Origin of the sequence: Labilibacter marinus, from assembly GCF_001659685.2 — a bacterium.
GTDB classification, from domain to species: domain Bacteria; phylum Bacteroidota; class Bacteroidia; order Bacteroidales; family Marinilabiliaceae; genus Saccharicrinis; species Saccharicrinis marinus.
Genome location: NZ_LXYE02000002.1, coordinates 1 through 194,485 on the forward strand (window position 1 = coordinate 1; position 194,485 = coordinate 194,485).

The window sequence follows — 194,485 nt, forward strand, 5'->3', positions numbered from 1 at the left end:
AGATGTCAGGAACAATTGATGCTGTTGGTGAAGGTGTAAGTGATTTTAAAATTGGTGATAAAATTACGGTTCGTCCTTTGGATAATCGTGAAGAAGCACCTTCTGATAAAGGGTTCGGACATATCGCTAAAAAATTAAAGTTTATCGGTATCGATAGTCCTGGAGCAATGCAAAATTACTGGAATGTTCCTGCTTTTACACTACATAAATTAAAAGAAGAAACAGATTTAAAATTGGCCGCTTTAATTGAGCCACTTTCTGTTGCTTGTCATGATGTTCGTATGGGTGGATTAGTAGCTGGAGAAACTGCTGTAGTTTCAGGTGGAGGTCCTATCGGATTATTGGTTGCTATGGTTGCTAAAAGCAAAGGTGCCAATGTAATCATCTCTGAGGTAAATGAGATTCGTATTAAAATGGCTCAGGATATGGGATTTGATGTTGTCAATCCTATTAAAACTGATTTAGTGGAGTACGTTGACAAGAAAACCGACGGAGCTTTAGCTGATGTTGTTTTTGAGGTAGCTGGTGTTCAAGCTTCTTTAGATATTACAACAGAAGTAGCTGGTATTCGTGGTCGTATTGTAATGGTTGCTATCTACGGCGAGCCAAAACCAGTGAATTTATTCAAATTCTTCTGGAAAGAGTTGAAACTAATTGGAGCTCGTGTATACGAAAAAGAGGATTACGAAGAGTCTATCCAGTTAATTACGGATAACAAATATCCATTCGAAACAATCATCACGGATACAAAACCTTTAGAGGAAATTCAGCAGCTTTTCGAAAGTATTGATGCCAATCCTGAAGGAATGAAGTATTTAGTAGACTGTCAATAGTAAGCCATAGGCTTTTTATTTGGAGCAGAGGTGTGCCGAAAGTATGCTTGTTGCTCCAAGTATAAATAATATAAGAACTCAATAAATTAACAATTAATAAAATGATAAACGTAAACGAATTATTTGACCTATCTGGAAAGGTTGCTTTAGTAACTGGTGGAACTCATGGTATTGGTATGGCTTGTGGTAAAGCCTTAGCTGCTGCAGGAGCAAAACTATGTGTAAATGATATTGACGATGCAAAATTAGAGGAGTGTAAAGCTGAATATGCTAAAGATGGTATTGATGTTTATACGATTAACTTTAACGTTTGTAGCGAAGAAGGTGTTGATAAAGGAATTAGCCAAATCGAAAAAGAAGTTGGTCCTATCGATGTTCTTGTAAACAATGCAGGTATCATTAAGCGTATTCCTATCTTAGATATGAAAATAGCTGAGTTTGAGCAAGTGATTGATGTAGATTTAGTTGCTCCATTAATTGTTGCTAAGCGTATTGCTCCTGGAATGATCGAGCGTCGTCAAGGAAAAATCATTAACATGTGTTCTATGATGAGCGTTTACGGTCGTCAAAATGTATCTGCTTATGCTGCTGCAAAAGGTGGTTTAAAGTTATTAACTGAGAACATGACTTGTGAGTGGGCTAAATATGGTTTACAAATCAACGGAATCGGACCTGGTTATATCGCTACTGCGCAAACTGCTCCTATCCGTGTTGGTGGTCACCCATTTAACGACCTAGTAATGACTCGTACTCCTGCTAACCGTTGGGGAGAGCCAGAAGATGTAGGTAATGCTGCCTTATTTTTAGCTTCAAAAGCAGCTGAATTCGTAAACGGTCACATTTTATATGTAGACGGTGGAATCTTAGCTAACTTTGGTTACGTTAAAGGTGAAAACGAAATTTAAGATACCCTTAAGACAAACAAACTAGCCAAATCAATAACCTAAATATTAGTAAGGATGAAAACAGATATCCTAGAATTTGATCAGTATATAAACGGACAATGGATGAAGCCTGATAGTGGTGAAACCGTTGAGGTATTAAACCCTTCAAATGATGAAGTTGTCGGTTTGGTTGCAAAAGGAAACGAAAAAGATGCAGTGGTAGCCCTTGAGGCTGCCGATGCTGCACAAAAGAGTTGGGCAAAAGTTCCAGCGCGTAAAAGAGCTGAGTTACTTTATGCTTTATGCGATGAGATTAAAGCAAATCGTGAAGAACTTGCAACCGTTTTAACCAAGGAACAAGGAAAGTTATTTAAGGTAGCTTTATTCGAGGTAGATGTATGTTGTTCTTTTATTCAATATGCCTGTGAGTGGGCACGAAGAATTGAAGGTGATATTCTACCGTCAGACAACGAAAATGAGCAAATTTTAATACAGAAAGTTCCTAGGGGAGTGATTGTTGCTATTACAGCATGGAATTTTCCATTTGCTTTAGCAGGCCGTAAACTTGGGCCAGCTTTAGTAGCTGGAAATGCTATTGTAATAAAAGCTACGGATGAAACTCCAATGTCAACATTGATGTTAGGTGAATTAGCTAAAAAAGCAGGGATTCCTGATGGTCTTTTAAATATTGTTACTGGGCCAGGACGTGAAATCGGTAATGCTTTAGTGAAGCACCCTATTACTAAAATGGTGACAATGACAGGTAGTACACCTACAGGTCAGTCTATTATCAGAAGTGCAGCAGAAAATATGGCACATGTTCAATTAGAATTAGGAGGTAAAGCACCTTTTATAGCTTTTGAAGATTGTGATATTGATGATGCAGTTGAAGGAGCATTACATTCACGTTTCGATAACTGTGGACAGGTATGTACATGTAACGAACGTATGTATATTCATGAAGATATCTATGATGAATTCATGAAAAAATTCATGGCTAAGGTAAAAGCTATTAAAGTAGGAGATCCATTTGATGAGACTTCGGACATGGGAGCTAAGGTAAACAAGTCGGAGTTAAAACACATGGAAGAACTAGTTGCCGTAAGTGTTAAAGAAGGGGCAACATTAGCATATGGAGGTAAAACTCCGGAAGGTCCTGAATTTGAAAAAGGAAACTGGTTTATGCCTACGGTTTTAACCGATGTAACACAAGATATGACTATTGTTCATGAAGAAGCATTTGGGCCAATTTTACCTGTGCTTAAATTCAAGGACTTTGATGAAGTAGTTGGATATGCCAATGATTGCGAATTTGGTTTAGCAGCCATGGTATATACAAACAATATGAGTCGTATTATGAAACTAAATCAAGAATTAGAGTTTGGTGAAATATACGTAAATCGTGGTCATGGAGAATTGCATCAAGGATTCCATAACGGATATAAAATGTCCGGTACAGGAGGAGAAGATGGAAAATATGGTTTTGAGCAATATCTAGAAAAGAAAACTTTCTACGTAAGGTTTAAAGCTTAAGAAATAGATAAAAGTATTAAGTATAAAGACAAAAGACTTAGGTCGAAGTCTTTATACTTATGTCTTTATACTTTATACTAAGCAGAAATGACAAAAATAAAAAACGTAAATACCCGCATATTTAAAGTGCCTTTAGCAGAGGTTCTGTCGGATGCTAAACACGGAGATCATTACCATTTTGAATTAATTACATCAACTGTAACGCTTGAAGATGGAAGTGAAGGAACGGGTTATACCTATACTGGAGGAAAAGGTGGACACGCTATTAAAGCGATGATTGATCATGATTTTGCGCCAGTTTTAGTGGGTAAGGATGCAGAAAACATTGAAGAACTTCATGATTTTATGTGGTGGCATATTCACTATGTAGGTCGAGGAGGTATTGATGCTTTTGCTATGGCTGCTGTAGATATCGCTTTATGGGATATCAAATGTAAAAAAGCAGGTGAGCCATTATGGAAAGTTGCTGGAGGTACTGATAATACTTGTAAAGCTTATTGTGGTGGTATCGATTTACTATTTCCATTACCTAAATTGTTGGATAGCATTCAAGGTTATTTAGATAGAGGTTATAACGCGGTAAAAATTAAAATTGGCCGTGAAAACATGGACGAAGATATTGAGCGTATCAAAGCTGTACGTGAATATATTGGACCAGATGTTACCTTTATGGTTGATGCCAATTATTCAATGACGGTAGAGCAAGCTATAGAATGTGCCGAACGTTTTAAAGAATATAATATTTACTGGTTCGAAGAGCCTACTATTCCAGATGATCATAAAGGGTTTGGAAAAATTGCAGATGCAACCGGTGTAGCATTAGCCATGGGAGAAAATCTACACACTATTCATGAATTTGAATATGCCATGGAAGATGCTAAATTATCATTTGTACAGCCAGATGCATCCAATTGTGCAGGAATAACAGGATGGTTGAAAGCAGCTAAACTAGCAGCAGAACACAATATTCCTGTTTGTTCTCATGGAATGCAAGAACTTCACGTCAGCTTGGTTTCTTCTCAACCTAATGCAGGTTGGATTGAAGTACACAGCTTTCCAATTGACGAATACACTAAACGACCGTTGGTAGTTGAAAATCACAGAGCAATAGCTCCTGATACTCCAGGCGTAGGTGTTGAGTTTGATTGGAACAAATTGGCAGAGTACGAAGAGAAATAAGAAATAGTATCAAGTATCAAGACACAAGTATCAAGATTCAATCTTATCTTGATGCTTGATATTACTTAAAATCAGAAAAAAAACCCAAGTATTAAGAGATTGAAGCTGTAAATAGTCTTTTATCTTGATACTTACTACTTGATACTAAAAAATGAAATCTACACAAATCAGTTTTGGAAAACACAACAACCAAGAAGTAACACAATTCGTTTTAGAAAACGATAACGGAATGGTTGTAAAGATATTAGATTTAGGGGCTACCATCAGCTCTATAACAATTCCAGGGAAGGGCAACAAACCCACATCTATAGCCTGTGGGTTTGATACCCTGGATGGGTATTTTTCAGAGGAATATAAGGCCAACTCACCCTATTTTGGATGTACTGTTGGCCGTTATTGCTCTCAGATTAAAGATGCCAAGTTTAATTTAGATGGAACTACTTACCAATTAGCGACCAATTGCGGCGATAATAATTTACACGGCGGAACAGTAGGCTTTGACAAAAGAATGTGGGAAGCTACTCCAATAGAGTCTGACGGAAAAATCGGCGTTCAGTTTCAGCTTAAAAGTGCCGATATGGAAGAAGGCTTTCCTGGAAACGTGGAAGCCGCTGTAGTGATGCTATTAAGTAACGATAATGAGATTATTCTAAATTATTCTGCTACTACCGATAAAACTACTCCGCTATCGATGACTAACCATTCATATTGGAATCTATCTGGTTTCAAAACTAAAGTGGAAGGGTTTAAAGTACAGGTAAATACCAATCAGCTTCAAGAAATGGATGATACTGGTGCAGGTACAGGAAAAGTACTTGATGTTACAGGAACAGCCAATGATTTACGAGAAGGTAAAATAATTAAAGATGTTCATGATGCTGTTGGCGGATTTGAGCATTTTTATGTTTTCGACAATAAGAATGAAGATCTTATTCAAACTGCTAAAGTCGAAGATCCTGAGTCTGGAAGAAGTTTAGAGGTTTATTCAACAGAGCCATGCATGTTATTTTATACGGCAAAGTATATGTCTGATGAGTTGAAAAGAAATGAAAGTGAGCTATACGGACAATATCGTGCTTTCGCATGTGAAACGCACCGTTGGCAAAATGGTCCAAATATCGATGGATCGCCAAAAACGTTTACAAAACCAGATGAAGTATTTAAAAGTACAACTATATTTAAGTTGTCGTTTTAAAGTTTCAGTATACAAGAATTTGCTATTAAAGCCAGTTTAAATTTAAGCTGGTCAGTATAAAATAATTTCAAACTAATTAAATAATAGATGTTATGGGAATATTATTAGCGATTACAGCTGGTATTATGCTTGGTTTTTGGGCCATGCCTGAAAAATATATTAAAAACTATTCTTTTGAGAATGCATGGGGACTTTGTTATGTTTTTATGTTATGGTTGATTCCTGGTATTGTAGCCTTTTCTATGATCAACGATTTTGGACAAGTACTGTCAGACGTAGGAACACCTGTTTTATTAAAAATGTTGATACCTGGTTTCTTATGGGGAGTAGGTATGATGTTATGGGGTAAAGCCATCAATTACATTGGTATGTCTCTAGGTTTCTCCATTTTTATCGGAACTATTATTTGTATTGGTTCATTATTATCATGGGTATTTAGTGGTGTGCCAGAAGCGACTAAAATGACTACTATCTTAGTTGGTATCGCAGTAATTTTAGCGGGTATCATCTTTAATGGACGTGCAGGTATGCTGCGTTCTGCGGCTGAATCAAGTGATGGTAATAAAGGAGCTTCTATGGTGACAGGAATTGTAATTGCTGTTGTAGGAGGTATTTTATGTACAGGTTTTAATGTGGCTTTAGAAATTACTGCTGATGGAGTAGCGGCTAAAAACATCATTGGAGAAATGGTGGTTAAAAACGGAAACGAATCTTGGTTGGCATCGGTAGCATCTATGTTTATCGTGTATGTATCAGGTGGCGTTTTTGTAGTGCCTTACTTTGTGGTAATGCTTACTAAAAAAAGACTTTGGGGTGGTTTTAAAGTGCCAGAAGCTGGTAAAAACATTTCAATGACAGGTTTAATGGCTGCATTAAACTTTACGGCTTCAATCATATTTGCTTATTCATCATTCGTTTTAGGTAAAGATGGAGGCTCTATTGGATATGCCATATTTAATACGCTTTCTGTTGTAACGGCTGTTAGTGCAGGTGTATTTGCTGGAGAGTGGGGAGGAGCTCCTAAAGCTTCTAAAGTGTCTCTTTATGTGGGTATAGCCGCTATGGTTGGTGGAGTAATGATTATTGCTTTTGGCTAATAGTTCGTCTTAATAAAATATAAATTCGAAAAGGGTTTTTGCGCAATTGTGCAAAAACCCTTTTTTTATAGGTAATTTAAATGTATAAATTCGACTCGAACGAAATGTTCAAAAGGTTTAATTAGTCATAATTCAGATAACAAAAGTCATAATTTTCCTATTAAGACCATTTGTATAACTAACTTTGCGGCTTTAAAAAATAGGGCCAAAAATGAATAATAAATCACATCATACTTTCCATATTCCTGTCATGGGTACAGGTTATACAATTGAATCTCCATTAAAGGTTGGACAATACGGAATTAACTCTGTAGTTCCATTGACTGATCATTATATTATGGAGCATTTAATTAAAATTCATAGCGAAAAGAATGGTTTTGATTATACTGAAACGGATGCTAAAGATCCTAATAACAGACCAGCAATTGTTAAGAATTATTTGAACTTAAGTCATAAAATTGTTCAAGCTAAATTCGAATCAGTTAAAAGTTCAGAGTTTACTGAAGGTAGTGAAATTACCAAGTATTTTGAGTTGTTACCAGAATCGTCATCTTTAAGACAAGACTATCTTAACATGTTAGCTGCACCTGAAGCGGATAAAGAAGCTTTACAGGCAGAGCTAAGAAAAGGTATGACAGCAGGTGAAATTGATGTTAATATCATGACTAAGTTAGATGGTGTTAATTTCGATAAAGAAGGTAATCCACTTTCATCTGAACTGAATGATGCTCATGCAGCTATCAAAGGTTTTGCTACAAGTGATCTTACTTCTTCGGTAGTATTATCTGCAGGATTAAATCCTAGGTTATATGGTTATATGGCTACCTTCGATGATTTCTTTCCAGATGAAAATGGCATCATCAAAAAACGCATTGTACTTAAAGTGAGCGATTATCGTTCGGCTATGGTTCAAGGTAGGTTTTTAGCTAAAAAGGGACTTTGGGTTTCTGAATTTAGAATTGAATCAGGACTGAATTGTGGAGGTCATGCTTTTGCATCTGACGGTTATCTTTTAGGACCTATCTTAAAAGAATTTAAAGAAAATAAAGAGAAGTTGGTGGAGATGTTATTTGCTGGTTATGCAAGTGCATTAAAATCACAAAAAGATATAGAAGTTGAGAAACCATTCCCGGTAGCTTATACAGTGCAAGGAGGAGTAGGTGACTCGGATGAGCACGATATGTTTATCAAGTATTACGGAATGGAGTCTATTGGTTGGGGATCGCCTTTAATGTTGGTTCCAGAGGCTACTACGGTAGATGATTTTACTTTAGGCGTGCTTAAAAATGGAAAAGAGGAAGATTTCTACCTAAGCGATGTTTCTCCACTTGGAGTGCCTTTTAATTCTGTAAGAGGAAACTGGGCGGATATTGAGAAGCAAAAAAGAATTGATGCGGGTAAACCTGGTGCGGCTTGTTTAAAGAAATTTTTACAATTCAACACGGAGTATACTAAATACCCAGCATGTACTTCTTCTATCCAATATCAAAAAACTAAGATTGCTGAATTAACTGAAACGATCTCTAATAAAATTGAGCTTAAAGCTAAAATAGATAAGGTAGTTGAAAAGGCTTGTTTATGTGTTGGTTTAGGAAACACTATTATGGAGCACTATAAGCTAAAGTTAGCTAAGGGTGATCATGGTGTTGTAGTATGTCCTGGGCCAAACTTAGCCTACTTTGATAAGGTAAGTTCGTTGAAGGAAATGATAGACCATATTTATGGAAAATCAAGTGAATTATTTAACTCGGAAAGACCTAACGTTTTTGTAAAAGAGTTGAAGATTTACATGGATTACCTAAAGGATAAAATTGAAGATTGTAAAGAGGAATTCTCTGCACCTGACATTAAATATTTTAATGCTTTTAAGTCTAACCTACAAGATGGAATTTCTTATTATAAGGATTTGTTTTCGAAAGGAGATGAAATGTTTGAGAATATGAAAGAGAAGGCATTAGAAGATCTTTCTGCATATACGCAAGAGTTATCTGCGATGTTTGTTCCTCAGCCAGCAAAATAAGAATACAGTAGTTTAATAATATACTTAAAAAGGCAACCTTTCGAAAGAGAGGTTGCCTTTTTTGTTAAATATAATTTCGGCTTTTAAAATTTATGCTTAAATTGTTCAATGTATAAAATGCTATTATACATTGTCTTGTCTATCTTATTTTCTAAACAATTTCACCTATGAAGAAATTCGTATTATTTATTACTGTGCTTACGCTCTCGGTAAGTGCATTCGGACAGATTAGTGCCAAATTAATGCGCTACATGGATATATCGGAAACGCAGATTACATTTGTGTATGGAGGAGATATCTGGTTGGCACCTAAAGCTGGTGGCACGGCAATTCAAATTACGCACTCGCCAGGAGAGGAATCTTGGCCTAAGTTTTCACCCGATGGAAAAGAGATAGCCTATACGGCCAGGTATAACGGAAATTCTGATGTATTCGTAGTTCCTGTTACTGGTGGAATTCCAAGACGTATTACATATAATTCCTTCTCCGATAGAATGATTGATTGGCACCCCGATGGTAAACAGCTACTTTTTGCTTCTGGTAGAAATAGTGGAGTAGGGCGATTGAATAAGTTTTATATAGTGAGTAAAACGGGTGGTCTCCCCAAAGAGTTAAATATTCCATACGGTGAGTTAGCTTCTTTTTCCGAGAATGGAAACAAGCTGGCTTATATTACAAAGATTACAGAAAATTATCCTTTTAAAAGATATCGAGGTGGCTTAACTTCTGATATTATAGTTTATGATTTTATATCAAACAAAACTGAAAGAATTACAAGCAACGAAGCCAATGATGGCAAGCCAGCATGGGTAGGTGATAATATTTTCTTTCTATCTGATAGAGGTGAGCATATGCGTTTAAATGTCTGGCAGTACAACCCTAATACAAATGAAAAAACGCAAGTAACCAAGTACAAGGATTTTGATATATCGTTTTTATCTGGAAGTAAAAATGAGTTAGTATATGAAATGGGAGGAGATTTATTTGTGCATAACACAAGCACAAATAAATCGAGTAAGATTGATGTTAATGTTGTGAGTGATTTATCCGTAGAAATACCACGTATTAAAAATGTGGGCGGTAAAATTTCAAATGCTTCAGCTTCTCCAGGTGGCAAGCGTATTGCTTTTGAAGCAAGAGGAGAGATTTTTAACGTTCCTGTAAAAGAAGGTTTTACTTTGAACTTGACCCAATCGAGTGGCGCATTTGATCAAAATCCATCATGGTCGCCTGATGGCAAAACAATTGCTTACTGGAGTGATAAATCAGGAGAATATGAGATTTGGTTGCAGGATAGCGAGTCTAAAACCGAAGCTAAAAAGTTAACGAAGCGAGGCAAAGGTTTTGGTTATGATTTATTTTGGTCTCCTAATAATAAGATGTTGGCTTTTATAGATGAAACCAATACTATCTACGTAATTGATGCTGAAAGTGGACAAACTACTAAAATAGCCCAAAGCGAATGGAATATTGGTCATTGGTCAAGGTTTTATTATCCTATCTCATGGTCGCCAGATTCTGAATGGTTGACTTATACCTTGGATCAGGAGAATGCCAATGGAGCTATCATGGTTTATAATGTAAAAGCTAAAACTCAGCATCAGGTAACCAAAGGTTTTTATAATGATAACTTTCCTGTTTTTAGTCAGGATGGTAAGTACATTTTCTATCAAACTAATAGAAGTATGAATGCTGCTTATTCATCTTTAGGTGATGGAACATGGATTTACCCTAACTCAACACAAATAGCTTCTATCGCCTTAAAAAAGGATATTCCTTTACTGGTTAAAGTAAAAAATGATACTGTTGACATCAAAAAAGAAAAACCAGAAAAGAAGGAAGAGGACAAAAAGGATGATAAGAAAAAGGACGATGATAATAAGAACGGAAAGGATAAAAAAGATAATGGAGTTAAGGTAGAAATTGACTTTGATAATATTGAAGCCAGGGTACAAATATTATCGCCCAAAGCAGGCAATATTGGTGCTTTACTTCCTTTTAAAGATAAGTTGGTTTACGTGAGAAGAGCCAATACAGGATCAGGTGGTAAAAATAGTACTTTATTTGTTTTAGATTTAAAAAAGAACGAAGAAAAGAAAGTAATAGATAATGTTGGCTTTGTTAGTTCTACAGCGGATGGTGAATCGATGTTGGTGAGTGTAAAAGGTAAGTACGGAGTAATAAAACCTGCGGCAGGGCAAAAACTAGATAAGCCCATTCCTACAAAAGATATGACCATGAATTGGGTTCCGAAAGAGGAGTGGAGACAGATTTTTAATGATACATGGAGGCGTCACCGCGATTTCTTTTACGACCCGAATATGCATGGCGTTGATTGGGATGGCTTGCGTAAACAATATGCTAGCTTGGTGGAAGATGCTAGAACGCGTTGGGATATTAATAATATTCAGGCTAGTCTGGTAGCTGAGTTGAGTGCAGGACATACCTATGCCGGTGGTGGAGATATGGAACGTAGTCCATCTACTTCGGGCGGATTTTTAGGAATTGACTGGCAGTTGGATGGAAAGCAATATAAAATTAAACGTATTGTAAAACCAGCCGATTGGGATACTCAAGTGCGTTCGCCATTTGATAAACCAGGTGTTAAGGCGAAAGTAGGAGATTATATTCATTCGGTAAATGGGATTAAACTAAACCCAGAACAGGATCCTTATGCTGCCTTTGAGGGGTTAGGTGGAAAAACGGTGCAGTTAATGATTTCTTCAACAGGAGAATTAAAGGATGCTAAAGAGGTCGTGGTAAAATGTTTAAATGGTGGTCAGGAACGTAATTTACGTTATTTAGAATGGATTGAGAATAACCGTAAAATGGTTGATCAACTTTCTGATGGACAATTAGGTTACGTATATATGTCTAACACATCTAGTCAAGGACAGATGGAATTGGTTCGTATGTTCTATGGTCAGTTAGATAAAAAAGGCTTTATTATTGATGAGCGCTTTAATGGCGGAGGACAATTGGCTGATCGCTTTTTAGAATTGCTTCAACGCCCTGTAAATTGTCACTTGCATTGGCGACACGGGAAAGATCATCGAAGTCCTGTTAAAACCAATACAGGCCCTATGGGAATGTTGATTAACGGCTGGGCTGGTTCTGGTGGCGATGGTCTTCCTTGGGCTTTTCAAGAGTTAAAAGCTGGGCCTATTGTGGGTGAACGTACTTTAGGTATCTTGGTTGGACCAGCCACTGGTCATGGTTTAATTGATGGTGGAGGGATAACTGTTCCTGGAGCCAGATTATATGATAATGACGGGCATTGGTTTTGGGAAGGAGAAGGTGTGAGACCAGACTTTAAAGTTTGGGACGATCCGAATGTGCTAATGCAAGGTCGCGATCCGCAAATAGAAAAAGTAGTGGAAGAGGTACTGAAGAAAGTAAAAGAAAATAAACATTTAATTACACCAGCCCCTCCGTTAGAAGAAAGGACAGCAAAGTCGATGCTTAAATCGAGTTAAGCTGGGTTTGATAAGAAATGAAAAAAGGGAGAAAGCTGATTATATGTTATCAGCTTTCTCCCTTTCTTTTTTATATTAATTAAGGTGTTTATACCTCACAAGAATCACCCATACAATTTGGTTTTTCCTTAGGTTCTTTGATTACTTTAATTTTTATCAAGCCATAATAAATTTTACACCCAATACATATTCCAAAGGCTGTTTCTAAAAATAATAGAAGCAAGCATACCAAACACATCATACAAATAGGGTCGAAATATTTAACATCCTCCAATAAAAAGAATGACAAAATAAAGATGGCTCCTGTTAATAAACTTCCTAAACTCCAGGCAAAACGTTTTTGAATAGCACCTATATGCAAAGGTGTTTGTTTGCGTACTAATAACCAAGAAATAAATACGGTTGGCGCAAACTTAGGGTTAATCAGCACTGCCACTAAGAAATTGAATAACAAAATACCAGATAAGTATGGCAGAACGATATAATTTTCAAGAATAAAAGCATTAATAAAAGCTATCATGCCCAATAAAAACATGATGCCTGAGTTTCCTCGTACAACTCTTTCGTTTAAAACTTTATAGTTTATACCTTCAATGTTTTCTCCAAAACTAAAAAATGACATAGTATTTTTGTTTGAGTGTTATTATTAATAGGTGATTTACTTCACCCGTTCTTCTTGTTGCTTCCTCTTTATCCTACTTCCATTCAGGATTTCGTTTATCCTGTGGAGTGATTTTTCTACAATAGCGTTTCATATCTTCGATACTTACACCTATTTCATCAAAGTTTAATTGAGCTTGTTCTAGCGAAACCAAATTGCAACTAAACTCTAATTTTGGATCTTTATACTGCAGTTCATCATCCTCCCAATAACAGATCTGGCATATTTCCATTTCAAGTCTTTTCTCAGGTATGCAGGTGTTGTATCCGCAGCAAGGACAGTATTCGTTAAGCTCAATTTTCTTCATAAATATAAAAGTATAAAAACGCTGATGGTCAGTATAAAAAGTAATGAAACAAAAGTGTTTTAACCAATTATCTCGACCATACGTGTTTTATCGCAGCAAATATAATAAAAGGGATGGCTAATGCCTTAAATAAAGCATACCAAAGCTAAATATTACGCTCACACACTTTAAATGGATGCTTGAATACATAAAAATATACTTTTTAGTGTATTTTAGCAGGAAGTTAAACAATAGTAATAAAGCTGCTAAAACTTAGTTGGCCAAGCTTTAAAAAAGACAATATGCACAAACTCATTTTTAATCTATTCTATTTATTTGTATTCATTGCTACAATAGGATTAGTATCCTGCCAAAACCAAGCTGCAGACGAAAAACAAACTGTAAAGTCGAATAAACCTAATGTGATATTGGTGGTGTCGGATGACCATGGTAAAGATGCCTTAGGGTGTTATGGAAACCCGATTATTGAAACCCCGAATCTTGATAAATTGGCTTCGGAAGGCGTAAGGTTTAATAACGCATACTGTACTAGCGCTAGTTGTGCGGCCAGTCGTTCGGTTATTTTAACAGGACAATTTGGTCATGCCACGGGGTCTTACGGGCATGTTCATGATTATCATCACTTCAGTACATTCGATGGTATTAAATCTTTACCTGTTCTTTTAGAGGAGGCGGGATATGCTACAGCCAGAATTGGAAAATACCATGTGGCACCAGAATCGGTTTATCATTTTCAAGAGGTACTTGAGGCTGACCCGCGTAATACGGTGGAGATGGCTAATAAGTGTGAAGGTATTTTAAGTTCAGATAAACCATTCTTTCTTTACTTTTGTCCTGATGATCCACATCGTGGTCACCCGTTTAAGCCAGCACGTTGGGATATGCCCAATACCTTTGGTAACAAAAAGGAGGGTTATGAAGGTGTAGAAACCAAAGTTTATGATCCTAAAGATGTAATTGTTCCTGAGTATTTGCCAGATACAAACCAATCGAGAGAAGAGATAGCGGAATACTACCAAAGTATTTCGAGGGTTGATCAAGGATTTGGGCGATTGATGAATATGTTAGAAAAGGCTGGTAAAATGGATAATACTATTATTATTTATATATCAGATAATGGTATGGCCTTTCCAGGAGCAAAAACAACAGTGTACGAACCAGGTATTCAATTGCCATGCATTGTTAAAAGCCCTTCGATAAAAAATAAAGGAACCCAAAATAACGCTATGGTTTCGTGGGTAGATTTAACACCTACCATATTAAATATGGCTGATGTTAGTTATAAGGCAGAAGATTTTCAAGGACGCTCATTTAAAAATATTGTAGAGAATGATAAAGCTGAAGGATGGGATGAGGTATATGCTTCTCATACTTTTCATGAAATAACTATGTACTACCCTATGCGTGCATGTAGGGTTGGTAATTACAAGTTAATATGGAACACTGCGTGGCGTTTAGAATACCCGTTTGCATCCGATCTTTGGGCTTCGTCTACTTGGCAGGGAGTATATAGAAGTGGCCAGGAGTTTTATGGTAACAGAAAAATGGAAGATTATTTATTTCGTCCAGAATTTGAATTATTTGACTTGTCAAATGACCCTTGGGAAGCTAAAAACTTAGCGAAAGATAAAAAGTATGCCGATGTACTTAAAGAGATGAAGGCAAAATTAAAAGCCTACCAATTAGAAACACGCGATCCGTGGATTATCATGTGGGATCATGATAGCTCTATGCAAGGCACTGGTGTAAACCTTTAATTTAAGATAAACATATTAAGATGCTGTTAGAAATTGATTCTGGCAGCTTTTTTTATACCCGTAAAAACATGGTTGGTATTGCGACGAACTTTTGCGAGCGGAAAACTTCACACTTTTGGCATATAATGTCATCCGATAATTTACCGATAGTTTACAGGTTGATATTGATTAATTAAACTGATAAGTTATGAAGAGATATCTGTTAATTACGTTTTTATGCATATTGAGTATTAAAGGTATTAATGCAAGCAACAAGTCTAAACCCAATGTATTACTCATTATGGTGGATGATATGAACGATTGGGTAGGTGCTTTTGGTGGGAACCAACAAGCCATAACACCGCATATGGATAAACTTGCGGCTAAAAGTGTAATATTTAAAAATGCCTATTGCTCGGCCGCTTTATGTAATCCATCACGTACAAGTATGTTGACTGGTTATCAGCCTGCAACAACAGGTGTTTATGGTAATTCAGAACATTTTAGAGAATTACCTGGTTTTGAAAATACAGTAACCTTACCACAGTATTTTGAAAAGAATGGATATAGCACTGCTGCGGGGGGTAAAATATTTCACAGCCCCAGAGGACCTGCAGCTAAACCTAGACCAGGAAGTGATCCTGGGTCGTTTCAAGAAGAATTGCGAGGAGGATTAGGAACCTCTTATCCTGATAAAGAATTGCGCAGTCAGCATGGCCTTAATTTAAACCAGAAGGGCATTAATAAGCATTTTATACATTCGTTTGATTGGTATGGTGTTGATGAGAAATTAGAAGATACACACGATTGGAAATCTTCGGACTATTGTGCTCAATTTTTAGAGAAAGAACACGAAAAGCCGTTCTTTTTAGCATGCGGAATATTCCGCCCCCACTTACCTTGGTATGCCCCTAAGGAGTTTTTCGATTTGTATAATTTAGATGATATAAATCTTCCTGAGGTAAAAGAAGATGATTTGGATGATGTTGGGAAATTAGGAGCCAGATTGCCTCAAAAGGTATTGCACAGTGAGTTGATTAAAAATGATAAATGGAAAGAGGCAGTTAGAGCCTATTTAGCGAATTTATCTTTTGCAGATGCTTGTGTGGGGCATTTAATGGAAGCGCTAAACAGTAGTGCCTATGCCGAGAATACCATTATTGTTTTAATGGGCGATCATGGTTGGCATTTGGGGGAAAAGCAACATTGGTCTAAAAATGTGCTTTGGGAGCGATCGGCAAAAACACCATTATTAATTCTCGATCCAAGAAATAAAAAAAGTGGGATAAGTACCCGTATAGTTTCTTTGTTGGATGTGTATCCAACCTTAGTTGATTTATGCGAGTTACCTGTTAAAGATGATTTAGAAGGGGAGAGTCTAAAAATACTTATCAACAATCCGAAGGCAAAATGGGACAAGTTTGCTCTTACCTCCAAAGCCAAAGGAATGCATACCCTGCGAAATGAGAACTACAGATACATTGTTTATCCAGATGGATTCGAGGAGTTGTACGATCATCGTAACGATCCTAACGAGTGGACGAATATTGCCTCTGAAAAAGAAAATGATACAATTTTAAATATGTTTAGGGTTGAACTAAAAGAGAAGCTGAATAAATAGTTTTTTAGCTTACGAATTAAAAGTAATTGTTCAATTTTAATATAAATAATAGAATTTTTAAAAGTAATTAGCAGGGTAAAGAGTTTTAAGTGGACAAAAATAAATAGCGTAGTTATAAATCGTAAGTGATCTTTAAAACGTTTTAAAATATTCAATACTGAAGAGAGTTTGGTTCTTTGTAATTGTTTGTGATATAGATTGTAAGGGAGTTTGTTTCGTATTTTAGAAAGTGTGAGGAATTAACTAACAGATTCATATTTTGTACTTGCAGGCAATAGTGTGGCAGTTATAAGCAATACTTTAGCGGCTTATTATTTGGAATCTACAGTTATGCACCAGAAGCTTTTTTATATTGATATCAAATCCTTAAAGAGGGGAGATAAAAAGGTATATGAAAGTGTGTATTTTGAGTTTTTTGATGTTTTATATCATTTAGCTCTGCAGTATTTGAGAAGGGAAGATATTGCTAAAGAGGTGGTGCAAGATGCTTTCGTAAAATTGTGGGAAAATAAAGGAGCAATTGAAAACAACTCGAATATAAAAAATCTACTTTATACAATTACCAAGAATAATTGTCTTAATCATTTGCGAAACGAAAAGGTTGTAGCTAAATATCTGGATAATATTAGACATTTGGAACTGCAGTTTCAATATGATGCCTTATCTAAACTAAGTGATGATGCCATCATTTTTGAAGAACTTCAGGAAAAACTGAATGCAGCCATTGAGAAACTACCAGAAAAAATAAAACAGGTTTTTATCATGAGCCGTTTTCAAGAGCTTAAGTATCGCGAGATAGCCGACAAATTATCTATAAGTCAAAAAACAGTTGAGTCCAGAATGAGTAAAGCGCTTGCTTTTTTGCGTAAAGACTTAAAAGAATATCTGCCATTTTACATTCTCCTTTCCGAATTTCTTAATTAAATAGTCTGAATTTTATCAAATCATAATGTTTGTAACTATTAGTATTTTAGGCGTTTGTGTTCGGGTGTTAAAATTGACTTAAAAAAATACCATTTTTTTGATAGGGTATCAAAGTATTGAGGTGTTAAGTGTGAAAATAAGTTAATCCAGAATTGTGTAATAGATTTTCTAAAACTAATAATAGGATAAGCTTAGTTGTTATAACCATAGTTAAGAATAATTCATTGAATATAATCAATAAAATATTGGCCAATCAGGCTGATCAAACAGAAAAGGAAGCTTTTTTTAAGCAACTCGGTGAGGATGCCAAATTTAAAGAGGAATCCATAGGTATTCAGAATCTTTGGCATTTATCTCATATTCAAAATAAACAATCTTCCGATATAGATAAGAAACTATTGTTTAATGAATTTTGGGCTAAAACAGGCGGTAAAAAAGTCAATAATTATTGGATAGGTAATTTTCAGAAATATGCTGCTGTTATTCTGGTAGCTTTATTTTTAGGCATGGCTCTTCAGTATTTTATTCCTCAACTTAGGCAGGGTAAAGTAGAAACCTATGTATATCAATCCGAAAAAGGTAGCGTATCAACAGTTATTCTTCCAGATAGCTCTAAAGTTTGGTTAAATTCAGATTCTAAATTAGAACTCACAAACCGTAAAGGATTAATTACAGCAAAACTTAGTGGAGAGGCTTACTTTGATATTAAACATGACGAAAACCGCGAGTTTGTGGTAGATGTGGGTGAGTTTAAAATTAAAGATTTAGGTACTAAGTTTAATGTTAAGGCGTATGAGTGTGATAACTATTATCGTGCTGCTCTACTCGAAGGTGATATTGATATTTTAAACACTGCCAATACAACATTAGCCAATATCAATCCAGGTCAAGGTGTTATCTACAATAAACATACAGGCAAGCTAAAAGTAAGTAATATCGATACTTCTATTGAATCGGCATGGACCGAGGGTAAGTTTGTTTTTGTAAAGAAAACGCTGGCTCAAATGTGTGAAGATTTAGAGAAGTGGTATAACGTAGATTTCAATATTCAGAATAAAGACTTAGCCAATGAGCAATATACCTGTGTGTTAAAGAAGACTACCACGGTTGAGCAAATGCTAAAAATTTTAAAAGTGACTTCGGAAGTGAATTATCAAATACTATCAAACGAAACAGGAAAGGATATAGTAATTATTAAATAAAAAAGTGCACCTGTGGAGAGGTGCACTTGTAATGTAAATAAAGAATCCGGGTGGAGCCGGACTCAATGTTTAACGAGTACAAAACAAATTTATGAAGAAAAATCGACAGTTCAATCCCCAAAATTGGGACTGGACAAAAAAAACTATCAGGATTATGAAATTGTCCTTAATCATGCTTATTGGCTTTGCCTCAATGGTTACAGCTAGTACTTATAGCCAGAATACACGGCTAAATCTAAATTTAGAAGAAGCTACGATACTCGAAATTTTTCGTGAGATTGAGAATACGAGCGAATTCGGTTTCTTTTTTAAGAGTGACGATTTAAATACAGAAAAAAAGCACTCAGTAAAAATTAAGAATGCTTCAGTAGATGAAGTACTATCTGACGTTTTAAAGGACGAAGAGGTAAGTTATCGTATTGAAGACAAAAATGTAGTCATTTATAAGACTAAACAAACAGAAATAATTGCAGCATCCATTCAACAGGAAGCGGGAGAAGTTAAGGGAGTAATTACTGACGAAATGGGTGCTACAATGCCTGGAGTAGCGGTAATGATAAAAGGAACCATGAATGGTACTATCACGGATATTGATGGTAATTATCTTATTTCAGATTTACCTGCGGATGCAGTACTGGTATTTTCATTTGTAGGAATGGCTAACCAGGAAATTGCTGTTGAAGGTAAAAGTGTAATCGATGTAGTAATGAAAACCGATGCCATTGGTTTAGATGAGGTGGTTGCTATTGGTTATGGTACAACTACTAAGCGTAAGGCAGTTGGTGCAATGTCTACCATGAAGGCTGAAAAACTAGAGCAAACGCCTTTTGCTAATGTGGGTAACGCGCTACAAGGTCAAGTTCCGGGTTTAATTGTAAAAAATAGTGGTGGTGGACCAGGTAGTACGCCTTCTATTTCTATTCGAGGTGGCGGAAAACCTCTATACGTGATTGATGGTGTAATTACTGAGGAACAGGATTTCAATGCCATAAACTCCGAGGATATTGAGACTATCTCATTTTTAAAAGATGCATCGGCAACGGCTGTTTATGGATCGCGTGCGGGTAACGGTATTGTATTGGTTACTACAAAACGAGGCGAAGAAGGAAAGGTGAATATCAACTATTCATTTAACCAACAGTACAGTGAGCCAACTGTTTTACCCGAAATGTTAAACTCGTATGAGTATGCTAAACTTCAAAATCAGGCCAATGTGTACGATGGTACACCTGCTACTTATTCTGATGAGGAGTTAGATATCATTAAAAACCATTCAGATTGGGATAGATTTCCGGATAATAACTGGCCCGAAATGACACTAAAGAATTTTGCGCCGGAACAAAAGCACAACTTATCCTTAACGGGAGGAGATAAGAAAACCAATTATTTTGTGTCTTTAGGTTACATCGATCAAGGTGGTATTCTTAAAGAAGACGTAGTGAATTACGACCGTATGAATATTAGAAGTAATATGAATACAAAATTTGAAAGCATTGGTTTAGATGTGGGTGTTAATGTAAATGCCAGTATTGAAAATTACCAAGAACCATCCACAAGTATGTATAGTATTTGGCGTACTATTAATCAGCAAAATAATCCTATGTTTCGTGCATATAATGAAGATGGAACGCTGGCTGGTGGTGGCGATGGAGATAATCCAATAGCCATAACTAGCAAAGATGCTGGTTATAACAGAACACGTGATAAGTTTATTAATGTGCAGTTAAAAGCGGACTGGGCAGTACCAACGGTTCAAGGTTTAAAGTTTGGTGTTATGGCCAACTACCGTGATGGTGACGGTTTTCAGAAACATTGGCAAAAAGAAGTGCCTTTGTATATGCAAGATGGTTCTTTAGCACCGCAAATAGCACCTGCATTATCGGCTGAGTCGTACTATAGCAAAAGATTGTATTTTGAATCAAGTGCTCATTACGGCAAAACGTTTGGGGTACATGGCGTTGAAGGTACTTTTGTTTATAATCAAACCACTTCTGCTTACGAAGAAATGAGTGCATCTCGTAGAGATTATGAATCGGGGGCTGTAGATCAACTTTTTGCTGGCCCTCCTACAGGCATTGGTAATGATGGAACAGAAAGAGAAGGGGCTAACGCTGGTTATGTGGTGAGATTGAAGTATGACTACGATTATAGATATATTGCTGAGTTTAGTGGTCGATACGATGGAAATGATAATTTCGTGGATGGAAAAAAATGGGGTTTCTTTCCTGCAGTGTCGTTAGCTTGGAATTTAACGGAAGAGAATTTTATGGAATCTATTATGGATAAAAATATCTTTAATAGTTTAAAATTAAGAGCTTCGTATGGAGAGACTGGTGTAACCGAAGGAGTAAATCGTTTTGGATATATTCCTGTTTATAATCTTGAAACCAGTGCTTATGCGATAAATAACAATCTTGTAAACGGATATTCAGAAGGACCTTTAGTTAGCCCTAATGAGCTGACTTGGTATACCCGTAAGTCGTATAATTATGGTCTTGATTTTTCTTCTTTAGGAAATAAATTAAGCGGTACGTTAGAATATTTCTACTATACTACCCAAGGGTATTTAGTTTCGCCAAAAGATACATATTCACAACCTTTAGGTAAAGATTTACCTCAGATAAAATCTAACTCAGAGCATCGTAGAGCAGGTCTTGAATTTTCAGTTCGTTATAAAGGCAATGCCAATAAATTAAAATATGAAGTAGGCTTTAACTATGCTTATTTTAATCAGCTTTGGAAACAAAAAGATGATGAGGATGAAGCAACGTTTAAGAATCCGTACCAACGCGTAACACACCGCACAGATTATTGGAACGGTGGTCAGGTTTACCTGAATGATGGATTATATCAAAATGCAGATGAGTTTTTAAATGCACCGCGTCCATTGGGTTCTACCGAAACACAAGGTGGTGATATCAGATATAAAGATTTGAATGGAGATGGAAAAATTGACGATCAAGATAAGCGTTTAGTTGGTCTGCCATCTTTACCAAGATCTAATTACGGTATCGACTTTAGTTTAAGTTACGAAGGCTGGTCGCTAAATGGATTATTCCAAGGAACGGGTGATAGATATATGGCTTTTGATAATTTTATGGTGGTTGAGGCCAAAAGGCGTACTTATGAGTTTCAGTTAGATTATTGGACTCCAGAAAATCCTAATGCACTTTATCCACGAATTTCTCACCAAGAAGGTGTTAACGGCAGTAACAACAGCAATGCTGATAATAAATCAGATTTTTATCTGAAAAATGCCAAGTATTTCAGATTGAAGAATTTACAATTGTCCTATAACTTAAAGAATAAGCTATTGTCTAATGTACAGTGGTTATCAGCTTGTAAAGTGTATGTAAGCGGTACTAACCTGTTCACAATTTCAGAAGTGATGGACTATTTTGATCCAGAGCAAAATGAAAGTGAAAATAACGGCACGCAGAGTTATGGATACCCAGTACAGCGTACCTATTCTTTTGGTGTAAATGTTGGATTTTAAAGAAAAACGTAGAAAATGAAGAAATTAATATATAGTTTGATTGTAATGGTCGGATTGCTTCACATTTCGTGCAGCGACGATTTATTAAATACAAAACCCTTGGATAAATACACCGAACTAGATGTTTGGAATGATGCTAATTTAGCCCAAGGATTTATTTATAACACGTATACTTCCGTTATTCCTGAATTGTTGGTAAACCCTAACGACCCGGATAGAAAGTTTGGAGGAGTAGGTAGCGATTATTCAACCGATAATATGCTGACTGCGAAATCGGATATTGTATCGCGCGATTTAATGGATAAATATTACGATGCAGGTTGGGCAAAGAATAATTCATATTATTGGTTTGGAGGAGCTCCATTAGGACGTAAAAATCCCATCAAAGAAAAATCTTTTGAAGTAATTAGAGATTGTAATTTAATAATCGAAAAAGTAAGCGCTTCAAATGGTATTGCAGACGTTGATAAGCCAGCTTTAATTGCACAAGGTAAAATGTTACGTGCATTAATCTATTATACAAAAGCGCGTTTATTTGGTAAGTATGTAATTGTTGATAAAGTTTTAACTCCAGAAGATGACCTGAAGTTACCGCGTTCTAGTACAATTAAAGAAACCTACGATTTTATTGTAAAGGATTTACAAGAGGCGGCGGCTGACTTACCCGTAGCAGGCGATAAAAACAAAGGTCAATTAACACAAGGTGCTGCATACGCCATGTTAGCAGAAATTGCTTTACAAGGTGCGGCTTATATAGAGTCGGGTAAAAATGAGTATTATCAAATAGCCAAAAAAGCAAGTGAAGATTTATTTGCATTAGGCTACGGTTTAGATGATAATTACGAGGCTCTTTTTAATAATTATGCCAATGCATTAACCTCCAGTGAAATAATTTTGGCTCAGTATAAACACGTTGATGCTACCATGTTTATTCTTACCCCAATGCAAGGTTTAGTGCCCAATATGGAAGTGGCAAAAACTACAGGTACACCAAAGCTTAATGAATCATTTTTAGGTTGGACTAAGTGCTGGCCTTCATTTGATATGGTGGAGGCATATTTAGCTATTGATACAGATGGAACAGCTAAAAAATGGAATGAGACTACCTATTATCAGGATTTTATGACCAATGGAGGGTATGTTTCTAAAGCCATTCATGGGCATCGAGATGCAAGACTTAAGGCTTCTATTGTATTGGATTCAACAAAATATTTTAGCAATACTATTACTATGCGTTTGGGTGGTAATATGCATTACAAGGAAAGTAATAAAGGTATTAATATGTCTACGCCTTCTGGATTCTTTACCAAAAAAGGAATTTATGATGTAGAAAATTTTAAAGCTAAAGTAAACACCAATTATCACCATTGTATTACTCGTTTGGGTAGAGCGTACCTGAACTATGCCGAGGTAATGTTACGATTAAATGAGCCTGGTGTAGCTACGGAATACTTAAACAAAACCAGAACTACACATGGTCAATTGCCAGCATTAGCGGATGGTTTAGCCATTGATGAAGTATGGAAATGGTATAAAATAGAGCGTAGGGTTGAGTTGTTTATGGAGAATGATAGATACTGGTCTTTATTACGATGGGGTAAAGAAGCTGGTGGCGGAATAATTCCTGAGTTGAATAATGTAAAGCATAAGTTTTTTGAGATTTCAGCCGATGGTAAGAGCTTTGAAATTAAGGATCTTGAAATTCACGCTTCTAACCAGGAAAGTAGATTTACGGAAAAGCGCTATTTATTCCCTGTACCCGAAAAAGAAAGAGAGTTAAATGATTTGTATGACCAAAACCCAGGATGGGAGTAAAAAATAATAGATATGATGAATAAAATATTAAAATTAGTACCCGCATTGTTAAGCATCTTACTTTTTACATCTTGTTTAAAAAGTGGTTTAGATGATCTTCCTGCATTTGAAGATGCTGAAATTACAAGCTTTAAATTTGAATATAGATGGGTAGTTAAAAATGTAGATAACGATCAATTAAGTGTTCAAACATTAGATGTAACTAATACCATTGATACTGAAAATAATGTGGTAGATTGTACAATTACTGTTCCTGCTGCATCAGATGATTTTCCTACAGAGGTAAGAGATTTGGTTACAGAATCAAATATTGTAGGATATTGTAATATTTCTACAGCGGCTTCACTAAAGCCTATTGGTAATGCTCCTAAACTGGGCATTATTCAGGATTTTAGTGGATCTTCATTTCAGTATGAAGTAACAGCAGCTGATGGCAAAACTAAAAAAGTATGGACCATTAATATTGTTGATTTTATCAAGTAATCAGTAATATAAAGGAGTTTTATACTTCTAAAATTAAGGATGCTACACCAATGAATTTTTTCATAGTGTAGCATTTTTTGTAGATACAATATTTAATAGGAATTGTTTTAAGAATAAGGTGATGGTAAAAAGTATCGTTTCACAGAATAATTCTAATATTATACTGGTAAGCACATATTGTGTACTGTTAATGCAGGTTTAGAATGAAATAACTAGCACCTTGAAATCGTTAAACCGAAAGAAAAATTACGCAATGAAAACTCAATACCTATTTGTAATTGTATCTGCTTTAAGCTTAATGTTGATGAACTGCACAGGATCGTCAAAAAGCAAACATAACCAGGGGCTTACTAGTATTGAAACAGGATATACTATAAGTAAGGTGCGCACCGCAAAAGCAAACCAAAACTATATTGCAGCAAGTACTTACGAAGGAACAATTATAGGCGTAAGTGAAGGAGGTCAGGTGCTTTGGGAGAATAAATTATCTGGTTTTATGAATCATGATATGTGGTGTGCTGATATTACAGGAGATGGGGTAGATGAAATATTTGCTGCAAATGCGGATGGTACCTTATACTGTTTAAACCATAAAGGTGACTTGGTTTGGCAATTTAAGGAAAACGATGCACCTATGTATTCAGTTACCGTTATTCATCAGGACAAAACGCCTTACGTGGTTTGTGGAGGATACAATAAAAATATATACTACCTTTCTGATAAAGGGGCGTTGGTAAAAACAATTTCCTCTTATAGTTACTCCAATGAAAATCCCGTTCAACCATATTCAAAGGCCATTCCAGATAGTACTTGCCATTTAGCTAATTACATCAGAACCGTAAAAAAGAAGGATGGAAAAGAAGTGTTGGCGGTCCATGGTGTGATACATTCCATGGCTGTATGGGCGAGAGGTTCGGTGTATTTTTTTAATCCCTTAGATGAAAAACCATTTAAAACCATAAAGCTTAAAGATGGACGACCTATAGGAGAATTAAGAGTTGTTGATACAAATTTGGATGGTAACGACGAATTGTTATTCGGAACGAGTACCATGTTGGATGCATCGCAGTTATTAAAGCTGGAGATGGAAACTGAGCAGCAGTCCATTTTTAATATGAAAGAGCTGAAAGATTCCATCGATAATTTTGGCTATCGTGTGACGCAGCCAGAAGTGATAATGGATAATAATCAGCAAAAATATTTTATTCTTTTAGGAGCTAGAATTCTATTAGTGCCAATGGATTTAAGTACAGATGGTGCCGTAGTGCTGGCTTGTAAGTATTCGTTTAACGATATGTGGAATGACAAAGAATCGAATAAAATTATTTTAGCCAGTGCGCAAAGTGGAGGTAGTTGTATTCATATTATTGATACATCAAATCCAAACTGGAAAAATGAATATGAAAACTTAAACCCGACTGGTAAAATAGAAAGTATTTTAAAGAACACTGCTGAAATAAAAGCAAACTTAAAAGATTATACTGCTCCTGAATGGGAACGAGAACCACTTCCTGTTAATTTACTTTCAGAAAGTACCAGAGGTGTTGGTGATTTGATTGACGAATTAAAGACAAAGTATAGCAGTCCTGTGTTTTTTAATAAAACGCATTTAGGAGTAGCTGAAAATTCAGATAGATCAGATATTAAAGATGAACGTTACTTTGCTAGAAGAGATAAACGCCGAAAATATACTGCAACAAGTCAGGAGATTGTGGATGCTGTGGTGCCGCATTATAAAGGTGGCGAAGGTTTGGCTTTTTGGGGCGGTCATGGTAACGATCCGTATATGCTTCGTTTAAATACGGTTAAAAAAATATTAGATCATGCCGAGGGTAAAAAAACGGTTTTAATATATCCTGAGTTAGAGGATCATTCTGATCATTTTGCCTATGTAATGGACGATTATTTTTATCCATTAGCTAAATATTGTAGAAAGAAGAATGCCAACATATTTGTGCGCACCAAGCATTCGTTTTGGTTTTCAACGGCTCATTTACCAATGTGGAACGGTTTAATGTCGGGTGAATATTCAGATGTGTTTGTACCATCGATGGAGGAAACGTCAGATAAATCAATGGAATTGAGTATTGCAGCACGCATGGGTGTGTGGGCTTGTGGAGCAACAGATAGTTGGGGTTCGAGATGTGCACGCGATAATCCAAGTTTCGATCGTTTACGTCAGCACTCGCACCAAATGTTACCCAACCATTTTTTACGTATGATGGTTTATCATATTTCAAGTGGAGCGCAGTATCTCGATAACTTTCCGGTAGATCAACCATATATGAGTTTACTTTGGGAGTTGATTGCAAAAGGAGCTTTATATGTACCTAAACGTTCCGAAATTGTTAGCTTTTCGCCCGTTCATATAGGTATGGTTAAACCCGATGAGCATTTTATCAACAGAAGCAGCAATATAAAATGGACTACCTTTTATGATGAGGAGTTTGAGAAAAACAACTCCTTTGTTTTTAGTCGTTTGAGTGGATCGTGGCCAGCAGCTCCGGTAACGGATTGGGATTTTTCTAAATATGCAGCAGGCGTTAAGGATCGATATCAGAATTTCCTAGCCAATTATAGCCATGGTATGGTGTTGCTAACGGCTCCACAAAATGGTGTTTTTGCCGATGAAAAAGCTGTGCGAGGCGCACTAGCCGATCATCTACATCCTTTGTATAAAAATATTAGTAAGGAATATTTAACGGATGGAAGGTATTACTATTCGTCGGATGGAAAACAAAAATATGCGGCTGATGAGTATTACAAAACTATTCAGAAGGAGATTGAAAGCAGTGCCAAACAAATTCCAATTACTGTAAAGGGCAATGTAGCATGGGTGGCTGCCGAATCATCCCCAAATCATATTAGACTTACGCTTATCGACGGAGGTTATATTAATCCTGATGATAGAGATGTTTTTGTATCGTTTCATACTATAAAGCCGGTTGTAGTAAAGGATATACTGAGCGGGGAACCTTTTGAAGTGAGTAATGCCAGAGAGCTGAAAATCAGTATTCCTTGTGGATCTTTCCGATTTATTGATGTTGAAATAGCTGAACCTTTGAGATAAAAGTTATTTTTGTTGTTTCAGAATTACAACTCAGGTTAAACAACAATACGAGAACGAATAATATGTTGAGAATATTTTTTTCATCCTTGCTTGTTATTATTAATTATTCAATGATAATGGCAAATCAAGTAAAACTTGATTATTCTCAAAAAATAGCCATTGAAGAAGGTTTATCCCATAACGGTATAACTGCTATACATGAAGATTCACGAGGATATTTATGGTTTGGAACGTACGATGGACTGAATAGATATGATGGTTACGAAATAAAAACCTTTAAAAATGACCTGAAGGAGGATATCTTATTAAGTAGTCGCATCCGTTGTATTAACGAGGATAGTAATGGAAACTTATGGATAGGAACTGAGGAAGGAATTACCTTATTCAATTTTAATCAGCAACAATTCTCCGATTTATATTCCAATATATTAGAGGGCAAAGGTAAAGTTGGACCTATAGTCCGAAAAATTATAATGGATGAAGAGAATAAGGTGGTGATTTGTATCACGGATGAGGAAGGTATTTTACTTTTTAATTTCGATTATGGTTTTATTGGTCAGTATCTTCCATCCAAGTATATATTTCAAGGGAATATTTTAATTCATGATGCCTTAAAAATATATTCATCAGAATATTTATTGGCTACCAATAAAGGGGTGTTGTTATTTGATGTAGATTCAAAGGAATACCGTCATATATTAAAAAAGCCATTTCCTGTATGTCATGCCTTAACTGCGTTGAATGATACTGCTGTGCTGGCTTATGCCAACGTAGGTATGAGTGTTATTCGGTTGGATAGCTTAAAGCAAAAGCCTAGAGTAGGACAACGGTATTTTGAAAAGGAGCGTATAAGAGCAGCATCAATAGATTCTATTGGTAATATCTGGTTAGGAACCATAAATAACGGTGTAGTTCGCGTTAAAAATATTGAAGGCGTACTGCAAGGTAAAGAAATACAGAGTTCGGTTTTTCAAATTAAAAATGCAAAAGTAAGAGCCAATACTATTATTCAAACCAAGCAAAAAGGCTGTTGGATAGGAACGCAAAATGAGGGTGTTTTTCGCTTCGATGTGAATGACAATCCCTTTAAATCCTTTGATATTGGCATGAAGCAGGAGAACAGTATTCGTTCTAATATGATTGCCCATATTGCGCCTTTGGATAGTGCTCGATCATATATTGTTGGTTCCATAGGAGGGGTTGGTTTATTTAATACCGAAAGCCAAATGTTTGAACCCTTGCCATTTGAATTATCACCTCAGGAAAAGGCGCGCGTGCAAGTGATTTTATTAGATTCAAGAGGGAATACTTGGTTATATATTTATCGTTTGGGTTTGTGTATTGTTAAAAAAGATGAACAGACTATTGAGGTTTTAAATCAGGACGATTATCCTTTATTGAAGAACGTTTATCCGCGCGATTTATTGGAAGATAAATACGGGAACATATGGCTAAGAAACAACAATAACGTACTTAAACTAGCCGTTAATGACAGTTCCAGAGTAACGAATGTTAGTTCGTTAGCAGATAACTTATTCTTTAAAAACAAAAGTTTAGAGAATACGAAAAGCATGTATCTGGATCCGACCTATGATTTTTTATGGTTAGGTACAAAAACGGATGGTTTATATCGCATTAACTGTGCCAATGATGAGTTGCTCAATAAGGCTGATGTAGACAATTATCAACGGGATAAAACAAACCATAGGTCAATCACCAGTAATTTTATCACCAGTATTATTCGCTTAAAAAATAACGAATTATGGGTGGCCACGGAGCGTGGTGGAATTTGTCAGGTAAAAGATAGTAATTGGGAGCCTACTTTTTATTCCATTTCTGAGGAGGATGGTTTATCCAATAATGTGGTGCGTGATTTAGTGGCTGATAAAAATGATAATTTATGGATAACGACCAATGCAGGACTAAATGTTTATGAATCAAAATCGAAGATATTAAGAAAATTTGGTATTAGAGACGGACTACCTTTTCACGATTTTTGGTTTTCATCTACAAGTTTAAATAATGGACAGGTGTTACTAGGTGGTGTAAATGGTTTATGTTATTTCAATCCTGAGGATATTAAGTATCATGATTATTTTCCCACATTTGCCTTCGACGATTTTAAAGTTTTGAATAAAAGCATTGCGCCTGGAGATTCTTTAAATGATAGAGTTTTATTGAAACAGCACATTAACAAAACACAACATATTAGTCTGGAGCATGACGAAAATGTATTTTCATTTGAGTTAAAATCCTTGCATTTCGGAAGTCCTAAAAACTACTATTACAGGTATAAGTTAGTTCCTTTTAATAAAGATTGGATTATCAATACAACTGAGCATAGGCACATCAGTTATAGTGGTTTGCCACATGGCGAATATACTTTGTTGGTGAGTGTATCCAACTCTATTAAAAACTGGACCGAGGCAAAGGCCTTAAAAATAACCATTGAAACACCGTTTTGGAAAACTGGGTGGGCGTATGTAATTTATGTGCTAACTGTTATTTTGGTGAGCTTTGTGGTGGTTTACTTTATCGTTCGACTACAAAGGTTAAAGTATAATTTGCAGATTGAGAAGGTGGAGAAGGACCAAGCTAAAAATATAAATGCAGCAAAACTTCGCTTTTTTTCTGATATCTCACACGAAATTCGAACGCCTATTACGCTGATATCTGGACCTATATCGCAATTACTAAACAGGTATAAAGGTAACGAAGAATTAAATGAAAAATTGATGTTGGTAAAACGTCAATCGCAAAAAATATCCCAGCTAGTCGACCAGGTTCACGATTTCCAGAAGGCAGATGAAAACTTACTTAAAATGGAATATTCCAATTTCTGTTTTAATGATTTTGTAGATCATTTATTATCCGATTTTAGATTCTTATCTAAACACGAGAATAAATTACTTGAAGTGCATGATAGTCATGAGAAGATTTACGTTTCGGCAGATAAAGATAAGTTGGAGAAGGTGCTGAATAACCTGTTAAATAATGCCTTTAAGTACAGCAAACCCAATGATAAAATAAGTCTTGCATACGAGCGAAAGCAAGGAGAGTTAATCGTTAAAATAAGCGATACAGGAAAAGGTATCAGTGCAGAAGATTTACCGAATATTTTTAATCGTTTTTATCAATCAAAAAATAGAGAACAAGTTCATGTAGGTGGTTCTGGTATAGGATTGGCATTTTCGAAAAGGTTGGTGGATATGCACTATGGGTTTATAAATGCTGAGAGTACCGTTAATATTGGCTCCACCTTTACTTTACGTTTACCCATAGTTGTAGATGATGTAGTAACTACGCAGCAAACAGCTGAAATTCTTTCTTTGGAAGAGCAAGGTGTCAGTGCTGATTTAAACGAAGACATTCATCAAAACAGTGATATTGTTTTGGATAGTAGTTTTTCTAATATAAAAGTTTTTTTGGCGGAGGATAACCAAGATATGCGTGAGTATATTACGGAGTCTCTTTCTGAATACTTTAAGGTGAAAGCTTTTTCTAATGGTAAGGAGTGTATGAATGCCTTGGAGAGCGAATGGCCCGATATATTAATCAGTGATGTTTTAATGCCTGAAATGAATGGTCTGGATCTTTGTAAGCAGGTTAAAACTGATATTAAAACAAGTCATATACCTATTATATTGCTGACCGCATGTATTGCGGATAATGATAGGATTAAGGGCTTAAAAGTGGGGGCTGATGCCTATATCAAAAAACCGTTTGACTTGCAGCATTTGGTAACGAATATGGAAACATTGCTTAAGAATAGGAAGCAGTTGCGAGAGCGTTTTCTATCGAATTTACCATTGACCTTAGATAGTAGCCAAGAGAGCAGCAAAGACCATGCTTTTATCGAAAAACTATATAGTCTTATATCGGAGAATATGGATAATCAGGATTTAGATATTGATTCCTTTGCTAAGGAATTGTTTTTAAGTCGTTCTTTATTCTTTAAAAAAGTAAAAGCGGTAACTAACTCAACACCATATGAACTTTTAAAAGACTACAGAATTAAAAAAGCAGCCGAATTTTTAGTGCAAAAGAAGATAAGCGTCAACGAAGTTTTTGCCATGACTGGATTTAAAAGCAGAACGCACTTTACCAAGCTGTTTAAAGAAAAATTTGGTGTTACACCGGGCAAGTATGCCAGCGAAACCAGAAGAAAATTGGAGTAGGTTTTATTCTATCAACACAGGATAATAACTATAGTGAACTCTCACTCTTTAAATGGTTAGTGTTTCAACTGCAACTCCTTTATCATATTCTCAAAAGTTGAAAATAGGGGAGCTCTAAGAATTATTGGTTCCTCTGTTATGGGATGAGTAAAATGCATTTCTTTGGCATGAAGAAGCATGGTCATCATATTCCACTTTTCTTTGAACATGCGGTTTTGCTTATTGCAACCATGCGGGCGATCTCCTATGATAGGATGGTGTAGGTGGCTCAGGTGTTTTCTTATTTGGTGCATTCTCCCTGTTTTTGGAGAAGCTTGAATAAAAGAATAACGCGAAGTTTCAAATTTACCCAATGGGATATTTAGCTCTGATCGGGTAAATGTTTTAAAGGAAGTCACGGCTTCTTGAACTTTGCCTTTGTCGTTAGTGAGGGCATAATCTACTTCAATCTCATCAGGAAAATAACCTCTTACAATGGCCCAATATATTTTTTTAGTATTATCATTTACAAAAATAGTTTGCATGGCTTTGGCATACTCGCTACTTAATGCAAATATTAAAATACCCGATGTTTTTCTATCTAAGCGATGTATAGGAAATACCTTTCGCTCCAATTGTTCTTGAAGTAATTGTACGGCAAATTCTTGCACATCGGTGGCAATGGGGCTTTTATGAACCAATAAACCGTGTGGTTTATTAATGGCCACAAAATACTCATCCTGATAAACTATCTGTAACATATGCTTTTTCTGTCTTTTAAAAAGGAAGTCCGCAAAGATAGTAAAGCTTATTAGTAGCGAAAGCTACCTTTCGATTAAAGTTAAAATTTCTAATTCTAATAAAAGACTTGAGTTGTATTTTCTACATTATCAATTATATATATAGATAGTTTTAGATACGCTACCAAAGTTTGTTTCAATTAGCAAATAGTTAACAGCATATACCTAGTTATATTCTTAATCTGTTCTTTTGTGAAAAAACAATAAATGGATAAGATGAATAATGATGGTACTTATTTGAGTAGTCGTATTTATAGTTATTTTACTATCATAAAAGAAATGGAGTGCTTTTGTAATGATGAGGAAAAAAAGTGTTCAAACGGTAAGGAAAACGCTGCAGTATTAAATCGGATTAGATATTATAGTCGTAAATCAAAGCGTGTTGGGCTAGATTTCTTTTCAGAAATATGTTCATTGAAAGCGATGGATATAGATATGCGATTAAAAATTCTAGAACAAATTCAAATACACTTACTAAGAGCGCGAAAAATGTATGATAAATTCAATGAAGATGAAACATCTAAATCATATAAAGAAGCGATAACAAGTTTATTCCTACTTAGAAAACAAATTATTGTTTTTAGTAAGGGGTGTAATGGTAGAAATATAAATACAGTTACGGATAACCATCATCAGAAGTGTATAAAACAATCCTTAGAGTTTTTAGAATCACTCAAAAGCTATATTCATATACAAGATATCGATATCTGCCAAAATTAGTTTTCATGATTATTCAGTAGAAACGCATTTAAAGTATCTTCTAATATCACCTTAACCTCTTGGTCATAATTATCATTTTAAGGTTTCAAATGGTTAACAAGTTCTATTTTATTAATACTAGTACTGGTACATTTGATGGTTGATTTTAATATCTGATAATGAAGAGAAAGAAAAGGTATTTTAGGCCGGTTGTTGAGGAGATTGATATAGATAATGAAATTTCGCTAATGATGACCAGTTTACCTCCAGGAGATCCAGGGGATGATAATCCATTTGGAATGAGCCAAGCAAAACAACGGGAGGAGTTAATATTTAAAAATCAGAATAGTCCATTTGGAGGAGATAGTCCAGACTATAATTAGTTGTTTAATAGTGGTGATGATTGGCAGTGAGGTTGGCTGCCGATGGAGTGAGGAGTTTTAATAACTTCTCACTCTATTTATGAATAAGCCATTTACTTGCAGCTTCGTGAGTACAGAAAATATTTAGTTGATAATTCGGATCATCTACTAAGCTTTTGTAAATACAAGCAAATGCAGTTAGAATAGGTTCTTTTACTACAATACCAACACGAACAGATCCAAATGCAATAGCTACGGATTTGCTTAAACTCCAAACTGTATTTAATTCATCTACACTTATTCCTAATGCATCTTTCTCTATTTCAACGATCATGCGAATGGGGCGAATGCTAGGAGGGTAATGAAGTAGTGAATTAATAAATACCTTTATTCTATCTATATTATTTTCATGCAGTAATAAAACATCAAAATAGTTATCTTCTGGATGGTAAATTTGATATATCATAAGCATAATATTTGTTTTCGTCCTATTAAGATAAATACAAATACATAGTTATGAGAATTATAGAGTTAGCAAAAGGTATACTAGCACTGAAGCTAACTGGTTAATCTTTTTTTATACTGATTTATTCATCTTTCTGCCATTTAATTTCTACAATTGTTTTATTAGTATCCTCATGACCAAACTCTTTTAAAAGAGTTTTATAAATTTTGCTTAATAGGGAAATATTAGATGATGCCTTAATCACACCAATAGGATAATCATTACTTTTTGCTAGAAAAACATCCCCAACTTTAATGCAATATATTTTACATTTATGCTTCATTAATAACTCCCTGATTTAAAATGCTTTTTTAAATGCCAAAACACTTTAGTAAGAATAGGTTTTACCCAAAGAGTAAGCTTCATTACAAATACTATTATACGTTTATTAAACAGTGCTATTAAGTGAAGTACTATTATTACAGCACACCCTATTATAAATTGATTTAAATACATTGTTTATAAAACCACTTTTTTAGTTATCTCCATACCATCGCTTTGTACTTTTACAATAGCAACTCTATTTCCTTTTAAAGGTATTTGGTAATAGGATGTATTAAAGATTCCTTGATGAATACTTTGCCCGCTTAAGTCATAAATAGATACTTTATATTCCGAGGATTTTAATGATGAATTTTCGTTAATATTTATTTTCACCATCTCGTCTTTAGCGTAAATATTAACCTCCGATTGATTTAACTTTTCAGATGGCAATGTAGTGGAAAGTTGATTTTTGCACACCAATAATTCAAATCTATCATTCGTATTATCCATATGTTCAAAATGGTATGCCGATTGGTTTCTAAGGTTAATTAAATGATTCTTAGCATTATCTTTTAATAAAATATCCCAAGAGGTATTAACACTATTAATATCCGAAATATTCAACTGCAAGGTGCTATTTGGCTCATTACTTAACTGATACCCCACTGGTATAACAATGGTATCGTTAGGCTGGGGCAATACATTTATAGAAAGAAGTTTACTTGCTTTTTGTGCAAAAATATTTGCTGATGCATCATCACCCATTCGTTTCTCCGAATCGTACTTCGTCACATCAAAACTACCTTCTTCCCTAAATGCCAACACTAACTCATCCGAAATATCACCTTGCTCCAATAGTAGTCTGATTACATCATTGGCCTCAGCTGATGCACTTTTTAACTGTGATGCGACAGATGAATGTAGCTGTGCTCGCGAATTGATGACAATGTCATCATTACCAGTATAGGTTCTTACCCAAAAACTTTGGCCAGGTACAATATATTTAGTCCCTCCGTTTTGTCCTAAACCAGATGCTATATTATAGGTGGCAAAACCACGAGAATTGTTACCTAGGTTAGTTCTTACCCAAGTACTTTCTTTAAAACTACCCAAATCAATACCGTTGGTAATATCTAAATAGCTAGGGTACGGATTACCTACCAAGTACCATCCTGCTTTTACAAAGCTCCTACTGTAACTATCTGAGGCGTTCAGTTTTCCGTCATACTCCAAAGTAGACGATGCATCTTTAATGTTTAAAGAGTAACCTTCTAGCGCTGTTGTATTGATATCAGACGATTCATAAAAGTCGTAATTCATGTTACCCTGTATAGAATTCCAGGCATCCTTGTAATTATACAATACATAGGCGTTTCCATTTTGTGTTAAAGATTGCTCAAAATCTTCCATAGTAACACCTGATAATGGCAAACCAATATACCAATACCTTAATTGTGGTAATTGCCAGCGATAAGTAACCAATGGCTCAACCGAGCCTTTGCTTATTAATGAACTCAGGCCTGTATTAGAATTCTCTACGATTAAGCCATGATCAATACCCTTTAAATCGCCATTGATGGTAACCTGACTTCCTGCTTTTATGGTTAAATTCCCACTGACAATATTTAGATGGCGGATTTGTGCATTTCCATTTAATGAAGGATTATAAACAATACCTGTATTGATGGTCACATCTGAGTTAGCACTTGGTACTTCATTTGAGCTCCAGTTGTCCGCTGTAAACCAGTTGTTGCTAGTTCCACCTAACCATGAGTAAGCCAACAATACATCGCTAGCAAAGGTGTAATAACTACCTTCATTACTCCAATCAAAGGATGGTCTGGCAGTGCTTGTGGTGATGGTTCCTGTCTGATTACTACCTGTAGGTGTGTTACATGTAAGCGCCTGCCACTGGTCGCCAGAAGGACTAGACTTCCAAACACCCATGGTCACAATAGACATATCTACACCACTATGAGCTCCCCAATTAAAGGTCATGTGAGCTTTAGCCTGTGCATTAGGGCCTAAAACTCGCCAAAATTCCTGATGACTAATATATTTCAATGGATCCTCTAAGGCCTCCACATCCATGTTGCGACTGTGGTCTGATGGCGAATATTTATAATACTCAGCCACCCAAAGACCACTTGAATTTTGACTAGTATTGATATGGATGGGTGCAAACTTACCTGATTGCCCTAGCGGAAATCTAAAGTTTTGACTCGACTGCATAACTTTATATAAAGGTCCGTTTATATAACTTTGTACATCGCCTCCAACAATGGCATTTACCGAATTATTCAATACCGTTAATTTTGCTGTAGAACTTGTGCTTACAATACCACTTTGTAAATCCAATATATTATTGATAGAACACGATGTTTCTAAATCTACACCGTAGCTATTATCAATACGTAAACAATTAAAAGAATTTGCATCTGTAAATGATGACGCACCATTTATATATTGCTTCACACCTCCCGAAAATTCAACCATTGGATTACTATTACCTACAGCACTTCCCCAATTAACAGATCCACTAACAAAGCTTAGGTTACCTTTAATAATCATATCTTGATTATGCTCATTAATGCAATTTAACAAGGTATTATCTCCTTGAATTGTAAAGTTTCCTTTTAGTTTAAGACTTACATTGGGAAAACGACGTTCACCTGTTCCGCTTAATTTTAGATTATTAATATCCGATAGGTTATTTAAGATGTCATAATCATTTGTTCCAGAATACTCTAAAGTACCTCCCTCTTCAGATAAAAAAGTATCGTAAAAACCTGCAGGTATTATTTCCGATTCACTGATTAAGGTTCCAGTACCTTCAACAATACCCAGGCGATTCCCAAAAGTTGTTCCCGTACTTATCGTTCCGTTAATGGTAGTACGATAGGAGGATCGATACTTTTGAGCTATAGTAACCGTATGTTCTGGATTAATGATCACTTGAGCTCCAATTGGGCCGCCTACAGGCACCGCACCTCCAGCGGGCACTGTTTGCCAAGTGGATGCCGATGACCAGTCTCCCGACACAACAGACTCATAGGTAGGAACGCTATTAGGAATGGCTCCAAGACGCGTTTGTGAGTTGGGCTGAACTCCTGCAGTATAATCTCCAGAAATCTCACTGTCTGAAACACCATTATAGCTAAATCGCATTAAATCATTTGACTCTTCAAAATCAGCCCAATCAAACTTATTCCAATCCGACTCATTAAAAATCAAACGCGCAGGAATGTAATCCGCAGCGCTATACGTTGAACCATTTTGATTACTGATAAGAATATCATTAGATGTAAAATGCATTTCAACATGGCCTGTAAAGGAAGTTACTCCGGTACTGCGTAAGCTCCAATAGTAGTTCAGTGCATTTTCACGATCGACAATTTCAGTATCAGGGTTCTCAATATCTTCTTGAATGGATGGATGCATTTCATTAGCTGCTTTTACAATAAGCGCTGATTCCCCTCCCGAAATAGATGAAATATTTGCCACAACTGGAGTGTATTTACCTCCAGATCCTATAGGGTAAGTTGTACTACCTACATATCCATTATTAAAATACTTTTTAATACCACTATCTGTAAAAGAAGCATTGGTTTGAATCATATTATTTGTCCCATAAGATTCAATGGGAGTAAAAATGGCGTCTTCAGACATTACAAGAAGATTTTCGCCTATATCCAGGACTCCAGCTTTTAAGCACAGTTCATTCTTAATCGTAATGGAATCTGTAGCTGTTGTTAGTTTAACTCCGAATGCCCCATTATCAATGTACATTTTACCCAAAGTACCACCATTGCCATCAATCAGTTGTTGTTCGTTGCCTTTAAATAAGATTCCATCGCCACCAGACAAATGAATAATTTCTGAAGTATTTTGAAGGTTTCCTTGTAGTGTGACTGTATGACCACCGTCGGAAAGAGTACCGGATGTAACGTTTAATTGATTTTCTACAGTACAATTTTGTTCCAGCACTAAACTGTTGGCACCTTGTTTGCTTAAGGTTGAAAAAGTTGTTTCAGCTGTTCCTCCTATTATTTGTTGCGATTCACTTGTGAATATGGTTTCATTGCCATTGGATTCATACACTCCATAATTAGTAAAATCCTTTTTTATGGTAACAGTTTGCCCGTTGGCATTAAATGTTGAAGCAATAGGAACAGTATTTTGTAAATCACCTACATCAAGATTTCCAACAGTTAAAGGTACAGTTACCAATCTAGCTTCATTATTTGCTCCTAATATGCTTAGATTCTCTATTTCCTTGTTTATATATAGGTCAAAGAACCGAGAATTAAGGTCTGATGATTGACCAATTTGAATACTCGTGCCACTTTCAATACTGACCGTTTCAGGATCAAAATAGAAAGCTGGGAAAGTAGCATTTTCCTGTGGCCTGACAATATGAAGGTCGCCGGCATTTTGAGTAAAACTACTTCCGTCATTTAAAATTTCGAAAACACCTCGATTATTAACTGGCGCGGCAAATTCTCCAACCACCAATCCGCTCTCGTTATTTTGTGTGTATTTTAATATACCTTCTTCCGTATTCTCTGGTCGACGAATTTGCGAACCAACGCACAACATACCTCCATCCAGTATCAATTCGGCATTACCCGAAGCAGAATATTCGATATAATTATTGCCATTACCTGGCGCATCTCCAAAGAACGACGCCATCATACCATTAATGAGGACTGTGCCGGCTGGAATAACTCCAGGAATAGATCCCGTTTGAAGGCGACCATCTAAATAGATTCCACTATCATCACCATAAAAGTGAAGCATCCCAGCATTCACTACTAAGGCCGCATCCGCAGGTATTCTAAAATCAGCTCCTCCAGTATTTAATGGTAAATTGATTTCTGCAGAATTAAAAATAGCTGAACCACTTTTTAGGATAAACGCTTTTTCTTCGGCTAACCCATTGGTTGGTCCTGTTAAGTTAAATGCATTTTCAAACGTAAATGAATGATTTTGTGAACCTCCTTTATCCACAATTATGCGCGAGAATACAACATTCGATGATTGAGATGAATATTTGTGATCACCTTCTCCCAGCAAATTAAGTACAGCATGGGCATGGTTAGTATCATTTCCTAGTTGAACACTTGCATTAGCTGATTCAAGCTGGAAATCTCCGTATACATTCAGATTATGCTGCAGCAGCTGATTACCCGCATTATCTATGGCAATTTGAGAAGCCATGTTATTATTTGAAGTATTGCGTAGTATTATATCCTGAAGAACATTAATTTCAGAAACATTAGCGTTGGAAGAAGAAAGCAAAAACTGCCCGTTATTATAACTTGAATGACCTATTTTTAAATCCTTACCAATGGTTAATTTCCCTTCTCCTGCGCGGACTATAGAGTGATGCACAATGTTCATATTTCTGTTAATGGTTACATCCTCATTTGGCATGTTAATTAGGCGACTATTGTTTCCACCGCTAAACCATAAAGAGGGATATTCGGTAAATGAATCTGATAGGGTTATTTCAGCATTTGAAGAAGCTCCACTCCAATCATAAATGATAAGCGCATCATCATATTGATGAAAATTGGAAAAATCACCATTAGGCAAATCACCATTATAATGCTCATCTATCTCAAATGCAATAACAGCGGCATAATTATCTAATTCGGTTCCTGTATGTGTATCGGCTACCTCAACATAGTTAAGTGTAGATGAGTAAGCATGGTAGTTATTATTATTGGAAAAAATAATGCGCGGACATCCACCTGAATAACCATGCTGATCATCAAACACAACTCGTCCCACATTTAAAGCCTGATTAACCGTTACCAAACCACTATAAAAAGCACCTTGACGTTGAAGAATAGCCACATCACCTTCCTTGGGGTAATCAGAGGCAGCTATGCTAGCGTCTCGATCCATTACCCATGATGTTGGATTTGTCCAAAGATTAGTTCCTGAACCTGTATTTAGATAGTATACCTCAGGGCTGCCTTCAAAGCGAGCTTCTCTACCAGCTGTATAGGAGGCATTTTTTATCTCAAACCCGTTATCACTAGAACCGTTTAAAACAATGCTTTTAGAATTCTCAGCAACACTGCTATAATCAGGGCTAGGAGAATCCTCATACCATCTGGTAAACGCACCAGTATTAAGTACTTCACCAGCTACATAGTCATAGGCATTATAGATACTACCTGGAATATCGTTGTTGTTATACCTAAAGGTTAATTGAACAATAGGTTTAGTAGCTTCAAAACCTTGCGGTTGTACGTCCCAATAATAACTTAAACAGCTACCGCCATTTAAGTTAGTTGTTTGTAACTCCTGATCAACAGGAACAATGGTAATGTAACCATCGGAAATATTAGAATTTTTTACCTCAACCATGGCCGGGGTATATTTTCCATTGCATCCTATCGGAAAAATGTAATTACTCTGGTTAGCATCTACTTTTAATTGTAAACCGCCATCCGAAGCATTACCAGCAGTATAAATCATCTTAGTAGAACTGGCATCTCCAATATTATTAAAAGGTACATAAGGATTCCTGGTATTATATTTCACAAGGTAATCAAGCTTTAGCTTATGAGTTCCCAGGTTAATATTACCCCTTTTGTAGTCTAATCGTTTAATGTATATATCAGAGGTAAATGTCATTGCTGTAGAAGTACTTCCTTCAAGTTTTACATACCCAAATATGGCATCATCTGAAGATTGAATATCCTGGTTGCTGATATTGGTTGCCAAGTAAGCGCCATGCCTTGTTACCCCATGCTCATAAGTACAAAGTGTACCCTTGTTAACAATGGGTCCGAAAGCTCTGATTCCCCAGTTTCCTTGATCTAGGGTACCATTTTCGACACGTAATTCCCCCATTGATCTCACCAATCGGGCATACGTATTATCTGTGACAACACGGTTATTATCATCACATTCAACTTTTATGGAAGCGCCATTTTGTTTATCAACCGTTAGGTTCCAAAGAACTTGCTCCTGTGCGTGAGATGGATTATCATACCAGGTATAATAAAGAACCCCATCTTCTGTACCATTGAATGTTGTTGTATTCTTGCTCCAGCTCGTCAGCCATTGGGTATTGTTTCTATTGTTATAACCACTCATAGCATGATGCTCATAGGTTGCTGCGCGCTCAATGGTGAAATTTCTTCCGATAGTTACATCATTACCATTGTGCAAAAACCGAACAACATCTTTTGAGAAGTTAGTTACCTGATCTGGTGTTTCCAAGACTAAATCATGCAGTACCACAAGATTGCTTTCTAACTTAAAAGCATGACTCATACTTGTAATAACTTCCCCCTGTCTTTTTACGGTTAGATTATAAACGGGTACCGTTGAATGATAGTCAAAATCATCCGTATCATCCATTTCAACAACAACATTACCTCCTGTAACTTGGTAATTACTTTCTGCTGATAATACTTTGAATTCAGGAACAGAACTGTTGTTAGCATCCTTAAAATTGATGCTTCCACCACTCATTTGAAAAACAGAACTTTCACTATCGAGTCCAAACAAAGGGAAATTAGTACCAATGGCAGCTCCATTTTTATTTCCCCAAATAATTATCTCACCACCCGATTGATTGTAAGAAACAACTCCAGACGCACCTGACTGACTTCGAATCTGCCCAGCTTCAATAGTTCCTCCACTAATTTTCATCTGACCATTAGCATCACCCCAAAAAATTAGTCCTGCACTGTTTCGAGTACTCAAAAATCCATCGGAAACCATTAATTCACCATATATAGACAACGCTTGATGGCCGCCTCCACCATTAACTCCAAGAGCTGTTTGTCCGGGCACATCATTAACACTTTGAGCAGTTGTATATACTCGGGTATCTGCCGACGCTATCCACAATCGTCCATTTTGACCAATCTGAAAATCACCGTTACCACCATTTGAATTACCTTCACTTAAGGATGGGATATGAATTTTTCCATTCAACTTTAGGGTGCCGTTCTGAATCCATAAGGCTTTTCTAACTTCTGGATTTGATTCGCTATAGGGAGCACTTGTGACTCTTCCTAAACTGTTGGGGCCCAATAGAGCAAAATACGATTCATCGGTTGCATCAATCTCTAATTGATAGGTTTTATCCACACCTTTATTAACAATTAAAGTATATAAGTTGCTTGTTCCTTCTAATAGCGCTTTACTATCCCTTAAGGTGTTAAATTCTAAAACAGCCGCTCCGTCTGTAGCTAATTCATCATAAACAGGAAAGGTTCTGTTGGTTAACAAAAGCTCTCCCTCATTATGTAGATTACCACCTATCGTTAAACGGTGATGCATGTTATGGTAATTTCCTACACTTGGTAATTGATTAGAACCAATGCTGTTGCTGCCAATTGTATTTCCTTGACCAACGGTTATTTTAGCACCTGAGGATATCTGTAAATCATTCTCAATAGTAATATTTAAAGTACTTGTTGATACATCATCATTAATTTGAAAAATACCTTTGGATATGACCAAGGAGTTAGATAAACTGCAGTTTCCGAGTAAAGTTAATACTTGGTTGGCATCGTTTAAGTTTACCTCCATATTGTAATACGTAAAGCTCTGAGAAGATACAGTATTTAACGCATAAGATTCCCCTGTATAAACAACCGTTCCTTGTCCGCTGGATGAATTAAAGTGTGTAGCATCTCCATCTGGAAAATTGTTATTCGCCAAAATAATTCGTCCACCTCCACGTATTTGTCCAAAAGAATGTGTGATATCCGAAGCCGAAATATCTAAACGTCCATCAATGGTTATTCTGCTACATTGTAGTACTCCATTTGCTTGGTGAATAGATATGGTTTTACCTGTATGAATAACAATAATATCCTCTACAGAAGGAACTTCATTAATTGGGTTATTGGGTAGGTTTCCGGAAGGGTCAAGTGTCCAGGTTTCCCAATCGTTCCAATCACCCGAACGCAGTGCGTACCAAGTTTGAGTTTCTGATAACACGCTAATTTTATTATTCTCAAAGGATTCTCTTTTTGAGGGATTCACATCGTTTGCCACTACACTTACAAAACACATTAGCATTAATGCAAGTAGTTTAACACTTTTAAATACCGTACAACACATAACAACAAGATCTATATTAATTACTCCTATAAGAATTGGAGTAAGTGATTATGCAAAAGTACGTATGAGGGAAAATAAATGGTACGTTTATTGGTATAGCAAAAGGTTAACAAACTACTGTAGTATTTTATATTTAGTATATGTCTAATTGGTATGTTAACCTTTTGCTAATCCATTTTATGCATTGAAAACAATGGATTGTATGTGTTTTCTGTTTGTTTTGTATGAGTGGATTTTAGTTAAAATATTATTGTTTTTAATATAAAAGTGCATCTTATTTTGAGAGGAAATAATAAAAAATATATTCTGGTGTACTTGTTTCTTATACCTTTTGCTTTACAAGTAAATGCCAGCCAGCATTATAAACTATTAGTACTACATAGTGATCCACAAAATTATCCAGCTGTTAGTTATTTTAACGAAGGGATGCAACACTATTTTGAACATTCGGATTTTGACGTAACTATTCATTATGAGAATTTTGATTCTTCAAATTTAGGAACTAGTGTAGCCTACAGAAACAAGTTTTCGCAATTATTAGAGTTAAAATACAAAGATCATTTACCCGATGCGATTATTTGTACCGAAAGAGATGTTGCTATTTGGTATTCTAATTATTTGCCTTCAATATTTAAAGGTATTCCTTCTTTTTACTTAGGAGGCATTTATGATTTAGAAAAATTACCAAGCCTGAATACGATTGAAGTAATGAATGATATTAAGGATTGTTTCAGAAATATAATGGATGTTCTACCAGGTACTAAACATATCTATTACTTTACGGATAAATTTACGCATCAGCGCTTGGTTGATGAGTTTGGGCAGGTTGATTTCAATGTAGATATTCATATTATACAAGACAAAACTCCCAAAGAAATTGTAAAAATACTTCAAGAATTACCTAAACAATCGGTTGCATTCTATCAATACATTCATAAAAATCGTAATGAAAACGTTATACCCTTTGATGCCTTAAAAGAAATTAGTAAAGACCTGCAAGTTCCATTATTTGTAAATGTATCTCATTATATAATCGATAATGTTTTAGGAGGAAAGTGCATAGATTTTAATAAATTAGGGTACAAAACAGCTGCCTGTATTGATAGTACTTTAATGAGCAAAAATACGCATTCTAATTACTATCGCATCAATAGTTCACGCTTTATTTATAATCAAAGAGCATTAGATAAATTTAATATATCCACATCTCATCTTCCTGACAATACTACTATTATAAATAGTCATAAAACGATTTGGGATTACTGGATTCCTATATCCTTGTTTTTGGTGTTAGCTATTATTGAAGCTATTTCAATAGTGATACTATTATGGCAAAGAAAAAAAACGAAGGCAGCAGAATTACTGGTTCAACAAATTAATAATGAACTGGAAAATACTATTGATGAGCAAGTATCAGAAATAAAAAAGCAGAATATATTATTAAAGCAGAAGCACGAGAAAATACTTATTCTACAAAAACACAAGGAGCTCATTTCAAATATGATTGTACATGATTTAAAAAATCCACTTTCTGTAATTTTAAATTACAATCGTATAAGCAATTATAAATTAAGAGAAGAGTTGGTTCAGGGAGCTGGTAAAAGTATGCTCAGCCTAATATCCAATATTATGGATATGTACAAATTAGAGAATCGACAAGATCAGTTAAAATTCAATACATTTTCGGTTTCTAAGCTAATAAAACAAGCCTTAAACGAAATGATCATTCCGGCTCAAGGGAATTGTATCATCATCAATACCCAGAATAATTATGACGGTTTAATCAATGCAGATATCGAAATTCTTACACGTGTACTGATTAACCTGTTATCTAATGCCATTAAAAACTCACCCAGTAGGAGCACTATTCAAATTGGTACAGAATATCTTGAAAAAGAAAAAATGCTCAAAATAATTGTAAGCGATAGTGGAACGGGTATTGATGAAGCTTTAATGGATACTATTTTTAATGATTCCCAGAAAAGCTTTAAAAAAGACCGTCTATCATCGGGTTTGGGTCTTACATTTTGTTCAGTGGCAGTGTCAACATTCAAAGGTAGTATTGGTGTAAAAAACAATACAGATATAGGTGCTTCTTTTTGGTTTACTATCCCTTATAAAGAAAAGTTTGATAAGCCTTTTAATTACGTAATCAATGATGATAAACGAATAGATGATACTAATGCATGTGCATGTGTTGAAATTAAATTCATTGAAAAACTGAAAAGATTAAAAGTTTTTCAGTTTTCTGAGATACAAGATATTTTAAATAAAATAGATGTAGAGACTAATAAAAATACTTTAGTTTTTATTGCAAAGATTAGAACAGCCATTAGACTTTGCGATGAGGAACTTTATTTAGACACTTTAAATGAATTGGAAAAACGAACTAAACAGTAGGATTCTAATTGTTGATGATATTATCGAGAATCTGGAATTGATTTCTCAATCATTACAAGAAGCCATGCCTAATTGTATTATATATCAAACCAATAGTGTTAATAATGCTATTAAAATTGCTCAGGAAATGCATCCCGATATTGTGCTTAGCGATTGGGATATGCCTTTAAAAGATGGGATTGATTTAATAAATGAGCTTAAGAAAGATGATAAAACAAAGGATATACCTGTTATTATATTAACTGGTATAAATTGCGATTCTAACAGTTTAAAAGTGGCATTAGAAGCTGGAGCTGTTGACTTTTTAAAGAAACCCTTTGATATAATAGAATTACAAGCCAGGATACATGCCACCTTATCCATAAATAATGAGCACCAAGAGTATATCAGCTCTAAAGAAAGAGAGCTTATTCAAAATGCGCTTAACTTAGAAAAGTCTATTGAGTTTTTGGTAAAGCTTAAAAGTAAATTAAGTCAGTTTAAACAGAATGCAAATCTTCGAAAAAAGGATCAAGCTGATATTGATGAAATGCTTGAGCTAATAGAGGATAGAACTTCATATGATAATTGGAACCAATTTGAACTGGTGTTTCAATCGGTGCATCCCGACTTTATAAAGAAACTTTTAAAAGTCTACCCCGAATTAAGTATGGCCGACCTTAAGTTATGTGTGTTAATCAGGCTTAATATTAGCATTAAAAACATAGCTTACATACTTCATATTAAACCAGAAAGTATAAAGGTTTCACGTTCAAGGCTCAGAAAAAAAATGAGATTAGAACAATCCCAGAATTTAGTTTCATTTTTATCTCAGTTTTAAATGATTGTGACAAATGGATTATTAAAGTTTATAAAAGTCGACCATTTCTGTAAGATGAAGGAGACATTCCAAACTTATTTCTGAAACTGCGAGAAAAATGAGCGGAATCATTATAGCCTAAGTCTAGAGCAATGTTTGTAATGGGAGTACTAGTGTCTATTAATAAATTACGGGCATTTTCAAGTCGAGAATTTTGTAAAAATTTGATAGGAGGAACGCCAAAAATTGTTTTAAAGTTATGATGAATTCCAGATTCACTAATTCCAAACTCAAGAGCTAAGGATTTAATATCAGGTGGATTATTGATTCGCTCGAGTAGTGCATCTTTAATTTTGTGCATAACTTTTAGGTTCTCTTCAATAACATCAAACATTTTACTCTTTTCTTCCTGTAAAGAAAGCTGAATAAAAAAATGGGTTAGTAGAGCCAATGCCTTCGATAACATCAATCCATTTTTTCCAATGCGCGTTTCTTGCAATCTAAATATATCATTAAAATACTCCTCAATACTTAAGTCGCCATATAGCTGATGTTTCCAAGCCAAATTAAAATTTATTAGTTCAGGTAACTCGGGCCATGTATCTTCACTAAACTGCGTTAAAACATTAGTGTTGACCTGAAAGCCTATCAAGTATATTTCTTCACCCTTAGGAATCAATAAATTTAAAGGTGTATGCCGATTAAACAAGCTAATATTACTTACTTTTTCATCGGTAAACTTGTAGTATTTATTAAATGTATCCTCAACCAGTTCTTTGTTACAGAAACGAACTATAGTAAGTGGTTTTTCCTTAATATCATCATCTTCTAATAATACATCTACATTAAACTTAGCGCGAATAATATTCATCTGTAATCCTTCAATTTGATTGAAAAAATTAACCTTTACAAAAGAATTACCATAACTCCCACTTAGCTCATGTTTCTTAACCGTTAGGTTTGAAAAAATACTTGTTAAAGAATTTATCGATTTATTAATGGAGGTGTATTTTATTTTTATCGTTTTAGCCTCATTCATTTATATAGCATTTAAAGCATAAATATAAACTATTTATAATTTGTGCAGATATCGACAAGTCATTTGCAGGTATATACAATTTTCACACTGGAATAATTTCAAATTTTGTCATGTAAAAATAAGTATCCTTAAAAATACAAGACATGGAAAATTTAATTAAAAGATTAATCTTAGCATCATTTGTTATACTCCTTGGAGCAGTTGCAACTATAGCTCAAAAGCAACCAAATATTTTAGTCATCATGGGCGATGATATCGGAGCGCCAAACCTAAGTATTTACGGTCATGGCATCATGGGCTATCAAACTCCAAATATTGATAGAATCGGAAAAGATGGTTTAATGTTTACGGATTATTATGCTGAGCAAAGCTGTACAGCTGGCCGTTCTGCATTTATAACAGGACAACATGTTATTAGAACAGGCCTGTCCAAAGTTGGCCTTCCTGGATCTAATATTGGCATTCAGGATGAAACGGCCACATTGGCTGAAATGCTGAAACCTTTGGGTTATGCGACAGGTCAGTTTGGGAAGAATCATTTTGGAGACCTAGATAAACATTTGCCTACTAATCACGGATTTGATGAATTCTTTGGTAATTTATATCATTTGAATGCAGAGGAAGAGCCTGAACATCAAGATTGGCCAACTGGAGAAGAGGCTAAAAGAGTAGCAGTACCAAGGGGTGTTTTGCAAGCATCTGCCGATGGCCCGATTAAAGATACTGGACCTTTAACCAGCAAAAGAATGGAAACAGTTGATGAGGAATTTATGGCGGCTGCTTTTCAATTTATGGAAGAAAAAACAGCAGAGAATAAGCCGTGGTTTACATGGATGAATACAACTGGTATGCACTTCTGGACGCATATAAATGACGAATGGAAAGGAAAGTCAGGCTTGGGTGATTATGCTGATGGTATGTTACGCTTAGACTGGATTGTGGGTGAATTTGAAAAAAAGCTAAAGGAATTGGGAGTAGATGACAACACCATAGTAATTTTTACCACAGATAATGGTGTACATCAGGCTACCTGGCCCGATGCTGGTGTAACTTGGTTTCACGGTGAAAAAACAACGAATTGGGAAGGTGGTTTCCGAGTGCCTTGTTTAGCAAAATTCCCTGAAAGATATGATATTGAACCTGGAACTATTGTAAATGACGTTACATCACACCTAGATTGGGTACCCACACTACTAGCCGCAGCAGGAGACAAAGATACGCCAGAAAAGCTTTTAGCAGGTACTTTCGAATCTAATAATAAAGTATTTAAAAATCATTTAGATGGGTTTGATATGCTACCATTATGGAGCGGTAAAACGGATGAAAATCCTCGTAAGTATTTCATTTATGCTACCGATGCAGGCGAAATTTCTGCCATTAGATTTGCCGATAGATGGAAGGCTATGTATATGGAACAAAAGGCAATTGGTCAGGATGTTTGGGTATATAAATTAGAATCTCTAAAAGCACCTCTGTTATTTGACCTCAGAAACGATCCTTTTGAGAAAGCCAGAGAAACAAACAGCTATCATGATTGGTATGCTAGGCACCCATTCGTATTTGGCTGGGCTGCAAGTTATGTGATAGAGTTTAAATCAACCTTTGAAGAATATCCTGCTGTTCAAAAGCCAGCAACATGGAATATAACAGAGTTATAGCTTATATAAAGCAGCAAAACAATTTACAGAAGATGATTTCTATATTTTAAGTAATAAGAAATCATCTTCTAAAATAAGTTTCTTTGCAAAACAAAATATTTGGTGTAATACCTAAGCAATAGAATCCTCTTTAAATAAGTGAGTGTCAAAATATCTATTTCACTTCCAGTTTTAACTTACCCAGTTTTCCGTAGTCTGCAGTATAAGTTCCTTTTTCAATAGCATGTATTTGTCCTAGAGCTCCAGTAATTACAATGTCACCTTTTTTAGGCGAATAACCATGCTCAATGGCAAAGTTAATAGCCACGGATAGAGCTTCCCATTGGTTATCCATTGCATCCGTTCCCTTACCTGTATTAATAGCTGTGTTGTTATGGAAAAGTTCAGCGACTATGCTGTTTGGATCAACGCTTCCTACGGGAACAGCATCACCAAGTACTTGATGCGAACTAAAAGTGTTGCTTCCAATTAATTCAGGAACGGTAATGTTTGCAGGATCTTCTGAAGTTACATCAGGTACTTCAAATACAGGAAGCAATTCAGCAATAAAAGATTGTACATTTTCTACAGAGGTAAGTTCACTAACGTCCTGCGCTAATCGGTAGCCTATTTCAGTTTCAATCTTAGCTAATTTAAAGTCGCTAAGCTCAATGGTACTGTTGTTTTCAAGGTTGCCATCTTGATAAAGTACACCAGCAAGCAATGTGCTTAAGCCCATGTTTTTCTGTCCACCTCTTCCTGAAACTGCCGCTTTGTATCCAGCAATTCCCTTTGTTTTAATTACTTCGGTAACCAATTTTTTCTGATTTGCATAAGCTTGTTCTAGAACGTCGCTTGGAATTAGTTCAGCCATAATATGTTATTAATTAATGTTTGTGTGGTATATTCGAAATCATCCGCTTCTATTTTTGGATGAAAATATTCTTCATTTAAAATTTCACGCTAAAATATAATTTATTTTGGAATAATTAGGAAGTGCATAAATGTTCCGAATTCCTTGATTTACCTATGTTTTAAATGTAAGTGATAGAATATTAGCAAAGTATGAGGTTGAAATAAAAGAAATGATTTACTTTGGAATTAAGAAATAAGTGTTAAATTTGAATTTTGTATACAAAAAACAAACAAGTGAGTAGAGTACAGATTGAACAGCCAGATTTGAGTAAGCCCATTTACGATAAAGTAAAGGCCATGATATTAAGTCAGGAGTTAAAACCTGGGCAAAAAATCATTCAAGAAAAACTGTCGGCACAATTAGGTGTAAGTCGCACGCCATTAGCAAAAGCACTTCAAATGTTAGAGTTTGAATTGTTGGTAGAAAGCAAGCCCAGAAGGGGAATGTATGTAAAGGATATTGACTTACAGGAAATGTTGGAGGTTTTTGAATGTAGAGAGGCGCTAGAAGGAATGGCTGCTCGAAAATTAGCCGAGCTAACAAATAAGGATACGATTAAAAGGATGGAGGCTTTAATCACTCCATTTATGAATAAGGATAAAAAAATAGTGACAACGAAATATGCTAGAGCCGATGAGAAATTTCATCAAATATTAATTGATGATACAGGCAATAAGGTATTACGTCGCCTATTTGTTTTTGGAAGTATCCATGATAAGATTGCCCAAATGGGATTGGTTCGACCACCAGAGGAGACCTTAGAAGAGCATATTAAAATTGTAGAAGCCATTAAAGAAGGGGACGGAGATAAGGCGGCAGAAGCAGCTTCAATGCACGTTCGTAGGTCAAGAGAACTGATTGAAAAAGAAATTCAGAAGATAGATAACTAATAATTAATTAAGAAATGAAGAACTACAAAATTGCTGTTATTCCTGGAGATGGTATTGGTCATGAAATTGTGCCTGCAGCGGTTAAAATTTTAGATGCAGTAGCTTCTAAAAATGATTTTGAGTTAACGAAAGAAGACTTCACCTTTGGCGCTGGTCATTATTTAAAAAATGGTGAGTTTATGCCAGAGAATGGACTGGAAATCTTAAAAGGATTTGATGCCATATTTTTTGGCGCAGTAGGGCTACCTGCTGTGGATGATTCTTTACCAGCCAAGGATTATACGTTTAAAGTAAGATCTGCTTTCAGACAATATGCCAACTATCGACCAGTAAGAACTTATGCAGGTATCGATGGACCACTTAAATCTGATAAAGAAATTGATATGGTGGTGGTGCGTGAGAATACAGAGGGTGAGTTTGTTCAAATAGGAGGTCAGTTCTTCCCCGATTTTGAAAATGGTTTTGGTGTAGATACTTCTGTGTTTACACGTAAAGGAACCGAGCGTATAGCACACTATGCATTTAAATTAGCTCGTACCCGAAGAAATAAAGTAACCTTTATTACTAAATCAAATACTTTAATTAATAGTTTAACCTATTGGGATAGAGTGATCAATGAAGTAGCTGTAAATTACCCTGATGTAAAGTGTGAGAGAATGTACATTGATGCAGCAGCGGCTAACTTTGTGCTTAAGCCAGAAACATTTGATGTGGTATTAACCACGAATTCGTATGGTGATATCTTAAGTGATTTAGGTGGTGCTATTATGGGAAGTTTAGGTTTAGGCGGCTCAGGAAATGTTAACCCTGAAAAAGATTATCCATCTATGTTTGAGCCTATTCATGGTTCTGCTCCAGATATTGCAGGTGAGAACAAAGCCAATCCTTATGGTCAAATTTGGTCGGCAGCTATCATGTTAGAGCATTTAGGCGAAAGCGAAGCAGCGCAACAAATTATGGTGGCCATGGATAAAGCTACGGCTGATGGTATTTTGTCTGTTGATTTAGGTGGTAAGTATGCTACCGATAAAATTGCAGATGAGGTAATTAAAAGATTATAAAAGGAATTACTGAAAATACGTGTATTTAAATTGTTATGCCTAAATATATTGATCTTACATTAAATCTTGAATCTGGTATGCGCGGTGTATCAGTGGATGTGGCCCGTCGTATCGAAAAGGATGGCTGGAACGCAACCACCTTTCATCTATATTCTCATGCAGGAACCCATATGGATGCTCCCTTGCATTTTGATAGGGATAATGGAATAAATACCATTGATGTCATTCCTGTGGAGCGCTTTTTTGTGGATAGTTACTTGATTGATGTAAGTACGATAGGAGATAAAGGTTTGATATTGCCATCGCATCTAGGGGATGTTATTGATAAGATAAAAGCTGGAGAAGGTCTTATTTTTAAAACAGGCTGGAGCCAATATGTTGGTGAGGACAAATTTAGAGATGACTTGCCTCGCATTAGCAAAGAGTTGGTGAAGTGGTGCATCGATAAAAAGGTTGGCTTGATTGGTGTTGAACCACCATCCATAGCCGATGTAAATAACCCACAGGAGCTGACCGAAATTCATGCCTTGGTGCTTGATGCAGGAATAATGATTGTGGAAGGCTTATGTAATTTAGAAGCCATCACCCAAGAAAAAGTACACTTAGTTTCATTGCCTCTGCGCGTTAAAGGTGCCGATGGTGCGCCTGCCAGAGTTGTTGCTATTGAAGAATAATGAAAAAAAATACTACTATGATTAGCGATTATTTTTACAGAGTTGGAGCCTTAACGCCAACAAAATTTTGGATTAATAATGTCACCAAAGAAGAAGCTAAAATGGCCATTGAAGCAGGCGCTTTAGGTTGTACGCAAAACCCTTCATATACCTGGAAAATGTTAACGCATCCAGAGTATGGAGATTACGCCAAAAAGGTATTAGCTGAAACGCTAAAGGAGTCTGATGATGATAATGAGGTAGCTTGTATTTTTCAGCGTAAGCTAATTGCTGAGATTGCTGAAATATTTATGCCTGTTTATGAAAAAACAAACGGAAAGCATGGGTATGTGAGTATTCAAGGTGACCCGATTCATGAACATGATGCACAGGTTATTATTGATGAGGCGCGCAGAAATAGAGAGATAAGCCCCAATATGATGATAAAAATTCCTGCTACTAAAGCGGGAATTGAAGCCATGGATGTATTGATTGCCGAAAATACGCCTTTAAATGCAACAGAGGTAATGGGTATGAGTCAGGCTCTTCAGTTGTGTGATATGTATAAAAGTATCACAGAAAGAACTAAAACAAGGCCTGTGATGCTATTGTCTTTGATAACAGGAATTTATGACGAATGGTTGCAAAAAGATGTACAAGAAAAAGGAATTGAGGTTAACCCTGATGCACTTTATCAGGCAGGTATGGTTATTGCCAAAAAAGTATATAAAACCATGCACGACCGCGGAACTGAACTTGGTTTTATTGGCGGTGGCATGCGTGGTTTACATCATTTTACAGAGATGGTTGGCGGTGATGTGAATATTACCATGAACTGGAAAGGTCATGCTGAAGAATTACTAAAATTAAATAAACCAGTAGTTTCAAGATTATTCAACCCAACGCAAGATGTTGTGCTTGAAGAGCTGTTAGCTAAACTACCAGAATTTAATAAAGCATACTTCGAAAATGGTTTAACAGTGGATGAATACGAAGAGTATGGTCCTGTTAAATATTTTTGGGAATCTTTTGTTAGCGCATGGAAAAACGTAGTAAAAACTATCGGAGAAATGCGATAGTACCAAAATATAGATAACCATTTCTTGCTGGTATTTTAAGGTAGGAATAGTTATCCGTTGTTTTCCAAAACACAATTTACCGAAGCGATAGTTTATATGATGGTTATTCATTGTATATTCTATCGTTTTAAAAATCTACATTTTAATCTACACTTAAACCAACGGTATGGTATTAATGATGCTGTTGGTTTTAATCCCTTAAAATAAATCTATGTTTCCCAGACGAATAATTCTGGTTATTGGAACCTTTCTGATAACCGTTCTCCTTTATGTGGATAGAGCCTGTATTGGAGCAGCAAAAGAAAATATAAGTAGCGACTTTAACTTAACCAATCTACAATGGACGTGGGTATTGGCTATTTTCACCTTAGGTTATGCGCTTTTTCAACGTCCAGCAGGACAATTATCAGATAAAAAAGGTCCTCGCTTTGTGATGGCATGCATCATTGGGGTTTGGTCGTTTTTAACCGCTTTAACTGGGGCAGCCTGGAATGCCATGTCTTTATTGGTGATTCGTTTCTTATTTGGAGCAGGTGAAGCAGGAGCATTTCCTACCTTATCAAAGGTGGTGTTTAAATGGTTTCCAATTAAAGAACGTGGTATTGTACAAGGTATTAATTTCTCTGGTTCGCGACTTGGAGCTGCATTTGCTTACCCTATCGTATTTATATTAATTAGTGCCGTGGGCTGGAAATGGAGCTTTGGTGTATTTGGTATTGTTGGCGTATTGTTCGCTGTAGTATGGTGGATATTTTTTAGAGACACACCCGAAGAGATTGAAGATATTAGTGCAGAAGAAAAAAAGTATATTATTGATAATCGTCAAGAACAATCATCGGCTAAACCAAAGCCATTAGATTTTATAAAAACCATGAAATCGTCTAATTTGTGGATGGCGATGATTCAGTATATTGGGAGTAACTTTACTTTCTATTTTACATTAACCTGGATGTTCCCTTATTTGAAGGAAGCTTTAAAAGCATCGGGAACAAACACTAGTTTTTATGCCATGGCACCTTTAATTGCTGGTGCATTAGGTAATTGGGTTTCAGGTTTTATGGTGGATAAAATGTATGCTTCAGGTCGATGGCGATGGTCTCGTAGATTACCAGCAATGATTGGTTTCACTTTGGCTGCAATAGGTATGTTTTTAATGCCTCAGGCAGATTCTACCATGATGAAGTTATTGTTATTAAGTATTGCAATTTTTGGGGCGGATATGACCTTAAGTCCTTCGTGGGCATTTTGTATCGATATTGGTAAAGAGCATGCCGGTTCTGTTTCTGGAACGATGAATATGGCAGGGAACTTAGGCGCTTTTGCATCTATCCTTGTATTTGGTTATTTAGCAGAATCCTTGATTTCGTCAGGATTAAATGCCAAAGAAGCGATGGCAGCTAATGATATGTTTTTCTATATCTGTGCAGGTTTAAGCGTACTGTCCATCATCATGTGGAGTTTTATGCGACCAAGACGAAGTATTGTTGATTAAAAAAGAGTTAGTATGAAGAAATATAAAGGAGTTGCTATAGGAGCAGGTTATTTTAGTGGTTTTCAGTACGAAGCTTGGCAACGGATGCCAGAAGTTGATTTGGTTGCTATGAGCAACAGAAACGAAGATCGTGCGAAGCCAATTATGGAAAAATATGAGGTAGCTCGTCATTATACCGATTGGAAAAAAATGATAGATGAGGAGAAGCCTGATTTTGTAGACATCATTACGCCTCCAGAAACACACTTGGAAATGGTGACTTATGCTGCCAATAAAGGGGTGGATATCATTTGTCAGAAACCATTGGCGCCTACTTTTGAAGAAGCCGTTGAGGTTGTTGAAGTAGCTAAGAAGGCAGGTGTTCGTTTTATGGTGCACGAAAATTTTAGGTTTCAGCCTTGGCACCGCGAAATCCGTCAGCTCATCGATCAGGATGAGATAGGTCAAGTGCATAGTCTGTTTTTCCGTTCCAGAATGGGTGATGGATGGGGAGAAGATGCTTATTTAGCGCGTCAGCCTTACTTTAGAGATTATCCAAAGTTGTTGATTTACGAAACAGGTATTCATTTTATAGATACTTTCCGATATCATGCAGGTGAGGTAAAAGAGGTGTTTGCTAAATTGCGACGCTTAAATTCTGTGATTAAAGGTGAGGATAGAGGTATGGTTCAGTTGTTTTTTGAAAAAGGAACCTGGGCCACCTGGGATGCAAACCGTTTTAATGAACCTAATTTTGAGAATTCGAGATATACTTTTGGTCACTATTTAGTAGAGGGAGAGAAGGGAGCTATTCGTCTTTATCCCGATGGTAAAATAACCATTCAAAAGTTGGGTGAAAAGGAAGTGGAGAGAGAATATAAACATGTAAACAATGGTTTTGCAGGTGATTGTTGTTACATCACGCAACGTCATTTTGTAGATTGCTTGATAGATGGTTCCGAATTTGAAACCAATGGCGATGATTATTTAAGAAGCTTAAAAGTTCAAGAGGCCGTATACGAATCGGCGGATACAGGAACCTTAGTTCAGTTATAAAAGATATATAAGGGTGGGTAGCAATATCAACCCTTATTTTTTTTTACTGGCAACTCTATTGTAAATTTAGATCCTTCGTTGGGAGAGGAGCTTAAAGAAATCTTACCGCCCATAATTTGTAATAAACCTTTTGAGATAGATAATCCCAATCCAGTACCTTTTATTTTGTTGACTATCTTGGTATTGCCCTGATTAAAACGATCAAATATAATTTCGTGAAGGTCTTCCGAGATACCAATGCCAGTATCCAGTACACTTATTGACAAATAGTCCTTCTCTAATTGGGCTTTAATGGTAATCACCCCGTGTTCGGTAAATTTAATGGCGTTCGAAATAAGGTTGCTTAATATCTGAAATAACTTGGTTGAATCCTGAAGAATAGTAAAGTCTTCAGATAAAGCAGATTCAATTTCTAATTTTAACGCCTTTTCTTTGGCTTCAGCTTCAAATAACTGTTTGGCACTATTCAGTAACTCGTGCACATTAACTTGCGTTTGATGTAGTTCAACTTGCCCAGATTCTATTTTAGAAATATCTATAATATCATTTACAATAGCCAGTAGTTTTTGTCCGCTCACATTAATCACATTCACATAGTGGTTTCGGTCTTCATCGCTCAGTAATGGCTCTTTTAATAACTGACCAAAACCTAGAATTCCATTCATAGGAGTGCGTATTTCGTGGCTCATATTGGCTAAAAAGGCACTCTTTAAACGATCGGATTGTTCTGCTCTTTCCTTGGCAGTAACAAGTTCTTTTTCTATGCTTTTAAAATCGCTTATATCTTCGTAGGTACCCAATACTCCAAATACTTGATTGTTATCATCTACCAAAGGAACCTTATTGGTTCTAAGCCATCTTAATGCATCACTTTTGCTATCGTTTTGTGGTTCCTCATAACTTAATTTAGAAATGCCACTCTGCATTACTTGGTTGTCGTCATTTTGGTATATTTTAGCAATACTATCGCTAAAAAGGTCAGTATCAAATTTGCCCACCACTTCATTCGAATGACTTCTGCCAGCATCTTGTGCAAAATTTTTATTGCAGCCCAAATATTGCGATTGGGTATCTTTCCAAAAAACACGAACGGGAATATGGTCAAGAACTAACTGTAACATGTTATTAGCAGCTTTTAGCTCTTTCTCTTTTTGCATCAACTTTACGTTGGATTGATATACATGATCAAAGCTTTCGGAAAGCTGCTCGTTAGTTACCGTCAGTTCTTCGTTTTGGGCTTGAATCTCTTCTGTTTGTTCTTGCAGTCTTATCTCGTAATCGGCTACCTCGGTATGTTCTCTTACAATAATAGTGATAAGATTTTCCTCCGAGGAAAAAGCTTTAAGGTAGACGGATTGTTTAATTGCTTCGTAATTCACCAGCTTTTCTATGCTGTATTCCGACCTTAAAACCAATGCGATATCGATGGAATCGAATAAACCTTTCAGTTCCGGTTGTAAACCTGATAATAAACCATTTTTTAACTGGCCTGATGTCCTTAGTATTGTTTCCAAGTGATTATTGGTTTCTTCTACCCAGTAATCGTTGGGATGCTTGTCTTTATCTACTCGCACAAGTAAATAACCCATTTTTAGTTGGTCGAAGGTTTTTAAATAATGCGTTGCTGCCGTAGCTGTGTTTTGTTGACTAAGGTTTGTAGACATACGATGCATAAATTTTGGCAAGTGGCAAAAGTAACTTCTTTAAAGAGAAGCCAAGTAAAAAAAAAGTCGCCAAACAGGCGACTATCATTAATTCATCTAAGGTTAAAGTCTTTCTCTTTTACTAAAGAAAAAATCGCATTCTCTATCTGCACTTTCATCACTATCCGATCCGTGAATGGCGTTGTGTGATTTATCTGTGGCAAACATTTTTCTAATGGTGCCTTCCTTGGCATCATTGGGGTCGGTAGCTCCAATTAAAAAACGAAAGTCTTCCACTGCATTTTCTTTTTCTAATATAGCTGCTGTAACTGGTCCTGAGGACATAAAATCAGTTAAGTCACCGTAAAAAGGCTTGCCTTTGTGTTCTTCGTAAAAAATCTCGGCATCACGCTTATCTAATTTAAGCGTTTTAATGGCCGCAAATCTATATCCCGATTCTTCAATTTTATGAAGTATAGCTCCCAGATTCCCATTTTTTACCGCAAATGGTTTTATAATTGTTAAAGTTTTATTTCCAGCCATATGTATTGTTTTTTGTAGTATTAGTTAAATCAACATCTTAACATGTCAAAAGCTAAGATGTTTAAGAATGATGCTTATTATTTATTCTAATTGTTATGGTTAATATTAATAATAATTTAAAGTAAGTCAAAATGGGTAGATTGAATTTCTTAACTTTGATTTTTCAAAAGTAGAATATGATAGATAGTTTTAAAACGGACGAATTAAAAAAGTTAATCGAGTTATCACAAAATATAGTCATTGTGCCTCACCTAAATCCCGATGGTGATGCCATGGGTTCATCCTTAGGTTTATTGCATGTGCTAGAAGGTTTAAAAAAGCAAGTTCAGGTGGTTAGCCCTTCTGCTTATCCTAAGTTTTTGTCTTGGATGAAAGGTTCTGGAGGAGCTATAAACTATGAGGAGGAAAAATCAAAAGCTGAGGAAACCTTTCGTAAAGCTGACCTTTTAATATTTGTAGATTTTAATAGCCTGAAAAGAGTGGGGGAGATGCAGGAATTAATCGCCTCTTTATCTATTAAAAAGGTAATGATTGATCATCATCCATACCCTGAGAATATTGCAGATATCATGATATCAGTACCTGAATCGTCTTCTACTTGCGAATTGGCCTATCATGTGATTAATCAATTGGGTTGGAACGAATATGTTTCGGCAGATGCTGCAGAGTGTTTTTACACAGGTATTATGACGGACACGGGTTCCTTGAGTTATAATTCATCTAATCCGGAAACCTATCGTATGGTAGCTGGTTTGTTGGAAAAGGATATTGATAAAGATAAGATTCATCAATTGGTGTTTCATAGTAATTCCTTTAGCAGGATGAAATTATTGGGACATGTACTTGGCCAGAAGATGATATTGATGGAGGACCAAGGTGCTGCATATATGTGCCTAAGTGCCGAAGAATTAACAGAATTTGGTTTTCAACCCGGAGATACAGAAGGCTTTGTAAATTACCCATTGGGTATTGAAGGAATTAATATCTCGGCTTTCTTCATGGAAAAGGATGGCATTATTAAATGCTCTTTCCGTTCACGCGGTGATTTTCCTGTGAATAAGTTTTCAGAGATGAACTTTTCCGGAGGAGGTCATAGAAATGCTGCGGGAGGAATGTCAGAATTGCCATTAGTGGAGGCTGTACAAAAGTATAAAAACGAATTACCAAAGTTTTACCAAAAATATTTAAAGGATGCCCTATAAGTTATTAGTACAAGTTTTAGTGCTTGTTTTATTGGTGAGTTGCAAAATACAGAGTAACGAAAAGCCACAAACCAGAAAAGTAACTTCTGAAGAACTGATTTCTGTAAATAGATATATGGTTGGTCAGGATGCATCTGCTATTAAAGATTACGTAGAAAGAAACGATCTTAAGATGATTGAGACGAACACGGGTCTTTGGTATGAAATAAATGAAAATGGAGCGGGTGATTTTGTGCAAAAGAAGGATGTAGTAAAAATAGCCTACGAAGTATCATTATTAGATGGTACAACTTGTTACTCATCCGATTCATTAGGCTTGCAATCGTTTAAAGTAGGACAAGGTGGCGTTGTTTCTGGCTTAGAAGAAGGTATTTTGTTATTGCAAAAAGGAACTAAAGCTACTTTTATTATGCCTCCGCATAGAGCGCATGGATTAGTCGGTGACGATGATAAAGTACCTGGGAGGTCTATTTTAATATATAAAGTAGAGTTGATTGATCTTAAAAAGAATAAATAAGTGCAGAGTATTTTTGATGGATTATAATAAAACATTTACTTTGCGCTATTAATAAAAAAATAGAGATAAACGGATGACCAAAATATTTATACGAGTTTTTGCCTTATTACTTATCATTGTTGCCATCAGCTGCGAAAAAAACAGAATTGATAGTCCTAGACAGCTGCAAGAAAAGGAATTTAAATTGTTAAATGAGTTTTTAGAGGTGGTTCCTCATGATAGTATTAATCCTGAAGGATTAACGGTAAGAGACATGTGGACTAAAAATGCGGTAGATACAATAGATCAGGTTGGTGAAGAAGGTATCCTTTACTTTGAAAATGTAACTGGCTCTGGAAAAGTATTAGAAGTTGGAAAAGAAGTTGGATATAGATATATAAGATCAGTAATTTATACAGATAGTATTGGAGAACCTAATTGGGGTGCTATCTCTTCTAACTATTATGAAGTTAATCCTCAGACTCATGTTATTGGCGATGCTTCGGACAATAGTGTGCCAGCAGGAGTTAGACAAGCTCTTATTTATATGCGTAAATATGGAAAATCAAGAGTTATAGTTCCTTCTACACAGGGTGGAGGTAATTATGAAACATCGATTTATGATCTGGAAGTTACCTATGCTGCCAATTAAGGCGTTTTCATAAAAAATATATAAATCATCAACCTTTTAAAGTTGGTGATTTTTTTTGCGCTTAATTGTAGATGGTATTATACCCTTAGTACACTGCTGGGGTATTAGCCTACATCTTACCACATTCCTATCGCCGCTTATTCGCAATCGTATAGCGAACAGTTTGTGTACATTTTGCGAACAGCTTGCGAAGAAGTGCGAAGCGATACCGAAGCATTTGCGAAGCGGTCTCGAAGAAAAGTACCAAAAAGTGCAGAAACTCTTAAAAACGGAACCAAAAATTGAATAAACGCATCATTTTGGAATGATTTTTTGGATTTACGGCCATATTTGGAATCATGGTGTGTTTTAGCTAGTGATTTATCTTCTTCTATTTAAGTATTTGTTTTATAAGTGTCATGATGTGAGGTTTTTATATCTTTAAAAAGTTACAGTAATTTTCTGGTAATTCTTTTTTGTAATACTTTGTTATTTCATTTGAGGTTAACTTAATAGAAACATTGGTCTGGTTTAAATTTTATGGTTCAACTGGGCTTTAGTTGTATCATATAAATAGCGTTTGTTCTATAAGTTTCTAACATCTATTGGGGTAGATAAGGTGGATTCAGAAAAGTTAAAACTGTTTAGATGATGATACCAAGCCTTTTTTATGCAATATCCGCTACTGTACGAATCTTTTGAACGGTAAAATACTAAAGTTACACGATGTAATTGTGTTGCAATTGAGGATAACTTTTTAAGATTATTACATAGTTATCCTGATATTTATTTTCTTTCTTTTTTAAGCCCTATTATTCAAATTTACTTTACTGTTTGAGATGATATTATCATCGTGCGATCTAGACTTATAAATCTTGGAGTTTTGGTTAAAAATGTTCTAAAATTAAATCAGTACTGATTTGCTTAAAATGCACATGTTAAATTCATAGGGAAATTAGTGTTGAATATCAATATAAATGTGCCGAAGTGCTCATTATTTTGGATAAACATGTTTTTATATGGCGTTAGTGGGTGTTGTGAGGAAAATGCAGTTACCCTTGAGAAAAAGGGTGTTGTTTGCTAAAAACAAATAATATTTAGTAGTGACCTAGTAAAAGAACATGGTTGTCATTAAAAAAAGGTCTTTTGTCAAGCCTAAAAAAGCGTTAACACGAGTTAACAACTTTCTGTTCTATTTTAGCAATGTAAATATAAGGTCATCTCAATTGTCCTAGATTTCGATTGACCATATGAGTGAAAAAACTGAAATGTTCTAAATATTATTTTGGGACTGACAGGGCGAAGCTGTATCCAGCAACAAAAAAGACACCATATAATTACCCTAAAAAAAATATTCAATTACATTTGTACAAAATAGCAAAACATTTCGTTTGTTCGGGGTGTTTGAATTGAGTATTAAAGTTGAATATTATATAATTTTCTAAACCTGGTATGCAAAAAAAAGTAACAAATATCTGCTGTATAGGAGCAGGTTATGTAGGAGGACCTACAATGGCGGTTTTGGCGCAGAAGTGTCCTCATATTAAAGTAACTGTTGTTGATTTAAATAAACAGCGAATTGCTGATTGGAATGATGAGGATTTAAATAAATTGCCGGTATATGAACCAGGCTTAGATGCTGTAGTGGCAGAAGCACGTGGTCGTAATTTGTTTTTTTCAACGGATGTGGATAAAGCCATTGATGAGGCGCAAATGATTTTTATATCGGTAAATACACCTACTAAAACCTATGGCGTAGGTAAGGGTATGGCTGCCGACTTAAAATATATTGAGTTATGTGCGCGTCAGATTGCTTCTATAGCTAAAGATGATAAAATTATTATAGAGAAATCTACTTTACCGGTTCGTACGGCGCAAGCTATTCGTACTATTTTAGATTCAACAGGAAGTGGAGTGAACTTTCAAGTGCTTTCTAGTCCTGAGTTCTTAGCAGAAGGAACAGCTGTAACGGATTTACAAGATCCTGATAGAGTGCTTATCGGTGGAGATACTGATGAGGCAGGTCAAGAGGCTATTCAAGCGCTTGTAGAGGTTTATGAAAACTGGGTAAAGAGAGAGCAAATCATTACCACTAGAGTTTGGTCTTCTGAGTTAAGTAAACTTACCGCGAATGCATTCTTAGCACAACGTGTTTCATCTATCAATGCTATTTCTGCTTTATGCGAAAAAACAGAGGCTGATGTGGATGAGGTAGCAGGGGCTATTGGAATGGATACCCGTATTGGAGCTAAGTTTTTAAAGTCATCTGTTGGTTTCGGAGGCTCATGTTTCCAAAAAGATATTCTAAACCTGGTTTACCTTTGTCATCATTTTGGTTTACCTGAAGTTGCAGATTATTGGGAACAAGTGGTGATCATGAACGATTATCAGAAACATCGTTTTGGTAAGGTGATCATGGATAAGCTTTTTAATACTGTTTCGGGTAAAAAGATTGCTTTCTTAGGTTGGGCCTTTAAAAAGGATACCAATGATACCCGTGAGTCGGCATCTATTTATGTGGCTGATCAGTTATTACAAGATAGAGCAGAAATTCATGTGTATGATCCTAAAGTAACAAAAGAACAAATATTTGCTGATTTAGAATATTTACAAACACACCGTGTGGGTAGATATGTGGAAAAAGGCGAATTAATGGACATGGAAGAAATTAGAAGTCTGGTGACTGTTCATACAGATGCATATAGTGCTATGGAAAGCGCACATGCCGTAGCCGTTATGACGGAGTGGGATGAGTTTAAAAGCTACGACTGGCAAAAAGTATTTGATGCCATGTTAAAGCCTGCTTTTGTTTTTGATGGAAGAAATATCCTGGATAAAGCACAATTAGAAAATATGGGCTTTGACGTGTTTAATATCGGAAAAGGCTAGGCCTTCGCTTAGCTCAGGCTGGAGAAAGGGATTTACAGTAAACAGTATTCAGTAGGCAGTGATTTGCAGGTTTTAGAAAGGAACAAGGAGAAGGGAGAATGTGACTTACAGCTTGCTTATTTGCATCCTGTAAATTGAGCTCTGAAAGAGCTAAAGATAATAGCCCTGGGCAACGCCCAGGGGAAACAAATGATTAAGAACGGCGCAACCACAAAATAGTTAAATATGCCTAATTATTTTGCGCCGAAATTGTGAGCAGGTAAAATTCATTGTGAAGAAAGGAAATCGGAAACGGAAAACCTTAGCAAGAAGAAAAAAACCGAAGAATATAAAGAAATAGATTCCCCCTTGGAGAAGGGGGAGTTAATAAAAGGTGTATCAGATTAAAGTCTCTTTAGGGGGATTAAAAATTATAAGTTAATAGATAAACAAAATAAAAACCAGAACCTAATCTAATAATAACCAAATCCTAATTATTCTGAAATAATCTACAATTCTGTAGGGGGGAAGTTCTCATAATTCTTAGCAATAAAATTTATAGTGATTAAAGTATCTCCATATATTGGACTAACTGTGTTATTGTTTGGCTTAAACTATAAAGCAAAGGGCCAGAATATTAATCTGTTTGGCAAACCCTACTTTTTAAGTAATCCTGCCTATTCAATGGATTCAGGTACCTATGTTAATATATTTGCATTGAATACCTTTGTACAAGGTAATCGTATGTCCTTAGGATATGGAGATTTATTGAAGTTAGACCAACAAATGCTAAGAGAAGGAATCATTGGAGTAAATCAGGGTTCATCGGGTTGGATAAATACAGAAATTATTGGGCCTTCCATATCCTTTCCGTTAGGCGAAAAAAATAGGTTGTCTTTTTTTTCTGCTTTACAAGTATTGGGACACTATGATAATTTAGATGGTAGATTAGTAGCTGAGGTCAATGAATCACATCGTTTTAGTCAGACTTATCCTTATGATGTAGCTACTAAAGAAAAGATGATGACTAATGTAGCCAGTTGGAGTAAGTTTGGTTTGGGATTTTCAAGAAACATCTATAGTAAACAGCAACACAAAATAAATTTGGGACTTAACGTATATTATATCAAGGGCGTAGATCATTCTTCTGTGGATGTTGATTTGCAAGGTGGAGAAGTTGACCTGGCGCCTAGTTATATTACGGGTTCTTCAGGAACGATAAGTACTACAACAGCTGGTGCCTGGTTTAATCAGCCTGGTTTATCGGGTGTTTTAAAAGGCCGTGGAAGTTGGGGGGGAGATATAGGTATTAGCTATCAATATAAAAAGGAATCAGACAAGGATTATACCTTAAAAGCTGGTATTACAGTAAATAATTTTGGGCAAGTAAAGTATACTTCTGACAGTACTTATAGTAAAGACTTTGATATTACATTAGAAAATACCAGGTTATACTTTAACCAACAAAGAGATGACTTTAAATTTAATAGAATAGCCAACTATCTGGAAGAAAATGAAAATGCTTTTAAAAAGACGAATGCCAGAAATGAGCACTATCAAATATCTTTACCAACTTCTCTTAACTTATTTGTGGATTATAGATTTACCAATAAATTAGGTTTGTTGGCCAGGGCAAACACATCATTAACTGAGGATAAGTCTATTGATCAATTATATCATTCAAACGATTACGGTATAACACCATATTATACCGATCAACAATTTGGTGTGGCCTTGCCTGTGAGTTATAGAGAATACTCGAAATACAATGCAGGTATTCATGTTGAGTTAGGAGGTTTTAGTATCGCTTCAGAAAGTGCCATATCTTCCATATTAAAAGGAACAGACCAAATAGATGTACACCTAGGAGCAAGGTTTACCTTAAACAAGAAGAATAAAAGCGTTGAAGGTCGCATCAATACTTCTATATCACGACCTCACGATAACACTATTATCCAAAATCCTAACATCAAAAGTTTTATATCTCTAAGTGCTATTGCTACTTCTAATAATACAGTCCCTTTCTGGATGAGGAGTATGCAGTATGGGAGTATTCCTTTAAGTGGTTTATCCACATCCTTAGAGGCGGGTATGACTAAAAATTATAGCTCCTCAAAAAAAGACCAATTATTTGATTGGGGGGCTGGAGCAGAAGCGCGTTTTAATGTGGGTTATACTACGCAAGCTATATTGGTTGAAGCTTATGCTAAAGCTCGCTTAGGTGTTTTTCAGCTTAAAGCTGGACGCTCCAAAGACATGATGGGCTTGGTTGACTCTACCTTATCTACTGGTGCTTTTGCCATTTCTGGTAATGCATTGGGCATACCAAAGGTAGAGTTAAGTATTCCTGAGTATTGTGATGTACCCTTAAGCAATGGACTTATAGCTGTAAAAGGGAATTTTGCCCATGGGTGGATGGGTGAGCAAAGGATTAATACAGATATGGATGGTTTTCCGGTAAAAAATGAATTTGTTAATTCTTATTTACATCAAAAGAGTCTTTATGCCCGACTAGGAAAAACAAAATGGCGGGTTAAACTTCATGGCGGTTTCAATCACCAGGCTATGTGGGGTAATGAAGATGAAATTACCAATCATACATTATCTACTTTGGAAACCTATAAGTATGTTTTTACGGGTACTGCTTATCATCCAGATAATTTTCCAGGGTCCAAAATTGGGAATCATTTGGGCTCTTTAGATCAGGCTATAGAGATAGATTTTAATAAGTTTTCTTTAATGGCTTATCACCAGTTTTTTTACGAAGCGGGGGCTTTAGCTTATTTAGATAATATTAATGATGGTATAACTGGCTTAAGTTATACTAATAAAACACAAAAATATCAACGTAAGTTCAGAGTGAAGAAAGCATTACTGGAGTTTATATATTCAAAAAGCCAAGGAGGAGAAGTTGATTCAAAAGGGCGAGCTTCCGCTGCTGAGGATTATTATAATAATTTTCTTTACAATCAAGGGTGGAGTTTTCACCAAGAGAATATCGGAAATGTTCTTTTTACTTCTAATAAGTATTTAAGAAACGAATTGCCTAAAGGGGATATACAATACTTTACCAATAATAGGGTAGTAGCTGTGCATTGTGGAGGTGTTGGAGAATATAAGAAGTGGATACTTAAGAGTTTTTTTACATGGTCTAATAATTTTGGCACTTACGCTACAGCTCCAGCAAGCAAAGGTAGGGGGAATGAAATATATTATAATTCACCACCTTATTTTGGTAAGATAGGTCAGTTTTCAGGATATCTAGAGGCAAGCAAACAACTAAAGAATGGTTTTAGATTAACACTTATTACCGCTATTGATCAAGGAAGCCTTTTATATAATTCAATAGGAGGTATAGTTAAACTAAGTAAAACCTTGTAATTATTTAATACTAGTTATTAACCTCAATTTTAAACAATATCTAAATGAAAGGAATAATCTTAGCTGGGGGATCAGGAACTCGGTTATATCCAATAACTAAAGGAGTGTCTAAACAACTGCTACCTATTTATGACAAACCAATGATATATTACCCTTTATCCGTATTAATGTTGGCTGGTATAAGGGAAATACTTATTATTTCTACTCCAACGGATTTATCTAGTTTTGAACGTTTGTTAGGTACAGGTAAGGATCTTGGAATAGAGCTTTCTTATAAGGAACAAGTAAGTCCTGATGGTTTGGCCCAGGCATTTATTTTAGGAGAAGAATTTATAGGAAAAGATGATGTTAGCTTAGTGCTAGGAGATAATATTTTTTACGGATATGGATTTTCGGGTTTGTTAAAAAACGCCGTAAGCACTGTAACAAAAGAAAAAAAGGCTTGTGTATTTGGCTATTGGGTTAAAGATCCTGAACGTTATGGGGTATGTACTTTTAATGAAAATAAGGAAGTGACAAGTATTGAGGAGAAGCCTGAAATACCTCAATCTAATTATGCTGTAGTTGGATTGTATTTCTATCCTAATTCAGTTGTAAATATTGCAAAGAGTATTAAACCTTCACCAAGAGGGGAGTTAGAAATTACTACTGTTAATCAAGAATATTTAAATCAGGATAATTTAAATGTAGAGATAATGGGGAGAGGTTTTGCATGGTTAGATACAGGAACCCACGATTCTTTATTGGAAGCAGGGAGCTTTGTAGAAACTATAGAGAAAAGGCAAGGTTTAAAAGTGGCATGTTTGGAAGAAATAGCATATACATTAGGTTTTATAAGTAAGGATCAGTTAATAAGTTTAGCTCAGCCCTTATTGAAAAATGAATATGGTCAATATTTAATGGCACTAATAAATAATAGTAATTAACAAGGTAATAAATATCATTAATGAAATTTACTCCAACAGAAATCCCAGAAGTTATCATTATTGAGCCAAACGTGTTTGGTGATTCAAGAGGCTATTTTTTAGAGTCGTTTAATCAAAAAGAGTTCGAAGAAAATATTGGAGCTGTCAATTTTGTTCAGGATAATGAATCTAAATCTTCGCGCGGAGTATTAAGGGGGTTGCATTTTCAGAACCCTCCGTTTAATCAGGCAAAATTAGTTCGTTGTATTGAAGGTATTGTATTAGATGTTGCGGTGGATATACGAAAGGGTTCTCCTACATATAAAAAATATGTATCCGTATTATTGACAGGAGATAATAAAAGGCAATTATTTGTGCCAAGAGGATTTGCTCATGGATTTGTAGTACTTAGTGAATCGGCATGTTTTGCTTATAAAGTAGATAACTGGTATGCACCTGAACACGATTCAGGTATTGCTTGGAATGATATTGAAGTTGGTGTTGATTGGCAAATTGCTGAAGAGTTAATTCAACTTTCAGGAAAAGATGCGCTACTTAATCCGTTAAGTGAAATTGAAAATCCCTTTTATTACGAAGAGGCAATTGTTTAAATGATAACATGTATAAAATGACTTATAAGAGAAATATACTCATTACCGGGGGTGCTGGTTTTATTGGTTCGCATGTTGTTCGATTATTTATTAATAAATATCCGAATTACAACATTATTAACCTAGATAAACTAACCTATGCAGGTAATCTGGCTAACCTAAAAGATATAGAAGAAAAGCCTAATTATACGTTTGTCAAAGCAGATATTTGTGACTTTGAAAGGATGCAAGAAATATTCTTGCAATTCAAAATAGATGGAGTAATTCACTTAGCTGCCGAAAGTCATGTAGATCGTTCCATTAAGGATCCTTTTTCTTTTGCCCAAACCAATGTAATGGGAACATTATCTCTCCTACAAGCAGCAAAACATAGTTGGGGTGCTAATTTTAATGATAAATTGTTTTATCATGTTTCTACCGATGAGGTATATGGAAGTTTAGGGGAGCAAGGTTTCTTTACAGAAGAAACAGCTTACGACCCTCATTCTCCTTATTCTGCGTCAAAAGCTTCATCGGATCATTTTGTAAGAGCTTTTCAAGATACCTTTTGTTTGCCAACGGTAATATCCAATTGTTCTAACAATTACGGTTCTTACCAGTTCCCAGAAAAGTTGATCCCTTTGTTTATCAACAATATTTGCCAGAATAAACCATTGCCTGTTTACGGTAAAGGTGAAAATGTACGTGATTGGTTATATGTGGATGATCATGCAAGAGCTATAGATGTAATTTTTCATAAAGGCAAGCAAGGAGATACATACAATATTGGAGGATTCAACGAATGGAAGAATATCGACTTGATTAAAGTAATGATTAAAGCCGTGGATAGACTTTTAGGACGTCCAGAAGGAATTTCAGAAAAATTAATTACTTATGTTACCGATCGTGCAGGTCACGATTTACGTTATGCCATCGATTCTACTAAGTTAAAAGAAGAATTAGGGTGGGAACCATCTTTGCAATTTGAAGAAGGGATTGAAAAGACGGTTAAATGGTATTTGGAGAATGAAGAATGGCTAAATAATGTGACATCTGGAAAGTATCAAGAAAGTAATGAATAGGTGTGTCAATAATGTTTTTTATTTTAAATGAGATACTATCAAAGTAGAACGTAGTGGGACAGTCTAATAATAAAAGAATAGCTAAAAATACCATTTTTCTGTATATAAGAATGCTTTTCACCGTAGGTGTAGCTTTGTATACCTCTAGGGTCGTACTAGAAACTTTAGGCGTTGTTGATTATGGAATATATAATGTAATTGGCGGAGTTGTTGCTATGTTTGGTTTTTTAACAAATACAATGGCAACAGCATCTCAACGATTTTTAGCCTTTGATATAGGCACAAAAAATATTGAGAACCTTAAAAGGACTTTTAGTGTGACGTTTGTAATTTATCTTTTTTTCGCTGTAATAATATTATTAACTGGAGAAACTATTGGTATATGGTTTATAAAAAATAAACTTACTATTCCTCCAGATAGACTTGAAGCTACGATAATTATATATCACTTATCTTTAGTTAGTTTTATTATAGTTATTATGAGAATTCCTTATAATGCTGTAATTATTGCTTATGAAAAGATGGGGTTTTATGCATGGAGTAGTATTGTTGAAGTTGGGCTTAAATTGATTATAGTATTTGCATTAGTTTATTTTAAGTATGATAAGTTGATTTTATATTGTACACTAATGCTAATTGTTGTTTTTATTATAAGTTTACTTTATCTGTTATACTGTTTGATTCATTTCAAAGAGACAAAGATAAAGTTTTGTTGGGATTCAAAATTATTTAACTCTATGTTCGGCTTTGCTGGCTGGTCATTATTTGATGGACTGGCAAATATAGGTAAAAATGAAGGGGTTAATATTTTAATAAATATCTTTTTTAATCCTGCAATAAATGCAGCAAGAGGTATAGCTTTTCAAGTAAGTAGTCAAATAATTGGTTTTGTAACAAACTTTCAAATGGCAGCATCTCCTCAATTGACTAAGTATTATGCATCAAATGATTATGAGGGTTTAAAGAAGTTGTATTATCAAAGCTCGAGACTTTCTTATTATTTATTACTTATCATTTCGGTTCCAGTAATAATTGAGGTCGAGTTACTTTTAACTATTTGGCTAAAAAATGTACCTGAATATACAATTCTTTTTACAAGATTAATATTAGTAAATAGACTGATTGATTGTTTGACAGGCACAACCAATTCGGTAGTACAGGCTACTGGTAATATTAAGTACTATCAAATTATCAGTGGGGTAATTATGCTGCTAAATTTACCTGTTTCATTTATGTTCTTAAGTGTTGGATATCCTCCTGAAAGTACATTAGTGGTATCAATAAGCATAAGTATAGTTCTACTATTAGTTAGGTTATATATTACACAACGTATTATTGGATTAAATTTTAAAGATTATTTATATGGTATAGTATTTAAGAATTTACTAATTACTTTAATTGCAGTAGTTATTCCAGTTATTTTGTATACACAAATGGATGTTGGATACACAAGGTTCTTATTAACGACAGCTTCATCCATAGTGTCTACAGTGTTTGTTATCTATGCAATAGGGTTGTTAGATAAAGAGAAAAATTTAATAATAAGCTTTATAAATAATCATTTTCGTAAGTATCTTTCGAAGTAAGAGTCAAAATAATTGTAAATGAAGAAAGTATATACATTTCATGAGCATGGTTCTCCATCACATTTTAACGCATTGGAACATTTAACAAATAGAGAAAATATAAGTTTGTGTCATAGGGAATTCGATTATTATCGTCAGCTTGTAATGTTAGTCAAAACAAGAGGAAAAAATACTTTAAAACTATTTTTAAACTTTAAATTTCTAATATCTTTAATATTTACATCTAATAAAATAATTATTGTAGGCATAGCTCCGTATAACTTTAATTTGAAATTCTTAAGACCTTTATTGAAAAAGCATAGGGTATTCTTATTTACCTCTTATACATGCTGGGATCAATCAATAATGGCACATAGTAAATATTTCTCGAAAAATATTCTAAGTGTTTGGAGGCAGTTTATATTTAATGATACCGAACATGTCTTTGCAGTTTCAGAGAAAACGAAAAGAGAATTAATCGCAAATGGGTTCAAAGCGAAGGATCAAATAACAGTTGTTCATCATTCTTATAAAATGGAAATACAGCCATCTGAAAATAAGGAAAAAACATTAAACTTTATAACTGTGGCGAGTTTATCAGAAAGCAAAGGTATTGATGAATTGTTAAAAATATTTAAAAAATTACCCAATTGTAAACTAACAATTGTTGGCAAAGGGCCAATGGAAGGAGAAATTAAACAGGCATGTTTAGATTATATAAATATATGTTATCTCGGATATATTAAAGGGTTAGATAATTTGTTACCTGTATATAAGGAAAACTGCTTTTTGTTATTGAATTCAAAAAAGTCTAATTATTGGGAAGAATTATTTGGTATGGTTATTATTGAAGGTATGTCTTGTGGTGTAATTCCAATTACAACGAATCACTCGGGTCCAAAGGAAATTATTACAAATAATAGAAATGGTTTAATTTGTGCAGAAGGTGATATAGAAAGTGGAATTAAATATGCTATTAAAATGCAAGGGGATGAGTTTTTAGAGATGAAGAATAGTGCCATATTAAGAGGACAAGAGTTTCGAAGTAATGTTGTTTCTAGGAGATGGGAAACTATTATTAATTAATAACTTTTCTTAGTGTTTAGTATTAAATTTAATTATGCTTTTGGCGATTAGTGTATTTGATTTAGTAATAGAATTAATCTAGTTTCTAGTACTAAAAATTGTTATTTATTTTCATACTATTTTAGAATAATGGCTCAGGAATTATTGATAAATAAAAAGAATAGGACAGATAGGCTAAAACATTTTGATTTTATTAGTGGTGTTTTTATAATTCAAATAATTGTAATGCATATATTACAGTTTTCGAATAGATATTGTGATAATTCAATTTTTGATTTTGTTATGCAAATATCATTCTTTTTTATGCCTTGGTTTTATTTTAAATCTGGTTTTTTTTATACGCAACCAACAAAAATTGACTTTTATTTTATTAAAAGTAAATTTCAAAAATTACTTGTTCCATTCGCTATTTTCGGATTTATTGGGTTTTGTATTAATTTACCTTATAATATTTTAACAATAGATAGACCTTTTCTTGAAAATATTACTTCGCCAATTATTGGATTTCTAAGAGAGGGGAGTGTAGGTTTTGGTAATGCTCCACTTTGGTTTTTACTTTCATTGTTTATTGTAAATATATTATATGCTTATTTTGATATCATTAAAGCTAAATATATTATCATTATCTTTCCATTTCTAGGGTTTAGTTTGTATTATTTTAATATAAAATTACCATTGGGTCTAAGTAATTTGTTTTTAGCTACATTTTTTTTTGGAGCAGGCTCATTGGTGAGGAAATATATGTATTTAGTAAGTTATCGCATTGTAATCGTAATTAATTTGGTTTTGTATTTGTTATTGATCAGTTATGCAGCTAGCTATATTGATTTTAGATCCAATAATCTTGTTAATGGACACTATTTAGTTTACTCTTTTTCTGCCATAGTAGGTTTAATATTAGTAAGCGGTGGGTTAACTCGATTTAGTGGAGTAAGGATAGTTAATAAGATTGGAAGTAATTCATTATTATATTTTATTTTGCACTGGCCACTAATTCTAACGTGCAGATTATTATTATATCTACTTGGAATTAGCACGTTAGGATATCATTTTGCGGCTATCACATTTTTTGTAATATTCATATCAATACCTCTGTTAAGTAGCGTATCTGGTAGGGTATTAAGCTACAGGTTGTTTAGAAGTAAGTGAATACTTATTATTTTAGAATTCAAGATTGTTTTTAATGAAAAAAACGACATATATATTTATTTGTTTCCTTCTTAGTACCTGTTTTTGGAATCTATCATTTATTACTAGATTTTTAAATTTAAATAGTATACATTTTCTAACGTGGACTTGGTGTTTTTGTGCTTTTTTATTTTTTAAAAGAAGAATAATATTCAAAGAAATATATAGAAAGTATTATCAATATGTTTTTTGGATATTTCTAGGAGTGTTTATTTCAATGTTCTCGGCATATTTTTTTTGGAAGCAAGATTTTGTACAAACGTTTAAAGTTCAGAAGGGGATTTATAGTTTTGTCTTATTGTTAGCTCTCTACTATGTTCAGCCATCTGAAAAGGATATAATTACTGGATTGGAATGGATATCTATATTAACAATCATAATTTGGATAATTGTTGCTGTAAATCCTAATTTAATTTCAATAAAGGAGGAAGTTATCGAATTTGAAAGCAATACATCTAAGAGTGATTTTGGATATAATGTGCATGGAATCCATTTTGTAGTAATGCTATTTTACTATAAAACACAGAAATACATTGAAAAGTTTACTTGGAAATATTTTACTGTCGCAATGCTCCTTCTTGGATTTGTTTTTTTGTTTCAGAATAGAAGTATGCTTTTAGGTATTTTTCCAATTTTAATTTATTCTTTGATAAAATTAAAGTCAAAGCAGAAATCATTAATTATTGTTTCAATAGTTGGTTTTTTAACGTCATTTATCATTTTTTCTAAAAGTAGATGGACATTGCTTTTGGAACAATCACAAAATGAATTAGTTGATACTGACTATAATCGATGGAAATCTTTTTATTATTATATTAATGATCACTCTCCAAATTTATTTTGCAACATTTTTGGAAATGGAGTAGCTACTATCGAAAGTGATTATGGTATTTACACAAATAGTCTTGAGGGGAATGGTATATTTATTAGTGATCTTGGTATGATTGGTATGTGGAGTGATTTTGGAGTGATTCCTATAATTCTTATATATTCAGTTCTAATAAATATTCTATTCAAAAGGAAATATCCATTATACCTCAAGTTTATTAGCCTTCATGTTTTATTAATACCAACAATATTTCATTTTTGGAGCAATCCTGGAATATTCTTTTTTGTTATAATATTATATCTCTTTTCATATCATAAAGAATTACCGAAGTATTCAAAGTTAAAAGAATCGATAAAAACTTTTGAGTAAATAACTAAATGATTGCTATGAACACCAAACCACTTATATCTATTGGTATACCTACTTTTAAGTCTGATTTTTTGCATGAGGCTATAGACTCTGTTCTGTCACAAACGTATTCTAATATAGAGATAATTGTCGTAAACGATCAGTCTCCTGAAGATATTGGCTCAATTGTTAAATCATATAGTGACAGTCGTATTCGATATTTTGTAAATGATCAAAACTTAGGCAAAGAAGATTTGGTTGCAAATTGGAATAAATGTCTTTCGTATGCTAGAGGTGAGTATTTTGCACTTTTATGCGACGATGATGTATACAGTCCAAATTTTATAAAAGAGATGTATGAATTAGCTATAAAATATCCCAGTACTAATGTCTTTCGTGCCCGTGTAGAAATCGTGGATGAGAATAGTGAAATTATAGATTTTTATCCTAATCTGCCTTCATGGCAGAGTATGGCTGATTATATGTGGCATGTTTTTAACGGTTATGGATGTCAGACTGTAACAGAATTTATGTATAGACGTGAACATATAAATAGATTAGGTGGATATGTATCTTTACCTCTAGGATGGTATTCTGATTTCTTGTCAACATACATATTTTCACAAAAAGGGGGTATTGCATCTTCTAGCAATTTTCTAGTTAAGTTTAGAATGAGTGGACAAAATATTACTTCTTTAACAGATGAAAATTCAGAAAAGAAACTAATTGCTGCTAGACTATATAAAGAAGCTGTAATGCAGCTGCTCAAGAGTACTAAGGCTGAAAGTTTGACAGGAATGATAAAAAGTTTAAATAGAAAAATAAAAGAGCAGAATGAATATGTTCTGTTACATTCAAAGCTTTCTAGTTTTATTAAACTTTTTATGAGTAGAAGGGAATATGGATTAACGGCTAAGTGTTTAATCAAATCACTTATTAAAAAAGTTGTAAATTGATTAAAAAAATATTTGATACGGTAATAAAGTTGAATAGGACTTTTATTTTAAATGCTAGATACTTTGGAATAAAGTTAGCTATCTTCAACACATTACATATTATCACGTACCATTATCCTCGAACTTCAATTTGTCACTTTGTTAACAAGAATAGACATAAGTTTGTAAAAAAGTATTTGTTAAATGAGTTCAGTGAATTTCTTATAAATTTTAAGAGTTCATTACCAGATATATCGAAACAAATAGGTCGTAAATCAGAGGAGAATATTATATGGCAGTGTTGGTGGCAAGGAGAAGAGTTTCTGGAGGGGATAACAAAAGTGTGCGTTGACTCTGTTAGAAAGAATTTCAAGTCTTATAAAGTTGTTCTTATAACGAAAGATAATTATTATAAATATGTTTTTTTACCAAAACATATCATTTCCAAAATGGAAAATGGAGAAATTTCACTTACTGTATTTTCGGATATACTGAGGACTAGTCTTTTAAAACAAAATGGAGGATTATGGATTGATGTAACGGTTTATATTACTGAAAAAATTAAGGATAGATATTTAAATTTAGATTTCTTCAGTTGTAAAGAAACTTCCAAAGACAATTTTTATGTTTCGAATTATAGATGGTCAACATTCTGTTTTGGAGGCAATAAAGAGCATGTTGTATTTGACTTTATTAGTCAATTTTTCTATGAATACTGGAAAACCAAGAATATACTTATTGATTATTACTTGTTCGATTATATTATTGATATAGGGTACGATAATATAGAGTCTATTAAAGTAGCTATCGACAATGTTCCTATTACAAACCCATCTAAACATCTTCTGCAAGAATACCTAAACAAACCATACGATAGTATGCTTTTTGAGAGCTTAAAAACAAATACTATGTTTTTTAAGCTTTCAAGAAAAGCCAATTATGAGAACATATTAGAAGATGGTAAAATCTCTTTCTGGGGATACTTGATGGATAATTAATTTATGTTATTATGAAAATTATATTAGTTACTGCATATACTCCAACACCTGAAAACGTGAAAGGCCCATCAGCTATGATGTACCATTTGTTGAAGTCTAAACCTGATAATTGTAAAATGAAAACATATTCTTTAAATGTGAATAAGGTTTCTTCAGGTAAGAGTAAGTTATATGCAAATCAAATGAAATCAGAGATCTCAATAATTAAAGATTCTGCATATAATTTTTTGCATAAAAGGCATACTTTGGCGGAATTAAGGCTAGCTCTTAAAATTGATCAATCATATGGGGAGTCAAATTACTGTTTGCCTAAAAAATATATAAAAGAAATAGAGGATTATAAACCAGATATTGTTTTTTTGTATTATGGAATTTATGTTAAAATAGCAAAACAGCTTTCTAAATTTAATTTAGTCGTTTGCGGGTATGATTGTTTTCCATTGCATTATAACCGTTTATTAAAAAATTCTTTTTGTTATAAAAATGAATCTAATTATAAAGAAGCACTTAATAATTATAAAATTTCTATTTATAGAGAGTTACAATACAAAGATGTTACAGCAAGGAAGTTTTATGTAGGTATTGAAGATTGTATGTATTATAGTAAAATAACTCAGAAAACAAATTTTAAGTTTTATCCTCATCCTCATTTTGATCTTGTAGATAAGGATATTAGTCTTAATAAAAACAGATTAAATATTATCATATCTGGGAAATTTGATGAATATACATATTCAGATTCATGTGAATTGTTAGGAGCTTTATTGAAGAGTTCGGACAACTTAAAATCAAATATTTCCATTACATTTTTAGGACAAGGATGGGAAAGTATTTGCAATGAATTAATAGTAAAAGGTTACTATGTTGAGCACAAAAGATGGGTTGATGTATATGTAGATGAACTTGTAAAATATGATATACAGATCTTTCCAATTTCAGTAGGTTCAGGTACAAAGGGTAAAGTTTTAGATGCTTTAGCAGCGGGATTATTGGTAATAGGAAGTGATGTTGCATTAGAAAATATATACGTTAAACATAATCATTCGTGTCTCATATATAAGAAGGTGGTTGATGTTTGTGATATGTTGAATGATATATATATTAAAAGAACAGAATATCGACAGATTGCTGAAAATGGAAGATCACAAGTGCGTAAATGGCATAATCCAAATAGAATTTTTAATTTAATAGTAAAAAATGAAATTGAAAGGTCTGATAGTTATTCAGGAATTGGGGAATATATTGCTGTTACTTCAAAATTGGAATCAATAATTTGAAGTTATCGGGTTAAAATTATCAAATAATAGTGAATATGCAAATGTCAATTAAAGTAAGCATAATTGTACCAATTTATAAAGTCGAGAAATACATACATCGCTGTATGGAATCAATATTAAATCAAACGCTAAAGGAAACTGAAATAATATTGGTAGATGATGGTTCTCCTGATAATTGTCCAAAAATTTGTGATGAATATGCTCAGAAATATGAAAGAGTAAGGGTAATTCATAAAAAGAATGAAGGGCTTGGTTTTGCTCGTAATAGTGGGATTCAAATTGCCACAGGGGAATATGTTACTTTTATAGATTCGGATGATTATGTTAGTGAAACGATGATAGAAGAGCTTTATGAAGTTGCTTCAAATAAAAAATTAAATGCGGTTTATAGTAACTATTATAGAGTTTCAAAACAAGGGGGGATTGTAAAGGTTACGGAGACCGATTGTGATTTTATTCTCTCAGGTAAAGAAAATATTGGTGACTTTCTTTTAAATATGATTGGTTCCCCATCTGCAATTTCAGCAGATCGAAAATATAGTATGTCTGTGTGGCATGCAATTTATTCTTTATCTTTAATTCAAGAAAAAGAAATATTGTTTCCTTCGGAAAAAGAAATGATATCGGAAGATTTAATTTTTCATATTCATTTTTTAGCAAATTCTTTAAATATAGGATATATAAATAGACATCATTATTACTATTGTGAAAACGAAGATTCATTATCGAATACCTTTAGGAGAGATCGATTTGAAAGGTATATAGCGCTGCATAAAGAGGTTTGTAGGCTATTGTTAATAAATTATCCAAATTTAGAATGGCAGAACAGCATTGATCGTTGTATATTAGGATATACAAGAAGTAATATAATTAATGAAGGTATACAAAATTCATTAAATAGAAAAGAAAATATAGAGTACCTTAAAAATATTAGAGAAAACAAATACTTTGATGGAATATTAAAAAGGTATCCTTATTTTAAATTACCACTTAAATACGCCATTTTTTTCTTCCTCTTAGATTATAGATTATTACGAATTATTCGTTTCTTCCAATAGTGTTTTTTTAATATTATGATACTATCAAAAGAGGAGTTGAGAAAATATTTACTAGAGGATTCTAGACGTTTTGAAACTATACCAAGTTTAAAAGATAAAATCCTTCATAATGAAGTTTGGTATATATACAAATACCAATGTCAGCTTAGATTTGTAGAATTTTACAAAAATACAGGCAAATCAAAGTTGTTATTCTTATATCATTTTTTTAGATATAAACGTTTGGGTTTTAAATTGCGCTTTACGATTTACCCAAATACCATTGGACCAGGATTAAGAATCTTTCATACAGGAGATTTTGTACATGTGAAAAAGTGTTGTAAAATTGGCAAGAATTGCACATTGCTTCCTGGTGTTGTTATAGGTAATAAGAATATTAATGATGATGGTAGTTGGGTTACAGTAGGTGATAATTGTTATTTCGGATTGGGAGCAAAAATTTTTGGTGAAGTGAAAATTGGAAACAATGTTGTTATTGGAGCTAATTCTGTTGTAGTTAAAGATATACCTGATAACTGTGTTGTTTCTGGAATTCCCGCAGTAATCATAAAAAAGGATGGTAAAAATGTTTAATATGGATTTAATAATTAAATTATTTAAATTACCGGAATATATATATGATAGGATTTTAAGTTTTATATATAAAAGTAAAATGTGTAAAGTCGGTCAGAATGTAAGTTTAAGACCTAGTAGCTCCGTGTTCTTTGGATTGGAGAATTTATCTATTGGTAACCACGTAAGTATACCCCGTTTTGCACATATATTTTGTACTGAAGCTCCTTTGACAATTGGTAATAAAGTAATTTTTGGTCCAGCACCAACAATAGTTACGGGTAACCATAGAATTGATGTTATTGGGAAAAATATTATAGATTCTCATGATAAATTACCGGCCAATGATAAAGAGGTACTAATCGAAGACGATGTATGGGTCGGGGCAAATGTGACAGTTTTGATGGGGGCTATAATTGGGCGAGGTAGTGTAGTTGCAGCTGGGGCAGTTGTAAATAATCAATTTCCACCATATGCCATTATTGGAGGTGTACCTGCAAAGGTCTTAAAATACAGATTTACAATTGATGAAATATTAGCACATGAATGCAATTTATATGAAGCAAATAAGTGTTATTCACGTGTCGAATTAGAAGAATTAAGAGCTAAATATGCCACGAAATAACCCAAAAGTATTAATCGTTGCCACCTCCCGCAAAACACGTGGGGGTATTACTTCTGTAGTTAAAGCACACGAGCAGGGTAAACAATGGAAAAAATACCATTGTAAATGGATAGAGACACATAGGGATGGAAATGCTTTAAGAAAGATTGCATATTTTATTTTTTCCTTGAGCCAATACATGTGTTTACTTCCTAACTATGATTTGGTTCATATTCATATTGCAACAACTGGTTCTGCAAAAAGAAAGCAAGTGTTTTATTACCTTGCAAAATGGATGAATAAGAAAGTAATATTTCATTTCCATCCATCTAATGAAAAGTTTCTATTTGAATCCGCAAATCAAAAACTTTATCGCAAACTTTTTTCGAGTACCGATTTAGTACTGGTATTATCAAAACAATGGCAGGTATGGATAAAGGCAGCATTGGGATTATATAAAAATATTGAAGTCTTATATAATCCTTGTCCTATTGTAGATCGGATTGATACCAATAGGAAGAACAATATATTATTCGCGGGTACCTTGATTGAACGAAAAGGATATGGAGTACTTTTAAGAGCTTTTGCATCTATTGCTGATAAATATCCTAGTTGGAAAATTGTTTTTGCAGGTAATGGTGAAATTGAAATGGCCAAATTACTGGCAGATAAGCTTGGTATTCGTAATCAAATTGAACTTTTGGGATGGGTGTCTGGAAATGAAAAAGAAAGACAATTTCAAAGTGCATCTATTTATTGTTTGGCTAGTGATGGAGAAGGTTTTCCAATGGGTGTTCTTGATGCCTGGGCTTATGGTATTCCCTGCATAGTTACTCCTGTAGGAGGGATCCCTGATATTGTTATAGACGGGAAGAATGGGTTATTATTTCCAGTTGGAGATATAAATATATTATCCCAGCAAATTGAGGAATTAATTGATAATAAATGTTTGAGAGAACAAATGGTAATTGAGTCGGATAAGTATGTTAATGGTGAATTTAATCAAGATATCATCAATAATAAACTGGATAAGATTTATTCAAAAGTACTAAACAAATGTTAAGTATATTAATAAACGCTTACGCGTGCTCACCGATAAAAGGTTCTGAACCCGGAATGGCCTGGAACTGGATAATTAATCTTGCTCAAGATTGCAAATTATATGTTATAACAGAAGGAGAGTGGGAAAAGGAAATTGAAGATTATTTAGAGCAACATCAGTTAAAAGATCGCATACAATTCTATTATAATCCAGTTTCTGAGGAGGTTCAAACTATGTGCTGGAACCAGGGTGATTGGCGTTTCTACTATCATTACAGAAAATGGCAGAAAAGTACTCTTAATATTGCTCAAGAAATAATTAAGAAGGAAAAAGTTGATATTATTCATCAATTAAATATGGTGGGATATAGGGAGCCGGGTTTATTATGGAAAATTAATGGTATACCAAAGGTTTGGGGTCCTATTGGTGGTTTTGGTGGTGTTCCTAATAATTATTTAGCTTTGTACGGGAAAAAGGAAGCCTTAAAACAAAGTATAAAACAGTTTATTAATATGTGGCAAGTTCAACTACCATATATCAAAAAGCCAATACAACAAGTAAATGCTATAGTTGCATGTAATTCTGCAGCAAAAGAAGTTTTATCAGCCATAGTAAAAAGGGATATTCCTATTATTTCCGAGGTTGGAGCCAAGCTATTTGAAGATACCTTAATACAAAAGGATTATAGTGCTAAAACTCTTAAGGTGATCTGGGTAGGCAAAAACGATGAACGAAAGGCTTTGTCAATTGCAATTGAGGTATTTAAGCAATTATCTGATTATAATATTGAATTACATGTGTATGGTATTGATAAGAAAGAGATAGCTTCAATTGAATGTTCAGAAAATGTAACTTTTCATGGGTGGCTAGCACATGCGGAGGTGCAGGATGCACTAAATAATGCACATTTGTTGTTATTTACAAGCCTGTTTGAGGCAACAGGAACCGCTGTTTTAGAAGCAATTTCAATGGGATTACCTGTATTATGCCATAAAACCTGTGGTCAAGGAGATATCATTAATGACACATGTGGTTTTACCGTTGAAATGTTAGGAATAGCGCACAGTATCCAAGTATTTAAAGAAAAAATAATAGAACTACACAACAATAGGAAGTTATTAAAGAAGTTGTCTGAAGGAGCTTTTGATAGAGTTGAAGAAGTGTCTTGGCAAAGTAACAGCAGTAAGATGCTTGAAATATATAAAAGCTTAGTTTAGTAAGCATACATTGAATTATATTACGACTACATTATTTAAAATCAACACTACAATAAACCCATACCATGTTGGTATTGTCTATTACTGTATTTAATATGCAGGTATAATAACACTTAAAGCATAAGGGAAAGAAGAATATGATAAGGTTCGGCTTATTTTTCATTTAAAAATAAGCACCTCCCCACTCATTCTTCGCTGTATTTCTCCTTGAAAAGGAGGTGAGCTATTGGAACTAAATTGCTTTAAACCTTTATAATCTTGAAAAACTTATTTTATGTATTTATCTAACACTGATTTGTTAGGTTATCGCGTTTATGGAGGCAAGTTAGATGATTTAACTTGTTTTAATAAGGTGGTAATCAATACGCTGAATGGTCATTCTTACACTGTAGCCAAAAAGGATAAACAGTTTAGGGAAGCCTTAAAGAAGTCTGATATTTTGTTGCCTGATGGAGAAGCTGTGGTGTTTGGAGCTAAGACCCTTTTAGGTAGTAAAATACAAAAAATTGCGGGTTACGATATGTTTACCCACTTACTAAAAGAATTAAATGTTAAACATGGATCTTGTTTCTTTTTAGGCGCTCAGCCTGAAACACTGGAATTAATAGACCGACGTTTACATACAGATTACTACAATGTATTGGTTGGTGCTTATTCGCCTCCTTTTGTACATGAGTTTTCTAAAGAAGAAAGCGAAGTTATGTGTAAGGTGGTGAATATGTTTCAGCCAGATGTGCTTTTTGTGGGTATGACAGCACCCAAGCAGGAGAAATGGGTACATCAGTATAAGGATGAAATAAATGTGCCTATTATTTGCTCCATTGGTGCGGTATTTGATTTTTACGCGGGTACTAAAAATAGGCCGTCAGAATGGATGATAAATAACAAACTGGAATGGTTTGGTCGTTTTGTACAGGAGCCACGACGTATGTTTCATCGTTACTTTGTGAGTACACCGGTCATTTTTATCGATATTTTCAAGAAAAAATATGGCATCAGAAAAAGACTAAAACGCAAATTATTCCCAAGCAAATATAAAATACATCAGCCAGAGCTGGGTACTTCTGCAGATTTAGACCTAAATGCACATTATAACCTTATGGAAGGCTCTTCTAAGAAGGAAGAACGAACCAAGGTTTAAGGGTTTATTGTTATAAAGGTTCAAAAAATAAGGTATAAGGGTTTAAAGATCAGGAGTAAAAGTGAAAGGTTGATAGCTATTATCCTAATAGATCATTAGTTAAATAGATTATGGGAGTAGAGTGAGTATATGATGACCTTAGGAGGTGCGGAGGTGCTGTGGTAGTATTTAGTTGTCGCTTGCGTAGAGAGGAAGTAAAAAAACACTAATGTGTGTTTTAAGCTTTGTTATGTACGCATCATCAAAAAATATAAGTTACTCACTACTGACCAATAACTAATGGCCACTAACTATTGACTAATTAACTATAACTACAGAATAATTCATAAACAAACAGATAACCAATAGGCTAAAAGCTATTCGCTAATGGCCAATATTAAATAAAAGTAATGTCACAAAAAGTAGCTTTGATAACAGGGGTAACAGGTCAAGATGGTGCATACCTGGCAGAGTATTTATTAAAAATGAACTATATCGTTCATGGTGTTAAGCGTAGAAGTTCATTATTTAATACGGATAGGATAGATCATTTATATCAAGATCCACATGTAGAAAATCGTAATTTTGTATTGCATTATGGTGATATGACCGACAGTATGAATTTAACTCGTATTGTTCAAGAGGTTCAACCTGATGAGATATACAACCTGGCAGCGATGAGTCATGTAAAAGTGAGCTTTGATACACCTGAATATACAGCCAATGCCGATGGTATTGGAACACTGCGCATACTTGAGGCCGTTAGGTTATTGGGATTATGCCAAAAAACAAAAATATATCAAGCCTCTACTTCTGAGTTGTATGGTTTGGTGCAGGAGGTTCCTCAAAAGGAAACTACGCCGTTTTATCCACGCTCGCCATATGCAGTGGCAAAAATGTATGCTTATTGGATTACAGTAAATTACCGAGAAGCTTATGATATGCATGCATCCAATGGTATTTTATTTAACCATGAGTCACCTATCCGTGGCGAAACTTTTGTTACCCGTAAAGTAACGCGTGCCATGAGTCGTATTGCTTTAGGAATGCAAGAGAGAGTATATATGGGTAACCTTAGCTCTAAAAGAGATTGGGGACATGCTAAGGATTATGTAAGAGCCATGCATGCCATCTTACAACAAGATAAACCTTCTGATTATGTAATAGCCACAGGTATAACCACTACTATTAGAGATTTTATTCGATTGGCAGCTGAAGAACTGGGGTTAAAATTAGAGTTTAGAGGAAATGATGCAGACGAAACAGCGCATATAGTGGGTGTTGATGAGTCTTTGTTTATTGAAAAGGTGGGTGAAAAATATTTGGCGCACATCAAAGCTTGTGCAAGCGAGGAAAAAGTTATTGTGAGTGTTGATCCACAATACTTCCGTCCTACTGAAGTAGAGTTGTTAATTGGAGACCCAACCAAGTCAAATACAGTATTAGATTGGACTCCTGAATACGATTTAGCAGGATTAGTTAAAGATATGATGCAGTCGGATGTAAAGCTCTTTAAAAAGGATGCTTATTTAAAAGAAGGTGGTTATAACACTTTAAATTATTTTGAATAAAAAAATGTCATGTATGGGTGGATAGGGTAATGATATAAAAGTTGTATTATAAGTAATACTTTAAGCGTTATGTGTGATGATATGACTTGTAATACAACGTCAAACTATTGCACCTGTTGATGATCGTACCCTAGAGCTGAATGTTTATGCTCTTTATTATTTACACCTATTATTATTATTATTATTATTATTTAAACCAAAACCTACTTTGTTATGATACGAGAGAGAGAAAAAGTAATAGAAAGAGGAAGTGTTATATTCCAGGCTTTGTTGAGTATGGGATGCTTCTATATAGCATGGTTAATAAATGATTTATACATAAATCCTACCCAGGGTGGACTTCGAGAGTATCAAATTATTTTTATTCTGATTTTGCCTATTTGGTATGTCCTGTTGGATCATTTAGGAATGGGCCGTATGGCACGTACTAGAATGTATTCATATATCTTTTTTGAATATTTTTCGGTGGTAGGAATTGGGAATGCCTTGTTGTTTATTGTAGCAGGAATACTGGAGATGCAAGACATTTCTCGTTGGGTGATGGTTAGTTTTATGGGCATAAATTTCTTTGTATTATTTGTATACAAGGCAATGGCTTATAAAACCATGAAGATACTTAGGGGCAGAGGATATAATTACAAACATGTTATTATTATTGCCGATAAGGATTCTATTTATTTTATTGACAGAATCATTGAAACTAAAGATTGGGGATACAAGCTTTTATTTATCGTCACCAATAGTCCTGTGGTGGAAAAGAAATATGGACATCGCTTTCAAATAATACCAGATAACGGAAGTTTACCCACCATTATTGATGAGGGTGTAGTGGATGAAGTCATGTTTTGTAAAGGGGATTTTAACCAGGATAAAATAAGAGATTTGGTAAATTTATGTGCCGAGGTAGGTGTTACCTTTAGGATGCAATCAGAACTTTTGAGTTTGGTAGGAGGACGGTCGTACATGTCGTATTTTAATCAACTTCCTTTCCTTACTTTTATGAGTACGCCTAATAACTATTTAGCTTTAAAGATGAAGAGCATAATGGATTATATAGGAGCCTTTTTAATACTCTTACTTATATCGCCAGTGTTGCTGTTTATTGCCATAAGCATTAAAATAGATGATGGAGGACCGATTTTTTTCAAGCAAGTTAGAGTGGGACAGAATGGCCGTAAGTTCTTTTGTTTAAAGTTTAGAACGATGGTCACCAATGCAGAGGATCTGAAGGATTCTTTGATGGATCAGAATGAGCAGGAAGGACCCGTTTTTAAGATGAAAGATGATCCTAGAGTCACAAAAGTAGGGCGCTTTCTACGTAAGTCATCATTGGATGAATTGCCTCAGTTTTTTAACGTACTAAAAGGCGAAATGAGTATTGTTGGTCCTCGTCCTCCTGTACCCAAAGAAGTGGAAGAGTACGAGCGTTGGCAGCGTCGTAGATTAAGTATGAAACCAGGCATTACTTGTATCTGGCAAGTATCAGGAAGAAATGATATTCCTTTTGAGCAGTGGATGAAAATGGATATGCAGTATATAGATACTTGGTCCCTAAAGCTAGATTTTATGCTATTCCTTAAAACGTTTAAGGTAATGGTGGTTAAAGATGGGCAATAATATAGCGCTTAGTCATTAGGGAATTGTCAATAGTGATTGGTGATTTGGAAAGTTGAAAGACAGCCGGGAAAACGGAATTAGGATGAGTGATTCATCGTATTTCAATAAAGTATAAACCAGTACCTAGTTACATCATGGTACCACTAAAGCGGTATACCTTTTTTCTTATCTTTAAACCCTCATTAAAATCAATTAATCAACAAAAAGTGTACTTCAATCAAGCCCTGAATAATAATAAACTACAACTGTAGAATAAGTATTAAATTGCGGCCTTTTAAAAGTGAATTATAACTTTTACAAAGTCGATAAACAAACAAATAACCTAATTAAATTACCCATGCAAAAAACCATTTATTTTCTTTTGATGATTGTTACAGTTGGACTGTATACCTCTTGTAAATCAAATAAGGAACTCACTTACCTTAGCGATATAGAAAACGAAGAATTACAAGAAGGCATACCTGCCCCTGCATCCATTTATAGGCTGAGAGAAAACGATAATTTATATGTGGATATTCAAACCATGAACCCTGAGATTAATGCTTTGTTTAACCCTGCCAAAGGAACGGGTTTCAATAGTGGTACTCAACAAAACTATGGTGATTTATCCAGTCAATACCTAAATGGTTTTCAGGTAAACTTACAAGGTGAAATTGAAATGCCCATTTTAGGCTCTGTAAAAGTCATTGGCAAAACTTTAGAAGAGGCGCGTGAAATGATGCAAGTGGAAGCAGATAAGTATATCAAAGATGCGACTATAAAATTAAAACTACTCAATTATAAGATTACGATAATGGGTGAGGTGAAAAGGCCAGGCGTGTATTATAATTATAATAGTTTTGTTACAGTGCTGGATGGTATTAGTATGGCTAGCGGCGAAACGGATTATAGCAGTATAGATGAAGTATTGGTGCTACGTCAAACTGAAAAGGGAACCAAGAGTTATCGTATTGATATGTCATCTGGTAAAAAGTTTTTACAGTCGGAGGCCTATTATTTACAGCCTAATGATGTGGTTTATGTTGAGCCAGATAACAGTAAAAAATTAAAGATTAATTTGCCTGTTTATACTTTGATTTTGTCATCGGTTTCTACCTTAATATTATTATTAAACTATATAGAATAGTTTTTAGTCAACACATACACAACAGGAAATAAACAAATTAGTGCATAAAAAATTGAATAGTTGCTATGCGAGATGTAAATGAAATAATGGAATATCTTCAGGAGGAAGAAAGTGTTGATATAAAGGCGTTTCTTTTTAAGATGTTAGCTAAATGGCGATGGTTTTTGCTTTTTGGAATAATAGGGTCTGGTATTGGAATGTACCTCAGTAAATCAACGTCTCCTACCTTTGAGGTGAATAGTACGGTTTTAGTCAATGAAGAATCTGCGAACATGGGTATGAGTGCTATGTTTGAAGATGTAGGTTTAGGGGGTAAGAGTAATATCGAGAATCATCTATTGATGTTACAGTCGTACACGCTTGTTCGCGAAGCATTAGGTAACTTGAGTTTAAATGTATCCTGGTATAAAAGAGGGTTGTTAATAGATAAGAGTTTATATAAAAACAGTCCTTATATTATTCAACAGGATGAAAGCAAGGTAAACCTGGAAGGTGTTAAAATAAATGTCATTCCTATATCTAATAAGTTGTGTACAATATCTGTTAAAGATAAAGTAAGTATTAAAGGCATCGTTACACATATTGAATTTGAAGAAATTATTGAATATGGGGTTCCGTATGAAAGTGATTTTTTCAACTTTACCATAATTAGTACAGAGGAGCCAGTAAAACTTGAAAATAAAGTAGAGGAGTTTTCTATCCAGAATTTATTGATTTCCAGAGTCAATGTAGATAGCTATTATTTTTGCTTTAATGATTTAGAAGGCATGGCCAAGTCTTACCAGAGAAATACTTCGGTTGCTTTGGCGAGTAAAAAAGCAGAAGGTATTAACTTAACTGTAAAAGATGTAAACCCTATTAGGGGGGTAGATTTCCTGAATGAACTGGTAAAAGTATATATGGATTATGGTTTAAGCCAGAAAAACCGTACTTCAGAAAATACGGTAAATTTTATTGATGCTCAATTAATACAATTGGTAGATTCATTGGATTTAGCGGGTAAAAACTTTACGGAATTTAGATCTAAAAATGGAATTGTTAATTTAAGTCAGGAAGCAGACCTGGTGGTTGAGAAGTTAGAGGAGTTAGAATCTCAGCGTGCGGCGGTAAACCAACGTGTGGATTACTATAGAAGCTTACAGAGTTATATGGGAAGTGCAGAGCGAGCCGATTTGATTGTAGCTCCTTCTGTAATGGGAATAACGGATGTAGCTTTAAACTCTCAGTTGGTGAGATTAACGGAATTATATAACAGAAAGTCAAACTGGTCCTTTGTAGCTAAGGAGAACAACCCTGGTATGTTAATGATTGATCAAGAGATTAATTCAACTTTACAATCATTGGAGGAAAACTTGAAAAACTTATTGATTAACTCAGAACAGGAGTTAAAATCATTTGATGTACGTATTTCAAGAATTAACATGGAATTGGCAGGACTTCCACAAACCGAGCAGGAATTAATTAATATCAAACGTAGTTTTGATTTGAATAATGAGTTATATACTTTTTTGTTGGAGAAAAGAGCAGAGGCAGCTATTACCACAGCATCTAATGTGCCAGATGCCTATGTGTTAGATCCAGCTCGATACGAGTCAGCTGTTCAAGTAGGGCCTAAAACCATGATTAACTTAATTATTGGATTAATAGGAGGATTGGCTATTCCATTTTTATTTATTGTGATTGGCGATTATTTTAATGAAACCATTCAATCTAAAGAAGAAATAGAAAAGAGCCTTAAGGTACCTTTCGTTGGGGAGGTAGCGCATAACAAATATAAAACTGAGTTACCAGTATATGAGTATCCCCGTTCGGGTATTGCCGAGAATTTTAGAGGCTTAAGAATCGGAATGCAGCATATCTATAAAGATTTCGATCATCGTGTGATCGCTGTTCACTCTATGTTTCCAGGAGAGGGTAAATCATTTAGTGCAGTGAATTTAGCGGCAAGTATTGCATCTGATCATAAAAAGGTTTTACTGATAGGATGTGATTTAAGAAAACCGCGTTTACACGATATCTTTAATGACAGAAATGATAAAGGACTGTCTAGCTACCTAGTGGGTGAGGATAACTTTGATGACATTATTATACAAACAGAATTTGAAAATCTGTGTTACGCAAGTTCTGGGCCAATTCCACCAAACCCATCAGCATTGATAGGCAATGGTAAAATGGAAGCTTTTATTGAAAAAGCGAAACAGTACTTTGATTTTGTTGTCATGGATAATGCTCCAGTTACCTTGGTGGCGGATGGTATTTTAGCTGGTAAACATGCGAATGTAAACTTGTTTATCTTACGTCAAGGTTATAGTAATCGTAACCAGATTAAATACATTAATAATATTGGTGCGGATCAACGAGTGAAAAATGTTGGTGTTGTATTTAATGATACTGTGTACACTGGATATGGTTATTCATCGTATGGTAATTACAACTACGGTTATGGTTATTACGAAGATGATGATAAAAAGAAAGGCTTAAAGAAAAGACTCTTTAATCCCTTTTCAAGAGCATAAAAGAATAATAGAAATTAAGAGAAGCCTTTGTTCATATATTGAGCAAGGGCTTTTTTATACATATAATCTACATATCGTTTGTATATTATCTTATGTTCTTTAAATTTGACTTTCTTATATCAAGATTCTTTGAAGTTTATACCGTTTATCCTTAATATGAACTGAAAAAGTAGCGACTTGATATACTAATAGAAAAGAACTACAACTATGAAACCAATTGCAGATTTACATTGTCATCCAACGATGCACCCATTTGCTTACAAGGAAGCCAATAAAAAACGAAAAAATAATATGTGGTGGGATAACCCACCGAAGAAGTGCCAACGAAAGAGTGGCTTTCCGGAATATTTCCAAACCAGTATACCTGCCTTAATTAGAGGTAATGTTCGCTTGGTACTAGCATCGTTGTATCCTTTGGAACAGGCCTGGCTTAATCCTAAGTTTTTAGGAACGGGAGTTGTTTCAGACATTATTGCTAAGCAAGTTGTCAGTCATCTTCCCGTGCGATATATCAATAAGGTGCAATCCTCTACTTTTAACTACTTTGAATATTTAAACAAGGAGTATCAGTTCCTTACGGAGGGAAGCAATAAGCCCCATCCTTATAAAGGAGATAAATGGAAGTATATTGTGGCTACAGATGCTTCAGATGTGGAGGAAGCTAAGGATGATGAGCATACCATAGTTTATGTGCCGACGATTGAAGGAAGCCATGCCTTGGTTTCAGGTAATGCCAAACAGTTGATTGATGATCCTGTTGTGCACCAAAGTACTTTAAATAATATTGCAGAAGTAAAAAAATGGGCTCATCCGCCGATGTATATTACTTTAGCGCATCATTTTTATAATGGTATGGTAGGTCAGGCACGAAGTATTCCAGATGGAGTAGCGTCAACAGTCTTGCATCAACAAGTAGGATTAAATCTTCCAGTTAACGAAAGAGGGGAGAAGGTTATTGATTGCCTTTTGGGAATTAATGAGTTTGAAGGGAATGGGAGGCGTATCCTCATTGATACAAAGCATATGAGCATTAGTGCCCGTATTTGGTACTATCAAAAGATATCAGAGTATAATAATGAGAAAAGTGATGCAGATAAAATTCCTATCATAGCGAGCCATATGGGTTATGGTAATCATAAGAGCATGTTAGATTCCATTGAGATACCCGATGAAGACAAGAATAAGTATGAGAAGTCTAAAGAATTTAATCCTTGGAGCATCAATTTATCGGACGAAGAGATTAAAATGATTTTTAAGTCTGGAGGAATTATAGGCGTTAACCTGGATCAACGCATCCTTTCTGGTGACGATGTAATTGATGAGTCTAAAGATTTTAAGCGATCGGATATTCGTAACAATAGAGCCAATGTGGTCAAGTTCTGGACAGAGCAGTTTGCTAAAAATGTTTTGGCAATAGTTCAGGCTGTGCATTCTAATGAGGATATTGAGGAGGCAGAAAAAGCCAGCGTTTGGGATTGTATTTCTTTAGGAACAGACTTTGATGGAATGATTAATCCAGTAGATGCTTTTATCGTTTCTGATGAGTTGCCAAAACTTCGAGAGGCCTTAGCGGATTACTTACCTACTGTGGATCTTTTTAATCAGTTGAGAGGTAGTTTAGGTGTTGAAGAAATTTTAGATAAACTGATGTATGATAATGTATACGATTTTGTGATTAAGCATTACCATTAGCCTAAAGTTGAAGCATAAAAAAAGCCACTGTTCAAATTGAGCAGTGGCTTTTGTATTTTAGTTTAAGGTTGAATTAACCTTGAGCAATCGCTAATACTTTAGTATCGGCCGCAACCGTATCACCAACCTCTACTGTAACTTCAGCAACAGTTCCAGCAAAGTCACATGTAATGCTATTTTCCATTTTCATGGCTTCTAAAATAACAACTACTTGTCCTTTAGATACAGCATCACCTACGTTTACTTGAATATCAAGAATTTTACCTGGCATTGGCACTGTAACCGCTTTAGTTGGTCCTGTAACAACAGGAGCAGCTTTACCATTACCGTTAGTAGGCTCTGCAGCTGGTGCAGCTAACTCACTTACGATATCCATAATAGCAGCATCAGCAGCAACAGTTTCACCTTCTTCAGCTAATAAGTTATTTACATAACCTGCAAAGCTAGAAGTAATACTGTTTTCCATCTTCATAGCTTCAAGTACAGCAACAGCTTGATTTTTTTCTACTTTATCACCTGGTTTTACAAGATATTGTAAAACTTTACCTGGCATTGGAGCAGTCACCTTTTTACCTGTGGCAGTTTTAGCAGCAGCTTTTGGTGCAGCAACAGTTGTCTCAGCTTTAGGAGCACTTGCTTGTTTTGCTTCCCACGCCGCTTTTTTAACACCTTTAAGGTATCCTTTAGCCACCATTGGGAATAACTCAATTAACAATACTTCCTCTTCGGTTTCTGCTAACTTAACACCTCCACAATCCTCTAATACAGGATTTGGTTGCATTTTATAAGTAGAAGTATCAAATTCTCTTTTATCTCTGTGACCGCAAATTTTCTCGCGGAACTCAGGTTTAATGTCAATTGGAGTTTCACCATATTCACCTTTTACAAGGCTGATGAATTGGTTAGATACGTTAGTGTACATAGCATCACCTTTTTTAAGGTCCATTGCACAGTTAACCGCTTGAGCACCTACAATCTGAGAAGTTGGAGTTACCAAAGGAGGTAAACCAGCATCCATACGAACCGTAGGAATTAACTTCATGGCATCTTCTAAGATATCCTCTGATTGAAGCGCTTTTAACTGAGCTACCATGTTAGTATACATCCCTCCAGGTATTTCAGCATCCTTAACCAAGTCGTTTGGTTTTGGGAAGTTAAAGTGATCTTCAATAGCGTGACAAGCTAATAATAAAGCATCGTCATCACCTGTTTTAACAGCAGCAATAGCTTTGTCAAATTCAGCATCGATAGCCGCATCAACAGTATCAGTTAATGGGTTGAATGGATTAGGAAAAATCTTAACACCATCAACGTCTGCTAACTCTGTTCTAATTTCTTTTAACTCTTGGTTGATTTTTGCAACAGCCTCCATGTTAACGTCCATTTCAATGCCTAATTTCTTAGTGAAAAGGTAAATTAATTCAATGGCTGGAGCAGCAGGACCACCTGCAAAATACCAGTTGTTTGTATCTACAATATCAACACCTGCCATTACAGCAGAAAGAACTGCAGCTAATCCATATCCTGGAGTACAGTGTGTATGGAAATCAACAGGAACAGATACGTTGCTCTTGAATTCTTTAACTAATTTATATACACGTGCTGGAGGAATAAGACCACTCATATCTTTGATGGTAATCATATCGGCTCCAAGACCTTCTAAAGTTTTCGCTTTATTAATGAAATACTCATCAGTAAATACAGGCTTTTGGCCTTCTTCTCTTTTTCCTAATAATCCGGCTAATCCTTTTTTCTTAGGAGGAGTTGGGTATTCAGGATCAATAGTATAACAAACAGCACAGTCAGCAATACCTCCATGTTGTTTTACATACTTAATGGTGGATTTAACGTTATTGATGTCGTTAAGAGCATCAAAGATACGCATGATACCTAGACCAGAACTGATAGCGTTCTTACAGAAACCATCAATAATTTCGTTGGTATATGGTGTATACCCAAAAAGGTTTCTACCTCTAGAAAGTGCAGTAAGTTTACTTACATCACCAACCGCTTTTTTTATGGTTTGAAGACGCGTCCAAGGATTTTCGTTTAAGTAACGCATTACCGAGTCAGGTACTGCACCACCCCATACTTCCATTGCATAAAAGTTCGCGTCCTTATAAAAAGGTAATACACGATCAATTTGCTCTTGTCGCATTCTTGTCGCAAATAACGACTGCTGACCATCTCTTAGCGTTAAGTCTCTAATCAATAACTTTTGTGACATGTTTTGGTTTGCTACGGTTATTACTTTATTATTTCGATACAAAAATATATAAATGTACCCGATAAAAATAGACTTAAATCATAGTTTCTGGGTATTATACAACATGAATTTTGATATAAAGAAATATTTCTTTAATATTACCATCCCATTGTATTTACTTGCCTCAGGGATGCTAAAAGGATGACTTTTATCTTGTTTTAAGTAGCATTCGTCACAAAATCACTTGTTGTTTATGTTTTAGAGCAGAGTTTTATTTTAAGCTACATTAGCTTTAATGAAATTTAACATTATTTCAAGCTGTTTTTTGCAAATTTCAGGTGTCTTGATAGGTCATTGAAGACATCATTTTTTACCTCAATTTTATCGATAGAAAGAAAGATAAAACAGGGCGGTTTATTTGATCATGTTTAAAAACTCTTCCTTAAAGCTATCTCCAATAGGAATCCACTGATCGTTAATAACAATACGGTTTTTTGTAATGGATTTGATATGTTGAATGGATACAATAAAGGATTTATGAACTCTTGCAAAACCATTCCCTTGTAGTGTGCTCATAATGCTTTTTAAGGAATTATGGGTGATGATGGGTTTGCTATTATTACTTAAGTGAATTTTTACATAATCCTTTAATCCTTCTATATATAGAATGTCTGCGAAGTTTATTTTTCGTTCTTTATAATCTACTTTTATAAAGAAATAATCTGGCTTTGCAGGTTTTGGTTTATGAGGTGTTTCTGAAGTTGTAACACTCGTTTTGTGTTTTATAGAATAATGATCTACAGCTTTATTAGTGGCTTTTAGAAAACGATCAAATGGAATGGGTTTCACTAAATAATCTATCGCATTTAGGTCAAAAGCCTCAATGGCATATTCAGAATAGGCCGTGGTGAAAATAAATAAAGGTTTAGTCTCTAGACTTTTAATAAAATCTAAACCAGAAACATTAGGCATATGGATATCTAAAAAGACTAAGTCTATCTTATTTTCGCGCAAGCTATCAAAGGCTTCAAATGCCGAAGAGCATTTTTGAATAAGATTTAAAAAAGGAATTTTTTTAATATAATCTTCAATTAAATCTTGTGCTAAAGGTTCGTCATCAACAACGATACAATTAATTACCATTTGAATATAAAATTAGTTTAACCATAAAGCTTTCATCATTTTCATTGATATTTAAATCGTATCTGTTTTTATATAAAAGCTCTAACCTTTTTTTGATGTTACTGAGACCAACGCCCGATTGCTTTGATATTTTTTCTTTTCTACTTCCTGTATTATTAATCACTAACAAGGTGATCTCTGTATCTTCAATAGATATTTCAATATCAATGGAGCAGTTATTGGCATAATCTATACCATGTTTAAAGGCGTTTTCAATAAAAGGCAGAAAGATAAGTGGCTCAATCATTTTGCTACCAATAACCCCTCGTACGTAATAATCAATATCTACACTTTTTGCTAAGCGAATTCTTTGCAGGTCAATAAAATTCTGCACGTAATTGATTTCATCCTCCAATCGAACCATTTTTTTGTCGGCCTCATAAATATTGTATCGCATAAGTTCTGATAGCTTCAGAATAGTTTGTGGAGCTTTATCTGACTTTAATTGTGTTAGAGAATATATATTATTTAAGGTGTTGAAGAAAAAGTGCGGATCAATTTGAGATTTTAAATAAGACAACTCCGCATTGAGTTTTTCTTTCTTGATTAAATTATTTTCCTTTTCGTTGTTTAACCACCTTCCAGTAGCCCTAATACTTGTACCAATAGCTACCAAGGCCAGTGAAACTACCAAAAATATGGCTAAACGATTATCGTAGGAATGGGTATTAACTGTTTTGGAGCTTACTATAAATAATGTGTTTCTTTTAAATAGACCCATGTAGCATTCAACAGGGTAATTGACTTCTAAATAACTCACAATCCACCAAGCTAAACCTAAAAGACTGATGATAGCTATTATATAAACTGCAAATCTTTTTCGGAAGAATAATAAAGGAACTAAGCCTGAATAATTAATATAAAAGATGCCCAATATAATAGAATCAACAATAGCCAACTGCTTATATGGTAGTGTAGCTATATTGAAGTTATATAAAAATAACAATGGACTGGCAAAAAGGAGAAGCCAGCACAATAGGTGTAATACGATAAGGTTTAAATTTATTTTTCTTTGCATATAATATTTATATGTGCGCTCTTACTTTGGTAAAAGTATATCATTTTGTACTTAGATAGCAATATTTTACTATGAACCCTGCTTTTTTATCTATCATCCCCTTAAAAATGTCGATAAACTAGAAAAATAGAAATTAGAGGAAGTTCGTATGCGGTTAAATTGTTAGTAAATAGGCAGTGAACATAGATTGCTTTTATCAGTATTTTTTTACTTTTGTTCGTTGGTGAAATAATTAAACGCATACATGCAGCACTTTGATGTAATTGTAGTATTTGTAGTACTAGTATTTATTCTTATATCCTTGTATAAGGATTTATTGGGAGCAGCTTTTACCTTTTTTGTAGCAGTAATGGTGTTAGGATTTTTTGGTGTGCTTACACCAAGCGAAATTCTGGCAGGTTTTGCTAATGAGCAGATTGCGGTAATAATGATGTTGTTGCTCTTGGGGGATGCTATTCGGCAAATATCTGTGATAGAGATATTTTTCAGTCGAATATTCCCTCGAACGAGTGGGTATCGAGGCTTTCTTTCGCGGATCATGTTTTGGATTGGAGGTTTTTCTGCCTTTCTGAATAATACTCCCTTAGTGGCTGTAATGATGCCCTATGTGCATAATTGGAGTAAACGAAATAATATTTCACCGTCCAAATTATTATTGCCATTATCGTATGCCGCTATTTTAGGTGGATGTGTTACTTTAATTGGAACATCTACCAATTTAATAGTAAATGGTATGGTCATCGATCAAACTATTTTTCCTGATATGGAGCCCTTACGCATGTTTGATTTCTTTTGGGTTGGTTTTCCTATGTTAATTATAGGTTTCTTATACTTGTTCTTTTTTGCCCATAAACTATTACCAGATAGAGGAGCTATTGGAACTGGAATTACTGGTTCCGAGCGCAAGTATTTGGTAGAGGCATTGGTTAGAAAGAGTTCCAAACTGGTTGGTAAAACTATAGACGAATCTGGGCTAAGTAATGAGAAAGGCTTATTCTTAGCAGAAGTGGTTCGGGGTAAATTTACCTTTCAAGTTTTCGATAAGGATTTTATACTTGAGGGAGGAGATTTGTTGCGTTTTGCTGGAGAGTCAGAAGATATAGCCAACTTATTATCTGATGACAGAGGTTTGACGTTGCCTTCGGTGGGTATGATGAGCAAGTTGAAAAGGGCAGATGTAGTTGAGATTGTTATTTCGCATAACTCATCATTGATTTCTAAATTAGTCAAGGATGTAAACTTTCGAGGTAAATACGATTCTGTACTATTAGCCATACACCGCAATGGTGAAAGGGTTCAGGGAAAGCTGGAAGAGGTGAAGTTGAAGGCTGGAGATGTTATTCTTTTGTTGGGAGGTGATGATTTTGTTTCTCGTTCGCAGGATAGCATGGATTTTTATCTTATTTCTAAGGTGAAAGAAGTTCGTAAACCTGAAAGATACAAAGTTTGGACATTGTTTGGAGGTACTTTGTTAGCCATATTTTTATCAGCCTTAAATATTATCCCATTATTTATGGGGTTGTTGGTAGTGTTGGTGGTAATTAATATACTAAAGGTAGTTGATGCGAAGGATTTGCCTAAAAATATTGATTATAACTTAGCCGTTATTATAGCGCTTTCATTGGCTTTAGGCACTGCGATGATTAAAACTGGTGTGGCAGATATGATCGCAGATTTCATGATTTCTATCTTTTATCCACTCGGAAATGTAGCGGTATTATCAGGTATATATATAATTACAACCATATTGGCTGCATATATTACGAATAAGGCTGCAGTGGCCATCGTATTTCCTATTTCCTTAACGGCCGCGCATAGTCTAGGACTGAATCCATTACCATTTGCTTTGGTAGTATCGTTTGCTGCAGCGGCTAATTTTTTAACCCCAATTGGGTACCAAACCAACTTAATGGTGTACGGACCTGGAGGTTATAATTTTAAAGATTTTTTTAAGATTGGGTGGCCTCTGACTATTATTTACATGGTAGTTACCGTAGTTATTTTAAGCTATATGTATCTGTAAAAAAAAATAAGCACCCTTAAGGTGCTTTATGACAATATAGAATTACTTAACGGCAATAGTTTCAATCTCTACCTTTACGCCTAAAGGAAGTTCTTTAACAGCGAATGCAGCTCTTGCTGGAGGATTTTCATTGTAATATTTTCCGTATACTTCATTCATAGCTTTAAAATCTGCCATATCCGAAAGTAAGCATGTTGATTTTACTACATGCTCAAAACCATAGCCTGCTTCTTTTAATATGGCTTCAATATTCTTCATTACTTGCTCTGTTTGTTCAGTAATGGTTTCTGTTTCCACTTTGCTAGTAGCAGGATTTATGGGTACTTGTCCCGAAATAAATAGCATACCATTAGCTTCAATCGCCTGACTATAGGGCCCAATGGCTGCAGGAGCCTCTTCTGTGTTAATTACTTTCTTATTCATTTGACTAATATTTGTTTTTATTTACTATATGGAACTCGCCAGTTTTGTCATTCTCTTGTAATCGATTTTTCTCTCATAGCTTGTTTCATTTTTCTATTTAAAAATAAGCAAAAAAAATCCGTTCCTGAATACAAGAACGGAGTATGGTGTTTTGTTTAACTATGTTTTAAAAACCTGCGTTGTCTCTTGCACTACTTCGTTTATCATACTTCAAGTCTTGTAGTATCGAAGAATTTACATTTAACGAGAAATAATAGGATTTATATCTACCCACAGGAACCAAGTTGAAACTCATACCCCAACAGTGTAAATCTCTTGAAATTCTTAGGTTGGTATGTGATATTTCTTTCCTGTCAAAGTTATAACCAGATGAGAATGAGAACTTCCATTTAGGAGTTAGTGAGAAGTCACCATTTAGGTTGATATCAGAGGTCACCTTCTTTTTAAAGGCCATCTTCTCTTTGTCAAAATCACCATTGACCATCCTAAAACTATAGTTTAAAGATAAGTTCCAAGGGAATTCAAATTTGGTGTATCCATCATCCAGCACAGTGGCCTTCTTTTGGCCTCTGGTATCGGCAAATTCATCTTCTACATTATCAATTCTGTCCAGGGGACTCTCATAGTCGTCTTCCTCTTCTTCTTCCTCCTCATTCGTTTCATCATCGCCTTCCCCTCGTCTTTTTTCCATCCACTTTTTAATTTTCTCAGAACCAATGGATATTCCAAAGTTAAGGTTAGCTGATTCTAAACGAGCTAATTGTCCTGTTGATTTGTAGTGAGAGGTATTGATTCGTATTGGAGCACCATTGTAAGTTGTATCAATTGCATAGGGGTCGAAAGTTGCTCCAAAGTTGATGTTGGTACCTAATATTTTGGTTCTACCACTCATGTTAATTCTAGACCACTTTAATGAGTCGGCCATGAAGTTGTGCGAGGTAGAAAAGTTAAGCCCTTCGATTAATTTTACTTTTTTAAAGCCCGTTGAATCTCGCTGACTCTTCACTTTCATTTCTAAGGTATTGGCCAAGGATAATCCCAAGGAACCTGATTTTCCTCTACCTGGAGTGCCATATAAAGACCCTTCGTACATTGAATAGTCATGACGTATAATGGAATCTTGTTGCGGGTCGTAGTATTCGAACCAATCGTAATAGCCAAACTTCTCATCACCAAAATCAGGGCGATATGATAAACTGGCCGATGGCGTCATTACATGTCTAATTTTATCTACTTTATCACCAAAAAGTTTTTTCCAAGGTGTATAAAAAGTGTAGAATTTGGTAGATGTACTAACTGAGTAGCTATAATCGTATACACGTTTAAAACCAGAAGTTGTATCCGCTACAACTATTTCTTCCAAATCTTCATCCCATTCCTTAGTTGTTGATTTAGTATACCACCTTTCCGTATAGTTAAATGACGGAGTAAGTGTAAAGTATTTCAACATCTTTAAGTTCAAAGAAACAGGAACGGAGTGCTTTACTCCATTTTGCCAATCCTGAGGAAAAGCCTTGTCGCCTAATTCGTATTCTTTAGTATTGATGTAGTTTTTTACATTACCAGTATACGATAAACTTAATTTTTCATACCATGATTCTTTACTCCCAACTTTGTTTTTTTGTTTAAAAGGGAACTTCCTATTCATAGTTAAGGTAAGATCTGGAGCAGTAAAACTAACCGTAGTATCTCTGGTGTTTTGCGATGCCAATAAGTTGGCAGAAAAGTTAAATCCTACTTTGTCAAATCTACGACTGTATGAAATACTTGACCTTTTAGTGTTGGTTGCAAGTTTGTTAGGATCAACAATACTCGATACGTTATTTTGGTCGTACGAACTACTTGAGTAATTTACACTGGCCGAAAAAGTTTGATACGGATTTGCTTTGGCATCCTGACGGTGCGACCACATAAGTGAAAAATCCTTAGTTTTTCGATAATCAGGCAAATCCTCTTCACTATATATATTAGTAATAAAGTTGGTACTTAAATTACCACTAAACGAATATCTCTTTTTATATTTTGATGCTCCACGAATACCCCAAGATTTATTGGCATAGATATCTCCAGTAACTGCCAAGTCAAAGTAATCGCTAGCTGCCCAATAGTATCCACCATCTCTTAAAAATAAACCCCTGGATTGCTCCTCTCCATAGGAGGGCATAATGATACCAGAACTATAACTCGAGGTGGTTGGCACAAAGCCAAATGGTATACCGATAGGATAAATAGGAATGTCTTCAATCACAAGATATGCAGGACCTGTAATCGTTTTTTTACCAGGTATCACCTTCGCCTTGGTCATGTTTAAGTAAAAGTGGGGATGCTCGTGGTTATCACAAGTACTATAATGTCCGTCTTTTATGGAAAAAGAGTCATCAGGCGATTTTTTTGCTAGACTACTCACCACATAACCTTCACCTTGTTCGGTAACAACATGCTCAATAAGTGCTTTTTCACTTTTAAAGTTGTACTTAATGGTTTTCATTTCGTACGAACCTTTATTATCGGTAAAAACGGGTAAGCCAGTAACTACGCCAGCTGTGTCTTGAATACCATAAGCATAGGTTAAACTACTATCTAAATCCAATTCAATACATGCAGCAGTAAGGGTAATGTCTAAATATTTAACTTCAGCTTCACCATATAAAAACACTCTTCTCGATTCACCCTTTTCAGGATTTCCATTACTTAAAATAATTGAATCCTTAGCGGTGTATTGCACTTCTGCATCAATACCTAAACCAGCCGACTTTTGCGGAATGCTATCATTTATTGATGAGAGAGAATCTGCTTCTAAAGCCAAGTTTGGAATAGAATCAGTAATAGGATTATTGTCGTTGACCTCATTGATTGGTTTAAGTTCATTGTTTTGAGCGAATAGATTTAGCCCAAACAAACATAAAACCAATAATATTGGCATTCGAATTAGGTAAGGTTTACGACCTTGGTATATTTTATGTAGAGAAACAATCAATGAAATAGTTGTTATATGATTCAATTTGCCACAAAAATAAATAAAAATTGATGACACCATGGGTTTATTTAATAAAATCGGTCGTGGTATATGTAATGTTTGTTGTAGTGTTAAAATATTCGTGTGTCCAAAAGCAAAAATGATACCATATGTTTGTCATAATTTACTTAAATGCTAATTTTATTGAAGTGTTGGAATGATATTTTCTTAATTAAAGCTATTTTTGGTTTCTGAATACTATAGATGATAGTCTATAGCATATAAATAAGAACAAAAGAATGAGGATATTATATATAATATGGGTTGTATTATTGGTAGGAAGTACTGTTGTTAGCGCGCAGTCTACAGGTAAGCTGAAGAAAGTGGTGATTGATGCAGGGCATGGAGGTAAAGACCCCGGTGCACATGGAAAGTATGCCAAAGAAAAAGATATTGTGTTGGCCGTAGCGTTAAAACTGGGTAATTATATTAATAAATATTTACCTGAGGTTGAGGTAGTTTATACGCGTAAAACAGATGTTTTTATTCCCTTAAATAAAAGAGCAGAAATCGCAAATAAGGCAGATGCTAATTTATTTATATCTATCCATGCTAACTGGATAAGTAATTCAAGGATAACAGGAACGGAAACTTTTGCTTTGGGTTTACACAGAACGGATGATAACTTGGAAGTGGCGAAGAAAGAAAATGCCGTAATTAAGTTAGAGGATGATTATAGTGTTACCTATGAGAACTTCGATCCTAATTCTGCAGAATCGTATATCATTTTTGAGTTGTATCAAAATATCTATTTAGATCAAAGTTTAGAAGTAGCTAGTAAAATTCAGAATCAGTTCTCTAAAAGAGTGGGAAGAAGGGATAGGGGAGTAAAACAAGCTGGTTTTTTGGTTTTACGAGAAACGGCTATGCCTGGTGTATTGGTTGAACTTGGTTTTTTAAGTAATGCGGCTGAAGAAAAATATTTAAGTTCTAATGAAGGGCAAGCTTTGTTGGCTTCAGGTATATTTAGAGCTTTTAGAGATTATAAAATAAAATTTGATGCTAAAAATAGCATGGATGTGGCAGATGTAAATGCAGCAAGAGAGGCTGCTAAAACGGATATCGTTTATCGCATTCAAGTGGCATCGAGTAAAAGAAAAATAAAGGAAGGAACTTCTGTATATAAAAAGTTTACCGATGTATTTGAATACCGAGATGGTAAATCTTATAAATATGCGGTAGAAGGTTCAGGCAGTTATAAAGAGGTTAGTGAAAGTCTACCTTCTGTTAAAAGGAAAGTAAAAGATTGTTTTGTGATTGCTTTTGAAGATGGAGTAAGAATTCCGTTAAAAGAGGCAAGAGAAAAAACAAAGGAATAACTCAAGGGGTAAAAAACAACTATTTTCCGATGTGGGGGCATCGGTATTGTTTTAGGACAGGTTGCTGTCATTTATTTTTGTTACCATGAGAAATTTCATTCCAGTAGTAGATAATAATTCGAGTGTGCCAAAATTTATGCAATTGGTACATTCGTTTGAAGATGCGGTTAGAAGTAATAAATTGCATATTGGTGATTTATTGCCTTCGGTAAATGAGTTGTGCAAGGAGTGCGGACTTTCTCGTGATACGGTATTTAAAGCTTACAGTGAGCTGAAACTGCGAAAGCTGATAGAATCAGTTCCTAACAAGGGTTATTATGTTGCCAGTAATACACAGGATGTATTTCTTTTTTTAGATACTTTTAAGGCATACAAAGAGGTGTTGTATGGCGCCTTCCGCGAAGCATTACCTTCGAGTTATAACGTGGATGTTCATTTTCATCACTATAATCCGCGGGTTTTTGCAGATACCATTGCCAATGCTGCTGGTAAGTACAGTCATTATATTATCATGAACTTTGATCATAAAAAGGTAAAAGAGGCTGTTTCCAAAATTGACCCATCTAAATTGTTGTGTATTGATTGGGTGGTGAACATCCCTTCTAAGTCATCTTATCTAGGGCAAGATTTTGGAAAGCCGGTATACGATAATTTGGCTCAAATAAGGCAACAACTTAAAAAGTATTCAAAACTGGTTTTTATTTATCCAGAGTTTACTAATCATCCTAAAGAATCGATAAAAAGCTTTGAACAGTTTTGTATAGATAATTCCATCGATTATGGGGTTGTTTATAAGGTAAATGAAGTGACTGTGAATAAAGGAGAGCTTTATATTACGGTCAGTGATCGAATTTTAGCAGATTTACTTGATATGGCACATAATCAGGGCTTAACGGTGGGGGAAGAAATTGGAATTATCTCTTATAACGAAACACCAACAAAAAAATATATTAAGGATGGTATAACGGTTATTTCAACCGATTTTAATAAAATAGGTATTCAAATGGCCGATTTTATATTAAAAGAAGTTGAAATACGAGAGTATGTACCTACAGAAATAATCATCAGAAACTCCATCTAATAGAGTGTTAATTATTATAAAATTAATAGGATAAATTTGACTTTGTTTAGAATTAGTAATTAATTTGACTTTTCAAACAACAAAATCGGTTATTGCTGGTTTTAGTGATTGGCGATACGTCAAATTCGAATTATTTATTTTATACAACTTAATCCTGTTTTTCGTCGGGGTGAGGAAGTATGCTTAAACCTAAAACAATCTAAAAGGATGGAACAGATCACACAACTTTTTAATGACTCAAAAGATGTTATTATTGCTTATGGCGGACAACTTGTATTGGCCATATTAACATTAATCATTGGTTTTTGGGTAATCGGCAAGATTACAAAAGCCATGAAAAAAATTTTTAAAAATAAACATGTTGATGAAACTCTACAGCCATTTTTAATTGGCATGTTAAGTTATTTATTGAAGATACTTTTGGTAATCAGTGTTATGACGATGGTCGGAATTCAAATGACATCGTTTATTGCTATTCTTGGTGCTGCTGGTTTAGCCGTAGGTATGGCTCTTTCTGGGACTTTGCAAAATTTTGCTGGTGGCGTAATGTTGTTAATATTAAAGCCATTTAAAAAAGGAGATTTTATTGAGGCACAGGGTTATATGGGTATTGTTGATGAAATTCAAATCTTCGTAACCAAATTAAAAACATTAGATAATCGTAATATTTATATTCCTAATGGAGGTCTTTCTACGGGTAGTTTAATTAACTTTTCTCAAGAAGAAACGCGTAGAGTAGATTTTTCTTTTGGAATAGGTTATGGAGATGATATTGATAAGGCAAAAAGTGTTATTGCGCAAGTTATTGAGGCTTCTGGTAAGGCGTTAAAAGATCCTGAACCTTTTATTGCAGTAGGTGAATTAGCGGATAGCTCGGTTAATATTACTACAAGGGTTTGGGTTAAAGCGCCTGATTATTGGGATCTATTTTTTTATATGAATGAGAATGTGAAGAAAGAGTTCGATAAACAAGGAATTTCTATTCCATTCCCTCAAAGAGATGTTCATTTAATTAAGGAATAACAAGAAACTTATATACTAGAACGAACTGTTTTACCTTGTCGTAAAATGGTTCGTTTCTTTTTTAGATGGGATTACTACCATCATTTAAATTTAAAACTAAACTAGAAAAATGACAAGATTAGCATTAGTGGCATTTTTATGCTTATGCACGTTAGCCGTTGGGGCACAGGAGCAACAAGCTGACTCGATTAAAAATTGGAAAGCTGGAGGTACAAGCTCTCTAAATTTCTCTCAGGTATCTCTGACCAATTGGGCTGGTGGAGGAAATAACTCCTTAGCAGGTACCTTATTGTTTAAAGGATTTTTGAATCATAAAAAAAATAAGTTTGCTTGGGATAATGCCCTGGATTTTAGTTACGGTTTAACTAAACAAGGAGACTATAAGGTTGCTAAGTCGGAAGATAAATTGTATATGTCTTCTAAATTAGGGTACGAAGCAGGAAAACATTGGTATTACTCAGCTTTGTTAGATTTTAAAACACAATTTGCAGAAGGTTATAAAGATCCTTTGGTGCAAGAACAGATGATCTCTGAGTTTTTAGCTCCAGGTTATGTTCAGTTTTCATTTGGTATGGATTACAAACCATCTGATAATTTCTCTTTGTATTTATCTCCTATAACGTCAAAGTTAACGATTGTAAACAATGATTCTTTAGCTAATATTGGAGCATTTGGTGTTGAGCCAGGAGAGAACTTAAGACAAGAGTATGGAGCCTCGGTAAAATTACTTGCGAAGAAAAAGGATATCATTAAAAATGTAAATGCTTATACGCGTTTAGATCTTTTTTCGAGTTATACTGATAATCCAGAAAATATTGATGTGGATTGGGAGTTTGGTTTTGAAATGAAAGTAAATAAATACTTAAGTGCAGTATTTACCATGAACATGGTTTACGATGATGATATTAGTTATGTGGATGAAGATGGAAATAGCAAAGGTCCTCAAGTTCAGATAAAACAATTATTTGGTGCAGGGTTGACTTACTCATTTTAGACATCACTTGAATAGAAACAAAAAAGCCATCCAAAATTAATTCTGGATGGCTTTTTGTTATACATACATGGGTTTAAATAACCTCTAAATACATCAATCTTTGAGCCACTAACTTATCGTTGAGTGTATGCTCTGGAATTTTGTTTTTATCAATGTTAAACTTGTATTTGTGAAGGCAATCTTTCATTAATACAATTGAGTTTAAAATCAATAGGGCCTCGTTACTATCTTTGGAAGTATACAACGCGTTGGTCATAACCTTAGCCGGGTCTGAGACTTGTGTCATTCCAAGAAACTCTGCTGCTCTTACCTGATTTATTAAGGCTTCATCCGTGTTAGAAATTGAAACAATCTGATCTTTTAAAACAGCGGCTTCTTTTTCGAAACTGGTACAAACAATAAGTGCCCAATATCTTTTAATCCAATCATCCGAAACTAAAGCTTTTTCAAGTACAGGTTTAGCTTCTTCAAAACTTACTAAAGATAAATTGGCTAAATCAAGATATTCATTGATTTTAGCTTTGTTCTTTTGTCCAAATGCAACAGGATTATCAAATGCATTTTTAATCAAATAAAACTCTGGGTATAAACATAAGTCAGGCATTGATTTCATTTTATCAATCAATAACTGGCGCATCTCTTTAAGTTTGCCTGTATGCTGTTTATCATCCATTAAGTTGTTAGTTTCAAATGGATCGGCTTCTACATCGTACAATGCTTCCGCTTGTTTTGTATTAAAAAACTGATCTTGAATTTCGTTCAATTTTTTATCCTCATGCATCTGTGCCCATTCTTTATACGCTAATTGCTTGTAGCGATAGTTATTCATCAAACCATCAAAATTAAAAGGCTGAAAGTGTCTGATGTATTTATACTTTCCTTTTCTAATGGCTCTAACCATATCGTATTTCTCGTCAAAGCGATCGGCATAGCTAAAGGTTTCATCACGCGACTCAACTTCTTCGTGCGTAATATCTTTACCTAGAAATGGTTTTCCATCAATACCTTCTGGGATATTAATGCCAGCTAAGTTTAATACAGTTGCTCCAAGATCAGTAAAGTTTACAAAACCGTCGCTTCTGCTTCCTGCTTTCTGACTGATTAAGTGTTGGTATTTCTCTGGCACATAAACAACCAAAGGTACGTGCAATCCAGTTTCTAAAATATATCCTTTACTTCCTGGTAAAACACCACCGTGATCACCGTAATAGAAGATAAAAGTACTCTCCATTAAACTATCTTTCTTAAGTTCGTTTACAATAGCACCTACTTCTTTATCCATTTGCATGATCTTGTCATGATACCATGCATTGGTGAATTTTAATAGTTTTGTATTTGGATGATTTGGTTGCACAAAACAATCATCAGGATTGGTAATAGTCTTCTTTGTTTTAAAATCTTCCTCCGAAAAGTGTAATCTACTTTCGTGTGTTGTAACTATATTCTGAATATAGAAAAATGGTTGTCCTGGTTTTCTGTTTCTCCAATGGGCTTTTTTGCTAGAATCGTCCCATACGGTATCCGATTTTACCAAGTTGTAGTCCTCTTTGTTGTTGTTTCCGGTATAATAACCTGCGGCTTTTAAATAAGCAGGATACATCTCAATACCTGTAGGCATAGGTACGGTTTGAATTTTTCGATGATAGTGTGAGCCTACTCTTGGTCCATAGCATCCTGCAATTAAAGTAGATCGTGCAGCGCTACATACAGCAGCATTTGAAAAAGCATGGTTAAACACAATTCCTTGATTAGCTAAAGCCTCAATGTTTGGAGTTGGAGCCCCATGTTCATCATATAAATCCATGTAATGAATCGAGTTATCTTCCGATGTAATCCATACAATGTTGGGCTGTTCTGGTTTTTGCTCTTCGCTAGTACAGGCAAAAAAGCTCAGTGTAATAGCGCATAATAGCATTGACTTAATAAAGTTCATTTCCATTATCTATTTAAAAGTTTATATAAATATATTTTGAAGGTAGTTCTGAAGTGGAAAGTTAGCTAAATAATCAAGGCTATTGAATCATAAAATAAACAAAAACAGGGGGTGAAAACGATTTTTGATGTACTTGCTAGTGTATAGATATAGTTCAGGAGTACGGCCTAAAAGTAATGTATAAACAAAGGAGATAAATTGAAAGGAGATGTAAAGTATAATAGTTGTAGAGATGTTTATACTCGTTTTAAAACACGAAAAACATCACTACGCCTAAAAAAGCCACTACAGCACCTAGTATTTCTTTATAGCTAATTTTCTCTTTAAATATAACTATTGAAGGAACTATAATTAAAACGGGTACAATAGCCATAATCGTGGAAGCAATTCCTGTAGTTGTGTATTGAATGGCTAAAAGCGACAATGAAACGCCTAAGAAAGGTCCGAATATAGAACCAATAGAAATACCAGTCATTGCTTTTTTATTGTAGAATGTTGTAAAAACTGATTTCCATCTGCCTAAAACAAAAAAGAGAATAGAAAAACCAATAATACCAGCCAATATTCTTATTTGAGTAGATAAAAATGGGTCGTAGTCTTTCATTCCAAGTTTTGAAAAAACAAGTCCCAGACCTTGGCCAACGGCTCCACCAAAAGCTAACAAAACGCCTTTAAGTGGATATTTAATTTTCACTTTGCTCTGCTTGTCTTCCTTGCCCAAAATTACCATTGCTATACCAATGATGGTAACTGTCATTCCAATTAGATTAGTAGTAGACATGGTTTCGTCTAAAATAAGCCATCCGAAAAATGCAGCAATAGGAGGAGTGAGTGCCATGATTAACATGGATACCCTAGCGCCAATTACCACGAAGGCTTGAAAGAGTAGGAGATCACCAATTACAAAACCGATGATTCCACTTATTGAGAGCCACATCCAAGCTTCACTGCTTGCATCAGATGCGATAAAAAGTCCTTTTCTGAAATAAGAGAACACGCCAATGATGAAGAAAGCAAAAACTAAGCGAATAAGATTAACAGGTAAAGAACCAACTTTTTTACCCGCTGATTCAAATGCAATAGATGTAATGGTCCAACAAAATGCGGTGGCAAGAGCCGTAAGTTCTCCTATTAAAGATGACATTAAAATGGATGTTTAGTTTTTCCACCTAACATCTTCTTTTTTCTTCGATGTATTAAAATAGCAGGAATGTACGATAGTGTTAAACCCAAAGTTAAGTTTAAAAGTGTGAGTTTTAAAGTACCTAAGTTTCGCAGCCAGAATGATAGCAATACAAATGCAATATTGATAAGACCGATTATTATGGTAATATGAAAATGAGAATAACCTAAAGTTAATAGTCTATGGTGAATGTGATTTTTATCCGCTGTAAACGGAGATTTTCCTTTTGAAATACGGAATACAAAAACGCGTAAAGTATCAACTACAGGAACTATTAAAATTCCTAAAATAACCGCAGGAGCAGAAATCATAGTGTAGGTTAAGTTTGTTGAATTATCTGGTGTATTAAATTCTGCGAATTTGATAGCCACCACAGCCAACAAAAAACCTAGTAATAGTGAACCTGTATCTCCCATAAATATTTTTTGCCGTTTAGAAAAGACATTGAAATACGTAAAGGCTAGTAAAGCTCCAAGAAGGGCAGCCGAAAACACTGGAATATGGTAATTGCCATTAATGTAAAACCAAATAGAGAATGAAGTGATTGAAATCATCCCAGTAACAGAGGCTAATCCATCAATACCATCAATTAGGTTGAAACCATTTAAAATAAAAACAAATAACACTAAGGTTATGGTAACGCTGGCTAAATAGCTTGGTTCCAGACCAAAGAATCCATGAAAAGAAGTGATCCTTAAATCTCCCCATCCAATAATAACAAAGGCAGCTAAAATTTGTCCAAATAGTTTAACCATTGGAGCAGTTATCATGATGTCATCTTTTATCCCGATGGAAAAAATGATTAATAATGCAGGGATTAAAAATGGTATTTGTGTAAAACTAAACCAATCTGAAAATAGCGAATAGGTAAACAAAAAACTTAAAAAAATAGCTAATCCACCTAAGGTTGGTATTTTAATTTTATGAACCGTTCTTTTATTGGGTTCGTCGTATAGGTTTTTTGATTCGGCAACCCTAAGTATAGTAGGTATGGAAAGAAAAACAAGCAAAAAAGACAAAAGAGCTGCAAAGGGTATAAGCAGTTTTATTATATATTCATTCATATTGATCAAAATCTAATGTAAAAGTAAAAAAAAAACGGTATGTTAATCTTCTGAATACAAAATATTATATTCGTTGTATACTTAGTTCTTTAGGCTAAGTTACCTATGATATTGATGCTGACTGTTAATGAAATTGGGAGTCAAATAATTAGGGTTGAAATATTTTATATTTTTGATAAGAGAGCAGAGTAATATTGCATGTACTTATTATCCAAACAAAACAAAGAATGTATAATAATGAAAATATAAAGATAGAAATTGCGTCACAGAAATGTTTGTCTATTTTATTGAAAGGCGATTTCTTTATTGGAGAGTCTCAAAGGCGTATATCTGGCGTTTGGAATATATCTATTTGTGATAATAAAATATATTTTGAAGATGAAATCGAGGTGATTGTATTTGATCAGGATGTTTTTTTTAATCCGTTGAATAAGGTAACGTGCTCATGTACCTTATTGATAGATCAGAAAAATCATTTTGGGTTTAATAAGGGTAATTCGTTTCGAGGCGGTATAATAGTTCATCAGGATGAAGAAGCTTTATCATTGGTTAATCAGGTGGATGTTGAGGGGTTTGTGAGTAGTGTGATTTGTAATAGTTATCCTGGAATTACCGATTTGGAGTACTTGAAGACACAAGCTGTGATTGTAAGAAATTCTTCAATTTTATTAAGTAAGGATGATAGCTTCAAATATGTAGAATCGCAATATTTTGAAGATAGTATTTATTGTAAAGAATTAAATTTCGCACCGAGTAATTTATTGGTTAAGTATAGAGGAGAATCGATTAAGTGTAATGATATTGCTCATCAGGCAGTAAAAGAAACAGAAGGACTTGCGCTCAGCTTTCAAGATGAAATAACCGTTATTCCGGGAAGCCTTTGTTGTGGTGGAGTAACCCATAATTATTCAGAATCGGTAATTGGGATAGTTGATGGAGTGCCCAATCCATTAAATCTACATGATAATAAAATATTTGAGCGTTGGATGGATGGTAAGGGGCGTAAATATAACTGTACCGAATGCGACGATAATATAACTCACACTCTATTGGTTTATTCCGATTTAGATGAAAATGAAGTTGCAAAATGGAATAAAACGATAAGTATTGAGCTGTTGGAAATTGTCTTGTCGGAGTATACTGTATTAGGAATTATTATAGATTTTGAGGTAAGGGAGAGGGCAGAGTCGGGTATAGTTACTAAGCTTGAAGTTATTGGGCAAGGTGGTACGATGGTTTTTGAAAAGGAACAGCTAAATTGGTTCTTAGGTGCGCTTCAGTTGCCAAGCAAGTCATTTGTAGTTCAAAAAAACAAAGTGGAAAAAAGTGGATTTAGTTTTAAAGGTGTGGGGACAGGAAGTAATGCTGGAGTTTGTCATTTAGGTGCGCTATCTTTGAGTAGAAATGGAAAAACGATGGAGGAGATTCTAGCTCACTATTTACCTAAGTTTGTATTAGAAAAACAATACTAAATATTATTAGATACGAAAAAAGGCGATGAATAATCATCGCCTTTCTTATTATATGAGGTTATCAGAACTATAAGATATTTGCAGTCTTATCGCTTTGATATTTACCAGCTGTTAATTTTTCTTTTACTTCAGCAAAAGCTTTAATGGTGTACTCAACATCCTCTAAAGTGTGAACTGCTGTTGGAATAATTCTCAACATTAATTGATCTTTAGGGATAACTGGGTATACAACAATCGAACAGAAAATATTATAATTTTCTCTTAAATCCATCGTTAACTGCATAGCTTCTGGTACAGAACCATTTAAAAATACAGGCGTCACTGGAGATTCGGTTTCTCCCAAATCAAAACCTTGCTCTTTTAAGCCTTTTTGTAATGCATTAACAATAGTCCAAAGGTTTTCTTTTAACTCAGGTTGCGATTTTAATAGCTCAAGTCTTTTTAATGCACCAACTACTAATGGCATTGGAAGAGATTTGGCAAAAATCTGCGAGCGCATGTTATAACGTAAATAGTTAACAACATCTTCGTCAGCAGCAACAAATGCTCCAATACTTGCCATAGACTTAGCAAATGTATTGAAAAGAATATCGATTTTATCCGTTACACCAAAGTGCTCACCAGTACCAGCACCAGTTTTACCCATTGTACCAAAACCATGCGCATCATCAACTAATAAACGGAAATTGTATTTATCTTTTAAATCAGCAATTTTGTCCAAAGTTCCTAAGTCGCCTGCCATACCAAAAACACCTTCAGTAATAACAAGGATGCCACCGCCAGTTTCTTGTGCTCTTTTGGTTGCCATGCCTAGCATTTTTTCACACTTGTCAATTTCATTGTGAGGAAAAACAAAGCTTTTCCCACCTTTTGCTTTATGTAAAAATACACCGTCCATGATGCAAGCGTGAGACTCAGAATCATAAACAATCACATCATTTCTTGAAGCAATAGTATCAATAATTGAAACCATCCCTTGGTAACCAAAGTTAAGTAAGTAAGCGTCTTGTTTACCTACAAACTCAGCCAAGTTAGCCTCTAGCTTTTCGTGTATGCTCGTATGACCTGACATTGCACGGGCTCCCATAGGGTATCCTAATCCATATTCTGCAGCAGCTTCCGCATCAGTTTTCCTTACTTCAGGATGGTTAGCTAAACCTAAGTAGTTATTTAAACTCCAGGTAAGTACCTCTTTGTCTCTAAATTTCATTTTAGGACCAATCTCACCTTCTAGTTTTGGGAATATAAAATAGCCATGTGCAGCTTTTCCATATTGACCAAGTGGGCCCATGCCCTTTATCTTATCAAAAATATCCACGTTGTATATATTTTATGAATTAACGCGGCAAAGGTAATATTTTTTAAGAACCTCGTACCTTATTAGTAGGAAAAATTCTTATTACAAGAGATGTTGCATGGCATATGATGAAGATGTTGGTTGAATCAATTATTGCTATAAGGACGATTGGTGCATTTTTAGGTATAAAACATATCGGTCAAAAAGAATAAGTTAAAATGTCTTTTTATTATCATTTTACTTAATGATTTACCGATAAAAGCTTATCTTTGCCCATTGAAAAAATAAATGCATTTTGCCGTAAAGACATTGTGTTTTGGCTAAGGCGTTTTGTTTTAGATAATTAATAGATGAATTTAATATAAAACAGTAATTCTTTAATGAGAAAAATTCTTATTGTATTATCCTTTATCCCACTTTTAATTAGTTGTAGTCATTACCAAAAAGTGTTAAAAAGCACAGATTATGAACTCAAATATACCACAGCGATGGAATATTATGAGAAGGAAGACTACATGAGAGCAGCAACGCTTTTAAATGAGTTGCAAGGTGTTTATCGTGGTACTGATAAATCAGAAACGATAAATTATACTTATGCAAGTTGTTTATATGGCTTGGATGACTATATCATGGCAGGTCACTATTATCGTCAGTTTGTAAAAACTTTCCCAGCAAGTAAACTGAATGAGGAGTGTCAATACATGAGTGGATTGTGTTATTATATGCAGTCTCCTAAACCTAGGTTAGACCAAACAGAAACTTATAGTGCCATTCAGGAGTTTCAGTTATTTGTGAATCTTTATCCTTCAAGTACAAAGGTGAAAGAAGCAAACAGACTAATGGATGAATTAAGAGATAAGTTAGTTTATAAATCGTATTTAGGTGCAAAGCTTTATTTTGATTTAGGCGATTATATGGGTAATAATTACCAGTCGGCCGTAATTGCTGCGCAAAACAGCTTAAAAGAATTTCCTGATACTAAATATAGAGAAGAGCTTTCTTTTTTAATATTAGAATCAAAATATATTCAAGCAGAAAAGAGTGTAATTGAGAAGAAAGAAGATAGAATGAGAGAAACTATTGATGAATATTTTTCATTTATCAATGAGTTTCCGGCAAGCGATTATATGAAGAAGGCCGTTAAGATATATAACGATGCTTCTAAAAGTATTAATTTTGTAGAGTCAAATTAGATAATAGATAATTAAATATATCATGGATTATAAAAAAACAAATGCTCCTAGCACAACAATTACTTGGGATACTCAAAAGTTATCTGAGGATACTGTGAATATTTACGAATCGGTAAATGTTATTGCTAAAAGAGCAAACCAAATTAGTGTTGAAATGAAGGAGGAGTTGAATAAAAAACTTCAGGAATTTGCTTCATATACGGATAATTTGGAAGAGGTATTTGAAAATCGTGAGCAAATTGAAATTTCAAGATATTACGAAAGATTGCCTAAATCTTCAGCAATTGCTACGCAAGAGTTTGTTGAGAAAAAGGTATATCACCGTAATGCTGATAAAGATATTTAAGGAGTAGTTATATATTAACTATACCAATAGTTGATGGTATAAGATTTAAAAAGATAAAGGAGGTTTTATATATTTCTTTTGTCTTTTTTTTATTTTCACACTTTGAGTATCGCGTCATCCTATAATAAACTAAATTATAAAGTTCGTTGATAATGGTATTAAAGAACAAAAAAATAATTTTAGGAGTAACAGCTGGAATTGCAGCCTATAAAGCGGCTGTCTTAACTAGGTTGTTGGTTAAGCAAGGAGCAGAGGTAAAAGTAATCATGACTAAAAAAGCGAAAGAGTTTATCACTCCGCTTACTATGGCTACATTATCTAAAAATCCAATTGTGGTAGATTTCTATAATCCTGAAAACGGTGATTGGAATAGCCATGTGGATATGGGTTTGTGGGCAGATGCTTTTATTATAGCACCAGCTACGGCTAATACAATGGGTAAAATGGCCAATGCTATAGCCGATAATCTTTTGGTTACAACTTATTTGTCGGCACGATGCCCTGTTTTTGTGGCACCAACAATGGATTTAGATATGTATCTGCATCCAGCTAATCAGCGTAACATGAAAACGTTGGAGGCAGATGGTGTACATATGATTGAAGCTGAAACGGGTGAGTTGGCGAGTGGATTGAGTGGTAAAGGAAGAATGGCAGAACCTGAAAATATTGTAGAAGATATAAGCTCTTATTTTCAGGAAAAAGCCAAGGTGTCGAAAGGTGAATTTGATGGACGTAAGTTTCTCGTTAATGCGGGTCCGACCTACGAGAAAATTGACCCAGTGCGTTATATCGGGAATTTTTCGAGTGGTAAAATGGGTTATAATATAGCTGAAGTATTAGCTGAAAAAGGTGCTAAGGTAACTTTGATCTCTGGACCAGTTTCCATTAAAGCAAATCATCCGCAAATAGATGTGGTAAAGGTTACGTCAGCACTCGAAATGAATGAAGCTTGTAAGGAGTATTTTCCAGAATGTGATGGAGCTGTTTTGTCGGCTGCGGTGGCTGATTATACACCGGTTGTTTTTGCCGATCAAAAAATAAAAAGTAGTGACAAGGAAATGATGGTTGCTCTAAAAGCTACGCAGGATATTGCTCAGTATTTAGGTAGTATTAAAAGAGAAGGGCAGTTATTGGTAGGTTTTGCGTTGGAGACGGAAAATGCTGAAGAAAATGCATTAAAGAAACTAAAAGAGAAGAACCTCGATTTGATCGTTTTAAATTCACTTCAAAACGAAGGAGCTGGATTTGGAGGTGATACCAATAAAGTAACAATAATTGATGGAGAAAATAATAAGGAAGAGTTTACGTTAAAAAGTAAACGTGAGGTGGCTATCGATATCGTTGATAAAATTTTATCATTATAATAAAACACTATTCTTGTGAAAAATATACTTCTCTTAATTACTTTTCTGATGCTTGTGCAATTATCAAATGCGCAGGAGTTACAATGTTCAGTTTCTGTAGTTTCACCAAGTGTTCAGGGTACTAATAAATCAGTATTCGAAACCTTGCAAACAGCCATTATGGAGTTTATGAATGGTCAAAAATGGACGGATAATGTGTTTAGTACAGAGGAGCGAATAGAGTGTAGTATCATGATAAATGTAAAGGAAATTGTTTCTGCTGACGATTTTAAAGGTACCATTCAAATACAAGTTCGTAGACCTGTTTATAATTCGGCTTATAGTTCTGTGCTCTTAAATTATTTGGATCAGGATTTTGAATTTAGGTATGCTGAATTTGAGCCATTGATATATAATCCTAATTCATTTGAATCTAATTTAGTGGGCGTGTTATCTTACTACGCCTATGTAATATTGGCTTTTGATTACGATTCTTTTTCGAGAATGGGAGGTACAGAGTATATGGAAAGGGCTGAGGATATCGTTAATCAGGCACAAAACTCAAGAGGAAAAGGGTGGCGTTCTTTCGAAAGTAGAAGGAATAGATATTGGTTGGTGGAGAATTACTTAAATGAGCATCATAGGCCATTAAGAGAGTGTATGTATCAATATCATCGTCAGGGCTTAGATAAGATGAGTGAAAAGCCTGAAGGTGGCAGGAAAGAAGTTTTATCGGCAGTTGAGAAGCTTCAAAAAGTACATAGAAATAAACCAGGATCGTTTGCTATGCAGGTTTTCTTTGATGCTAAGTCCGATGAGTTAATCAATATATTCTCCGATTCATTCTCTATGGAGAAAGGGAGAGCTATTGAGATTCTTTCGGAAGTAGATCCGGCAAATGCTGCAAATTACAGTAAATCGTTATCTGGTAACGAAAATTAAAATCGATTATGCTTAAATCGTTATTTGTTTCAAATTACGCATTAATAGATCAAGTAGAAATAGACTTTAGTAATGGTTTTTCTGTTATTACAGGAGAAACAGGTGCTGGAAAGTCTATTATATTAGGTGCACTGTCATTGGTTTTAGGTCAGCGTAGTGATGTTTCCGTTTTAAAGAATAAAGAAAAGAAGAGTGTTATAGAGGCTGTTTTTAATGTTGAAGGGTATGGTTTTGAGGAGATGTTCGACAACGAAGATGTTGACTTTGAAATAGAAACCACTATTCGCCGCGAAATACTTTCATCAGGAAAGTCCAGAGCTTTTGTAAATGATACTCCTGTAAATTTAGGTTTTCTTAAAGAGATATCTTCACGACTAATTGATATTCATTCGCAACACCAAAACTTGTTATTGGGGGAAAGTGCGTTTCAATTGACTGTAGTCGATACGGTTGCTAAAAACGATACCGTAAAAGATCGTTATAAAGCGGATTTTAAGACTTTTCATAGTCTGACAAAGAAGAGGAAAGAACTAGAGGCTCAGAATGATCTATTGAAGCAGGAAGCGGATTATATGCAATTCCAATATGTTGAATTGGAACAATTAAAGTTAGTGGATGGAGAACAAGGTGAATTAGAGCAGGAGCGCGAAATGTTATCCCATGCCGAAGAAATTAAGAGTAATTTATTTGCGAACGTAGAAATCTTGAATGGAGAAAGTACTGCGTTAATAAGCTCTTTAAAAGATGTAAGTAAGAACTTAGATAAAGTGTCGGCATATATTTCAGAAGGAGAGGAGTGGAGCAACAGAGTTGAGTCGGCATTTATCGATCTTGATGACTTGGTAAAAGAGTTAGAAAGCAAAATGGAAAGTGTTGAGCATGATCCTTCGCGTTTAGAATATGTAGCAAATAGATTAGATCAGATATATGCTCTGCAACAAAAACATCGTGTGGATAGTTTATCTGCTTTGATTGAGGTTCGCGATAATTTAGCACTTAGGTTGCAAAAGATAGCTTCGTTTGATGAAGATATTGTTGAGCTTAATAAAGAGATAGAAAAAGCACTGGTTGGTTTAAAAATATCAGGTCAGAAGTTAACCAAAACTAGAACGAAAGTAATAGCTTCTATTGAGAAGCAGATTGTTGGACAGTTGGTTGAGCTGGGTATGCCTAACGCAAGGCTCGTTGTGGATAGAAAAGATTTAGTGGAGTTTGCAGAGAATGGGATAGACGATGTCAATTTTTTATTTTCAGCTAATAAAAAAGGTGAATTGTCTGCTATCCCTAAGGTAGCCTCGGGAGGTGAAATGTCAAGAGTGATGTTGTGTATTAAGGCTCTTCTATCTGTATCAAAAGGATTACCTACTATAATATTTGATGAGATTGATACAGGAGTGTCTGGTGAGGTAGCTGATAAGATGGGGCAAATCATGCAAGAGATTGCAGCTAATATACAAGTCATTAGTATTACCCACTTACCGCAAATTGCAGTGAAAGGAAAATATCATTATAAAGTATATAAGAAGGATAGTAAAACAGATACACATTCAAGTATCGAAAGAATTAGTGAAGAGTTAAGAGTAACTGAAATTGCGAAAATGCTGAGCGGAAGTAATCTTTCGGAAGCTGCATTGTCGAATGCTAAGGAGTTATTGGCGCAATCAAATCGATAATAATTGAGCTTTTACAGCTTGTAATTATTGTATAATAGGTGTAATAGCTATTAAATTATTAAAAAATAAGGGCGCTTGTTGTAATTTATTTACGAATCATTTTGAACAAGAAGTGCTATGATTGTGTTGTCATTCAGAGTTTTGTAGTCTATTGAGTGTGGTTGTACATAATAACATTATAAATATTTAATGTTAATAATTTCTCAGATAGGCTTAATCATATATATTTGTACGCTCAAAATTGAAAATAAAAATGGGATATAATTTATTAAAGGGAAAAAGAGGTATCATTTTCGGTGCATTAAACGATATGTCTATTGCATGGAAAGTTGCAGAACAAGCACATGCTGAAGGAGCAACTTTTACACTTACCAATACCCCAGTTGCATGTAGAATGGGGACATTGACAGAGTTATCTGAAAAATGTAATGCAGAAGTTATTCCAGCTGATGCTACTAGTGTTGAAGACTTAGAACAAGTATTTATTAAATCTCAAGAGATACTAGGCGGTAAAATCGATTTTGTATTGCACTCAATCGGTATGTCATTAAATGTTCGTAAAAAGAGGTCATACCACGATCTTAATTATAACTATTTAAATAAGACATTAGATATTTCTGCTATTTCATTCCACAAATTATTGCAAGTGGCATTTAAAATGGATGCTATTAGTGAGTGGGGTTCTGTATTAGGATTATCTTATGTAGCAGCACAACGTTCTTTCTATGGGTATAATGATATGGCTGATGCTAAATCCTTATTAGAATCTATCGGACGTAGCTTTGGATACATTTACGGACGTGAAAAGAAAGTAAGAGTAAATACGATTTCCCAGTCACCTACTATGACAACTGCAGGAAGTGGTGTTAAAGGCTTTGATGGATTAATGGATTTCTCTGAAAGAATGTCGCCGCTTGGTAATGCTACCGCAGATGAATGTGCCGCTTATTGTTTATCATTATTTAGTGATTTAACGAAGAAGGTAACTATGCAGAATCTCTTCCATGACGGAGGTTTCTCTAATGTTGGCATGAGTTTAAGAGCCATGACGCAATACAACAAAAGTTTCGATACCGATGATATCGACTCTCTTGATTAAATAATATATGAAGCTACCCATTGTGGTATCTTTTTAAATCCTACCCATTTCGGTAGGATTTTTTGTTTTTACCAAAGGCAGTATAGTTTTAAAGTATGATTAAAAACATTAACTTTGACGCTGTTTTTAGTAAGATAATAGGTTAAAATCATATAAGTAACTATGGATAAATACCAGATTAATCACCTAAGAGAACTTGAGGCGGAATCGATTTACGTTATTCGTGAAGTGGCCGCTCAGTTTGAGAAGCCGGTGATGCTTTTTTCCGGAGGGAAAGACTCAATTGTGATGTTTCATTTAGCACGTAAAGCTTTTTATCCTGCTAAAGTTCCTTTCGCACTTTTACATATTGATACAGGACACAACTTCCAGGAAACATTGGATTATAGAGATAATCTAATGGAGAAAACGGGAACGAAGTGTATCGTAAGATATGTTCAAGATTCAATCGACCAAGGTAAAGCAGTAGAAGAAAAAGGTGTAAATGCATCTCGTAACAAATTGCAAACAGTTACTCTTTTAGATGCATTGGATGAGTTAAAAACTGATGCAGCAATGGGTGGTGGTCGTCGTGATGAAGAAAAAGCACGTGCCAAAGAGCGTTTCTTCTCTCACAGGGATGAGTTTGGTCAGTGGGATCCAAAGAACCAACGCCCTGAGTTGTGGAACATCTTTAATGGGAGAAAAAATATGGGAGAACACTTTAGAGTATTCCCAATTAGTAACTGGACAGAAATGGATGTGTGGCAATATATCTATATGGAGAATATAGATTTGCCAAATTTATATTTCACGCATAAACGTGAGGTGTTTAATCGTGACGGTGTTTGGATGTTTAAAGCTCCATTTATGGATCTAAAACCAGGCGAAGAGTTAATTGAGAAGGATGTTAGATGTAGAACAATTGGTGATATTACCTGTACTGGTTTAACGCTTTCAAAAGCAAACGACCTGGAAGATATTATTCAGGAAGTTGCTGCTACACGAACTACAGAGCGAGGAGGACGTGCAGATGATAAACGTTCAGAATCAGCAATGGAAGATCGTAAAAAAGAAGGTTACTTTTAATCACCATTACAACATCAAATATTATTATGAGCGATAAAAATTCAGGATATTTAAATATGGAGCTTTTGCGCTTCACCACTGCAGGTAGTGTTGATGATGGTAAAAGTACTTTAATTGGTCGTCTGCTTTACGATAGTAAAGCAATTTTTGAAGACCAAATGGAGGCCATTGAAAAGGCAAGTGAACGTATTGGAGGCGAGGAAGTTAATTTAGCTTTACTAACCGATGGTTTGCGTGCAGAGCGTGAGCAAGGGATTACTATTGATGTGGCCTACCGTTACTTTGCAACACCTAAACGTAAGTTTATTATTGCAGATACCCCAGGGCATATTCAGTATACGCGTAATATGGTTACAGGAGCAAGTACTGCCAATGTAGCTATTATATTAGTGGATGCTCGACATGGTGTATTAGAGCAAACATTGCGTCATACTTATATTGCTTCTCAGTTACAAATTCCACATGTCATCTTTTGTGTAAACAAAATGGACTTGGTTGAGTATGGGCAAGAGACGTTTGAGAAAATTAAGGCAGATATTGATGGTTTTTCGTCTAAGTTAAGCGTAAAGGATATTCGTTATGTGCCAATTAGTGCCTTGAATGGAGATAATGTTGTTGACCGTTCAGAGGCCATGGATTGGTATGATGGTCCTACATTGTTACATTTATTGGAAAATATTCATATAAGTAGTGATATTAATCATGATGACTTCCGTTTTCCAGTACAATATGTAGTTCGCCCTCAAACTGCTGAATTTCCAGATTATAGAGGATATGGAGGTAGAATTGCGAGTGGAGCTGTTAAAGTAGGTGACCCTATAACTGTATTACCTTCTGGGTTTACTTCTAAGGTTAAAACGATTGACTTTTTTGAGGATTCATTAGAAGTAGCTTTTGCTCCACAATCGGTTACAATTACATTAGATGATGAAATTGATATTAGCCGTGGCGACATGTTAGTTAAATCAGATGATTTACCAAGAACGACTCAGGATTTAGAGTTGATGGTATGTTGGTTTAATGAGCGTAATTTAGTGCCAAAAGGTAAGTATGTTATTCGTCATACATCGGCAGAAGCACGTTGTATGGTAACTGGTGTTCAGCATAAAATGAATATCAATACATTGGAACAAGATACTGAGGATTTGACTGTTCAAATGAATGATATTGCTAAGATTAATATTAGAGTTACTAAACCGTTGAATGTTGATTCTTATTATAAAAATAGAATTACAGGTAGTGTGATTTTAGTAGAGGAAGGAACGAATGAAACTGTAGCTGCAGGAATGATTGTGTAGTTCAGGATTAATAAGATATAATATAAAAATCCCCGTTAGAATTATTTTTCTATCGGGGATTTTTGTTTTTTATTTCTTCAGGTTAAGAATTTAAATCTTAAAATTTCCAGCCAACGGTAATACTAGCAAAATGATCATTGCTAGTTACTTCTGTTTTTAAAGGTTCGTCTAGGTCAATGTTAACATCTGATGGCCAATCGTAATTAAAGTAACTCGTATCATATGAGGAAAGTCTGTAAGCTACATCAACAAAGTAATTCTTATTTCTATATCCAAAACCACCGCTAATTCCTTGAATGGTGTAATTATCTTTAAAGTCAGATAATTGATGAACACCATGCATAGTAGGTATATCTACTTCCTTATCACCTAAAGGAGAAACCTGAAGCGAATAACCTCCTCTTAAACTTAGGTTTGAATTTACTCGAAACTCTAAGCCTGCTCTATAGTTATTGGTACTGGTAAATATTTTATTAATCAATTCGTTTTGCTCGTTAATGGCAATAATATCATCATAATTATTGGTATTAGTTTTAAATTTTGCATTCGCGTAATCCATGTATTCATAATCAAAGCTAATGATAGCTTTTTTACCAAAGACGTATGAAGCACTTGCAATAATCTTATCAGGAGTATTGATTTTATAATCAAACTTATTTAATGCACTATCATAGTTTTTTGCGAAAGTCTCTTTTCCTATCTCTTCGTTAATCGGGTTAAAGAAGAGTGCATCAATTCTAGTTCCGTAATCTTCTTCAATTTTAAACCAAGTAGGACTGTGGTAAGCAATACCAACGCGAAGGTGTTTGGTAGGTTTGATAATGGCTCCTACTTTAATGTTAAATCCGTAACCTGCCGCATCTAACCTGTTATTTACCGTAAAGCGATTAAATACATATGGATCCTGGATATTATTGTCTCTACTAAACTCCTCAAAATAATTTGAAGTTTCTTTATAACGCATTGTCGTGTAATTGGCACTTACTCCTAATAGTAAAATGTTACTGATGTTCATTCCTGTGCTAACGTTAATATCTCCAGAATAACCATCCTTTTCTATTATTTTAGTTTGGTCGAATTTGTTAGTAGCAGCAGTGTAAGCTGTGTATATGCCTTGGCTGTCATCATAATCGATGAGATATGCATTGTAGCCTAAACCGGTTAAGCCACCCCATCCACCTACTTCGTCAGGAGTATAGCCATAAGCTTCGCTTGTAAACATATCAGTCATCGAAGTTCCAATATTCCTGCCAGTGGCCATTGATTTATAGTTAAAGTTGTTATTGCGATTGTAGCCAATGGCAAAATGAGTACTTACAATTCCTTTTTGCACGTCTCTCATGGGGCGATATGTACCCACAAAACCAACTTGATTAAGGGAGAATTTAGTTTTGCTTTCATTCGTAGATACTCCGTCAAAATTACTCTTTGTTGAGTTAATAATGAGTGAAGGGGTGAAGCTAAACTCTGAAGAACGATATGCAGCAATACCTGCTGGGTTAATGCCAATCGCACTAAAGTCGCCTCCTAATGATCCCATGGCATCTCCCATGGACATGGATCGGGCTGTTCCTGAGTATGTAGGTTGTGAATATCTTAAGATGTCTTCGTAACTTTGTGCACTTAATGTGCTTACAAGTAGAGACATAATTATTCCAGTCAATAATCTAAAATTGGTCATAATTATAGTATTATATGTGAAGTTTAGTTTTTATTAAATCAAATATTAATGAGGTAAATTATCTACTACCACGACTACTGCTTCCTGAACTGCTGCTTCCACCGCTACTTCGGCTACTGCTTCCGCTGCTTCGACTACTACTGCTACCTGAGCTAGATCTACTGCTGGACCCAGAGTAACTAGAAGAGCTGGATGATCTACTGCTCGATCCAGAATAGCTAGATGAGCTACTTGATCTACTGCTTGATCCAGAGCTGTATGATGGACTAGAAGATCTTGAAGATGCACTTCCTGATTTATAGTTTGAGCTTCTGTTACTAGAACTGCCTGAACCGTAACTGCTAGAACTTTTATTGCTACTACTTTTGTATGCCGAAGTTCTGCTGCTACGTGAGTTGCTCGCTTGTGAGCTTTTGTTGTATGCAGAGCTACTTGAACTAGGTGTTCTGGTAGATCGATTGTAGGTACTACGTGATGTGGTTTTATTTTGTGAACTATTATTGTAAGTTGGTGTATATGCACTTCTTGAGCTTCTAGTATAGCTATTTGAACTTCCTGTTCTAGCTGTTCTTGAAGAAGAAGAAGAGCTCTTGGTTGTAGGAATGTAAGATGCCCTGGTAGATCTAGAGCTAGTTGTTCTGGATTGAACGGCTGCTCTTGATGATGCAGAATTGGCAATGCCTCGTGTACTCTTTGTATTAGCTTGTCTCGTTGACCTAGTTGCATTATTATTAATAGCCCTGCTACTAGTTGTTGGGTATTTGCTATTGGTTAAAGTGGATCTAGGTGTTCGGGTAGCTACATGATGGCCTCCACCGCCACCTCCACCACCATGATAACATGGGTGTGGGTAACAACAGCCGTGCCCCCAACCTGGGCCGTAGTAGCCCCAGCCAGAACCCCATCCATAACCTGGATATCCCCAATAAGGATAACCCCAACCCATTGACATGCCCCAGCCACCATAATAACCAGAATTGTAAAACCCAAAAGAACTATATCCTCTACCATATCTCCAATTATTATAATAAGGGCTGCTCCAGTCAGGCACAACATAGGCGTAATCACCGTCTACATATACATTATAATCAAATCCACTTCCAAATATGATATCTTGATATAAAGGTGACCAATATGGAACGCCTCTAAAAGGACCGTGAAAACGAGCAATTCGTTCAGCGTAATCCTTATCCATCTGTGAACCGCTAAATTCATTTACCCAATAACCAGTTTCCTCATCAAAATAAAGTAATGAATCTACTTCTTGTATTGAATCATTGGTTAATAAACTCGTATACTCTTGTTGAATTTGAGAAAAGTCTCTCAAGTCATCTTGTTCCGATGCTCTTGGTGATGAGTTATATTCTTTTTGTAAAGAAGAATAGGTTTTATTCTCTTGTTTCTTTGTAGCATGATCTGGTTTGGGCAATGCTGAATAGTGTTCTGCAACCGAAATGGGTTTGTCAGAAGGAGTGTAGTATAGGTCATCAGCATATACATCCGAAGTGTATGATTGCTGTGTAGAACATCCTGTTAAAACAAAGATGGTTAAGGCTAAAATGTATACAAACTTTTTCATGGTATAAGTTTTAAAATATACGGGCAGTTTTACTTGAATGGTAGATATTGGCTTCCAAAATAGCAATTCTTAATAACAAACAGGCAAAATGCTCAATTTAATGGTTATGATGATTAAATCATAGCAATAAACATACCATACTTACTGTTTTTAGAAATTATTTTTTACAGAAATTAACATTTTTTCAAATGAGAAATACTTGAAGTATGCTGATGCATTTGATTGAATAGGTTTTAAACTGATACTTTTATGCTTTTAAAGCTTAAAATGTGCTTGATTTTTTGTTATTTTGGGCTCGCTTAAAAATGAGATGAACTCTGATAAATAAGAAGTGTATATTTAAACCAAAGTAGTTCATTTAATTAGTGATAAGGAAGCTAAAAAAGATTCGAAAATATGGCAAAAGGATTAACAAAAAGGAGTGTTGATTACTCACAATGGTATAATGAGCTGGTTATAAAAGCTGATTTAGCTGAAAACTCAGCAGTAAGAGGATGTATGGTTATTAAACCTTATGGCTATGCTATTTGGGAAAAAATGCAGCAACAATTGGATAAAATGTTCAAAGAAACAGGACATGAGAATGCATATTTTCCATTGTTTATTCCTAAGTCATTTTTAAGTAAAGAGGCCGATCACGTTGAAGGATTCGCTAAAGAATGCGCGGTTGTTACTCACTATCGTTTAAAAAATGATCCTGATGGAAAAGGAGTGATAGTTGATCCTGATGCTAAATTAGAGGAGGAATTAATCGTTCGTCCAACTTCGGAAACGATTATTTGGAATACCTATAAAAACTGGATTCAATCGTATCGTGATTTACCTATTAAATGTAACCAATGGGCTAATGTGGTACGTTGGGAAATGAGAACGCGTTTGTTTTTACGTACAGCGGAGTTTTTATGGCAAGAAGGGCATACTGCTCATGCTACAAAACAAGAGGCTATTGAGGAAACAGAAACAATGATTCAGGTATATGCCGATTTTGCGGAGCAGTTTATGGGAGTTCCTGTTATTCAGGGTTTAAAAACAGCCAATGAACGTTTTGCAGGTGCATTAGAAACGTATACCATTGAGGCTTTAATGCAAGATGGAAAAGCATTGCAGTCGGGTACTTCTCACTTTTTGGGTCAGAACTTTGCAAAGGCATTTGATGTTAAATTTGCGAGTAAAGAAGGAAAAGAGGATTACGTATGGGCAAGTTCTTGGGGAGTTTCAACTCGATTGATGGGAGCATTAATCATGGCACATTCAGATGACCATGGTTTGGTATTGCCTCCAAAGTTAGCACCTATTCAAGTAGCTATTGTACCTATCTATAAAAGCCAGGAAGACTTAGATAAAATCACTGCAGTAGTTAATCCTATTGTAGCTAAGCTAAAAGAAAAAGGTATTTCGGTTAAGTTTGATGATAGCGATAACCGCAAGCCAGGTTGGAAATTTGCTCAATATGAGTTGAAAGGTGTTCCTGTGCGTTTAGCCATGGGAATGCGCGATTTAGAAAATGCGACTGTTGAATTAGCACGAAGAGATACTTTAAGTAAAGAGGTAGTTTCTATAGAAGGGGTGGACACTTATATTGCAGAACTTTTAGATATTATTCAAGAGAATATCTATCAGAAAGCAATAGACTTTAGAGCGGATAAAACTACGGAAGTAGAAACATACGATGAATTTAAAAAAGTACTTGACGAAAAAGGTGGCTTTATCTTAGCGCATTGGAATGGTTCTGAAGAAGTAGAAAAACAAATTAAAGAAGAAACTAAAGCAACGATTAGATGTATTCCTTTAGAAGGGGACAAAACGCCAGGTAAATGTATTGTTACAGGTGAGCCTTCGGAGCAAAAAGTTCTTTTTGCTAAAGCATATTAAACTAAAGTGCCTTTTATAGGGCGTTTTTAATGATATTTATCAGGGGAAGCTATTTAATAGCTTTCCCTTTTTTGTTTTTAGTAATTAACTATTAATTTTAGTTTTTAAGATAAACATAATATAGTTATGACAGATATAAAAGATAGATTCCTAAAGTATGTGGTTATTGATACCGAAGCAGATACGGATACCGGGTTAACTCCATCTACTCCAGGGCAAATGAAGTTTTCTCAACAATTGGTTGAGGAACTCAAAGTAATTGGTTTGGAGGATGCGGAGCTTGATGAGAATGGTTATGTGATGGCTACTATTCCATCAAATGTGGATGAAGAAGTGCCTGTGATGGGATTTATAGCACATGTGGATACCAGCCCTGATTTTACGGGTAAAAATGTAAACCCTCAAGTCATAGAAAAGTATGATGGCAGTGATATTGTACTTAATGTGGATGAGAATATTATAATGACTACAGCTGATTTTCCAGAGCTGAAGAACTACCTAGGGCAAACGCTCATTACAACTGATGGAACAACGTTATTGGGTGCCGATGATAAAGCTGGTGTAACGGAGATTGTAAGTGCAGCTGAGTATTTAATGAATCATCCTGAAATTAAGCATGGAAAAATTAGGATTGGTTTTACGCCTGATGAAGAAATTGGTGCAGGTGCCGACCATTTTAATGTAGAAAAATTTGGTGCGGAATACGCATATACCATGGATGGTGGTGAGATAGGCGAGTTGGAGTATGAAAACTTTAATGCAGCTATGGCAAAAATTACCGTGAAAGGTCGAAATGTTCATCCAGGTTATGCCAAAAATAAAATGCGTAATTCAATTCGTATTGCCAACCAGATTATATCTATGCTTCCAAGGGTGGAGACTCCAGAACATACTTCAGGTTATGAGGGCTTTTATCATTTAATTTCGTTTAACGGAGAGGTAGAGAAAAGTGAACTGATGTACATTGTTCGAGATTTTAAACGTGATAGGTTCGAGGATAGGAAAAAAGAGATGGTTCATTTGGTTAATAAAGTGAATAAGGAGTATGGAGAAGGTACGGTCAGTATTGAATTAAAAGACCAGTATTATAATATGTGCGAAAAAGTAAAGCCGGTTATGCACATTGTCGATCAAGCCAAAGAAGCCATGGAACAAGTTGGTGTAAAGCCTTTGATTAAACCTATTAGAGGTGGTACTGACGGGGCTCGTTTATCGTTTATGGGATTACCCACCCCAAATATTTTTGCAGGAGGGCATAATTTTCATGGTCGTTTTGAGTTTGTGCCTTTAGAAAGTATGCAAAAGGCGGTGGAAGTGATTCTTAAAATTGTTGAACTTTCAGTAAAAAAAGCATAATCAGTTTAGGCGATAGTTGATTTCATTATTTGTTAGAAGTATAATTTCTTGAATCATAGATTTTAAAAGAAATGAGCTGAAAATAATTTTAAAAAAACGTATGCTGAGATAAACTTTTTTTGTGCACTTTTGTTTGAGATGTGTAGTAAATAATATTACAAAGCAACATAAACAAAATTAAACATTATGGCAGTATTAGTAGGTAAAAAAGCGCCTGCATTTAAAGCAGAAGCAGTAGTTAATGGTGGTGAAATGGTTGAGGGTTATTCTCTAGATCAATTTATTGGTAAAAAGAATGTTATTTTATTCTTTTACCCAGCAGATTTTACATTTGTTTGCCCAACTGAGATTATTGCATTTCAAGATAAAATTGCTGAGTTCGAAAAAAGAAACGTTGAAGTAATCGGTGTTTCTGTAGACTCTGCATTCTCTCACTGGAAGTGGTTACAAACAGAGAAAAAAGAAGGTGGTATCAAAGGAGTTAAATTTCCTTTAGTTGCTGATAATGCAATGACTATCTCTGAAAATTACGATGTTTTAGCTGGTGAGTACGATTACAACGACGAAGGTCAAATGGTATTCGAAGGAACTCCAATGGCTTACAGAGGTCTTTTCTTAATTGATAAAGCAGGTGTTGTTCGTCATCAGGTAGTAAACGATATGCCTTTAGGACGTAGCGTTGATGAGACTTTAAGAATGATTGATGCTTTACAATTCTTCGAAGAAAATGGTGAGGTTTGTCCTGCAGACTGGCATGCTGGAGATGAAGGTTTAACTGCATCTCAAGAAGGTATTTCTGATTATTTAGGAAAGAGAGACTAATTATTTATTAAATATTTTTAAGCATCTACATTAATTTGTAGGTGCTTTTTTTTTGTTTTATAAAGTGCAGTCTTTCCTTTTTAAATTAAATTTGCGGCATGCGCGAGAGTATTACATTTCAGGTTGAGGATTCGGAGGTTTTTAAAAGGCAATTGGTATGCTTTAGTAGGCAACTGCAATATTCTGCTATATTTAATAGCTGTAACTATTATAAAAACATTCCTTCTGCAGTCCACTATCATTCAAATAACTTTTTAGCAGGTTTAGATCATGTTAATATTATTGAAGGATCTTTTAATCAAGTTGAAACTGAAATGTCTAAGCTTCAAGATTGGTTATTGGGCAGTTGGACTTATGATTTAAAGAATGAGTTTGAAAATCTGTATTCTGTAAATTATGATGGATTAAATTTTCCATTGGCTATATTCTTTCAACCGCGCTATGTTATTTCTCTTAAGGAGATGGGAGGGACTTTAGAATATTTACCACAACATAATTCTAAAGAGGATGCAATAGAACTTATTCAAAAAATTAAAGCATTTAAAGAGGAATCTGAAGGTGAGGATAAAGTGAGGTTTAAAGCTCGCGTATCCAAAGAAAAATATTGTCAGTCAATCGCTTCGGTATTAGATCATATCCACAAAGGAGATATTTATGAGCTCAATTACTGCATGGAGTTTTTTGCAGAACAAATTCATATTGATCCTTATTCAGTTTATAATAAATTAGTTAGTATATCACCAACTCCTTTTTCCTCATTTATTAAATTAAAGGATAAGTATGTGATGTCGGCTTCACCTGAAAGGTATTTAAAGAAAGAAGGGGATAAGCTTATTAGTCAGCCCATAAAGGGAACTACCAAGCGGGGAGCTTCAGTCGGGGAAGATAAGCAACTAAAAAAGTATTTACAGTCGTGTGTAAAGGAGCAGTCGGAAAATATCATGATTACAGATTTGGTGCGCAATGATTTATCGCGAGTGGCCTGTAAAGGAACGGTTGAAGTTGAAGAATTGTGCGGTATTTACCCGTTTAAGCAAGTGTTTCAAATGATTTCCACCATTAGTGCTCAATTACATGAAGACAAAACTGGATTGGATGCTATTAAAGCTTCGTTCCCTGCTGGATCAATGACTGGGGCTCCAAAAATTAGAGCCATGAAGTTGATTGAAAAGTATGAAGAAACAAAGCGCGGTTTGTATTCTGGTGCAGTCGGATATTTTTCTCCCAATGGAGATTTTGATTTTAACGTGGTAATTAGAAGTTTGCTGTACAATGCAAGTAATCAGTATCTATCGTTTATGGTAGGCAGTGCCATCACGGAGAAAAGTATTGCTGAAGATGAATATGATGAGTGTTTGTTAAAAGCCAAGGCCATCTTACAATTATTTAACCAAGAAAAACTCACGTAACATGATTAAAGAATTCAGTAAATATTTATTCAAACAATGTGGTTTTTCTTCGGGACAGAAAGTGTTGGTTGCCTTAAGTGGTGGGGCTGATTCTATTGCATTATTACATTTGTTATTTCATGCTGGAGTTGATGTTTCTGCAGCACATTGTAACTTTAAATTAAGAGGACAGGAATCAGACGATGATGAGCAGTTTGTTCAATATTTTTGCAATAGGTTAAAGGTTCAGCTTTATCAAAAATCATTTGAAACAGAAACTTTTGCAAAGGAACAAGGTGTCTCGATAGAAATGGCTGCACGCGATTTAAGGTATGCTTGGTTTAATGAGTTATTACAAGATAATCAACTGAATTTTATAGCTACAGGACATCATAAGGATGATAGTATAGAAACTTTTTTCTTGAATTTGGCTAGGGGAACTGGAATTAAAGGTTTATCAGGAATTAAGCCCATTCAGGGAAATTTAATTAGACCGTTACTGAGGTTTTCTCGAATGGATATAGAAAATTATTGTACCGATCAAGAATTAGATTTTAGAACTGATTCATCAAATCAGGAATCGGTGTATTTACGAAATAAACTTAGGAATGATATTCTGCCTTTATTCAAGGAACTAAACCCATCCTTTGCAGAAACTATGCACAAAAATATGGGGCATTTGAATCAGGTGAGTCATTTTTTGCAGGCATCTGTAGAGCGCATAAAAAAGGATTTGGTGGTAGATCAAGATGGAAAGCTTCTAATATCCTTGCAACATATTAATGAGTTTATAGATCAGGAATTGGTATTGTTTGAAATACTTCAGCCATATGGTTTTAATGGAGTTATAGTAAAAGAGCTTGTGGAATGCATTAAAAGTGATGTTTCTGGTAAGCAGTTTTATTCTAAATCACATCGATTGATAAAAGATCGTTTTAATTTAATACTAATTCCAATTGAGCCCGAACAACAGGAGGAAGTGTTTTATTTAAGTGTGGATAGTTATGGGGTAAAAAGTCCTATAGCAATTAGTATTGAGCGAGATTTAGATATGGATACTTATAAAATTGATAAGAATTCATTAGTGGCTCAATTCGATTCTGAATTATTAAACTACCCATTAACAATAAGGAAATGGAGGCAAGGTGATCAATTTTGCCCATTGGGGATGAGTCACTTTAAAAAGCTTAGTGACTTTTTTATTGATAATAAATTCTCCATTAAGGATAAGGAGGATGTTTGGCTGCTTTTGTCTGGTGATGATATTATTTGGATTGTAGGTCATAGAACGGATGATAGGTATAAATTAAGCAATAAAACTAAAAAAGTAACTAAGTTTAGTATAGGGTAGTTTAAATTGAAAGTTATAAGTTGAAAGAGATATTTTTCCTAAATAACTTTCTGTTGACCCAAACAACTAATCATTCATTAACTCAATATTATCATACTCAAAATCATCTACAATTCCGCCACCCATTACCACATCATCTTTATAAAAAACAATGGATTGGCCAGGAGTAAGAGCCCAAACCGCTTGGTTAAATGTAATATGAAGTTTGCCTTTAATTAATTCTAAAGTTCCAGGAGTTGGAGGGACAGCGTCTAAACCTCTAATTCTTAAATCTACTTCTTGCTTCTCATTCGTATGCGATGGATTGCAGAACATAAAGTCAGAGATTAATACTTGACTCGATAATAATTCTTTTTTGGGAGCAGTGATTAATCGATTGTTTTTAGCATCAATACAAGCTACGTATTCTCCTTGATTGTTAGTAAGGTTTAAACCTCTTTTTTGTCCTATGGTATAATATGGAAAACCCTCATGTGTTCCGATGTTTTCGCCCTTGCTATTTCTTATTTCTCCGTTGGATAAGTGTTTCTGTAAATCAGGTTTAAGCTCATTAATAAAGTTTCGATAATCATTGCCTTGCAGAAAGCATACGCCCATACTTTCTTTTTTATTGGCCATAGATTTAAAGCCAAGGCTGTCGGCTTTTTCCTTTACTTCTTTTTTTATCATCGAACCCAAGGGGAAAACACATTTTTTTAGGATGGCTTGAGAGAGATTCCATAAAAAATAGGACTGGTCTTTAGAAGGGTCTTTTCCTTTTTGAATATGGAAGAATCCATCTTTTTCGATGGTGCTTACATAATGACCTGTAGCTATATATTCGCAACCCAAACGTTCCGACTCTTCCAATAACAACTTCCATTTAATAGTCTCGTTGCAGCGGATACAAGGGTTTGGCGTTCTTCCCTTTAAATACTCATCTACAAAATAATCAATTACATCAGATTTAAACGCGTCGTATACATCAATGGTATGATGCTCAAAATTAAGTTTGTGAGCTAAGTTTTTTGCTTCAGAAATAAAATAAAGCGATTCTGGAGATGATAAAGGTGCTAGTGTATTAAAGGTTATTCCAACTACTTCGTAACCTTGTTGCAATAAATACCAAGCCGACATTGAGCTATCAACTCCTCCGCTCATTCCCAATAAAACACGTTTCTTTGTCATCCTGCAAAAGTAAGTAACTGAATGTTTTTATAATACAGGAAAGCTCAAAGATTTTCTATTTCTACTACTAAAATTAAATCCTACCAAAAATACTAATTTAATAGGATAAAAGTGCATTTAGGACATAACAATTCTATTATTTATGTGTTTTAACTCAAGCACAGACAGAATTTAGAGATTTAGTGAAATAGAAAAATGAACAAACCATGATACAATATTATACTTTACCAGGATTTGGAGGATCTAATGAAAACCATTGGCAAAGCATTTTTGAGAGACTTTTACCCAATTGTAATAGAATAGAACAAGCTAACTGGGATGAGCCTAATCGGGAAGATTGGGTTGAAACCATTGAAAAAAACCTTGAAAGTGTGGATTTATCTAATGTGGTATTTGTTACGCATAGTTTAGGCGGAATAACTTTGGCACATTGGTTTAAGGCTTATGGAAAAAAGGTGAAGGGAGCTTTTATAGTGGCACCTCCTCATTTAGATGAAAACTTGCAGGTAGAAGAAATTAAGAATTTTTTACCGGTACCGAAAGGTGAATTAGCTTTTCCATCTATACTAATTGCCAGTACAAATGATCAATGGTCTGCCATTGAAGATTCGGAAAAGTTAGCAAAATATTGGGGGAGTAGTTTTGTGAATATAGGTGATGCAGGGCATGTAAATGCAGACTCGGGCTTCGGAGAATGGGAGCAAGGGCAAGAGCTACTAAAGAGCTTTGTTGAGAAATTATAAAAAGAAACTCCGAAGTGATATTTGCACTTCGGAGTTTCTTTTTAATCTTTGGCTAATATATTAGCAGGTTTAAAATCAACGCTCGTATCTACCAAATGAGCTTTATTTATTTTATTACCACCTTTAATAAATTTAGTGCCCATTACATAGGCTTTGGTATTGTTAACTGCATCAACAGCTAAAAGAGTATCATCTTTAAAATACCAAACCGAGAATTTATGGTTTTCACCATCATCATCACGGATCAATACTTCGTTTGCACCTTTATATAATCCTACCATTTGTAATTTAACATCAAATTGGTCAGACCAAAACCAAGGTAGGGCATTGTAATTGGCTTCTTTGCCACAAATTACAGCTGCAGCTACTTTCGCTTGATCGTTAGCATTCTGAATGGATTCTAAACGAATATGTCTGTCGTAAAGTGCATTGTAATGATTAGTGCAATCCCCAATGGCGTAAATTGAATCATCACTGGTTTTTGTACTCGAATCCACCTTAATACCATTACTAATTTCCAGACCAGCTGCTTCTGCTAATTCCTTATTAACAAATACGCCAACTCCAATAATAACAATATCTGCCTCAAAAGTAGAACCATCCTGACAAACTACAGAAGTACTTTCGTTGTTTACTTCAAATGCATTAACATTTTTATTGGTATGGATATTTACTCCGTTTTCTGTATGTAAGCTCTCAAAATATTGTGACATTTCTGGAGCTGTTACTCTCGCTAAAACTCTATCTTCTTTTTCCAGTACAGTAACAGAAGCGCCTAACTTTTTTAAAGAAGCAGCCGTTTCAAGTCCAACATATCCACCGCCTATTAGTACAACTCTTTTTTGTTTACTATTAGCAAGAGCTGATGAAATTTTTTTTACATCCTCAGCTGTTCTTAAAGTATACAGCTTAGGTGTTTCATCAATATTTTTAATTTTAGGAATTATGGGACGACTACCTGTTGCAAGAACCAGTTTATCATAGCTAATGCTACTATCATCTCGTAATATTATTTTTTTATCTGCTTTATTAATGCTTTTAACTGTACACCCAAGCTTTAAGCTAATATTTTCTCGCTCGTATAAGCTTAAGGGTTTAAGGATGTGGTCATCGATACTTTCGGCACCAGTAAGTACTGCTTTAGATAAAGGTGGCCGATAATAGGGAAGGTTAGTGTCAGAATCTAATAGGATTATTTCACCTTCCCAACCTTCGGATCGCAAAGCAAAAGCAAAAGTTACCCCTGCCTGACTAGCTCCAACTACAACACACCTTTTATCTTTACTTTCTATAGTAGACATTTTATAGGCTTTTATTGGCGCCGCCAAAAGGTTTAATACCTCGAGGCTTGCCTCGTTAATACTGTTAGTATTCAGGTTAATGCCTCTGGGCTTGCCCCGAGGTACTTTACTAAATATTGATATGGTTTTAGTTGGCCACATGCACTACCAAGCCATCTAACTCTTCCGTAATTTGCACCTGACAGCATAGTCTGCTATTGTCCTGCACATTATCGCTTAGTTCCAATAAATCCTTTTCAATTTCGCTCGCTTCACCGGTTTTTGCGCTATGCTCTTCAGGAACATGAACGTGACAAGTAGCACAGGAACAAACGCCTCCGCATTCTCCTTCAATTCCTTTAATACCATTTTGCGTAGCCAGTTTCATCAATGATCCAGAACTAGCTTCTAAAGTAATGTGTTCGTTATCTCGTGTTACAAAAGTTATTTTAGCCATAATATTTTAAGTTTAATTTTAGTGAGTTTATAATGCAGTTAATTTCACATTGATATTGTGGTATCCCACTTTACGTTTAATACCCCCCCAATCTTCAATATTATCTTCACTATCTAGAATTTCCATAGAACCAATTTTTTCAATTATTTGCTCTAATAGTATTTTCAGAATAGTTCTTGCATGGGTAGCTCCTAAACAATTATGAGTACCAAATCCAAATCCCACATGAGGATTCATTTGTCTATCTAACACTACTTCATTAGGTTTTTCGAAAACGCGCTCATCTCTGTTAGCAGATGCCCAACACATAGAAATTCTTGAATCCTTTTTAACAGCATGCTCACAAACAGCTGTGTCCTCGGTAGCAACACGTCCCATATGCGTTAATGGTGAAAAATAGCGTACCAGTTCTTCAATAGCAGTATTCATATGTTCAGGTTGCTTACGCAGATACTCAATAGATTCGGGATGATCAGCAAAATAAGCAATAGAGTTGGTAACTGCGTTGATTACGGTATCCCTGCCGCCAGCAAAAGTTAACATCATAACACCCTTTACTTCATCATCGCTTAGTTTTTTACCATCGACTTCTGAGTTTAATAATACCGAAAAGAAATCTTCGGTTGGATTCTTCTTGGCTTCTTCTACTTTCTCGTCAAGGTAATCAGCAAGTACATTTGCTTTACTATTATCTAAAGGATCATCTTCACTTCTAAAAACATGTGTTCCCCATGAAATCCAACGCTCTGCTTCTGAGTAATCTGAGTTTAACAATACAGTAAGAGCTCGAGACTGCAATACAAGAGAAAAATCGTGAATAACTTCCACGCTTCCTTTTTCAATAGCTTCGTCCAGAACGCCTGCAATTATATTTTTAAGCTTCGCTTGGTATTCTTCCTCTAACGGACGTTTAAACCAAGGTTCTACTAAATCACGATAGCTTTTATGTTCTGGTGGGTCTACTTCAAAGGGTATTTGACGTAAGTCACGTATCTCCACTTCTGATGGAACTACGATACGGCCAGGTTCAGCTCCAGATTGAAAGGTTTTCCAGTTGTGTGCAGCCTTACGAACATCTTTATGCCCGAGTACCATTTTTACAGGATCATTCTGATCATCTATATCATGATAACCTTCGTTTTCTCTTTTTTCCTTAAAAGGATCTGGCATTTCACTTTTTTTCATGTCTTTGATTTTTACATTTAGTTGTTATATAGAACGCCTAATAAATGTTAATCTTTACTTTTTCACTTTAAGCGAATAGCTTATATGTATTGAAAACATTAAATTATACTTGTTCGTTTTAACACTAATTGATTTAGTTCCATTTAGAAGCGGAAAAAGAGATGTAAAACTCCGATAATGACACAAAAAATATATAACTGTATCTTTAAAGGGCTTTTACCTATAAATACTTCTTTCCACTTCAGTAATTGCTGTTTTAATTTAGATTATATCTGTATAAGCAAATATAGAGAAGAACATTGCCAAGTTGTATGTATTAATTTGTAATAAAAGTGTACTATATTGTCTAGTGACGATAATAGACTGTAAATATTGGAATTATGATATAGTTTATAGTGGTAGATTATAAGGTAAAGTATTAAATAAATTAAACTTGGAGATGTATGATTCTTATCTATTTGATTGAATAAATATTTGAATTAATTAGGCAGAAATTTACTTGAGATGGATAGCTCACGCAATATTTTATTACTTTTAATCTGACTGAATTTTAGAATTCAAATTTAAACTTTGAAGAATCATGATTAGTAATGTCGTATTAATTGGATCGGGAAAATTAGCTACTCAATTGGGGCTATGTTTGGCAAAAACGGGTTATAACATTAGGCAAGTTTATAGTAGAACAATTGAAAATGCGCAGGAGTTAGCTGAGCGATTAAATGCCTATGCAACGGATAGTTTTAACGAGATTCAGGAAGATGCAGATATATATATTATAGCTGTGGCGGATTCTGTTTTGCATACTACTATCGAAAGTTTACCTAAAGTAAAAGGTATTGTAGTTCATACTGCGGGTGCCATGAGTGTTGATTTACTGATTAGGTTTGATCAATATGGTATATTCTATCCCTTTCAAACATTTAGTAAAGAAAGAGATGTGGATTTTAAAAATATACCTGTATTAATAGAAGCCTGTAATGAGGATGTGGATTTAAAACTAAAAAGCTTCGCATCAAAAATTTCAAAAACCGTAAAAACTTGTGATTCTAACCAAAGACAGCAAATTCATTTAGCGGCAGTGTTTGCATGCAATTTTACGAACCATATGTATGCTATTGCCGAGGATATACTGCAGGAAAATGATGTTAGTTTTGATGTGATTAAACCCATAATTATGGAAACAGCGCATAAAACGGATTATTTATCTCCAGTAAAGGCGCAGACAGGACCAGCGGTGCGAGGTGACAAAAATGTGATTAAGAAACATTTGGAGATGCTGGATAATGATGATGAATTATCTGTGCTTTATAGTAAGATAACTTCAAGGATTGCAAAACTCCAGTCTGGTAAAATTAAAATACAAGACTAGAAGATATTAAATAACAAAAAGCCAGAAAATACAGTTTTCTGGCTTTTTTTATTCGATTGATAGTTGTGTTATTTTACGATTGTCATTTCATCTAATAGATAACCTGCATCAGCAAATTTATCTATTAAGAATAGAACATATCTAATATCTAGTGTAATGTTGCGGCATTGTTCGGGGTTAAACATTAAATCGCTCATTACCCCTTCCCAAGCTCGGTCGAAATTAACACCAATAAGTTCTCCATTTGCATTAACTACAGGACTTCCTGAGTTGCCACCTGTTGTATGATTGGTAGCCACAAAGCATACAGGCACAGTTCCGTTACTTTCATATTGTCCAAAGTCTTTGGCATAATATAGCTCTTTAAGCCTTGCAGGAACACGGTAATCATAAATATCAGGATTATCCTTTTCTATGATTCCATTAAGCGTAGTATGATTTTTAAAAACAACACCATCCTTAGGTTCATATCCAGCTACCTTTCCGTATGAAACACGTAAAGTAAAATTAGCATCGGGATAAAATACAGCATCCGATTTAAACTCCATTTGCGCCTTCATATATTGGCTGTTCAAATCTTTAACTTGGGCGCTAAGCTTTTTGTATTTAGGAACTATTGTTTTTCCATAGGTTTTATAGAAACTCTGAAACAACTGATAAGCAGGATCTTTATCTAATTTTTTAACATCTTTAGCGCTAAAGTTTTTTGCAAAGGCCATAGTGACTTCTTGGTTGGTAAAAATACTCTTGCTAAAAAGAGCCTCAACATACTTGTTAATATTGCCCTTGTATTTTTTATCAATGTATTTATAAATATCTGGATGAAAACGTTCATCTAGATTTTCTTTATACATTTTTAAAACGATAGTAGTAAGTTCTTTGTCAATCTCTTTATAGTAATCTTTATAAAAGGAGGTTAAGCGTTTTTCAAGGTCTGTTTTTAGCTTAGTTATTTCATCAATATCTATTTCGTCCTTATCGTAGGCGGCTTTTAGCTTTTTAAACTGGCTACTTAAATTAACGGCTTCCATTCCATTTCTGTATACCACTTCGAGCAAGTAATTATATGCCAACTTGTACTCTCCATAGGTCTTATATATCGATTGATAATCTTTAAGCATATTGGCATAATCCTTATCGTTAGCCCACTCCTGAAACGAAGCTTCATATTTCTCTTTTTTATCAATAGCATTTAGTTTATCTAAACCTTTTATTTCGCCAATCCATCTTTTCCATGAATTTGAAATGCGAGCTGCTTTGGTAGCATACTGAATACGCACTGCAGGATCAGTCTCCTGATACTTTTTAATGATGTTTAATTTCTGTGTACGAATATCGATTAATGCTGGGTTTACTTGCTCAGTAATCATTTTAAGATGAACGGCAGGCACATATTGTTCTGTGGAACCTGGGTAGCCAAATACCATGGTAAAGTCACCTTCTTTAACACCCTTTAAAGAAATTGGGAAGTGCTTTAATGGCTTGTATGGAACATTATCTTTTGAGTATTCTGCGGGCTCATTATCCTTGTTAGCATAAATTCTAAATAATGAGAAATCACCTGTGTGACGAGGCCACATCCAGTTGTCGGTATCTCCACCAAACTTACCAATAGCTGAAGGAGGAGCACCCACTAAACGTACATCTTTATAAACCTCATTGACAAATAAAAAGTATTGGTTGCCATGAAAAAAAGGCTTGATATGAGCACTGTAATGACTGTCTTTAGTAGCCTCCTCAACTAATTTGTCGATTCTGTTCTGTATACTGTCTAATCTTCCTTCTGTATCACTTTCAAGTCCACCAAGTACAGTTTCCGTTACATCCTTCATACCTTTAAGGAAGGTCACTTTCAGGTTTTCATTAATCAACTCTTCGGATTTATCCTTAGCCCAAAAACCATTGGTCAGGTAATCATGCTCCACTGAACTGTGTTTTTGAATAGCTCCAAAACCACAATGGTGGTTAGTAATTAAAAGACCTTCGTCAGAAATTAGTTCGCCTGTACAGCCGCCTCCAAAAATAACGACAGCATCTTTCATACATGCCTCGTTCACACTATAAATATCTTCAGCAGTTAGCTTAAAGCCCATTTGCTGCATTTCTTCAATGTTATACTTTTTCAGCAGAATAGGAATCCACATTCCTTCTTTGGCTTCCGCCGAAATGGATATAAATACTGATACAATCAGTAGGGAAATAATATTCTTCATTCCTTTAAAATTTTAATGACACCAATTATATTTTTGGGTATTCTATAATTGATTGATTTTGTGTTTTTGTTAATGGGGGAGAGCTAAAATGTCATTAGCTCGGTATATAATCTTTGAATGGGTAATCCGACTACGTTAAAATACGAACCTTCAATTTTCTCAATGCTTGTCATGCCTATCCATTCTTGAATTCCGTAGGCTCCAGCTTTATCAAAAGGTTTATAATGATCTATATAATATTCTATTTCATCTAAACTTAAAGCTTTAAAATAAACCGATGTAGATACAGCAAAGGATTTGCTCTTATCTTGATCCATGATAGTTACTCCAGTAATTACTTCGTGTGATTTTCCTGAAAGCTTTTGAAGCATAGTAATGGCTTCTTTTTTGTCGTTTGGCTTTCCCAACACTTCATTATCAATACAAACAATGGTATCCGCAGTAATTACAAGTTTATTGGTGTTTACAATCTCTTCCTGAAAAGGTTTGGCCTTTAATTCTGCAAGGTATATAGCAATGGACTCATCATCTAGATGGTCGGGATATACCTCTTCTACACTTTTACTCTCAATGTTGAATTTAACGCCAAGTTCCTTTAGTAATTCCTGTCTGCGAGGAGATTTTGAGGCTAAAATGATTTGATATTTACTTAATATATTTTGTAACATTTACGCTAGAAGTATGATGATATCAATTTAAAATAGTTGACCTGCAACAAGAATATACAATATTCCAGCCAGCATAATTAATTTATAAAATGTACTTAAACGATGATATTGTTTAGGTGAGTTTGCTTTTTTTAATTGATATAATGATATAATAAAAGGTAAGGTGATTAAAATAATAATGTACCACAAGGTAATCTGAGAGCTATTTAAAATATTAAAATAGAAATACAATCCCCAAATAGAGAACAAAGTAAAGCAGGTTAATATGAGTACAAATATTTTAGAATACTTTATTCCAATTTCAATGGGTAGTGTTCTGCAGCCACCTTGTTCATCACCATAAAGGTCCTCCATATCTTTTACAATTTCACGAATAAGCGTGGTGGTAAAAGCAAAAAATGCAAAGCCCAATGTCCAAAACCAAGCGGTTGAGCAAGCTTCAGTTTGAATAATAGGATTACCATGAACTCTAACCAACATGGCAAACTCCAAGGAGACTACAACAATGGCTACCAGTGCCGTTAATCCCGAAACGATAAGATTACCAATGAACCCTTGCTTTTTAAAGGTGGTGGAGTAATACCAAAGAAAAACAGGAATGACTAAAAACATTAAAGCCCAGCTTTCTTTACGCGCTACATAGGATAAAAATAACCCCGTAAAAACACCCACAAAACTTAGTAGAACGTGAAAAAACATAGCCTCTCTACGTTTTAGTCCATTCTCAATAATCATTTTATCCGGCCTGTTTAAACGATCAATTTTAATATCGAAGTAATCATTGATTACATAGCCCGAAGCGGCTAAACACACTGTTGATAAAACTAATATACCAAACCTTATATGCGACAATACAGGATTATAGCCATAATGCTCAAGTATAGGTAGTACTAATCCATATCTAATTAGGCTCTGCAATAAAGCAATGATAACTAAATTAGGAAATCGAATTAAGCGTAGTAATGATATCATTGAAATGTTTTTACCATGTATGATCTAAACCCCACTTGCCATGCGCTCGCAATACTTGCTCTAACACGTCTCTGGCACAACCTTCTCCTCCGTTTTTATGACTAATATATTTACAAAGTGATTTTACTTCCTCTACAGCATCTGCTGGGCAAACAGCAACGCCTACTGCTTCCATCACAGGGTAGTCTGGTAAATCATCTCCCATATACATGACTTCATCAGCTTTTAATCCTCGTTTTTCTATCCAATTGTTAAAATGAGGTATTTTTTCAGCTGCACTCATATATATATCTTCTATCCCTAAAAGTTGATATCTCTTTCTAACAGCTTCGGTGTTTCCGCCTGTAATAATAGCAATTGGATAACCTAACTTTACAGCTAGTTGTAGTGCGTAACCATCTTTAATATTGATAGTTCGCATTGGAACACCTTCTGCATCCATAGGGATAATTTGAGCCGATAATACGCCATCTACATCAAAGGCAAAAGCCTTTACCTTCATTAGGTCCTCTTTAAAGTTGCTCATATAATTTTATGTTTGCTGCGAATTTACAAAAATACTTAAAGTATATGCTAAAATATAGAGGCTCTATATGCAAATGATATAAACTAAAAATGGTGACCTATTACTAAGTCACCATTTTTATCTAAATATCAATTATTCGAGTTTATTCTCCACTTTTACCATAGTTAGGAAGTACACGTGCACTTGGATCATCCACGTCACAGTTTTCCCATTCTTTATTTGGCATCCAAAAAGCTTTGATAACACCATCTCTTCCAGGGAAGTGTGTTTCAAAAATATCACGATACATTAACGACTCCTTAGTAAAAGGAGTGTTAGTTGGGTATTTTTTACTTGCATTCGCCAAATCTTCATCCGAATACATTTCTTCAGCGTAACCTTTTAAGTAATCCACCGAGCTATGTCCAACTGCATCAGAGAAAGCTGCTTTATCACGATGTAATATTTTTTCAGGTAAGTAATCACCTTCAAAAGCGGCACGTAATAAATATTTACCTTCACCGTAAGTATTCATCTTTTTAGCAGGATCAATACTCATGATATAGTCTACAAAATCTAAATCTCCAAAAGGAACACGTGCCTCTAAACCACAAGATGAAATACATCTATCTGCTCTAAGCACATCATATTGGTGAATTTCTCTGATTCTTTTTTCTGCCTCCTCTTGAAAAGCCTGAGGGGTAGGAGCAAAGTCAGTATATTTGTATCCTAAAATTTCATCTGCAATTTCACCCGTCATTAATACCTTTACATCTGTTTCTTCACTAATGTATTTACAAATTAAATACATACCCATTGATGCTCTAATGGTAGTAATATCCCAGGTTTCAGTATTATATATTAATGTACTAAGTGTATCAAAAATTTGCTGTCTTGTAAACAGTACTTCTGTATGATCTGCTCCTAAGTGCTCAGCAACAATTTTTGCATATTTAGTATCAATAGGGTCGTCCTCAATACCAACGGCAAACGTTTTAATAGGCTTGTCTAACATTTTGGCAGCAACGGCGCATACCAAACTAGAATCTAAACCACCACTACATAAGAAACCAACAGGTACATCTGCCTGAAGTCTTTTCTCAATACCTGCAGTTAGTTTTTCGTTGATGTTTTTAAAAATTTCATCTAAATCGTGATCAACAAATTTCTCTACTTTAGATATGTCTTTATAACATACAAACTTATCGCCATCGTAATAATGTCCTGGAGGAAACTGTTGAACATCCTCACAAATAGGATGTAAAGTTTTCATCTCGCTTGAAAACATGATTTCGCCATTCTTTGCATGTCCGTAAAATAATGGACGAATCCCGATAGGATCTCTGGCTGCAAAATATTTTTTCGCTACAGAATCATAAATAACAAATACAAACTCCGCATCTAATGACTTTGCAGTTTCTTCAATTCCTTTTTCTAAAAATAAGGGAATAATTACCTCACAGTCACTTGAAGACTGAAATTCATAATCTTTTTCGTACTGCTTTCTTAATTGTTGATAATTATAAACCTCACCGTTACAAACTAAATTCAAATTTTTATAAACCAAAGGCTGATTACCATTGCTTGAAACATCCATAATGCTCAAACGATGAAATCCCATCCAACCTTCTTTTCCAAAGTCCCTAACTAATGAATTATCCGGACCTCTATATTCTATCTTCTTAAACTCGCTGGCAAACAATAGTTTGTCCATCATGTCACTTCCCGTGTAAACTGCAAATCCGCACATATTGCTTGTTGATTTTGTATATTTATTCGTTGTATTATATGATTTGGAGTGTAAAAGTAACTAATTATAGATATAATGCAAGCATGAATTACGAATTAATAGTATATGTAGGTAATTACTTTCTATTTGATAGTGTTTGGATTTAAGGGGTGTATATGGTAGATTGCTGAAAATATATTGCCTGTAATTGCGCAGGAGGGGGTGTGGTGTAAAAATAGTTAAAAATATGACAAAAGGATGAAGTTTGTGGGGGTTGGTTGTAAAATCATTATTTATTTAAAAAATGTGGATGCAATATTTATATTAAATTATAAGCAAAATTACACTTCATGTTATTATAATACTATCAATTCTATTTAAAAGCGGAATTAATTGGATTTAAGTTTTTTTTTTACTTTTTTGCATCCAGTTACAATTATAATATCAACTTCTTTAAAATATATGTGCCTATAGCAAAACATTTACGCTTAATTTTAAAATAGTTTAAGCATGAAGAACATTCAGAGGAAGACTGATGATGAATTGGTGAAAGCATTCATGTCAGGAGAGGAGAAATGTTTGCAAGTTCTTATTGATAGGCACAGGAACAAAATTTATTCGTATATATTAATGATGGTTAAGCAACATGAGCTTGCCGAAGACGTATTTCAGGATACCTTTATTAAGGTTATTAATAACTTGAAACGTGGAAAATATATAGATAATGGAAGATTTCCTTCATGGGTTATGCGTATAGCCCACAATTTAATTATTGATTTCTATCGTAAGCAAAAGAATGTAAAAGAAGTATCTAACGATGCTACGGATTACGACTTACTCAATTCTAAAAAGTTTTCTGAATCTAATATTGAGGATAAGATGGTTTACTCTCAAATCTTAACCGAGGTGGTTGAGTTGTTAGATTATTTGCCTGATAACCAGAAGGAAGTTGTAAAGTTGAGGCACTTTATGGGCCTAAGCTTTAAAGAAATAGCAGAAGAAACGGGTGTTAGTATAAATACCGCTTTGGGTAGAATGCGATATGCATTAATTAATATGCGTGCTATGGTTGAGGAGAAAAATATTTCACTAACTGTATAGGGTAGTCGCAATAATTATAAATAATTGGCGTTTTTTAATTGTGTGTTAAGCTTATACCAATGTGCTTTGCTGTATTGTGTATTAGCTTGTGTGTGACATATCAATTAGTTTACTTATTGTGTTAGAGAAATTTAAACGCCTATGGATTCAAGTTTTACCCAAGATTTATCTAAGCTAGAGGAATATAGCTTATCAATGATTGATTTTATAGAAAAATTACCAGATTCGTTTTTTGATTGCGAGGAATTAACGCCTTCTAAAGGAGTAATTGATAATATTATAAACTACTCTAAAAAAACACCAGTATCTTATACTACAAATAATAAGGTATACAGATATAGTAGAAATTAGTGTTTGTCGTGAATTAATTCTGTTAGATTGAAATAATGGACTAGTTATAAAAATTCTTTTCGTAGGCACTAAACTCTTGTTTCTTAAAAAGCTTTCGCTTGATAAGGGCTGAGAAGAAGCCTAGTCCGTAACCAAATATTTGAACGAAGGCAGCGAGACTTGCTACAAAACCTACTTTTATACTTTTAGTGGATAAACTTGCATCAATTAAAAAGATAAAAAGAGGAATAAACGCTAGTATAAATAATATTGGAAAAGCAATTCCTAATATTAGATTAAGAATATAGCCTAAAGTAAAAACTGTTGGTATGGCATGTATAAGTTTAAGTGAGCCAGGATGCCTGTAGTTTAAGTTAATTCGGGCAATTCCTGAATTATATACTTGTTTAAAAAATGAGCGAAAGTTATTTCTACGTTTATGAAATACACCTGCTTCAAGTATAAGTTTGGTTGTAAAACCTGACTCCAGAATGCGCATGCTAAAATCTAAATCTTCACCAAAGCGTAGTTTTGCAAAACCGTTTAGCTTTTGGTACACATCCTTTTTTATGCCCATATTAAAACTTCGCGGATAAAACTTATCTAATTTCTTTTTACCGCCTCTGATTCCACCTGTTGTTAGGGCTGAAGTCATGGAGTAACTAATGGCTTTTTGAATAGTATTGAACGTTTCGTGTGCCATATCTGGGCCACCAAAACAATCTATATCATCTAAAGAGGCATCTACATGGTTAAAATACTCAGATGGAATTAAGCAGTCTGAATCAAAAAATAAAAAGTATTCTCCTTGAGCATATTCGGCACCTTTGTTTCTGGCTAAGCCTGGTCCAGTGTTATCCTGATAATGATATTGAAGATTCAATTGGCCTTTGTATTCATCACATATATCTTCAGAAGATAGATTGGAACCATCTTCAATTACGATAACTTCAAAATTGGAATAATTAACCAGTGTTAAGCTTTTTAATAGCTCGTCTATTTCTTGGGGACGATTATAAACTGGAATAATAACGGAATACTTCGGCATCAAAACTAATTTGTATGAACAAGCCACAAAAGTAACTTATGCATCGAAAATCGCAAAGAAAGGCTTTGTTTAAATATTCATGTAACAAAAATGGGTTTCACTTTAAGAAACCCATTTCAATTATTTTAGCTAAAGTCCGTGGTTAAAAACATCATAGGCTGTCCCATAATATCATTAAAAATAGGCCTGTATCTATTCGTGTCGTAAAACTTTTCAATATTAACTTTTTTAATACTTTCACCTTTGTGATCCTTTTGCACTGCTTCTATTGAAACTGCATCAAATTTACCATCCTTAATACAAACCATCTTTCCTGAATCACCTTTTTTAATCAAGTCCAAAGCCATGTTTCCATAGGTTGTAGGTATAATGGAGTCTAAAGCATCGGGCTGACCTGAACGAACAAGGTACCCTAACTTCTGATTGATGATATTTATCTCGTGCCCATTATTGTATTTTGCAGAGTACTTTTTAAGTTCTTTACCTATCTGCTCTCCGATGCCACCTAATTTTTTATGGCCAAAGGCATCTGTTTCTGCATCTGAATATACAATATTCTGACCATCGTATGTAGCTCCTTCGGATACTAATACTACAGAATAATTACTTGGGTTATTTTTTCTATCCTCTACCATGAGGGCCGTTAGTTGTTCGGTATTAATGGAGTATTCTGGTATAACACATCTATCAGCAGCGCCACCAATTGTCGGCAAAAGGGCAGAAAATCCTGCATTTCGTCCAAATACTTCCAGCACTAGAAAGCGCTCATGCGATCCTGCACAGGTTCTTAATTCATGCGTTAATTCAATGGTTCGGGTAATGCAGGTGCTAAAGCCAATACAGTACTCAGTTCCAGGAACATCGCCATCCATTGTTTTGGGTATTCCAATGACCTTGATACCTTCTTTGTGCAAGCGAACAGCATAACTTAGCGTATCATCTCCTCCAATAGGAATTAAATAGTCTATGCCAATGTGTTTTAAGTTGGCAACAGCTTCGTTAGTGAGGTCATTGTGTTCATCTTTATAAGTTGTTTTAAGATGATCAGGGACATCATTAAAGGCTACTTTGGTGGCTTTTGTTCTACTTGAATGTAAAAAAGTACCTCCAGTTCTACCAATTCTATCTACGGTTAACGCAGTTAATGGAAGACAATATTCTTGTTCCTCTAAAGGTTTACTTCTATTAATACTAATTACACCTTTCCATCCATTTTTGATTCCGATAACATCATATCCTTCTCTAATAGCTCGTAATGTTACAGCTCTAATAGCTGGATTTAATCCAGGAACATCTCCACCACCTGTTAAAATACCAATTGTAAGACCATTTTTATTCATGATAATAGGATTTAGTTAGAAATAAGGGATTGTAACTATGTGTAAGCTAAAGTTATAAAATTCTTTATTAAAATGAAATGGGTGAGTTGAAGCTGGTGCAAATGTATATTGTATACAAAATACCCCTTGATTAAAGCGTATTGTTTCCCCAGTGCAATTAAAATTGAATAGTATATTGTGGTACCTTAAAAACAACCCATGTAAGGTTGATTCTTTACATGACTTAAATCTCACAATTGGATGAAAAAAATTACGCTTTTCATGGCTTTGCTGTTTAGCCTAATCATAACAGTAAATGCACAATCGCTTAGCCGACTGGTATTAATAAATGCCAGTACAGATGCTGAAATAAAGGATATGCCTGCCAGTGGCGAAACTATTGATATGGATACCTATCCATTCATTAATTTTAGAGCGATTACCTCACCAGAACCACTAGATGGAGGTGCTAAATGTTCTTTTAAATTAACCTACCCAGATGGTACCGTGTTTACACATGCCGAAGGAACTGCAGTATATGCTTGCTTTGGCGATCAGAGTGGTGACTACTTAGATTGGGAGCGCGGTTTTGATAGCCCTCCTGCTATTCAGAATGGAGATTACACTCTAGAGGTTACTCCGGGAGCAGGAGCAGCTTCCTCTTTTACTTTTACAGTTAGTAAAACGATAGTGCCAGATACCGGAGGAGGTGAAGAAGTGCTTGGAGATCCATTGGAAATTGCGGATGGTCAAATAATTATTACCGGTGAAAAAAAGAAATGGCATAACATTACCTTAAACTGTGGTGGGCCAAAAGCTACGGAAGGTGGTAATCCAAATCCTTTTAAAGATTACAGATTTGATGTGACATTTACTAAAGATTCCAAAACGATTACTGTTCCTGGATACTTTGCGGCAGATGGAAACGCTGGGAATACACATGCCACCGAAGGAAAGGTATGGAAAGTTCATTTTTGTCCAGATGAAGTGGGAACATGGACTTATAGTATTTCGTTTGTGTCTGGGACTGATGTTGCGATAAATGGAGCAGCGGGTGCTACTGTTGCCGTATTGGATGGTAAAACAGGAACTATTGATGTGGCTGAATCGGATAAAATAGGACGCGATTTTAGAGCCAGAGGTCGTTTAAAATATAATGGTGGGCGTTATCTTCAGTTTCAAGAGAATGGAGAGTATTATATAAAAGCTGGGCCAGATTCACCAGAGAACTTTTTGGCTTACGAGGGTTTTGATAATACACCTAATAAAGGCAGTTATAAAAAAAGCTACGCAGCACATGCTTTTCAATGGCGCGAAGGTGACCCTACTTGGTTGGGTAATAAAGGGAAATCTATTATTGGTTCTTTAAACTATTTGGCTTCAAAGGGCTTGAATTCTTTTTCGTTTTTAACGATGAATATAAGTGGGGATGATAAAAACGTTTATCCATATATTTCTGATACCAACTATAAGCAATTTGACTGTTCTAAGTTAGATCAGTGGGCTGTGGTATTAGAGTATGCTCAATCCATTGGTTTATTCTTACATTTTAAAACACAGGAAACTGAAAATGAAAGAAAGCTGGATGATGGAAATACAACATTAGATAGAGCTTTATATTATAGAGAATTGATTGCGCGTTTTGGTCATCATCTAGCACTTAATTGGAATTTAGGAGAAGAAAATGGTGCGAGTTTTAATGAGGGTAAAAGACCATTACAAAATGATGCGCAACGTATTGCTATGGCTCAATATTTTAAAGATAATGATCCCTATAAAAATCATGTTGTATTGCATACAGCACCAGGCGATCAGGATAAGATTTATACACCTCTTTTAGGTACTAAATCAGAGTTAACAGGAGCTTCCATACAATGTAGATATAATCAGGTTCATGATTTAACGAAAACTTGGATTGCAAAATCTCAAAACGCCGGTAAGGCTTGGGTAATTGCTAACGACGAACAAGGGCCTGCCACTTGGGGTGTTCCTAACGATTCATTTGTTTCGGGCTCAGATTCAAAAGGAAATACAGTGCCCAATAAACATGCCATCAGACATCAAACCTTATGGGGTAATATAATGGCTGGAGGTGCTGGTGTGGAGTATTATTTTGGTTACGATTGGAATCATAGTGATTTAACGTGCCAGGATTTTACCACGCGTAACGATTCATGGGAGTACTGCAAGCATGCTTTGGATTTCTTTAATTTATATATCCCATTTTGGGAGATGAGCGAAAGTGATAACCTAACTTCAACTGGATTTTGCTTATCTAAAACAAATGTAGTTTATGCAGTTTATATGCCCAACGGTGGATCAGCCAATGTAATTTTAGGTACAGGAACTTATAGTGTAAAATGGTTTAATCCAAGAGATGGAGGGGACTTGCAAGATGGAGCTACTGGAATTACTGGAGGAGGAGCAAAGTCAATTACTGCCCCCGACAATGATGACTGGGTAGCTTTAATTACCGAAAGTAATTTTACACACAATGGCAACAGTGGAGCACCTACCGATGTAATTGATGTGCCGGACAAACCAACATGCGATCCAATTGTATTAACTTCTTATGAAGATTTTCCAATGTTTTCGGGCATTACAGGTTTTGAGCCAGCATATAAAGACAATAATAATCAGTGCTTAGCTATTAATGCTGCTAACTATAAAGATAAGTTTGCTGCTGCTCAATCAACTTTTACAGGAACCACAGGGACATATGATATTACTATTAATACTTTATGTGAGTTAGATGGTGAATCTACTTATAAGTTAAAAATAGATGGTCAGTTAATCGGTGAATTTAAAAACCCAGAAACAACCACTGATTATAGTCCTGCTTCGCACACGTGGACAAGTGTTAGTGTGGGTAAAGGAGCCGAAATTCAGGTGGAGTTTAGTTCCCATACCAACGGGAAAATTCCAGAAGGTAATATAACAGCTTATTCTCGCGGTAGATGGAAGAATGTCACATTTATTGCTGAAGGCTGCGGAACGGTTGTAACAGGAGATAAAGTATTTATTGAGAATGATGGTTATTTGGTGATTGAGGCTGAAAGTGCTAGTGGTTATGAAGAAGCTGGGTTTGTATTAAAAAACAATGCAGTTAGTAGCACTCAGCCTACGGGAAAAGGATATTTGCGTTATTCATCTACTAATAATATGAATAGTGTTAATACAGCTAAAATGGTGGAGTATGATATTCGTATTAACACACCAGGAACCTATCGTTTTTTATGGAGAAATGCACGCGACCCTGAAGCTGCCACAGGTGATGCAGGTAATGATTCGTGGATTTTTATTGAAGGTGATGGCTGTCGCTTTTATGGTACAAAAAATGCAAGCGAATATACTTTAGATCATCATACTAAAGCTTGGGTACAGAAAGATCCGTTTGTTTATGAGTGTTATGGAGAAACACATGCTGGCGGAGCTAAAGTGAATGGAATGGCTTTTTATGCAACTTTTGATAAGGCGGGGGATTATAAAATAGAATATGGTGGCCGGTCTGCGGGACATTGTGTGGATAGATTGGTTTTATTTTTGCCTGATAAAGCAGGTGTGGCAAAAGACCCTAATACGGCTGAGTCGCCTATTGAGGGAGGAGTTACATTACCTGATGTTTTAATACAGGATTTATATACAGCCTATGATACTATTTATGTTTTTGCAGGAGAAAGTTATGCTTTAAAAACAACTGTTAGTCCTGAAAATACCACAAACAAAAAGATAGATTGGTCTTCGGAAGTGACTACCGTGGCTATCGTAGATGCCAGTGGAAACATAAAAGGCTTACGAACAGGGTCTTCGTGGATTTATGCTGTTTCAAATGAGAATGATGAGAAGAGTGATTCTTGCTTTGTACATGTTTTAAAAGATAGAAGTAGAGTAAAGTTGGCCAAAACAGATTGGACTGTGTTATATGCGGATAGTGAATCTGAGAATTCCACCAAAGATATGGCTATTGATGGAGATATGAGCACCTTTTGGCATACTGAGTGGAAGGATGCTAAACCTGCCTTACCTCACGAAATACATATTGATCTGGGAAAAGAAACCAGCTTCGATTTTATAGATTATTACTCTCGTCAAGATGAATGGGGACCTAATGGATCTATAGGGAGTTACGAAATATTTGTTTCTAATGATGAAAGTAATTGGGGAGAGGCTGTAAAATCTGATTATATAAGATGGGCAAAAAATCCAGGTAAAGAAGAGTATAAAGAAATGCGCCGTATTTTCTTATCCGAAACGACTACAGGAAGGTATTTAAAAGTAGTGGCCTTATCTGAAGCTCAAAATAATACTGATATTCCTTTTACGGCTATAGCTGAATTAGATTTATGGTGGTATGACCAAACAGATAGTTCTGTGGGTTCTCCTCAAGATTATGGGGTAGATGTTTATCCAAATCCATTTATTAGATCATTTCAGGTGTATGCTAGTCAGAATACCATTGTTAAAGCCAATGTATATGCTTTAGATGGTAAGTTAATTACGCAGTTAGATTGTAGTCAAAATCCAATTCAGGTTCAATTGGGGCAAGTTAGCACAGGGATATACATATTACAGTTAACAGATTCTGCAGGTAATATGATGATGCAGAAAATGGTGAAGAAATAAAAGAAGTACATACTTCAATAATAAAGCCCAATACATTTTTTTTTGTGTTGGGTTTTTTGTGTTTAAATAACTGGGGTTCTTGCTTGTAAAAATAATTCCCCCTTTCTATATTAATTAATTTCCCTACTCATTTACCCTACACACTTACATTTGGACGAAGCAAATTGCTTAAACCTTAATTAATTATCTTAAAATTTTAGAACATGAAAAAAAATTACTTTTTAATTATTGCTATTGTATGTGTAATGGGTGCTAAAGCACAGTATTCTGGTGGTGCAGGAACGTCAGGAGATCCATATCAAATTTCAACAGCTGCTGATTTGGTTACTTTATCTACCGATGAGGCTAATTACGACAAAGAATTTATTGTTACTGCTGATATTGATATGAGTAGTATTAGCTATACTTTTTATTCGTTAGGTTATTATGCAGGAGCAGGAGATGTGTTTTTCACGGGAGTTTTTGATGGAAATAACAAAACGATTTCTAATTTGACAATTACACCAAGAGTTAATCAAACATATCAGATGGGATTCTTTGGCTTAGCAAAGGATGCAACCGTTATGGATTTGGGACTTGTCAACTTAAATTATACGTCCACTATTAATAGGGCTGGTGGCTTAATAGGTTCATCAGAAGGTACTGTTTCTGTAAGTAATTGTTTTATTGATGGTGGAAATATAAGTGCTGCTGGAGGTATGGGTGGTATTGTTGGTTGGGTTAAAAACGGAACCGTAACTATTGCTAATTGCTATACCAACTTAGGTGTTATTATTAATGCTGTAGGTACAGATAAATATAAGGGTACTGGTGGAATAATTGGAGTTGTTGAAGGTGGAACGGCAAATGTAACTAATGTAGCTGTTTATGGTTCAAAAGCTGATGGAGATACGCAAGGAGCTGTTATTGGTTTTGTTATCGCAACAGTAAATGTAACTAATGCTTACTATAAGCAAGGAAGTGGTGCTGCTTATGCAAATACAACAGAAATAACGGATTTATCTGCTCAAAGTAGTTATACAGGATTTGATTTCACTTCAACATGGGAAATAGATGCAAATAGAAGTTATGCAACTTTACAAGGTTTTGCAGGTCTTCCATTAGCTATTTCTGATGTTAATATTTCAAATAGTAAAGTAATTTGTATTGGTAAAACACTTTATATCGATACCGAAGAAGTTGAGCAAGGAATATATACTATATATAACTTGAGTGGTGTACTAGTGGCACAAGGTGAGTTTGCTGGGTCAGACTTTACTGAAACATTAAATATTCAAAAAGGAATTTATATCGTTAAGGTTGGTGCCTTAGCAACTAAAATTAAAGTTGATTAGTATTAGTTGTAAATAATGGTTGAAAGGCATTCTTCTTGGGGAATGCCTTTTTTTGTGCTTGACTGTTTGAGTATTGGTTAGGTTTGTAACTGTCTGTAAATGATAATTTAGCGCATAGTGAGGTGGTTCAGTGCTTCAGATGATTAGATCAGCGGTTAAGTGTAAAATTTTAGTACATCATTATTATGATGTTTTGTGTGAGGGATATAGTTGAGAGATTGTAATTTATTCCGTATTTAAGGAAAGTGAAGGAGTGGTTTGTTTTATCTATTCGTGGGAGTAAATAAAGGAGTTTTAAGTTTAGGCTTTTAATATTGGATTTAGTATTGGAAGCAAAAAAAAGAGGCTGTATCACAACTCAATTTTTCGGACTACAAACTTTCAATTTGTAAGTTGACTAAGTTAAGAAACCTTGATATAATCAATTTCAAGGTGAAATATTGAGCTTAAGGATTGTTTTTCTGTTGGGGCTATCTTATAAATTGTAACTAAAAAGAAGAGGCCGCCTCATACTGATACAGCCTCTTTTTATTAATCGGATAAATTATTTTACAATAATCTTTTGTGTTTTTGAACCTACTTTAACAATGTATAGACCTTTATTAATAGGTAAAGGCTCAATTAATTGTCCACCATTAATTTGACCTTGCTTAATAACGCTACCGCTTAGATTATAAATTATGTATTCTTTTGCCGAAGTATCATTAATATAAAGTGTATTTGATGCAACGTAAATGTTTGAATTATCAATGATTGCTTCCGTTGCGTTTAATGGGATTGAATTTCTCTCAATATTAAAATCATCAAGAGAAACATAAAAACCTCCATCGTCGGAACATGCGGTGAAATATGCATCAGTCGCATCGTAAATAGTTGAGTTTGTAACTGTAAAAGGACCAACTACTGAACCGTTAACACTTAGAGCTACGGAAAATTCTCCACTAGTTGCAGTTTTAGTCATTTGGTAAATAACAGTGTTGTTGTCACCTACTAAATCATGTGGGGCAGTTAGGTCACCAGAGGCAACTCCAGGAGTAGTTAAACCTCTTAAGTATAGTCCAATATTTTCAGCGTCAACACTAATTCCATCTGCTACGGCTCCATCAAAAGAAGATAAAAAGTTCATAGTTCCACTTTCTCCAGTTTCAGCATCAAATTTCACATGAAAACCTAAGGTGTTGGCGTTATGAGTTGAAGCGGTTGTTTGATTTTGTCCGCCACCAGCAGTAATATCTGCTGTTAGACCAAAGATACTCATTGTTCTAGTAACTAATTTAGCATCAATTGGGTTAGGGTTTGGATCTGGAGCCCAAGGAATAACATCTGGGGTAAAATCTAAACTTACATTTACTGTAATTGTTACAGTTTCGTCAACTGCCCAGCTACTAAGTGGAGTTGCGCTTTCTGTTCCACCTCTCCAGCCAAAGCCGATAATTTGACCGTTGCCATTAGCTATCCAGCCTTTATTGTTGGATACACCCATCCAGTTAGCATCCCATTGTATTTGTTTATCAGTATACCACGTACCGGTATTATTAAAATCCTCTTCAAGAACGCTTGTTTGTGAATTGGCACTAAATACAAATACAAGTGCAGTAATAAGCGTGTAAATTTTTTTCATATATCTTTTATTTAATGTTAAACAATACAGTAAAATTAGCTTTTAAATAATTCTTGTGTTGGATAAATTATATCAAATTGAGTGGTTATAATCTTAATGAAAATCACTATTTGACTAGTATTGTAATAGGCTAGACAATATATGTACATTGGAAATACCCCCCTTACGAGGATGAATATGTCTTTCTGTAGATTAATGTAGAGGGTATACCCGTAATGGTAAATAAAATAATACTTAATTAAAAATTTGAATTTTATGAAAAAACTTTACTTTTTATTAGTAGCAACAATTGTTGCTTTTAGTGCTAATGCTCAGCTAAATGGTGATGGATCAGTTGGAAGTCCTTATGAGATTAGTTCAGCAAGTGATTTGGTATATCTTTCGGAGAATCCAAGTTTATGGGGGACGGAATATAATTATATTTTAACCGATGATATCGATATGGGGTCTAATATAATAACACCGATAGGATTTAGTGATTCAGGTACGCCAACTGCGAATACTTTTAGAGGAGTTGTTGATGGAAATAATAAAGTTATTTCCAATTTAAAAGTTACAGAAGTTTTAGATGAAACTACTGATGGAGAGGGTAATGTTACTGAAAGTAATAGAAATGATGGAGTAGGTTTATTTGGAGCAGTAGTTACCGCAGAAATAAAAGACTTAGGTTTAGTAAACCCGGTCATCACCGCAACAGGCATGAATAGGGTGGCCGCTCTTGTAGGGCAACCAACTGCAGGTGTTTCCATATCAAACTGTTTCGTTGATGGAGGAAGTATTACATGTGGTGGCTGGGGAGGAGCCTTTGTAGGTGCTTCTTGGTCAAGTGTTACAATGACGGATTGTTGGTCTAATTCTTCGGTTTTAATTGGATGGGGTAGTGCTGGATTAGTTGGTTTTCTGCAAGGAGGATCAGCTGCTTTTACAAATGTTTCTTTTTATGGTAGTTCTAATGGTAATAAGCCTATTACTAGGGTTCACGCAAGTGCCTCAGCTACTTTCTTGGGTGTATATTACGATGCAACTGGAAGTTTGGATGATGACCAAACTGGTGATGAAGCTGTAGGTTTAACAACTTTAGATAATTTAGCGCTATATGTTGGTTTTGATGGTGCTGATTGGGAAATTGATCCAAATTATAATTTTGCAATTTTAAGCGGATTCTTAGGGCATTCAACAGATTTAGAAATCGATGCTATTGCTACTGCTAAAGGTTTAGTTTTTGTATCAGGAAAAACACTTTACGTTAAAGATGTTGAAGCAGCTACAAGCCAAGTTAAAGTATATAACTTAAGTGGAGTTGTAGTTGCTGAGGATGAATTTGTGGGTTCTGAGTATACTAAAACTTTAGATTTAGCTAAAGGATTATACATTGTAAAAGTAGGTACACAAACTACTAAGGTGATGGTAAAATAAATCACTGATTAAAATAAAATAATAAAGGGCATTTTCGAAAAGGAGATGCCCTTGTTGTTTTTAATTGTAGATGGTCTAATATAGATACTTACAGAGTTATTTTAAATTTTTAAACAAGCTGTAGCACCTAAAACTCCATTATTATAAATAGGCAGCACAGTTAATGAATGATCTTTACGTTTATGAAATTCGGGTACTAAAATCCCTGTGGCAGCACCCATAAATAAACCCATAAGCACATCAGTTCTAAAATGTTTTCCTGCTTTCATTCTATAGTATCCAGTTGTTGCAGGTGGTATGGTGGCTGCTGCATAAATACCTATTTTTTGCCAAGTAGAAAGATGATGGTAATCGCAATAAACCTTAGCGATAAAAAAAGAGCTAATAGCTGTTGTTGAAGTATGACCGCTGTAAAAGGAATTACTCATGTTTTCACCTGTACGCATATCCATGGGTAAGTTGGTGTTATAAGCAAGTGGGCGAGCCCTACGAACAGAAAATACAGAAACTTGGTGCAACATGGTTCCGGCCAAATGAGCTTCTCCAAACATGGCAACTATATCTAACCAATCATCTCTAATTTCTTTATCTAAAAAAAGTAGTGCCGATGCCAGTATAGTACCTGTCATTAAATTATCAGAAATATCTTGGGCCTTTTCATAATCTTTTTCGGAGTAATTTAGTACTGGCCGATCAAAAGCATTTACATCTGAGGGAGATAATTTGAGTACATCATTTTCTGAAAGAGATGCATTTTTATCTGAGATACGATATAATTGAGGTAGCGTTAATAAACCTACCACTGAAATTCCAATTTCGATTTTATGATTGACTTTATAAACACTTTGGTGCTTTAAGGAATCTTGTTTTTGTCCAATAATAGGGGAGCTTAAAATAAAAATAAGCATTACAACCAAAGACAACTTACTTGACACACACACCATAGGTTTAACCATTAAAATGAAGACTTAAAATAAAAAATGAAATAGAGATAACAAGGTTAGCTACAAAAGTAAAATATGTTATTCGTAAGAAAAAATACTTTTTTTTAAGCACCTTACCAAGGTAATATAAATCTCGTGTAAGACTCTTGTATAAGTAATCCTTGTCCTTAATTAATTCCCCAATTCCCCATTCGTATTCATCCATGCTCATGCTATGGAAATTTCCAAAAAAAGCTAAATTTCCTTTTTTATTCAGTATATCATTACGCGTAAGTGATCCTTGAGTGGTGCGAGGAACCGTTGCTATTATGGCTAATACAATCGTGATTAAACAGAGTGTTAGTAAAACGATTGCAGGCATTATTAAAGCTGGGTTTGAGCTGGAATTAGGAAACAGGGTAGATAATATGATTGATATAATAATAGCATTAATACTAATGAGTGTATTTGCTTTGTTATCGGCTATTTGACTAAGAGTAGTGTGATTACGTAAAGTAACCCTGAATAAAGTTTCAACACCTCTGTCGGCAGCAGCTTTCTTCTTTTTCTTTTTCTTTTTTTCTTTGGGTTCTGTTATCATTTCGGGGGTGTCTATTTTATCTTCTATTTTCATTTTTTGTAGTTCATTTAAATTATCTTTTTTACCCTTGGAGAAGTTCTTTTGTGCATAAGTGGTAAAGTATTGATGCACACTTAAAAATTCAATGCATTCATCTATCCATTGCTTTTTTGTAAGCTTTCTGGACTGCGTGGTTTCCTCAAAGAGATTTTGGAATTCATTTTTAATATAGGATGCTTTTTGTAGATGAGCTAAATCCGCATCTATAATAATTTGTTCAGGTATCGTTTGTGGTTTATATCCCCATTGAGTAGCTAAAATTAGTTTCTTAACTTGCTCTTGCTTGTCAATAGGGTACTCTAATTTCTGCATTTCGTTTTGAGCAAACAAAGCGCTTTCTTGTTCATTGTCGGTTTTGTCGCAAATATATATAGCATCATGAAATACAGCGGCCAACTGAATCGTTTCAATATCAGCATGTTCTTCTCCCAAAGTATTCTCTGCTATTTGAGTAGCCATTTGCAACACGTAAAGTGTATGCGACATATTATGATACTGCAAAGATTTTGGACAATCACCCTTTTGCTTGTCAGCGACTATCTTAATACATTGTTCTATCAATGCTGAATAGTTCATTTTATTCATGGTTTATTAAAACAAGAAACTAGTTCCTAATGTAAATAAATTATTTTGCTCTGATATTGAATATGTACCATTAATTATAAACGAATCTAAAATATTTACAAAAGCACCAACACCATAGGATGTATACCATCTTTCGTCGAGGATATCAGGTTTCCAAAGCTTAATTAGGTCAAAATGTCCAATAAAACCAAAATCAAAAGGTGTGATGTAATTGGGCACTTTAAACAAACTTTGCCTTAATTCTATGTTTTGATATAAAAATGATTTTGCAGTAAAGCGGTTACGTTGCACTCCTCTGAAGTTTTGAGATGGATTAATATAATTAGATTGATAAAAAGCATAAACGCCAAAATTACCATCAAAACCAGTACGTAAAGCTAAGGTTGTTTGCTTAGATGTTAAATAAATAGGTGTGTACAAAGTAGCATAAGTGTTTATCATTGCCACATTCACATTGTTTGTATTTGTAGAAGTTTTATACTCCAAGTTTACGTAAAACTTTAAGCCTCGGTGCGGGATGGCTTTATTATCCACATTTTGATACGAATAACAAATGGCTGGCGAAATATAATTTTGAGCTTGAGTTTCCCAGCTGGGGCTAATGTTTTGTGGTATCTTTTCAAAATCAACATGCTGGTAATTAACTCCAAACTTAAATAAATGTGCCTGATTATCTGATGATAATTTTAAACTTAAGTTGTAGTTATAATCATTCATCAAGGCGCTGTATTTTAAATCATCAAAGTTGATGTTTTCATCATTTACATTGGAAAAATTCATATAAATATCAGGTAGTTTTATATGTGCCGAACCTGATAAATCAAAAGGACCTATTAGCTCTCTGTAATCAAAATCGTAGAAAAAATTATATGCATTTAAATCAAAAGCTCTATTCATTAAAAGTTTATGATAATACTTGTAAGGTTCTTTCTTAAAACCATATCGTATATATTTAAAACCTGGACCTAAGTAAAAACCATCATCTTTGTTATATCCTGTTGATATCAATGGCATAAGGTGATTATATTTAAAATCCTTTCGATCGTAATCGTAAGCCTTTTTCGACGATAGTTTTTTTACTTTGGTTTCGTTACTTGTGGTTATGGCACTTTTGCCTTTGTCATCATACACGAGTGTATACTTTCTTAATCCAGAAACTTTAGATTCATCCACTATTTTATCTTTATCTTCTCCAGCAATTATTCTAACCTTTATGCTTTTACTAACTTCTCCTTTTATACGATATTCATCGGATCCTTCTAATCCATAAATCCTTATCTCATTGGTTTCGTTTATATTAAAAGTGCGGCTAAAAAACTGTTTTTTCTTTACTCGCTTTCCTTTTTTTCGAGGATACATATTTACACTTACCGAACCATCTTCTTTCCGTATAACATCAATATAATCGTCGTCTAGTGTACCATGAATACTTACTGTTTTGGATAAAATTTGATAATACTCCTTTGCAAATTGCTCCATTTGATCTCTTCTTGCTTTTAAAGTGGATATGATATATTCACCATTTACTTCAAAGCCAGCCTGAGGAAGTTCGCGTATAGCCTCTTCAATCACTTCATCGGTAACATTGTTTTTAATATAGTTAGCCTGAATAAGCCAATCGTTTAAAGATGCTTCGGTTAAAAAAGCCCTATCGAAAAAACGCGCATTAAATCCTAAACCAGCCATGTCTCTAACTTCATTTCTAAACGGTTGGAATTTACGCAGTAACCACTTTCTGTTACTAATAGACAACAAAGCCCCATCATATTGAAAAAAAGCTTGGTCTCTATCTCTGGGGATAGCTCTGTAAATTGTTTTTCCATCCTCTTTAAACGTCGCCCAACGCCACTGATCATCGTGCCTATCCCAATCGCCAATGAGTATATCAAACAAACGTGCTCTTACCATATAGTCCTTATCCACCACATGTTTATGATGCGTCTGCATATCTTCAATAGCATCGGAATAACTTAGCACCTTTTTAGAATTTCCAAAATTATCCCAAGCCGACATATCGTTGTCAGGCCTTTCTTCTAGCAAGCAAAACATTCCTCCGAATTCCTCCATGTAAGTTCCTAAAACAGAATCTTTAGGAACATAAACCAACGTTGGCTGGGCATAATAAATATCAGCCGCTTTAGATAGTTTAGGAATAGTTACCGCAGCATAAGGGTGCGAACCAGCCATTCCATCATAAATAACGTCTTGCGCAATGGTGCCACGTAAATTTCGTTCAATCAAAAACATAGAGTTTTTACGTACGCCACGTAAACTGTATTGGTAACCATCTCCGCCTTGCATACGCAGAGAGATAGTTTGCTGTCCACCACCTTTTTTAATTGGTGTTAAACCGCCGTGTTCATAATTAATATCCAAATAAGGAACTTTGATGGGTGTGGTCCATACATCTCTGTTTAAATCACCAAACCACAATCTTTTAAAAGCGGATGCAGCGTAATCGGGATTAGGCGTAACAGTGGCAAACTTGTTCTTATAACTTGTAGTGCCTTTGCTTAATTTATCCAGATTAAGCTCCACGTCTTTATGATATAGATAGGTTTCATACGCTGGAGAGTTTGGGTTCTCAACGGTAAAAAACTGTAGCCAAACATTCCCGTTGGCATAGTAAAGTAATTTAGCATACCCTTTTTGCGCTTGAGCAAATTTGGAACTACTGTTATTAATGACAGGAGAGGTTTTACTACCCGCTCCGCTGATGATATGGTGTACGGTTTCTTGTTGATGAAACTGTAAATTATGCTCGTGTCCGGCTATATAAACCATATCATCGTACTCGTAAAGAGCTTTAGTGATTTGGTTAACCATATCTTGATATACTGGATGTGCAATATCCTGATTGTGGCCAATATATTTACGATAGAATGGATATATACTACCTAATACAGGTAATGGTACATATGCTTTGGGCATGGCATGAGTAAGCGGAAAAATATGATCTTTGGGTGTGAAATTTCCACCATGTTCGCCGTTACTGTACAGTGGGTGATGGGCAGCAATAATAATATGCTTTCCCCTGTGTTTTTTCAATTCATCCTTAAACAATAATACTAACTCCTCCTCATTACGACAAGCACAGTCATCTTGCAAGCCTGTTGATCTATCGTAACGGTGTAGCCACCATTGTGTGTCAATAACAATCATTACTATTCCTGGTGCCAGCTTAACCACTTCGGGACCAGGACATCCGTTTTCTGGTAAGAAAGCATGTTTCTTATCTAGATATTTATTGACATATTTTTCCTGCCGTTTTAGCGCTTTTTTACCATTTGTTCCAAATTTATCCCAATCGTGGTTTCCAGAAATAAATATGGATTTTCCACCGAAGTTTTTTGCCACATCTAATTGAACACCTAGTCTTAACTCATCTTCGGCTCGGTTCTCGTTCGATTTTTTTCTTAAGCCATATGGGTAAATATTATCACCTAAAAATATAAGCCCACTATTGTTCGGATCTACTTTCTTTAATTCATTCTCTACCATTCGCAATACAGGCATTGAACTTAAGGTGTCTTCCCCGGTGTCTCCCAGCATAAACAAAGTATATAATGGCTCTTCGCTAGGCATTACTGGTTTTTGCCCATTTACCCAGGAAGTGATTGAAATAAGTAAGAAACAGACTGCTATATGTTTAAACATAGTACAAATTCAAAAAATAATTCTTTTTATTGGGATCGCTAAAAGGTTTAATACCTCGAGGTTTGCCTCGTTAATTATAGTTATTGTTCTGATTTATGTCTCAGGGCTTGCCCCGAGGTAGTTCACTATTTAGTTGCGATTAAATCTAAGTAAGGTTGGATATGCTTTTTTCTTTTCATTACTAATAAACATATCGCCGTTACTTAAAAAAGTAATTCCTTCGGGTTGGTTAAATATGAATGGCGATAAATGTTGATGGTTGATAACCTTTCCTTGTGGGGAAAGTTCCAGTAGCATTTTTGCAGTAGAACTCAATACAAATATATTTCCTTTGGGATGTATGGCTATGGCCGATGGTTGAAACTTTTTATAAGCATCCTTTTTCTCTATTTTAAAAACAGGCGAATCAATAAAATGCTTGTCAGATAATGAAAAGCCGTAAATATAAATATGGTCTAGCTTATTCTTATTTCCATGTTTTTTACAAGCTAATAATAAACGATCATTTTTATCATCGGTACACAATCCTTCAAAATCAAAATTCCCTTTTTTACCAAACGAATATATCTTACTTTTTTTGTTTTTTATACGATAAATAGTCCCATTACTTTTAAGCACGTAAATACTTTGCTTATAAAATGTAATACCTTCATAATCGCCTTTTTTTCCAAACTTCTTTTTATTAATAATTTCCCCTGTATGGGCATCTATATAAAAAATATACCCGTCTTCATCTTGCACTGCCAATATTACCGAATCGGAAATGGCTTGTAATCCAGAAATTTCATTTAATTCAGACGACAATTTAAATACCTCAGAGGGTTGATTAAATGAATAGACTGTGTTTTGCTTAAAACAAGAATTAAAAGTTACATTTATTGAGATGAAAATGATGAGATAAATAAATAGTTTCATAAGCTTTGAAATTGTAGAAAAAAAAGATCCAACATGGTTGTTTTGTTTATAAGTTAACAACACATGACAAAGATTTTTGTACTTCAGTTTCTTTTTCACAAGCAAAATTAACTTCTAAGCGGATGGCGTGCAATCCTGAAGCTCCTTTTAAGTCCTCCAGTTCAAGATATTCTATGTTACTTGTAATATAACCTTCTGAAATCATGTAATCGATAAATTTTTGATATTCTAATATCTCATTTGAATGTGAGTAAACAATAGCAATTTTACCTACTTGTGTTACGCGTTCTTTACTGCCTTTAATGCGAGCTTTATCAATACGTTTTTTAGTAATTTCGTATCTAATGTTGTAAGTTCCAGCTACATCAAATTTCTTTTCATCTTGTCTGAATTCAATACTCAATGGGTTAGAGTGAATGAGAATTAACTGGGTTATATTTAATTTAATGGGCAGTTCTGGTTGAAGGGATTGTATTTTACGTGCTACCTTAACCTTAACAAGCAATTGCCATAACCTAATATTGCGTAGGTACAAATCGCTGTATTCCATATCGTGAACCAATGACTGGCCAATATAACCATTATACTCAATGCCATCCGTACGATATTTTTCGAAATAGTGCGGAAAAACCTCTTGGGCATTTACTTGTTCTTGGTCGATTATTTCACTTACCTTGTTATTAATTAAGGTAAGGCTATCTTCAAAAGCCTTACGTTTTTTATACAAGATGCCCAGCTCAGGATCTAGTTGATTAAAGTATTTGTTAATCGGCTCTTCTATTTGCTGAACGCGAGATTTAATAATATTAAAAACAGGCGTAATTTCGTTTTTCATGAACTCTACAATAGAAACTTCATCACCCGAGTTTAACCCTGTTTGCACCAACTTACTATTCTCATTTATTTTGTACATTAAATCATTTACAAACGGAATTGATTTATACTGATTAAATTCTACTAAAATATTTTTAGCCATTTTTAATTGTTCCTGCAAATCGAGCTTGATAGCTTTGTTGCGTTCTACAGATGAACTCCGAATATCTGAAGCTCCATAGATTGGTATTACCTGATTAAAAACGATTGGTTCGTTAATTGCCTGAACATCGCTATTATTTTGGGTGAGCAATTGTGAGGCAACCTCTCTAAACTTCCAATCTACAGTTGGATGTATAGCAGTAAAGTTTTTTTGTATAAGCGATTGAATGCGATCATTCAACTCTTCGCGTGAGCGTTTTAAGGCTAGTGCAAAAATGGGGAAAACATCATGCAAACGCATTATCTGAAACATGTTGATGGCGTTGGGTTTTTCGCAAGCAAACTCCATCATGCCCACCATATCATCATCTAAAAATAATGGAATGACGGCATGCGATCGAATTCCTTTATTTACAAAGGCAGCATTTAATTTGTGTTCGTCTTTAATGGGCAAATAATCCTTAATTATTACAATTTGTTCTGTATCACGGGCTGTTTCGTAGGTGCTTTCTTTTAAAATGTCCATATCCACCCCGTTCTTAAGAATCGTATTTCTCCAAAAATCGTTATGGTATTTACCTCCCTGAAAATTCGGACGAACAGCAATACCAAACTTCATGTTAGGATTATCAATTAAAACCCTAACCCTTTCAATTACTTTATCGAAGCCTTGTTTTTGTAATATCGAGTTTTTATCCATTAAGTCTGATTTTAACTCAGACATAACATGATCATGTGTAACGTTTATGTAATTACTAGTTACAAAACCCGAAAACTCAAAGTCGCTCAAAGGAATGCGTTCATTCCAAAAACTTAAATCTTTGGCGCGATCAAAAAGCTCAAATATTTCATCTTTACTTAAAGGTTTAAGCTCTTTCTTAGCAATAACATCTAAATATGTAATGTCAAACTTTTTAGTATAGTAATTTATAGCGCCTGTAAGGTTGTTTGTTACCTTATAAGTAAATGGAACATTGGATTCAAAATCAAAATTATAATACTTTTTTAATATGGTTAGATAAGCTTGAAAAACCATAAATACAAGGTCTTGATTGGGTGCTAAATGAATAGCGTAATCAATAGAAAAAGCTGAATTACCTATATGCTCATCGTATAATACACTGGTATGAATGGGTTTTCTATCGAAATGAGAAAATACTGCCGATATATCAATGTTTTCATTTAAAGGGTTAATCACAAAGCTCATCAATTGCTTTATCAAATCAGCATGATTTTCTAATAACGATACATCAGTAATAACATTTGATAATTCAGGTAATTGTTTTACCTTTTTTAATACATCATTGGCATTAAGAAAATAGGGGTTTTGTTTATCCCTGCTTATTTCTTCTATCTTTTCAATTAAGAGATGAAAACTCAATGACATTTGAAAAGGAGTCTCTTCAAAGTCACATATAATTTCATTACTTTTTGTTTTCATATACAAAACGTATTAGGTATTCAAGTTTCTGAGCTTACAAATATAAAGCACAGAAAAGGTATGTTACAAAATAGAAGAATCAAACGACTATATTGGCGGATAAAGGATTTATTTTACCTACTAAAAGATAGGAACCAAACTATTATGATGCTAATCTATCTACAGTTATGTGATATAGATGTTTATAATAAAATGATTGTGCCATAGAATAATGGTGTAGATTCACACTGGTTTGTTTTTTGGACTTTCAAGCTGTATGATTTGATGTAGTTAATAAAGCCAGCTGTATTTATAAAAATATGTTCATGTTAATATGAAAATAGATTATATCCAATAAACTACTAAGGTGATGGTGAAATAAGTCACTGATTAAAATAAAATAATAAAGGGTATTTTCGTAAAGGAGATGCTCTTGTTGTTTTTAAGAGGTTGATATTTAGTGATGTATTAATGTGAATAGTGAAAGTGTAGTCTCAAAATACCATGGGTTCCGTTATCGTTTTATTTAGCCCCCTAAGGATTGTTTTTTGCAGTTATATTTTAGTGTTGTTAAAATATTTATTTAATAACCTTAATAATTTAAACATGAAAAAACTTTACTTTTTAATGATGGCAATTTTAGTTGCCTTTACAGCAAATGCACAAAATATTCTTGAAAATGCGAGTGTAGACTGGAATATGAATGCTTCAACAGGATGGTCTATAGATGCAAATAATGGGACTAATAATGCTGCGGCAGGTAATTTATCATTTAGTACGGCTGCGGATGGAACAGAAACAGTTATGAGAGTGACGTCACTTAGTAGTGACGGTACTGATTTGACTGCAGGTATTACATCGTCTCCAATTACAAGTCTTTCTGCAGGTGATTATAATATGAAGATTAGATTGAGAAATGCACCAGGAGGAGGCGCTGAAGCTAATAGTGGTGCTTTTGAATTAAGGGCGTTTATTCAGGATGCTGGGTCATGGACTAATTTTAACTCTACCGAACTTGATGATATGCGTTTTATATGGGGAGCGTATAAACTAGGTGGAATTAGTTCTGTTGATGCCTCTACGGTTACATGGCTTTCAAGTTCTTCGATTGTAGATACTGATGATGAAGGTGACTTTGTAGATACAGATGAATGGGTTGATATAGTTGTTGATTTTAATATAGCAAGTGAACTGACAAATCAAGAACTTAAACTTTTGGTTAGAATAGGTAGTGCTCATGTATCAACTGATGATGCAGCTTTTGAAATTGATTATATTGAATGGAGATCAGGAGTATCTACTGATTTAAATGATGAAATTGCCGCTGACAATATTTCGGTTATTGGCAATACTTTATATGTTACAGATGTTGAAGTTAGTACTTATAAGTTATATAATTTAAGTGGAGTGCTTGTTACGGAAGGTGAAGTGGCAGGATCTTCTGTAGTGTTGGATGCACCAAAAGGTTTATATATTGTTAAAGTTGGAACAACAACAAAAAAAGTGATGATTAAATAAGTCATCAAACAACTAAAAATAATTAAGGCATTTTCGTTACGAGAGTGCCTTTTTTCTTTTATATCTCAAAGATTGTTTTAAGTAGCAATATATATTAAAAAAGAAAGTTTATTAAGCCAATAGCTCTTAGTATCTTTGCAGCCTTAATTTTGCTACAGGTATATTATGTCTCCATCAGATAATCACGATTATATTGATCGTTTTATTAGTTTAAAGGCTTCTGCACAAGTGATTGAGCAGGGTAAACAAATTTATAATAACGGTGAAGTTTCACTTAAATATGCCAATAAGGCTTCGGATACCTGGCACTTTCATGTGCAAGGTGCGCAACTGTTTTCTGTTAATATTAGAGATTTAAACAGAAATGATTTAAAAACGACTTGTTCGTGCGCCTCTACATGGGGAAGTATTTGCGAACATTCGGTGGCCTCACTCATGTATATTAAAGATGGGGGAGAGCATAAACCAGGCGTAAGCCCCGAAACTGCAGCAGTGCATTCATCGTTGCGTACCAGTCATGGCTATCTATACGAAAAACATCGTTTTATTTCAGTAGACGATATTGAAGACAATACTTCGGTTAGTGTTATTAACGATATCTTACATGGATATAATAACCTATTATTGGAGGATGTAATTTTTGGAGATAACGAAATTACCTTTGAGTATGCCAGTTATTACGATAAGCAATTTGCTACTATTAAGTGTATTAACGAACGCATATATATATCTAGCAGCAGCAAAAAGCCTATTCCTAAATTAAATAAGGTAGAGGCGCATACATTGTTGTTAATTGCTCGTTCGGCTAATCCCGATTTATTAGAGATTTTATTCACCGATAAAATTGAAGATAAGAAAAAAGAAAGCCTAGAAAATTATGGCCTCTCGAAGGATGAAGATTTTGGTAAGTACTTTACTTATTGTTTCCATCCAGAAAGTGGTTTGATATTTAATTTCAGACCCGACCAAGTTGGATTGCTCTCTATTAATCCACATATAAAAACAAGTTTCCGAAGTTTGGTAGATGAATTGAATAAGGACGACTTGATGTTGGATGACATTCCTCGAAAAAATGAGGAACGTGTGTTGGGTTTTATTATTCAATATAATCAGGATGAGTACGAAGAATATGATGGAGAAGCTTCATTTACCATTATTCCAGCCGTAGGAAAACCAAATAAAGATAAAACGCAGCTTACCAGTCATATTGAGCGTTGGGATGAATACGAGGATATTGAGAAGGTAAAAATTACGAAGAATGCCCAGGAAATCATCAAGTGTGTTCAGCGTTTAGAGGCTACACAATCTAAAAAGAATGAGTTTGCTATTAAAAGGCAAATAATTCATCTTTTGGCAAAAGAAAGGGTGGTTCATTATCGTTCGTTAAGTGAGTTTAAGCTAAAAAAATCTGAATTATACCAAACACAAGTATTAAAGCAACCTGTTACGGCAAAATATTTGGCTTTTCAGGATGATACTTTTGTGGGCTTACGTTTATTACTTCAGATAGATGGAGAAACAGTTAATGCCAATGAAATAGACTTGTTTTATAGGCAAGCCAAAGCATATTTATATAAAGGAAAGGTGAGTGTTCCAGTAAGCTACAATGTAGCTCGCCATGTAGAAATGTGGCGTCAGGATTTAAAGATGGTTAAATCGCACCGACAGCATTTTTTCAACGAAATTATGATGCCATTGTCAAAGAATTTTGAAATTGACTTTGGAAATTCTGGTTTCGAGATTGAATCGGTAGAGCTTGATTTTAATAAAAAACAGGTGTTTCTTTCAGAAATGCACGACTTTTTAATTATCACACCACAAGTGGAATATCATAATGGTGTTTCGGTGATGCTAAATCAGTCGGGTAATGTGTTGGTAGATGAAAATGGAGAAGTAACCGAGTACAAACGTAATCTGGAGCTAGAAGAGGATTTTGTAAATACCGTTGCTGAGCTTCATCCATACTTTGAAGAACAAAAAGAAGACAAACGTTTTTACTTGCATTACGATACGTTTACCGAAGATATGTGGTTTTACCGCTTCTTTGAGCAAATGCAAAATTTAGAAGTAGAAATTTTTGGGCTTAAAGAACTTAAAAACTTTAAATACTCGCCGTTTGCAGGCAAAGTAAGTACTAATATTTCTAGCGGACAAGATTGGTTTGAAGTAGATGTAAAAGTAAGCTTTGGAGATACACAGGTTCGTTTAGCGGATATTAAAAAAGCGGTATTGAACAAGCAAAAATATATTCAGTTAAAGGATGGAAGTGTGGGAATGTTGCCCAATGAGTGGTTACATAAACTAGAAAAATTCTTTAGACATGGAGAAGTAAAAGGCGATAAACTTTCGGTATCGAAAATGCGTTTTGCAGTTATTGATGAATTATTTGAGGATATTGATGATGCTCAGATATTAAATGATATTGCAGAGAAACGTCGTCGCTTAGCTAACTTCACACAAATAGAGGAAACGGTTGTACCTGCGGAGATAAATGCAGAGTTAAGGACCTACCAAAAGGAAGGTTTAAATTGGCTTAACTTCCTCGATGAAATGGGATGGGGTGGTATTTTAGCTGATGATATGGGATTGGGTAAAACATTACAGATTCTTACCTTTTTGCAGCATATTTTAAATAAGGATAAAACGCCAAGTATTGTTGTGGTGCCAACTACCTTATTGTTTAACTGGCAGAATGAGATTGCTAAATTTGCTCCCAAAATAAACGCCTATTATCATTACGGAATCAATCGTACAAAGGATGTGAATCTATTTTCGGAATACGATGTGGTTTTTACCACCTATGGTGTTTTACTGCGCGATATAGAAATGATAAGTCAGTTTAGATTTAACTATGCTGTATTGGATGAGTCGCAGGCCATTAAAAACCCAGCATCGCGACGTTTTAAGTCGGTCAATTTAATTCAGGCCAACAACCGAATTGCTTTGTCAGGTACGCCTATCGAAAATAGCACTTTTGATTTATATGCGCAGATGAGCTTTGTGAATAAAGGCTTTTTTGGAGGAGCAACAGGATTCCGTTCGCAATTTTCTAATGCTATTGATAAAGAAGGAGACGACAATATTGCTGCCGAATTACAGCGTTTAATTAATCCGTTTATCCTAAGAAGAACCAAGGAGAAAGTGGCTTCGGAACTACCGCAGAAGACCGAGGATGTGATTTACTGCGAAATGGAAAGCGAGCAGCGTAAAGTATATGATGCCTATAGAAATGATTTTAAAAATCAGTTGTTAGAGCAGATTGAAAGCAATGGTATTGAAAAATCAAAATTAATGGTACTAGAGGCGCTTACCAGAATGCGTCAGATTTGTGATTCGCCAGCTTTATTAAATGATGATAGCATTAAAAGCACCGAATCCATTAAAATTAAAGAGATAGTTCAGCATATTACGGATAAAACAGCCAATCATAAAATTCTAATTTTCTCGCAGTTTGTTAAGATGTTAGGATTGATTAAAACGGAGCTAAATCGCAGAAATATTGCTTACGAATATTTAGATGGACAAAGTTCAACGGTGCAAAGAGAGCGTTCTGTCAATAACTTTCAGGAGAATGACGACTTACGTGTTTTCTTAATTAGCTTAAAAGCGGGAGGTACAGGACTGAATTTAACGGCTGCCGATTACGTTTATATTGTAGATCCTTGGTGGAATCCTGCGGTAGAAAATCAAGCCATTGACCGTTGTTATAGGATTGGACAGGATAAAAAGGTATTTGCTTATCGTATGATTTGTAAAGATACGGTGGAAGAAAAAATACTTCAGCTACAAAGCAAGAAGAAGAAAATTGCAGGAGACATCGTTCAAACGGATGAAAATATCATGAAAACCATTCAGGCCGACGATATTAAAGAGTTGTTTTCTTAAAAAGAAGTTTAGTGGGCAGTAGCCAGTATTCAGTAGGCAGTTACTTGCAGCTTGCTGAATATATTTATTTTGATGGAGAATAGTTTCCGACGCAAAGTTGTTTAGTATTTTGCATAGAAGTTGGTGATGCGTCGGATGAATAATGATGATGAAACCTAGTCTTAAGGACTAGGTAATGCTTTTGAACCGCTGGGGCTATGTGTTTTGAGTTGTTAAAGACTTATTGCTGTTTACTGAATACTATTTACAGAATACGGTTTATTTTTAACCGAATACCGTTTACTACTAACTGAGTACTGCTAACTGCACACTGTCTACTCATCTTTCCCCTCAATAATAACGGGATTTTTAAGAATGCGGTCGATTAAATCATCGAATTTGTTGTGCCAGCTATCACCCGCAATAATCAATTGTGCTTTTTTTACACCTTCGGCAATTCTGTATATGATAGAATGAAAACGGTTTGTTATAAGTGTGTCGGCATCATCCATAACAATAAGGCTAATTTTCGTCATAGGTACACCATTAATATTAATCAGCTCAGTTAATCGTTTAGGAGTGCAAATTAATACATCTAAGCCGTCATAAATCTCATCTTTCTGATATTGGATAATTCCCTTATCGAAAGCCACAAAGGTGCGTAATTTGCACTGTTTGCCTAGTATGGCAAACTGCTCTTCCATTTCAAAGGCTTTTTCTTTTGTAGAAGTAATGATAATAGCTCGGGGGGCTTCCTCAAATGGTTTTTTGAGCAACTGGATAGTTCCAATTACTATAGCGGCAGATTTTCCAGTATCTTTAGGAGAAACCATCACTAAGTCAGACCCAGCTTTAATTTTAGGAATAGAATCCGTTTGAATTTGCTTTGGTTCTTTATCAAAACCAGCATTAATAATTCCAGATACTAACTCAGGAAGTAACTTTTTTAGTTTCATTATTGTGATGTTTATTTCTCAGAAGCCGCAAAAGTAAATAAAATAAGCTAATTATTTAACAAATGATATAAATTCGGAAGTAAAGCGGTATAAGTGCATTTTCATATTGCGCTCCAACAATCTAAAACCATGCGTAGATAAATCGGAAATAGCAGGATAATGCATCACGGCTATTTCTTTTACTTTAAGATGTATGGTGTCCGAAAATTCACTCTCGGTAACCATGGCCTTTTCTTTGGTCAGTAATCTGTTTAAATAGCCTAATTCTTCTTCTTTACGAAAATCAGGGTAATTCTTGTCTTTATCAATAACAGACTCGGTTGCACTCAATACTTCAGAAGCGTATATACCTATCATTTCTTCCAGAATATCCTTTTGTGAGAAGTGAGGGTAATAATCAAGAATAATATCGAAGATGAGCTCTTCAAATTCAGATTTAAACTTTGCATAGAACTGATCCGTTCTTTTAAAGTCGGCAAATAGCTGGTTTAATCTCCTTTCTTTATCAAATGTCATAGCGTACTCTTTTATTCTTGATACTTGTTAAACGTACAAATACCAAAAAAGATTATTGTCAATAGAGATTATTATTGAATTTTAAGGAATAAAAAAGGGATTCAGCTTTTTTAAACAGAATCCCTGATATATGAGTTTAACACTATATATGCTTAGTGTTTGAATCGAAAAGTTAATGTTCAAGGTTTGTTCTTTTTGTAAATAACTATTTTCAAAAAGAAGGTGACGAAGAAATTCGACTTTCGGGCAATGGCTTCTTAATTTTTGCTTTTTAGAGCGTTACCTTCAAATTTGATTCCTTCCCAACCGTATTGAATAAAGTTTCTGATGTTTTGGTGGTCGTTTCCTTCGGGGTTTTTCAGTACATCTTTTGTGTAATATTTACCAAAACAATGCAAAGTTTGCTCTGTCGATAAATTTTGAAGTTGTGCAAAAGCAAATAATTTACAAGAACCGTTATTCTCATTAGCCTTGTTATTCGTATCTCCATTAACAAATGCAGTAGGCGTAAATTCATAATTCTCGTCAATAACAGCCATTGTATCTGTAAATTCTATTTCCGTTGGCTGATTGCTTAGCTTTTCTTTAAATGTAATTAGATTCATTGTTGTATATCGATTATTTGTTAACTGTTCTGAAATCAAAAAAGCCACTCGAAATAAATCGAATGGCTTTCCTTGGAGCGAAAGACGGGGCTCAAACCCGCGACCCTCAGCGTGGAAGGCTGATGCTCTATCAACTGAGCTACTTTCGCATTAAATAATATTTTAGAGCCAATAGTGGGACTCGAACCCGCGACCTGCTGATTACAAATCAGCTGCTCTAGCCAACTGAGCTATATTGGCAAAATGTTGTCCTAACTAACCGTTTGTTAGTTTCAAGTGGGCAGAGCAGGATTCGAACCTGCGAAGTCGAAAGACAACGGAGTTACAGTCCGTCCCAGTTGGCCGCTTTGGTATCTGCCCCAATTGCGGATGCAAATGTAAAATTATTTTTTTAAACTCCAACCCATATCTACCATTTTTATTGCAGTAATTGCACCTTCGTCGCCTTTGTTTCCGTGCTTTCCACCTGCTCTGTCTTTGGCTTGCTGTAAGTTAAGTGTTGTCAATAAACCAAAAATAAATGGTATCGGATAGTCTAAATTTAATCTGGTCATACCTTGAGTTACACCATCGCATACAAAATCAAAATGTGGAGTGTCTCCTTGAATAACACAACCCAAACATATCACAGCATCAACATCGGTATGTTCTGCCATATATTGAGCTCCTTTTGTTAGTTCAAAACTACCAGGAACATATTTTTTAATGATATTATCTGGGTTAGCTCCATTTTGAATTAAAGTATTGTATGCACCATCAGATAGTGCTTCTGTAATTTCTTCGTTCCATTCGGCCACTACAATACCAAATTTCATATTAGCCGCAGAAGGCATTTTGCTTTTGTCGTAATCCGACAGGTTTTTTAAACTGGTTGCCATATCTTTTATTTTAAGCTACAAAAATAAAAGAGGTTGCCATAACTGACAACCTCTTTTACATTTAATTTTAATTTCTTTATTACTTACTCGCTAAAATCTGAGCTCTAGTAATATATTTATCAATGCTTCGGGCTTCAATTGAAGTTTTAAAATCATTTTTAATCGTTTCGTAGGCTTCAACAGCATCTGTATATTGTTTTTGCTCTTCGTAAACTAAACCTAATTTTAATAGGTAAGTAGGAGCAATAACCATATTGTCTACATCGCCTGCACTTTTGTAGTTGCTAATAGCAGCGTTTACATCGCCTTTTTCAAGATATGCATCACCTAAAGCACCTTTAGCCGTTGCGTTTAGCAATTCATCACCCGACGAAAAACCACCTAGAAAGTCAATAGCATCATCAAACTGACCTAAATGTAAATAAGATACACCAGCATAATACTTAGCCAATTTACCCGGCTTAGTCATACCATAATCTTCAGAAATAGCTAGAAATCCTAGATTCATTCCGTCACCATTTAAAGCTAATTTAAAGCTATCTCTCTCAAAATAGTTTTGAGCGGCAAATATTTCAATTTGCGCTTGTTGTTCTTGTGGTGCAAAATATAATTTTTTAGCTCCCCAATATCCACCGATTACAATAATTACGGCAAACATGATTATGGTTAGAACTTTCTGGTTATCTTCAATAAACTGTTCAGACTTACTTAACGCCTGTTCCACGTTTTCCATGCCAGTTTCTGTGGCATACTCTTTTTCTTTATTCGACATGAATTTGTATATTTTTTATTGCTACGCAAATGTAGTTGTTTTAACAAAAAATCAAAATATGAGATTGCATTTCTTTAACAGTTTTATTAAAAATATTGCAATAAAAAGATTTTCAATTCTTCTACACGTAAACAATTCTTCCATTTTTAATTTGTATCACGATTTAATTCAAGATTGATTACATTTGCGATCCTAAAGCGGATCCTGTATGTTTTTAAAACATTTACACCTTATTAATTTTAAAAATATTGAACTTGCACAACTCGAATTATGCGAGGGTATCAACTGTTTTATTGGTTCTAATGGAGCTGGTAAAACAAATATGTTGGATGCCATCTATTATATGTCGTTTTGTAAAAGTTTTTTTAATCCTATAGATAGTCAGAATATTAGGCATGAGCATGATTTCTTTGTTATACAAGGTACTTATAATTTAAATGATGAGAAAGAGCATGTTTATTGTGGCTTAAAGAAAGGTGTGAAAAAACAATTTAAACGCAATAAAAAGGAGTACGATAAACTATCTAATCATATTGGTTTACTGCCTTTAGTAATGATTTCGCCACAGGATGAAAGGCTGATAGTTGAAGGTAGTGAGCAGAGACGAAAATATATTGATAGTGTTATTTCGCAATATGATAGAGCCTATTTAGAACATTTAATTAATTACAACAGAGTTATTTCTCAGCGTAATGTTTATTTAAAGAATTTAAAGGCTTTAAATAAAGCGGCGCATGATATGCTAGATGTATGGGATTTTCAGATTCTTGAACTTGGAAAAAAAATATCCAAAGCCCGAGCTTTGTTTTTAGATGAGTTAAAACCTGTGTTTTTAGAAATGTATAATTTCATTTCGGGAGAAAAAGAAGTGGTGGAGTTTGCCTATAAATCTCATTTAAATGATGATGATTTTGAAGTTGCGCTACGAGAATCTCGCGAACGCGATATGATATTGGGTTATAGCACTAAAGGGGTTCATAAAGATGATGTTGATTTTAGAATTGGAGGATATCCGATTAAAAAGATGGGTTCGCAAGGACAGAAAAAAACATTTTTAATTGCCTTAAAGCTAGGGCAGTTTAAGTTTTTAGCGGAACATAAAAATCGTAAACCATTGCTTTTACTCGATGATATATTTGATAAGTTGGATACACAAAGAGGAGACCGTTTAATAGAATTGGTTGGAGGTGACTTTTTTAATCAGATATTTATTACAGATACACAGTTGAACCGTATTAAGCCTGTATTAAGGAAAATAAACAAAGAGTCTCGCATTTTCATGGTGGAAGACGGAGAATTTAAACAACAATAGTGATGGAAAGGAAAAATGCTCAACATATAAAGTCGATTATCAAGGAGTTTTTAGAGAAGAATAAAAATTTGGATCATAAAATGCTCGAAAACCGTGTGGTTAGATCTTGGGAAAAGGTAATTGGCAAAACAGTGGCACGTGCTACTACAACTATTTATATGGATAGAGGCACCTTGTATTTAAGTATAAACTCAAGTGTAATGCGCAACGAGTTATTAATGTTGAAAGATAAAATAATGATAGCCATGAACGAAGAAGTAGGTCATCAGATAGTTACTGCCATCGTTATTCGTTAAGGTTTTATGTAATATGTGAAACTTCTAGGTTATAGAAACCTGAGAAGTCTGTTCGGCAGGAAACCACTAAATCGGTTCTTTTTCCTTCAACTTATTAATACGCGTTTTAACCTTAGCATTATTATCCTTTATAATAGTATCAATCTTTTCTGCAGATTCTCGATATAGCTTAGGTTTAACAGTGGCCATCACATCAATATATTTATTTAAATCTTTATTGATGAGTGATTTTACCATTTCTCCAATTTTGCCCGCGGATAACATTTTACTTTGCTCAGCTTTTCTTGAGATATAATCTTGAAATGCACTCTCAAATATCTGCTGGTCTTTTTCCAGTTGTGAAATAAGGGTGTCAAATTCGTGTAGTTTAGCTAAACTAGGTGCCAGACTGGTCTTTTTTAAATCATTCAGCAAAGCATTAATATTGGCCGACTCTGCACTATAACTCATATTTAGAACCTCCATACCGTAATTGTCTAATATGTTCGAAACTTCTTGAGCAGCTGCAACAGTTTCTGGATTCGGCCATAATAGTTTCGATTTTATTTCTAAAAAGATTACACGAGCCGATTTATCGCGTTGTGCATCCAAAGGTGCCAAAGTGCTTTTTACAATCTCTTCCTTTAAGGTTTCCGTCATTTTTAAGTTTAAGGAAGCTATTTCCTTAATGGTTTCAGTTAAATATTTATCGTCTGAAAAATCGGAGCTCGATAAGGTATTTAAAATTGACGTAGAGGTTGTATTTATTTCTTCAACGGTACTTCGGTAATTTATTAGCGCAATCATAGAGTTATAATCAGAATATGTTCAGGAGGCTAATTTAAATAATTTGAAGATAAATTACTTAAAAAATTTATTCAAGTAAGCATGTTTAAATGACAATGTACTTCATTATGCCTCCAATACTGGCCTAGTTCAAACTATAAATAGGCCTACAATCATCTTTTATATTGCTATGGATATCTATTGGAGGTATTAAATCAGTTTTTGAATCAATCTGGTGGTCGACTATGGTATATAAAGTGTATTTATATGATCATTATGAATAGCTAAATATGTTCCTTTTGACTTTCTTTTTTATACGGTCTGCAAGCTATATTATAATTGAGATATTTAGCGTTTTTAGGAATGGGTTTATAGCTCGAGTTTGTAAAGTATTAATTCTTGTATCCTAATGTAGGTGCGGATTATGTTTTGTGTTTGTTCTTAAGTTTAAGTTGCTTGAAGAAATTATTTGAAGATAAAATGTGGTAAGCAATGTGCACGAAAAATTGTTTTTATCAGCCTCCTAGCACAATGAATTAAAAACTTCGTTTTACATTTGAATAAGAAACATAATTACAAAATATATGCTTCGCTAGCGATTAAAAATTTTGGAGTAAATCAACTTAAATTTTAAACTAAATTATTAAACTCATGACTACATTTATTGGATTTTTAGTGCTAGTTGCTGGAGTGGCAGCATACATATTTTCAAAATTAGATAAACCTGGAAAGAAGTTTCCTGAAATATTACGAGGGGTAAAGAAAAAACATGGCCATATTTTAATTGGCGTAGGAATAGTTTTAATGTTACTGCAGTCTTTGTTCTTTTTTGCCGACAGAGGATTTAATTATTTACTAGTATCACCAACAGGTAAAATGAGTGCGGTGATGGAGCAAGGGATTAAATGGCGTGGTTTTGCAAAAATAGATAAATGGCAAAAATATATTGATGTTAAGGTGGTTAGTAAAGAAACCGAATCGGATATTGATGAGTTGGAAGGGGTAATGCAACCGGTGCCTGTCCGTTTTATAGATCAAGTAACGGCTAATGGACATGTATCTTTGCGTTTTCAGCTTCCACAAGATACACCATCGTTTATAAAACTAGCGGTGAAGTATAGAACCATGAGTAATCTGGTAAATAATACTATTATACCTACGGTTAGAGAGCAGTTGATAAATACCGGTTATATGTTTGCTGCACAGAATTATATTTCTGGAGAAGCCCAGTCCTTTCGTCAAACCTTTGAAGAGCAGCTAAAAGAAGGTACTTATGCAGTGAATAAAATTGAGGTTAAGGATACTATCTTCAACAATATTAATATGACCCAAAGAGACAGGTCGATAAAAGAGATCCAGACCAGTTATATTGTAGAGAAGATTATGAAAGATGGAATTCCTAAAAGAATACCTCATGAGCTATCGGAGAATAACATTATTGTATCGCAAGTAATTGTAGATAAAATTGACCTGGAGGCAACCTTTAAGCAAAGATTAGAAGCTCAACGTGATGAGTCGGCAAAAAGACAATTAGAACAGCAAATGATTGAGACTGCAAAAGCCGAACAGCAACGTATCGTAGCTCAAGGGGAGAGAGATAAAGCCGAAGAGAGAGTTACACAGGAAAAAGAACAAGTTAAAGCACTTATTGCCATAGAAACTAAACTTAAACAGGAAGAAACAAATAAAAAATTAGCGGCCATTGCACTAGAAACTGAACGTCTGTTAGCCAGCAAGAAAAAAGTAACAGCAGACGCTGAGGCTTACGAAATATCAAGAAAAGTAAGTGCTGGTATTACTCCAGAAGTTAAACTTCAAATGGAATTGGATAGAGATGTAAAAGTAGCTGCAGAAATATCTAAAATCAAATTCCCAGAAACAATGATAATGGGAGGCAACTCAAAAGGAGGAACTCCATTAGAAAGTTTAATTGGAGCAGCAATGGCTAAACAATTACAAACCACAAAAAAATAATATGGCAACGGGCATATTAGAAAGCACAATAGTTAGACAAGCGTAAATGAGGCTATGGGTGCTTTCATTCAATGGTTAATCAAGAAAAGACGAGTCAATAATTGATTCGTCTTTTTTGCGTTAAACAATGGCTTATTTAACTTGTGATTATAATACATTTCACTAATTTGCATATCCTTAAATATTATAAAATATGAACTGTCCAAGATGTAAATCTTCATTAGAAGAAGAAACAATTAAAGATATAAACGTAAGTATTCAGGTAGATTGCTGCACTGCTTGCGGTGGTAAATGGTTTGATAAAGGTGAATTAGCTCAAGTTGAAGGTCTCATAGAGCCAATCATTTTAGAAATTAGAAAAATACCAAATAAAACAGATCAGCTAACACCTTTACAGTGTCCTAGTTGTGATAGTCAACACTTTATGCAAAAAGTGGAACATCGTAGAGATAAAAAAGTGATTATAGATTACTGTGCAAGCTGCAAAGGAATTTGGTTGGATAAAGGAGAGCTAGAAGCTATTCAAAAAGAAAATTACTTTGTTACTATAGGTAAGTTGTTAAAATGGGTTGCTCTTGGAGATTAGTTTGTTAAGTCTTAGTTTTATTCTGAAATACATATAATTTACTACGAGCTATGGCTATGATAAATTAGGGTGATTACTTGCCAATTAAGATAAACAAGAATACCTTAATTAAAATCTAAATTTACATTAAATGATTACTTTTTTTATTTGCGTTGCCATTCTAGTCGCGGCATACTTTATTTACGGAGGATTTATTGAAAAGCAATTTGGAGCAGATGCTAATAGACCAACACCGGCTATTACTCAGAATGATGGAGTTGATTTTGTTCCGTTAAGCAATGGTAAAATATTTTTAATTCAGTTTTTAAATATTGCAGGTTTAGGACCCATTTTTGGAGCTATTGCAGGTGCGTTATGGGGGCCTGTAGCATTTATTTGGATAGTGGTTGGCTGTATTTTTATTGGTTCTGTTCATGATTACTTCTCAGGTATGTTATCCATTCGACATAAAGGAGCTAGCATTCCTGAAATTGTAGGTATGTATCTAGGTAAGGGTGCCAAAAACTTTATGCGCATATTTGCCGTGGGGCTGTTGATTATTGTGGGTGTTGTGTTTGTAAAAGGTCCAGCTTCTATTTTGCATGGAATTACACAGTGGGATGTAACCTGGTTAGTGGTGGGAATATTTATATATTACCTATTGGCCACTATGATTCCTATTGACAAGCTAATTGGTAAGATTTATCCTATTTTTGGCCTTAGTTTATTAATAATGGCTTTAGGTATTACCATTACTATGGTATTGGGTGGCTTTGAAGTGCCAGAATTGGTTCCTGAAAATATAACCAATATGCATGCCGATTCATCTAAATTTCCAATATATCCTTTGTTGTTTATCACCATAGCATGTGGAGCTGTTTCTGGTTTTCACTCCACACAATCTCCATTAATGGCTAGGTGTTTACCCAATGAAAGAGATGGCAAGCGAATATTTTTTGGTGCCATGATAGCAGAAGGAATTGTAGCTTTAATTTGGGCTGCTATTGCCATGTCATTTTTTGGAGGAGTTAAGGAATTAGGCCAAACGTTAAGTCAACCCAACCAAGATGTTGCTTGGGCGGTAAATAAAATATGTAATACCTTATTGGGTAAGGTTGGCGGAATATTAGCTTTAATTGGTGTGGTGGCAGCTCCTATTACCTCGGGTGATACCGCATTTAGAAGTGCCCGATTAACCATTGCCGATTCTTTTAATATTCAACAAGGAAAGCTGATACAGAGGTTGTATGTAACCGTTCCTATTTTTGCTGTGGCTATATTGTTAACACAAATAGATTTTAGTGTGGTATGGCGTTATTTTGGCTGGGCCAATCAAACCTTATCAGTTTTTGTATTATGGACTGCTGCAGTGTATATGCGAAAAACAACGGGTAAGTTTTGGTTTGTTCTAATTCCAGCCATATTCATGACTTCGGTGGTGACTAGTTATATATTAATTGCGCCAGAAGGATTCAATCTAAGTCAGGAAATATCCTATACTGTAGGTGTTTTGGCAGGAATTATAGCTATGGTTAGCTATTTGTTTTTGATTAAAAAGCCAGAAGTTTCGGAATAAAGAATAAGAATTAAGCTTGGATTAATAGCCCCTATCGATATGTTAATTCGATAGGGGCTTTTTTACTTTTATGGCTAAACGGATTGGATAAAATAGAGCATAAAGTGGGTAAATTATTTTATGATTAGGGCTTGGTTTGATGTTATTTTTATAGAAATATTGAAGGTTAATTAATTCTATAATAATGGAAAACAAAAGTTTTAATTCTACACGCTCATCGTTGGTAGTTTTTACCGCAGGAGCATTTTTCTTTTACAGTTTTATTCAGATGACGTTGTTCAGTACAGAGGCCATGAAGGAATACTTTATGGAAGTACTATCTTTAAAAACAACGACTGAATTTGGTAATTTTGCGGGAACATTTCTATACGGAACCGTTCTCCTTTTAATTCCTATAGGTTTACTTTTGGATAAAATATCCGTTCGTAAAACCGTGATAGCGATGATTGCAATTATGGTGGTTAGTGTATTTGGTTTAACCTTTACAACTAATGTTTATGTGGCCATGGTTTTAAGGTTTATTATGGGTATTGCACATTGTGTGGCATTTATGGCCCCATTCCGTTTGGCACCGCGCTGGTTTCCATCACGTAAACTGGCCTTGGTAGCAGGTTTGTTATTAACTTTTGCGGTGTTTGGAGGATGGGTTTCTGGAGCGCCAATGTTAGCTTTAATTAAAACGTTGGGTGGCGAAACTACTATGGTGATTAATGGTTCATTGGGGTTTGTTATATTTATTTTAGCCTTACTATTTTTAAAAGATTTTCCAGAAGAGTCTTCAGAAGAGCTTAGTCAAGTGGATTCTATATCTGTAATGGAAGGTTTAAAATTAGCTGCTAAAAATAAACAGAATTGGTTGGCAGGTTTATATATAGGATTATTAAATCTATCCGTTTTATTATTAGGAGCGGTATGGGGAACTACCTATCTTAAATTTGTAAACCCAGACTTTTCGGAAGCTACATATACTGGTATTATTGGAATGATTTTTATTGGCACTATGATTGGTTCACCTATTTGTGGTTGGATTTCGGATAAAATTAAATCCAGAAAACTGGCCATGATTGGAGGAGGTATACTTTCCTTATTAGTGATGTTCATAATTATTTTTCCACCCTCAAACAGTGCAGGATTATTTTATGTATTGTTTTTACTATTGGGTATATTAACAGCGGCACAAAGTATAGGTTACCCTGTAATAGCAGAGTCAAATCAAGATAGAGTATTGGGTACTGCCAATGGGTTATCAGCGGTTATTTTAATGGGAATAGGAGCCATTGGGCAACCTTTGTTTGGTCAATTAGTTACTCAGTTTGGTGGAGGAGAGGGGGCTAGTGCTGCGCAATTGCAAAGTGCCTTTCAGAACGCAATTTGGGTAATGCCTATAGCTTTTATCGTAGCGGTGGTTTGCGCTATTTTATTAAAAGAAACATTTAAAAAGGAAGCCTAGATATTTGATATATAAGGCAGAACCAATCAAGAGATACGCTTATTGGTTCTGTCTTTTTTTGTGTGTTTATATTTTAAAATTTAAAGGGTTTGCTTTAAGAAATTTAGCTGGAATATTTAATAAAGTTGCACAAGCAATCCACCATAACCAACAATAAACTCCAAAAGGTAAGTATCCAAAATATCCCAGAATGGGCATTTCAAAAACATGAAAAGCGTTTACGTAAGGTAAACTGTATTGCCAATATGCGGGATCATTAGTAAACAGGGCTACTTGTCCATCATGAATGGCGCTCAAATAATTTTGTCCTTCAAGGGTAAATCCTGCTACAAAATAGGTTAAAGCGGATAGTAATACTGGTCCCCAATTACCTTCTTTAATAGAGTCAAAAGGCGTCCATACTTTTATCTTATTTAAAACTACCCCTAAAATTACGGGAGGAGATACCCATAAAATAAAGAATAATTTATCAGGAAAAAGTCCTGCAGCAAACATTGAAACTAATGACCCAATTAGTAATGTGTTTTTCACTAAGTTATTTAAGTTTATTTTAATGCCGTTTTTAAAACGATTGGCAAATTTTGGAAAGGTCATAAATAATAGGTACCATTCAAATGCTAATGGTAATAATCCAGATGAAATAACAAAAGCATATAACAAAAACTCTTCTCTATCCAGAATGTTACCCCATGGATAATACCAGTTATCATCCACAAAAAAGTTCATAAATTCAAAAATCATCCAACCAGTCATGGATGCAATTCCAATACCAATTAGTTCTTGGGGTATTTTTGCTACCAATGAGTTGCCACCCGTTCTTCTATATACTATTCCATCCAAAATTAATACCGCTCCCCAAAAAAGAGGGAAGTCGCTCCAGTGTATAAACCAGGCTGGCTGTTTAAGGTGCAGACTTAAAAAAGTTAATGAAGTCCCCCAGCATAATAACCCGAACCAAAACCAGTAAGGTAATTTGGCTTTCTTTATTTCAGGAAGGTCTCTGATTTCTACTTTTTTAAAACCAAATAACTTTGGCACAATATATACTGCGGCAATGCCCGCACATACTATGGCTATAGCGCAAAATATTAATAAGTTAAACTCAGGCTTATCCATAGGTTTTAACGGAGGATAGGCAAAAAAGTCTGCAGGATAGCTACCATTATAATATAGGTATCCACCTAACCAAGGCAAAAATAACATAGCGGCCATGGATAGAAGCAGATAAATCATTTTACGTGTTATGCTCATGGTGTTTAAGTTTTAGATAGTTAATTATAAGTTAGTTGTAGTTTTAATATTCGTCTACCTTAATATTATTAATGAAGTAAAACATGATTAAGAGTAAATACTGTATTACTCCAAATAGAACCATTATAGCGTACGCTGGCCAGTTTTCTTGAATGGGCCAAAGAGAATTCCATACTATTTTTAATATTTTAACCGGTTCTAAAAATATTTCCCAGGAGTATAAATAACCATTTCCTAATTTAATAGCAGATAGCAATTCTCGTCCCATATAAAAACCCAGACAGCTTAATATAAGTGTGCTATGTATAGCTATTTTGGCAAATCGCTGACTGTATCTCTTTTTGAATAAAGAATACATCATTTTTAAGGATAAGAAACCATAAAAAACGGAGAGCATAGCTAGGGAAAATATAATTAGAGTATCGTACTTAATTAAATCAGCATTTTGCTTAATTGCAGGATCTTGGCTATCGTGAATTAAATCACTAATCATATAAGGTGCATTGGGGTAAAATAAAACCCACAACAAGGTTCCCAACCAAAAAATCCAAGTGTTAATTTTAGAATTAAATCGATATAGTAAATAAGCGATGGTAATTACTGGGGCTGATCCTATAAATAAGTTAGACCTGAGGAATGAATAAAAGTCGTTACCTACAATTAAGTTTCGAATTGCTAGAATAAGAAGATTAGCAAGTGTTAGTATAAGTACAACGCGAACAATGTTGTTTTTTTTCTTCAAATTAAGGTCCTCCAGTTTTATAGATGATATTTGTAATTAAACAATACAATAAACAAAATGTATGACAATGTAATTATGAATATTTTTTTATGCAAAAAATAAAGACTCTATTTTATAGAAATATTAATAATTATACAATATAAAATTTAGTGTTGATTTATATATCTGATTTTGTTGATTGAATTGTGGACTAGATAGTTCTATTGATTTAATTACGGACTCTTAATCGTTGCGCTATTTAATTAATAATTTAATTGTTTATTTGGTCGACAAAGTATGTTTATTGAAGATAATGATTGTATTAGATATGAGATGTGTGAAAATTGTAATAGTGAGGTTTAAGCAAGTACTTAGGTCCAATTCGGGAATTTATTACTATAACAATATTGAATTCTATTTCTTTTCTTAATATCTTTAGAATACATAGTGAGCTATTTCCTTTGTTTCTATAGTAAAGATTCGTTTGTATGCTAGAAAATCGTGATTCATATATGAGAGAAATTGAGCGGTTAAAAACTGAGCTCGATAAAGTAAAGCATAGAGAGAAGTACTATCATCTTATTTACGAGTCCAATAATGATCTAATTTTTATTCATAATAAAGAAGGTCATATAATTGATGTGAATCAAAGTGTTGTTGATCGGTTGGGGTATAGTAAGGAGGAGATGTTAACACTATCGGTGGCTGATTTAAGTTCAGATGTTAAGCCATATACATTAGATGAGGCTAAAGTTCACTTAGGTAATGCTCATTATACAGAAAGATACCTTTTTGAATGGCAGTCAAAATCCAAATCGGGGGATATCTTTTGGGTTGAAGTTTCCTTAAAAAAAGTAGAATTAAATGGTCAGGAGCATATTATTGCTATAGCACGAGATATAAATGAAAAGAAAAAGGCGGAGCAAGAGTTATTCGAAACGAAAAATTTATTAGAAGCATCAATCGCTCAATCATCATCAGGCATTTTAATTGCTGATGCTCCTAATGTGAATATTAGGGTGGCCAATAATGCGGCCTTTGGTATAAGAGGCGAAAGGTCTGAATTATTAACAGATATTGATGTGGAAAAGCATGGTGAGCGCTGGCAGACCTACAAGCCAGATGGAACTCCTTATCCTCCCCTTGAACTTCCTTTGTCCAGAGCAGTAATGAAGGGAGAAATAACAACTGGTGAAGATTTAATTTTAAAAGATAAATCAGGTGATGTTCATTGGATAAATGCAAATGCGGCACCAATTTATGATAGCAAAGGAAATATAACGGCAGGTATTGTTGTATTTTTAGATGTTACAGATAAAAAAAACATAGAATTAGAATTAAGGCAACATAAGGAAAATCTTGAAAAACTTGTTAAAGAAAAGACAGAAGACCTTGAGGCTGTAAATGAGGAGTTAAAAACCATTAATGATGATTTATTTGAGAAGAATGAAATCATTAAAAAGCAGAACAGCGAACTTAAGTCAACACTAGAGAACTTGAAGAAAACACAGACACAATTATTACATGCCGACAAAATGGCTTCGTTAGGTATTTTAACAGCTGGAGTTGCACACGAATTGAATAACCCCTTAAATTATATAAGTGGAGCATACTTAACGCTCAATAATTATTTCTCTAAAAATGAAGATATATCACAAAAGGATGTAACGATTTCGATATTGGCCTTGAAGGAAGGATTGTCGCGGGCGACAAATATTATCCAAAGTCTTAATCAATTTAGTAGAGATAGTAAAATAATAGATGAGGATTGTGCTATTCATGAAATTATTGATAATTGTTTAATAATGATTAGGCAACATCAAGAAGATGATATTGCTATTGTTAAAGATTATTGGAAAGGGGACATTCTGTTTAAAGGTAATGTAGGTAATTTACATCAAGTATTTTTAAACATACTTACTAATGCTATTCAGTCTATAAAAAGGGAGGGCGAAATAACAATAAAGACTTCGTTAGAGAATAACAATTGTGTAATCTCAATTAGTGATAGTGGTTGTGGAATTCCAAAGGAGGATATGAAGAGAATAACGGATCCTTTTTTTACAACCAAACCGCCTGGTGAAGGAACTGGTTTGGGCTTATCGATAACCTATAATATAATCCAAGAACACCATGGCAACATCTCGTTTAAATCTGAGCCAAACAAAGGTACTATTGTTACTGTGCGCTTACCTGTATAGTTTTTTACTATATACAGATATGTAAATGTACTACTAAACTCATGTTTTGTACCGCGGCAATCATTACAGCAAATAATAAGAATGTACTTTGTTGTATAAACAGATTATACTATGAAAAATATTTTTATTGCGATTATTTCTTTGTCATTGATATGCAGTTCTTGTGATTCTAAGACTAAAGAAACTCCTTCAAAGAAACCCAATATTGTTTTTATTTTGGTGGATGATTTAGGCCATGCTGATGTTGGATTTAATGGTTCTAAATATTATGAAACACCTCATATTGATGAATTAGCAAATAATGGGCTTGTATTAGAAAATTCATACATGTACCCAACTTGTTCGCCATCTAGGGCAGCGATTTTTACGGGTAAGCAATCGTTCAGAACAAATGTTTATACTGTGCCAGTACTTGAAAAAGGAACTGATCAGGAAAGTATATTCTCGCGTTGGACTGTTGGGCTCGAACATCCCTTACATGCCGAACTCATGCAAAAAGAAGGATATAAATCTATTCACCTGGGTAAATATCATATTGTTGGGCCATATCCAGAGGAAGAGGTAGCGATGGACTATCCTTTTGAAAGCCGTTTAACACAGCCTGATCCTTGGGATTTCTCATGGCTTGAGAATCATCGTTCACCTGAGGTGATGAAATACTATCCTGAAAGAAGAGGTTTTGTAAAAAATGTTGGCGGAACATATAGAGGTGATCCTGCATTGGAGATAGGCGGATATAAGAGTGAAACTGGTGGATATAGTCCTCCTTATAGTAATCCATTTTTGCCAGAAAATAAAAACGAAAGTGAGTGGTTAACAGATTTGTTAACATCTGAAGCGATTGACTTTATAGATCAGCACAAAGAAGAACCATTTTTTGTAAACTTAAACTATTACACGGTTCACCGACCAATACGTCGCAGAAGTGAAGAGCTTTTTGAAAAGTATATGGATAAAGCAGGCGATGAGGTCACAGGTCAGGGGGTAGAAGGTAAACGTAAAGAAAAAATGGCCGAGTACGCTTCTATGATAGAGTCCTTAGATAATAATGTACAACGTATTGTAGAATATTTGAATAATAGCGGACTTCGAGAAAATACGGTTATTATATTCTCATCGGACAATGGATATCATGGAATAGCCAGTGATAATCGTTTAATGAGAGGAAAAAAAGGATATATTTATGAAGGAGGAATTCGAGTTCCAACATTAATAAATTGGCCAGGCAAGGTAAATGCTCGCCGTTCTAAAGTAGCCGTTTCTTGTTTAGATTACTATCCAACTTTTATTGACCTAGCAGGTGTAAAAGATTATGAAGGTCCTATGGATGGAAACTCGATGGTTCCATTATTTAATAAGGATAACGAATTGTTTAAAAGTAGACCTCTGTTTTGGCATTTAGCAAGTATTTGCCGACACGGAACTTGTTCTGTTATTCGCAAAAATGATTATAAGTTAATTCAATATCTTGAAGATGGTAAACTTGAACTGTATAATCTAGTTCAGGACCCACAAGAGTCTTTTAATTTGGCTGATAAAGAAAAAAGTATAACTCAGCAAATGTTAAATGAATTGGTTCAATGGCGCAAAACGAATAATGTTCCATTACCTCCAAATTCAATACTAAAATTATAAATGAGATTGGAATTCAATTTGTGCCGCTGATCCAATTCAGTAGTTTGCTACTTGTTGAGAGAAAAAAAGAGCTTATCAAATAAATGATAAGCTCTTTTTTTTACCTGCGGAGAGAGGGGGATTCGAACCCCCGGTACCTTGCGGTACACACGCTTTCCAGGCGTGCACGATCGGCCACTCTGTCACCTCTCCTTATTCATTAATTAAAAAATCCCGCATAAAGCGGGATGTAATTGGCACGGATTGAGAGGCTCGAACTCCCGACCCTTGGTTTTGGAGACCAATGCTCTACCAACTGAGCTAAATCCGTGTTTTGCATTAGCTGTTTTTAAATGCGCTGACAAAAGTAGAATAAAGTTTTACATTACCATACTTTAAATTGAAAAAAAACTCCTGTAAATACTAAATAGACTGGTTTCCAATACGCTTTTTTTTATCTTTGCGCTTAAATTAATTGGCACTAGGACTATAATAGATACGGATTTTTATTAAAACACTTTTTATGAGATTATTTAAGGGATTGATTGTACTTGGGGTAGCATTAGGAATGCTAGTTGCTTGTAGTCCACTAAAAAAGATTGAAGGTTCAAAAACGGCGGCGTTGGCAACATATGCAGGCCAAGATTATGATAGAGCGTACATTCAACTTTCTGAAGTAATAAACCAGTACAAGGCAGCTAAAATGGCGGTACCAAATGATATTTACCTAAAAGCTGCGGATTGTGCGTTGAATATAAAAAACTATGTAGGAGCCTCTGATTATTTTATGAGCGCTTTAAGTGATTCTGTTACTTTAGATGGTGTAAAAGGATATATAAACAGTGTTAAAGCCCAAGGTAAACAGGAAAAAACAAGTGTAGTTATTGAAAAATATGCCGATTTTTTAAATAATGCAGGTGCTTCTAACTATGTATCTACGGAGCAATTCGATATTGCTTTAGCAAGTAAGGATGATAATAAGGTAATAGAAACATACAGTGCATTAACTTCACCTAACGAGAACCAAAGTATGGCTTATGTTTCTTCACTTGATGCTTTGGGAAAAAAGAAGGAGGCAATAGATTATTGTAATAAGTTAGTTAAAGAAAATACTGATTACAATTTGGCCAAAGAATGGAAAGCGGTTTACTACTATAATAAGGCCGAGGAAGTATATAAAAGTAAAATGGCCAATTATAATAAGAACAAAACCTACACTGCCTATGTTTATTTGAAGCGAGACTTAAAAAAAGTATCTTCTGACTATAGAGTAGCTAAGGATTTGTTTGAAGACTTAAGGAAAGTTAGTCCCGAAGAGAAAAAGTATATCAGATACTTAAAGAATATATATTTAAGGCTTGAAATGAAGCGAGAGGCTTCGGCAATGGATAAGTTATTAAAGTAAACAGTTAATATATAATTTATAATTTTTGAGAAATGAGTGAAGCAATTGTTCAAAACGATTTCAATTTCCCAAACCAAAAGGGGCATTATGTAGGTAAAGTTCGTGATGTATATAACATCAATGATGAACATTTAGTAATGGTGGTTTCTGATAGAATTTCGGCGTTTGATGTTGTGTTGCCTAAAGGAATTCCTTATAAAGGTCAGGTTTTGAACCAGATTGCAGAGAAGTTTTTAGATGCGACTTCTGATATTGTACCTAACTGGAAGGCTGCTACTCCGGATCCTAATGTAACTGTTGGTCATTACTGCGAAACATTTCCAGTAGAGATGATTGTACGTGGTTATTTAACAGGTAGCTCGTGGCGTCTGTATAAAGAAGGTGGACGTGATATTTGCGGAGTACCTTTGGTGGAGGGTTTAAAAGAGCATCAAGCTTTTCCTGAACCATTATTAACACCTACTACTAAAGCGGAGCAAGGTGAGCATGATGAGAATATCTCTCGTGAAGAAATTATTAAGCAAGGATTAGTTTCGGAAGAGGATTATGTAGAGTTAGAGCGTATCTCTTTGGAGTTATTTAAGCGAGGTTCAGAAATTGCCAATGAAAAAGGTTTAATACTTGTTGATACTAAATATGAGTTCGGTAAAAAGGACGGTAAGATATATTTGATCGATGAGATTCATACACCTGATTCTTCTCGTTATTTTTATGCTGATGGTTACCAAGAGCGTTTTGATAAAGGTGAAAATCAGAAGCAATTATCAAAAGAGTTTGTTCGCGAATGGTTAATGGAAAATGGATTCCAAGGTAAAGAGGGACAAGAAGTACCTGAAATGACTGATGAGTTTGTAAATAAAGTAAGCGAGCGTTATATTGAACTATACGAAAGTATTACAGGCGATAAGTTTATTAAGGCCGATGTAAACAATGTTATCGATCGTATTGATAAAAATGTAAACGATTATTTGGCTAAGCTGTAGTCTTAGTCCACATCATAGTAAAAGGGAATTTCGTTCAACGAAATTCCCTTTTTTATTTTTACTTAAGTTATAATTATCACTTCAAATTGTAATTATGCTAGAAATTAATAATTAACTTTGATTATCATAAATAATAAAACATAATACACATATGAAGAAGTTTTTTAAGATTCTTGGAGGAGTAGTGCTTTTTGTACTGCTTTTATTGATCGTAATACCTATGTTTTTTAAGGGTAAAATAGAAAGCTTAGTTAAAGAAGAGGTAAATAATCAGGTAGTAGCCAAGGTAGATTGGGATAAATTCTCACTGTCTTTAATTAAAGACTTTCCTAATCTTTCAGTAGGCATGTCGCAGTTAAGTGTTGTTGGGATAGATAAATTTGAAGACGATACCTTGGTGTATTTAAAGGACTTTGTGCTTTCGGCAGATTTAATGAGTGCCATAAGTGGCCAAGTTTCAATAGAGCGTATATTAATAGATCAACCTATTGTAAATGCGTTGGTTTTGGCTGACTCAACTGTAAATTGGGAAATTACCAGAGAATCTGAAGAACTTGAAGTGGAAGAGGAAGTTGAGGGAGAATCGAGCGCCTTTGGAATAAGTCTGGAGCAGTTTGAAATAAAGGATGCCGTAATTACTTATGTGGATAAAACCATGGACTTAGATGCTGTAATCCGAAATTTTAACCTAAATCTTTCGGGAGATTTATCCGCAGCAACCACTAATCTGCAATTAGAAAGTTCAATTGAAGATGTGAGTGTTACCATGGAGAGTACTAAATATCTAAATAAACTAAAGGTTAATTTAGAGGCTGGTATTTTAGCTGATATGACCAATATGGTATTTACTTTTAAGGAGAATAATTTAAAACTGAACGATTTAAATTTAGGATTTAACGGTAGCGTAGGTATGTTGGATGAGGGTTATGATTTAGACCTTAAGTTAGCCGCCAAAGAAACTTCGTTTAAATCTTTATTGGCCTTGGTACCTGCTGAATTTTTAACGGATTTAGAAGGAGTAGAAACCAAAGGTAGTTTAACCTTGGAGTCTTCGGCAAAAGGAGTATATAAAGATGAAGAAAATCTTCCTGCATTTACAGCTATTTTAAAGGTGTTAGACGGACAAATAAAATACCCTGACTTACCTAAGTCAATCAATGATATTAATATTGATGTTGCTGTAAATAATCCAGGAGGTTCTCCTGATAATACTATTACCAATATTCAAACTTTCCATTTTAAGTTAGGACAAAATCCTTTTGATGCTTCATTATTATTAAAAACGCCCATTAGTAATGCCCAGTTTAACGGAAATATGGTTGGGGTAATCGATTTAGGTACTTTAAAAGATGCTATTCCGTTGGATAGTTTTGATATTAAAGGAGTGATTGATGCCGATATGACCTTGAATGGAGAAATGGCCATGATTGAGCGTGAAGATTACGAAGCGGTTGATGTAAATGGAAAGTTGAAAGTAGATGGTTTTGAATATGCCTCTGCCGACCTTCCTTTGGTTAGTATTAGTGAAGCGTTAATGACTTTCACGCCTCAGCGAATTGCCTTGGATAAATTTATTAGTAAAGTAGGGAAATCGGATTTTGAGTTGGAAGGAAATATTGATAATTACTTGCCTTATGTATTTAAAGACGAAACGATAAAAGGGAAGCTAAAGCACAGGTCTAATCTGTTAAATGTAAATGAGTTTTTAGTAGATTCAGAATTGGAAGCAGCAGAATCAATAGAAGATACTGCTGCTTTAGAGTTAATAGCCGTTCCTAAAAATATCGATTTTGTTTTTACTTCATACTTTGGAAAAATCATATATGATAAACTAGAAATTGATAAAACTAAAGGTAAGATTACGGTTAGGGATGGAAAAGTTGTTCTGAACGGTATTTCAATGGATTTGTTAGATGGTAAAATGAAGATGGCAGGACAGTACAATACGCAGAATGTGCAGAAGCCATTTGTTGATTTTATATTTGATGCTTCTAATATTGATATCACAAAAACGGCCAACTCGTTTAGTATCATTGACTCTTTAATGCCTATTGCTAAAAGCTCCAAAGGAAAAATTGCTGCCGATTTTAAGTATAATAGTTTGTTGCAGCAGGATATGATGCCGGATATTGCTTCTATTACTGGAGGTGGAAATATAAAATCTAAATCTATTGAGGTATCTAATTCTAAGGTGTTAAATAATATGGCTGATCTGCTTAAAAAGGATAAATATCGTAAGATGACGGCTGAGGATTTAGATATTAACTTTATCATGAAGGATGGGAAAATAATTGTAGAACCATTTACGGCTAAAGTGTTTGGAAGTAAGATAACTGTGAGTGGAGAGCAAGGTTTCGATCAATCTTTAAATTATGTGGTAAAAACTCCGGTATCCCGTAAAGATATTGCTGGAGCTATGAGCTTTTTAGGTGGCAACTTTGCTTCTTCGGGTGATGATGTGATGGTAGATGTAATTGTGAAAGGAACGGCTAAGGATCCTAAGTTAAGCTTGGATTTAACCGAGGCTAAAAAACAGGTTGGTAAAGAGGTTGAAAAGGAAGCTGAAAAGGTTGTGAAGGATATTCTTAAGGATGATAATATTAAAAATGCTTTAGAGGGAATCTTTGGAAAGAAAAAGAAGAAGTAAGTATTAAAATATCTAAAATCAATAGCGTCCTAAACTATTTATTTTAATGTTCTGAAAGTCTTGTATAGTACC

At 34.7% G+C, this 194,485-nt stretch carries 139 protein-coding genes and 5 tRNA genes; 93 read left to right on the forward strand and 51 right to left on the reverse strand.

Annotated features, from left to right (window positions below; all coding sequences use genetic code 11):
* The 8 genes from A8L32_RS01585 to A8L32_RS01620 all read left to right on the forward strand — a co-directional run.
* Positions 1 to 833 (forward strand): zinc-dependent alcohol dehydrogenase (locus A8L32_RS01585; protein ID WP_066626958.1); only part of this gene is annotated, 833 nt, incomplete at its 5' end.
* Between the two features lie 101 nt (positions 834 to 934).
* Positions 935 to 1,738, forward strand: coding sequence for a gluconate 5-dehydrogenase (locus A8L32_RS01590; protein ID WP_066626961.1), 804 nt, complete (start codon positions 935 to 937; stop codon positions 1,736 to 1,738).
* 54 nt (positions 1,739 to 1,792) lie between these two features.
* The gene (gene aldA / locus A8L32_RS01595) at positions 1,793 to 3,250 is read left to right on the forward strand and encodes an aldehyde dehydrogenase (protein ID WP_066626965.1); all 1,458 of its coding nucleotides are present in this window, start codon (positions 1,793 to 1,795) and stop codon (positions 3,248 to 3,250) included.
* An 87-nt stretch (positions 3,251 to 3,337) separates the two neighbouring features.
* Positions 3,338 to 4,429, forward strand: coding sequence for a mandelate racemase/muconate lactonizing enzyme family protein (locus A8L32_RS01600; RefSeq protein ID WP_066626966.1), 1,092 nt, complete (start codon positions 3,338 to 3,340; stop codon positions 4,427 to 4,429).
* Positions 4,430 to 4,580: 151 nt separating this feature from the next.
* Complete coding sequence (locus tag A8L32_RS01605; protein WP_066626968.1) at positions 4,581 to 5,624, forward strand: aldose epimerase family protein; 1,044 nt, start codon at positions 4,581 to 4,583, stop codon at positions 5,622 to 5,624.
* 92 nt (positions 5,625 to 5,716) lie between these two features.
* Positions 5,717 to 6,721 carry an L-rhamnose/proton symporter RhaT gene (locus tag A8L32_RS01610; protein WP_066626974.1) on the forward strand — a complete coding sequence of 335 codons (1,005 nt, stop codon included), beginning with the start codon at positions 5,717 to 5,719 and terminating at the stop codon, positions 6,719 to 6,721.
* A gap of 211 nt (positions 6,722 to 6,932) precedes the next feature.
* Positions 6,933 to 8,741 (forward strand): hypothetical protein, encoded by a 1,809-nt coding sequence (locus A8L32_RS01615; protein ID WP_066626976.1) that lies wholly within the window; start codon positions 6,933 to 6,935, stop codon positions 8,739 to 8,741.
* Positions 8,742 to 8,908: 167 nt separating this feature from the next.
* Positions 8,909 to 12,217: a S41 family peptidase gene (locus tag A8L32_RS01620; protein WP_066626979.1), complete on the forward strand. Its 3,309-nt coding sequence runs from the start codon at positions 8,909 to 8,911 to the stop codon at positions 12,215 to 12,217.
* A gap of 88 nt (positions 12,218 to 12,305) precedes the next feature.
* Here A8L32_RS01620 and A8L32_RS01625 read toward each other — a convergent pair whose 3' ends face one another.
* Positions 12,306 to 12,839, reverse strand: a complete 534-nt coding sequence (locus tag A8L32_RS01625) for a DUF4395 domain-containing protein (protein ID WP_066626982.1) — start codon at positions 12,837 to 12,839, stop codon at positions 12,306 to 12,308.
* 73 nt (positions 12,840 to 12,912) lie between these two features.
* Positions 12,913 to 13,185, reverse strand: a complete 273-nt coding sequence (locus tag A8L32_RS01630) for a CPCC family cysteine-rich protein (RefSeq protein WP_066626986.1) — start codon at positions 13,183 to 13,185, stop codon at positions 12,913 to 12,915.
* 281 nt (positions 13,186 to 13,466) lie between these two features.
* Here A8L32_RS01630 and A8L32_RS01635 point away from each other — a divergent pair, with 281 nt between their 5' ends.
* From A8L32_RS01635 to A8L32_RS01675, 9 genes are all read left to right on the forward strand, one after another.
* Positions 13,467 to 14,942: a sulfatase family protein gene (locus tag A8L32_RS01635; RefSeq protein ID WP_066626989.1), complete on the forward strand. Its 1,476-nt coding sequence runs from the start codon at positions 13,467 to 13,469 to the stop codon at positions 14,940 to 14,942.
* Between the two features lie 187 nt (positions 14,943 to 15,129).
* Positions 15,130 to 16,542 (forward strand): sulfatase, encoded by a 1,413-nt coding sequence (locus A8L32_RS01640; RefSeq protein ID WP_066626991.1) that lies wholly within the window; start codon positions 15,130 to 15,132, stop codon positions 16,540 to 16,542.
* Between the two features lie 330 nt (positions 16,543 to 16,872).
* Positions 16,873 to 17,466, forward strand: a complete 594-nt coding sequence (locus tag A8L32_RS01645; protein WP_066627306.1) for an RNA polymerase sigma-70 factor — start codon at positions 16,873 to 16,875, stop codon at positions 17,464 to 17,466.
* Between the two features lie 224 nt (positions 17,467 to 17,690).
* Entirely contained in the window at positions 17,691 to 18,668 is a 978-nt protein-coding gene (locus A8L32_RS01650) for a FecR family protein (protein WP_143524988.1), read from the forward strand.
* Positions 18,669 to 18,759: 91 nt separating this feature from the next.
* On the forward strand, positions 18,760 to 22,164 hold the full coding sequence (locus tag A8L32_RS01655) for a TonB-dependent receptor (protein WP_066626998.1): 3,405 nt from the start codon (positions 18,760 to 18,762) through the stop codon (positions 22,162 to 22,164).
* A 15-nt stretch (positions 22,165 to 22,179) separates the two neighbouring features.
* Positions 22,180 to 23,979 (forward strand): RagB/SusD family nutrient uptake outer membrane protein, encoded by a 1,800-nt coding sequence (locus tag A8L32_RS01660; RefSeq protein ID WP_066627001.1) that lies wholly within the window; start codon positions 22,180 to 22,182, stop codon positions 23,977 to 23,979.
* Between the two features lie 12 nt (positions 23,980 to 23,991).
* Positions 23,992 to 24,462: a DUF5018-related domain-containing protein gene (locus A8L32_RS01665; RefSeq protein WP_198931717.1), complete on the forward strand. Its 471-nt coding sequence runs from the start codon at positions 23,992 to 23,994 to the stop codon at positions 24,460 to 24,462.
* Between the two features lie 253 nt (positions 24,463 to 24,715).
* Positions 24,716 to 27,532 carry a PQQ-binding-like beta-propeller repeat protein gene (locus tag A8L32_RS01670; RefSeq protein ID WP_066627006.1) on the forward strand — a complete coding sequence of 939 codons (2,817 nt, stop codon included), beginning with the start codon at positions 24,716 to 24,718 and terminating at the stop codon, positions 27,530 to 27,532.
* A 116-nt stretch (positions 27,533 to 27,648) separates the two neighbouring features.
* Positions 27,649 to 31,710 (forward strand): hybrid sensor histidine kinase/response regulator transcription factor, encoded by a 4,062-nt coding sequence (locus tag A8L32_RS01675; protein WP_066627008.1) that lies wholly within the window; start codon positions 27,649 to 27,651, stop codon positions 31,708 to 31,710.
* 56 nt (positions 31,711 to 31,766) lie between these two features.
* On the opposite strand, the gene A8L32_RS01680 is transcribed toward A8L32_RS01675, so the two are convergent.
* Positions 31,767 to 32,450, reverse strand: a complete 684-nt coding sequence (locus A8L32_RS01680; protein WP_066627010.1) for a pseudouridine synthase — start codon at positions 32,448 to 32,450, stop codon at positions 31,767 to 31,769.
* 246 nt (positions 32,451 to 32,696) lie between these two features.
* Between A8L32_RS01680 and A8L32_RS01685 the strand changes: the two genes are divergently transcribed.
* Both A8L32_RS01685 and A8L32_RS01690 read left to right on the forward strand, forming a co-directional pair.
* Complete coding sequence (locus A8L32_RS01685) at positions 32,697 to 33,209, forward strand: hypothetical protein (RefSeq protein ID WP_066627013.1); 513 nt, start codon at positions 32,697 to 32,699, stop codon at positions 33,207 to 33,209.
* A 158-nt stretch (positions 33,210 to 33,367) separates the two neighbouring features.
* Positions 33,368 to 33,571, forward strand: coding sequence for a hypothetical protein (locus A8L32_RS01690; RefSeq protein WP_066627015.1), 204 nt, complete (start codon positions 33,368 to 33,370; stop codon positions 33,569 to 33,571).
* 73 nt (positions 33,572 to 33,644) lie between these two features.
* Here the strand turns inward: A8L32_RS01690 and A8L32_RS01695 are convergent, their stop codons facing one another.
* The 3 genes from A8L32_RS01695 to A8L32_RS01705 all read right to left on the reverse strand — a co-directional run bounded on the left by A8L32_RS01695 (position 33,645) and on the right by A8L32_RS01705 (position 43,379).
* Entirely contained in the window at positions 33,645 to 34,016 is a 372-nt protein-coding gene (locus tag A8L32_RS01695; protein WP_143524989.1) for a hypothetical protein, read from the reverse strand.
* Positions 34,017 to 34,137: 121 nt separating this feature from the next.
* Positions 34,138 to 34,338, reverse strand: a complete 201-nt coding sequence (locus A8L32_RS01700) for a hypothetical protein (RefSeq protein ID WP_066627022.1) — start codon at positions 34,336 to 34,338, stop codon at positions 34,138 to 34,140.
* Between the two features lie 176 nt (positions 34,339 to 34,514).
* Positions 34,515 to 43,379: a hypothetical protein gene (locus A8L32_RS01705; RefSeq protein WP_143524990.1), complete on the reverse strand. Its 8,865-nt coding sequence runs from the start codon at positions 43,377 to 43,379 to the stop codon at positions 34,515 to 34,517.
* Between the two features lie 351 nt (positions 43,380 to 43,730).
* On the opposite strand from A8L32_RS01705, the gene A8L32_RS01710 reads away from it, so the two are divergent.
* Entirely contained in the window at positions 43,731 to 45,821 is a 2,091-nt protein-coding gene (locus A8L32_RS01710; protein ID WP_143524991.1) for a sensor histidine kinase, read from the forward strand.
* Positions 45,793 to 46,641, forward strand: coding sequence for a response regulator (locus A8L32_RS01715; RefSeq protein WP_066627030.1), 849 nt, complete (start codon positions 45,793 to 45,795; stop codon positions 46,639 to 46,641). Before A8L32_RS01710 ends, A8L32_RS01715 begins: the two co-directional genes overlap by 29 nt.
* 28 nt (positions 46,642 to 46,669) lie before the next feature.
* Here the strand turns inward: A8L32_RS01715 and A8L32_RS01720 are convergent, their stop codons facing one another.
* Complete coding sequence (locus A8L32_RS01720) at positions 46,670 to 47,659, reverse strand: helix-turn-helix domain-containing protein (protein WP_066627032.1); 990 nt, start codon at positions 47,657 to 47,659, stop codon at positions 46,670 to 46,672.
* 143 nt (positions 47,660 to 47,802) lie between these two features.
* Between A8L32_RS01720 and A8L32_RS01725 the strand changes: the two genes are divergently transcribed.
* Positions 47,803 to 49,317, forward strand: a complete 1,515-nt coding sequence (locus A8L32_RS01725) for an arylsulfatase (protein WP_066627035.1) — start codon at positions 47,803 to 47,805, stop codon at positions 49,315 to 49,317.
* 154 nt (positions 49,318 to 49,471) lie between these two features.
* Here A8L32_RS01725 and A8L32_RS01730 read toward each other — a convergent pair whose 3' ends face one another.
* Entirely contained in the window at positions 49,472 to 50,170 is a 699-nt protein-coding gene (locus A8L32_RS01730; RefSeq protein WP_066627037.1) for a hypothetical protein, read from the reverse strand.
* Positions 50,171 to 50,445: 275 nt separating this feature from the next.
* Between A8L32_RS01730 and A8L32_RS01735 the strand changes: the two genes are divergently transcribed.
* The 6 genes from A8L32_RS01735 to A8L32_RS01760 all read left to right on the forward strand — a co-directional run bounded on the left by A8L32_RS01735 (position 50,446) and on the right by A8L32_RS01760 (position 56,422).
* Positions 50,446 to 51,102, forward strand: a complete 657-nt coding sequence (locus A8L32_RS01735) for a GntR family transcriptional regulator (RefSeq protein WP_143524992.1) — start codon at positions 50,446 to 50,448, stop codon at positions 51,100 to 51,102.
* A 14-nt stretch (positions 51,103 to 51,116) separates the two neighbouring features.
* Positions 51,117 to 52,163 carry an isocitrate/isopropylmalate dehydrogenase family protein gene (locus tag A8L32_RS01740; protein ID WP_066627041.1) on the forward strand — a complete coding sequence of 349 codons (1,047 nt, stop codon included), beginning with the start codon at positions 51,117 to 51,119 and terminating at the stop codon, positions 52,161 to 52,163.
* A 35-nt stretch (positions 52,164 to 52,198) separates the two neighbouring features.
* Entirely contained in the window at positions 52,199 to 52,837 is a 639-nt protein-coding gene (locus A8L32_RS01745) for a cyclase family protein (RefSeq protein ID WP_066627044.1), read from the forward strand.
* 17 nt (positions 52,838 to 52,854) lie between these two features.
* Positions 52,855 to 53,895 carry a transaldolase family protein gene (locus A8L32_RS01750; RefSeq protein ID WP_158027187.1) on the forward strand — a complete coding sequence of 347 codons (1,041 nt, stop codon included), beginning with the start codon at positions 52,855 to 52,857 and terminating at the stop codon, positions 53,893 to 53,895.
* A 211-nt stretch (positions 53,896 to 54,106) separates the two neighbouring features.
* On the forward strand, positions 54,107 to 55,387 hold the full coding sequence (locus A8L32_RS01755) for an MFS transporter (RefSeq protein WP_066627049.1): 1,281 nt from the start codon (positions 54,107 to 54,109) through the stop codon (positions 55,385 to 55,387).
* Between the two features lie 12 nt (positions 55,388 to 55,399).
* Positions 55,400 to 56,422, forward strand: coding sequence for a Gfo/Idh/MocA family protein (locus A8L32_RS01760; RefSeq protein ID WP_066627052.1), 1,023 nt, complete (start codon positions 55,400 to 55,402; stop codon positions 56,420 to 56,422).
* 26 nt (positions 56,423 to 56,448) lie between these two features.
* On the opposite strand, the gene A8L32_RS01765 is transcribed toward A8L32_RS01760, so the two are convergent.
* Together A8L32_RS01765 and ndk are read right to left on the reverse strand one after the other, a co-directional pair.
* Positions 56,449 to 58,086, reverse strand: a complete 1,638-nt coding sequence (locus A8L32_RS01765; RefSeq protein WP_066627054.1) for a sensor histidine kinase — start codon at positions 58,084 to 58,086, stop codon at positions 56,449 to 56,451.
* 102 nt (positions 58,087 to 58,188) lie between these two features.
* Positions 58,189 to 58,608, reverse strand: coding sequence for a nucleoside-diphosphate kinase (gene ndk / locus A8L32_RS01770; RefSeq protein WP_066627058.1), 420 nt, complete (start codon positions 58,606 to 58,608; stop codon positions 58,189 to 58,191).
* A 176-nt stretch (positions 58,609 to 58,784) separates the two neighbouring features.
* On the opposite strand from ndk, the gene A8L32_RS01775 reads away from it, so the two are divergent.
* The 26 genes from A8L32_RS01775 (at position 58,785) to A8L32_RS01900 (ending at position 92,104) form a co-directional block, all read left to right on the forward strand.
* Complete coding sequence (locus A8L32_RS01775) at positions 58,785 to 59,810, forward strand: DHH family phosphoesterase (protein ID WP_066627060.1); 1,026 nt, start codon at positions 58,785 to 58,787, stop codon at positions 59,808 to 59,810.
* Positions 59,800 to 60,327, forward strand: coding sequence for an FKBP-type peptidyl-prolyl cis-trans isomerase (locus A8L32_RS01780; protein WP_066627062.1), 528 nt, complete (start codon positions 59,800 to 59,802; stop codon positions 60,325 to 60,327). Before A8L32_RS01775 ends, A8L32_RS01780 begins: the two co-directional genes overlap by 11 nt.
* A 73-nt stretch (positions 60,328 to 60,400) precedes the next feature.
* Positions 60,401 to 60,958, forward strand: a complete 558-nt coding sequence (locus tag A8L32_RS01785; RefSeq protein ID WP_066627064.1) for a hypothetical protein — start codon at positions 60,401 to 60,403, stop codon at positions 60,956 to 60,958.
* A gap of 1,431 nt (positions 60,959 to 62,389) precedes the next feature.
* A complete protein-coding gene (locus tag A8L32_RS01790) occupies positions 62,390 to 63,826 on the forward strand; it encodes a nucleotide sugar dehydrogenase (protein WP_066627067.1) in 1,437 nt (478 codons plus the stop codon).
* 540 nt (positions 63,827 to 64,366) lie between these two features.
* Positions 64,367 to 67,186: a DUF5723 family protein gene (locus A8L32_RS23270; RefSeq protein WP_083631137.1), complete on the forward strand. Its 2,820-nt coding sequence runs from the start codon at positions 64,367 to 64,369 to the stop codon at positions 67,184 to 67,186.
* A 44-nt stretch (positions 67,187 to 67,230) separates the two neighbouring features.
* A complete protein-coding gene (gene rfbA / locus A8L32_RS01800) occupies positions 67,231 to 68,112 on the forward strand; it encodes a glucose-1-phosphate thymidylyltransferase RfbA (protein ID WP_066627069.1) in 882 nt (293 codons plus the stop codon).
* Between the two features lie 20 nt (positions 68,113 to 68,132).
* Complete coding sequence (gene rfbC, locus A8L32_RS01805; RefSeq protein ID WP_066627071.1) at positions 68,133 to 68,702, forward strand: dTDP-4-dehydrorhamnose 3,5-epimerase; 570 nt, start codon at positions 68,133 to 68,135, stop codon at positions 68,700 to 68,702.
* A gap of 17 nt (positions 68,703 to 68,719) precedes the next feature.
* The gene (gene rfbB / locus A8L32_RS01810) at positions 68,720 to 69,763 is read left to right on the forward strand and encodes a dTDP-glucose 4,6-dehydratase (RefSeq protein ID WP_066627310.1); all 1,044 of its coding nucleotides are present in this window, start codon (positions 68,720 to 68,722) and stop codon (positions 69,761 to 69,763) included.
* Positions 69,764 to 69,816: 53 nt separating this feature from the next.
* The gene (locus A8L32_RS01815) at positions 69,817 to 71,349 is read left to right on the forward strand and encodes an MATE family efflux transporter (protein WP_066627073.1); all 1,533 of its coding nucleotides are present in this window, start codon (positions 69,817 to 69,819) and stop codon (positions 71,347 to 71,349) included.
* Between the two features lie 18 nt (positions 71,350 to 71,367).
* The gene (locus tag A8L32_RS01820; RefSeq protein ID WP_066627076.1) at positions 71,368 to 72,414 is read left to right on the forward strand and encodes a glycosyltransferase family 4 protein; all 1,047 of its coding nucleotides are present in this window, start codon (positions 71,368 to 71,370) and stop codon (positions 72,412 to 72,414) included.
* A gap of 129 nt (positions 72,415 to 72,543) precedes the next feature.
* The gene (locus A8L32_RS23835; RefSeq protein ID WP_066627077.1) at positions 72,544 to 73,563 is read left to right on the forward strand and encodes an acyltransferase family protein; all 1,020 of its coding nucleotides are present in this window, start codon (positions 72,544 to 72,546) and stop codon (positions 73,561 to 73,563) included.
* A 34-nt stretch (positions 73,564 to 73,597) separates the two neighbouring features.
* Complete coding sequence (locus tag A8L32_RS01830; RefSeq protein WP_066627079.1) at positions 73,598 to 74,800, forward strand: hypothetical protein; 1,203 nt, start codon at positions 73,598 to 73,600, stop codon at positions 74,798 to 74,800.
* Positions 74,801 to 74,817: 17 nt separating this feature from the next.
* Entirely contained in the window at positions 74,818 to 75,735 is a 918-nt protein-coding gene (locus tag A8L32_RS01835) for a glycosyltransferase family 2 protein (RefSeq protein ID WP_158027189.1), read from the forward strand.
* A 29-nt stretch (positions 75,736 to 75,764) separates the two neighbouring features.
* Positions 75,765 to 76,712, forward strand: a complete 948-nt coding sequence (locus A8L32_RS01840) for a capsular polysaccharide synthesis protein (RefSeq protein WP_262495111.1) — start codon at positions 75,765 to 75,767, stop codon at positions 76,710 to 76,712.
* Between the two features lie 11 nt (positions 76,713 to 76,723).
* A complete protein-coding gene (locus A8L32_RS01845; protein ID WP_066627088.1) occupies positions 76,724 to 77,989 on the forward strand; it encodes a glycosyltransferase in 1,266 nt (421 codons plus the stop codon).
* 41 nt (positions 77,990 to 78,030) lie between these two features.
* Positions 78,031 to 79,047, forward strand: coding sequence for a glycosyltransferase (locus A8L32_RS01850; RefSeq protein ID WP_262495112.1), 1,017 nt, complete (start codon positions 78,031 to 78,033; stop codon positions 79,045 to 79,047).
* 15 nt (positions 79,048 to 79,062) lie between these two features.
* Positions 79,063 to 79,620 carry a serine O-acetyltransferase gene (locus A8L32_RS01855; protein WP_066627093.1) on the forward strand — a complete coding sequence of 186 codons (558 nt, stop codon included), beginning with the start codon at positions 79,063 to 79,065 and terminating at the stop codon, positions 79,618 to 79,620.
* Position 79,621: 1 nt separating this feature from the next.
* The gene (locus A8L32_RS01860) at positions 79,622 to 80,224 is read left to right on the forward strand and encodes an acyltransferase (RefSeq protein ID WP_083631143.1); all 603 of its coding nucleotides are present in this window, start codon (positions 79,622 to 79,624) and stop codon (positions 80,222 to 80,224) included.
* The gene (locus A8L32_RS01865) at positions 80,211 to 81,266 is read left to right on the forward strand and encodes a glycosyltransferase family 4 protein (protein WP_066627102.1); all 1,056 of its coding nucleotides are present in this window, start codon (positions 80,211 to 80,213) and stop codon (positions 81,264 to 81,266) included. The genes A8L32_RS01860 and A8L32_RS01865 overlap by 14 nt, the downstream gene beginning before the upstream one ends.
* Complete coding sequence (locus A8L32_RS01870) at positions 81,260 to 82,462, forward strand: glycosyltransferase family 4 protein (protein WP_066627104.1); 1,203 nt, start codon at positions 81,260 to 81,262, stop codon at positions 82,460 to 82,462. The genes A8L32_RS01865 and A8L32_RS01870 overlap by 7 nt, the downstream gene beginning before the upstream one ends.
* Positions 82,463 to 82,736: 274 nt before the next feature.
* Positions 82,737 to 83,603 carry a WecB/TagA/CpsF family glycosyltransferase gene (locus tag A8L32_RS01875; RefSeq protein ID WP_066627106.1) on the forward strand — a complete coding sequence of 289 codons (867 nt, stop codon included), beginning with the start codon at positions 82,737 to 82,739 and terminating at the stop codon, positions 83,601 to 83,603.
* Between the two features lie 389 nt (positions 83,604 to 83,992).
* Entirely contained in the window at positions 83,993 to 85,153 is a 1,161-nt protein-coding gene (gmd, locus tag A8L32_RS01880) for a GDP-mannose 4,6-dehydratase (RefSeq protein ID WP_066627108.1), read from the forward strand.
* Positions 85,154 to 85,366: 213 nt separating this feature from the next.
* Positions 85,367 to 86,770 carry a sugar transferase gene (locus A8L32_RS01885; protein ID WP_066627110.1) on the forward strand — a complete coding sequence of 468 codons (1,404 nt, stop codon included), beginning with the start codon at positions 85,367 to 85,369 and terminating at the stop codon, positions 86,768 to 86,770.
* A gap of 337 nt (positions 86,771 to 87,107) precedes the next feature.
* On the forward strand, positions 87,108 to 87,896 hold the full coding sequence (locus A8L32_RS01890) for a polysaccharide biosynthesis/export family protein (RefSeq protein ID WP_066627316.1): 789 nt from the start codon (positions 87,108 to 87,110) through the stop codon (positions 87,894 to 87,896).
* Between the two features lie 65 nt (positions 87,897 to 87,961).
* A complete protein-coding gene (locus tag A8L32_RS01895; protein ID WP_066627113.1) occupies positions 87,962 to 90,412 on the forward strand; it encodes a GumC family protein in 2,451 nt (816 codons plus the stop codon).
* Between the two features lie 207 nt (positions 90,413 to 90,619).
* A complete protein-coding gene (locus A8L32_RS01900) occupies positions 90,620 to 92,104 on the forward strand; it encodes a membrane dipeptidase (RefSeq protein WP_075589961.1) in 1,485 nt (494 codons plus the stop codon).
* Positions 92,105 to 92,177: 73 nt separating this feature from the next.
* On the opposite strand, the gene A8L32_RS01910 is transcribed toward A8L32_RS01900, so the two are convergent.
* From A8L32_RS01910 to A8L32_RS01920, 3 genes are all read right to left on the reverse strand, one after another.
* Positions 92,178 to 94,331, reverse strand: a complete 2,154-nt coding sequence (locus tag A8L32_RS01910) for a biotin/lipoyl-containing protein (RefSeq protein ID WP_083631140.1) — start codon at positions 94,329 to 94,331, stop codon at positions 92,178 to 92,180.
* Positions 94,332 to 94,724: 393 nt separating this feature from the next.
* Positions 94,725 to 95,453 (reverse strand): LytR/AlgR family response regulator transcription factor, encoded by a 729-nt coding sequence (locus A8L32_RS01915; protein ID WP_066627120.1) that lies wholly within the window; start codon positions 95,451 to 95,453, stop codon positions 94,725 to 94,727.
* Positions 95,443 to 96,510 (reverse strand): sensor histidine kinase, encoded by a 1,068-nt coding sequence (locus A8L32_RS01920; RefSeq protein ID WP_066627128.1) that lies wholly within the window; start codon positions 96,508 to 96,510, stop codon positions 95,443 to 95,445. Before A8L32_RS01920 ends, A8L32_RS01915 begins: the two co-directional genes overlap by 11 nt.
* A 244-nt stretch (positions 96,511 to 96,754) precedes the next feature.
* Between A8L32_RS01920 and A8L32_RS01925 the strand changes: the two genes are divergently transcribed.
* Complete coding sequence (locus tag A8L32_RS01925) at positions 96,755 to 98,533, forward strand: SLC13 family permease (RefSeq protein ID WP_066627130.1); 1,779 nt, start codon at positions 96,755 to 96,757, stop codon at positions 98,531 to 98,533.
* A gap of 42 nt (positions 98,534 to 98,575) precedes the next feature.
* Here A8L32_RS01925 and A8L32_RS01930 read toward each other — a convergent pair whose 3' ends face one another.
* Both A8L32_RS01930 and A8L32_RS01935 read right to left on the reverse strand, forming a co-directional pair.
* On the reverse strand, positions 98,576 to 98,956 hold the full coding sequence (locus A8L32_RS01930; RefSeq protein WP_066627133.1) for a RidA family protein: 381 nt from the start codon (positions 98,954 to 98,956) through the stop codon (positions 98,576 to 98,578).
* Positions 98,957 to 99,122: 166 nt separating this feature from the next.
* Complete coding sequence (locus A8L32_RS01935; protein WP_066627319.1) at positions 99,123 to 101,879, reverse strand: putative LPS assembly protein LptD; 2,757 nt, start codon at positions 101,877 to 101,879, stop codon at positions 99,123 to 99,125.
* A 332-nt stretch (positions 101,880 to 102,211) separates the two neighbouring features.
* Here A8L32_RS01935 and A8L32_RS01940 point away from each other — a divergent pair, with 332 nt between their 5' ends.
* From A8L32_RS01940 to A8L32_RS01955, 4 genes are all read left to right on the forward strand, one after another.
* Entirely contained in the window at positions 102,212 to 103,291 is a 1,080-nt protein-coding gene (locus A8L32_RS01940; protein WP_066627136.1) for an N-acetylmuramoyl-L-alanine amidase family protein, read from the forward strand.
* A gap of 85 nt (positions 103,292 to 103,376) precedes the next feature.
* The gene (locus A8L32_RS01945) at positions 103,377 to 104,372 is read left to right on the forward strand and encodes a GntR family transcriptional regulator (RefSeq protein WP_066627139.1); all 996 of its coding nucleotides are present in this window, start codon (positions 103,377 to 103,379) and stop codon (positions 104,370 to 104,372) included.
* Between the two features lie 207 nt (positions 104,373 to 104,579).
* Entirely contained in the window at positions 104,580 to 105,395 is an 816-nt protein-coding gene (locus tag A8L32_RS01950) for a mechanosensitive ion channel family protein (protein ID WP_066627140.1), read from the forward strand.
* A 109-nt stretch (positions 105,396 to 105,504) separates the two neighbouring features.
* Positions 105,505 to 106,389, forward strand: coding sequence for a DUF3078 domain-containing protein (locus A8L32_RS01955; protein WP_066627142.1), 885 nt, complete (start codon positions 105,505 to 105,507; stop codon positions 106,387 to 106,389).
* A gap of 73 nt (positions 106,390 to 106,462) precedes the next feature.
* Here the strand turns inward: A8L32_RS01955 and A8L32_RS01960 are convergent, their stop codons facing one another.
* From A8L32_RS01960 to A8L32_RS01970, 3 genes are all read right to left on the reverse strand, one after another.
* Positions 106,463 to 108,322 (reverse strand): sulfatase family protein, encoded by a 1,860-nt coding sequence (locus A8L32_RS01960; RefSeq protein ID WP_083631145.1) that lies wholly within the window; start codon positions 108,320 to 108,322, stop codon positions 106,463 to 106,465.
* Between the two features lie 247 nt (positions 108,323 to 108,569).
* Complete coding sequence (locus A8L32_RS01965; protein ID WP_066627145.1) at positions 108,570 to 109,466, reverse strand: DMT family transporter; 897 nt, start codon at positions 109,464 to 109,466, stop codon at positions 108,570 to 108,572.
* Positions 109,466 to 110,569: a glycosyltransferase family 4 protein gene (locus A8L32_RS01970; RefSeq protein ID WP_066627147.1), complete on the reverse strand. Its 1,104-nt coding sequence runs from the start codon at positions 110,567 to 110,569 to the stop codon at positions 109,466 to 109,468. Before A8L32_RS01970 ends, A8L32_RS01965 begins: the two co-directional genes overlap by 1 nt.
* Positions 110,570 to 110,796: 227 nt before the next feature.
* Between A8L32_RS01970 and A8L32_RS01975 the strand changes: the two genes are divergently transcribed.
* Positions 110,797 to 112,041, forward strand: coding sequence for a SpoIID/LytB domain-containing protein (locus A8L32_RS01975; RefSeq protein ID WP_066627149.1), 1,245 nt, complete (start codon positions 110,797 to 110,799; stop codon positions 112,039 to 112,041).
* A 67-nt stretch (positions 112,042 to 112,108) separates the two neighbouring features.
* Here A8L32_RS01975 and A8L32_RS01980 read toward each other — a convergent pair whose 3' ends face one another.
* Entirely contained in the window at positions 112,109 to 113,359 is a 1,251-nt protein-coding gene (locus A8L32_RS01980) for an aminotransferase class I/II-fold pyridoxal phosphate-dependent enzyme (RefSeq protein ID WP_066627155.1), read from the reverse strand.
* A gap of 359 nt (positions 113,360 to 113,718) precedes the next feature.
* Here A8L32_RS01980 and A8L32_RS01985 point away from each other — a divergent pair, with 359 nt between their 5' ends.
* The 8 genes from A8L32_RS01985 (at position 113,719) to A8L32_RS02020 (ending at position 122,300) form a co-directional block, all read left to right on the forward strand.
* Positions 113,719 to 114,531, forward strand: a complete 813-nt coding sequence (locus tag A8L32_RS01985; protein ID WP_066627157.1) for an outer membrane protein assembly factor BamD — start codon at positions 113,719 to 113,721, stop codon at positions 114,529 to 114,531.
* Between the two features lie 22 nt (positions 114,532 to 114,553).
* A complete protein-coding gene (locus tag A8L32_RS01990) occupies positions 114,554 to 114,877 on the forward strand; it encodes a DNA-directed RNA polymerase subunit omega (RefSeq protein WP_066627160.1) in 324 nt (107 codons plus the stop codon).
* A gap of 152 nt (positions 114,878 to 115,029) precedes the next feature.
* The gene (gene coaBC / locus A8L32_RS01995) at positions 115,030 to 116,241 is read left to right on the forward strand and encodes a bifunctional phosphopantothenoylcysteine decarboxylase/phosphopantothenate--cysteine ligase CoaBC (protein ID WP_066627162.1); all 1,212 of its coding nucleotides are present in this window, start codon (positions 115,030 to 115,032) and stop codon (positions 116,239 to 116,241) included.
* A gap of 15 nt (positions 116,242 to 116,256) precedes the next feature.
* On the forward strand, positions 116,257 to 117,162 hold the full coding sequence (porD, locus tag A8L32_RS02000; protein WP_233145444.1) for a type IX secretion system protein PorD: 906 nt from the start codon (positions 116,257 to 116,259) through the stop codon (positions 117,160 to 117,162).
* 8 nt (positions 117,163 to 117,170) lie between these two features.
* On the forward strand, positions 117,171 to 118,835 hold the full coding sequence (recN, locus tag A8L32_RS02005) for a DNA repair protein RecN (RefSeq protein WP_066627166.1): 1,665 nt from the start codon (positions 117,171 to 117,173) through the stop codon (positions 118,833 to 118,835).
* 253 nt (positions 118,836 to 119,088) lie between these two features.
* On the forward strand, positions 119,089 to 119,934 hold the full coding sequence (locus tag A8L32_RS02010; protein ID WP_066627168.1) for an enoyl-ACP reductase FabI: 846 nt from the start codon (positions 119,089 to 119,091) through the stop codon (positions 119,932 to 119,934).
* Positions 119,935 to 120,096: 162 nt separating this feature from the next.
* Complete coding sequence (cysD, locus tag A8L32_RS02015; protein ID WP_066627170.1) at positions 120,097 to 121,002, forward strand: sulfate adenylyltransferase subunit CysD; 906 nt, start codon at positions 120,097 to 120,099, stop codon at positions 121,000 to 121,002.
* A 26-nt stretch (positions 121,003 to 121,028) separates the two neighbouring features.
* Positions 121,029 to 122,300: a sulfate adenylyltransferase subunit 1 gene (locus tag A8L32_RS02020; RefSeq protein ID WP_233145446.1), complete on the forward strand. Its 1,272-nt coding sequence runs from the start codon at positions 121,029 to 121,031 to the stop codon at positions 122,298 to 122,300.
* 97 nt (positions 122,301 to 122,397) lie between these two features.
* Here the strand turns inward: A8L32_RS02020 and A8L32_RS02025 are convergent, their stop codons facing one another.
* On the reverse strand, positions 122,398 to 123,981 hold the full coding sequence (locus A8L32_RS02025) for an OmpP1/FadL family transporter (RefSeq protein ID WP_066627172.1): 1,584 nt from the start codon (positions 123,979 to 123,981) through the stop codon (positions 122,398 to 122,400).
* A gap of 58 nt (positions 123,982 to 124,039) precedes the next feature.
* The gene (locus tag A8L32_RS23370) at positions 124,040 to 125,560 is read right to left on the reverse strand and encodes a hypothetical protein (RefSeq protein WP_143524993.1); all 1,521 of its coding nucleotides are present in this window, start codon (positions 125,558 to 125,560) and stop codon (positions 124,040 to 124,042) included.
* Between the two features lie 396 nt (positions 125,561 to 125,956).
* On the opposite strand from A8L32_RS23370, the gene proS reads away from it, so the two are divergent.
* The 5 genes from proS to tilS all read left to right on the forward strand — a co-directional run bounded on the left by proS (position 125,957) and on the right by tilS (position 132,349).
* Positions 125,957 to 127,432: a proline--tRNA ligase gene (gene proS, locus A8L32_RS02040; RefSeq protein WP_066627178.1), complete on the forward strand. Its 1,476-nt coding sequence runs from the start codon at positions 125,957 to 125,959 to the stop codon at positions 127,430 to 127,432.
* 126 nt (positions 127,433 to 127,558) lie between these two features.
* Positions 127,559 to 128,788 (forward strand): peptidase T, encoded by a 1,230-nt coding sequence (gene pepT, locus A8L32_RS02045; protein WP_066627181.1) that lies wholly within the window; start codon positions 127,559 to 127,561, stop codon positions 128,786 to 128,788.
* A 186-nt stretch (positions 128,789 to 128,974) separates the two neighbouring features.
* Complete coding sequence (locus A8L32_RS02050; protein WP_066627184.1) at positions 128,975 to 129,610, forward strand: peroxiredoxin; 636 nt, start codon at positions 128,975 to 128,977, stop codon at positions 129,608 to 129,610.
* Between the two features lie 98 nt (positions 129,611 to 129,708).
* On the forward strand, positions 129,709 to 131,019 hold the full coding sequence (locus tag A8L32_RS02055; RefSeq protein WP_066627187.1) for an anthranilate synthase component I family protein: 1,311 nt from the start codon (positions 129,709 to 129,711) through the stop codon (positions 131,017 to 131,019).
* Between the two features lies 1 nt (position 131,020).
* Positions 131,021 to 132,349, forward strand: coding sequence for a tRNA lysidine(34) synthetase TilS (gene tilS, locus A8L32_RS02060; protein ID WP_066627188.1), 1,329 nt, complete (start codon positions 131,021 to 131,023; stop codon positions 132,347 to 132,349).
* Positions 132,350 to 132,415: 66 nt separating this feature from the next.
* Here tilS and mnmA read toward each other — a convergent pair whose 3' ends face one another.
* The gene (mnmA, locus tag A8L32_RS02065; RefSeq protein WP_071797435.1) at positions 132,416 to 133,516 is read right to left on the reverse strand and encodes a tRNA 2-thiouridine(34) synthase MnmA; all 1,101 of its coding nucleotides are present in this window, start codon (positions 133,514 to 133,516) and stop codon (positions 132,416 to 132,418) included.
* A 206-nt stretch (positions 133,517 to 133,722) separates the two neighbouring features.
* On the opposite strand from mnmA, the gene A8L32_RS02070 reads away from it, so the two are divergent.
* Complete coding sequence (locus tag A8L32_RS02070) at positions 133,723 to 134,259, forward strand: RBBP9/YdeN family alpha/beta hydrolase (protein ID WP_066627190.1); 537 nt, start codon at positions 133,723 to 133,725, stop codon at positions 134,257 to 134,259.
* Positions 134,260 to 134,300: 41 nt separating this feature from the next.
* Here A8L32_RS02070 and A8L32_RS02075 read toward each other — a convergent pair whose 3' ends face one another.
* The 3 genes from A8L32_RS02075 to A8L32_RS02085 all read right to left on the reverse strand — a co-directional run bounded on the left by A8L32_RS02075 (position 134,301) and on the right by A8L32_RS02085 (position 137,181).
* Positions 134,301 to 135,560, reverse strand: coding sequence for an NAD(P)/FAD-dependent oxidoreductase (locus A8L32_RS02075; RefSeq protein WP_066627331.1), 1,260 nt, complete (start codon positions 135,558 to 135,560; stop codon positions 134,301 to 134,303).
* Between the two features lie 127 nt (positions 135,561 to 135,687).
* Complete coding sequence (locus tag A8L32_RS02080) at positions 135,688 to 135,996, reverse strand: 2Fe-2S iron-sulfur cluster-binding protein (protein ID WP_066627192.1); 309 nt, start codon at positions 135,994 to 135,996, stop codon at positions 135,688 to 135,690.
* A gap of 27 nt (positions 135,997 to 136,023) precedes the next feature.
* Positions 136,024 to 137,181 (reverse strand): cytochrome P450, encoded by a 1,158-nt coding sequence (locus A8L32_RS02085; protein ID WP_066627195.1) that lies wholly within the window; start codon positions 137,179 to 137,181, stop codon positions 136,024 to 136,026.
* A gap of 580 nt (positions 137,182 to 137,761) precedes the next feature.
* Between A8L32_RS02085 and A8L32_RS02090 the strand changes: the two genes are divergently transcribed.
* Positions 137,762 to 138,550 (forward strand): Rossmann-like and DUF2520 domain-containing protein, encoded by a 789-nt coding sequence (locus A8L32_RS02090; protein ID WP_066627197.1) that lies wholly within the window; start codon positions 137,762 to 137,764, stop codon positions 138,548 to 138,550.
* Positions 138,551 to 138,618: 68 nt separating this feature from the next.
* Here A8L32_RS02090 and A8L32_RS02095 read toward each other — a convergent pair whose 3' ends face one another.
* The 5 genes from A8L32_RS02095 to asnB all read right to left on the reverse strand — a co-directional run bounded on the left by A8L32_RS02095 (position 138,619) and on the right by asnB (position 144,658).
* On the reverse strand, positions 138,619 to 140,763 hold the full coding sequence (locus A8L32_RS02095; RefSeq protein WP_066627199.1) for a S46 family peptidase: 2,145 nt from the start codon (positions 140,761 to 140,763) through the stop codon (positions 138,619 to 138,621).
* 83 nt (positions 140,764 to 140,846) lie between these two features.
* Positions 140,847 to 141,431 carry a Maf family nucleotide pyrophosphatase gene (locus A8L32_RS02100; RefSeq protein ID WP_066627200.1) on the reverse strand — a complete coding sequence of 195 codons (585 nt, stop codon included), beginning with the start codon at positions 141,429 to 141,431 and terminating at the stop codon, positions 140,847 to 140,849.
* Between the two features lie 27 nt (positions 141,432 to 141,458).
* Positions 141,459 to 142,403, reverse strand: coding sequence for a geranylgeranylglycerol-phosphate geranylgeranyltransferase (locus A8L32_RS02105; RefSeq protein ID WP_233145447.1), 945 nt, complete (start codon positions 142,401 to 142,403; stop codon positions 141,459 to 141,461).
* A gap of 10 nt (positions 142,404 to 142,413) precedes the next feature.
* Positions 142,414 to 142,929 (reverse strand): KdsC family phosphatase, encoded by a 516-nt coding sequence (locus A8L32_RS02110; RefSeq protein WP_066627202.1) that lies wholly within the window; start codon positions 142,927 to 142,929, stop codon positions 142,414 to 142,416.
* Positions 142,930 to 143,071: 142 nt separating this feature from the next.
* A complete protein-coding gene (asnB, locus tag A8L32_RS02115; RefSeq protein WP_066627211.1) occupies positions 143,072 to 144,658 on the reverse strand; it encodes an asparagine synthase B in 1,587 nt (528 codons plus the stop codon).
* Positions 144,659 to 145,147: 489 nt separating this feature from the next.
* On the opposite strand from asnB, the gene A8L32_RS02120 reads away from it, so the two are divergent.
* A complete protein-coding gene (locus A8L32_RS02120; RefSeq protein ID WP_066627213.1) occupies positions 145,148 to 145,738 on the forward strand; it encodes an RNA polymerase sigma factor in 591 nt (196 codons plus the stop codon).
* Positions 145,739 to 145,879: 141 nt separating this feature from the next.
* On the forward strand, positions 145,880 to 146,089 hold the full coding sequence (locus tag A8L32_RS02125) for a hypothetical protein (protein ID WP_066627216.1): 210 nt from the start codon (positions 145,880 to 145,882) through the stop codon (positions 146,087 to 146,089).
* 40 nt (positions 146,090 to 146,129) lie between these two features.
* Here the strand turns inward: A8L32_RS02125 and A8L32_RS02130 are convergent, their stop codons facing one another.
* Together A8L32_RS02130 and A8L32_RS02135 are read right to left on the reverse strand one after the other, a co-directional pair.
* Entirely contained in the window at positions 146,130 to 147,116 is a 987-nt protein-coding gene (locus A8L32_RS02130) for a glycosyltransferase (RefSeq protein ID WP_066627218.1), read from the reverse strand.
* Positions 147,117 to 147,241: 125 nt separating this feature from the next.
* Positions 147,242 to 148,456 carry a 6-phosphofructokinase gene (locus A8L32_RS02135; RefSeq protein WP_066627221.1) on the reverse strand — a complete coding sequence of 405 codons (1,215 nt, stop codon included), beginning with the start codon at positions 148,454 to 148,456 and terminating at the stop codon, positions 147,242 to 147,244.
* Between the two features lie 240 nt (positions 148,457 to 148,696).
* Here A8L32_RS02135 and A8L32_RS02140 point away from each other — a divergent pair, with 240 nt between their 5' ends.
* A complete protein-coding gene (locus A8L32_RS02140; RefSeq protein ID WP_066627230.1) occupies positions 148,697 to 153,058 on the forward strand; it encodes a discoidin domain-containing protein in 4,362 nt (1,453 codons plus the stop codon).
* 203 nt (positions 153,059 to 153,261) lie between these two features.
* Positions 153,262 to 154,392: a T9SS type A sorting domain-containing protein gene (locus A8L32_RS02145; RefSeq protein ID WP_066627233.1), complete on the forward strand. Its 1,131-nt coding sequence runs from the start codon at positions 153,262 to 153,264 to the stop codon at positions 154,390 to 154,392.
* Between the two features lie 544 nt (positions 154,393 to 154,936).
* Here the strand turns inward: A8L32_RS02145 and A8L32_RS02150 are convergent.
* Complete coding sequence (locus A8L32_RS02150) at positions 154,937 to 156,013, reverse strand: T9SS type A sorting domain-containing protein (protein WP_066627235.1); 1,077 nt, start codon at positions 156,011 to 156,013, stop codon at positions 154,937 to 154,939.
* Between the two features lie 255 nt (positions 156,014 to 156,268).
* Here A8L32_RS02150 and A8L32_RS02155 point away from each other — a divergent pair, with 255 nt between their 5' ends.
* Positions 156,269 to 157,429 carry a T9SS type A sorting domain-containing protein gene (locus A8L32_RS02155; protein WP_066627237.1) on the forward strand — a complete coding sequence of 387 codons (1,161 nt, stop codon included), beginning with the start codon at positions 156,269 to 156,271 and terminating at the stop codon, positions 157,427 to 157,429.
* A gap of 101 nt (positions 157,430 to 157,530) precedes the next feature.
* Here A8L32_RS02155 and A8L32_RS02160 read toward each other — a convergent pair whose 3' ends face one another.
* The 5 genes from A8L32_RS02160 to A8L32_RS02180 all read right to left on the reverse strand — a co-directional run bounded on the left by A8L32_RS02160 (position 157,531) and on the right by A8L32_RS02180 (position 166,565).
* Entirely contained in the window at positions 157,531 to 158,364 is an 834-nt protein-coding gene (locus A8L32_RS02160) for a phosphatase PAP2 family protein (RefSeq protein WP_158027190.1), read from the reverse strand.
* A 13-nt stretch (positions 158,365 to 158,377) separates the two neighbouring features.
* The gene (locus A8L32_RS02165) at positions 158,378 to 159,568 is read right to left on the reverse strand and encodes a Pycsar system effector family protein (protein WP_158027191.1); all 1,191 of its coding nucleotides are present in this window, start codon (positions 159,566 to 159,568) and stop codon (positions 158,378 to 158,380) included.
* Between the two features lie 15 nt (positions 159,569 to 159,583).
* On the reverse strand, positions 159,584 to 163,234 hold the full coding sequence (locus tag A8L32_RS02170) for a metallophosphoesterase family protein (protein WP_066627243.1): 3,651 nt from the start codon (positions 163,232 to 163,234) through the stop codon (positions 159,584 to 159,586).
* A 129-nt stretch (positions 163,235 to 163,363) separates the two neighbouring features.
* Positions 163,364 to 164,149, reverse strand: coding sequence for an SdiA-regulated domain-containing protein (locus A8L32_RS02175; RefSeq protein WP_143524994.1), 786 nt, complete (start codon positions 164,147 to 164,149; stop codon positions 163,364 to 163,366).
* Between the two features lie 46 nt (positions 164,150 to 164,195).
* Positions 164,196 to 166,565 carry a GAF domain-containing protein gene (locus tag A8L32_RS02180; RefSeq protein WP_066627247.1) on the reverse strand — a complete coding sequence of 790 codons (2,370 nt, stop codon included), beginning with the start codon at positions 166,563 to 166,565 and terminating at the stop codon, positions 164,196 to 164,198.
* A 585-nt stretch (positions 166,566 to 167,150) separates the two neighbouring features.
* Between A8L32_RS02180 and A8L32_RS02185 the strand changes: the two genes are divergently transcribed.
* Both A8L32_RS02185 and A8L32_RS02190 read left to right on the forward strand, forming a co-directional pair.
* On the forward strand, positions 167,151 to 168,062 hold the full coding sequence (locus tag A8L32_RS02185; protein ID WP_066627249.1) for a T9SS type A sorting domain-containing protein: 912 nt from the start codon (positions 167,151 to 167,153) through the stop codon (positions 168,060 to 168,062).
* 165 nt (positions 168,063 to 168,227) lie between these two features.
* A complete protein-coding gene (locus A8L32_RS02190; RefSeq protein ID WP_066627252.1) occupies positions 168,228 to 171,947 on the forward strand; it encodes a DEAD/DEAH box helicase in 3,720 nt (1,239 codons plus the stop codon).
* A gap of 314 nt (positions 171,948 to 172,261) precedes the next feature.
* Here A8L32_RS02190 and A8L32_RS02195 read toward each other — a convergent pair whose 3' ends face one another.
* The 8 genes from A8L32_RS02195 to A8L32_RS02230 form a co-directional block, all read right to left on the reverse strand.
* Positions 172,262 to 172,882 (reverse strand): DEAD/DEAH box helicase, encoded by a 621-nt coding sequence (locus A8L32_RS02195; RefSeq protein ID WP_066627255.1) that lies wholly within the window; start codon positions 172,880 to 172,882, stop codon positions 172,262 to 172,264.
* Between the two features lie 51 nt (positions 172,883 to 172,933).
* Positions 172,934 to 173,398, reverse strand: coding sequence for a hypothetical protein (locus A8L32_RS02200; protein WP_066627258.1), 465 nt, complete (start codon positions 173,396 to 173,398; stop codon positions 172,934 to 172,936).
* A gap of 257 nt (positions 173,399 to 173,655) precedes the next feature.
* The gene (locus A8L32_RS02205; protein WP_066627260.1) at positions 173,656 to 174,003 is read right to left on the reverse strand and encodes a HopJ type III effector protein; all 348 of its coding nucleotides are present in this window, start codon (positions 174,001 to 174,003) and stop codon (positions 173,656 to 173,658) included.
* Between the two features lie 73 nt (positions 174,004 to 174,076).
* A tRNA-Gly gene (locus A8L32_RS02210) sits at positions 174,077 to 174,152 on the reverse strand.
* A gap of 17 nt (positions 174,153 to 174,169) precedes the next feature.
* Positions 174,170 to 174,243: transfer RNA gene (locus tag A8L32_RS02215), tRNA-Thr, on the reverse strand.
* A 37-nt stretch (positions 174,244 to 174,280) separates the two neighbouring features.
* Positions 174,281 to 174,363 (reverse strand) — tRNA-Tyr (locus A8L32_RS02220).
* A gap of 23 nt (positions 174,364 to 174,386) precedes the next feature.
* Entirely contained in the window at positions 174,387 to 174,881 is a 495-nt protein-coding gene (gene ribH / locus A8L32_RS02225; RefSeq protein ID WP_066627262.1) for a 6,7-dimethyl-8-ribityllumazine synthase, read from the reverse strand.
* A gap of 79 nt (positions 174,882 to 174,960) precedes the next feature.
* Complete coding sequence (locus tag A8L32_RS02230) at positions 174,961 to 175,653, reverse strand: tetratricopeptide repeat protein (protein WP_066627264.1); 693 nt, start codon at positions 175,651 to 175,653, stop codon at positions 174,961 to 174,963.
* 208 nt (positions 175,654 to 175,861) lie between these two features.
* Between A8L32_RS02230 and recF the strand changes: the two genes are divergently transcribed.
* Positions 175,862 to 176,965 (forward strand): DNA replication/repair protein RecF, encoded by a 1,104-nt coding sequence (gene recF / locus A8L32_RS02235; protein ID WP_066627267.1) that lies wholly within the window; start codon positions 175,862 to 175,864, stop codon positions 176,963 to 176,965.
* A 2-nt stretch (positions 176,966 to 176,967) separates the two neighbouring features.
* Positions 176,968 to 177,261, forward strand: a complete 294-nt coding sequence (locus A8L32_RS02240) for a DUF721 domain-containing protein (protein ID WP_066627269.1) — start codon at positions 176,968 to 176,970, stop codon at positions 177,259 to 177,261.
* A gap of 66 nt (positions 177,262 to 177,327) precedes the next feature.
* Here the strand turns inward: A8L32_RS02240 and A8L32_RS02245 are convergent, their stop codons facing one another.
* Positions 177,328 to 178,047: a DUF6261 family protein gene (locus A8L32_RS02245; protein WP_066627272.1), complete on the reverse strand. Its 720-nt coding sequence runs from the start codon at positions 178,045 to 178,047 to the stop codon at positions 177,328 to 177,330.
* 630 nt (positions 178,048 to 178,677) lie between these two features.
* Here A8L32_RS02245 and A8L32_RS02250 point away from each other — a divergent pair.
* The 4 genes from A8L32_RS02250 (at position 178,678) to A8L32_RS02265 (ending at position 183,591) form a co-directional block, all read left to right on the forward strand.
* On the forward strand, positions 178,678 to 180,000 hold the full coding sequence (locus A8L32_RS02250) for an SPFH domain-containing protein (RefSeq protein ID WP_066627274.1): 1,323 nt from the start codon (positions 178,678 to 178,680) through the stop codon (positions 179,998 to 180,000).
* Between the two features lie 193 nt (positions 180,001 to 180,193).
* Positions 180,194 to 180,586, forward strand: a complete 393-nt coding sequence (locus tag A8L32_RS02255) for a TFIIB-type zinc ribbon-containing protein (protein WP_066627277.1) — start codon at positions 180,194 to 180,196, stop codon at positions 180,584 to 180,586.
* 130 nt (positions 180,587 to 180,716) lie between these two features.
* Complete coding sequence (locus A8L32_RS02260; RefSeq protein ID WP_066627280.1) at positions 180,717 to 182,141, forward strand: carbon starvation CstA family protein; 1,425 nt, start codon at positions 180,717 to 180,719, stop codon at positions 182,139 to 182,141.
* Positions 182,142 to 182,325: 184 nt separating this feature from the next.
* Entirely contained in the window at positions 182,326 to 183,591 is a 1,266-nt protein-coding gene (locus A8L32_RS02265) for an MFS transporter (RefSeq protein ID WP_066627283.1), read from the forward strand.
* 66 nt (positions 183,592 to 183,657) lie between these two features.
* On the opposite strand, the gene A8L32_RS02270 is transcribed toward A8L32_RS02265, so the two are convergent.
* Together A8L32_RS02270 and A8L32_RS02275 are read right to left on the reverse strand one after the other, a co-directional pair.
* Positions 183,658 to 184,842 carry a hypothetical protein gene (locus tag A8L32_RS02270; protein WP_143524996.1) on the reverse strand — a complete coding sequence of 395 codons (1,185 nt, stop codon included), beginning with the start codon at positions 184,840 to 184,842 and terminating at the stop codon, positions 183,658 to 183,660.
* Positions 184,843 to 184,885: 43 nt separating this feature from the next.
* Complete coding sequence (locus A8L32_RS02275) at positions 184,886 to 185,584, reverse strand: DUF1361 domain-containing protein (protein ID WP_066627291.1); 699 nt, start codon at positions 185,582 to 185,584, stop codon at positions 184,886 to 184,888.
* Positions 185,585 to 186,051: 467 nt separating this feature from the next.
* Here A8L32_RS02275 and A8L32_RS02280 point away from each other — a divergent pair, with 467 nt between their 5' ends.
* Positions 186,052 to 187,764 carry a PAS domain-containing sensor histidine kinase gene (locus A8L32_RS02280; RefSeq protein ID WP_066627294.1) on the forward strand — a complete coding sequence of 571 codons (1,713 nt, stop codon included), beginning with the start codon at positions 186,052 to 186,054 and terminating at the stop codon, positions 187,762 to 187,764.
* Between the two features lie 111 nt (positions 187,765 to 187,875).
* A complete protein-coding gene (locus A8L32_RS02285; RefSeq protein ID WP_083631142.1) occupies positions 187,876 to 189,399 on the forward strand; it encodes a sulfatase in 1,524 nt (507 codons plus the stop codon).
* 107 nt (positions 189,400 to 189,506) lie between these two features.
* Here A8L32_RS02285 and A8L32_RS02290 read toward each other — a convergent pair.
* Together A8L32_RS02290 and A8L32_RS02295 are read right to left on the reverse strand one after the other, a co-directional pair.
* Positions 189,507 to 189,591, reverse strand: a tRNA-Ser gene (locus tag A8L32_RS02290).
* A 42-nt stretch (positions 189,592 to 189,633) separates the two neighbouring features.
* Positions 189,634 to 189,709: transfer RNA gene (locus A8L32_RS02295), tRNA-Trp, on the reverse strand.
* A 192-nt stretch (positions 189,710 to 189,901) separates the two neighbouring features.
* Here A8L32_RS02295 and A8L32_RS02300 point away from each other — a divergent pair.
* The 3 genes from A8L32_RS02300 to A8L32_RS02310 all read left to right on the forward strand — a co-directional run bounded on the left by A8L32_RS02300 (position 189,902) and on the right by A8L32_RS02310 (position 194,413).
* On the forward strand, positions 189,902 to 190,783 hold the full coding sequence (locus A8L32_RS02300; protein WP_066627297.1) for an outer membrane protein assembly factor BamD: 882 nt from the start codon (positions 189,902 to 189,904) through the stop codon (positions 190,781 to 190,783).
* A gap of 32 nt (positions 190,784 to 190,815) precedes the next feature.
* Complete coding sequence (locus tag A8L32_RS02305; RefSeq protein ID WP_066627300.1) at positions 190,816 to 191,766, forward strand: phosphoribosylaminoimidazolesuccinocarboxamide synthase; 951 nt, start codon at positions 190,816 to 190,818, stop codon at positions 191,764 to 191,766.
* Positions 191,767 to 191,917: 151 nt separating this feature from the next.
* Positions 191,918 to 194,413 carry an AsmA-like C-terminal region-containing protein gene (locus A8L32_RS02310; RefSeq protein ID WP_066627303.1) on the forward strand — a complete coding sequence of 832 codons (2,496 nt, stop codon included), beginning with the start codon at positions 191,918 to 191,920 and terminating at the stop codon, positions 194,411 to 194,413.
* Positions 194,414 to 194,485: the final 72 nt, after the last annotated feature.

Excerpts from the sequence above, each read along its gene's own strand:
- A8L32_RS01835 (WP_158027189.1), top strand. The coding sequence starts at position 74,818 with ATGAACACCAAACCACTTATATCTATTGGTATACCTACTTTTAAGTCT.
- A8L32_RS01605 (WP_066626968.1), top strand. The coding sequence starts at position 4,581 with ATGAAATCTACACAAATCAGTTTTGGAAAACACAACAACCAAGAAGTA.
- A8L32_RS01845 (WP_066627088.1), top strand. The coding sequence starts at position 76,724 with ATGAAAATTATATTAGTTACTGCATATACTCCAACACCTGAAAACGTG.
- A8L32_RS01850 (WP_262495112.1), top strand. The coding sequence starts at position 78,031 with ATGTCAATTAAAGTAAGCATAATTGTACCAATTTATAAAGTCGAGAAA.
- A8L32_RS01590 (WP_066626961.1), top strand. The coding sequence starts at position 935 with ATGATAAACGTAAACGAATTATTTGACCTATCTGGAAAGGTTGCTTTA.
- A8L32_RS01950 (WP_066627140.1), top strand. The coding sequence starts at position 104,580 with ATGGAACAGATCACACAACTTTTTAATGACTCAAAAGATGTTATTATT.
- A8L32_RS02140 (WP_066627230.1), top strand. The coding sequence starts at position 148,697 with ATGAAAAAAATTACGCTTTTCATGGCTTTGCTGTTTAGCCTAATCATA.
- A8L32_RS01665 (WP_198931717.1), top strand. The coding sequence starts at position 23,992 with ATGATGAATAAAATATTAAAATTAGTACCCGCATTGTTAAGCATCTTA.
- A8L32_RS02090 (WP_066627197.1), top strand. The coding sequence starts at position 137,762 with ATGATTAGTAATGTCGTATTAATTGGATCGGGAAAATTAGCTACTCAA.
- A8L32_RS01740 (WP_066627041.1), top strand. The coding sequence starts at position 51,117 with ATGAAGAACTACAAAATTGCTGTTATTCCTGGAGATGGTATTGGTCAT.
- recN (WP_066627166.1), top strand. The coding sequence starts at position 117,171 with ATGCTTAAATCGTTATTTGTTTCAAATTACGCATTAATAGATCAAGTA.
- A8L32_RS23835 (WP_066627077.1), top strand. The coding sequence starts at position 72,544 with ATGGCTCAGGAATTATTGATAAATAAAAAGAATAGGACAGATAGGCTA.
- A8L32_RS01785 (WP_066627064.1), top strand. The coding sequence starts at position 60,401 with ATGACCAAAATATTTATACGAGTTTTTGCCTTATTACTTATCATTGTT.
- A8L32_RS02265 (WP_066627283.1), top strand. The coding sequence starts at position 182,326 with ATGGAAAACAAAAGTTTTAATTCTACACGCTCATCGTTGGTAGTTTTT.
- proS (WP_066627178.1), top strand. The coding sequence starts at position 125,957 with ATGGCAAAAGGATTAACAAAAAGGAGTGTTGATTACTCACAATGGTAT.
- A8L32_RS01870 (WP_066627104.1), top strand. The coding sequence starts at position 81,260 with ATGTTAAGTATATTAATAAACGCTTACGCGTGCTCACCGATAAAAGGT.
- A8L32_RS02205 (WP_066627260.1), bottom strand. The coding sequence starts at position 174,003 with ATGAATCTAATTACATTTAAAGAAAAGCTAAGCAATCAGCCAACGGAA.
- A8L32_RS01775 (WP_066627060.1), top strand. The coding sequence starts at position 58,785 with ATGATAGATAGTTTTAAAACGGACGAATTAAAAAAGTTAATCGAGTTA.
- A8L32_RS01700 (WP_066627022.1), bottom strand. The coding sequence starts at position 34,338 with ATGAAGCATAAATGTAAAATATATTGCATTAAAGTTGGGGATGTTTTT.
- A8L32_RS01730 (WP_066627037.1), bottom strand. The coding sequence starts at position 50,170 with ATGGCTGAACTAATTCCAAGCGACGTTCTAGAACAAGCTTATGCAAAT.
- A8L32_RS02255 (WP_066627277.1), top strand. The coding sequence starts at position 180,194 with ATGAACTGTCCAAGATGTAAATCTTCATTAGAAGAAGAAACAATTAAA.
- A8L32_RS01855 (WP_066627093.1), top strand. The coding sequence starts at position 79,063 with ATGATACTATCAAAAGAGGAGTTGAGAAAATATTTACTAGAGGATTCT.
- A8L32_RS01670 (WP_066627006.1), top strand. The coding sequence starts at position 24,716 with ATGAAAACTCAATACCTATTTGTAATTGTATCTGCTTTAAGCTTAATG.
- A8L32_RS02130 (WP_066627218.1), bottom strand. The coding sequence starts at position 147,116 with ATGCCGAAGTATTCCGTTATTATTCCAGTTTATAATCGTCCCCAAGAA.
- A8L32_RS02070 (WP_066627190.1), top strand. The coding sequence starts at position 133,723 with ATGATACAATATTATACTTTACCAGGATTTGGAGGATCTAATGAAAAC.
- rfbA (WP_066627069.1), top strand. The coding sequence starts at position 67,231 with ATGAAAGGAATAATCTTAGCTGGGGGATCAGGAACTCGGTTATATCCA.
- A8L32_RS02200 (WP_066627258.1), bottom strand. The coding sequence starts at position 173,398 with ATGACATTTGATAAAGAAAGGAGATTAAACCAGCTATTTGCCGACTTT.
- A8L32_RS01695 (WP_143524989.1), bottom strand. The coding sequence starts at position 34,016 with ATGATATATCAAATTTACCATCCAGAAGATAACTATTTTGATGTTTTA.
- A8L32_RS01985 (WP_066627157.1), top strand. The coding sequence starts at position 113,719 with ATGAGAAAAATTCTTATTGTATTATCCTTTATCCCACTTTTAATTAGT.
- A8L32_RS02190 (WP_066627252.1), top strand. The coding sequence starts at position 168,228 with ATGTCTCCATCAGATAATCACGATTATATTGATCGTTTTATTAGTTTA.
- A8L32_RS01690 (WP_066627015.1), top strand. The coding sequence starts at position 33,368 with ATGAAGAGAAAGAAAAGGTATTTTAGGCCGGTTGTTGAGGAGATTGAT.
- A8L32_RS01645 (WP_066627306.1), top strand. The coding sequence starts at position 16,873 with ATGCACCAGAAGCTTTTTTATATTGATATCAAATCCTTAAAGAGGGGA.
- A8L32_RS02125 (WP_066627216.1), top strand. The coding sequence starts at position 145,880 with ATGGATTCAAGTTTTACCCAAGATTTATCTAAGCTAGAGGAATATAGC.
- A8L32_RS02080 (WP_066627192.1), bottom strand. The coding sequence starts at position 135,996 with ATGGCTAAAATAACTTTTGTAACACGAGATAACGAACACATTACTTTA.
- A8L32_RS02120 (WP_066627213.1), top strand. The coding sequence starts at position 145,148 with ATGAAGAACATTCAGAGGAAGACTGATGATGAATTGGTGAAAGCATTC.
- mnmA (WP_071797435.1), bottom strand. The coding sequence starts at position 133,516 with ATGACAAAGAAACGTGTTTTATTGGGAATGAGCGGAGGAGTTGATAGC.
- A8L32_RS01885 (WP_066627110.1), top strand. The coding sequence starts at position 85,367 with ATGATACGAGAGAGAGAAAAAGTAATAGAAAGAGGAAGTGTTATATTC.
- A8L32_RS02050 (WP_066627184.1), top strand. The coding sequence starts at position 128,975 with ATGGCAGTATTAGTAGGTAAAAAAGCGCCTGCATTTAAAGCAGAAGCA.
- A8L32_RS02170 (WP_066627243.1), bottom strand. The coding sequence starts at position 163,234 with ATGTTTAAACATATAGCAGTCTGTTTCTTACTTATTTCAATCACTTCC.
- A8L32_RS01600 (WP_066626966.1), top strand. The coding sequence starts at position 3,338 with ATGACAAAAATAAAAAACGTAAATACCCGCATATTTAAAGTGCCTTTA.
- A8L32_RS01790 (WP_066627067.1), top strand. The coding sequence starts at position 62,390 with ATGCAAAAAAAAGTAACAAATATCTGCTGTATAGGAGCAGGTTATGTA.
- A8L32_RS02260 (WP_066627280.1), top strand. The coding sequence starts at position 180,717 with ATGATTACTTTTTTTATTTGCGTTGCCATTCTAGTCGCGGCATACTTT.
- A8L32_RS02300 (WP_066627297.1), top strand. The coding sequence starts at position 189,902 with ATGAGATTATTTAAGGGATTGATTGTACTTGGGGTAGCATTAGGAATG.
- rfbC (WP_066627071.1), top strand. The coding sequence starts at position 68,133 with ATGAAATTTACTCCAACAGAAATCCCAGAAGTTATCATTATTGAGCCA.
- A8L32_RS02285 (WP_083631142.1), top strand. The coding sequence starts at position 187,876 with ATGAAAAATATTTTTATTGCGATTATTTCTTTGTCATTGATATGCAGT.
- ndk (WP_066627058.1), bottom strand. The coding sequence starts at position 58,608 with ATGGCTGGAAATAAAACTTTAACAATTATAAAACCATTTGCGGTAAAA.
- A8L32_RS01755 (WP_066627049.1), top strand. The coding sequence starts at position 54,107 with ATGTTTCCCAGACGAATAATTCTGGTTATTGGAACCTTTCTGATAACC.
- A8L32_RS01865 (WP_066627102.1), top strand. The coding sequence starts at position 80,211 with ATGCCACGAAATAACCCAAAAGTATTAATCGTTGCCACCTCCCGCAAA.
- A8L32_RS01660 (WP_066627001.1), top strand. The coding sequence starts at position 22,180 with ATGAAGAAATTAATATATAGTTTGATTGTAATGGTCGGATTGCTTCAC.
- recF (WP_066627267.1), top strand. The coding sequence starts at position 175,862 with ATGTTTTTAAAACATTTACACCTTATTAATTTTAAAAATATTGAACTT.
- rfbB (WP_066627310.1), top strand. The coding sequence starts at position 68,720 with ATGACTTATAAGAGAAATATACTCATTACCGGGGGTGCTGGTTTTATT.
- A8L32_RS01960 (WP_083631145.1), bottom strand. The coding sequence starts at position 108,322 with ATGAACTTTATTAAGTCAATGCTATTATGCGCTATTACACTGAGCTTT.
- A8L32_RS01910 (WP_083631140.1), bottom strand. The coding sequence starts at position 94,331 with ATGTCACAAAAGTTATTGATTAGAGACTTAACGCTAAGAGATGGTCAG.
- A8L32_RS01720 (WP_066627032.1), bottom strand. The coding sequence starts at position 47,659 with ATGAATGAGGCTAAAACGATAAAAATAAAATACACCTCCATTAATAAA.
- A8L32_RS02025 (WP_066627172.1), bottom strand. The coding sequence starts at position 123,981 with ATGACCAATTTTAGATTATTGACTGGAATAATTATGTCTCTACTTGTA.
- asnB (WP_066627211.1), bottom strand. The coding sequence starts at position 144,658 with ATGTGCGGATTTGCAGTTTACACGGGAAGTGACATGATGGACAAACTA.
- A8L32_RS01975 (WP_066627149.1), top strand. The coding sequence starts at position 110,797 with ATGTATAATAATGAAAATATAAAGATAGAAATTGCGTCACAGAAATGT.
- A8L32_RS02185 (WP_066627249.1), top strand. The coding sequence starts at position 167,151 with ATGAAAAAACTTTACTTTTTAATGATGGCAATTTTAGTTGCCTTTACA.
- A8L32_RS01860 (WP_083631143.1), top strand. The coding sequence starts at position 79,622 with ATGGATTTAATAATTAAATTATTTAAATTACCGGAATATATATATGAT.
- A8L32_RS01890 (WP_066627316.1), top strand. The coding sequence starts at position 87,108 with ATGCAAAAAACCATTTATTTTCTTTTGATGATTGTTACAGTTGGACTG.
- A8L32_RS01915 (WP_066627120.1), bottom strand. The coding sequence starts at position 95,453 with ATGGTAATTAATTGTATCGTTGTTGATGACGAACCTTTAGCACAAGAT.
- A8L32_RS01750 (WP_158027187.1), top strand. The coding sequence starts at position 52,855 with ATGATTAGCGATTATTTTTACAGAGTTGGAGCCTTAACGCCAACAAAA.
- A8L32_RS02250 (WP_066627274.1), top strand. The coding sequence starts at position 178,678 with ATGACTACATTTATTGGATTTTTAGTGCTAGTTGCTGGAGTGGCAGCA.
- A8L32_RS01820 (WP_066627076.1), top strand. The coding sequence starts at position 71,368 with ATGAAGAAAGTATATACATTTCATGAGCATGGTTCTCCATCACATTTT.
- A8L32_RS02020 (WP_233145446.1), top strand. The coding sequence starts at position 121,029 with ATGAGCGATAAAAATTCAGGATATTTAAATATGGAGCTTTTGCGCTTC.
- A8L32_RS01900 (WP_075589961.1), top strand. The coding sequence starts at position 90,620 with ATGAAACCAATTGCAGATTTACATTGTCATCCAACGATGCACCCATTT.
- A8L32_RS01705 (WP_143524990.1), bottom strand. The coding sequence starts at position 43,379 with ATGCTAATGTGTTTTGTAAGTGTAGTGGCAAACGATGTGAATCCCTCA.
- A8L32_RS02055 (WP_066627187.1), top strand. The coding sequence starts at position 129,709 with ATGCGCGAGAGTATTACATTTCAGGTTGAGGATTCGGAGGTTTTTAAA.
- A8L32_RS02245 (WP_066627272.1), bottom strand. The coding sequence starts at position 178,047 with ATGATTGCGCTAATAAATTACCGAAGTACCGTTGAAGAAATAAATACA.
- A8L32_RS01970 (WP_066627147.1), bottom strand. The coding sequence starts at position 110,569 with ATGAATGAATATATAATAAAACTGCTTATACCCTTTGCAGCTCTTTTG.
- A8L32_RS01675 (WP_066627008.1), top strand. The coding sequence starts at position 27,649 with ATGGCAAATCAAGTAAAACTTGATTATTCTCAAAAAATAGCCATTGAA.
- A8L32_RS01895 (WP_066627113.1), top strand. The coding sequence starts at position 87,962 with ATGCGAGATGTAAATGAAATAATGGAATATCTTCAGGAGGAAGAAAGT.
- A8L32_RS01765 (WP_066627054.1), bottom strand. The coding sequence starts at position 58,086 with ATGTCTACAAACCTTAGTCAACAAAACACAGCTACGGCAGCAACGCAT.
- A8L32_RS02165 (WP_158027191.1), bottom strand. The coding sequence starts at position 159,568 with ATGAACTATTCAGCATTGATAGAACAATGTATTAAGATAGTCGCTGAC.
- A8L32_RS01830 (WP_066627079.1), top strand. The coding sequence starts at position 73,598 with ATGAAAAAAACGACATATATATTTATTTGTTTCCTTCTTAGTACCTGT.
- cysD (WP_066627170.1), top strand. The coding sequence starts at position 120,097 with ATGGATAAATACCAGATTAATCACCTAAGAGAACTTGAGGCGGAATCG.
- A8L32_RS01780 (WP_066627062.1), top strand. The coding sequence starts at position 59,800 with ATGCCCTATAAGTTATTAGTACAAGTTTTAGTGCTTGTTTTATTGGTG.
- A8L32_RS02280 (WP_066627294.1), top strand. The coding sequence starts at position 186,052 with ATGCTAGAAAATCGTGATTCATATATGAGAGAAATTGAGCGGTTAAAA.
- A8L32_RS01935 (WP_066627319.1), bottom strand. The coding sequence starts at position 101,879 with ATGCCAATATTATTGGTTTTATGTTTGTTTGGGCTAAATCTATTCGCT.
- A8L32_RS02155 (WP_066627237.1), top strand. The coding sequence starts at position 156,269 with ATGAAAAAACTTTACTTTTTATTAGTAGCAACAATTGTTGCTTTTAGT.
- A8L32_RS02175 (WP_143524994.1), bottom strand. The coding sequence starts at position 164,149 with ATGAAACTATTTATTTATCTCATCATTTTCATCTCAATAAATGTAACT.
- coaBC (WP_066627162.1), top strand. The coding sequence starts at position 115,030 with ATGGTATTAAAGAACAAAAAAATAATTTTAGGAGTAACAGCTGGAATT.
- A8L32_RS02010 (WP_066627168.1), top strand. The coding sequence starts at position 119,089 with ATGGGATATAATTTATTAAAGGGAAAAAGAGGTATCATTTTCGGTGCA.
- A8L32_RS01630 (WP_066626986.1), bottom strand. The coding sequence starts at position 13,185 with ATGAAGAAAATTGAGCTTAACGAATACTGTCCTTGCTGCGGATACAAC.
- A8L32_RS01640 (WP_066626991.1), top strand. The coding sequence starts at position 15,130 with ATGAAGAGATATCTGTTAATTACGTTTTTATGCATATTGAGTATTAAA.
- A8L32_RS01745 (WP_066627044.1), top strand. The coding sequence starts at position 52,199 with ATGCCTAAATATATTGATCTTACATTAAATCTTGAATCTGGTATGCGC.
- A8L32_RS01945 (WP_066627139.1), top strand. The coding sequence starts at position 103,377 with ATGAGAAATTTCATTCCAGTAGTAGATAATAATTCGAGTGTGCCAAAA.
- gmd (WP_066627108.1), top strand. The coding sequence starts at position 83,993 with ATGTCACAAAAAGTAGCTTTGATAACAGGGGTAACAGGTCAAGATGGT.
- A8L32_RS01680 (WP_066627010.1), bottom strand. The coding sequence starts at position 32,450 with ATGTTACAGATAGTTTATCAGGATGAGTATTTTGTGGCCATTAATAAA.
- A8L32_RS02195 (WP_066627255.1), bottom strand. The coding sequence starts at position 172,882 with ATGAAACTAAAAAAGTTACTTCCTGAGTTAGTATCTGGAATTATTAAT.
- A8L32_RS02230 (WP_066627264.1), bottom strand. The coding sequence starts at position 175,653 with ATGTCGAATAAAGAAAAAGAGTATGCCACAGAAACTGGCATGGAAAAC.
- A8L32_RS01620 (WP_066626979.1), top strand. The coding sequence starts at position 8,909 with ATGAAGAAATTCGTATTATTTATTACTGTGCTTACGCTCTCGGTAAGT.
- A8L32_RS01625 (WP_066626982.1), bottom strand. The coding sequence starts at position 12,839 with ATGTCATTTTTTAGTTTTGGAGAAAACATTGAAGGTATAAACTATAAA.
- A8L32_RS02145 (WP_066627233.1), top strand. The coding sequence starts at position 153,262 with ATGAAAAAAAATTACTTTTTAATTATTGCTATTGTATGTGTAATGGGT.
- A8L32_RS02305 (WP_066627300.1), top strand. The coding sequence starts at position 190,816 with ATGAGTGAAGCAATTGTTCAAAACGATTTCAATTTCCCAAACCAAAAG.
- tilS (WP_066627188.1), top strand. The coding sequence starts at position 131,021 with ATGATTAAAGAATTCAGTAAATATTTATTCAAACAATGTGGTTTTTCT.
- A8L32_RS02105 (WP_233145447.1), bottom strand. The coding sequence starts at position 142,403 with ATGATATCATTACTACGCTTAATTCGATTTCCTAATTTAGTTATCATT.
- A8L32_RS01635 (WP_066626989.1), top strand. The coding sequence starts at position 13,467 with ATGCACAAACTCATTTTTAATCTATTCTATTTATTTGTATTCATTGCT.
- A8L32_RS01930 (WP_066627133.1), bottom strand. The coding sequence starts at position 98,956 with ATGAATAAGAAAGTAATTAACACAGAAGAGGCTCCTGCAGCCATTGGG.
- A8L32_RS01725 (WP_066627035.1), top strand. The coding sequence starts at position 47,803 with ATGGAAAATTTAATTAAAAGATTAATCTTAGCATCATTTGTTATACTC.
- A8L32_RS01685 (WP_066627013.1), top strand. The coding sequence starts at position 32,697 with ATGGATAAGATGAATAATGATGGTACTTATTTGAGTAGTCGTATTTAT.
- A8L32_RS01965 (WP_066627145.1), bottom strand. The coding sequence starts at position 109,466 with ATGTCATCTTTAATAGGAGAACTTACGGCTCTTGCCACCGCATTTTGT.
- A8L32_RS01925 (WP_066627130.1), top strand. The coding sequence starts at position 96,755 with ATGCAGCACTTTGATGTAATTGTAGTATTTGTAGTACTAGTATTTATT.
- A8L32_RS02100 (WP_066627200.1), bottom strand. The coding sequence starts at position 141,431 with ATGTTACAAAATATATTAAGTAAATATCAAATCATTTTAGCCTCAAAA.
- A8L32_RS02150 (WP_066627235.1), bottom strand. The coding sequence starts at position 156,013 with ATGAAAAAAATTTACACGCTTATTACTGCACTTGTATTTGTATTTAGT.
- A8L32_RS01655 (WP_066626998.1), top strand. The coding sequence starts at position 18,760 with ATGAAGAAAAATCGACAGTTCAATCCCCAAAATTGGGACTGGACAAAA.
- A8L32_RS01990 (WP_066627160.1), top strand. The coding sequence starts at position 114,554 with ATGGATTATAAAAAAACAAATGCTCCTAGCACAACAATTACTTGGGAT.
- A8L32_RS01715 (WP_066627030.1), top strand. The coding sequence starts at position 45,793 with ATGAATTGGAAAAACGAACTAAACAGTAGGATTCTAATTGTTGATGAT.
- A8L32_RS02270 (WP_143524996.1), bottom strand. The coding sequence starts at position 184,842 with ATGAGCATAACACGTAAAATGATTTATCTGCTTCTATCCATGGCCGCT.
- ribH (WP_066627262.1), bottom strand. The coding sequence starts at position 174,881 with ATGGCAACCAGTTTAAAAAACCTGTCGGATTACGACAAAAGCAAAATG.
- A8L32_RS01610 (WP_066626974.1), top strand. The coding sequence starts at position 5,717 with ATGGGAATATTATTAGCGATTACAGCTGGTATTATGCTTGGTTTTTGG.
- A8L32_RS01760 (WP_066627052.1), top strand. The coding sequence starts at position 55,400 with ATGAAGAAATATAAAGGAGTTGCTATAGGAGCAGGTTATTTTAGTGGT.
- A8L32_RS02310 (WP_066627303.1), top strand. The coding sequence starts at position 191,918 with ATGAAGAAGTTTTTTAAGATTCTTGGAGGAGTAGTGCTTTTTGTACTG.
- A8L32_RS02240 (WP_066627269.1), top strand. The coding sequence starts at position 176,968 with ATGGAAAGGAAAAATGCTCAACATATAAAGTCGATTATCAAGGAGTTT.
- A8L32_RS01920 (WP_066627128.1), bottom strand. The coding sequence starts at position 96,510 with ATGCAAAGAAAAATAAATTTAAACCTTATCGTATTACACCTATTGTGC.
- A8L32_RS02110 (WP_066627202.1), bottom strand. The coding sequence starts at position 142,929 with ATGAGCAACTTTAAAGAGGACCTAATGAAGGTAAAGGCTTTTGCCTTT.
- A8L32_RS02095 (WP_066627199.1), bottom strand. The coding sequence starts at position 140,763 with ATGAAGAATATTATTTCCCTACTGATTGTATCAGTATTTATATCCATT.
- A8L32_RS23370 (WP_143524993.1), bottom strand. The coding sequence starts at position 125,560 with ATGAAAAAGTTTGTATACATTTTAGCCTTAACCATCTTTGTTTTAACA.
- A8L32_RS01940 (WP_066627136.1), top strand. The coding sequence starts at position 102,212 with ATGAGGATATTATATATAATATGGGTTGTATTATTGGTAGGAAGTACT.
- aldA (WP_066626965.1), top strand. The coding sequence starts at position 1,793 with ATGAAAACAGATATCCTAGAATTTGATCAGTATATAAACGGACAATGG.
- A8L32_RS02180 (WP_066627247.1), bottom strand. The coding sequence starts at position 166,565 with ATGAAAACAAAAAGTAATGAAATTATATGTGACTTTGAAGAGACTCCT.
- A8L32_RS01875 (WP_066627106.1), top strand. The coding sequence starts at position 82,737 with ATGTATTTATCTAACACTGATTTGTTAGGTTATCGCGTTTATGGAGGC.
- A8L32_RS02075 (WP_066627331.1), bottom strand. The coding sequence starts at position 135,560 with ATGTCTACTATAGAAAGTAAAGATAAAAGGTGTGTTGTAGTTGGAGCT.
- pepT (WP_066627181.1), top strand. The coding sequence starts at position 127,559 with ATGACAGATATAAAAGATAGATTCCTAAAGTATGTGGTTATTGATACC.
- A8L32_RS01615 (WP_066626976.1), top strand. The coding sequence starts at position 6,933 with ATGAATAATAAATCACATCATACTTTCCATATTCCTGTCATGGGTACA.
- A8L32_RS02085 (WP_066627195.1), bottom strand. The coding sequence starts at position 137,181 with ATGAAAAAAAGTGAAATGCCAGATCCTTTTAAGGAAAAAAGAGAAAAC.
- A8L32_RS02135 (WP_066627221.1), bottom strand. The coding sequence starts at position 148,456 with ATGAATAAAAATGGTCTTACAATTGGTATTTTAACAGGTGGTGGAGAT.
- A8L32_RS01955 (WP_066627142.1), top strand. The coding sequence starts at position 105,505 with ATGACAAGATTAGCATTAGTGGCATTTTTATGCTTATGCACGTTAGCC.